The following is a 225,062-nucleotide window of genomic DNA, read 5'->3' as shown; positions in this document are numbered from 1 at the left end:
CGTGACCAGCGGGAGCGAATCTACGTGCAGCACCGGATGATCGAGCACGGCGCCGAGCTGTGGTCGTGGCTGCGCGACGGCGCCCACTTCTACGTGTGCGGCGACGCGGCGCGGATGGCCAAGGACGTCGACGACACCCTGCTCGCCATCGCCCGCATCCACGGAAAGCTGGACGAGGAGGGCGCGCTCGCGTTCCGCAAGCAGCTCGTCGCCGAGAAGCGTTACGTGCGCGACGTCTACTGAGCTGGTTACACCGCGGGCGGGTTGAGGCGGGTGAAGTCCGGCAGGCGGTAGTACGGGTAGTACGGGTACGGCGGCGTGGTGGCGCTCGCCTTGTCCAGGCGGGCGATCTGGTCCTGGTCGAGGCGCCAGCCGACCGCGCCGAGGTTCTGGCGCAGCTGTTCCTCGTTGCGCGCGCCGACGATGACCGTCGCGATGGTGGGGCGGCCGAGCAGCCAGTTGAGCGCGATCTGCGGGACGGTCTTGCCGGTCTCGGCGGCGATCTCGTCCAGCACGTCGACCACGTCGTAGAGCAGTTCGTCGTCGACGGGCGGGCCCGCCTCGGCGGTCTGGTGCAGCCTGCTGCCCGCGGGCAGCGGCTGTCCGCGCCGGATCTTGCCCGTGAGCCTGCCCCAGCCGAGCGGGCTCCACACCACGGCGCCGACGCCCTGGTCCTGCGCGAGCGGCATCAGTTCCCACTCGTAGTCGCGGCCGACCAGCGAGTAGTACACCTGATGCGCGACGTAACGGGTGAGCCCGTTACGGTCCGCGGCGGCAAGGGATTTCATCAGCTGCCAGCCCGCGAAGTTGGAGGCGCCGAGGTAGCGGATCTTGCCCGCACGCACCAGGTCGTCCAGTGCGGCGAGGACCTCCTCGACGGGGGTGTGCGCGTCGAAGGCGTGCAGCTGGAACAGGTCGATGTGATCGACGCCGAGACGGCGCAACGAGCCCTCGACCGCGCCGATCAGCCTGGCACGGCCCGAGCCCGCGTCGTAGGGCCCGGGTCCCGTCGGCAGGCTCGCCTTGGTGGACAGCAGCAGCCGGTCCCGCCTGCCTTTGATGGCCGCGCCGAGGACTTCCTCCGAGGCGCCGTCGGAGTAGACGTCCGCGGTGTCGAACATCGTGACGCCCGCTTCCAGGCTGATGTCGACCAGCCGCCGCGCTTGCTCGGCATCGGTATCCCCCCACGCGCCGAACAACTCGCCGCGACCGCCGAAGGTGCCCGCGCCGAAGCTCAGTGCCGGGACGAGCAAACCCGATGCGCCGAGCCGCCGGTACTCCATGGGTGAGTCCATGCGCGTATCCCATCCATTCTTCACAGGACGGCCCTCCTAAGGGGTCTATAGTTCCGTTAACACCTCGAACAGTACACCTTGTCCGCCGCAAATGGAACTGGAGTCCCGTTATGTCCTTCGAAGAGCCCGCTCCCGGCTCGGTCCGCCCAGGTGGGCGTACCGCGCGCATCCGTGCGGCCGTCTTGCGCACCGCGGGTGATCTCCTCGTCGAACGCGGTTTCGCCACACTGGATCTCGCGGAGATCGCCGCCGCGTCCGGGGTCGGCAAGACCACGGTCTATCGGCGCTGGGGCACCCCGGCCGGGCTCGTCGCCGACCTGCTGGCCGACATGGCCGAGCAGTCGGTGCCGCGCGCCGACACCGGATCGCTGCGCGGCGATCTCACGGCCAACGCGCGCCTGGTCGCCGAGACGCTGACCGATCCGCGCCAAGGCCGCCTGTTTCAGGCCGTGATCGCCGCCGCCACCGGCGATCCCGTCGCCGCCGCCGCGCTGCGCCGCTTCTACGACGTCCGCCTCACCGAGTGGGCGCCGTGCGTCGAGGACGCCATCGCGCGCGGCGAGGCGCCCAAGGGGACCGATCCGCGCGCGGTCCTGTCCGCCGTCTCCGCGCCGCTCTACTACCGGCTGCTGGCCAGCGGCGATCCGATCGACGAGGCGGTCGCAGATTCCGCGGCCCAGGCGGCACTGGACGCCGTGGCGGCAGGCACTTTCGTCACGGACCGTTCCGCCGACTGACCCGACCGCTCGTGCGGTCACATCCCAGGTAGCCGAGCCACCGGGCCGAGACTCCGCCGAACACGTCTGCCGGGGGGCACGGCGACCGGACTGTGCTCGGGCCTTCGAGAGACGCGGCGGCGACTACGCCGACCAGTTCGGGTCGCGACCCGTCAGGCCGATCACCCGGTCGACAAGCTCTGCGTCGGCGGGCACCTCGACCACCGGCCCGAAAAGGCCCGGGGTACCGGAGAGCGGGGTCTCGCGGAGGAAGTCGAACAGGATCGCCGCGTGCGATTCGGCGCAGCCGAACGGTTGGCCGGTGGCCTTGGCCAGGTCCCAGCCGTGCACGACAACCTCGTCCAGCGCGATCACCGCCATCACGATCGCGGCTTCGCGTACGCCGCCCGCCTCGGTCTCGCCCTCCCACGCCTCCGGCTCCCGCCAGGCCGCGACCAGTGCCTTCAGCTGGGCGGGGATACGCGTGCGCCAGTCGTCGGGCAGCTTCGAGTCGTGCTCGAGGGCGGGCGAGGTGCTGTTGCCGACGGATTCCTTGGTCGCGGCCTGCCGGAACGCCTCGGTCAGTTCCAGGACGTGATCGAGCAGCGCGGCCACGGTCGTGTCGGCGCAGGGCGTCGGCGCGGCGAGTTGGTCGTCGGTGATACCGGCGACCACGGTCTCCAGTGCGGTGGCGGCGGGCTCGAAATCGAAGGTGGGGGTCATCGGGTCTCCATAAGCCGGATGTGCGAGGTCTGCGTGAGTTGAGACCCGGCGGGCGCGCGGAATTCATCGGTGCCGCGCGACGGTGCCCGCGATGCCCTCCGCGACCAACTCGTAACGGCGAAAAGCCCTGGAAAAGCGGAGAATTGGTAGATGAAGGGTGATCGGGTGGAGATCGTCGTCGACGTCGGTGACGGCTCTCGAAGTTACGAAATCGCGGCGACGCGCGCGGGGCGGCGGGTCGAGGTGCGCATCGCGCGCGGGGTAGTCGAGGTCAGCGAGGTGACGCGGACCGGCGTCGCGGTCCGCACGGCGCGGTTCATGGCCGGGCGAACCCTCGCGCTCGTGGAGCATCCGGCAGACGGGGGCGCGGCCGTCGAGGGGGAATGAGGGCATCGACCGCACCGATCGCCGGGCGCAAATCTCGACACCGCTGGACTGTTGACCGCGCTGCCGACTGGGTATACCCCCTGCGGGAGAGCACCAGCGGAGAGGAGCACACGATGATCGATCGCAGCACGCCGCGCACGTTGGACGACGCGCCGGAGGCCGACCGCGTCGAGCAGTCCACGCCCGCTTACCAAACGGACGACGCCGACACCGACGACCGGGCCGTCGCGGAAACCGCCGTCGCACGCGAGGCGAGCACCGCGGTCGATCGCGACGTCTGGTCCGCGAACGAGGCCGACCTCATCGAGCAGGCCATTCCCGTGCCGCTCGACGACGAGGACCGCGACACCGAATAGCCGGTCGCGGCGGCGGACTCAGGTCGCGATCTTGGCCCGCACGGTGGCGTGCAGCTCGCGCAGGCTGGATCGTTCGGTGGCCACCTCGAGCACGCGCAGGCCGTGCGCGCGCTCGGCCAACTCGGCCGCCAGCTGCTCGGTGTCGACTTGCCGGTGCGGGATGCGGTAGGCCGCGCACAACGCGGCCAGATCCATGCCGTGCGGTGTGCCGAAGACGCGCTCGAACACGCCCGCGTACTGCGGGTCGCCCTGTTCGAGCAGCTCGAAGATGCCGCCGCCGTCGTCGTTGGCGACCACGATCGTCAGGTCGGCGGGCCGCGGCTCGCCCGGCCCGATCAGCAGCCCGGACGCGTCGTGCAGGAAAGTCAGGTCGCCGATCAGCGCGACGGTGCGGCCGTCGTGCGCCAAGGCGGCGCCGACCGCCGACGACACCGTTCCGTCGATGCCCGCGACACCGCGGTTCGACAGCACCTTGATACCGGGGCGCGGATGCGAGACGAGCGCCGCGTCGCGCACCGGATTGGACGCGCCGAGCAGCAGCTGATCGCCCTCGTGCAGCGAATCCATGACGACCGCCGCCACATGCAGGCCGGTCGGCTTCGGGTGCTTGGCCAGCGCCTCACGCACCACTTGCTCGGCGTTGGCGTTCACCGCGCGGCAGTGCGCGAGCCATTCCGCGCGCGGCGTTCCCGCCGTGATCGCGCGGGTTCCGGTCCCGACCACATTGCCGGACACATCGGGCCAGCGCGGACCGGTGGTCAGCGCGAAGACCGTCACGGACGGGTCGGCGAGCACCTTGGACACCTGCCGGTGCAGGGTCGGCCGCCCGGTGATGATGGCCTGCTTCGGCTTCAGCAGCGGCAGGGCCAGCGGATGCAGCGCGGGGCCGTGCATGGGGGCGGTCGGCTCCGCGACGGTCGGCAGCTCGGCCAGTTCGGGACGCAGGCCGGCGCCGTGTCCGGAGATCACCACGGTGTCCGGGGTCAGATCGATGTCGAGCGGCACGTCCAGTGTCGCGTACTGCGTCGCGGTCCAGGGCCGATCGCCCGCGCGTCCCTCCGGACCGGCGTCGGCGGCCGGATCCGGCACCAGCGGCTCGCGCAGCGGAATGTCGAAGTGGACCGGACCCGCGTTGCCCGAACGCGTGCCGCGGGCCGCGGCGAGCACCCGGCACACCGCCGAGCGCCACACGCTGTTCTGCTGGCCGTACGGGCCGCTTCCGTTGCCGCTCGGCTCGTCCTCCGCCAGCCCGAGGCTGATGGTGGCGCGCACCTGGCTACCGAACAGGCCGAGCTGCTCGACGGTCTGATTGGCGCCGGTTCCGAGCATCTCGTAGGGCCGATTGGCGCTCAGCACGATCAGCGGAACCCGCGCGTAGTTGGCTTCCAGCACCGCGGGACCGAGGTTCGCGACGGCCGTGCCGGAGGTCATCACCACCGGGACCGGATTGCCGCCCGCGATCGCCAGACCGATGGCGAGAAAGCCCGCGGTCCGCTCGTCGATGCGCATGTGCAGCCGCAACCGCCCGGCCGCGTCGGCGGCTTGCAGCGCGAAGGCCAGCGGAGCGTTGCGCGAGCCGGGGCACAGCACCACATCGCGGACACCTCCGCGCACGAGTTCGTCGACGACTACTCGAGCCTGAGCGGTAGACGGGTTCACGCCACCAGCCTCTCAGACAGTAACCCCGCCGTCTCCGTCACCCTGGTCACAGTGTTGGTTGGCGCGCTGGCGCGCGCGGGCTCGTAAGACTCGCCCTCGGGGTGGTTGGGAGGGCGGGATCGAGCGTTCGGGTTGGAGTGCACGCCGTTCGGGCGTTCGGCGCGGCGCATCGATGCGCGGCGGGGCTGTGCAAGGGACGCGGTCGCACGCCGAGTTCTAGCCGGAACTCGGCGTGCGGGGGTCGCGCGCGATCAGTTCGCGTGGCGCTGCACCAGGTCACCGAGGCGCGGCAGGGCCTCGATGACGTTCTTCTTGGCCGAGGAGCGCATCGAGGAGTAGACCTTCTGCAGCGCGGGGCGCGAGGAGGACTCGGCGCGAGCGTCGGTCACCTGGAGCAACGCCTCGGCGACCTCGTCGGACTTGGCAACGAGCAGGTCGGCGAACTGGCCCGAACCCGAAGCCTTGTACTCCTGCCAGAACGGCTCCAGCTGCTCGACCAGCTTGGGGGCCAACGACTCCAGCGCGTCCGGGACGATGGACGGGCTGATCTTCTTCACCGCCGCGTATCCGCCCTTGACCGCCAGGCCGGACGCGCCACCCTTATCCGACACCTCGGCGTCCAGAACCTCCTTGGCATCGGCAAGGAAGGCCGAGCGCTTCGCGTCGTCGAGCAGGGATTCAGACAGTGCTGCAACCACTTTCAGGTTCCTCCGAAATAGATGTCGATGAACGAGCGCACGCCACTATACGCACTGGTGCGCGCGGTCACACGAGCTACTTCAGCTCACGACTCCTCCTCGCTGGCGCTCGGCTCCGTCGTGCGTGAGTGCGCGCTGTGTCTGTGGTTCGCTCGCCGACGCTCGCTCACGGCTGCCATGGCAGCAACTGGACCATCAGCCCTTCACAATCGGCGAGCAAATCGCCCTGCTCATCGCGCAATTCGGCGGTGATGAAGGTCTTGCGGCCCTCGATGCGGTCGACGCGTCCGCACACCGTCAGCGTCCGCTCCAGCGGAGTTACCTTGCGGTAGTTGACGTGCAGGTAGGCCGTGCGGCTGATCGGCCTGCCCGCGTAGTGCACGATCATGCCGAGCAGGTCGTCGAACAGCAGCGGAAGCACGCCGCCGTGCGCGGCGCCGTTGCCGCCGAGGTGGAATCGGCGGAACTCGCCCGTCATGGTGATGCCGTCCGGCCCGGCCGAGACCACCTGCCAGGGCAGCAACAACAGGCTGCCGCGTCCGGGCAGCTCCACCGCGCGTCCGGCCGGACCCTGCAATTCCGGTGCGCGATACGGCTCGAGCAGCTCGGCGAGTTCCTTGGCCTTGGCCAGCGCTTCGCCGAACACTTCGTCCGGCGCGTCGACGGAAACCGCCAGATCCTGCAAGGTCCGCATGGTGTCGACGAAAGGCCCGAAATTCGAACCGATCTGCGCGCGGGACACCTTCGGGAAGCCGCCGTGCTTCTCGTACCGGTTCTCGTCCACCGCGCTGCGATCGATGCGCGGGCGGATCGCCGTCCCGTTGGAACGCTGCGCCCCCGATTCGGCTGCGGCCGCGGCACTATCTGGAACAGGTTTCACACGCTCGCTCATACCTGCACGGTAACGCGTAGTTTTACACCGTCAAGTCCTCGACGCCGCAACGCACCGAAGTCGCTGGCACCGGATCTTCGGCCGCGGGCAATAATCACAAGCGTGACGTTCAATCCCAAGCTGTGGCGACCGGTCCCCGGATTCGAGAACCTGACCGACATCACCTACCACCGCCATATCGAGCAGGGCACGGTGCGGGTGGCGTTCGATCGCCCCGAGGTGCGCAACGCATTTCGCCCGCACACCGTCGACGAGCTCTACCGGGTGCTCGACCACGCGCGGATGACCTCCGACGTCGGCGCGGTCCTGATCACCGGCAACGGCCCGAGCCCCAAGGACGGCGGCTGGGCCTTCTGCTCCGGCGGCGACCAGCGCATCCGCGGCCGCAGCGGTTACCAGTACGCCAGCGGCGATACCGCCGACACCGTCGACCAGGCGCGCGCGGGCAGGTTGCACATCCTGGAGGTGCAGCGCCTGATCCGCTTCATGCCCAAGGTCGTCATCGCCCTGGTCAACGGCTGGGCCGCGGGCGGAGGACACAGCCTGCACGTGGTCTGCGACCTGACCCTGGCCAGCCGCGAGCACGCCAGGTTCAAGCAGACCGACGCCGACGTGGGCAGCTTCGACGGCGGCTACGGCAGCGCGTACCTGGCCAAGATGGTGGGCCAGAAGTTCGCCCGCGAGATCTTCTTCCTCGGCCGCCCCTACACCGCCGAGGAAATGCACCAGATGGGCGCGGTCAACAAGGTCGTCGACCACGCCGAGCTCGAGGACGTCGCGCTGGAGTGGACCGCCGACATCAACGGCAAGTCCCCGCAGGCCCAGCGCATGCTCAAGTACGCGTTCAACCTGCTCGACGACGGGCTGGTCGGCCAGCAGCTGTTCGCGGGCGAAGCCACCCGCATGGCGTACATGACCGACGAAGCCGTCGAAGGCCGCGACGCGTTCCTGGAGAAGCGCAAGCCGGACTGGACGCCCTACCCCTGGTACTTCTGACGAAGGGACTGGCCCACATGGAAATCCTCAGCAGCAGGGTGATTCTGCGGCCCGGGAACTACGCGAAAACGCTCGAGTTCTATCGCGACGGGCTCGGTCTCGCGATCGCCAGGGAATATCCAGGTGGAACCGTTTTCTTCGCTGGACAGTCGCTGGTCGAGGTCGCGGGGCACGGCGGGGCCGGTACCTCGACGGCTTTCGACGGCGCGATCTGGTTGCAGGTGCGCGATGTCTCCAATGCCGCGGTCGAGCTCGCGCTGAAGGGAATTCCCATCGATCGGGCGCCCGAGCGGGAGCCGTGGGGCCTGATCGAAATGTGGATACGGGACCCGGACGGCGTGCCGATCGTGCTCGTGGAGATTCCGCCGGAACATCCGATTCGCCGGGATTCCCGCTGGTCGGACGACTGATCGCGGCGTCGCGAGCGGACCGGGGTCCGAATGCCGAGTTGCCAAGGGCTGTCCCGGCGAGGACGATAGCGCTCTGACGGCCGCCCGGCCGCCGATGTCCGGGCGAGTGCCGTCCGCGTCCCGTCCGACGAGTGAATCGCAGTCTCGATGTCTGGCCTATCCGAGCCCCATTCCTTCGGGGCGGCCGCACTCCGCGCGCGCCGCCCCAGCAAACCGACCCGTTCCGCGCGCGGCGGCGCGGGCATGACACGATCGCTGTCGTGATGGAACCGAGCGACGGCGAGGTGCGGTCGTGACCAATACGCTGCGGACGCTGCCGATGCCCACCGGATCCGGCCTGGGCGACGTGCTGCCGCATCTGCGAGAAGCGCTGGAAGGCAATGGCCCCGCGTGGCTGCCCATTCCGACCAGCGACCGCAGGGAGGCCCGTCGGCTCAGCGACGCGCTCTCGCCCGGCGAGACGATCGACGACGACGTGGCGCTGGTGGTCACCACCTCCGGCACCACCGGCGTGCCCAAGGGCGCGATGCTCAGCGCCTCCGCCTTGCGCGCCAGCGGCACCGCGACCCACGACCGGCTCGGCGGCCCGGGTGCCTGGCTGCTCGCGCTGCCCACCCACCACATCGCCGGTATCCAGGTGCTCTTGCGCAGCATCCTGGCGGGCACCGAACCCACCGTGCTCGACGTCTCCGGCGGTTTCCTGCCCGAAGCGCTGGCCGGCGCGGTGGCGGGCATGCGCGGCTCGCGCCGCTACACCGCCCTGGTGCCGACCCAGCTCATCAAGGCTCTCGACGCGCCCGGCGCGGCCGAGGCGCTCGCCGAACTCGACGCGGTGCTCGTCGGCGGCGCGGCCACCCCGGTTCCGGTCTACGAGCGCGCGAAAGCGGCCGGTATCAACGTCGTTCGCACCTACGGCATGAGCGAGACCTGCGGCGGCTGCGTCTACGAAGGCGTGCCGCTGGAGGGTGCCGAGGTGCGCATCGAGGACGGCCGCGTCCTGCTCGGCGGCGCCATGATCGCCCGCGGCTACCGCGGCCAGCCAGACCATCCCGCCTTCGCCGAACCCGGTTGGTTCCGCACCGAGGACGCGGGCACTTTCGAGAACGGCGTCCTGCACATCACCGGACGGCTGGACGAGGCCATCATGACGGGCGGGTTGCTGGTCATCCCGCAGGTGGTGGAGGCCGTGCTGGTCACCCATCCGTCCATCAGCGAGTGCGTGGTGCTCGGCCTGCCCGACGAGCGGCTCGGCCAGCGCGTGGCGGTCGCGGTGGTGCCCACGGCAGGCGCGACACCGACACTCGAGGAGTTGCGCGACCACGTCGTCCGTGAACTCGACGCCATCGCCGCCCCCCGCGAGTTGGCGCTGCTGGACGAACTGCCGCTGCACGGACCGGGGAAGCCCAATCGGGCGAAGCTTCGTCAGCTGTTGATCGCTCAGTCCCCCAACTGAGGTCCTCTTCGTATGCCTCGCAGCGCGCGGAAACCCGCGAGGCGTACGTGGAGGTGGTCGGCCTCTCTGCCCAGCGACAAGGGAGTGCCTGCCGCTGCGGGAGAGGGGCAGGTCACGGCAGCGATTTGAACAGCACGGTGGCGACGCGGTTCGCATCGTGGCATGGGTTGCCCACATCGGTCTGGACGCGAATGTTGCGTACCGCGAGCACGATGCTGCCGAATTCGGCCGGGGTGGCGATATCGCAGCCCCACCCTCGATTCAGGCGAAGCCGAGAGCCAGCGCCGTCAGCGTCGACCAGGCCAGCAGGGCGAGGCCGGAATCGCGCAGTGCCGGAATGAGTTCCAGGCCGTTGCCGCCCGAGCGCACGGGCGCGTTGGCGCGCACCGCGAGCGGGACAGCCAACAAGCCGACCAGGGCGAACGGAGTGCGGATCACCAGCAGCAGGGTGACCACGAACGGCACCGCGAGCAGCGCGAGGTGCAGGGTGCGGGTGCGCGGATCACCGAGTTTGACCGCGAGCGTGGTCTTTCCGGACTCGGTGTCGGTGGGGATGTCGCGCAGGTTGTTGGCCACCAGCACCGCGCTGGAGAACGAGCCGACCGCCACCGCGAGCGCCGCACCGACCCAGTCGACCCGCTCGGCCTGCACGAACTCGGTGCCGAGCACGGCCACCAACCCGAAGAACACGAACACCGCGAGCTCGCCGAAACCGCTGTAGCCGTAAGGCTTGCTGCCGCCGGTGTAGAACCAGGCGCCCGCCAGGCAGGCCAAGCCGACCAGCAGCAGCCACCAGGCCGTAGTCGCCACCAAGACCAGGCCGAGGACGGCGCCGATCGCCAGGCTCAGGATCGCGGCGTTCTTGACGGCGGCGGGCGAGGCGAGCTTCGACCCGACCAGCCGCAACGGGCCGACGCGCTCGTCGTCGGTTCCCCTGATGCCGTCGGAGTAATCGTTGGCGTAGTTGACGCCGATGATCAGCGCCAGCGAGACCAGCAGCGCCAGAACGGCTTTCCACCACACCGCGGCGTCGAGCGAGGCCGCGGCCCCGGTGCCCGCGATGACCGGAGCGATAGCGTTCGGCAGGGTGCGGGGCCGTGCGCCCTCGATCCATTGCGCTGCTGTAGCCATGAAAGCAGCCTAGTCGGCGGGGTCGGGCGTGGCCCGTCGACAGCCCGCGCCCAGCCGCTCAGGCTTCGGCCGTGGCCTTCAACCGGGTGAGTCCCTTGTCGAAGTCCTTGCCGACCAGCCGGTCCATCGAGATCACTTTGCCGAGCAGCGCCATCAGGCCCTGCTGCTGACCGCTCATCCGCCACACCACCTCGGTGGCGCCGGTCTCGGTCGGGTTCAGCTCGAAGACGACGTCGTTGGTCGCCTTGAAGGGCTTGAGGAACTCGAGCCGGACCCCGATCTCGCGTTCGTCGTCGGCGACCAGCTCCATGCTGCCCGCGCCCGCCTTGCGGTTGCCGCTCCAGGCGTAGTGCGCGCCGACGCCGGATTCCGCGCCGGAGTAGGTGCGCTGTAGCTGCGGGTCGAGGTCCTCCCACGGGGACCACTTGGTCCACTCCCGGAAGTTGTCGATGAGCGCGTGGATGCGCGCGGGCGGGGCCGAGATGACTATGCGCCGGACCACTTCGAAGTCAGCCATGCGGACAGAGTAGTGCGCGCTGCTGGACGTAGCCCGCCGACAGACCGCGCAGGGCCTGAGCACGTGCGCGAGGTACAGATAGCGACACTCCTGCGCATGGGGTACCGGAAAACGATGTCGGCCTCGACGGGGCGCTCGCATACGATGACCACGGCATGTTTCCAGATCGGCGCGGTCCTGACGGCCCGAATCCCCTCGCTACGCCAAGCGGCGCATCGGTCGTGGTGGCCCTCCTCGGCGAGGTCGCCCTGCGCCGCGAGGACGCGCTCACACCCGTACCCGGCACCCGCTCCCGCCTGCTGCTCACCGCGCTCGCGCTGCGACCGGGCCGCAGCCGCAGCGCACCGGCGCTGATCGAGGACGTGTGGGCCGAGCAGCCGCCGCGTTCGCCGATGAACGCGCTGCACACCCAGGTCTCCCGGCTGCGCTCGGCGCTGCCCGACGGCGCGCTGGAGATCGGCCCCGCGGGCTACCGCCTCACCTTCGCGCCGGAACAAGTCGACCTGACGCTCGGCGGCGAATTACTGACCCGCGCCCGCCGTGCGCTCGCGGCCGCGGACTTCGCCGCCTGCCTCGATTCCGTGCGCACGGCACGAGAGCTGTGGCGCGGCGAGCCCGCTGCGGATCTGGCCCCACGCGAACTCGCGGAGGAACTACGCCGGACCGCGGGTTCGCTGGCGACCGAACTGGACGCGATCGAACTGACCGCGCGCGAATCCGGCGGCGACATTCGCGGCGCATTGGACCTCGCGCACCGCCGCTGCGCCGCCGAACCTTTCGACGAATCCGCCCAGCTGAACCTCATGCGTCTGCTGGCAAGGGCCGATCGGTCGAACGAGGCGCTGGAATCTTTCGCGGCTTTCCGCACCCGCCTGGCCGATCAGCTCGGCGCCGATCCTGGCCGGGCGCTGGTCGAGTTGAACACCGCCATCCTGCGCGGTGCGGTCCTCGGCGGTCCGGCCGCGATCGGGTCGGACGGTGCGGGCGATTCCGTCGCTGCCGTGCTCCGGGCACCGAAAACGATCGCGACCCATACGCAGCTCCGCGCCGACACGCCGCGCGAGGCGATCGGCTTGCGCGCCGCGCCGAACGCACTGCTGGGCAGGGACACCGATCTCGACGCACTGGTCGAACTGCTGCGCGCCGCCCGCGTGGTCACCGTCCTCGGAACGGGCGGCACCGGAAAGACGCGGGTGGCCAATGCAATCGGGGCCAGGGTGGCGCGGCACGGATCCGTGGTGCTCGTCGAACTCGCCTCGGTGCGGTCGACCTCTGTCGCGGACGCGCGCGCCGACATCGAGTCCGCGATCAGTACGACGCTCGGTATCGGCGAGGTGGTGCGCGAGCCGGGACTGTTGCGGCCAGGACGAATCGACGCCGGTCAGCGACTGCGCGAGGCGCTGCCGGCCCGACCGATGCTACTGATCCTGGACAACTGCGAACATCTCATCGATGCCGTGGCCGAGGTCGTCGCCGACTTGATCGGCGGCTGCGAGCAGCTGACGGTACTGACCACCAGCCGCGCCCCGCTGGCCATCAGCGCCGAGAGCGTCTATCCCCTGGCGCCCTTGGCCATCGACGCCGCGGGCTCGCCCGCCACCGACCTGTTCAGCGCGCGGGCCCGCGCGGTGCGTCCGACGGTTCGCTTGGATCCGGACGCCGTCGCCAGGCTGTGCGCGATGCTCGACGGCCTGCCGCTGGCCATCGAATTGGCCGCGGCTCGCGCTCGAACCATGAGTGTGGAAGAGATCGAATCCCGGTTGGAGCACCGGTTCGCGCTGCTGCGCGGTGGTGACCGCTCCTCACCGGAACGCCACCGCACGCTGCACGCGGTGATCGCGTGGAGCTGGAACCTGCTGGATCCGCCGCAGCAGGCGACGCTGCGCCGAATGTGCCGATTCCCAGCGGGTTTCACGCTCGCCGCCGCTGAGGCTGTGGCGGGCGGGCCGGACGTTGGCGACGTGGCGGCCGCGGTGGACGGTCTGGTCGGCCAGTCGCTGCTCACCGTGCTCGAGGACGAGGACGGCACGCGCTATCGCATGCTGGAGACCGTCCGGGAATTCGGCGAGGAACAGCTGACCGCCGTGGACGAGGGCGAGCTGGTGATGCGGCGCATGTCGCACTGGGCGTCCGAATACGCGGTGACGGCCGCCCGGCGCTACCGCACCGACGAGCAGGTGAGCACGGTGCTGTCGGTCGCCGCCGAACTGGACAATCTCACCGCCGTGCTGCGGTACGCGCTGGACCGGGGCGATTCCGCGACGGTGTATCGGGTGTTTCCGGTCGCCGCGATGCTGTGGATGATTCGCGGTGCGCACCTGGAGTTGACGTCGTGGGCGCCGCGCGTGTTGCGCCTCACGCCCGAACCAGGACCCGCGCGCGGTGTCGTCGCGGATCTACGGATGCTGGCGGGCGTGGTGATCGGGCTGCACATGATCTACCTGAACTCCAGCCTGCGCCCGCTGGCGGCGGTGCGCGCGCGGGCCCGCGCGCTGCTTGGTACCGCGGTGGACATGAATCCCGGGCTGCGCCTCCTCGGCGACCTGCTCGTCGCGGACGTCTCGGGAAAGGGTGTGGCACGCAAGCTCGCCGAAGGCGCGCGTTCGCCCGATCCCGACGTACGGACGGCTGCCCTCATCGCGCGGGCGAACATCCGGGAGAACGCGGGCGACGTGCACGGGTCGGCACGCGACGCGCTCGGCGCATTGCGGCTTGTCGAGCCCGCCGATCTGTGGGGCACGGCGATGGTCTGCCAGCACCTCGGTCAACTCGGCGGTCAGAGGGCACGCTACGCGGAGTCGGTGAACTATTACCGCCGTGCCGTCGAAGCGCTGCGCACCCTGCGCGCGCACGAGGAGATCGTGGAGATTCGCAGCTACCTCGCGGTCGCGCTGATCGGCATCGGCCGGGTGGATCAGGCGCGCGTGGAATTGTCCTTCGCGCTCGGATCTTCCGACGATCCGGCCTATCTCGCGCCGCTCGACGATCCGAACGTCCGGCGCAATCACCGGCTGGCCACGGTGTCGGCCGGAGTCGCGGAACTCGCGCTCGCCGAAGGCGATATCGATTCCGGCATGCGGTACTACCGGCGGTCGCTCGAATTGTTGGGCTGGCCCGAGGACGAGCTGACGCCTGGACCCGGCGGGCTGATGTTGGCCGGCGCCATGGTCGCCGCGCACGTGCTCCACAGACGTGTCGACGCCGCGACGGAGCTCACCGCCGAATTGGCCGCGGGCGCGGCGTGCCGTCTCGCCCAGCTCTACGACTTGCCGCAGATCGGCGCGGTGGCCTGCGGGGTCGGCTCGTATCTACTCGCCATCGATCCGGGCTCCGACCTCGGCATCGAACTGCTCGCGCTCTCCGCGAAGGTCGTTGCCCGACAGGATTATCCGTCGATCGTGGTGCAACGACACCTGGACCTGCACAAGCCGCGGGTCGGCGCGGAGCGATTGAGCGCCGCCCTCGGCTCGGCCGCCGGAATGCGCCGCAGGATCGGAGCCGCACGGATTATCGCGCTGCTGCGAGAGTTCAGCGAAACGCTGGACGCTTAGAAGTCACAAGTCGGTCCGCGAACCGCGCATCGCAGCGAAGGCGGAGGTAGGTACAAGGGCCGGAACCCCTTTCGAGGAGTTCCGGCCCGCGGGCGTCGATCATGCCCTGCGCATGTACGCCTTGACCGTCAGCGGCGCGAAGATCGCGATCACCACCACCGAGCCGACCAACGACCACGCCAGGTTGCTGCTGTACACATTGCCGTTCATCAACTCTCGGGCCGCGTTCACCATGTAGTACACCGGGTTCGCGTGATTGATCGCCTGCATCCAGCCCGGCATCGTGCTCACCAAGGCGAACGCGCCGGACATGAAGGTCAGCGGGAACATCACCATCATCGAAATGCCCTGCACCGAGGCAGCGCTCTTGCCGGTGACGCCGACCAGCGCCCAGATCCAGCTGATCGCGAACGAGCACAGCACGATGACCACCGTGGCGACCAGCACGCCGAGCACCCCGCCGCCGGGACGGTAACCCAGGCACAGGCCTACGATCACGGTGAGCACGGTGGCGATCCCGTAGCGCACCATGTCGGCGATCAGCGCACCGGCCAGCGCCGAGATGCGCGCGATCGGAAGGGATTTGAAGCGGTCGAAGACGCCCTTGTCCATGTCCTCGCGCAACTGGGTGCCGGTCACCACGGAGGTGAGCACCACGGTCTGCACCAGGATGCCCGGGATCAGAATCGGCAGGTAGTCGTGCACGTTGCCCGCGATGGCGCCGCCGAAGATGTAGGTGAACAGCGCCGTGAACAGGATCGGCTGGACGGTCACGTCGAACAGCTGCTCGGGCTTGTGCTTGATCTTGAGGATGCCGCGGTAGGCCATGGTCAGCGAGGTGGACACCGTCTGGCGGATGCCGATTCGGTTGTGCGCCTCGGGGATCCGGATCGGCGCTGCGGTGCGGTCGGTCGGTGGTGCGGTCAGTGTCGTCATGCCGCGCTCCGTTCGTCGTCGTCGGCCGGGTGGCCGGTGATGGTCAGGAAGACCTCGTCCAGGCTCGGCTTGCTCACCGTGATCTCATCGATCGCGACTTCCCATTCGCGCAGCCGGATCAGCAGGTCGGTGGTGACGCTCGCGTCCGGGAGCGGCGCGGTGAGACGGCCTGCCTCCGGGGTGATCTGGGCGTCGACGCCGAGGAAATCGCCGACGATGCGGCGAGCTTCGGCGAGCTGGTCCCGATCGACCAGCGTCAGATGCAGCGAAGAGCCGCCGACGGAGGCCTTGAGTTCGTCGGCGGTGCCGTCGGCGATCACCCTGCCGCGGTCGATCACGGCGATCCGGTCGGCCAGCTGATCGGCCTCGTCCAGGTACTGGGTGGTCAGCAGGACCGTCGCGCCCTCGCGGACCAGACGGCGGATGGTGTCCCACATCTGCGCGCGGGTGCGCGGATCGAGGCCGGTGGTGGGTTCGTCGAGGAACAGCAGCGGCGGGGTGGCGATCAGGCTGGCCGCGAGGTCGAGGCGGCGGCGCATACCGCCGGAGAAGTTCTTCAGCGGCTTGTCCGCCGCCGCGGTGAGGTCGAACTCCTCGAGCAGTTCGCCTGCCCTACGCCGGGATTCGGCCCGGCTCAGGCCGAGCAGGCGAGAGAAGACGAACAGGTTCTCGGTGGCGGTCAGATCCTCATCGACCGAGGCGTACTGGCCGGTGAGCCCGAGCAGCGACCGGACCGCGGTCGGCTCGGCGACCACGTCGTGGCCGAAGATCCTGGCCCGTCCGCCGTCGGGCCGCAGCAGCGTCGAGAGCATCCGGATGGTCGTGGTCTTGCCCGCGCCGTTCGGCCCGAGGACCCCGTACACCGAGCCCTGCGGCACCGCCAGGCTCACCCCGTCCACGGCCCGCTGCTCCCCGAACACCTTGACCAGAGCGTCCGCCTCGACAGCGAGCGCCGCATGTGGTGCGAAAGATTTCATACCCCGAACTCTTTCGCCCCACCCTTGCACCACCCTTGCACCACTATTGCGCGCACTCTTGCAGCACGTCACCACGGCTTTCATCCGCGCCTCATCGGCACCTGCCAATTGCCCACGGCCAGCCGGGGCTGGTGACGATTCGCCGGCCGCGGCTCGAGACGAACGATGCGGCCGATCCCGCGGCGCATCGATGACCTCTCCGCTCGAAGCCGACTTCTCCCGAGCTCGTTTTGGTAGATTTCGTTGCCGAACGAACTCTTCGGCCAGGAGGTTCGCGATGTTCTGGAATACAACCGACATCCCTGATCAGCGCGGCCGGAAAGCGGTGGTGACCGGGGCCAACAGTGGGCTCGGGCTGGAGACGGCCCGGCAACTGGCGGCGAAGGGCGCGCATGTCGTGATGGCTGTGCGCAATCAGAACAAGGCCGCGACCGCGATCGAAAGCATCCGCGCGACGACGCCGGACGCCTCCCTCGAGCTGGTGGCGCTCGATCTCTCCGCGCAGGCATCCGTCCACACGGCGAGCGAACAGATCCTCGGCGCACATCCGCGCATCGACCTGCTGATCAACAACGCGGGAGTGATGGCGACCGGCGAGGCGAAGACCGTCGACGGTTTCGAGATGCAGTTCGGTGTAGACCATCTGGGGCATTGGACCCTGACCGCGCTGCTGATGCCCGCGCTGCTGCGCGGCGCGCACGCTCGGGTCGTGACCGTGACGAGCACGGCCCATCACATGGGCCGCGCCGTAGATCCGGCCAATCCGCACCTCGAAGGTCGGTACGGGCCGTGGCGCGCGTATGGCCAGGCCAAGCTCGCGAACTTTCATTTCGGCCTGGGACTACAGCGCGAGTTCGAGCGGGCTGGCGTGGGCGCGGCGAGCCTCATCGCGCACCCGGGCCTGTCGAACACCAACCTCCAAGCAGTCAGCGTGCAGGAATCCGGTGGCGGCGCGACGCAGCGGTTCAGTCGCTGGGCCGCTGTGCACACCGGTATGTCCGCGCCCGACGGGGCGCTGCCGCAGCTGCGCGCCGCGACGGACCCGGCCGCGAACGGCGGTGAGTTCTATGGTCCGCTGTTCGTCAACAACGGGCCGCCTGTGCGCAAACCGATCCTCCGCAAAATCGGCATGAGCGGCGCCATCGCCAAGCTGTGGGAGGTCTCCGAGCGTGAGACCGGAGTGCCGATCGACGTGTCCACCTCGGCGAGTAGGTGACTCTCACGGGGGATTCCCTACGCTCGTTGGCGTGAAAGCCATGGCGCAGCGAACCTGGAAGGCCGGAGAGCCGCTGGAACTCCTGGAACTGCCCACACCCGAGCCGCGTAAGCACGAGGTCCGGGTGCGGGTCCAAGCCATCGGGGTCAATCCGGTCGACTGGAAGATGCGTAGCTACGGTCCCCTGAGGCTGGCGGCCCGCCTGCTGGGACCGAAGCCACCGGTCGTGGTGGGGGTGGACTTCGCGGGGGTGGTCGAGGCCGTCGGCCCGGGCGTGACGCGGGCCGTCCCGGGCGATCGTGTGGTGGGCGGCACCAACTTCTCGCGCGGCCAGCGCGGCTCCTATGCCGACACGGTGCTGGTCCGCGAGGACCAGCTCTGCCATGTCCCCGATTCGGTGGACATCGCCGAGGCCGCCGCCCTGCCCATCAGCGGCGTCACCGCCCGGATGGCGGTGATCGACCTGGGCCGCATCCGCGAGGTGCGGCCCGCCGACCGCCGAGTGCTGGTGCTGGGCGCCTCCGGTGGCGTAGGTCAGCTGGCGGTGCAGCTCGCCGAATCGGAGGGCGCCTTCGTTGCCGGTGTCTGCTCGACGAAGAACGTGGAGATGGTCGCCGGTCTCGGGGCCGACGTGGTCCTCGACTACACCCAGGGCGATGCGCTCGCCCAAGCCAGGGCGCACGCACCCTTCCACCTAGTCGTCGACTGCGTGGGCAGCTACTCCGGCGCCGACTGCCGAGCACTCCTGTCCGCACGCGGGCGCCACATCATGGTGGCCGGCGACAGCCCCGCCGCCGTTGTGCAAATGCTGGTGTCGCCGTTCAAGTCCAAAACCATCCTGGGCAAGCCCACCGGCGAGCGACTGGAACCACTGGTGGCCGCGGTCGCCGCAGGCGAATTGCGGGTAGCCGTCGCTCAGAAGCTGCCGCTCACCAGCGCCGAGGAGGCGCACCGGCTCAGCCGGACCAGCCGGATGACCGGCAAGCTGATCCTGGAGCCCTGAGATCCGGCCCAGCACAGCGCCTTTGCGTAGTGCGCTTGGTGCCGAGACATCGGGTCGCGGGATCAGTCGTTGTCGGGGACGAGGACGCCGAGTACCCAGTTCACCAGCGAGATGATGATGCCGCCGAGCACCGCGGCCCAGAATCCGTTGACCTGTAGGCCGAAATCGGCATTCTCGGCGAGTTCGGTGATCTCCGCGGTGAGCCAGAGCATCAGGGCGTTGATCAGCAGCAGGAACAGGCCGAGGGTCAGCATGATCAGCGGCAGCGAGAGCAACTTCACCAGCGGCTTCACCAACGCGTTCACCACCGTGAAGATGGCCGCGATGACGAGCGCGACGACGACCTTCCCCGCGGTGCCGTTCTCCTCGGGGCTGAGGATGTCGATACCGCTCACCCAGGCGGCGGCCAACCAGATGGCGACCGCGTTGATGATCAACCGAAGCACAAGCTGCATGCGCACATGCTAAGTGCGCGCACCGGCCGCCGCTGGGGAGAAACCGGTTTCACGACGCCTCAGGCGGCCCGGTCGAGCAGCGCGTGCACCTTCGGTCGCAGGTCCTGGATCGGACCGGAACCGCCGAACAGGCCGACGGTGGTCTGATTCGGCGCGCGCAGGATGCCGAGCAGCACGTGCCCCGACTCGATGCTCTTGTCCTTGCGCGCCAAGGCTTCTCGCAACGAGAGCTCGAGCACCTTCTTGGCGTCCTTGGTGAACGGGATGTGGTTGCCGCTCCACCGGGAACGCCCGAAGAAGCCGCGCCGCTCCTCCGGGATCGGCCGGTCCAGCGCGTCCGCGCCGAAGCCCGCCTCCAGTGATTCGCGGACCGCGTCAAGGTCGATGCCGATCGAGCGCAGCGCCTCCGCGTCCTCGGGGCCGAGCGGCTCGCCGCGCCCCTTCGCGTTCAACGCGTTCAACGCACTCTCGTGGGTGAGCCCGGCATCGGCGAGCAGCGCCTTGAGCTCCGGTTCGCCCTGCGCGAGCAAACCGAGCAGCACGTGCTCGACCTCGATGTTCGGCGACCGCAGCTCGCGGGCGTCTTCCTGCGCGATCACCACGGCCGTCCGCGCCGCCCTGCTGAACCGTTCGAACATCAGCCCCTGCCTTTCCGGTTGTACTTCTGGTGGACCGCCTGCTTGCTGACCTCGAGCGCGTCGGCGATCGCCTGCCAGGACCAGCCCTGCGCGCGGGCGTTGGTCACCTGGATCGCCTCCAGCCGTTCGAGCAGCCGACGCAGCGCGAGCACGGCGCGCAGCCCGACCTTGGGGTCGGGACTGCCCGCGGCGGCCGCCAGGGTGGTTGCCTCAGTCATGTCGTCAATTTTGATTGACACAAGGGGCATGTGTCAACAAAAATTGACACAGTCGCCCTTGTCCGGGTCGCGCGCTCGCGGTGCGGACGCCGAGACCCTCGAATCGGGGGAATCGAGTAGTGCGGTACTCACGACCTCGCACATGCACGGTGTCACGATGTGGTTCGGGCGCCGAGGACCGTGCCCGCGCCGTCGAGCGAGTCGCGGTCGTACTCCACGCCTTGCCCGCGAGAGGAGGATCGGGAATGGCTCGACCGGTACGCCGAAACCTTGCGCATCTGACCGCCGCGGAGCGCGAACATTTCGCCGACGTAGTGCGCCAGATCGATCTGCGCACCTACAGCGACGGGGTGTCCTACTGGGACAAGCAGGATCAGATCCACCAGAGCACCCATAACCACGGCGGCAACTCGTTCATCCCCTGGCATCGCGAGCTGTGCAACCGATTCGAGCGGCTCCTTCAGCAGGTCGATCCCGACATCGCGCTGCACTACTGGGACTGGACGACAGACCCGCGGGCGACACCGAACGCTGCGGGCGCGCCGCAAGATCTGATGACGGACGCCGAGATGGGAACGGCCGGCGGTATCGTCGCCGGAACGCTCGGTTCGCTGCACAACAACGATGTGGAGGCGGGGAGCCGCGGTGACACCGGGAACCCGGCGGATCCACCACAGGTGATCCGCCGCGACTGCGCCCTGGGCGCGCCCGGAGTCGCGGCGGACAGCACGATCATCACGGGCGCCGACGGAGCGCCGCAGGATCAACAGTGGGCACAGTTCCGTGTCACGCTGGAGGGTTCGCACAACACCGCGCACACCTTCTTCGGCGCGGGCAGCAACATCGGCTTTGCGCACACCGCGTTCGAGGATCCGTTCGTCTTCCTCATCCACTCGAACGTCGACCGGCTCTGGGCTATGTGGCAGACCGCTTCCGGTCAGGACTGGCGCCTCGATCCCGACCTGGTGTACGGCGATCAGTCGAACACCAGTAACAGCACGGGGGTTCTGCACAGTCTTCAGCCGTGGGACGGCACGGTGGAATTCGGTGCCGCGATTCCGCCGTGGACGGGTGATTCCTCCGAGATCGAGGTCAAGAACTGCAGGCACCCGTCGGTCGTAGCGCCACCGTGCTACGACACCCTGCCGCTGACCGTGGAGCAGGTGGCCCCGATTCCGGGCCAGCCGATACGTTTCGTCGACGTGTTCGAGGAGCTACCGACAGCACGAGCGCTGCGGTTGCGGGTTCGCGGATGCCGAACCGTCACATGCAATGCCATCCTCGGCGGGGATCCCGCGTTCACCCTTTCCTCGGCGGTCGTGCGTTCACCCGACGTCGACGCCTTCGGAGTCGAGGACGTGTTGGTGTGGGTCATCTTCGCGCCCGGACCAGCTGGATCGAGCGCGACCGGATCACTACAGGTCACGGTGCCGGAGTCGGGAGACAGCTTCACGGTGTCGATCCAAGCGACGGTCATCGCACGGCCGACCGTCGCGACATCGCTCGTACTGGACCGCTCTGGGAGCATGGACGAACCCTCCGGGATACCGGGGCAGAGTCGGCTCGAAATCCTGAAGACCGCGGCACCGTTGTACGTGCACTTGCTCGATGACGACGATGGGATCGGCATCGTTCGCTTCGACACGGACGCGATAGCCGAGGGAACGATCCAGGTCGCTGGTCCACAGATCGGCGGGGCAGGCCGCAACGAGGCGCTCGACAAGATCGCTGCCCACTCTACCGATCCCGCAGGTCTGACGGCGATCGGTGACGGTGTCGAGGCCGCGTCCGCACAGCTCTCGGGAACGCCCGCATCGATACCGCGCAAGGCCATGGTCGTGTTCACCGACGGCCACGAGACCGCGTCGAAGCGGATATCGGAGGTCGGAGATCTGCTTGGCGAGCGCATCTTCGCGATCGGCCTCGGCACCGCCGATGAGCTGAATCCCGGCGCGCTCGATGATCTGGTCAGCGGAACCGGGGGTTATCTGCTACTCACCGGTAATCCAGGGCCGGACGATCAGACTCTGCTGCAAAAGTACTTCGCCCAGGTGCTCGCGGGCGTGACCAATGGAACGATCATCGTCGATCCGGCTGGCTTCGTCCCGATCGACGGTGAAGCCGTCGTTCCCTACGATGTGACCGCGTCCGACGTCCGAACCGATGTCATTCTCCTGAGCCCTGCGGCCAGGGCCATCGAACTGAGCTTGGAGGCTCCCGATGGATCGATCGTGGACGGCACCAACGGCGCGGTCGAGGTCCGCGATGTCAGCCACACGGTCCTGCGCGGAATCGTTCCCGTCCCAGGCAGGCCGACGGCGGGCGCAGGCCGCTGGAGGGCGCATCTGAAGGTCAGGAGTACCGATCTCGATCGATGGCTGGAGACGGCGCTGGCGCACGGTCTGCCGTTCACGCTGAGCGTGCAGGCCCGCAGCGCACTCCGGTTGGACATCGCGGTAGCTCGGACATCACGGCGACCGGGATCCCACGCGACGATCACCGCGACCCTTAGCGATGCGGGCATCCCGCTCGGACACGCCGCGGTGGTCGAGGCAGTCCTCACCCGACCCGACGGATCGAACAGCACCCTCCGCTTGCGCGGGAACGGCGACGGCGTCTACGGCGGCGACACGGAGGCGCTGAACGTCGGCGTGTATCGAGTCCTCGTCCGCGCGAAAGGCAGCACTCTGCGCGGAGAACCGTTCACCCGGGAAGAGTTGAGGACGCTCGGCGTGTGGAACCGAGGTGATTCGCTACCTCAGCCGCCGCCGACTACGGACTGCGACCCGTGCGCACTGATCGCGAGGGTGGTTGGCCGCCTGTGCGGCTGCGTCAAGCAACGTCATCGATGACCCGACCCGGTATCCGCGGCGCACAAGCCGGGTCGCCCACCGCGCCTAACCGTTCCAGATACCGGTGGCATGGAACTCATCGAGGACGGCGGTCGGCTCGGCCAGGCTCATGCCCTGCGCGGTGACCCACTCGTCGTCGAAATACGTTCCCGCGTAACGATCCCCACCATCACACAGCAGAGTGACCACGCTGCCGCTGCGTCCCGAGGCGAGCATCTCCGCGATCAGATGGAACACGCCCCACAGATTGGTGCCGGTCGACCCGCCGACGCGGCGGCCGAGCACCCGGCTGCCATGCCGCATGGCGGCGATGGAGGCGACGTCGGGAACCTCGATCATCCGGTCCACCACCTGCCCGACGAAGGAGGGCTCCACCCGCGGGCGGCCGATGCCCTCGATCCGCGAGGGCATGCCCGTCTGATATCCCGCGTCGCCGGTCTCGTAGCCGCCGTAGAAGGCGGAGTTCTCCGGATCGACCACGGCGAGCTTGGTGGCGTGCCTGCGGTAGCGGATGTAGCGGCCGATGGTGGCGCTGGTGCCGCCGGTGCCCGCGCCCGCCACGATCCACTCGGGCACGGGGTGCGTTTCCAGGATCATCTGCTCGAAGATGGATTCGGCGATGTTGTTGTTGCCGCGCCAGTCGGTGGCGCGCTCGGCGTGGGTGAACTGGTCCATGTAGTGGCCACCGCATTCGGCGGCCAGGCGCGCCGCCTCGGTGTACATGTCCGGCGGGCGCTGCACGAAATGGCAACGGCCGCCCTGCGCTTCGATCAGCGCGATCTTCTGCGGCGACGTGCTCGCGGGCATCACCGCGACGAAATCCAGCCCGAGCAGCTTGGCGAAATAGGCCTCGCTCACCGCGGTCGAACCGGAGGACGCCTCTACCACCGTGGTTCCCTCGGTAACCCAGCCGTTGCAGATCGCGTAGAGGAACAGCGAGCGGGCCAGGCGGTGCTTGAGGCTGCCGGTGATGTGGGTGGACTCGTCCTTGAGGTAGAGCTGGATGTTCCACTCGACCGGCAACGGGTAACGAAGCAGATGCGTGTCGGCGGAGCGTTGCGCGTCGGCGTCGATCAGCCGCACCGCGTTGTCGACCCAGTCGCGCGGGGTGCTGCGATCGCAGTACTTCACTTGCCCGCCTCGGGCCCGTCCTCACCCCGTAGGCGCGCGCGCAGCTGCGCCTTGTCCCTGCGGCGTTTCTCGTCGACCACCGCGATGTCCTCGTTGACCTTGGCGCGCAGCTTCTTGAACAGCGTCAGCGACAGCGGCATCGCGATGATCAGCGCGAACAGCGCCGCGACGACGATCGGGATCTCCACCGAGATCAGGTCAGCGGCCAGCCAGATCAGCGCGGTGATCGCCGCGACCAGCGCCAGCCTGGCCAGGGTGTACAGCGCCAGGTTCACGGCCAGTCTGCGGCCGGGACGCGCGGTGGACTGGGACGATGCACCGTCCGGACGAGGGGAGTCGCTCACGAGAACCAGCGTATGCGAAGCTGTTGCCCGCCCTCGGCCCACACCCGTTCCCGAGGCCGGACGACGATCCGTTTTGTCCATTACTTCGCCTTTACCAACTGTAGGTGGTTCGCGTACCTAGGGGTCGGGGTGCAACGATGGCGCTCATCTGATGAGGGAACTGTCGAGAACGGAGAGGTTTGCTATGACTGCGATCACCGTCGGCGGCCAGGACACTCTGCTGACACCCGGCCAAGTGGCTGCCCTGTTCCACGTCGACCCGAAGACCGTCACCCGCTGGGCCCACGCCGGGCGCCTCGGCTCGCTGCGCACTCCGGGCGGGCACCGCCGATTCCGGGAATCCGAGGTTCTCCAGCTGCTGAAGTCGCTGACCACGGAAGCAACCCCCACCCGCTGAACGACCGACCGAGGCGCGGGCGTCGATGCCCGCGCCCGGTCATGTCGAGGTATTTCGTCTCCGCGGTGTGCTCCGACGTCGCGCGCGGCTACCCTCGATAGCAGGAGGTGAGCGAACGTGACGTACCTGTTGGCACTCATCGCCATAGTGGCTGTCGCGGTGTTGTGCTGGAAGGCGTTCGGCCCCGTGCGGGAGAGTGGACTGAATCCACGTTCACCCCAGCGGAAGCGGATTCTCGGACCCGACGACGATCCCGAGTTCCTCTGGCGGATCTCGCGGCAGGAGCATCCCGACAGCGACGGCACCACCGAGCGCTGAACTGGTCGGTGCCGAGGGGGCGGTAGTCGCGCGCCCGGTTGCCTTGTTCACCCCCCGAGACAACGGGCCCCCCACCGTCGCGCTTCGGCGCATGGTCACGGCTCTGCTCGCCTGCCGCCGCCATCCGGAAACGCGCGGGGTTCGCAGGATGTGCGGTGTCAGGGCTGATCGACCGGTGCTGCGTGGCAGATATCCCGACGCTGCTCGGGGTTCGCCAGATAGTGCCGCAGCAGGTGGTACGCGATCAGCGGGTTCATCAGCAGAGCGTTGTCCTGCACCTTCAAGAGGGCGGAATCGTCGCGCCTGCGCGCCAGCCGCCGGAGGGTCGGGTTGACGGACTCCCAGACCGGTGCGGTCGGGTGCGCTTCGATCGCGATGAGGTTCGCGTAGCGGCTTCCGCCCTGCTTCAGGATTCGCGGCTCGATTGCGGAGACGTCGTGCCAAGGAATCGCGACGACGTCGCCCGCGTTGTCGCGGTGCAGGATTCGGGTCGGCGTGACGAGCACTCCGGGGACCACCCCGCGGCGTCCGCGCAGAATCAGGTACGCCGACAGCAGCGCCACCACGCCCAGCGGGCCGACGACCACCAAAGCACCCAGGCCGACCCAGGTGCGCTCGACGACCGCGGCTACCGCGTTCCCTCCGGCGGCCGCGAGCAGAACCATGCCCAGAATCGCCGCCAGCACGCCGACGATTTTGTGCGTCTTTCCGAATGCCAGAAGCAGCCCCGATTCCCGCAGGCCGTCGTGCTCGATGTCCTCCACCCGAACGCCCGCCCAGCCGCGTCGTCGGTAGTCCCGCTCCCGCTTCTCGTCCCATCGCCACCGATCGGGCCAAGACTGTTCCGCCCCCAAGGCGTTCTCCCCACTCACCCGGCCGATCCTGCCACAGCGGAGTTGATTCTTCGGTCGTCGTGACACGCGCGTTGCCCGAGAAGCCATGTGTCGCGGGGCGATTCGAGGCTCGCGGTCAGGTCCGCGCCGCGTGGACTGTCAGAGTTCGGCGGGTGCGGCGTTGCGAGTCGCGATGATCTGCACAACGGTCGGAAGCAGCAGATGTTCGGCGGCCAATACTCGCTCGGCAAGCGACTCGGCCGTGTCGTCCGGCAGCACCGGCACTTCGCTCTGCGCGATGATCGCGCCCGTGTCGTACTCCTCGGTCACGAAGTGCACCGTCGCGCCCGACACCTGGTCACCCGCGGCGAGCACGGCCTCGTGTACAGCGTTGCCGTACATGCCTTTTCCGCCGTGCCGCGGCAGCAGCGCCGGATGGACGTTGATGATGCGCGAGTCGAACTCCCGGCGCGTCCGCGGCCCGAGCTTCTTCATATAGCCCGCCGTCACGACCAGCCCGGTACCGTGCGCGACGAGCGCCGCCCGCATCGCCTCATCCAATTCGTCCGGATCCGGATGCGTGCGCCCGGACAGGTGCACCGCCGGAATCCCGACCTCCCGCGCATACGCCAACGCCCCGGACCCACCGTTGTTCCCGATCACCAGACTCACCGCGAACCGCGCGTCCCCCTCGAGCGAAGCCTCGTGCAGCGCCCGCAAATTCGATCCCCTGCCCGACGCCAACACCGCAACCCGAACCCTCGCCATATCCGCAGTCTCGCACAGCGCACACCGTCACTAGACGACGAGCTCCTCCCGAACGATCCCCTTCGCCCGCTCCCCCAGCTCGGGTTCCGCGGAAGGCGACGCCCGCGCTGTGGAACCTGCGCCGTCCGGACTTCTGAACGAGCTGACGCAGCAACGCGGTCGCAGCCGGAACCTGATCGTCGGCCACGGCTTCGGCCAGCTGGAGGAGTTCCTCATGGGACGCGCATGAGGTCCAGTGCGGTTTTCGCTCCATCGACACAAGAAGAAAGGCACTGGGGCGGATTTTGTCCGCCGCAGTGCCTTTCTCGGATTTCAGTTCAGCAGGTCAGTCGCTGGTTGTCAGGGCAGGACCTGCGGGATCACGTCGGGCATGGCCGTACCGACGAGCGCGCCGATGATGGCGCCCATGACGCCGGTGGTCACCACGCCGACCACCGCGCACAGCGCGTAGCCGACGACGAAGATCGCCAGGGTCGGGACGCAGGTGATCAGGGCGAGGACCGCACCGACGCCCGCGCCCGCGGCCGCACCGTTCTGGACCGGGTCCGGGTACTGCGCGTGCGGGTTGGTCGCGATGTCCTTCAGCTCGGCGCCCGTCGCGGCCGAGACCTCGGGGGTCTTCACCGACAGGGTGTGGCCGTCTTCGGAAACCGCGGCGTCCAGCTCGATCTTGGTGCCGGACGGCGTGGCCAGCTCGAGCGGAAGCTCGCTGACCGCCGCACCCGCCTTGTCCACGACCTTGATCGAGGACTCACCGAGCTGGAACGTCCCCGCGTCCAGCGTGGCGGAGACGGTGCTCAGATCCGGCGCCACGGTGGTGCGGTAGCCCAGCTCCCCCGCCGTGCCCGACGTCGAGATCGCCGCGGCCAACCGCGCCTGCTGATCGGCGTGATTGTCGGCCGACGCGGCTCCGGCGCCCGCGAACGTGGTCGCCACGACCAGCGGCAGCGCACCGATGAGCGCCTTCCGACCGACCCGCAGTGCAGCGTTGTGCAACATTGAAATCATTTCTCCCTCCCAACCCCCGACCCACCCCCCACGTGGACGAATCGAACGTCGTGTCGTGCGATGTGAACGCCCTATTGGTAGCCGTTCCAAGATCGGCGAGGCAACTCTTGTGAGATTGTGAACAATAGGGAACCGATTGGGGGGCAAGGTTTTTGGGAGTCGCGCGCATTCCCGGCAATTTCCGAGCGCATTCCGTCACCGCCGCTGCCGCGATATCCGGCGACCGCCGCCATCTCCCGCGTTTCCGCTGGTCCAGACGAACCACCGCAAGGGTGAGCAGGTCGCTGACACCCAGTGCGTTCACCGTCCACCCGCACATCTCGGCAGCTTCCAGCAGCCCGCGCGAAACCGGATCAGCCACTGCCCAGATCACGCCGATTCCAGTCATTTCGGTCGGCCTGAGAGCACGCCGATAGTGCCCGTCTTCCGACGGGCGCTAGGCGATTCCGGTCAGTTCAAACCGGCGTACGAGTGCAGGCCGGAAATGACGATGTTGATGATGAACTGCGTTCCCGACATTCGTGGGTGAGGGCCAGCGGTGACCACGCTGTCTACCAGCGGATTTAGTTGATGTGCATGTTGGTGACGATGGACATCATGACCACTGCTGCGTACTCTCTGCGTATTCCGCCGCTGTTCACCTCTCGCCTCCCAGAGCCCAAGGTGCCAGCTCAGTATCCGCCTCTGGGTGGATCGCGCGGCGCGAGGTCATCAGGCTCACGAACTCGCAACTCGGCTCGTGCCGATCGAAAGAATCTTGCGATCCCGTCGCTGAAACGTTCGGCCGGTGACGAACTGAATTGTTCGCTATTTGGATCGGTCCCCGAGATCGCAAACTCCCGGACCGCGGCTGCATGCTTGACGACCATCCGTGAGGCTTTCTGCAGGTCAGATCCGGATACGAGCCAAATCTGCTCCATGAGGGTGCGTAGTCGAGCATGCTCGTCGTAGATCTCACCAATGAGAGTGGTTCTCAGCTCGTCGCTGGTATCTTCGGCCGCGATCCGGGCACTCAGGCGCAGCAAGCGGTGAGCCGTAGCCGCGAACTCACCGCACGCGACTTGGAGCACCGTGTCCCAGCGGGTTTGAATGGTCGTCCTGTGCCGAACTCGCTCCACAAGCAGGGTTGGCGCGATAGCCACCAAACCACCTACGAGCACGGGCAGAAGGATAAGAACCACCTTCTCGACCGAGTCATTCATACAGCGCACCTCGCATGTCGATGGGCGGGGTCTGCGTTGAGCGTAACGAACGAGTGGTGCCGAAGTGCTTGGTGATGCCCAACCTATTCTTTGTGGTCACCTCTTAGGCGGCAACTCCCGCCGCCGCACTGCACACCGCCCGACTCGCAAACCGCGTCCCGCACCGCAGCCGCCGCGCCTCGCGCACTCCATCACCCAAGCTCGTCGATATGCAACGGGCGCTCCTCTACGCAAACCACTCCCCCACCTGCCCTATCTATTGGGGGTCTTCTCTTCTTGCTTCTTCACTCACAGTTACTTTCTGACAAACCCGACCACCTACCCAACTTGGTTCCTGCGCCGAAGGCGCAGATCAGATGAGGTTTCCGTTCGGACGAAGATCGGACATCCTCGTTCGGGCACTGTTCAGGCACTGTTCGGGCATTCCAAGCCGATTCACTGGTTCAGTGGAGCCCACAGCAGGCCGAGCTAGCGCGCTCGGATCGTTGGGTGCATCAACCGAGCGACCCGTCGGTCAACGGAATCTGATGACTGCGACTGTTTTGTCGTCGTGGCATTTTGACCGCGGTCGGGCGATTCCAGCTGGATCTGCCTCCGCTTCCCATTGATGCAGCCGCGCGAGAGCGGCATCGAGACCATCCGCCTCGGTCGCCGATAGCGATTCCCACGATTCGTTCGCGGCATCCAGCGCGTCGGAAACACCGTCCGTCGCTACGACAACCCAACTGACTCGGGCGAGATCTACTGATGCCGCTACCGCTTCGTCTGCGGCATCAGGGTTTTCCGACGCAATCCAGAATCCGCCTGGCATGTTGCGGTGCTTGCGCTCACCGCGCTGAAGGTCCGCGAGGCCGGAACGTCGTCTGCGATGAACTCGGCAAATCGGCATCGCCGTGGGTGATCAGCTGGAACCTGCGTCAGGTCAAAGATCAGGTGCCGGGGCTTCCCGCCGAGTTCAGCTTCCAAGACCTGCGGCACTACTACGCCTCGTTGCTGATCCGCCATGGCGCCGACATCAAGACCGTGCAGGCGCGGGTTCGGCACGGCAGCGCGATCACCACGTTGCGGTACTACGCCCACTTGTGGCCGGACGCCGACAAGTCCACCCGGAACACCGTCGGCGACGTGTTTCGGGCTCACCTCGAATCTTCTGCGTACCCGCTGCGTACCGAGTCGGACTCGTCCGTGCCGAACGATTCAGGTGCCGAGCGCTAAAGCGCAGTTCAGAGACGGATTCTCGACTATCAGTTCAACCCTGCATAGCTGTGCAGACCGCTGATCACGATGTTGATGATGAAGAGGTTGAACAGCATCGCGACGAAACCGGCGACGTTGATCCAGGCCGCTTTGGTGTCGCGCCAGCCGGAGGTGGCGCGGGCGTGCAGGTAGGCGGCGTAGAGGACCCAGGCGATGAAGGAGCAGGTTTCCTTGGGGTCCCAGCCCCAGAAGCGGCCCCAGGCGGCTTCGGCCCAGACAGCGCCGAGGATGACGCCCGCGCCGAAGAGCGGGAAGCCGATGATGGTGGTCTTGTAGGCGAGGCGGTCGAGGGCGCGGGCGTCGGGCAGCCTGCGGGCGATCTTGCCGAGGAGGTTGTCGGACTCCTGGCCCTCGGGCTGGCGGATCCGGTACAGGAAGAGCAGGCTCGCGACGCCGGAGAGCAGGAAGATGCCGCTGCCGACGCTCACCACGGTGACGTGGATGGGCAGCCAGAACGACTTCAGCGCGGGCACCACCGGAGCGGCGTCGGCGTAGAGCACCTGTCCGGCCAGGAACATCAGGACGAGCACCGGCGCGAGCAGGAACACCCACATGGCGCGGAACCTCTGCTCGTACAGGAATCCGAGCCCGACGATCAGCGCCGCCGCGCACGCCATCGTGATGAACTCGTACATGTTGCCGAGCGGGAAGCGGTGGGTCGCGAAGCCGCGCAACACGATCGAGGCCAAATGCGAGAAGATGCCGACGAGCAGCACGGCGAACGCCATGTTGCCGAACTGTTCGGCGCGCGAGCGGCGCGGCGGCGGCGCCACCTTGCCGGGGACGCCGGGGCCCGCTCCGCCGCCGACGGTGACGAGTTCGCGCGCCTCGGCCTTGCGCGTCTGCACCGACGCGTACTGCGCGATCAGCAGGCCGAGCGCGAGCACGTAGATGACGAACGCCGACTTGAAGGCGAGGTTGCTGTACCCGGCGAGGGTCTCGTCGATCGGCATGGTCACTCTCCCGTGCTTGCGCGGTCGGTCTTCACGTCGTCGCCCCCAGCGTCCAGCAGGCGCGCGCGGAGCCGGTCGAACTCGCCGCCCCAGCCCGCCTGATCGGTTCTGGCGAGCCCGCCCATCTCTACTACAGTGCGTCGTTGGTCAACGGTACCGGCAGACTCATCGGCCGGGTAGACCCGCACCCAGATCCGCCGCCGCTTCACCAGCAGCGACACCAGCAAGCCCGCCATCATGGCCAGCGCGCTCACCAGCACCCACTGCTGCGCCGGGTCGTGCGAGACCTGCAGGTTCACGAATTCCTGCGCGCCGTCGAAGGTCACCTTGGTGCCGTTGGGCAGCGTCGCCGACTCGCCGGGGCGCAGGTTGACTCGCGCTTCCTTGGTCAGCCGTCCCTGCCGCACCATCTCCTGGTCCAGCGAGAACAGATCCTGCGAGCGTCCGGTGTCGAGGCCGGTGTCGCCGCGGTAGATGTCCACCGCGACGGCCGGGTCGTCCATGCTCGGGAACACCGAGGTGAGCAAGTTGCCGTGCAGCATGGCGGTCGGCGCGAACAGGCCCTCGATGGCGATCTGGTTCTTGCGGCGCTCCTCGTCGGTGGCGTACAGGCCGCCGGGCGGGTCGATGCGCAGCACACCGCTGGACAGGAAGGTCTGCGCGTCGTCGGGCCGCCACTGGATGGTCTCGGTCCTGGTCTGGCCGTCCGGGAAGGTGACCGTGAAGGTCGGCGCGTAACCGTGGCCTTGCAGGTAGAGACGGTCGCCTTCGACGCGCAGCGGATGGTTGACCTGGAGGGTGGCGTCGCGCCAGGTGTCGGTCGTCAGATCCGATCCGGCCTGGTAGCTGATGTTCGAGGTGAACATCTCGGCCTGACCGGTGCGCAGGTAATCGGCCTGGAAATCCTTGACGCGCACGCAGATCGGCGTCATGCCGGTGCCGTCGTTGACGTTGCCCGCGCGGAAGGAGTCGAACACCGCGGGCGAGGTGGTGCAGAAACCGGGACCGTTGTTGGCGATCACGATGACGGTGCCCTCGTAACCGAACAACTTGCCGACCGCGATGGCCACCAGCAGGCAGACCAGCGCCAGGTGGAACACCAGGTTGCCGAATTCGCGGGTGTAGCCCTTCTCACCGGAGAGAGTGAGTTCGCCCTCGCGGTCGCCCGGCCGCACCTCGGTGCGCCAGCCGCGCAGCTGGGCGCGCGCGTGCTCGATCAACGCCTCGGGGCTGTTCGTCGACTCGCCCGAATAGTGGTGCGGCAACCGGGCGAGGTTGCGCGGCGCGCGGACCGGCGGGGTCCGCAACGCCTTGTAGTGATCGAAGGTGCGCGGCAGGATGCAGCCGACCAGCGAGACGAACAGCAGCACGTAGACGGCCGTGAACCAGAAGCTGGAGAACACGTCGAACAGCTCGAACCGGTCCATCCACGGTCCGAGCGTCGGACGGTCGGCGATGTACTCCCTGACCTTCTGCTCGTTCAGGTTCCGCTGCGGCAGCAGGGCGCCCGGGATCGCGGCCAAGGCCAGCAGGAACAGCAGCACCAGCGCGGTGCGCATGCTGGTGAGCCCGCGCCAGGTGTTGCGCACGAGCGCCCAGGCGCGGCCCAACAGCGACTGGCGGGGCGGACGGGGCGATTCGGTCACCGGATGGTCGGTCACGGTCATATCGGCAGGGTCACCTCGGAGACGAACGCGTCGCGCACCCAGGCCACGAACTGATCCCACGCCCCCGTGACCAGCGCGACGCCGACGGCCATGAGCAGGATGCCGCCGACGATCTGGATGGTTCGCGAATTGCGGCGCAGCCAGCCGACACCGCGCAGCGCGCCTGCCGAGCCGAAGGCCAGGATCACGAACGGCAGACCGAGCCCGAGGCAGTAGGCGACGATGAGCGCCACGCCGCGCACGGCGGTGGTGCCCTCGGTGCCCGCGGCCACCGCCATCACGCCGGACAGCGTCGGTCCGAGGCACGGCGTCCAGCCGAGCGCGAAGACGCCGCCGAGCAGCGGTGCGCCGACGAGGCTGGTCAGGCGGCGCGGCTCCATCCTGGTATCGCGCTGCAGCGCGGGCACCAGACCGACGAACACCAGACCCATCAGAATCGTGACCACGCCGCCGACGCGTTGCAGCAGTTCGCGATTCACGTTGAGGGTTTGGATCACGCCGAACACGGTGGCCGTCGCGAGCACGAAGACCACGGTGAACCCGGCGACGAACAGTCCGGCCGCACCGGCGACACGCAGCTTCGCGCCGCGCTGGGCCACCGCGACCGCCGACTGGCTCTTCGCGGATTCGGCGGTCGCGGGCGGAGCCTCGGCGCCGACCAAACCCGCCAGGTACGACAGGTAGCCGGGCACCAGCGGAACGACGCACGGTGAAGCGAACGACACCAGCCCGGCGAGCAGGCACGCACCGAGCGCCAGCAGCAGCGGCCCGGTCGCCGCCGTCTGCTGGAACGAATCTCCCACGCTCGCGAGCACCGTCACCGCACGCACCGCGAGGTCACACAACGCGTCACTGCTGGGCCTCCCCGGCGAGTGTCTCGATGATCGGCCGCAGGTCGTCCGCGATCAGCGACCGCAGGTAGACGGCCGCGACGCGGTGCTGCCGGTCCAGGACGAGAGTGGTCGGGATGACGCTGGTCGGGAAGTTGCCGCCGAGCGCGAGCAGGGTGCGCATGGACGGGTCGTAGATGGACGGGTAGCCGACCTTGTTGTCGGTGACGAAGTCCTGCGCCTTGTCTCGCTGCGGATCGCGGACGTTGATGCCGAGGAAGGCGACGCCCTTGTCCTTGGTGGCCTCGTAGACCTGCTCCAGCGCGGGCGCCTCCGCGCGACACGGCCCACACCACTGGCCCCACAGGTTGATCACGACCACCTTGCCGGGGAAGTCGGCGACCGAGATCGTCTTCCCCTCGGTCATCAGATCCGGGCCGGACAGCTCGCCGATGGTGCCCCGCGCGGCGGGCGGGTTGTAGAAGATGTCGGTCTTGCCGCCGGGCGAGACGAATTGGAAGGTGCCGCCGGTGGCCACCGCGTCCGATCCGGTCGAGCAGCCGGCGAGCGCGGCGACCAAGGCCACGCACGCGAGGAGCACCGGCACGACCCGCCCGGCCAGCTTCCGTGCGGAGGCGGGCCGGGTTGTCGCGAATGACGCGGTGGAGCGGATCATGCGCCGTGCACCGTGGGATCCGAACCGCCCGCGGGCTCGGAGTAGACGATGTCGACCAGCGTGTCGCCCTGGTAGACCAGCGAGGTCAGCGAGGCGAGCGAGCACTGCCTGGTGCGCGGGTCGTGCCAGAGCCGCTGGCCCTGCAGGAAGCGGCGCAGCGTCCAGACCGGCAGCTGGTGCGAGACGAGCACCGCCTCGCGCCCGGCCGCCTCGACTCGAGCCTTGTTCACGGCCGCGAGCATCCGGTGGGCGATCTGCAGGTACGGCTCGCCCCAGGACGGGGTGAACGGGTCGCGCAGCTTCCACCAGTGCCGCGGCTTGCGCAGCGCGCCGTCGCCGACGGACACGCGCAGACCCTCGAAGGTGTTGCCCGCCTCGATGAGGTTCTCGTCGGTGCGCACGAGCACGCCGTGCTGTTCGGCGATCGGCGCCGCGGTCTCCTGCGCGCGCTGCAGCGGGGAGGCGATGACCACGGCGATGTCGTGATCGGACAGCGCCCGCGCGACCGCGCCCGCCTGCGCCCGACCTGCGACGGACAGGCTGAAGCCGGGCAGGCGGCCGTAAAGGATGCCCTTCGGGTTGTGCACCTCGCCGTGCCGCAGGACATGCACGATGGTCTCGACGTCGGGGCCTGCCTCGAACTCGGGTTCGGCGGAGCGGGGCTTGGTGGTGACGCGCGCGGTGGTTTCGGAGTCCTTGGCGACGGCGGGCGGCTCGTCGGCGACCGCTTGGGTAGCGGTCGCGTCGGCGGTGTTTGCGGTCGTGGGCAGCTCGGATGCGGAGTCGGTGGCGTCGGCGTTCTCGACTCCGGTGGCTGCGTTCACGTCAGCGGCAGCGCTCTCGGCCTCGGCGGCGGCGTCGGCGGCGGCCAGTTCGTCGATCTCGGTCCGAGACTCGGCACCGGAAGGCTCGTCGGTCTCAGCGGCGGCGTCACCTTCGGTCGAAGCGGGCGCATCCGCGACGACCTCGTCGACCGGCGAGACGGGCTCGGCCGCGGCGGCCGCCGATGCCGCGGCGCGGGCGGCGGCTTCCTCGGCGATGTCGGCCTCGGTGAGCGCGCCGACGGCCTCGGCCTCACTGAAGGGCGAGTCGACGTTCGGGGGGACGTCGGTCGTTTCGTCTGGGTTGTTCGGTAGTTCGCGGCGGGCGGCGCCGGGCTGGTCGTGGTCGGAACTCACGCGCGGGATCCTTCGGGGGTTGCGGCCGCGGCCGCGTTCGCGGCGGCGGGCAGAGCTGCGGCGATTCGGTCGAATGCGTCCTCGTCGAGCGCCGCGGAGACGAACCACGCCTCGAACGCGCTCGGCGGCGCGTACACGCCGCCGTCCAGCAGCGCATGGAAGAAGGCTGGGAAACGCCAGGTCTGGCTGGCCTTGGCGGTGGCGTAGTCGGTGACCGGACGGTCGGAGAAGAACACGCTCACCATATTGCCCGCGAACTGGACCTGGTGCTCGACCCCTGCCGCGCCGAGCGCCTCGGCGAGCAGCCCGCCGAGCCGTTCGGCGTTGCGATCCAGCGCGGCGTAGACCGCGTCGTCGGCGGCGCGCAGCGTGGCGAGACCCGCGGCGACGGCGACGGGGTTACCCGAGAGCGTGCCCGCCTGGTAGACGGGGCCGAGCGGAGCGAGCTGGTTCATCACCTCGGCGCGTCCGCCGAACGCGGCGGCGGGCAGACCACCGCTCATCACCTTGCCGAAGGTGTAGAGATCACCCGTGACGCCGTCGCGGCCGAACCAGCCGGAGCGGCTGACCCGGAACCCGGTCATGACCTCGTCCATGATCAGCAGCGCGCCGTGCTCGGCGGTCAGCGCGCGCAGCCCTTCGTTGAAACCGGGCAGCGGCGCGACCGCGCCCATGTTGCCCGCGGCGGCCTCGGTGATCACGCAGGCGATCTGACCGGGGTGCGCCGCGAAGGCCGCCGCCACCGCCTCGAGGTCGTTGTACGGAAGCACGATGGTGTCGCTCGCCTGCGCGCCCGTGACGCCGGGCGAGGTGGGCAGGCCGAGTGTCGCGACGCCGGAGCCCGCGTCGGCGAGCAGCGCGTCGACGTGGCCGTGGTAGCAGCCGCTGAACTTGATGATCTTGGTGCGGCCCGTGTAGCCGCGCGCCAGGCGCACCGCGCTCATGGTGGCCTCGGTACCGGAGTTCACCAACCGCACCCGTTCGACCGGCGCGACGCGCTCGACGATCAACTCGGCGAGTTCGATCTCGGCGGCGGTCGGCGCGCCGAAGGACAAGCCGCCGACCGCGGCCCGCTGCACGGCCTCGACCACCGCGGGATGAGCGTGCCCGAGAATCATCGGGCCCCAGGAGCACACCAGGTCGACGTAGTCGTTGCCGTCGGCGTCGGTGAGCGTGTATCCGTTCGCGGACGCGATGAACCGCGGCGTGCCGCCGACCGACTTGAACGCCCGCACCGGCGAGTTGACACCGCCGGGGATCACCGAACTCGCCCGGTCGAAGAGCTGAGCGGAAACCGGCACCGATGCCCTGGTCACGCGCGGAGAAGAACTCACGGCCTCCAGTGTCGCAGCCCCGGCGAACCCGGTCGACGACAGGGTGTAGGAGAGTGACGCGCGCCGCAATCCGGGACAACACGCCGGGCGGGCGTTTGCGGCGATATCGGGCGACTCGTCCGTAATCTCGATTGGTCGTCGCAGCAGCTACCCTCGGGAGGCTCTTCATGCGGTTCGCACTCGTCAGCACGGCTACCTTGGCCGTATTCACCACCGCGACAGCGGTATTCGGCGCGGGAACCGCCGCGGCGGCCGTACCGATCGCCGATCCCGCGCAGGGTCGCGTCGGCGTCCGGCTCAGCCACGAGGAGACGGTCGCGCTAGCGGCCGGCCCGGTGCCCGCGGTGGTCACGATGTTCGTGCCGTTGGACCGCATGGGGGCGGGACTACACAAAGACACCGAACTCCACCGCGATCAGCACGGCGGAGTGCACGCCTCGCTGCGCCAGGTGATCGCCGAGACCGCCAGACATTCCGACGGCACGGTGACCGTGTACGTGAACGCCCCCGGCACCCGCAACGGCCGGATCCTCGACGTCTTCCAGAGCTGGACGGACTGAACGAAGGAACTCGCCCGCGGACCGGAGTCCGCGGGCGAGCGTAAATCATTCGGCTACAGCGGTTTCGAGTCCCAAGGGACGCAGCCGGACGAAGTCCGCCCGCAGACCGCGCATGACCGGAGGCGGAGCTACGCCTATGTGTTGATGCAGGGAGCCGAGGCGGACAGCGTCTGCAACGAGCACATGAGCCCGTTCAGCGCGCCCGCCGACCCGGTCTCCGGCACCAGACCGGCGACGGGAGCCGTCGGCTCCAAGGGCAACCCCGCGCCGTCCGCCATGGCGGGCGCGGCCGCCAAACCGATCGCCGCGAACGCGACAAGGGCCGCACCGAACCTCGCACCGAGAACCTTCACGAGCAACACCTTCCATTCGATAGGCTCACCGGCGAATACCGGTGTGCCACAAGGCGTATCGGCTCTCGAAGCGAGTACGTTTCAGATGCCGGGCTCAGGTGATGCCCACGCAGAACAACGCGAACCCGGTGGTGGCCAGACAGGCCAGTGGCGGGGGCAGCAGCTTCATCAGTCCGGGCGGCTCGGTCGCGGTGAACGCGGGTGTCACCGGCACCGGCGGCGGCGGTGTGTATTCGACGGGCGCCGCGGCTGCCGGGACCGCACCGGCCGCACCGATCAGGCCACCGGCCACAACCCCGATGGCGATCTTCTTCGCGTGGATTGTCGGCTTCATGGGGTGGATGTTCCCGCCCCCGCGCAGGTGAAACGGCGGCGGCTATCCGTGTCGACCGGGTTGTCCGGTCGATGTCATTTCTCCGCGGCGGACCGCAGCACGCGGGTCACGGCGTCGATGCCGAGCAGGCCCGCCACCGCGACGAGGAACGCCGCGAGCATCAGCCACGGCCCGACATAGCGGGTCGCCTCGAATGCGGGCATCTCGCCGAGCGGCGCGAACACCGTGGCGACGGTCCCGCGGTTCCAGCTCAGCACCGCGAGCACCAGCGCGACGACGGCCGCGAGGGCCTCGCCGACCGCCACCTCGATGTCACGTCTCACCGGTCCGCTCCGTTCTCGCTGTGCCGTTCCTCGCTGCTCTCGGACTCCCGCGCTTCGGCGCCCTCGGAGCCCAGTTCCGCGGAGACCTCGGACTCCTGCGCCACGACGGCCTCGATCTCCGTCGCCGCGACACCCTCGATCTTCGTCGCCGCGAGGCCCCCGGACTCCCGCACCGCGACGCCCTCGATCTCCGTCGCCACGGTGTCCTCGGACCGCTGCGCCGCAACACCCTCGGACTCCGGCGCCGCGACCCCCGCACGATCCAGCACCGCGGTGAGTGCGGTCCGCAGGCCGCGGTGATCGCGCGCCCACGCTTGCACGAGTCCGCCGTCGCGCAGCCGCAGCCCGATTCCCTTGCGTCTGCGCGGCACACCGCTCAGCTCGCCGAGCGCACGCGCGGACTCCCAGTCCTCATCATTCCAGGAGTGCTCGTCGCGCTCCGGCAGCACGCTCGCGATGCCGGTCAGCGGCAGGGTCTCGGCGCCTTGGCGCAGGGTCGACTCGGTCAACTCGACGCTGACATGACGGCGGCCCGCGAAAACTTGCAGCGCAACGAAAGCCGCGATCAGCGCGCCGCAGAAGATCAGCGCGAACCAGTGCGCCGGACTGGACGTGACCAGTTCCAGCACGAGGACGAGAAGACAGAGCAGCGGGCCGTAGGCCACCGCGCGCCACCGCGCACCCGGCTCCGCGAACAAGACCGCGTCGCCGTCGCTCACGCCGCACTACCCATCAGATCGCGCATCCGAACGCGCGGGGCTCCGGCTCGCACCGCCGGTGAATTCAGCCGACCAGCCCCGGCAGCAGCAGGACCGCGACGGTGACCACGCCGAACAGGATCAGCAGGCTGAGGACGAGCAAATCTCGCCGAATGCTCTGCGGCTGTTGGATCACCACTCGCATCTATGCCTCCGATCTCCCGGAGCTCACTGGATGACGCCCTCACGCAACGCAAGACAACGCATGACCAATAACTACCGGTTCCCATGTCTACTGTGACAACCCTCACCATACATGTCTGCACTACGGCGACAAACTCGGTGACGCCGCGGTCATCCGTTCAGCGGCGGTTCGGCTGGAACCAAGTCGTGGACTCCGGACGGTAGCTGAGATACAGCGCGCCACCGGCCAACACGCCCTGCACGATAGCCGCGCCGCCCGCCACCAGCGAGGCAACACCGGTGACCGCGTCCAGGGCGAACAGGGCCGCGACGGCACCGAGCACCAGCCAGATCGCGACGACGGTCAGGACCGTGCGCGCCCAGAGTTTGCCCCGGCCGAACTGGTGCACGACGGCGAACGCGCCCGCGGCCAGCGCGAGACCACCGAGCACCATTCCGACGAGCATCAGGGACACCACCAGTTCGGCGGTGGCCATGGCGAAATTCGGGTCGCCCGCCTTGCCCTGGTCGAACATCCGCTGGTCGAGGTCGTCGCGCTGCTGCAACGAGGTGAGCACCGTGCCGACCAGCTGCACCACGCCGAATCCGATGATTCCCCACCACACTTGGCGGGCCGTACGGATGTCTTCGGGCATCGGCGGCCGCTGCGGGAACGGCGCGACGCCCATCGGTCTCGGGTAGTTCGTCACGACAACCAGTGTGCGGCCTCGGTCGCCCAGTAGGTGAGCACGATGTCCGCACCCGCCCGGCGAATGCCGACCAGCGATTCCAGGATCGCGCCGCGGCGGTCGATCCAGCCGCGCTGCGCGGCGGCGGTGATCATCGCGTACTCGCCGGAGATCTGGTAGGCCGCCACCGGCACCGTCGACCGGTCGGCGACGTCGCGCAGGATGTCCAGGTACGACATGGCCGGCTTGACCATCACGATGTCGGCGCCCTCGGCCAGGTCCAGTTCGAGCTCGCGCAGCGACTCCCTGCGGTTGGCTGGGTCCTGCTGGTAGGTGCGGCGGTCGCCCTCCAGCGAGGAGCCGACTGCTTCGCGGAACGGGCCGTAGAAGGCCGAGGCGTACTTCGCGGCGTAGGCGAGGATGCCGGTGTCGGTGCGGCCGACCGCGTCCAGGCCGCGCCGGATCGCGCCGACCTGACCGTCCATCATGCCGCTGGTGCCGAGCAGGTGGGCGCCCGCTTCGGCCTGGGAGATCGCCATGTCGACGTAGCGGTGCAGGGTCGCGTCGTTGTCCACCGCGCCGCTGGTCGCGAGCACGCCGCAGTGGCCGTGATCGGTGAACTCGTCGAGGCAGGTGTCGGCCATGATCACCGTCGCGTCGCCGACCTCCTCGGACAGCGCGCGCAGACCCCGGTTCAGAATGCCCTTCGGATCGCTGGCCTGACTGCCGGTGGCATCCTTGTCCTCCGGCTTCGGCACGCCGAACAACATGAGCCCACCGACGCCCGCCGTGACGGCCTCCACCGCCGCCTTGCGCAGCGAGTCCATCGAGTGCTGGTGGACCCCCGGCATCGAGCCGATCTCGCGCGGCTCGTCCAGTCCGTCGGCCACGAACATCGGCAGCACCAATTGCCGTGGTTCCAATGTGGTTTCGGCCACGAGACGGCGCAGAGCGGGAGTACGGCGCAACCGCCGCGGGCGGTCCATTCCGGTCATGAATCGCACGATACGCCTGCTGAGCGGAGGTGTCGCGAGCGCATGGGGCGGTGGTGATCCGGCCCACCGCCCGACCGACGCGTGGCCGCCGAACCGGTCGACGGAATCGATGCCATGGCGACCGAAAGCGAGATTTCTGCGCGATCCTGAAGATGAGGTTTCTCGACGACGGGGCACCTCTCGGCGAACCGGATTCGGAGGCAGAGCGATGACGGGTTACGACCGGTACGGACAGCGCGTGGCGGCGCTGCGGCGCTTCGCCGACGGCGGCGACGTGTGGGCGATGGAGCGGCTGGCCGAGGCGCTGCGCGAGGTCGACGACGCGGGCGGTGCGGAGCACTACCTACGGCGGGCCGCGGAACTCGGGAGCGTGTCGGCGCTCGGCCCGCTCGGCGAGCTCGCCGAGGCGGACGGACGCGTCGCGGAGGCCGTCGGATGGTGGGAGCAGGCGGCCGCCGCGGGTTGCGCGGGCGCGGATCTGCAACTCGGTGCGCTGTATCTGGAGCGCGGGGAACTGGATGCGGCGGAGCGCTGGTTACAGCCCGGGGCCGCGGCCGGGGACGCCGAGGCGATGGCCAACATGGGCGTCATCGCGCACCGGCGCGGAGACGACGAAACGGCCGTGCGCTGGTACGAGCGCGCCGCCGAAGGCGGAAACCCCACGGCCATGCGCAGTCTCGGCGTGCACTCGGCCCGCGCGGGTGAATTCGAGCGCGCCGTCGGATTGCTCACCGAGGCCGTGCGCCGCGGCCGCCGCGACGCGATGGCGGTGCTCGGCGCCCTGTATCTCGACCTCGGCGACACCGATCGAGGCGAGCACTGGCTGCGCCGAGGGGCGGCGTCCGGCGACCCCGACTCCATGTTCCACTTGGCAATCGCCCTGCGGGACGGCGGAATTCCCGCCACCCTGGACTCCTCCACCGCCGACGAGTCGACCTCCTGGCTCCGACGAGCCGCCGACCTCGGCCACCCCGAAGCCCTCCGCCTCCTCCTCGAGCCCTGACGACGACCACATCCTCGGGACGTAGGGGTTCGAGGTGTTAAGGAATCGTTCGGAGGACGGTAAGCAGGCTCGATAGGGTCGATTCGACGCGGCAAACGAGCTGCCGGACAGATCTTTTGGGGGATCCCGATGAAAAAGCTGACCACCACCGTATTGCGCGTGACGCTGACCGCGGCCGTCGCCGGAACGCTGCTCGGCGTCTCCGCGGGACCGGCCGTGGCGCGTGCGGAAGAGTGGGGCGCCATCGCCTACTCGCCGTCGACCGGGGCCACCGGCGGCGCGCGCAACTACAGCACGAAGACGAGGGCCGAACGCGTCGCTGTCGACACGTGCGGCAAGTCCGACTGCCGCGTGCTGGTGAACTTCGTCGACAAGTGCGGCGCCGTCGCGCGAGCCAAAGACAACAGCTGGTCCTGGGGCCGGGGTCCGACCAGGGCCGACGCGACCGCGAACGCGATCGGCTCGGCGACCGGACGCAACCCGCAGATCAAGCAATCGGTGTGCACCGACTGAGTGCGAAAAGGGTTGCGGCCAGCGGTTTTTGTCGGTGGGTGCGGGTAGAATCGAAGCTGTGTTCGAGGGGATCCGCCGGGTTCCCGATCGCGAGGGGAGGACGCAAGTGCCCGCGACCGCAGCCGCCCGAAAGTCCACGATCATCACGCCCTACCGGCCGCTGGAAAAGCGTCCGCTGCCTGCTGGACGTCCACGCAAGTGGTACGTCACGCACAACCGCAGGCTCAAGGCGATGCGGCTGAGCATCGCCCTGCTCGACTCCGGGATCTACCTGCCGACCCAGGCGAGCAACGAGAAGATCCGCCACACCGCCGAAGTCGTCGGCATCCGCCCGCCATCGGACACCACGTGCCGCCTGGTGCGCACTCTGCTGCGCTACAGCCGCTGACGACGTCCGGCCCCAGGCCGGGCGCGAAAGCGAAACGTCCACAACGCGGTGGGCGTTTCGCCGCGCGCGAGACCCCGAAACGCGAAACGCCCACCATGGGCGGGCGTTTCGCTGCGCCGATCACACCCGGGCGCGGAGCCGACGGCACCTATCCGGGCGCGGAGCGGACGGCACTTACCGGCTACGGCGACTCTTCTTGCGCGGCGGCGGCAGCAGACCCTCGGCGCGAAGCCGGGCGGCGTGCTCGGCGAGCGCCTCGACCAGCGGGCCGACCTGCGCGGTCTCGGGCTGCACATCCACGCGCAGACCGAACTCGATGGCCGTCTCGGCGGTCTTCGGGCCGATGCAGGCCACGATGGTGCGCGCGTGCGGCTTGCCCGCGATGCCGACCAGGTTGCGCACCGTGGAGGACGAGGTGAACAGGACCGCGTCGAAACCGCCGGTCTTGATCATCTCGCGGGTCTCCGCGGGCGGCGGCGAGGCGCGCACCGTGCGGTAGGCGGTCACGTCGTCGATCTCCCAGCCGCGGTCGCGCAGACCCTCGGCCAGCGTCTCGGTGGCGATGTCGGCGCGCGGCAGCAGCACCCGGTTCACCGGATCGAAAACGTCGTCGTAGGGCGGGAAGTCGGCGAGCAGGCCCTCGGAGGACTGCTCACCCGAGGGCACCAGCTCCGGGTTGATGCCGAACGAGCGCACCTTGTCCGCGGTGGCCTCGCCGACGCAGGCGATCTTCACGCCGCTGAACGCCCGCGCGTCCAAACCGAATTCGGCGAACTTCTCCCACACCGCGCGCACCGCGTTGGTGGAGGTGAACACCACCCACTGGTAGCGGCCGTCGACCAGACCCTTGACGGCGCGCTCCATCTGCGCCGGGCTGCGCGGCGGCTCGACCGCGATGGTCGGCACCTCCATCGGGATGGCGCCGTGGGTGACCAGCCGCTCGCTCATCTCGGCGGCCTGATCCTTGGTGCGCGGCACGAGCACGGTCCAGCCGTACAGCGCGCGCGACTCCCACCACGACATCTTCGACCGGGTGGCGACCGCCTTGCCGATGGTCACCACCAGCGGACCGACCAGCTCGGAGGCGGCGCTGTTCAACGTGGCCAGCGTCGCTTCGATGGTGCGCTGCTGGCGGGTGGTGCCGCGCACGGTCACCGCGACCGGGGTCTGCGGCGCCATGCCGTGCTCGACCAGCGCGCTCGCGGTCTCGGCCAGGTGGCCGGAGGTGGCGTGCAGGACCAGCGGGCCCGGCGCGGCGGCCAACGCGGCCCAGTCGACCTCGCCGCGGACGTCGGCCTCGGTGTGGCCGGAGCCGAGCGCGATGCCCGCGTAGCTCGGCACCGCGGAACCGTTCGGCAGGCCGGGCAGCACCTCGAAGACCATGTGCGAACGGGTCACCGCGGTGACCTCGGTGATCACCGAATCGGCGGTCAGCGGATCGCCCGCGACGACGCGGACCACGTCGTGGCCGTTGCGCGCCTCGGCGATGAGCGTCTTGGCGACCTCCGCGGGCTCACCGAGCGCGGGTCGCACGTCGACCGGCCGGGTGCCGTCCTCGTTCTCCTCCACGGCGGTGCCGATCAGCGCGAGCACACCCTTGTCGACATCGGGATCGGTGAAAGCCAGTGTCGCCCGCCCGAGCACCTCGCGCGCACGCACTGTCAGCAGCGCCGGGTCGCCGGGACCCGACCCGACGAACAAGATCCGACCGGGGTGCTTCTTGGTGGCTCGGCTCATTGGTTGTTCTCCATTGGGCTGGGATTGCTGATACGACCTTCGGCCGCGCCCGGTCGCGACCGCTGCGTGTTCGGGACGTCACCGTCGGATCTCGCATCGGTGGCGTCGTCTGGTCCGGGGTTACCGAGCAGCTCGCGCGCCCCCAGCTCCAAGAGCTCTTGCGCGAGCGTGCGGCCGAGCCGGTCGGCCTCGGCGGGTGCGCCGACCACCGAAGCGCGTAGCACCTCGGATCCGTCGGCGGCGGCGGCGCAGGCGCGCAGCGAGAGCTCGTCGACGATGCGGCCGTCGTCGTCGAGCGACTCGACGACCTCGGCGAGCGCGCCGATCGGCGCGGTGCACCCGGCCTCCAGCTCGGCGAGCAGCGACCGTTCGGCGATGACGGCGGCCCTGGTGGCCGCGTCGTCGAGCCGGGTAAGCGCCTCGATGGTCTCGGCGTCGTCGCTGCGGCATTCGACAGCGAGCGCGCCCTGCGCGGGAGCGGGCAGCATCTGCACCGGTTCCAACGCCTCGGTCACCGCGTCGAGCCTGCCGATCCTGGACAGACCGGCTCTGGCCACCACCACCGCGTCGAGTTCACCGTCGGTGACCTTGCGCAGGCGGGTGTCCAGGTTGCCGCGCAGCGGCACGATCTCCAGGCCGAGGCCGAGGGCCGCCAGCTGAGCCGCGCGGCGCGGCGCCGAAGTGCCGATGCGGGAACCGGCGGGCAGTTCGCCGAGCACCAGTCCGTCGCGGGCGACCAAAGCGTCGCGCGGGTCCTCGCGCGGTGGAATCGCGGCGATGGTGAAGCGGGAGTCCGGCGCGGTCGGCAGGTCCTTGTAGGAGTGCACCGCGATGTCGATCGTGCCCGCGGCCAGCTCGTCGCGCAGCGCCGAGGTGAACACGCCGACGCCGATCGTCTGCACCGGATCGGAGGAGAGATCGCCGGGCGTCTTCACCACGACCAGCTCGGCCGGATGCCCGGCCGCGATCAGCGCGTCGCGCACGGTGCCCGCCTGGGTCAGCGCGAGCAGGCTGCCTCGGGTGCCGATGCGCCACGGCGCGCGGGTGCCGTCGGCGGTCATGTTGTCCTCTTCCTGAACGACGGTCATGCCGACTTGCCCTCCTCGCCGAGATGTCCCGCGGTGAAATCGTCGGCGAGGCCGAGACCGAGATCACCGGTGAGCGTGCTGATTTCCATCGGAGCGGCAACCGCTTGCGCCGCACCTGGTTTGAGTTCGAAAAGTTCGCGTAGCGCTTCGGCGTAGCTGTCGCCGCCCGGCGTCGACGCGAGTTGCTTCACCCGCACGGTCGGCGCGTGCAGCAGCTTGTCGACGACCCGGCGCACGGTGCGCGCCACCTCGTCACGCTCCGGATCGGCCAGGCTCGGCAGCCGCGAGTCCAGCCGCAGCAGTTCGGCTTCCACCACTTCGGCGGCCCGCTGGCGCAGGGCGGCGACCGTCGGGGTCACCTCGGCCATGCGCTGACCCGCCAGGTATTTGGCGAGTTCGTCGGCGACGATCGACCGCGCGGCGGCGGTGTCGTCGGCCGCGGCGCCCGCGGCCGGATCGCGCTGCAACGTCTCGATGTCGATCACCGCGACACCCGGCAGACCCGCCACCGCGTGCTCGACGTCGCGCGGCAGGCCGAGGTCGCAGAACACCAGCGGACGCTCGGTCGCCGGGAATTCGGCGCGATCGCGATCGGCCAGCGCGCGGTGCGTGTCGGCCAGCGTCACCACGGCGCCGACCGCTCCGGTACAGGTGACCACCACGTCGGCGGCGGCCATCGCCTCGGTGAGCCGGGAGAGCTCCAGCGCCGAGGACTCGACGCCGTAGGAACCCGCGGTCTCGGCGAGTCTGCGCGCCCGCGCGATGGTCCGGTTCACCACCAGGATGCGGCCGATACCCGCGCGCGACAGATGTGCGACGGCCAACCCGCCCATCGCGCCCGCGCCGACCACCACGGCCGTGCGGCCGGCCAGATCGCCCAGCACCTGCTTGGCCCGGTCCAGCGCGACCGACACCACGGACGCGCCCGCGCGGTCGATGCCGGTCTCGGAGTGGACTCGCTTGCCGACGCGCAGCGCGTGCTGGGCCAGCTCGTGCAAGGTGCGCCCGACGGCCTGCTGAGCGTCGGCGGTGGCGTAGGCGCCGCGGATCTGGCTGAGCACCTGTTGCTCGCCGACGACCATCGAGTCCAGCCCGCTGGCCACCGCGAACAGGTGCTCGGCGGCCGCCTCGCTGTAGCGCACATAAGCGTGCTTGGTCAGATCGGGCAGCGGCAGCCCGGAATGCTTGGTGAGCAGATCGCCGACCTCGGCGAGACCACCGTGGAAGGCGTCGACCACCGCGTACACCTCGACGCGGTTACAGGTCGAGACGATCATGGCCTCGGAGATGTGGCTGGAGGCGAGCATTCGATCGATCAGCTTGGGACGGTCGGCATCGGTGATGGCGACCTTCTCCAGCACTGCGACGGGAGCGCTCCGATGCGAAATCCCGACGAGCAGAATACTCATGGTGTGACCACCGATCCCTTGCTGCTTGGCTCCGTTGCCGAATGCGAGGTCGTCGAGTGCGTGAGGGCCGGGTGCCCGGCCGGGGAGTGCGGAGTCGGCACGCGGCGCGCGATCCGGCCGGACCCCACGTGCGCCACCTCGGGCAGCGGCTCCGGCTCGGCGTTACGGGTCCGTTCGAACGACAACATCTGCATTTCGACCGCCAGGTCCACCCGGCGGACTTCCACCGCGGGCGGCGCGATCAGCCCGCACGCGGAGAAGCTCAGAATCGACTGCAACCCGGCGGCGACCAGCTGGTCGCACACGTCCTGGGCCGCGTCGTCGGGCACCGCGATGACCGCGATGGTTGGTTCCAGTTCGGCCACGCCCGCGGCCAAGCCCGCCACATCGCGCACGGTGAGTCCGGCCACCGACCGGCCGACCACGTCGGGATCGGCGTCGAAGAGGCCGACCACGCTGAATCCGCGGCGACGGAAGCCGCCGTAGCCGACCAGGGCCCGGCCCAGATTTCCGACGCCGACGAGCACCACGCGATGTCCACCCGACAGACCGAGCACGTCCTCGATCCTGGTTCGCAACTTCGCGACGTCATAGCCGACGCCCCGGACGCCGTTGGGGCCGAGGAAGGACAAGTCCTTGCGCAACTTGGCCGAATTGACACCCGCCGCGACAGCGAGTTCCTCACTCGATACGATGAGCACACCGTCGTCGGCCAACATGGCGAGGACCCGGAGATAGGTAGCCAGCCGCGCCACAGTGGCCTGCGGGATGTCTTTCTGCAGAGCCCTGGAGACGCCGCCCGGCGCCTCATGCTGCTCTGTCACGTCGTCGGCTCCTCGTTCCGGCCTGCGCACAGGTCCGGTTCGTCGTTCGACCTCGAGCCCGGCGGCGGTCCGGTGCCATGGTCGAAGTATCGGATTTCAAGGCGTCCGCAGCCTCGGCATGCGGGTCGCGTGCCACCACCGTAACCGCTTGTGAAGCCCTGCACAAAGTCGGTGAAATTGGCCTCATTTTCCGCCGCGACCAGCGCGGCGGCCAAATCGGACACGGATCACACCGATCAGCGACCCAGATCCGCCCGCAAACGCGCCTCGTCGACGTCGAAGTAGCTGTGTTCGCGCCCGTCCAGCAGTACGACAGGAAGCCGGTCGCCGTACTCCGCGCGCAGGCCAGGGTCGGTTTCCGCGGCGATATCGACGTCGAGGGCGCCCGGTTCGATGCCGAAATCCGCGCATATCGCGCGCAACTGCTCCAGTGCCTTGGCACACAACCCGCAGCCGGCTCTGGTCAGCAAAATCACTTCGTGTTCGGACGGCGCGGCGGCGCCATCTGTGGGATTGGTCATGGCGGATATTAAATCCTCTCGCCACCGCACCCGCGGTGCGCGTGGTCTCCGGGTGACTGTCGCCGAAGCCAGTTACTGTGGACGTGGTTCGCGCGAACGGGCGGAGGTACTGGTGCCGGAACGATCGAAGGTGGAGAGGGCCGGGTTCATCGCGGGCCGGTTCGGCGAGTTCCCGGTGCGGTGGCACCTGGGCCCGCTCGGCCAGGGCCTGCAGGATCAGCTCGCCCGCATCTCCCGCAGCCCGTTCGGACCTACCGAGGAGGAGGTCCGGGCGAATCTGGCCGGTGAGGCCAGTGCCGACGCGGCGCTCTCGCTGCACGAATCGGAGCTCGCGGCGGCCGAGCCGATAGGACCGGAGGTGCCGCGCGACCTGACCGCCGCGGCGTTCTTCGACGTGGACAACACGATGGTGCAGGGCGCCTCGATCGTGCACTTCGCGCGCGGTCTGGCGGCGCGCAAGTACTTCAAGACCTCCGACCTGGTCGACGTGGCGTGGAAGCAGGTGAAGTTCCGCGTCACCGGCAAGGAGAGCAGCACCGACATGGCCTCCGGCAAGGAGAAGGCGCTCTCGTTCATCGCGGGCCGCCCGACCTCCGAGCTGGCGGCGCTCGGCGAGGAGATCTACGACGAGATCATCGCCGACAAGATCTGGCCGGGCACCAGGGCGCTCGCGCAGATGCACCTGGACGCGGGCCAGCAGGTCTGGCTGGTCACCGCGACGCCGGTGGAGCTGGCCCAGGTGATCGCCAAGCGGCTCGGCCTGACCGGCGCACTGGGCACCGTGGCGGAGAGCGTCGACGGCAAGTTCACCGGACGCCTGGTCGGCGACATCCTGCACGGACTCGGGAAGGCGCACGCGGTGCGCACGCTGGCCGTCCGCGAGGGCCTGAACCTCAAGCGCTGTACCGCGTACTCCGACAGCCACAACGACGTGCCCATGCTCTCGCTGGTCGGCACGGCGGTCGCGATCAATCCCGACTCGGACCTACGCGAGGTCGCCAAGAACCGCGGCTGGGAGATTCGCGACTTCCGCACCGGACGCAAGGCGGCCAAGATCGGCGTGCCGACGGCGCTCGCCCTGGGCGCGGCGGGCGGAGCGGTCGCAGCAGCGGTCACCCGCCGGCGCGATCACTGAGGGAAGTCCTCACCACATCCGTCGATTCGACCGCATACCTAACGCACGATCAGTACCCGATCACCCCGCACGGAGCGAGCCCGACGAGCGACCGTTCGCGGCCGTCTCGCTTCCCAGCGGTCGAAGCGCATGCGACGAAGTCGCGAGTCTCGACCGCTCGGAAGCGAGACATAAAGGCCGCGAACACGCGCGCCCCGGCGCGCCAAAGACACGGCCGCGAACACGCGCGCGTCAGCGCGCCAATCAACACCGAAAGGACAGACAAGTGCGCGACATGGTCGAGATCGGCATGGGCCGGACGGCCCGGCGTACCTACGAACTGGACGATGTCGACATCGTTCCCTCGCGGCGTACCCGCTCGTCGAAGCAGGTGTCGCTGGCCTGGCAGCTCGACGCCTACCGGTTCGAGATTCCGTTCCTCGCGCATCCGACCGACGCCCTGGTGTCGCCGAAGTTCGCCATCGAACTCGGCCGTCTCGGCGGGCTCGGCGTGATCAACGGCGAGGGCCTGTGGGCCAGGCACGCCGACGTCGAGGCGAAGATCGATCAGCTGCTGGAGCTGGTCGGCAAGGGCGGCTACGAGCGCGCCGTCGGCATGTTGCAGGAACTGCACGCCGCGCCGATGCAGCCGGATCTGCTCGCGGCCGCGGTGGCCGAGGTGCGCGCGGCGGGCGTGACCGTCGCCGTGCGGGTCAGCCCGCAGAACGCCCGCGCGCTGACGCCGGCCCTGTTGCAGGCGGGCATCGACCTGCTCGTCGTGCACGGCACCATCATCTCCGCTGAGCACGTCGGTGACGGCGAGCCGCTGAACATGAAGACCTTCATCGCCGAGCTGGACGTGCCCGTGGTCGCGGGCGGCGTCAGCGATCACCGCACCGCGCTGCACCTGATGCGTACCGGTGCCGCTGGCGTGATCGTCGGCTACGGCTCCTACCCGGGCGCCACCACCACCGGCGAAGTGCTCGGCATCGGGGTGCCGATGGCCACCGCAATCGCCGACGCCGCCGCCGCGCGCCGCGACTACCTGGACGAGACCGGCGGCCGCTACGTGCACGTCATCGCCGACGGCGACATCGCGACCTCCGGTCAGCTGGCCAAGGCGATCGCCTGTGGCGCCGATGCCGCCATGCTCGGGGTGCCGCTCGCGCTGGCCGCCGAGGCGCCCGGCCGCGGGTGGTACTGGCCGTCGGCCGCCGCGCACCCGTCGGTGCCGCGCGGTTCGCTGCTGCACGTGGACGATCCGTGGGATCTGGGCGGCGAGTCCACCGAGCAGGTGCGGCCGAGCTTGGAGCGCGTGCTGTTCGGCCCGTCCGACGACCCGTTCGGCTCGCTGAACCTCGTCGGCGGTCTGCGCCGCTCGATGGCGAAGGCCGGGTACTCGGACCTCAAGGAGTTCCAGAAGGTCGGACTCAGCGTTCGCGCCTGAGGTTTCGTTCTTCGAGCCCGCGCCCGCCTGGATGGGCGCGGGCTTCTCGTGAACGTTGCTGCCCTTCCGCGTTGTCGATCGATGGCAGCAGCGCGACCGAAGTCCTCGCAGCGCCGCCGGTTCGCCGATAGCGGCGCACGGCCGGAGACACGCCTTCGCGCGTCGTCGTCAGTACACGCCCGTGGGCATGACTTGTTCGCGGAGGAACTGGCGGATCGTGTGGTTCACCGGTTCCGGGTGCGTCATGGTGACCGCGAGCCGGGCGCCCGCGATCTCCACGAAGGTCGCCGCCGCCAGACCCTCGGCCAATCGCTTGGCGCGGTCGTGCGGGATACCGCTGTCGGTGGCGTGGATGACCAGTGCGGGACAGGTGATTTCGGGCAGCCGGTCGAGCACCGATTCCCTGGCGAGCAGGCAGCCCGCGGCGACCTCGATGTCGTGCCGGTCGCGGCCGAGCCAGCGTTTGGTCCAGATCGCCCGGTACCAGTCGTCGTCGCCGATCAGCCAGGTGGCGAGTCGATGGACCGCGTGCTCCCTGCTGTCGTCGTCGTACCACTCGTCGAGGAAGCGCTGGGTGGCCGTAGACTGCTCGGGTGTCGGTCCGTGCGCCTCGGTGCTGATGAGGATCAGTCCCGCGATCCGCTCGGGCGCGATCAGCGCGGCGCGCAGCGCGGTGAAGCCGCCCTGCGCGGTGCCGCCGACCACCGCGCGTTCGGCGCCGAGCTGATCGAGCACGGTCAGCGCGTCACGCGCCGCGGTCCAGTAGGTGAAGGGTAGGCCCTGATCTTTCGTGCGTCCGTGGCCGCGGGCATCCCAGGAGACGATCCGGAATTCCGGCGCGAGCGCAGCCACCTGGGAAGCGAACATGGTGCGGTCCATGAGGAATTCGTGCGCTAGCAACACCACCGGACCGTCCCCGCCGCTGTCCTCGTAGTGGATGTCGGCGTCTATCGCACGGGCGAAGGGCACCGCAAGAGGATAACGAGCCGAGGCGGGGTCGACGCGGGATTCGGGCCGCCCGCTTGGAGATAGCCGGGGGATGCCGGGAGCGCCCGGTGCCCGCGGAGACAACGTGCCTGCACAGGGGCATGCCCGTTGGTTCGGGCGCGCACCCGGCTCACTAGACTGTGGCCGTGGCAGAATCCCAGAGACCGGTCCTCGTCGTCGACTTCGGTGCCCAATACGCTCAGCTGATCGCCCGGCGGGTGCGCGAGGCGAGTGTGTACTCCGAGGTGATTCCGCATACCACCACCGTCGAGGAGATCGCGGACAAGAACCCGCTCGCGGTGATTCTGTCCGGCGGTCCGGCGAGTGTGTACACCGAGGGCGCGCCGCAGCTGGATCCCCGGCTGTTCGATCTGGAGCTGCCGGTCTTCGGCATCTGCTACGGCTTTCAGGCGATGGCCCAGGCGCTGGGCGGCACGGTCGCGCACACCGGCACCCGCGAGTACGGCCGCACCGAGCTGAACATCGACGGCGGTCTGCTGCACGGCGGTCTGCCCACCATCCAGCCGGTGTGGATGAGCCACGGCGACGCGGTCACCGACGCCCCGGAGGGCTTCGAGGTCACCGGCACCACCGCGGGCGCCCCGGTCGCCGCGTTCGAGGACCGGGCCCGTCGCCTGGCGGGCGTGCAGTATCACCCCGAAGTGCTGCATTCGCCGCACGGTCAGCAGGTGCTCAGCCGCTTCCTGCACGAACTCGCGGGCATTCCGGCCGCTTGGACGCCCGCCAATATCGCCGACGCGCTGATCGAGCAGGTCCGCGAGCAGGTCGGCGACGGACACGCGATCTGCGGTCTGTCCGGCGGCGTGGACAGCGCGGTCGCGGCCGCGCTCGTGCAGCGCGCCATCGGCGACCGGCTGACCTGTGTCTTCGTCGATCACGGCCTGCTGCGCTCCGGCGAACGCGAGCAGGTGCAGCAGGATTTCGTCGCCGCGACCGGCGCCAAGCTGGTCACCGTCGACGCGGTGGACAAGTTCCTCGGCGAGCTGAAGGGCGTCACCGATCCCGAGGAGAAGCGCAAGATCATCGGCCGCGAGTTCATCCGCTCCTTCGAGGACGCGGTGAGCGAGGTCGTCGCCGAACACGGCGCCGAGGACGGCGAGACGCCCAAGGTCGAGTTCCTGGTGCAGGGCACCCTGTACCCGGACGTGGTGGAGTCGGGCGGCGGCAGCGGCACGGCGAACATCAAGTCGCACCACAATGTCGGCGGTCTGCCGGAGGACCTGGAGTTCGATCTGGTCGAGCCGCTGCGGCTGCTGTTCAAGGACGAGGTCCGCGCGGTCGGCCGCGAGCTCGGCCTGCCCGAGGAAATCGTTGCCCGCCAGCCCTTCCCGGGGCCGGGCCTGGCCATTCGCATCGTCGGCGAGGTCACCGGTGATCGTCTCGATACGCTGCGGCAGGCCGACGCCATCGCCCGCGAGGAGCTCACCGCCGCCGGGCTGGACCGTCAGATCTGGCAGTGCCCGGTGGTGCTGCTGGCCGACGTCCGCAGCGTCGGCGTGCAGGGCGACGGCCGCACCTACGGTCACCCGATCGTGCTGCGTCCGGTCTCCAGCGAGGACGCCATGACGGCCGACTGGACCCGCCTGCCCTACGAGGTGTTGGAGCGCATCTCGACCCGCATCACCAACGAGGTCGCCGAGGTCAACCGCGTCGTCCTCGATGTCACCAGCAAGCCGCCGGGCACCATCGAGTGGGAGTGATCCCGAGAACGACGGCCCCCGCACACGGTGTGCGGGGGCCGTCGTTTTCCGGGGATTCAGTCTGTCTTGGCGCGGCTCCAGCCGTGGCCGAGGACGACGTGGCCGAGTAGCGAGCCGCCACCGATGTAGGTTCTGGCCGGAGTGATCGGCACCACCCGCGCGACGGGCGTGCCCTGGTGCGGCGCCGGATCCGTCGCGTCGTCGTCGAATTGGTCTCGCGCCATGGGGTTCTCCTGTCTGACCATCGCGCTAGCGGCGCTTGCGCGGGGAGATGACGAGCAGGACGCCGACGACGATGGCGGCGACGACGACGATCCAGCCGAAGGAGATCGCGCCGCTGGCCGTCGCGGCGGGGCCGATGAAGCCCCAGACGCTCACCGCGAGGGCGAGCAGGCCGACGATCAGCAGGGAAGCCGACGGTCCGCGTCCCTCGGTCGTGCCGTTGGGTTGGGTCTGCTCAGCCACGCTGCACCTCCACGCTGCCCATCTGGATGTCCACGTTCAGGTCGAGTACCGGGGCGCCCGGGGTGTTCGGTCCGGTGATGCCCTCCGGGCACTGGTTGTCGCCCATGTTGACGGTGCAGTCGGTGCGGAGGGTCATGCCCTCGGGCACCAGGATGCGGACCTCGCCCATCTGCACGCCGACGTTCACGGCCCGGTTCTCGGTCAGGTTCAGCGACCGCAGGTCGAGGGTGCCCGCGCCCATCGAGATCTTGTAGTCCGGTTGCAGCTCGGCCATCGTCGCGGGGGTCCAGACGTGGTCGCCCATGGCACCCCGGTCGAATTCGATGGGACCGATCATCGAGGCGAGCAGGACGAAACCGGCGAGCGGAGCGGTGACCACCAGCAGACCGTAGCCGCGCCGCAGGAACGCGCCGAGCACCAAGCCGAGGCCGATCACGGCGAGGGCGACGGCGGCGATGCGGCCGGGGGTCATCCATTCCGCGCCCGCGGCGGCGATCGCGCCCGCACCCGCCGCGGCCAGGATGGCCAGGCCGAGCACGACCGGGGTCAGCCGGGATCGGGGACGCTTCGGTGGTGGTGCGACTACGGCGGGGGCGGGCGTCGGTTCGGGCAGGTCCCAGGCCAGCGGCGCGACGCCGAGCGGATCCCAGGAGGGCGGGGTCACGCCGGGGAAGGCGGCGGGAGTCGGGTGTGATGGTGCGCGGGCGGGCAGGTCCGCGGGAGTCTTCGGGTTGGCGGGTGCCTTCGGTTGGGCGAGGGTCTTCGGCTCACCGCCGGTCTTCTCGAGCGAGATCGGCGTGGCGTCCTCGGTGCCCGGCTGCGGTGACGAGGTCCGCGCTTCGAGCACTTCGGTTTTCGTGTCGATCACCTCGGTGGGTCGGTCGACGTCCTTGTCCAGCACGGTTTCCGCCTCCGTCTCGCGCGGCGCGTCGGGAACGTACGCGTCCGGCAGCTTGGTGTACGGGCTGTACACCGGCCCGACGTCCGGGATCGGGTAGCCGGGCGCGCGCAGCGGCCCCGTCGGGAAGGCGGCTCCGGGGTAACCGGTCGCGAAGAGGCCGTCGGCGTAGCCGCCGTCGACCATGCTGGTGCCCGGCGGCGGCTGCGGGCAGCGCATGAACAGCATCCACCAGCCCGCCAGCATCAGAGCCAGGCTGATCATCCCGGAACCGGCCAGTCCGACGCCGATCGGACCGACCGTTGTGACCGCGATGGCCAGCGCCACGACCAGCACCACGGTCTTCGTGTGCGACTGCGAGCTTTGCCCCTTGCCGAACAGCGATTCGGCGGCCGAGGACTGGTCCCCGGACTCGTTCAGCAGCAGCCAGGCGAGCAGGTACAGCACGATGCCCGCGCCGCCGAACAGGGTGGACACCACGAACGCGACCCGCACCAGCACCGGGTCGACGTTGTAGCGCTGCCCGAACCCGGCCGCGACGCCCGCGACCGGGCCCTGGCGCGGCAACCGGACGGGCCGCGTCTGCCACATCTGCTGCAGCTGATCGCCGAAGGTTGTTCTCGTCATGCTTCCCATGGTGCGGCTGACCAGCGGCGCGGCGCATCGGGGGGAACCCTGAAAAAACAACCTGATCCTGGTGGATCAGGGCGCTCACATCGTGAACGGATCCCCGAACACCGCACCCTCCGCGGTCACGTCCGCCGTTTCCACGGTGATGATCGCGTAGGCCTGCACAGTCAGCGGGCCCGCGCAGTCCTCGACGTGGACGCGCCGGTCCCGGCTGAACACGTACCCCGTGCTGCCCGGCAGCAGTTCCTTCTCGCCGACGGGCACGTCGACGACCTTGCCCGGAGTGATCGAGAGATCGACGCCGATCCCCGCGCTCAGATACGGTCCGACGCTCACGTCCACCCCGGGCAGCAGCGACTCCGGCGACAAACCCAGGTGCGCGCTCGCGTCCGCGTCGATGCCGACCTCCGCCCCGAGGTCGAGTTTCGCCTTCAGATCGACGGCGCAGGCGACGAAGTATCCGGTCTTCAGATGACCCGTCCCGTCCGAGACCTGGCCGTAGAAGGTGTTGTCCAGGAAGACGTCTCGATTGGTCGGCATTCCGTTCAACGACCCCACCGGCCGTGCCGCGTGCTCGCTGTGGCCCACCGTGAATTCCAGCCCGCCCGGGGCGGAGTACGTCTTCTCGTGCGGTGCGAGATCGACCGCCGCCGCCTGCGATGCGAGCCCCGCGAGGGCACCCATCGCGATCGCGACAGCGGCCAGCCCAGACTTCCCATTCATGCGGGTATCCCCCTCGTTCCACACCCGGGCTCCCTACCCGGGGCGACCACGGACTGCCCCCGTGGTCGCTTTCAGCATGGTCGGGGTTGCTGAAGGAATACTTGGAAAGTTCCTGTAAGAGAGTCTGATTCAGGAACAGGGGGGTTGGTAGGGGAGTTGGGGGAGGTGGCGTTGCCAGAGGTCTTCGGTGAGTAGGGAGCCGGTGACGTCGCAGATACGGTCGATGGAGTGGGAGACGTCGAGATCCCAGACGCGGAGGCCGCCGCCGGAGAGGACGAGGTGGTTGCCGTGGGGGAGGAATTGGGCGGTCCAGTCGTCGTCTTCGCGCGGCGGTGTCAGTTGGTCGCCGATCTGCTGCGGATGGGTGCGATCGGTCAAGTCCCACAGCGTGATCCGCCGATCCTCACCGGTGATGACGGCCCGGCGGGAATCCGGCGTGAAGGAGATCCGGCCGACCGAGAGGTTGTCCGCGATGATCGGCGAGCTGATCGGTCGGATTCGGGTGCGGTCACCGATGTCCCACACCTGCATCCTCTCGCTGTTGACCAAGATCATCGTGCGGCCGTCGGGGGCGTACCTGACCGTGTTGATGCCGCCGGATATCTCGGGAAGTTCGTCACCGAACGGAGCTGGACGTAGCGGGTCGGCGAAGTCCCACAACGTGACAGGTTGCCGGACGACGTCACTATCCGACGCCAGCCTGCGGACCGCAAGGATCCCGCCATCGCTGCTGAATACGATGTCTAGAGCCTTGGCCAGCGGTATTTCCGCGCCGAGCGGTGTGGGGTGTGCGGGATCCTCGAGGCTCCATACTCGCAGCGAGTCGTCGTGCGACGTCACCGCGATCCGCCAGTCAGGCCGGAGGGCCAAGTACTCGGCGTCGCCCAGGCTCGTCGCCCAGTCGCCCCGAAGGCGCACCTTCGCTGGATCGGATATGTCGTATGCCGTGAACTGGCCCTCGGATGAAGCGGTCACCAGGGTCGCTCCGTCCGGGCTCACTTCATACAGATAGTCGCCGGGGCGATGCGCGAAGCGACCGAGCAGTCGCCACCGCAGCGGATTTCGGGTATCCCAGATCTCGATGGTGTTCCCCCCTGCGGCGACGATAGCGCGATGTCCTGCCGCGTCGAACCGCGGGAACGACGTCTTCGCCGGCGGGCCGGCCACCAGCGCGGGTGGTATCGACCAGACACGTAAGTTGCCGTCCCAGCCACCCGCGGCGAGGGTTCGCCCGTCCGGACCGAAGGCGAGGCTGGTGGGGCCGCTCCGGCAGGGCATCGCCATGTCGTTCGAGAACCGGCAGGTCGTAGGGCTCGTCGTCAGCCGCTCATCGATGAGCATGGGCCGGGCCGGATCTGCCGTATTCCAGAGCGAGGCGTGCTCGGAGGTGGCGGCCGCGAGGATTGAGCTGTCGGGACTGAAGGCCACCGACCAGAGAGCGGATTTGCCGACCGTCAGCGGTATGCCGAGCGGCGTGGGTGGGGCGTCTCGTTCGATTCGCCACAGCTGTACCGTTCCCCGGTTCACCTGCCCGTCCTCCCGCAGTGAGCCGTCCCCGCCGCCGACGGCCAGAATTCGGCCGTCGGAGCTGAAATCCAGGTCGGTCAGGACCGTCGTGGCGTCGATCGGCGGTCCCAACGGCACGGCGCGATCGAGACCCTCGACTTTCCATAGCTGAATCCGCCCCGAGGGCTGTGCGCTCAGGAGCCGATTGTTCGTCAGCACGGCCAGTACCGGGTCGGTGGGGCTGAACCGCACTTCGACGTTGACGTCATGTCCGGCGCGGAATGTCGCACCGGCTCGAGGTCGGCCGGGATCAGCGACATTCCACAACGTAACGGTGTCGGCGTTCACCGTGGCGAGAAGATCGCCGTCCGCGCTGAAGCTCATGACCCCGTGCGATCTCGCACCGGCCTTCGGCAATTCGGCCAGCACCCGCGGTGCATCGGGCACGGTGATGTCCCACAGCCGTGAACCCACGCTGCCGCTGGTGGCCATGACGCGACGATTTGCGCTGAATACCGCCGTCGAGACCTCGCCGGGGAGTTGTACCAGCTTGCGGGGGTGCTGTGGATTGCTGTTGTCCCAGAGGTATGCGATCTCTTCGTCGTCGACCGAAGCCAGCAGAGCATTTCCTGGCTGCTGAGCCACCTCGACGTAGCCGCCACCGTGTGCCGGGACGGCGGTCGCGAGCGACTGATCCTGCGTACCGAGCAGATGGGTCCACACGGTCGCGTCGCCGGGCCGCATCCGCTCCGCGACGAGGTAGAGCTGCGCCGACAGCGAAGGATCGGTACTGCGCAGCCGCTCCGCCTCCCGCATGACAGCCGCGAAATTTTTCTCTTCGCGCTGCCGCTGCCCGAATTGAGTCTGGGTATAAGCAGTCAGGCCGAGTACCAGGAGCACTACCCCTGCCAGCGCCAAGCCGATTCTGGTCAGCGTGGTGCGTCGGCGGGACCGTCCGCGCGATGCGCGCGAGGCGTGCAGGAAATCGCGGACGATCCCGTCCGATGCCGCCGAGTGCTCGAGCGCGGTCTCGAGCCGGGAGCCCCGATACAGCAGAGCCGGGTCCCGGTTCATCGAATTCCATTCGACCGCATCGGCTTCCACCCGTTGCCGCACCAGATATCCGACCCGGTTCTCATCGATCCAGGCGCGCAGCCTGGGCCAGGCGTCCAGCACGATTTCGTGGGTGAGGAATACCGAGTCGGCGTCGAGCGTCACCAGGCGGGTGCGGGCGAGCAGTTCCAGTGCGGCCGCGGCGGCGAGCGGGTCGGTGCTGCGCCGTTGGAGCGCGGGGCGCGCCGCGATGCGCCGGGTGTCGCGGGAGTCGCGCGCCACGGTAACGAGTCCGAGCAGGACATCCTTCGCGGCCGACTGCTGCGGATCGGACAGTTCGCTCCACGCCTGTTCCGCGGTGGCGGCGACGGAGCCGACGACACCACCCGCCGCGCGGTACCCGGCGATGGTCAGTTTGCGTCCCTCGCGGTGCTGCCAGGTGGCGGCCATGACGTGGGAGAGCAGCGGTAGGGCTCCGGGGTCGTAGCTCTGGCGGGTCCGATGGTCGCCGAGGCCGCAGAGTTCCGTGATGACGAGTTCTTCGAGTCCGGCTTCGAGTTTCAGTCCGGCGCGTTCGGCGGGGCCGGTGATGGCCTCGGTCAGTTCGTCGACGCGCATGGGGCCGAGCAGGTAACTGCGCTTCTCCAGAGACTTTTGCAGGACCGGGTAGTCGAGGCAGCGGGCGTAGAAGTCGGCGCGCAGGGCAAGTACGACGGCGACCGGGTCGGTCTGCGTGGCGTGTTGGTCGAGCAGCGCCAGGAACTCGTCGCGCTCCCGTTCGTCGGCGCAGACGGTGAACAGTTCTTCGAATTGGTCGATGATCAGCAGGCGCGGACCGTCGGTGGGCCAGGTCGCCGATGCGGCGTCGGTGCGTTCCGCGTCCAGTGCGCCAAGGGATTTCGCCAGGGCGTCCATTGGATGTGCACCGGGTGTCACTGTGACGATGCGCCAGTTGGTTTGTCTCCGTGCGAGTTCGGTCGCCAGCCCCGCCGCGAGCAGCGATGACTTACCGGCTCCGGACGCGCCGATGAGCGTGACGATATCGCCGCCGTCGCGCATGGTGTTTCGCACTAGTTCCGTGAGTTCTCGGGTCGCCCGTTGGCGTCCGAAGAAGACGTCGCTGTCGGTGTTTCGATAGGACTCCAGGCCGAGGTACGGGCACGCGGCGTTGTCGGCGTCGTCGGGCGTCCAGGAGTTCGACGCGGTCCACAGCCGCTTCCATTCCTGCGGGTCCGCGAGCTTCGCGGGCAGCGTCGCGCCGCGTTTCTTGGCGAGGTCGATGAGCGTCAGCACCACCGGCAGCAGGGATTCGAAGCGGGCGGGCACATTTCGGCCCGCCTTCCAGTCGCTGATCCGCTGGGCGGAGGCGGGATTCGCCCCGCCGCGGCGGCCCGCATCCGGTTCTCCGCCTGGGCGGCGACCCTGCGCAGCGTCGGGTTTCCCGCGGCGGCATACAGATCGGCGAATCGTTCAGCGAAAACAGCTCGTGGCGAACTGGTTTCCCCCCGCGGCGCGTCCCCTGTCACGCGTGCCCACGGAAACATCTGGGCGGTACGAACACAGAGACAATCTACCCGCCGCCCAGCTTTCCGACGTCGGCGCAGGCGGTGCGCCGCATCGCGCACCGTCTGCCATTTCGACCTCACAGGAAGATCGGATCGCCGTAGACCGCTTCGCGGCCGCTGACCTCCGGCGATTCCGCCTCGACGATCGTGTACGAGCGGATGGTCAGCGGACCGCCGCAATCCTGCACCGAGACGTGGAAATCGCGGCTGACGAAGTAGCCGGTGCTGCCGGGCGGCAGCTCCTTGGTACCGACCTCGAAGGGCTGGACCTTTCCCGGCACGATCGAGAGATCGATGCTCGCGCCGACGTGCAGATCCGGGCCGAGGCCCGCGTCCACGCTCGACGAGGCCGAGTCGCCGCTGCTGGAGCCGCCGACCCGGATCCCCGCTTCGAAGCCGATCGCGGCGCCGAGATCGATGCCGACGGTCAGATCGACCGCGCAGGCGACCAGGTATCCGGCCTTCAAGGTGCCGGTCCCGCCCGCTTCGACCCGTCCGTAGAACGTGTCGTCGAGGAACACCTCCCGGTTGGTCGGCATGCCGTTCAGCGGCGGGACCGGATGAAAGGCCTGACCTGAGTGCCCGACGGTGAACCGGAATCCGTTCGGCCCCTCGACCGTCTTCTCGTGCGGCGCCATCGTCGCCGCCCCGGCGAACGGACTCCCCGTCAAGACCATGCAGACAACCAGGACCGCAGCTGAGAACGCCGCCGTCAGTACCGCCATGTGCTTCATGTGTTCCTCCCCGAAGTGCTTGCTTCCCGCCGGAATGCGGGTGGTGTCGAACCGGGTGATCCCGGTGGTGACCGGGGTCTTCGGCGACCCAACGGAAAGGTATGAGGCGGAGGATGCCCCGGCCTAGCGCCGCGAGCCGGTGGTGAGCGGGAAAGCGCTGGTCGCGGCGTCGACGCGGGTTTTCCGGTCCGGTGTGGTGAGGGTTGTCGCCGACCGGTACCGGACTGCGGGAATGGCCCGGCGGGTACTTGTGTCTTCGCAGCTCAGTAAGGTTCTTTGTCCGGACCGGACAGTTTCGCCCGCCCCCTCGGGGAGGAGGGCAAGATCAGGGTGATTCCTGATGGCCGGGGATGGGGGAGCGTGCCAGTATCGAAGGCATGCACCCCACCGGTCCCGCGTTCGACGCTGCCCGCGGCGCTCCCGCGCCGGGCTTCGGGGCCGCGCCGGGGTTCGACGCCGTCCGCGGCTACGGTCCGGGGCGCGTCGGTCCCGCCCCGGTGCTCGATCTCGGCAGGCATCCGCAGCTGCGGCTGGTGCGCCGGTCAGGCGGTCGGATCGTCGGCGGTGTGGCGGGTGGTCTCGCCGATCACCTCGGGCTCGACGTGTTCAAGGTGCGGATGGCGTTCGTGCTGCTCTCCGCGCTGGCGGGGGCGGGCATCGTCGCCTACGGCCTGCTGTGGATCTTCACACCGAGCGGCGCCGACTCGGCCAAACCGAGCGGCACCGAGCGACGCCAGGCGATCGGTCTCGCGCTGCTCGGGCTCGGTCTCTCGGTGGCGGTCTCGTGGCTGATGAACGGCACCGTCGCGGCGAAGGTGATCGTGCCGATCGTCGTCGTCGCGGTCGGCGCCGCGCTGGTCTGGCGCGAATACGACACCGACGGCCCACGCTCGTTGCTCGGTCTGCCCGCGCATCCCTCGGTGGTCACCTGGGCGCGGGTCGTTGCGGGCGCCACCATGGTGGTGCTCGGGCTCGGCGTCGTGGTGCTGGCCAGGATCGACTTGAGCGCGCTCGGTTCCGCGCTGATCGCGGTGGCGGTCACCCTGATCGGCGCCGGTCTGCTCACCGTCCCGCTGTGGCTGCGCATGATGCGCGCGCTGAACACCGAGCGCGCGGCCCGGATCCGGAACGAGGAACGCGAGGAGATCGCCTCGCACCTGCACGATTCCGTCTTGCAGACGCTGGCCCTCATCCAGCGCCAAGCGCACGACCCGCAGGAGGTGGCGCGGCTGGCGCGCAGCCAGGAGCGGGAGCTGCGCAAGTGGCTGTTCGAGGATTCCGGTCCCGCGCAGTCGAGCCTGGCCGCGGCGCTGCGCACCATCGCGGGCGAGGTGGAGGACCAACACGGCGTCAAGGTGACCCCCGTGACGGTCGGCGACGTCTCGATGGATCTCGACGACTGCGGAAACGGTCTGCCCAAGGAACATTTCACCGCGCTGCTCGGCGCGAGCAGGGAGGCGATGGTGAACGCCGCCAAGCACGCGGGCGTGCCGACCATCGACCTGTTCGCCGAGGTGGAACCGCACCAGGTGAGCGTCTTCGTGCGCGACCGCGGCGCGGGGTTCGACGTCGCCGCGGTGCCGCAGGACCGGCAGGGTCTCGCCAAATCCATCCGCGGCCGGGTCGAACGGCGCGGCGGCCAAGTGGAGATCCTGTCCACGCCCGGGCGCGGTACCGAGGTGCGGATCTTCATGCCGCGCAGCGATTCCGGTGCGCCCGAGGGGGCCGAGCCGGATACCGCTCCCGGTGCGACCGGTGATCAGCCGACCGAGCGCATCCGGCAGTCGGTGCGGTCGGGAAAGTAGTGGTGAAGGGTCCGCGGGCCCTCGCGCTCTGGAATAGCTCGCGCCGTCCCCGGTTCGTTGGGAGCTGAGTTCAGCGGCGGACACGCCGTCGCGGGTCCGCTTGTGGTACCGATGAGATGCGGGCGGCCTGCGGGTCGGCGCAGTCAGGGTGGGTTGCTCCACCGAAAGGTGAGGAGAAGCAGGTGAGCGTGCGGGTCTTTCTCGTCGACGATCACGCCGTGTTCCGTTCGGGTGTGCGCGCGGAGCTGAGCCGGGAGGCCGATATGGAGGTGGTCGGCGAGGCGGGCGGCGTGGCCGAGGCCATCGCGGGGATCAAGTCCACCCGCCCGGACGTGGTGCTGCTCGACGTGCACATGCCCGACGGCGGCGGCGTCGCGGTGCTGTCCGGTATCGAGGACGGCCCGGTCTGCTTGGCGCTCAGCGTGTCCGACGCCGCCGAGGACGTGATCGCGGTGATCCGCGCGGGCGCACGCGGCTACGTCACCAAGACAATCTCCGGCGCCGAACTCGCCGACGGCATCCGCAGGGTCGCGGGCGGCGACGCCGTCTTCAGCCCGCGGCTCGCCGGATTCGTGCTCGACTCGTTCACCGGCCGGTCACCGGTCCCCGAACCCCCGCTCGACCCGGAACTGGACTCGCTGACTCCCCGCGAACTCGAGGTGCTGCGCCTGCTCGCTCGCGGCTACACCTACCGCGAGATCGCCGAGAACCTCTTCATCTCGGTGAAGACCGTGGAGACCCACGCCTCCAACGTGCTGCGTAAAACCCAGCAGTCCAACCGCAACGCCCTCACCCGCTGGGCGCACCGCCGCCGCATCGACTAGTCCGCATGAATGTTCCACAAGCTCGCATCCTGCGTGGCGTGTGAACCCGTTGCGAGGCCGTCGACGAGTCCGTTCGCCCCGCTCGACCGGGGCGGATGGAGGTGTGCACGACACGCACGGCCCGGACGGATGCGGGATTTCGCAGAACGCGCATAGCCGGAGCGAATGCGGAGGTTTCGCCTACATCGCGATGACGATGATCCCGATGATGATGAGCATGCCGATGAAGAGGCCGATGGCGATGGCCAACGGGGCGTTGCTCGGCTGCGGCTTGGCCGCGCGTTGCGGCATGGCCGTCGCGGCGACGCCCACGCCGGGTGCGCTGCGGTGCGGGCGGGGGAGCGGGGCCGAGTGGGGGCTGCGCAGGCCGGAGGCCGAGTTCCGGGCCGCCCAAGCCGGAATGGTGCCGTCCTCGGTGCGCACGGGGGCGCCGAGAATGTAGGGCCCGGTGCCGGGACCGAAAGCGGCGGTGAGGATTTCGTCCCGCGCCTCGGCCATCGTCGGCCTGCGCTGCGGCGCGGGTTCCATCATGTGCAGCAGGGCGTTGGTGAGGATGCCGCTGCGCGAGGGCGGAATGATCTGGGCCATCGCGGCGCGCTCCACCAGGACGTCGCTGTCCTCGTGCAGGCCGAACGGCGGCTGGCCCTCGATCGCGGTGTACAGCGTGGCGCCTAGCGAGAACACGTCGCTGGCCTCGGTCGGCTGCATGCCGCGCGCCACTTCCGGCGGGAGGTAGGCGGGGGTGCCGATGATGATCCCGTCCGGGTCGTCGATCTCGCCCGCGCCGCGGGAGATGCCGAAGTCGCTGAGTTTGGCCATGCCGACACCGGGGCCGCGATCGGCGACGAGAATGTTGCCCGGCTTGATGTCGCGGTGGGTGATGCCCGCGGCGTGCGCGGCGGCCAGTGCGTCGGCGACCTGGGCGCCGATCTGCGCGACCTCGATCACCGGCAGCGTGTCGACCAGCGCCAGCGCGCGCGCCACGTTGCGCGAGGGTAGATGCTCCATCACCAGCCAGGGCTCGCCCGCCTCCAGCACAACGTCGTAGACGGCGATGGCGTGGTCGTGCGAGAGCTTCGCCGCCACCCGGCCCTCGTGCATGATCCGGTTGCGCACCTCGGTGGCCTCGGCCTCGGGCAGCCCGGCCGTGGAGAGGACCTGCTTGATGGCGACGTCCCGGTCGAGCAGCCGGTCGTGGGCCAGCCACACCGCGCCCATGCCGCCGCCGCCCAGCTTGGACTGGAGGCGGTAGCGGCCTGCGACCAAATAGTCGGGGCCGACGATGGGACGGGGGCGATCGATCATGGTGTGCAGGGTATCCGAATATCCCTGCGTCGCCGCGCTTCTTATGCCGACAAGTGGGAGCGCGCGAGTGCTCTTGACGGGATTCCGGGGGTGGGTTTCTACTGTAGGCCTATCGAACGTATATTCGATAAGAGATCGATAGCTGGATCGGTGCTGGCTCCCGTTCCTCCGTGTGGAGGTGGGGTCGGTCCGCTCGCTTCGCCTCGGAGTCCATCGTGGGAAGTAGGTGGTTGTGATGGGTTCGGACGTGCGGGTGGGGGAGACAGAGAGACAACAGAAGCTGGCCGAGCTGCGCAATCGGATGGCCGCCATCCCGGGACGCGGCGAGTCGGCGGCCGCGCGGGTGCCGTTCGCCGAGGACATGCGCCGCGAGGCGCTCCCGGTGCCCGATGCCCTTGCGGAATTGTTGCCGGAGGGTGGTCTCGGCAAGGGTTCCGTGGTCGCCTACACGGGTGCGCGCTCGCTGCTCGCCGGTCTGCTCGCCGCGGTGACCGAGCACGGCGGGCACGCCGCGGTAGTCGGGGTACCGAGGTTCGGGCTGCTCGCCGCCGCGGAGATGGGCGCCGAACTCGCGCGGCTGGCCGTGATCGCCGATCCGGGGCCCGATCCGATCGAGGTGGCGGCGGTGCTGCTGGACGGTCTCGACCTGGTCGTACTCGGTCTCGACGGCGTCGCCGTGCCGCCTGCGCGCACCCGCGTGCTCGCCGCCCGCGCCCGCAACAAGGGCGCCACCCTGGTGGTCACCGACGGCGACTGGCCCAACCCCACCCTGCGCCTGGACGCCCGCATCGCCGGATACGTCGGTCTCGGCACCGGCCACGGCCGCCTCCGCTCGCTGAGCCTCGAGGTCGAGGCGCGGCACCGTGCGGGCATGCCGCGGCGCGGACGTGTCGAGCTGCGCCCCAGCGGTGGTCGCGTCGAGTGGTTCGCCCAGGAGACCTCGCCCGCCCCCATCGAATTGCCGATCGCGCGGGGTGCGGCGTCATGAGTGGCGGCGCCGCCCCGCTTCCGCCGTGCCGCACCCTGATTCGGCCGCGTCGGACCTCCGGCATTCGGTTGGAACCGCGCCCCTTGGAGTTGGCCGAGGTTCTGCGGGCGACGTGTGTCGCGATCCGGCGGGATGCATGTCGCCGAGGTAGTCGGAAGAGCACGCTCCTCGCGATGATCTTCGACGCGGTTGGGCGGCGCGGTGTCGAGTGCGGCGGGGCGGCATCGTGATTCGGCGTGGACGTGCGTGTGGCGCGGCGGATGCTCGCGGTGTAGTGCCGGGTCGGTGTGAGTGGCGGTGTGGCGCCGTAAGTCGGCCGAGCCGGGTGCGTGGCGCCGGGCGGGTGCTCGCGGTGTGCCGTGCAGGTGCGAGTGGCGGGGCGGCACCGTGATTCGGCCGAGTCGGGCGCGGGTGCTCGCGGTGTGGTGCCAGGACTGGCCCGCGGTCGCGGCGGCGGCCGTGGCCGAGCTGCCGCCGACGCGGCCGGTGGCGGTGTTGTCCGCCAACCGGGTGGTGGCGTGCTCGGCGGTGGCACGGGCGGAGGGGGTGCGGCGCGGGCTGCGGCGCAGGGAGGCGCAGGCGCGGTGTCCGGAACTCTTTCTGGCGCAGGTTGATCCGGATCGCGACGCGCGATTGTTCGAGCCGGTGGTCGCGGCCGTCGACGCCACGGTGCCGGGTGTGGAGGTGCTGCGGCCCGGGTTGCTCGTGCTCGGTGCGCGCGGGGCCGCCCGGTTCTTCGGCTCCGAGGAGACGGCCGCCGAACGACTGGTCGACGCGGTGGCCGCGGTCGGGGTGGAGGCGCAGATCGGCATCGCCGACGAGCTGTCCACGGCGGTGATCGCGGCGCGGCGCGGTGCGATCGTGCCGCGGGGCGGGGGTGCGGGATTCCTCGCGCCGCTCGCGGTGTCCGAGCTAGCGCTGGAACCCAGCCTGGCCGCGCCGGAGCGCGCCGAGCTGGTGGATTTGTTGCACCGCTTGGGTTTACGCCGGGTCGGTGATTTCGCGGCGCTCGGTCCCGCCGAGGTCGCCTCCCGCTTCGGCGCGGACGCCGTCCTCGCGCACCGCAGCGCGCGCGCCGTTCCGGAGCGACCGCCCGCCGCGCGCCGCCCGCCGCCCGATCTCGCGGTGGACCAGCGCTGCGACCCGCCGATCGACCGGGTCGACGCGGCCGCTTTCGCGGGACGCATGCTCGCCACCCGCCTGCACGCCAAGCTCGCCGACGCCGCGCTGGCCTGCACCAGGCTCGCGGTGTTCGCCGAAACCGAAGCGGGCGAACAACTCTCCCGAATCTGGCGGTGCGCCGAGCCGCTCACCCCCGAGGACACCGCCGACCGGGTGCGCTGGCAACTCGACGGCTGGCTGACCCGCCGCGACCGCCCCACCGCCCCGGTCACGCTGCTGCGGCTGGAACCCGTGGAGGTGGTGCGGGCGGGCGCGCTGCAACTCGGCCTGTGGGGCGGCGTCGGCGAGGAGGACGAGCGCGCCCGGCGCGCCCTGGTTCGGGTGCAGGGGCTGCTCGGCGGTGAGGCGGTCCAGATGGGCGTGCTCAGCGGCGGCCGCGGTCCCGCCGAGCGCGTCACCATGGTCGTGCTCGGCGACGAGCGGGTGCCCGCGGCCGACCCGGAACTGCCCTGGCCCGGTCGGTTACCCGAACCCGCCCCCGCGGTGCTGCTGATGAACCGTCCCGTGGTGCGCGTGGAAGCGGCCGACGGAACTCTGGTGCGGGTTACCGAGCGCGGCCTGTTCACCGCCGACCCGGCCCACCTGCACTGGGGCAGCCGCAGCTGGCCGCTGGCGGGCTGGGCCGGACCGTGGCCGGTGGACGAACACTGGTGGGTCCCGGACTCCGCCGCGGCGGCGCGCGCCCAGGTGCAGCTGGGCGGCGACGCGGGCGACGTCCGAGTGCTGCTGCTCGTCTACAGCGGTGAGTGCTGGCGCGCCGAAGGTCTCTACGACTGATCCCGCGTCCAGACGAACGCGATGGTGAACGGATGTCCGCGCAGCTCAGCCCATTTCGGCTTGGCCCGCACCCAGTCGTCGTCCACGACCGCCTCGACGACCTCGGTGAGCGCCCAGCCCGCCGTCAGCGCGGCGGTCATGTGCTCGCCGAGCATGTGCAGGTGAGTGCTGATCGCCACCGGCGCGTCGCCCGCCGGCGTGTAGTGCGTCGGCATGCCGGTCACCATCATGAACTGCGGGTGGTAGCTGACCGTGACGCAGCGACCGCCGGGTGCGGCCAGCCGCCGTGCCTCGGTGTAGAACGGGCCGAGTTCGGGCAGGTGCTCGTCGATCAACGAGGCGATCACCAGGTCGTAGGCGCCCTCCGGCAAGCCGGTCGCCCGCACGTCCGCGCGGTGCAGCGAGGTGTGCGCGCCGCGGGCGCGGGCCAGTTCGAGCATGCCTTCGCTGACGTCGACGCCGTCGATCCATGTCACCCCGCGCTCGCGCAGCCAGCCGCCGGTCCGCCCGGTCCCGCAGCCCAGATCCGCCGCCCGCTCGACGCGGTCCCACACCGGAACGCGCAGCCGTGCGAGCAAGCCGAGATCCATCTCGTCCAGCACGGTGCGCTCGTAGGTGGGCGCCCAACCGTCGTATCCGGTGGTCACGTCGACGGTGCGGTAGTTGCGGCGGTCGAAGTCGGCGAACGTTGGCATGTGCGCATCCTGCGCCGCGATGTGCTCGAACGCCAACGGTTTTCGTGCGCCACGAAATCGGCTGCCTACCTGCCCACCTGCCAGTCCTGCCGCGCCGCCCAGTCCCGCAGCTCGGTGGCTCCCGTCTCCAGCACCGACGGGTCGGGTTCCGGCGGAGTGGGCGCTCCCGGGGGCGGCGGTGTGTATACCGCGGCGATCCCTTCGGCGGCCTCGGCTCCGAGGTGTGGGGTGAGCATTTCCCGATAAGCGTTGGGAGATATGGAATTCCACCGCACCGCGTGTCCCAGGACCGCGCTGAGTTCGGCGGCGACCTCGTCACCAGTCAGCGCCTGCGGACCCGCCACGATCCGCAGCGGTGGCGGAGTCGTGGCGACGATCAGATCGGCGACTGTCGATCCCAGGTCATCGAGCGCGACCCACGGGACGGGCAGTTCCCGCGGCAGCGGATAGGCGAGCTCCCCGGCGCGCACGAGCGGGGCGGACCACGGGGCGACGAGGTTCTCCATGTACTGCCGAGCGGGTGCGACCACCGTGGCCGCCTCGACGCCGCGGGTCAGTTCGGCGGACAACAGCACGCGGGCGTCCACGAACGGCACGCCGATGGGCGCGGGTGGCAGCACGGTGCCGGTATTGAAGACCACCCGCTCGACGCCCGCCTTCCGGAGTCCAGCCAGCACCGCCTCGGCCTGCCGGACGGCCAGGTCGGTGAAGACGAGCGGCAACTGCACGATCACGGCTTCGGCGCCGGTGTACGCGGCTGCGAGCGAGTCGGGTTCGAGCAGGTCGGCCTGGACCGGCTCGGCGTCCGGGGGCAGCACGCCGGGAGAAGTGCGGACGACGCCACGGACGCGGTGCCCCGCGGCGAGCAGGCCGCGGACGATGGCGGCGCCCTGGGTTCCGGTCGAGCCGTGGACTGTCACGGTTGATGTGTTCATGCCCCCGAAGCTAGTTTCAGAAGTAAAGCAATACCCAGCAAGTGATATAATTTCAAGATGGAAACCATCGGCTCTGAGCAGCGGAAACAACTGCAAGCCACCGACTGCTCGGGCTGCGGTGTGGAGCGCACGCTGAAGGTTCTCGACGGAAAATGGACGACGCTGATCGTCCGCGAACTGCTCTCCGGCCCCAAGCGCTTCGGCGACCTGCGCACCGCTCTCGGTTCGCCGAGCGCCAAGACCCTGACCGACCGCCTGCGCGCCCTCGAACACCAGCGCATCCTCACCCGCACCGTCTACGCCGAAGTGCCGCCCCGCGTCGTCTACCAACTCACCGAAGACGGCGAAAGCCTCGAGGACATCCTGTACGCGATGCTGAAGTGGGGCGAGGAACACCCGCTCGCCGGGAGCTGACCCCGAGGACGCCCTCCGCTCAGCCGCCGGCCCAGATCGTCCGGGCTGGATCGGCGGGCGAGACCCAATCCTGATCGAAGAACCAGACGAGCCCGTCCCCAGCGGCCGCCGCTGCGAACGCCAGGGCCGAGCCGACAACGGCTCCCATCCCCGCGGCGTCGCGAGTTGGTCCCTGTGATGCTGCCGACAAACACCGGGCGGTGGTCGGGCCGGGGTCGGTACTCTCGAACATCGTGAATCTGACGGCTGCCCGGATGGCGTTCGGTGGGGTGGAGATCGCCTATCGCGATTCGGGGGCGGTCGACGAGACGCCCGTCGTGCTGGTGCACGGCATGGGCGGGGACGGGCACACCTGGGATCGCTTCGCGCGTCGGTTGGCGCAGACGGGGCGGCGGGTGATCATCCCGGATCTGCGCGGGCACGGCCGCAGCTCGCACGCCGACTCCTACCGCTTCGACGAGTTCGGTGCAGACGTGCTCCGCCTGTGCGAGCACCTCGAGCTGAGCCAGGTGGACCTGGTCGGGCATTCGCTGGGCGGTTACGCGGTGTCGTGCGTCGCGCAGGAGCGGCCCGAGCTGGTGCGCAGGCTGGTCATCGAGGAATGTCCGCTGCCGCTGCGCTCCGGCGACGAGGAACTCCGGCTGACCCGCCGGTTCCCGACCCTGCCGGAACTCTGGCATGCCACGACCAGCCTGATCCGGCATCCGCGCGCCGTCCTCGCCTTCGACCGCTCGATGACCCGCACCGCGCTGGAACAGTTCCGCAAGCCGAACCCGGAATGGTGGGACCGGCTGGCCGACATCACCGCCCCCACGCTGGTGCTGCGCGGCGGGCCGGGCGGCATGGTCGATCTCGCGAAGCTCGAAGTGCTGCTCGGCTTGGTCGCCGACTGCACGGTCACCCCGTTCGCCTGCGGCCACAGCATCCACCGCGACCGTCATCGCGAGTTCGAGGCCGCGGTGCTGCCATTCCTCGCCGTGCCGTGCGGAATAGAGTGAAACGGTGCTCGTTACCGACCGGTCCGCCCCGGGCCCACGCGTGAGCGCGTGGTGAACGCGTTCGACGGCATGCTGTGCTCGGCGGCGTCGGCCGACGTCCCGCTGCCCGGCACCGCGACGCGGGTGAGCGCTTGGCTCTGCGTCGAACATCCCGGCGCGTGGGGCCGCGACGTGATCGGCGACGAGGTCCTCGGCCCCGAGATCACCGCCGAACTCGCCGCGCGCACCACCGCCGCCCGCGTCCGCCCGACCCTGATCCGTCGTCCAGGTCGCAGCGAATTCACCGGCGCTCGAACGGTTCTGCTCGTCAACTCGCGCGCCGAAGGCGGCTGGTGCGAGCGGCTCGAGATCACCGACCTGAAGCAGTTGCTCGAAATCGACCTGCACCTGCTCGACGGCCCGCCGCCAGGCATCGGCGAGCCAGTGGCCGACCCGCTTGTCTTGGTGTGCGCGCACGGCAAGCGCGACCAGTGCTGCGCCATGCTCGGCCGCCCCATCGCCGCAACCCTCTCGACCGCCTACCCCGACCAGGTCTGGGAGTGCTCGCACACCGGCGGCCACCGCTTCGCGCCCGCCATGGTGCTGCTGCCCTCGGGACTCACCTACGGCCGCGTCGACGCCGCCGCCGCGACCGCCGCCGTGGCGGCCGTCCACCGCGGCGAGGTCGCGCTCGCCGGATTGCGCGGGCGCAGCGGGCATCGGCCGGTCGAACAGGTCGCCGAACTCGCGGTGCGCGCCGAGGTCGCCGCGGGTCTCGACGAACTCCGGTCCGTGATCGAAAACACTTCCGGCACAACCGATCCCACGCACGCGGGCAGTGCGTTGGTCACCCACCGCGACGGCAGGAGCTGGCGTGTCACCGCGCGGACGGTCTCCTATGCCCCGCGCCAGGCCAGCTGCGGCGCGGGCCCGAAACCGGTCACCGCCCTTGTCGCCGATCCCATCCAGGCGCTGCCCTGATCGCCCTGCTCAAACCTATAGCCTGCGTACCGCTTTCGTCATCCAGTCCGTGGGCGGCGCCTCAGTGCTGGATCAAGCCGCCGACCCGGACAGGCGCGACGTGGCCGGTCGCCGGAAGGGTCTGAGCCAGGGTGAGCCCGATGTCGACGAGCGCGGACCTGCGCAGGCGGGCGACCTCTGGGATCGGAGTCCAAATCGACTCGGCGGTCTCGCCGTTCGGTTCGGGCCGGAGCCGGCCGCCGGTGATGCGAACCTGGTAGAAAATGCCGACGTTGTGGTGCTCGGCTCCGGCGCGCGCGGCGGCAGCGGGAATCACCCGCGAGTCCACGCCCAGCAGGCGTTCGACGATCCCGTGGCAGCCGGTTTCTTCGGCGACCTCCCGGATCACCGCGTCGAACGGATCCTCCGCGTGCTCGACCTTGCCGCCGGGAAGAGTCCAGTGGGTCTCGCCGCTCGGAAATACATGACGGGCGAGCAGCACCCGCTCGTCCTCGATGGACACCGCGTACGCTGCCAGTCTGAAGCTCATCACCGTAACCTCCCGCCGGACCCTACCCAACTCCGCGCGACATCCGGCACCACCGGGGTATTGCCTTGCGAGCGTGCGGCTTCGGATGCTGGCGGAACAGGGCGCGGTACGGGGCGGGTAATGTCCCGACGGCAAGCGCGCCGGTCGAGGGAGGGACGAGATGACGACACCGCCGTGGGGATCGAACGTGCCGGGATATCCGCCCGGATCGCCGAGCAGGGAGCTGCCTGCGCATTCCGGCGGACACCCGTTGCCATCGCAGCCGACCCCGCCGCCCGCCTCGCCGCAGGGCCAGTCGGCCCCACCTGCACCCGGCTATCCCGTCCCGCCGCACGGGAATCCCACCCCGCCACCGCCTGGGCAACAGCCCCCGCTCCCGCATGGCCCCACGACCCCACCTCCGCACGGTTATCCCGCGCCGCCCGGATATCCAGCACCGCAGCAACCTGGCTACCCGGCTCCACCGCCGCCCGGCTATCCGGGTGCGCCACAGGGATATCCCGCCCCATCACCGTATGGGCAACCGGCTCCTCCGCCGGGCTACCCGCACGCCGCCCCGCCGCCTCTCCAATTCCCCGGCACCCCCGCCGTCCAGGCCTACCTCACCGCGGTCACCCACCACATGACCCGCGGCCGCATGCAGATCGCCCAGCACATGGTCGGCCCGCTGATGAGCTTGGTCGGCGTCAACGCGGTGATCGCGACCGCGCTGAACCCGATCGATTTCGTGCTCTGCGTCGCCACGCTGGAGGAGATCTCACCGGCCGCCGTCGACGACTTCCCGCGCCACGTGGACGGTTTCGCCAAGAACCAGCGCAGGCGTAGCTTCATCGGGGTGAAGGGCGGCGCGATGGGCGTGGCCGCGCTGGTCTCCGAACGCGTGCACCCCGCTGCCGTGCAGGCGTTGCGGAACCGGCCGATGAGTTGGGGCTCGGTGGTGACGCCTGTGATCGTGGATCTCGGGAATCGCCAGCTGCACATCGCCTCCAACACCCCGGCCGTCGGCCTGGCGCTGTGGCACGGTGTGCGCTCACAGGCGCGGGCCTACCTGCCGGAGCCGCGTCAGGTGCTGGGGTAGCGCGTCCAGCGCAGGAAACCGCGCAGATCACCAGTGGGTGCCGGGCACCCAGCGCGCGGCGCGGCGCAGCACGGTGCCGGTGACCCGGCGCGCGGTCGAAGGTTCCCGCGGTTCCGCTTGCGGTGCAACGGGTTCCGCGTCTTCCTCGGTATCGGCGGTCTCGCCTTTCGCGGCGGGTGAGTCCGGCAGCGCGCGGTAGTAGCGGTGCAGGACGCGGTCACGCAACTTGGGCGTGAGCAGCGCGCCGTACTCCGCGATGGTGCCGATCGGGACGTCGATCCGCTTGGGCCGCTCGGTGAGCGCGCGCACGATCGTGGCCGCCGCCCACTCGGGCGATTCCGACGGCCCCTGGTCGCCGCTCGGCGTGATCATCGGTGTGCGCACCAGCGGCATGTGGATGGTGGTGAAGGTGACGCCGTCGGCCATGGTCTCCACGGCCGCCACCTCGGTGAACTTGTCCAGCGCCGCCTTGCTCGCCAGGTACGCCGAGAACCGCGGAGTTGCGACTTGCACACCCGCGCTGCTGATCTGGACGATGTGGCCGAACCCGCGCTCGCGCATCTGCGGCAGCAGAGCCAGCGTCATGCGCAGCGCGCCGAAGTAGTTCACCGCCATGGTCCGCTCGAAGTCGTGCAGGCGGTCGGTGGAGCGGTGGATGGCGCGGCGAATCGAGCGGCCCGCGTTGTTCACCAGCATGTCGACGTGGCCGTGCTCGTCGAGGATGGACTCGAGGGTGTGGTCGACGGAATCGGAATCCGTGACGTCGCACTGATATCCGTACGCCGATCCGCCCGCGGCGCGAATCTCCTCGACCACGGACGCGAGTTCGTCGCCGCGCCGAGCCAGCAGTAACACCGTCGCGCCTTTGGCGGCCACCGCCACCGCGGCGGCGCGGCCGATGCCGGAGGAGGCGCCGGTGATGAGGACGTGCCTGCCGGTCAGGTCCCGGTTGCGGCGGTTGTGTCGGATCTGCCCGCGCACACCGGCGTCGTCGGCGGAAGCTTGGGTCATCGGGTTTGCTCCTTTGTCGCGTCAACGGTGACGGCCCTGGATGGGCAAGAACTTACTCCGAAGTAAGTTTACTCGCCAAGTGGCGCTCGTCACGCTCGGAGACGCGTTCGAAGAGCCCTCGAATCCATCGAACATATGTGCGATACTCGTGCGCATGGCGGACGATCGGATGGCGGACATCTTTGCCGCGGTGCGGCTCGGCAGCGGGAATCCGGAAGCGGCGCGCCGCGCGCTCGGTGCGCTGTGGGAGGAACTAGATCCGTCCGGTGATCCCTTGCAGCGCTGCGTGATCGCGCATCACCTCGCCGTCCTGCAGGAGACGGACGAGGCGGCGCTGCGCTGGGATCAGCGCGCGCTGGCCGCGGTGTTCGGCCCCGGGATCCCGCTGGACGAGGGGCTGCGCTGTTTCCTGCCCTCGCTGTACCTGAACCTCGCGGACAGTCACCGCAGGCTCGGCGATTTCGACGGCGCCCGAATGCAATTGGCGATCGCGCGCGGTCACCTGCGGATCCTGGCCGACGACGCGTACGGCGAGATGATCCGCGACGGGCTGGACCGCGTGGAGGCCGCGGTCGCCGCTGGCTCCACCGAGCGGGTTCGCGAGGGCTGATCGGCGACGGGCGGCGGGTTGACGAGGGGCCCGCCGCCCGCTGGTTGCGACTCGGTATCCGTTGGGCGGACCCGCGCGCATCTTCGCATCTATCGAATGTATGTTCGAGATGAGGAGGTGACGTGTCATGGGTTGGAGCAACGGCCCGCCGACCTGGGCCGAACTGGAGCGGGTGCTGTCCGGTCGTCCCGGCCGGACCGATCCGGACGCCATGTACCCGGGCGACGGCGGCGACAGCCCAGCCTGGTCGCGCAAGCGCGAGCCGTACTCGGCCGAGCCGGTCCACCGCGACGGCCCGACCGTGCCCTACGCGGAACTCCACGCGCATTCGGCCTACAGCTTCCTCGACGGCGCCAGTCAGCCCGAAGAGCTGGTGGAAGAGGCGGTGCGGCTGGGGTTGGAGGCGATCGCGCTCACCGACCACGATGGCTTCTACGGCACCGTCCGCTTCGCGGAGGCGGCCAAGGAGTTGGGGATGGCGACCGTCTTCGGCGCGGAACTGTCGCTGGGTCCGCAGGACGTGCGGCGGCGCGCGCCGAAAACGGCCACGCACGCCGACGCGCCGGACTCCGCGCCGCGCACGGGCGCGCCGGATCCGGCCGGACAACACCTGCTCGTGCTTGCTCGCGGTCAGGAGGGCTATCGGCGGCTGTCCCGCGAGATCGCCGCCGCGCACCTGGCCGCGGGGGAGAAAGGCATCCTCCGCTACGACCTCGACGTCCTCACCGCGGCGGCGGGCGGACACTGGCACATCCTGACCGGCTGCCGCAAAGGGCACCTGCGCCGCGCGCTCGCCGAGGACCTGCGCGTAGGCGACACCCGGCTGGTGCGTGCCGAGGCCGCGCTGCGCGAACTCACCGAGCGTTTCGGCGTCGAACGGGTCGGCGTGGAACTCACCCACCACGGCGTCCCGGAGGACGACGAGCGCAACGCCCACCTCATCGACCTCGCCGACCGGCTCGGTCTTCCGGTAATCGCCACCACCGGAGCGCATTTCGCCGCCCCGGCGCAACGCCGCCGCGCCATGGCGCTGGCCGCCATCCGGGCCAGGCAGAGCCTGGACGACATCGCGGGCTGGCTGGCGCCCACCGGCGGCGCGCACCTGCGCTCGGGTGCGGAGATGGCGCGGCTGTTCGCGTCCTGCCCCGACGCGGTGGCCAATGCCGCGGCGCTGGCCCGGGAATGCGCCTTCGACCTGCGCCTCATCGCGCCCCAGCTGCCGCCCTTCGACGTGCCGGACGGCCACGACGAGAACTCCTGGCTGCGCGAACTCGCCCTCCGCGGCGCGGCCCGCCGCTACGGTTCGCGCGCGGAGAACCCGGCGGCCTACCAGCAGATCGAACACGAGCTCGCGGTGATCGAACAGCTCGGCTTCCCCGGCTACTTCCTGGTGGTGCACGACATCGTCAGCTTCTGCGCGGACAACGACATCCTGTGCCAGGGAAGGGGTTCGGCGGCCAACTCGGCGGTCTGCTACGCCATCGGCATCACCAATGTCGATCCGGTGGCCAATCAGCTGCTGTTCGAACGCTTCCTCTCGCCGGAGCGCGACGGACCGCCCGATATCGACGTGGACATCGAATCCGATCGCCGGGAGGAGGCGATCCAGCACGTCTACGCCAAGTACGGCCGCGAGTACGCCGCCCAGGTGGCCAATGTGATCACCTATCGCGGTAAGTCGGCGGTGCGCGATGCCGCACGCGCGCTGGGCTTTTCGCCGGGGCAGCAGGACGCGTGGAGCAAACAGGTGAGCCGCTGGACCGGCGTCGCGGCCGAGACCGGCACCGACATCCCCGACGAGGTGCTGCACTTGGCCGCCGACATCGAAGGCCTGCCAAGGCATCTGGGCATCCACTCGGGCGGCATGGTGATCTGCGATCGTCCCATCGCCGACGTGTGCCCGGTGGAATGGGCGCGCATGCCGGGCCGCAGCGTATTGCAATGGGACAAGGACGATTGCGCCGCGGTCGGGCTGGTGAAGTTCGACATGCTCGGGCTCGGCATGCTTTCCGCGCTGCACTACATGATCGATATGGTGCGCGAGCACAAGGGCGTCGAGGTGGAGTTGCACAAGCTCGACCTGAAAGAGACCGCGGTCTACGAAATGCTTTCGCGGGCGGATTCGGTCGGCGTCTTCCAGGTGGAGTCGCGGGCCCAGATGGCGACCCTGCCCCGGCTGAAGCCGCGCGATTTCTACGACTTGGTGGTGCAGGTCGCGCTGATTCGTCCCGGCCCGATCCAGGGCGGCTCGGTGCACCCCTACATCCGCCGTCGCAACGAGCGCGAGAAATGGGATTACGACCATCCGGCGCTGGAGAATTCGCTGGGCCGCACCCTCGGCGTGCCGCTGTTCCAGGAGCAGCTGATGCAAATGGCCGTCGACGTCGCCGGTTTCACCGCCGCCGAGGCCGATCAGCTGCGCCGCGCGATGGGTTCCAAACGCTCACCGGAACGTATGGAGCGGATCAAGGCCCGCCTCTACCAAGGCATGCGCGACCTGCACGGCATCACCGGCGAGATCGCCGATCGCATCTACGAGAAGCTCTACGCCTTCGCGAATTTCGGATTCCCGGAAAGTCATTCGCAGAGTTTCGCCGCGCTGGTGTTCTATTCGGCGTGGTTCAAGCTGCACCATCACGCCGCGTTCACGGCCGGATTGCTGCGCGCTCAGCCGATGGGCTTCTACTCCCCGCAATCCCTGGTCGCCGACGCGCGCAGGCACGGGATCGCGGTGCACGGCCCCGACATCAACGCCAGCCTGGCCGAGGCCACCCTGGAGGCGGCGGGCACCGAGGTCCGGCTCGGGCTGGCCGCCGTCCGGCACCTCGGCACGGATCTGGCCGAGCGGATCGTCGCCGCCCGGCGCGAAAGCGGACCGTACACCTCGTTCCTCGACCTCACCGGGCGGGTGGAACTCTCTGTCGCGCAAGCCGAATCGCTGGCCACCGCGGGCGCGCTCGGCAGCCTCGGCATCAGCAGGCGCGAGGCGCTGTGGGCGGCGGGCGCGGCGGCGGGAGAGCGCGCGGATCGGCTACCCGGCACCGGCGCCGCGACCACCGCCCCCGCCCTGCCCGGCATGAGCGAGCTGGAGCTCGCGGCCGCCGACGTGTGGGCCACCGGGATCTCACCGGGCAGCTACCCGACCGAATTCCTGCGCCCCCAGCTCGACGCGCTCGGCGCCATCCCCGCCTCCGGCTTGCTCGCCGTCCCCGACGGTTCCCGTGTGCTGGTCGGCGGCGCGGTCACCCACCGCCAGCGCCCCGCCACCGCCGAGGGCGTCACCTTCCTCAACCTGGAGGACGAGACCGGCATGGTGAACGTCGTCTGCTCCGTCGGCCTGTGGGCCCGGTACCGCCGCCTCGCCCAGAGCGCCACCGCCCTGCTCATCCGCGGACGGGTGCAGAACGCGGAGGGCGCGGTCAGCGTCGTCGCGGAACACCTTCAGCGTTTGCACCTGCGGATCGACGGGAAGTCACGCGACTTCCGTTGAGCGCATGTCGATCTCGCGTCAGCGCAGTCGATTCGCTCCAAATACGAGGGCCTCCGGTTGGACTTGGCGGATGCCGTCGGAGTCGCGCTCGCCGACAAGTACCGGACCGATTGCATATTCACGTTCGATCAGCGCGTCTTTCGGGCTATCGAACCGCTGATGCCAGGCGTCGCTGCCTTCCGGATTCTGCCCGCGGATCTGTGACGCCGCGCTCCGACATCTGCTGACCAACGCCGGTGACCGGGCGGGGTGCGGCGGTTACGCTGCGAGCATGCGGAAGCTTGTTGTGGTGTGCGTCGCTTTGCTCGGCTTGGCGCTGCTCGTCGGCTGCGGGGGCGATGACCGGGCCGACTCCGGTGGGCCGCCCGCCAAGACGGGTGGCTCCGCGCCGGTGTCGCCGCCCGGGTTCCGGGAGCAGGCGCCGGTGCCCGGCGACAGTCGTGGGCAGGACACCGACACCGTCGACCGCAAGGAGGTCGTCACCGGCAGCATCGACATCACCGCGGGCGATCCGATCGAGGCCGCGGCGCAGGTCTCCGACCGGGTGCGCGAGGCGGGCGGCCGGGTGGACAGCCGCACCGAGCAACCCGGTACCGACGACACCGAACCCAGCGCGTCGCTGACCGTGCGGGTGCCCGCCGACAAGACCGACGCGTTCGTGAACGGCCTCGGCGCGATCGGCACCCTCACCAGGGTGAGCACCAACCGCGACGACGTCACCATGCAATGGGAGGACCTGGACGCCAGGATCAAGGCGTTGCAGGCCTCGGTCGACCGGCTGCGCGCGCTGATCACCAGCGCCGCCAACACCGCCGATCTCATCGCCGCCGAACAGGCGCTGTCCAGCCGTCAGGGCGAACTCGACAGTCTCACCGCCCAGAAGCGCCGCCTCGACGATCAGGTCGCGCTGTCCACCCTCACCATCGAGATCACCACGACCGACAAGGAATCCGACGAGGGGCCGAGCAACTTCTGGGACGGCATCGTCGCGGGCTGGAACTCCCTGGTCGACTGGCTGAAGGACGCGATCGTGTTCACCGGCAAGGCGATTCCCTGGCTCGGCTTCCTCGCGATCGTCGGCGCCCTCGTCTTCGCCGTCGTCCGCTTGGTGCGCCGCAGGCGTCGACCTGCCGAAAGCCCTTCCACCGCAGCGGTTCCCGCGACTACCCGAACAGGAGCCCCCGATGTCGCCGACGGTGGTCAGGGCGATCATCAAACCCAACAGCCGTAAAGGCCCACTCGTCGAACCACTTCCGGACGGCACCCTCCAGCTCTACGTCCGCGCCCCCGCCGTCGAAGGCAAGGCCAACAAGGCCGCCATCGAACTCCTCGCCACCCACTTCGACGTCCCCAAAACCGCCGTCCGCCTCACCGCGGGCACCACCTCCCGCTTCAAACGTTTCGAAATCGAGGACTGAGGGGCGAGGCCTCAGAACTCGAGTTCGGTCCACGGAATGCTGATCGGGAACGGGAAATCGAACTCGATACCGTTCAGGGCCAAATGGTAGCCGTGCCGCGCTCAGATCCCGCCGGGAAAGCCCAGCTGGCGCCAGGCTTCGTAAACCGTGACGGCGGCGGCGTTGGAGAGGTTCATGGAGCGGCGGCCGGGGAGCATGGGGATGCGCAGGTGGGCGGTGACGTGCGGGTCGTCGAGGACATGGTCGGGCAGGCCGGTGGGTTCGGTGCCGAAGAGCAGGACGTCGCCGGGTTGATAGGCGACGTCGGTGTAGCGGGTCGTCGACTTGGTGGTGAAGGCGTAGACGCGTTCCGGCCGCAGCGCCGCCCACGCGGCGGGCAGGCTCTCGTGCACGGTGACCGAGGCCAGATCGTGGTAGTCCAACCCGGCCCGGCGCAGCTTCGACTCCGAGAGGTCGAACCCCAGCGGCTCGATCAAGTGCAGCTCACAGCCGGTCCCGGCGACCAGACGGATCGCGTTGCCGGTGTTCGGCGGAATGCACGGCTCGTGGAACATCAGGCGGAACACGCAACCAGTCAATCAGGCGCCGCTACAGCCGAGCCGACGGGCCACCGCCGAGAACCGAGTTCAGTTCGGCAGAAGCCGGAAAGGCACTCGGCGATGACAGACGCGTCGACTGCGCCCAGAGGGAAGTCCGCGTACTTGCGGACGAGTTCGGCCATCCGCAGCAGTCGCATTCACTGCATGAGACGGTGGCGGGCGCGGCTCTGCATCGACGGGAGCGGGTGGTGGGGGCAGGGGTGGCGAGGGTGCGTCTGCAAGAATCGGTGCCGTGACCGATCTCGACGCGTCCGGCGGACGACACGCAGGCGGTAGTCGTGCCGCGCAGTTCGTGCGCAGTCATCTGCCGATGGTGGTCGTCGCGCTGGTCGTCTTGGTCGCGGTGGTGTTCGTCGCTTCGGATCGGTGGCGGCGCGGTGCCCTGTTCTTCGGTGGGGCGACGTTGTTGGCGGCGGCCTTCCGGCTGTGCCTGCCGACCGCGCGGGTGGGGCTGCTCGCGGTGCGCAGCAAGCCGTTCGACGTGGGCGCGCTGAGTTTGCTCGGCTCCGCCATCGTCTTCTTGGCGGCGACCATCAACACGCTCGGTGTCGGCTGAGGCCGTAGCCTCCCTTCCGAGCGCTCCGACGCTGTGTCCGGCGAACCGCGACTACCGGTTCTCGCGCGCCAACCGCATGGTCTCGATGAGCAACTTGGAGACCGCTGCCGCCTCGGTCAGAAACCCGTCGTGCCCGTCGCGTGAGTGCACTACTTCCAGCCGGGCGCAGCCGGGTAGCGCATCGGCCAGTTCCTGCTGCGTGCGCAGCGGATAGAGCCGGTCGGAGTCCACGCCGCCGACCACGCAGGGCACCGGCGTCGCGGCGAGCACGGCCTCGATACCGCCGCGTCCGCGCCCGACGTCGTGTCGGTTCATCGCCTCGGTGAGCAACACATAGGTGGCGGGATCGAAACGCTTGCACAGCTTTTCGGCCTGGTGGTCCAGGTAGCTCTGCACCGCGTAGCGCCCGCCTCGCCGCGGATCCTCCGAGCCCTGCGCGTGGTTCTCGAAGCGGTGGTCGAGTTCGCCCTCGGTGCGGTAGGTGAGGTGGGCGATGCGGCGCGCGATGCCCATGCCGGTCATCGGCGCGCGATCGGTGTCGTGGTAGTCGCCGCCCTGCCAGTCCGGATCGGCCTTGATGGCGGCGATCTGGGTGGTCTGGGTGCCGATCTGGTCGGCGGTGGCGCGCGCGCCGACGGCCAGAACCAGCGCCGCGGCCACCCTTTCGGGCGCGCCGATCATCCACTCCAGCACCCGCATGCCGCCCATCGATCCGCCGACGACCGCGGCGAGCCGCTCGATGCCGAGCAGATCCAGCAGGGCGGCCTCGGCGCTCACCTGATCGCGGATCGAGATCTCCGGGAAACGCGAGCCCCACGGCTTGCCGTCCGGCGCGAGCGACGACGGCCCGGTGCTGCCCTTACAGCCGCCGAGCACGTTGGTCGCGATCACACACCATTCGTCGGTGTCCACCGGCGCGCCGGGCCCGACCATGCCCTCCCACCAGCCGGGCTGCGCGTGGACGTCGTCCGGCGTGCCGACGACGTGCGAGTCACCGGTCAGAGCGTGCTCGACGAGCACCACATTGTCCAGGGTGGGGGAGAGTTCGCCCCACCGCTGCACGGCGAGATGGACATTCGGAATCACCGCGCCGCTTTCCAGCCGCACGTCCCCGATGGCGATGACGCCGGGCCTGCCGTCCGGCGGCGGCAGCAGGCCGACGCCGGACTCGATGCTCTGCTCGGTGCTCACGGTCACGTCGTCGCCGCCGTGAATCCGGCGCGCAGATCGGCCAGAATGTCGTCGATTCCCTCGATGCCCACGGCGAGGCGGACCAGTCCCGGGGTGACGCCGGAGGCGAGCTGTTGCTCGGGTGTCAGCTGGGAGTGCGTCGTCGATGCCGGATGGATCACCAGAGAACGCACATCCCCGATGTTGGCCACGTGGCTGTGCAGGACCAACGCGTCCACGAACTTCTTGCCCGCGTCGACACCGCCGCGCAGCTCGAACGAGACGATCGCGCCGGTCCCCTTCGGCGCGAGCCGCTTGGCCCGCTCGTGCCAAGGCGAGCTCGACAGTCCGGCGTAGTGGACCGATTCGACTGCCGGATGCTCGGCCAGGAATTCGGCGACCGCCTGCGCGTTGGCGACGTGGCGCTCGACGCGCAGGCTCAGCGTCTCGATGCCCTGCGCGATGAGGAACGCGTTGAACGGCGAGACTGCCGCGCCGAGATCGCGGAGCAGCTGCACGCGGGCCTTCAGCGCGTAGGCGGGCGCGCCGAGATCGGCGAAGACCGCGCCGTGATAGCTGGGGTCCGGGGTGGTGAAGCCGGGGAAACGCGGCTCGCCCCTGTCATCGCGGACGGTCCAGTCGAACTTTCCGCCGTCGACGATCGCGCCCGCGATGGCCGTGCCGTGCCCGCCCAGGTACTTGGTGGCCGAGTGCACCACGATGTCGGCGCCGTGCGCCAGCGGCTGGATCAGGTAAGGGGTCGCGACGGTGTTGTCCACGATCAGCGGGATCCCGGCGGCGTGCGCGACCTCGGCGATGCCGGGGATGTCGAACACGGCACTGCTGGGATTGGCGATGGTCTCGCCGAAGAACGCCTTGGTATTGGGCCGGATCGCGGCGCGCCACTGTTCGAGATCGTCCGCGTCCTCGACGAACGAGACCTCGATGCCGAGCTTGGGCAGCGAGTAATGGAAGAGGTTGTAGGTGCCGCCGTACAGGTGCGGGCTGGACACGATGTGGTCGCCTGCGGAAGCCAGGTTCAGGATCGCGTACGTCTCCGCGGCCTGCCCGGAGGCGAGCAGCAGTGCGGCGACGCCGCCTTCCAGGGCGGCGATGCGCTGCTCGACCACGTCCTGGGTCGGGTTCATGATGCGGGTGTAGATATTGCCCGGCTCGGCGAGACCGAACAGCGCCGCCGCGTGGTCGGTGTCGCGGAAGGCGTAGGAGGTGGTCTGGTAGATCGGCAGGGCGCGGGCGCCGGTGCTCGGATCGGGGGCTTGGCCCGCATGCACCTGCTTGGTCTCGAAGGACCAACGGGCAGGATCGAACTCGGCCGCGACGGGGTCGGTCATATCATGCTCCACAAGAGTTGTTCGCCGGACTAACGAGATCGGTGATGCGGTCTATCCAGGACAACACATTTCCGGGAACCTCCTGACAGCGCGCTTGCCCTCGACCTTCGAGGGCCCGGTCATCACCCGGAGCACCCCACCGCTGCTGGAGGGTTGCCGTCCAGCGAGCCGGGGCTTGGCGCTGGCACTCATGACCTGACGGACATGGTAGCTGGCGGGCGGCCAATGGCCGAAATTCGTAGCCGATCTCACTCCGCCGATTCCGTCGGCGGTTCCGTGCAGACCCGCATGAACTCCGCGTACGCGTCGAGCAGCGTCGCCCGCGCCGCGCGCACCGCGATCTGCGGATCGCAGTCCATGATCAGCTCGCTGTGCACGTCCATCGCGAGGTGACACAGCATCTGCCAGGTAGAGACGATCAACCGCACGCTGAGCGCGCCTTGGGTGGTGCCGAGACGGTCGGCGAGCACCGCGGTGATGGCAGCGGACTTGCTGTCGGCGAACTCCAGCGCGCGGCTGTTGACCGAGGGGCTGTCGCGCGCGATCCGCTGCATCTGCTGGAACCTGCAGAACGACACCGCCGAGTTCTCCGTCGCCGCGTCATCGATCACCTGGAGGTAGGCGTTGCACAGCGCGCGCAGCTCGTTGCCGCCGCGCGGCTCTTCTCGCAACTTGTCGGCAACCATTTGGCCGAAGTCGAGGACCGGCGCGAGGACGATGTCCTCCTTCGTCTCGAAATACCGGTTGACGGTGCGCGGCGAGACGTCGGCCGCGTTCGCGATCTGCTCGACCGTCGTCGCGTCGAAGCCCTGCTTGTCGCACAGCTCGAGCGCGATGTTCATGATGCGCTGCCTCGTCTGCTGCTTCTTGCGCTCGCGCAGGCCGAGAGGTGCTGTGTTATCTCGCGTCGTGGACACCACGCCTTCCCGTTCCGTGGACGCGAGGCCGCCCGACGTCGCCCGCGCTGTGCTGTTCCCGGTCGCGGCGGCGTCCTCGGCCGCGTTCGTGCCCACCGGCGTCGATGAGTCGAGCATCTCCCCACTGTAACCCAGACACTCGCTCAACTGTCGCAACATGGCAAATGTCTGATTGCGACATTTTTCTATTGACGCCAAATGTCGGACAGTGACAGGATTGCTCGCACGCGCACTTCCGGACGACGAGGAGACAAGGTGAGCGAGATATCGACAGCGGTGCACGCGCCGGGTGACCGGCGCGACTCGGCCCGCTGGCTGGCGCTCGGCGTGATCGGGCTGGCCCAGCTGATGGTGGTCCTCGACGCGACCATCGTGACTATCGCGCTGCCGTTCGCGCAGCGTGACCTCGGCATCAGCGAGGGCGACAAGCAGTGGGCCCTCACCGCCTACACGCTGATCTTCGGCGGCCTGCTGCTGCTCGGCGGCCGCCTTGCCGACTACCTCGGCCGCCGCCGGATCTTCCTGGTCGGCCTCGTCGGCTTCGCGGCCGCCTCGGCGCTCGCGGGTCTGGCGCAGAACGGCGCCCAGCTCTTCGCGGGTCGCGGCTTGCAAGGCGCCTTCGCCGCGCTGCTCGCACCCGCCGCGCTCGCGCTGGTCTCGGTGACGTTCACCGAGGCGAAAGAACGGGCCCGCGCCTTCGCCGTCTTCGCGGGAATCTCCGCGGGCGGCGCCGCGATCGGCCTGATCGCGGGTGGCGCGCTCACCGAATACGCGTCCTGGCGGTGGACCCTGCTGGTCAACACCCCTATCGCGATCCTCGCGTTCGTCGGCGCGCTCGCGTTCGTCATCAAGGACGTGCCCGCGCCGCGGACCGGCGGCTACGACGTGCCCGGTGCCGTCACCGTGACAGCAGGCCTGATCGCCATCGTGTACGGCTTCAGCCGCGCGGCCGATCACGGCTGGACCTCGGGCGGCACCCTCGCGCTGCTGGTCGCTGGGCTCGCACTGCTCGTCGCGTTCGTCGCCATCGAGCGCCGTTCGTCGAATCCGCTGTTGCCCCTGCGTATTCCGGGGGAGAGCAACCGCGGCGGCGCACTGCTCGCGGCGCTGCTGATCCCCATCGCGATGTTCGCGATGTTCCTGTTCCTGAGCTTCTACTTCCAGGTCACGCTCGGTTACTCGCCGCTGAAGGCGGGCGTCGCGTTCCTGCCGTTCCCCGTGGGCATCGCGGTGTCGGCGGGCATCACCAGCGCGCTGCTGCCCAAGCTCGGACCGCGTCCGCTGATGGTCGTAGGCGCCGCGCTCGGCGTGGTCGGGTTGCTCTGGCTGGCGCAGCTGAGCTACGGCGACAGCTACGCCGCTGGTGTGCTGCCCGCCCAGCTGCTGATCGCGCTCGGCATGGGACCGCTGTTCGTCGGTATGCAGGCGGTGGCGCTGCACCGGGTGGACGAGGCCGACGCCGGTGTCGCCAGCGCGTTGCTCAACGCCGCCCAGCAGGTCGGCGGCGCGGTCGGCACCGCGCTGCTCACCACGATCTCGGTGCAGGCGGCGAAGGACTACCTCGCCGACAACCCGACCGTCGACGATTTGGCCGCTCGCGCCGCCATCTACAGCTACGACGTCGCGTTCTACGTGGGCGCGGGCTTCTTCCTCGCCGCGATTCCGGTGATCGCGCTGATGATCAAGGCCAAGCCCGCCGACTTCGCCGAGGACGCGGAGGAGAGTGTTCGCGTCCCGCTCGCGGTCTGAGCGACACCGGATACGGCCCGCGCATCGACGGTGCGCGGGCCGTCTCGCGCGCCTGGCCGCACTTCGGTTCCGGCGCAGGTCGGCGCGCTCGACTTGCTCCGGATGACATGATGGAGAAAGTGGTTGGGATCACTCGTGGGGCTACTCGTGGGTAACCGTCTAGGAGTCCGCACAGTGGCCCCTCCCCGCGCGGTGAGATCGTCGGCAGCAGTACGCTTGTCTTGCTTGCACCACACGTCCCGCAAACAACGCGGTACATATACGTTGTCTGTTGAACAGCTGGGGTCCGCTCACAAGCGTGTTCGCCTGGCCGTGCAATAAGGGCACCATCCTAGGAGGACACGAAGATCCATGTCCAAGATCAAGGTTGAAGGCACCGTCGTCGAACTCGACGGTGATGAGATGACCCGGATCATCTGGCAGTTCATCAAGGACAAGCTGATCCACCCGTACCTCGACGTGAACCTCGAGTACTACGACCTCGGCATCGAGTACCGGGACAAGACGGACGACCAGGTCACCATCGACGCGGCCAACGCCATCAAGCAGCACGGCGTCGGCGTGAAGTGTGCCACGATCACGCCGGACGAGGCCCGCGTCGAGGAGTTCGGCCTCAAGAAGATGTGGCGCTCGCCCAACGGCACCATCCGCAACATCCTCGGCGGCACCATCTTCCGCGCGCCGATCATCATCTCCAACGTCCCGCGACTGGTTCCCGGCTGGACCAAGCCGATCATCATCGGCCGTCACGCCTTCGGCGACCAGTACCGCGCCACCGACTTCAAGGTCTTCCAGTCGGGCACCGTCACCCTGACCTTCACCCCCGAGGACGGCAGCGAGCCGATCGTGCACGAGGTCGTGAAGATGCCGGACGAGGGCGGCGTCATCATGGGCATGTACAACTTCAAGAAGTCCATCGAGGACTTCGCGCGCGCGTCGTTCAACTACGGCCTGCAGCAGAACTACCCCGTCTACATGTCGACGAAGAACACCATCCTGAAGGCCTACGACGGCATGTTCAAGGACACCTTCCAGGAGATCTTCGACACCGAGTTCAAGAGCCAGTTCGACGCGGCGGGCCTGACCTACGAGCACCGTCTCATCGACGACATGGTCGCCTCCTCCATGAAGTGGGAGGGCGGCTACGTCTGGGCCTGCAAGAACTACGACGGCGACGTGCAGTCCGACACCGTGGCCCAGGGCTTCGGTTCGCTCGGCCTGATGACCTCGGTGCTGCTCACCCCGGACGGCAAGACCTGCGAGGCCGAGGCCGCGCACGGCACCGTCACCCGGCACTACCGCCAGCACCAGCAGGGCAAGCCGACCTCGACCAACCCGATCGCGTCGATCTTCGCCTGGACCCGTGGCCTCGAGCACCGCGGCAAGCTGGACAACACCCCCGAGGTGATCGGCTTCGCGCAGACCCTCGAGGACGTCGTCATCAAGACCGTCGAGGGCGGCCAGATGACCAAGGACCTCGCGCTGCTCGTCGGCGGCGACCAGGGTTACCTGACCACCGAGGAGTTCCTCGGCGCGCTCGACGCGAACCTGGCTCGCGCGCTGCGCTGAGTCGGCACCGGGGGCCGGACGCGATCCGTCCGACCCCGACCGGCGCTGGGTGATCCCAGCGCCGGGGTTGAACCGGGCACCCGCCCCACCTCACGGTGGAACGGGTGCCCGACGTGTATTCGGGGTAGACCGCGACATCGAGCTTTGGCGTGCGACGTGCACGCGGCGAAGCGTGGAGCCGGAGCCGACTCCGAGTGCCGCGCGCGGAAACGCCGTCCGTGTCGGACGAGCGCCGATTGCGCGGCAGTCAGTTGCCGGAAGGCACAGGTGCGTCGAGCAGACCGGCGAACGCCCTGGTGAAGCTGGCTGCCCCGTGCCCACGTTCGACCTCGGCGTCGAACAGCCGCTGCAGCGGATCGAGCAGATCCGTCGCCACGCCTTGGTTCCGGCTGGTCGTGCGGATGTCCGCGAGACCGGCCGCGTTGACCGCGAGATCGGAGAAGTTCACCGGGAACTCCCGCGAGTCGATCTCGGCGGCCAGCGTCGGCAGCATGTCGAGCAGCGCGCGCAGCCAGGGGGCCAGGAACGTGTCGGTGAAATCGACCGCGGAGACCCGCTCGGTGTGCACCATCGCCGTCGCCTGGAAGAAGCCGCCGAACAGCCCGTACATCCCGCCGAGCACCGCCATGTCGTGCAGCGCCGCGAGGCCCGGGTCCGCGCCGACGTACTCGGTCGCGCCCAATTCCGCTAGGACCTCGGCGAATTCGGCCTGCGCGCTGGACTCGCCGCTGTAGACGAGCAGCGTATCGGGCGTGCCCACCGTCTGCGGGACGCCGAAGATGCCGCCGTCGAGGAAGCGCGCACCGTGCTCGGTGAGCCGTTCGGCCAGCTCGCGCGCGGTGTCGGGGCGGCCGGTGGCCACGTTCAGCACCGTCCGCCCGCGCAGCGTCGCGCCGAGTGGCACGAGCTGCTCCCAGGCGGCCGCCGTGTCGGCGAGCACGGTGACGATCAGTTCGCTCGCCGCGACCGCCTCGGCGACGCCGTCCGCGCGCCGTGCGCCGAGTCCGTCGAGGTGAATCGCCTTGCCCTGCGTGCGATTCCACACCGTGGTCGGATGGCCGTTGCGCAGGAAGACCTCGGCGATCGCCGCGCCCATCCGCCCGAGACCCAGCACGGTGACCGATGTCTTGCTCATGATTCCTCCGTCGTGTCGTTCTGTCGGGTGGGCGCCCGTCGACCAGTCTTCGCGACAGAGCCGCCGAGGAGTGAGTGGCAGAACTGCCGCCTATCGAACGATTGCTGCCATACTCGAGGTATGAGCGAGCGATTCATGTGCCAGCGCGCGGGGCGCGGACCGAAGCCGAGCGTCGGCGAGGCGCGGGCATGACCGGTCGAACCGTCGCCATGGCCATCGCGCCCGGCGCGCTGCACCCGTGGGATCTCTACGAATTGGGCGTCGTCGCTTCGATTTTCGGCACACCGCAGCCCGATCTGGCCGACCCCTGGTACGAGCTGAAGGTGTGCGCGGTGGCCCCGGACCAGCAGACCCAGCCGATCGGCTTCGGCGCGTTCCTGCGCGCCGAGCACGGACTCGACGACCTGCTCACCGCCGACACCGTAATCGTGCCCTCGGTGGCGCACGAATGCGTGACCGCCGAACGCGAACTGCCACCCGAGCTGCTGGAGGCACTGGCCGCCGCGCATCGCCGCGGCGCGCGCATGGTCGCCCTCTGCGACGGCACCTTCGCGCTCGCGGCGGCGGGTCTGCTCGACGGCAGGCGGGTCACCGCGCACTGGGCGCACGCCGAGATGCTGGCGAAGCGCTTCCCGAACATCGAGGTCGACGACTCCGTGCTCTACGTCGACGACGGCGACGTGCTCACCAGCGCGGGCATGACCGCGGCAGTGGATCTGTGCCTGCACCTCGTCCGCCGCGACCTGGGAGCCGAGGTGGCCAACCAGCTCGCGCGCCGTATGGTGATCCCGCCGCACCGGTCCGGGGGTCAGGCGCAGTACGTCGACCGGAACGTTCCCGCGCGTGCCGCGGACGACCTCGGCGTGGTGCTGCAATGGGCCGTCGAGCACCTCGACGAGCCGCTGACCGTCGATACCCTGGCGGCTAAGGCCAATATGAGCCCGCGCACCTTCCACCGCCGCCTGCACCGCTCCACCGGAGCCACCCCGATGCAGTGGTTGCTCAACCAGCGCCTCGCGCACGCCCAGTCGCTGTTGGAGACCACTGACTTCAATATCGAGCGGATCAGCCGCCTGTCCGGACTGGGGACCGCGACGAATCTGCGCCGCCATTTCGCGTCCGTGGTCGGCGTGACACCCGCCGAATACCGGCGAACCTTCGCGCGCCGGGAGCCGATCGCCTGACAGATTCCCGTGGCCAGAATGGCTGTCGGTGACTCTGGGGGCGCAGGGCGATGCCGTGTGAGCTGGACTGATACCACAGCGGGCGGTGGCCGAACTCACCTCGGCTCGGGGAGCGATCGGACGCGCGCGCCGGTTACATGAAGGCGTGACCAGTCAGGTAGCCACCCCTCTGCCAGCTCCGCCCGGCCAAGCGCGGACCAATTGGCATATCCCCGCGATGCTCGCGCTCGCGCTCGGCGGCTTCGGCATCGGCACGACCGAGTTCGTCACCATGGGTTTGCTGCCCGACATCGCGCAGGCCATGCACGTCTCGGAACCGACCGCGGGACACGCCGTGTCCGCCTACGCGCTCGGCGTGGTGATCGGCGCGCCGGTGCTTGCCGCGCTGTGCGCACGGGTTCCGCGCAAGCGGCTGCTCATCGCGTTGATGATCGCGTTCAGCGTGGGCAACGCGGCAACTGTGGTGGCGCCGAGCTTCGAGAGCCTGGTCGTGGCGCGCTTCGTCTCCGGTCTGCCGCACGGGGCGTACTTCGGTGTCGCCTCGCTGGCCGCGGCCACCCTCGCGCCCGCCGGGCAGCGAGCCAAAGCTGTTGCCGCCGTTATGCTGGGGCTGAGCGCCGCCAATGTCGTCGGCGTTCCCGCCGCCACCTGGCTCGGCCAGCATCTCGGGTGGCGGGACGCCTTCGTGGTGGTCGCGGTGATCGGCCTCGCGACGGTCGCGGCGCTCGCCCGTTTCGTGCCGGAGCTCACCGGCGTCAGGACCACCGATCCCCGGACCGAACTCGGCGCGCTGCGTCGCTCGCAGGTGCTGCTGACCTTGGCGGTCGGCGCCGTCGGCTTCGGCGGCATGTTCGCCGTCTACACCTACATCACCACCACCCTCACCGACGTGGCAGGCATGTCGCTGGGCTTCGTGCCGCTGGTGCTGATGCTGTTCGGGCTCGGCATGGTGGCGGGCAACATCGTCGGTGGCGTGCTCGCCGATCGCGGTGTGGACCGTGCCGTCTTCCTCGCGATGATCGCGATGGCCGTCGTGCTCGCCGGTTTCGTCGCCGCGGCGCACAATCCGTTCACCGCCGCAGCGGGCGCGTTCCTGGTCGGCGCGACCGGCGCGGCGCTCGCGCCCGGGCTACAGACCCGGCTGATGGACGTCGCCGCCGACGCCCAAACCCTGGCCGCCGCGCTCAATCACGCGGCCTTGAACATCGCCAACGCCGCGGGCGCCTGGCTCGGCGGTGTGGTCATCGCGGCGGGTCTCGGGTACACCGCGCCCGCCGCCGTCGGGGCGGGTCTCGCGGTGATCGGTACGCTGCTCTTCGCCGTGACAGTGCTGGTCGGTCGCCGTGCCACGCCAGAACATACAGATCTGTATGTAAGTGTAGAATCGTCCGAATGACCAGGACCGCCGCCGACAAGCCGCAGCGCCGAACCCAGGAACAGCGCAGCAGCGAGATGCGCGTGCGGTTGCTCGACGCCACCATCGACTGCCTGGTCGAATACGGCTACGCGGGGACGACGACGCCGCGGGTCGCCGAGCGCGCGGGCGTCACGCGCGGGGCGCAGGTGCATCACTTCGGATCCAAGAACGATCTCGTCGTCGCCGCGATCAGTCACCTGGCCCAGCGCCGCGCGGAGACCGCGATGCGGGAAATGGCCAAGGTCGAAAGCGGCGCCGACCCGGTCGCCGCTGCCTTGGACTTCCTGTGGGAACTGCACCAGGGTCCGCTGTTCATCGCGACCGTCGAACTGTGGGTCGCGGGCCGGACCGACCCGGTGCTCGCCTCGGCCATGGAGAAGGTCGAGCCGTTCGTGAACAACGCGGTGCTGATGGCGGTGGCCCGATTCGTCCCGGACGAGATGCGCCGCAAGGACGCTCGCGATTTCGTCTACACCGCCATGGACGCCCTGCGCGGCATCCTCATCTCGAACTTCATCGAGCCGGATACCGACCGCGCCCGCCGTCGCTGGGGTCGCGCGTCCGCGAACCTGCGGGCCGCCGCGACGGCGAGCCTCGTGCCGCGGAGTGAATGACGAGCGCTCGCGGGGTCGCTGGAGCCTCGCTGGGGGCTATGGCCGCATGGCGAATCCGCTGATTCCCGCTGGCGGCGAACGCTGTGAAACACAGCGGCCGCGACGCCGAGTCTCCGATGACGATCGACGCGGCGAGGCGATACGGGACGTGGTCCCAGTCCGACCGGCGGTCGATGAGGCGAGGCGATACGGGACGAGTCCCCGTCCGACCGGCGGTCGATGAGGCGAGGCGATACGGGACGTGGTCCCAATCCGACCGGCAGTCGACGAGGCGCTGCGGAGCGCGCGCGATGTGGTCTAGTCCGGCCGATGTGGCAGTGCGGCATCGCAGTGGCGTCGAGTCGCATCCGAATCACGCTGTTACCGAGGCTTGCTGACGCCCGCTGGCTGACTGCTGCGGGCTGAGTGCCGACCGCCGTCGGCGCTTCGTGCGGCGTCGGTGCGGCCGCAGTGTCGGTGCTGCCGTCTGCCGCTGACGGCGATCGCTGTGACCGTGGGCTCGGTCTCGAACCGCTTTGCGGGCCGAAAACTTCGCGGTGGACAGCGGTACCGCGAGCCGGGATCGGCCGCCTGCTCGGCGGTGCCGGGGAAGCGCCGAGGATTGCGCCGCCGTTGGCCGGGTCTGGCGCGGCGTACGTGCTCCCGTCCCGAAAAACATCCATCGGGCGTAACCGCCTACATCTCAGCGGCGGGTGGCTCCAGATACACAACTAGTTGTATGTCTGTCAATGCCACTCTGAACTGCGAATAAAGCTGAATTGATCCTAACTAGCGCAGGACCCTTGCATCATTACATACAGCTTTGTATGTTTGTTTCAGCTCGATCCGTTCGGATCGGACGCTGATGTCCGCCGCCCGCACCGCCGGTGCACACCACGGCGCGGGCAGGCACGAAGTAAGGAGTTCGATGGCGAACAGGGTTTACGTCGTCGGCGTCGGCATGACGAAGTTCGAGAAGCCGGGCCGTCGCAAGAACGAGGACGGCACCGACTGGGATTACCCGGACATGGCGCGGGAGTCGGGTACCAAAGCGCTCGCCGACGCGGGCATCGACTACCGCGAGGTGCAGCAGGCCTACGTCGGCTACGTCTACGGCGAATCCACCTCCGGGCAGCGCGCCGTCTACGAGCTCGGCATGACCGGCATTCCGGTGGTCAACGTCAACAACAACTGCTCGACCGGTTCCACCGCGCTGTACCTCGCGGCGCAGGCCATCCGCGGCGGGCTCGCCGACTGCACGCTGGCGTTGGGCTTCGAGAAGATGCAGCCCGGCTCGCTCGGTTCCACCTGGGACGATCGCGAGCAGCCGATGGCCAAGCACATCATGGCGCTGGCCGAGATCTCCGAGGTGCTCTTCCCGGTCGCGCCGTGGATGTTCGGCGCGGCGGGTCGCGAGCACATGAAGGAATACGGCACCACCGCCGAGCACTTCGCCAAGATCGGCTACAAGAACCACAAGCACTCGGTGAACAACCCGTACTCCCAGTTCCAGGACGAGTACACCCTCGACGACATCCTCGGCGCGCGGATGATCTACGACCCGCTCACCAAGTTGCAGTGCTCGCCGACCTCCGACGGTTCCGGCGCGGTGATCCTGGCGAGCGAGGACTTCGTGAACTCCCACGACCTCGCCGGGCAGGCCGTCGAGATCGTCGGCCAGGCGATGACCACCGACTTCGGTTCCACCTTCGACGGCACCGCGAAGAACCTGATCGGCTTCGACATGAATGTGCAAGCCGCGCGGCAGGTCTACCGCCAGGCGAACCTCGGCCCCGAGGACTTCCAGGTCATCGAGCTGCACGACTGCTTCTCCGCCAACGAGCTGCTGCTCTACGAGGCGCTCGGCCTGTGCGGCCCGGGCGAGGCGGGCAAGCTCATCGACGAGAACCAGACGACCTACGGCGGCAAGTGGGTCGTCAACCCCTCCGGCGGCCTGATCTCCAAGGGGCATCCGCTGGGCGCCACCGGTCTTGCGCAGTGCTCCGAACTCACCTGGCAGCTGCGCGGCGCGGCCGACAAGCGTCAGGTCGAGGGCGTCACCGCCGCGCTCCAGCACAACATCGGCCTCGGCGGCGCCGCGGTCGTGACCGCCTACCAGCGCGCCGATCGCTGATCCGAAAACCATTCCCCGACAGGAGAGATCATGGGACACATCGAAGCAACCAAGGATGTCGACGCCACCCCGGAAGCGCTGTGGGCGGTCGTCTCCGACCCGCAGACCTGGGACAAGTGGTTCACCATCCACGAGCGCTTCATGGAGGAGCCGCCCACCGTCTTGGCCGAGGGGTCCAAGCTGGTCGCCAAGATCGTCATGCTCGGCATGGCGAACAAGCTGGAGTGGACCATCAAGGCGGTCGAGGCGCCGAACAAGCTGACCCTCGGCGGCGCCGGAATGGCCGGCGTCAAAACCGAATTCACCTTCGACATCCAGCCAAAGGGCGCGGGTAGCACCATCGTGGTGTCCGGCGACTTCGAAGGCGCGCTGATCAAGGGCGCGCTCGGCAAGGCGGTCGAGAAGGACGGCATCAAGCAGCTGGACAAGTCGCTCGACCAGCTCGACGCGCTGGCCTCGGCGTAAGGCGTCGCGATGACAGCGGAAACCACCGCCGCCCGCGTCGTCGAATTCGACGACGCGGGTCTGGAAACCTGGTGTGACGACGAGCGTTTCGAGGTGACCTCGGAGCGGATCGCCGAATACGCCGCGGCCACCAACGATCCCATCGCGGCGCACCGTGCGGGCGAGGTGGCCTCGCCGGTGTTCGGCATCGTCCCGGTCTTCGAGGCCATGATGATGCCGGTGATCGACGTGGCGCCGATGGACATCTTCGGCCGAGTAGTGCACGGCGAGCAGGATTTTCACTTCCACCGTGCGATCCGGCCCGGTGACGAGCTGGTCACCCGCGCGAAAGCGGTGGGCTACGCGAGCAAGTCCAACGGCAGCACGATCACCATCCTCGTCGAATGTCGCGACGAGGACGGGGAACTGGTCAACGAGCAATACCTGACCGCGTTCTTTCGCAACATCGACGCGGGCAAGTCCGTCGGACAGGCCGCGCCGCCGCACAAGTTCGACGAGTCGCTGCGCGGAACCGAGCCGTTCGCCGTCGTGCCGCAGCACGTCGACGACGACCAAACCTTCCGCTACGCACCGGCTTCCGGCGATCCGGTGCCGCTGCACCTGGACGAGCAGGTCGCCAAGGACGCCGGACTGCCCGGCATCATCGCGCACGGCCTGTGCACCATGGCCTTCGCGTCGTGGGCGGTGCTCACCGAGGCGGCGGGCTCGGATGTGCATCGGCTGCGCCGTTTCGCGGTGCGCTTCGCCAAGATGGTCTTCCCCGGCGACGACCTGGAGACCCGGATCTGGAAGGTGGGCGCCGCCGACGGCGTCACCACCTACGCCTTCGAGACGGTGCGCGGCACGGACGTCGTGCTCAGCGACGGCCTCGCCGAGATCGCCGACTGACCCGATCGGCCCGCGGCGTTCGGTCGCGGGCCGGTACCCCATTCATCACACCCTCGTCCGATCGGGCGGGAGCACCACACAGGAGACGCACACATGGGCGCATTGGAAGGAAAGGTCGCCGTCATCACCGGCGCGGGCCGGGGGATCGGCCGCGAGCACGCGCTGCTGTTCGCGAGCGAGGGCGCGCACGTCGTCGTCAACGACCTCGGCGGCAGCAACGCGGGCGAGGGCACCGATTCCGGGCCTGCGCAGCAGGTGGTCGAGGAGATCGTCGCGGCGGGCGGCAAGGCGGTCGCCAACACCGACAACATCGCCTCCTGGGAGGGCGCGCGCAACCTGGTCCAGCAGGCGGTCTCGGAGCTGGGCGGCCTGGACATCGTGGTCAACAACGCGGGCATCCTGCGTGACGCGTTCCTCGCGGGCATGGACGAAGCCCAGTGGGACGCCGTGATCGCGGTGCACCTCAAGGGCCACGCCGCGGTGCTGCACCACGCGGCCGTCTACTGGAAAGAGCAGAGCAAGGCGGGCAATCAGCCCAACGCGGCGGTGATCAACACCGCGTCCGCCTCGGGCACCACCATCCCGAACGCCGGTCAGGCCAACTACGGCGCGGCCAAGGCGGGCATCGCCGCGCTGACGCTGGTCGCCGCCGACGAGCTGGCCCGCTACGGCGTGCGGGTGAACGCCATCGCGCCCATCGCGCGGACCCGGCTCACCCTCGCCACGCCGGGCATGGGCGAGATGATGGCGGCCGAGGCGGAGGCGGCTGAGGAAGCGGGCGGATTCGATGCCTTCAGCCCCGCCAATATCTCCCCGTTGGTCGCATACTTGGCTTCGGACAAGTGCCCGATCACCGGCAAGGTGTTCGCGGTGCAGGGCGGCGCCATCTCCGAGTTGGGCGGCTGGCACGACGTCAAGACGATCGAGACCGAGGGCCCCTGGCTGATCGACGACATCGCCGCCCGGCTGCCCTGAGGTTGGGCCGCCAGAAAGGAGAACGACGATGTTCGAATGGTCCGAGACCGATCTGATGATCCGCGACGCGGTGCGCACCTTCATCGACAAGGAGATCCGGCCGAACCTGGACGCGCTCGACACCGGCGAGATGCTGCCGTATCCGATCATCCGAAAGCTGTTCAGCGAGTTCGGGATCGACGCGATGGGCGGCGACGCGGTCGAGAAGATGCTCGCCAAACAGCGGTCCAGGGAAGCCGCGGTCGCGGCGGGGGAGCCCGCGCCGGAGAAGAAGAAGTCTTCCGGCGGTAGCCCGTTCAGCGGGCAGGAGTCGCTGATGGCGGTGCTGATCGGCGAATTGTCCGGTGTCTGTATGGGTTTGGTGACCGCGATGGGCGTCAGCATCGGGCTGGGCGCGACCACCATCATGTCGCGCGGCACGCTGGCGCAGAAGGAGCGGTGGCTCGCCGACATCGTGACGATGAAGAAGGTCGCGTCCTGGGCGATCACCGAACCGGACTCGGGCTCGGACGCGTTCGGCGGGATGAAGACCTACGTCAAGCGCGACGGTGAGGACTACATCCTCAATGGCCAGAAGACCTTCATCACCAACGGTCCCTTCGCCGACGTGATGATCGTGTACGCGAAGCTGGAGGAGGGCACCGGTGCCGACAAGCGTGAGCGTAAGGTGCTGACCTTCGTCCTCGACAAGGGCATGGAGGGGCTTACCCAGGGCAAGCCGTTCAAGAAGATGGGCCTGCACGCCTCGCCGACCGGCGAGCTGTTCTTCGACAACGTCCGCCTCGGCCGGGACCGGCTGCTCGGCGAGACCGAGGAGCACAAGGGCGGCGACGGTCGCGAGTCCGCGCGCTCCAGCTTCACCGCCGAACGCATCGGGGTGGCGTTCATGGCGCTGGGCATCATCGACGAATGCCACCGGCTCTGCGTCGAGTACGCCAAGAGCCGCAAGCTGTGGGGTCAGGAGATCGGGCGCTTCCAGCTGGTCCAGCTCAAGCTGGCCAAGATGGAGATCGCCAGGATCAACGTGCAGAACATGGTGTTCAACGCGCTCGAGCGCGGTCGCGCGGGCAAACCGCCGACCCTCGCCGAAGCCTCCGCGATGAAGCTCTACTGCTCCGAAGCCGCCACCGACGTGGCCATGGAAGCCGTCCAACTCTTCGGCGGCAACGGCTACATGACCGAATACCGCGTCGAACAACTAGCCCGCGACGCCAAATCCCTGATGATCTACGCGGGCAGCAACGAAATCCAAGTAACCCACATCGCCAAGGCCCTCCTCGGCCGCTGACGCTCCCACACCCCTACCGCACGCCTCACATAAGCACCGCCTATGTGAGGCGTGCACAGGATGTGTGAGATTCACACGGCGCGGAGGTGGGTGCGGCTGGCGTAGACGTGTTCGGCGATGAGGGTGGCTATGCGGTCGGGGGCTTCCAGCATGGGGACGTGGCCGACGCCGTTGACGAGGATGCGGTCGGCGGAGTCGGGGAGTTCCTTCAGGTAGCGGCGGGCGTAGACGCGGTTCGGGATGATGCGGTCGTACTCGGCGAGCAGCAAGCGGACCGGCGTGGGCAGGTCGGACAGGTCGGCGAGGGCCGGGGCGCGCAGGCCGCCCGCGATCATCGGCACCATCGCCGTGCAGTTCAGCGCGGCGCGCAGGACGTTCGCGATCTCGCGGCGCGGCACCGCCGAAGCCTGCTTGCTCAGCAGGAACAGCGCGAACCGCTGCGGAATGAAGTTGTCGGTGGCGAAGTCGCCGAGCCGCCTGCCGATCCGGACGAGCGGAACCAGCGAGAGGAACTTCAGGCCGACCCGGAACTGAGTGATCGAGGGGACGTTCCAGCCACCGGCGGGCGCGATGAGCGTCAACGTGCGGGCCCGGCCGCGGCGCGCGAGTTCCACCCCCACCCAGGCGCCGAGCGAGTTGCCCGCGATGTGGCAGGTGCGCCAACCCAATTCGTCGAGCTGGGCCTCGATCCCGTCGGCCAGCACGGACACGTCGGTGTGCCAGCCCTCGGAGGGCGGGCCGCCCCAGTGCCCGGGAAGCGCGGGCGCGAACACCTCGCAGGCCGAGGACAACCGGTCCGCGGTGCGTTCCCAGCAGTGCGGCGAGAGCATGAACCCGTGCAACAGCAGCAGCGGATCGCCGGAACCCAGGTGCAGGGCCTTGACCGGTCCGGGTTTGTCGGCCGCGCGTGCGGTTCGCGCTCGGCTGGAACGCGGGGCGGCCGGGGACTTGGAGGTGTCGGACGTCATCGTCAGCACCCCTTCCTGGACGGCGGTGTCCGGGGGCGATATCTCTGACCAGCATTGTACGGTCGTCGGGTGCCCTACATCATCTCTTGTGTCAACGTAAACGGCGTCCGAGCGGCCACGGGTAAGGGCATGCTCGAGTGGCTCGCCGCCACCGAGGCCGACATCGTCTGCCTACAGGAGACCCGCGCCACCGACGAGCAGACCCGCGCCGCACTCGCCCCCGCGCTGGCCGACGGCTGGTGGCTGGCGCACGCCGAGCCGGGGGCCAAGGGCCGGGCCGGTGTCGGCATCCTCTCCAGGCGCGAGCCGAAGGCCGTGCGCGTCGGATTCGGCAGCGCCGAGTTCGATGCTTCCGGGCGCTACCTCGAGGCCGACTTCGACGAGCTGACCGTCGCCAGCGTCTACGTGCACTCCGGCGACGCGGGCACCCCACGCCAGGACGAGAAGTACCGCTTCATGGCCGAGTTCGGCGCCTACCTGACGACCCGCACCGGCGAATTCGTGGTCTGCGGCGACTGGAACATCGCGCACACCGAACGCGACCTGAAGAACTGGAAGGGCAATCTGAAGTCGGCCGGATTCCTGCCCGAGGAACGCGCCTGGATCGATGAGCTGATCGCCGCGGGCTACGCCGACGTGGTGCGTCAGCTGCATCCGGGCGTGGACGGTCCGTACAGCTGGTGGTCCTACCGCGGCCGCGCCTTCGACAACGACTCCGGTTGGCGCATCGACTACCAGATGGCCCGCGGCGAGCTGCCCGGCCGCGCCAAGCAGGCCGTTGTCGAGCGGGCCGCCGCCTACGATCAGCGCTGGTCCGATCACGCGCCGGTGACGGTGCAGTACCGGTGACCGAACGGAGTGAGCGAATCATCTGCTTGCGTGCCGCACGCGGGGCGCCGAGCGTATGTGAGGTGCGGGCATGTCCGGCAAGGTGATTCGGGCGCTCGCGGCGCTCGGCGCGGTGGCGGTGGTGTTGCTGGTGGCGGTGCTCGCTCTGCGCGGCGGCTCCGACACCGACCGCACCGCGGGCTCGGCCACTACAGGCACCATCGCGACTGCTACGAACGGCCCGGCGCGCTCGCCCGCCAGTAACGGTCCCGAGCGTTCGCCCGCCACCTCTGCCATCGCGGCGACCACAAGCACGGCGCCGAGCCGGGCGCAAGGCGTCCCTGACCGCGCCTACGTGACGCTGGCCGAGATCGACGCGGGCCGCTGGCCGGATTCGGCGAACGCGCCCGGCACCAAGGGCGGCGAACGGTGGATGAATCGCGAGGGCACGCTGCCGCGCACCGACGCGGCGGGCAGGTCGATCACCTATCGGGAGTGGGACGTCAATCCCAAGCAGCGCAATCGCTCCCGCGACGCCGAACGCATCGTGACCGGCAGCGACGGCACGGCTTGGTACACCGGCGACCACTACGAGACCTTCACGAGGATGCGCTGATGACCCGCCCGGTTCCGCTCTCGCGATTCCTCGCCCGCACCCCAGACGGCGCGCCCGCCGTCCTCGGCGGCCCGTCCACGCCGGTGCTCGGCGCGCTCCCCGTCGACGCGCCGGAGCTGAGCGAGGTGCGTTACCGCGCGCCCGCGGGCTACCTGGTGCGCGAGCTGCGCGGGCCCAAGATGCGCGGCACGGCGGGCGTGTTCGACGAGTGGGCCGCGGCGTTCCAGTTCCCGTACTACTTCGGCGCGAACAAGGACGCCTTCGACGAATGCCTGCGCGACCTGGACGATTTCGTCGGCAACGCGAGCGGCTACGTGGTGGTGGTGCGGGACGCGGCCGCGCTGCTCGCCGATCAACCCGACGAGCGAGACTGGTTCGAAGAGGCGATGCGCGACTGCGCGGGTTACTGGGCGCGGCGCGATGTCGCGTTCCGCGTGGTGTACCAGGGCGCCCCACCCTCGAGTGAGTTCGTTCCGCTGTCCTTGGCCTGATCCGGGGGCACCTCGTCCACGTGTTCTCGGGCTCTTGGGGGTAAGCCGGGTGACCTCCCCGCCGCGCTGTACGGCGACGGCGTGGTCACCGGCCACGGTCTCGTCGGTCGGTCTCGGGCCGATCAGCCGAGGCGGCGGGCCAGATCCTCGCCGAGCAGGACGAACACATCCGTGGTGTGCTCGATGAGTTCCTCTTTGCTGAGCGGCAGATCGCCCTGGAGCCACGTGGTCAGCGTCTGCACCAGCCCGCCGACCAGGTAGGTCGCGCGGAAGAAGATGGCCGGATCCGGTTCCGGCTCGGTGATGCCGTAGAAGTCGATGCCCTCCGCCGCGACCATACGCGCGAATACCCGGATGGTCTCGGTGGTGCGGGCCCGCAGCTCCGGCGTCGCCATGCCCGCGATCAGCGCGACCTTGGCCTTGCGCGGATCGTCGGTGAGCAGGTGGATGCCAGCGGCGATGGCCGAATGCGCCTTGGCCCGCGAGTCGTCCGGCGCGTCGCGCAGGCCGCCGAGGATGGCGACGGCCAGTTCCTCGGCGATCCGGTCGGTCAGCGCGGTCAGCACGGCGTCGCGGCTGTCGAAGTTCTCATAGTAGTAGCGCTCGTTGAGCCCGGCCTGCGCGCACAGGCCGGAGACGGTCAGCTTGGCGATGCCCTGGGTGCCGACGATCTCGAGCGCCGCGTCCAGCAGGGCCGTGCGGCGCTGTGCCCTGCGCTGGTCGGCGGAGACGCCGCCGTAGGTCCGCTGCGCTGTCACAGCTCGATTCTGGCACGGCAACGATTCTGGTAGTGGTCCTTGCCACAATGAGAAATCTGGAGGATTCTATTGCCAGATGCCGTGGGTCCCGGTGTATGCCGGGTCTTTCGATGAGGAGACAACGATGTCCGCACGCTCGTCCACGCCGGGATACTTCGCCGCCAACTCGATGGCGCGGCGCGTCATGAGCAAGCGCGCGGTCGGCCTCACCTACGGTCAGCGCGCGCTCGTGGTCGGGGCCGTGCACCCTCGGCTCTACGTCGGGACCGCGGAGAACACCGAGCACCGCGATACGCCCTACACCCGGCTCGCGCTCACCGGCAAGCTGTTCGAGGCCGTCTTTCTCGGCAGCAAGGAGGAGGCGGATCGGGCGCTGGCGTTCACCACGAAGAAGCACGCCAAGGTCGTCGGCGAGCTGCCCGAGGACGCCGGGCCACACCATCCCGCGGGCACCCCGTACTCGGCCCTCGATCCGCACCTGATGTTCATGACCATGGCGTTCACCTTCGACTCCGCCGAAGTGATGTACGACCTGCTGGTCCGCAAGCTGACCGACGGCGAGCGGGAGGGGCTGTACCAGGACTATGTGCGTTGGGGCGAGCTGTTCGGCATGCCGCGCTCGGCCGCGCCCGCCGACTACCCGGCCTTCCGCGACTTCTTCGACGGCTACCTCGCCTCCGACGAGCTGTTCCTCACCGAGGAGGCCCGGTTGGTCGGCTCGTACCTGGCCGGTCAGCGTGTCCCGTATCCGCAGCGTGCCCCGTTGCACCAGGTCACATCGGCGTTCTTCCTGCTGGTGCAAGGCAGTCTGCCGCCGCGCGTTCGGGCCATGTACGGCATGCGCTGGGGGATGGCCGACGAACTCGCCTTCCGCGCGCTGGCCCGCGGCGTGCGCACGGCGCATTTCGCGCCGCCGCTGGCACCGAGGGTGCTGCGCGGCACGCTCGCCGGTCCGAGCGGCCCGGTCTACCGGCTGGTCTCCGAGCGGGAGCGCGCGCTGGCGCGGACCGGGCGACCGAGCATGCCCGGCGTCGACCCGCGCAACTGGGCGGCTAGAAATTCCCCTGGACTCACATGGGAAGATCGGAGGCATGTCGAGTCCCGCACCAGCCCCGGCCGCCGAGCGTAAGCAGCGTGTGCTGTCCGGGATCCAGCCGACCAGCTCCTCGTTCCACCTGGGCAACTACCTTGGGGCGCTGCAGTACTGGGTGACCTTGCAGGACGACTACGACGCGCTGTACTTCATCCCGGACATGCACGCCATCACCGTCGCGCACGACCCGAAGCAACTGCGGGCGCGGACACGGGCCGCCGCGGCGCAGCTGCTGGCGATCGGTATCGACCCCAAGAAGTCGACGCTGTTCGTGCAGAGCCAGGTGCCCGAGCACGCCGAGCTGGCCTGGGTCCTCAGCTGCATCACCGGTTTCGGCGAGGCCAGCAGGATGACGCAGTTCAAGGACAAGTCGGTCCGGCAGGGCGCGGAGAACGCGACCGTCGGCCTGTTCACCTACCCGGTGCTGATGGCCGCCGACATCCTGCTCTACCGCCCGCACCAGGTGCCGGTCGGCGAGGATCAGCGCCAGCACCTGGAGCTGACCCGAAACTTGGCGCAGCGCTTCAACACCCGCTACAAGAAGACCTTCGTCGTGCCGGAGGCGCACATCGTCAAGGGCACCGCGAAGATCTACGACCTGCAGGACCCGACCGCCAAGATGAGCAAGTCGGCCGCCACCGACGCGGGTCTGATCAACCTGCTCGACGATCCGAAGATCACCGCGAAGAAGGTCCGTTCGGCGGTCACCGACACCGAGCGCGAGATCCGCTACGACACGGACGCCAAACCGGGTGTCAGCAATCTCCTGGTGATCCTGAGCTCGCTGACCGGAACGCCGATCGTCACGCTGGAGAAGGATTTCGAGGGCAAGGGTTACGGGGACCTGAAATCCGATGTCGCCGACGCGCTGGTGGAATTTGTCACGCCCTTGCGCGCCAAGGTGGAAGAGTATCTGGCGGATCAAGGCGAACTCGACCGTATCCTCGCCGCCGGCGCGGAGCAGGCGCGTGAGATCGCCGGCAACACTCTCGCACAGGTCTACGACCGGGTGGGTTTCCTGGCCCGCTAGCCCGGGTACGACGCTTGCGAGGGCGTACCGCCGCCTTCGCTCCGGCCGTGCGCGGGGAGCCGACGGGCCGGGTTCGTCAGGAGGCGTCGAAGGGGCGAGCAGGTGCAGGCGATCGACAACATCAAGGCCGGGATCGAACGCCGCGTGCAGGCGCGGCCCTGGCTGGACCATCTGATCCGGGCCGGTGGCCGCTATCAGCGCCAGCGTGGCGACTACTTCGCGGCCGGGATCACGTATTTCACTGTGCTGTCGCTGTTTCCGTTGCTGATGGTGGCGTTCGCGGCCGCGGGCTTCGTACTCGCGGGCAATCAGGAACTGTTCCAAGAGCTTCAGGACAAGATCGTCGAGACCATCCCCGGCGAGCTGGGCACCCAGCTCAACGATCTCATCGACCAGGCGGTCCGATCCCGCGGCACGGTCGGCGTGCTCGGCCTGCTCGCCGGCCTCTACACCGGGCTCGGCTGGATGGCGAACCTGCGCGCCGCGCTCACCGAGCAGTGGGAACAGAAGCACGAGGAGGGCAACTGGATTCGCACCAAGATCTCCGATCTCGGTGCGCTGATCGGCCTCGGCCTGGCTTTCGTGGTGTCGCTCGGTCTTTCGGCGCTGGCGTCGAGCAACCTCGGCGCTCAGCTGCTCGAGCGCTACGGCCTCGCCGACCTACCTGGCGCCCGGGTGCTGTTGACGCTGCTGTCGATCCTGTTCGCGTTGCTGGCGAGCTGGGCGGTGTTCGCGTGGATCATCGCCAGGCTGCCCCGCGAGCCCGTCACGGTGGCCAGCGCCGCGAAAGCCGCGCTGATCGCCGCGATCGCCTTCGAGATCTTCAAGTTCGTCGCCTCCATCTACCTGCAGATCGTGCTGCGCAGTCCGGCAGGGGCGGCCTTCGGTTCGATCATCGGTCTGATGGTGTTCAGCTACATCACCTACCGCATCATCCTGTTCGCGACCGCGTGGGCCGCGACCGCATCCGAGAACGAGCCCGAGGTCGCGCCCCCCGCACCCGCCCCGGCCGTCATCCAGCCGCGCGTGATCGACAATGCCGGACCGTTCGGCCGCGGCGCGGCCTACTTCGGCGCGGGCGCGCTCGCCGCCCTCGGGTTGGCCACCCTGCGCAGGCGGCGCTGAGGTACGCGGCGGGGATGGGCCGCGCTGATCGGACTCGCCGGAGCGACGGCATCGAAACTGCCCAGCGCCGTGGGCAGTCGACGTTCCGCGCTGAGCAACGCGGCGGGGATGGGCTGAGCGGACTCGCCGGAACCGAATCCGCTCAGCGCCGTTGGCGGTTGATGCGCCGTGCCTTGAGCAGCAGGAACAGGATCAGCACGATACCGCCGACCATCAGCAGCGTGCGGAAGCCCGCGTTGTCGCGCTCGTGCGGCGGGCTGGCGAGCACGTCGCCGCCCTCCGGGCCCGGCGGAGCGGCGAGGGCCGCCGTGGATTTCGCGTCCGTCGAGTTGTGGTTCGGCAGCATGCCGACCTGGGTGCCCGCGGGCAGCGCGAAACCGTAGTCGAGCAGCCGGGCCGCCTGCTCCCACGGCCGCAGCGGGCGCACCTCGGCCTGCAATAGGGCGACGGCCAGCCTGCGCCCGTCGCGCTGTGCTGCCGCGACGAAGGTCTGCCGCGCGTCGTCGGTGAAGCCGGTCTTGCCGCCGAGCGCGCCCTCGTAGTTGAACAGCAGATGGTTGTCGTTGCCGACGGCGAAGCCCGGGTGGTCGACGTCGTCCGGGATCTTCGGATTCTTGGGATAGCCGGGGAACTCGATCTGCTCGGTGCGGATGAACTCGGCGAACAGCGGGATGGTCATCGCCTCGCGGAACAGCAGCGACAGGTCGTAGGCCGATGTGCTCATGCCGGGACCGTCCAGCCCGGACGGCGTCGCCGCGCGGGTATCGAAGGCGTACAACGATTTCGCCAGCTCGTTCATCTTCGCCACGGCGGCGTCGTCGCCGCCGAGCTGCGCGGCGATCGCGTGCGCGGCGTCGTTGCCCGAGGCCATGATCAGCGCCTGCATGAGCTGCCGGTTGGTGTAGCGGCCGCCGGGGCCGATGCCGACGCGGGTGCCGTCGACGTCCGCGTCCGCCTGGGTTCCGGTGACCACCGTGTCCAGCTGCAGCGTGCGCAGCGCGACGGTGGCGAGCAGCACCTTGATCGTGCTGGCGGGCCGGTAGCGCCCGTGCGGGTCCTTGGCCGCGAGCACCTCGCCGGTGTCCAGATCCGACACCACCCACGCGGTCGCGGAAATGTCCTTCGGCGGAGGCGGCGCACCCTTCGGCAGCACCACGCCGCACTCGCCCATCCTGGTCCCGCCCACCGGAGGCACGGGGACCGCCAGCGGACCGGGCGTCGGTTGACCCGGCGCGGGCACCTCGGAGGTGTCGATCGGCGCGGGCGGCTTGGTCTTCTGCGGGCAGCTATCCGTGTTCGGGGTGGTGAACGGGGCGGTGGTGGTCGTCGGCGCCGCGAAAGCCGGTGCGGCGAAAGCGCCGCCGAGCAGGGTGGCGGCGAGCGCACCGGCGAGACAGCGCGCGGCGCGGTGGCGGGGATGCGGGATTCTCATCGGGAGCGAGCCTAATAGGCGCAGGCGGACGGAGTCGGCCAACAGACCGTGGCTGGCCGGAGCGAAGGCCGAGGTCCGCCTAACAGGCGCAGCCGGACGAAGTTTCGGCGCCAGGCGCTCGGCCGGAGCGTCGGCGGATACCGGGCACAGTATTGACAGCCACCATAAAATGGCAGTTACTATCAAAAAGTAGTAACTACCATTTACGGAGGGATCGTGAACGCGGACACCCGACGCTGGCTCGCGCTCGGCGCGCTGGCACTCGCCATGCTGACCGTCGGCCTCGATATGACCGTCCTGACTGTCGCGCTGCCCACCCTCGCGGTCGACCTGCACGCGAATACCGGTGCGCTGCAATGGTTCAGCTCGGCTTACACGCTGACGCTCGCGGCGTTCATGCTGCCCGCGGGCGCGCTCGGCGACCGGTACGGACGCAAGAAGATCCTGCTCGCCGCGCTCGTCTTGTTCGGTCTCGCTTCGCTCGCCTGCGCCTTCGCCGACACCTCGGGGCAGTTGATCGCCGCGCGGGTGGCGCTCGGTATCGCCGCGGCGGCCATGACGCCGTTGTCCATGGCGGTGCTTCCGGTGCTGTTCCCCGAGCAGCGCGAACGGGCCCGCGCCATGTCGATCTGGGTCACCGCGACCTCGCTCGGACTGCCGCTGGGTCCGGTGCTCGGCGGCTGGCTGGTCGACAACTTCTGGTGGGGTTCGGTCTTCCTGATCAACGTGCCGATGGTGGTGCTCGCCGCGACGGCGGTGACCGCGCTGGTGCCGGAATCGCGCAATCCGGAACGGCGTCCGATCGATCTGCCCGGTGTGTTGCTGTCGATGCTCGGGATGCTCGGTATCACCTACGGTTTCATTCGCTTCGGCGAAGAGGGCTGGGGCGACGCGACGGCCTGGATCTTGCTCGCCTCGGGCGCGATCGCGATGGCGGCGTTCCTGCTGTGGCAGCGGCGCGCCCGGCACGCGCTGATCGACCTGGAATTGTTCCGCGCCAAAGGTTTCCGCTGGGGCTCTGTGTTCGCCGTGCTGATCACCTTCGCGATGTTCGGCATGTTCTTCACCGTGCCGCAGTACTACCAGGAGGTGCTCGGCGCCGACGCGCTCGGCAGCGGTCTGCGGCTGCTCCCGATGATCGGCGGCGTGGTGGTCGGGGCGCGGCTGGGAGATCGGCTGCTGCCGAAAGCCGGTGCGCGGGTGGCGGTCACGGCCGGGCTCGTGCTGCTCGGCATCGGCCTCGGCTCGGGCGCGATGACCGACGTGGACAGCGCCTATTGGTTCACCGCGTGCTGGATCACGCTGGTCGGCGTCGGCATGGGAATAGGCATGCCGGTCGCGATGTCGGTCGCCATCGACGATCTGGACGTCGCGCGCAGCGGCGTCGGGTCCGCGCTGATGCAGGCGCTGCGGCAGGCGGCGGGCACCATCGGCGTCGCGCTGCTCGGCACCGTGCTCGTCACCCGGTACCGCGCCGAACTCGGTGCGCTGAACGTCGCGCCCTACGACGACGGCGTGAGCGGCGGGGCGGCCGCGGCGAAGGCGAGCGGAAACGCGGACGCGTTGGCGCAGGTCCAATCGGCTTTCGTCGGCGGGATGAGCCTGATGCTGTGGGTCTGCGCCGGCCTGTGCGCGGTGTCGGTGCCGCTGGCGCTGTGGGTGCTGCCGCGCCGCGCGCCGGAGCCGGTCGACGCACCTGCCGCCGCGGCGGCGCTCGATGAGTCAGAATCGACGCATGTCGGTTGAGTCAACGGGTGAGGGTGTCGCGGCGCCGGGATTGCGGGAACGGAAGAAGGAGCGGACCCGCCGGACGATTCGCACCGAGGCCTTCCGCCTGTTCCGCGAGCAGGGCTACGGGGAGACCACGATCGAGCAGATCGCCGCGGCGGCCGACGTCTCGCCGAGCACCTTCTTCCGCTACTTCCCGACCAAGGAGCAGCTGGTCATCGCCGACGACCTGGACCCGGTGCTGATCGATGAGATCCGCCGCCAGCCGCGCGGGCTTTCCCCGATTCTCGCCTTCCGGCAAGCGATGGACACGGCGTTCGCCACCCTGACGCCCGAGGAACTGGCCTTCGAGCAGGAGCGCCAAGCCCTGCTCTACCACGTGCCGGAACTGCGCGCGGCGATCGGCATCGAGCTCGAGCGCGGCATCGAGATGATCGCCGAGCTGCTCGCCGAATACCTCGACCGCCCCGCCGACGATTTCGAGGTCCGTGTGGCGGCCGGTGCGATCGCCGGAGCGGGCCTCGCCATCTCGTTGCGCGCGCCGGTGAACGCGGACAACCTCGGGCGCGCGATGGACTTCCTCGACGCCGGTCTGCCGCTGGACCCTTCCGTCGATTGACCGCGTCAGCTCGCCCCGGCCACCGATGGCCGCTTCTGATCGCGCAAGGCACGCAGGGGAGTGTCGTCGTCCATCTCGGCGAAGAAGCCGCCGATCACGTCCTCGATCTCCGAAACCGACTCGGCGCAGTAGAGAATCGGCTGGTAGTGGGTGATGTCGTAGGTAGCGGTTCCCATCGCGACCACGTCGAGCGGCCGCAGCTCGGCCCGCCGGAACTCGTCCAGCTCGCCGTAGGAGGACAGCAGACCCGCCCCGTAGCAGCGGATTTCGCCGTGCTCGCGGACGACGCCGAACTCCATCGAGAACCAGAACACATCGGCCAGGAATTTCAGCGCCGTCTCGGTGGTCAACCGGGCGACCGCCGCGCCGACGGTTTCGTAGATGGCGGCGAAGCGGGGGCTGGCGATCTGGTTGGCGTGCCCGATGATCTCGTGGATGGCGTCGGGCTCGGGCGTGTAGAGCGGGGCGGAGTGATGCCGGATGTACTGCGTCGAGTGGAACACCCGGTCCGCGAAAGAGCCGAAGAACTCGCGCAGCGGCACCAGGCCGGCGGCGGGGACGTAGTGGAAGCCGGTGAGCGGGGCGAGTGCCGCTGTCACCTGGTCGAGTTGCGGGATGTGGTCGCCGGGTAGGTCGAGCCGGGACGCGGCGTCCAGCACTTCCGCGCACGCGTAGGTGCGGTGTTTGCGAGCCAGTTCGGCGGAGACGATCCGCCAGACCTGTTGTTCTTCCTCGGTGTAGTCGATCTCGGGTACGGGTTCGCCCGGCCGGTAGGCCAGCGCGAGAGCGGCGATGGCGTTGCGGCGCGCCCGGTACTCGGGGTCGTGCACGCCGGGGTGCTCATCGCTCAAATGCACCGTCACGTCGCCGTCGCCGCTGCGGGTGACCGGCGAGTACAGCTGAGCCTCGGTGAACATATCTCGATGCAAGCACCGCCTGACCGTTCCGACAACGAAAGCCCGGCCAGCTGTACACACTGCCTAGCTGGCCGAGCGGTTTCCGTCGATTGCCGGTCTCGTTCATGGAAACGGTGACACTGGCGATTCAGTGACCTGCGTGGTACACGTGCACCACCGCATGCCCCTTGCCGCGCCCGATCAACCACTTGTTCACCGGTGTGGTGACCACGAAGGCGACGGCGAAAGCGAAGGCGAGCGCGCCCCAGAAGAGGGCGTCGGTGAGTCCGGCGTGCATGGCGCCGGGCACCGCGAGCAGCACCGCGTTGTCGGTGATCTCCATGACGGTGATCGAGAGAGTGTCGGCGGCGAAGGCGACGGACAGGGCGGCGCCGAACGCGACGCCCGCCTTCATCACGCCGCGGATGGTCAGCGCGTAGCCGAAGACGAAGGCGAGCACGATGGCGAGCACCATCGTCGGCAACGTGCTCCAGCCCAGCGCGGTGCCGATGACCAGGCCGAGCACCTCGCCGATGGCGCAGCCGGTGAGGCAGTGCAGCGTCGCGGTCGCGGCCATTTTCCAAGTTGCCGCCGGACGATGCTCGGCGTGTGCGGAGTGGTCCGCTGCGGCGGTGTGGGCTTGCTGCGCGCTGTGCGTGCTCTCGTGCCGACCGGCCGCATGTCCTTCGTGCGCGGTCGGTTCGGAATGCCCTGCGTGCCCGGCGTGTGCGTGATGTGCTCCGTGGCCGTGTTCCATGTCTCGAACTATACCCCCATGGGGTATCGAGTCAAGCCCGGTATCGCGGCGCGTGTACGCGATTTGCCGGACATGAGCGGGGGTGATGCCGCAAGATGGCGAAAGTACGAAGGAGGACGCATGCATACCGTGCGGATCGATCTCGACCAGAAGCTGTTGGCCGCCGCCGCCGCGATCATGGGGACGGCCAACAGCAACGCCACCGTCAACGAGGCGTTGCGCCGAATCGTGGTGCACGAGCGGCAACTCCATCACCTCGAGAAACTGGCCTCGGGTGTGCTGTGCGCACTACCCGCGCCGGAGGCCGTCACCGTCGACAGTTAGACGGGCGCTGCCGGACGACGTCCGTCGACAGTCCCATGCATGGTCGGAGCGAAGGCGGAGGCCCGACCCGCGGCCTATCGCTGTGGTACGCACCGTGTGTCCGGTGGTGGAACGAGTTCGATCAGGTATTTCATGACCGGCTCGTCCACGCAACGCACGCCCTTGAACACGACGCCGTGCTGGGTGGCCGTGTAGGTGATCAGTGGTGCGTCGAGGGCCTCGGCCAGCCGCACGCCGCCCTCGTACGGTGTCGCCGGATCGCCGGTGGACGCCACGACGACCACTTTCGGCAGGCCCGTGATCACCGGCGGATGCGGCTGCCAATTCGGCGGCACCGGCCAGAACGCACACACGTCCAAGGGGGATTCGGTGATGGGCAGTCCGCTGTCGAAAATGGGGGCGACCTCGCGGATTCGGCGTTCCTGCTGGGTTACTTGTGCCCGCTCGGTGACTCTGACCTCCTCGAGGCACTTCACCGTCCGGTGCACGCCCATCCCGATGGACTCGGAATGGCCGGTGATGATCGCCTGGAGGGCGTCACCACGGCCCCGGGTCAGCTCGGCGAGGGCTGCGGTGAGCTGCGGCCAGAGTGCCGGGCTGTACATCGAGGCGATCACCCCGTCGGCCGCATCGAAGAAATCCACTCCGCGCTGATCCGTGGTGGCCGCGGGATGGCTGATCAGCGGCAGGGTCAGCTTCCGGTAGACCTCGGTCGCCTGCCGGGGGTCGGTGCCGAGAGGACAGTCGGGTGCCGTCGCGCAGTCCGCCGCGTAGGCCTCGAATGCCCGCTGGAACGCGGCGGCGTCGGCCACCGGATCACCCATGTTGGCCGCCGGATCGAGGGGACCGTCCAGCACCATCGCCCGGACCCGGTCCGGGAACATCTCGGCGAAGGTGGAACCGAGACGGGTGCCGTAGGAACCACCGAAGTACGTCAGCTTCTGCTCGCCGAGCACCGTCCTGATCACATCGAGATCCCTGGCCACATCGACGGTCCCGACATGTGCGAGCAGCTTCGTCCCCGAACCGGCCGCACACGAGACGGCGTAGTCCTCGGCCTCCTCTTCCAGTTGATCGATCTCGCCGAAGGCATGGCCGGCCCCGAGTATCAACCGCTCCGTCCGCGTCTCCTCCGCGGACGGGCAGCGCACCAGCGGCGTCGAGGCGCCGAGTCCGCGCACATCCATGCCGATCACGTCGAAGCGTTCGGCCAGCGGCGTTTTCGCCAGCATCCTCGGCATGTCCAGGCCGGGCCCGCCCGGGCCGCCCGGGTTGGTGAGGATCGCGGCGACGCGCTCGCCGCGCGCCCGCAGCCGGGAGATGGCGATACGGGCGGTCTCGCCCCCGGGATCGGCGTAGTCCAGTGGAACCGTCACCCGCGCGCATTCGATGCCCTCGGCGGAAAGCCCCGCGCCGCCGGGATAGTTCTCGCACGACTCCCAGGTGAGGGTCTGGCGGAGGAACGGTTCCAGGGTCGGAGCCGGCGCGACGAGCGGTTCATCGTCCGCGCACGCCGCCGTGGTGAGCAGCAGCGCCGCCAGCGCCGCGCGCGGAAACCACGACCGCGCCACGCCCTGAATTGTCCTGCGCCTTCGCACTATTCGCCTTCTCCTGGGTAGCGGTTCGCCGAACAGTGTGCCCGAACCGGCGGTTGTCGCGCCTGCTGGGATCCGCTCAGGCCGACCGGCAGACCAGTCCTTCGGGTGGTGGGGTGAGGTCGATCAGATACCGCGACACCGGCTCGTCCACGCACGCCACACCCTGGCCGAAGACGCCGTGCTGCACACCCTCGTAGGTGACCAGGGAAGCGCCGAGCGCGCGGGCCAGGTTCTTCCCGCCCTCGTGCGGGGTGGCCGGATCGCCGGTGACGGAGACGACGACGACCTTCGGCAGATTCGATACCGAGGGGACGTGCGGCTGGGAATTCGTCGGCACCGGCCAGAAGGCGCAGACGCCGAGGGGAGCCTGTCCGGTGCCGCGACCGTCGTCGAAAATCGGTGCGGCGGAGCGGGTGCGGCGGTCCAGTTCGGCGGCCTCGGCGCGATCGGTGACGCGCTTCTCCTCGAGGCAGAACACCGCCTGCTGCAAATCCCGCTCGACGATGCTCGGGCTCGCGATGACGTCCGCGAACGCCAGCAGAGCGTCGCCGCGGCCGTCGGCCAGCTCCTTCAGGCCCTCGGTGATACCGGGCCAGCCCGCCGGGTTGTACAGCGAATTGGCCACCGCGCTGAGCGCGTCGCGATAGCCGAGGCCGCGCGGGTCGGCGGTGGCGGCCGGTCGGTCGATCAGCGGGAGGACGAGGGCGTGGAAGGCCGCGGTGGCGCGGGCCGGGTCGGTGCCGAGCGGGCAGTCCGGCGCCTTGGCGCATTCGGCGGCGTAGGCGTCGAAGGCCTGTTGGAAGCCGCGCGAGAAGACCACCGCGTCGACCATGTCGGTGGCCGGGTCGACGCCGCCGTCGAGGACCATGGCGCGCACGCGGTCGGGGAACATCTCGGCGAAGGTGGAGCCGAGGCGGGTGCCGTAGGAGCCGCCGTAGTAGGTCAGCTTCTCGTCGCCGAGCGCCGCCCGGATCACGTCGAAATCCCGTGCCACATCCCGGGTCCCGACATTGGCCAGCACGTCGACACCCGTGCGCTGTACGCATTTCGCCACGTAGTCGCGGTTCTCGCGTTCGGTCTGCGCGATGCCTTCGGGTGAATAGTCGACGTCGAGCTCGTTGCGCTCCGCTTGGTACTCCTCCGGCGTCAGGCACACCACCTTCGGCGTGGAGGCGCCGAGGCCGCGGACATCGACGCCGATCACGTCGAAACGTTGCGCCACCTCGCTTTTCGCGAACATCAGCGGCATCACGATTCCGGGCGATCCGGGGCCGCCGGGGTTGGTGAGCAGGGAAGCGACCCGCTCGCCGCGGGCGGGGAGGCGGGAGACGGCGATCGAAGCCGTCGCGCCGTCGGGCTCGGCGTAGTCGAGCGGGACGGTCACCCGCCCGCATTCGAGGCCGCCCGCCGCGAGCTCGGCGCCGTGCGGGAAGTCCGCGCAGGAACCCCATGCGACGTGCTGGTCGTAGTACCTGCCGAGGTCCGGGCTCGCCGCGGTGTCGGAGCCGCCGCAGGCCGCGAGCGTCAGCAGCGCGGCTGCGCCCAGTGCGCGCACGGCGTGTGCCGCGCCGTCGCGGCCGTGGGCCGCCGAGTTGTTGGAGTTCTTGCGCCAACCAGACATTCGTCCCCCCGATCGGTTCGTTCCCTCATTCTGCCCGAACCGCGCGCCCACCCGACCTGTCGGTGGCCGCTGGCACAATCCGAACTCTCCAACGCATTCGAGGGGGATTGTGATGTCGGTACCGATCGCCAACCTGCCCTTCGGCCAACGCCCGCGCGAGCGACTGCTCGCGCTCGGCCCGCACGCGCTCAGCGACAGCGAATTGCTCGCCCTGCTGCTCGGTCAGGGTCGCCGGGGCGAGAGTGCGCTGGAATTGGCCGCGGAGCTCCTCGCCGAATACGGCGGCATCCCGGGCCTGGCCAAGGCTCGGCCCGAGGAACTGTTCCGCAGAGCCGGGATCGGGGTGGCCAAGGCCGCCGCGATCATCGCGGCCTTCCAGCTCGGCAGCAGGGCACGCGCCGAACCCGAGGCCGCCCCGCACCTGGAGAGCGCCCTCGATGTCGTCCGCATCGCCCGCCCGCTGTTCGACGGCGTCCGCGTGGAACGGGTTCTCGTGCTGGTCTGCGACACCCAGAATCGCTTGCGGCAGAAGGTGTTCGTCGCCGAAGGCGCGGTCGATCAGGTCGCCGTCCCGATCCGCGAAATCCTCAACACCGTGCTGCGCCACGACGGCCGCGCCTTCGCCCTCGTCCACAACCACCCCTCCGGCACCGCCACCCCCAGCCTCGACGACCGCCGTACCACCACCGCCCTCATCGAAGCGTCCCGCACCGTAGGCCTGCGCTTCCTCGACCACGTGGTCCTCGCGGGCGAACACTGGTCCTGCGCGACTCCCCTTCCCCTCGGCCGGGAATGAGTCGGCTCATGCTGCCCCGAGGACGACCCGCGCCTGCGGTTGCCGGGTGGACGGTAAATACCTGCTTGCGCGATGCCACGTTTCGCGGCGTCACCGCTCGTGCCGTGCTCCCTCCGACAGGTGGCCGCGCAGGCCGATCTCAGCGGCTCGGTGCACGATGCCGGTGATCGTGGTGGGTGTCAGCTTTCCTCTGGCGGAGTCGTCGAGCACCGCGTCGACCGCACCGACCATCGCACCGCTCAACGCCGCCGCGTGCAGGTCGTCGAGGTCGGCGGGGTAGGCGTCGAGGAGGGCTTCGGTCAGGCGCTGCCGCAGTCCCGCGTTGCGCAGCAGAGCGGCAGCGCGCAGGGCGGGCACCTCGGCGATGAGACGTGCTCGTATGTGGGTGAGTTCGTGGTCGAGCGGGAAACTCCAGCTCGTCGCCGCGCTCAGCTGATCGATCACGCGCAACAGCAGGTCGGCGGGGCCTTCGCGTGGGACGCGGGCGGCGAAGATCTCGGCGAGGAGTTCGTCGTAGAGGTCGTCGTCGGCGAAGACGACGTCTTCCTTGGCGGTGCAGTAGTTGAAGAAGGTCGCGTAGGAAACCTGTGCGGCGGCGGCGATCTCGGCGACCGTGGTGTTGTCGTAACCCTTCTCGGCGAACAATCGCAGGGCCGCCTCGACCAGAGCCTGCTTGGTCTTCCGCTTCTTCTGTTCCCGCAGTCCCATGCCTGGATTCTTACATGCCATCGAAATTTAGACAGAGTCTAACTTCTGCTAGCCTGGCGCCATGATCGAACGAACGGGGTGCGTCGTCGTGGGTGGCGGCCCAGCGGGGATGATGCTCGGACTGTTGCTGGCTCGCGCGGGCGTCGAGGTGACCGTGCTCGAGAAGCACGCCGACTTCCGCCGGGACTTCCGCGGCGACACCGTCCACCCGTCGACACTGCGCCTTCTCGACGAACTCGGCTTGGGTGAACGGTTCGCGAGAATTCCGGCCGGGCGCCTGCGGCAGATGCGGATACGCATCGGCGACACCGTCGTCGTGATGGCGGATTTCAGTCGAATTCCCGGTCGGCACAAGCACATCGCGATGGTGCCCCAGGGCGATTTCCTCGATCTGCTCTGCGCTGCCGCTTCCGAGGAGCCGACGTTCACCCTCCGTCGCAATTGCACCGTGACCGGATTGCGCCGCGACGACGACGGCCGGGTCACCGGCGTCGACTACACCGATGCGGACGGTGGATCGCGGGCGCTAACGGCGGATCTCACGGTCGGCTGCGACGGCAGGTGGTCGGTGGTGCGCCGCGAATCCGGACTGCCGGTGCGCGAGTTCGAGGTTCCGATGGATGTGTGGCAGGTCCGAGTCCCGAAGGCTCACAGCGGCGACGGCGAGGTGTTCGGCTGGTTCGGCGGTGGTCAGGTGGCGGTCGCGATGGACCGCGGCGACTACCAGCAGGTCGCCTACCTCATCGCGAAAGGCACCGACGAGCAGCGGCGAAGCGAGGACATCGCGGCGTGGCGGTCCCGTCTGGGCGAGTTGTGCGGTTTCTCGGATCGGCAACTGGCCGCCATCCGCGACTGGGACGATGTCGCCGTCCTGCGGACCGGGATGAACCGCCTGCGCCGCTGGTACGCCGACGGCGTGCTGTGCATCGGCGACGCCGCGCACACCATGTCACCGGTCGGCGGCGTCGGCGTCAACCTCGCGATCCAAGACGCCGTCGCCACCGCCCGCTACCTCGCCGAACCCTTGCGCCACGGCACAATTCGCCGCACCGACCTGGCCCGCGTCCAACGCCGCCGCTCTCTCCCCGCGGCGGTCGTCCAGCAGACCCAGCGCGGCGAACACGACATGCTCATCCACCCGGCCCTCGACGCCACCCTCGATGAACACCACCTCCCAGCGCCCCTACGCCTGCTCCGCCGCTCGCCCCGGCTACGCGCCATCACCGCCTACGTCGGCGGCATCGGCCTCCGCCCCGAACACGCCCCACCCTTCGCCCGCCGCACAGAGCGCTCCCCAGTCCTTTGAGCGGTCCACTGCGCGAATCCCGTGGGCGGCATCTGCGGACCCACACGCGAGTGAGTCAGTTCAAGCTGCCCTGGGGAACGACCCACACCTGTGGTTGCCGGGTTACGGCCGCGATGTGCTCGAAGTCGGCGTCGTAGTGGACGAGGACCGCGCCGTGGAACTCGGCCACGGCGGCGGTGAGCAGATCGATGATTCCGGCTGAACGATGCTGACTCCTGCGCGCCATCAGCAGCTGAACTTCCCGGGCGCGATCGGCGATGGTTTCGTTGATCGGCAGGTTGATGTACAGGGAGCGTCGTCGTTGGCCGATGTTCTGGACGTCGGCGAGATTGCGGCCGGAGTATCCGGCCTCGAGGTCGACGGTTACGCAGGTCGCGGCGGCGCGGTCGGCGATGAGGCCCGCGATGACGCTTTGTACCGGTGCATGCCTGATGCGAGCGGCCGCTGAGGTGTCCACGAGATGCAGCCGCAGTGGTGTCGTTTCGGTCAACGGCGAGCCTGGCGCATGATTTCCGGATCATCGATGTCCGGCCCGACCCCGAACCCGTGGGGATCGTTCAGCACCTGCTCGATCCGTCGCCTGCGATCGGCCACGAACTCGAGCGCGGCATTGACCGTGTCCTTCTTCGTGGTCGTGCCCAGCTCCTTGGCGGCCAGCGCCAACGCTTCGTCGTTGAGGTCGATCATGGTCTTCATATGTCTCATGATAAATCTCCAGCAGAGTACCCAGCAATATCGATGGGTATTCGTAGCCCTCGACGCTGCGGATCGGTGCGTGCCGGTCGCGGGGCGGAGCGCCAACGACGAAGGCCGCCACCATGTTTGGATGGTGGCGGCCTTCGTTGTTCGGCCGGTGGGTCCGGGGGTCAGCGGGCGAAGAGGAGGGCTCGCTTGACTTCCTGGATGGCCTTGGTGACCTCGATGCCGCGGGGGCAGGCGTCGGTGCAGTTGAAGGTGGTGCGGCAGCGCCAGACGCCTTCGACGTCGTTGAGGATGTCGAGGCGTTCGCGGGCGGCTTCGTCGCGGCTGTCGAAGATGAAGCGGTGGGCGTTCACGATCGCGGCCGGGCCGAAGTAGCTGCCGTCGCTCCAGTACACGGGGCAGGAGGTGGTGCAGCAGGCGCACAGGATGCACTTGGTGGTGTCGTCGAACCGGGCGCGGTCGGCCTGGCTCTGGATGCGCTCGCGGGTCGGCTCGTTACCCGTGGTGATCAGGTAAGGCTTCACCGCGCGGAACGCGTCGAAGAACGGCTCCATGTCGACGACGAGGTCCTTCTCCACGGGCAGGCCGCGGATCGGCTCGACGGTGACGGTGAGCGACTTGCCGCCCTTGGGCAGCATGTCCTTCATCAGCACCTTGCAGGCCAGCCGGTTCACGCCGTTGATCCGCATCGCGTCCGAACCGCAGACGCCGTGCGCGCACGAGCGGCGGAAGGTGAGCGTGCCGTCCAGGTAGGACTTGATGTAGATGAGCACGTTCAGGAAGCGGTCGGTCGGCAGGACCGGCACCTGGAAGGACTCCCAGTGCGCGCCCTTGTCGTCCTCCGGGTTGAACCTGGCCACCTTGACGGTGATCATCACCGAGCCGTCGGGGACCGGAGCGGGCTTCTGCGAAGAGGGTGCTTCGGCAACAGCAGTCATCAGTACTTACGCTCCATCGGCTCGTAACGGGTCTGCACCACCGGCTTGAAGTCGAGGCGGATGTCGGAGATGAGCTCGGGGCTCTCCTTGTAGGCCATGGTGTGCCGCATGAAGTTCACGTCGTCGCGGTCCGGGTAGTCCTCGCGGGCGTGGCCGCCGCGCGATTCCTTCCTGTTCAGCGCGCCGACGACGGTGACCTCGGCCAGCTCGAGCAGGAAGCCGAGCTCGACGGCCTCGAGCAGGTCGCTGTTGTACCGCTTGCCCTTGTCCTGCACCGAGATCCGCGAGTACCGCTCCTTGAGCGCGTGGATGTCGGTGAGGGCCTGCTTGAGGGTGTCCTCGGTGCGGAACACGGCGGCGTTCATGTCCATCGTGTACTGCAGCTCGGTGCGGATGTCGGCGACCCGCTCGTCACCGTGCTCCGACAGCAGCATGGCCAGCCAGTCGGTGACCATCTGCGCCGGCTTCTCCGGCATGTCGACGAACTCGGTGCGCTGGGCGTACTCCGCGGCGGCGATGCCCGCGCGGCGGCCGAACACGTTGATGTCGAGCAGCGAGTTGGTGCCGAGGCGGTTGGAGCCGTGCACCGAGACGCACGCGCACTCGCCCGCGGCGTAGAGGCCGGGCACGATGTCGGTGTTGTTGCGCAGCACCTCGCCGCGGATCCGGGTCGGGATGCCACCCATCACGTAGTGACAGGTCGGCATGACCGGCACCGGCTCCTTCACCGGGTCCACACCCAGGTAGGTGCGGGAGAACTCGGTGATGTCCGGGAGCTTCTCCTCGAGCACGTCCTCGCCGAGGTGGGTCACGTCGATGAGCACGTAGTCCTTGTTCGGACCGGCGCCGCGACCCTCGAGCACCTCGAGCACCATCGAGCGGGCGACGATGTCGCGCGGCGCGAGGTCCTTGATGGTGGGCGCGTAGCGCTCCATGAACCGCTCGCCGGACGCGTTGCGCAGGATGCCGCCCTCACCGCGGACCGCCTCCGAGATCAGGATGCCGAGACCGGCCAGACCTGTCGGGTGGAACTGGTGGAACTCCATGTCCTCCAGCGGCAGACCCTTGCGGAACACGATCGCCATGCCGTCGCCGGTCAGCGTGTGCGCGTTCGAGGTGGTCTTGTACATCCGGCCCGAGCCGCCGGTGGCGAACACGATCGACTTGGCGTGGAAGACGTGCAGCTCGCCGGTGGCCAGCTCGTAGGCGACCACACCGGTGGCGACCGGACCGCGGTCGGTCTCGGTGAGTACCAGGTCGAGCACGTAGAACTCGTTGTAGAACTCCACGTCGTGCTTGACGCAGTTCTGGTACAGCGTCTGCAGGATCATGTGGCCGGTGCGGTCGGCGGCGTAGCACGCGCGGCGGACCGGAGCCTTGCCGTGATCGCGGGTGTGACCGCCGAAGCGACGCTGGTCGATCTTGCCCTCGGGGGTCCGGTTGAACGGCAGACCCATCTTCTCGAGGTCCATCACCGCATCGATGGCCTCCTTGGCCATGATCTCCGCGGCGTCCTGGTCGACCAGGTAGTCACCACCCTTGACGGTGTCGAAGGTGTGCCACTCCCAGTTGTCCTCTTCGACGTTGGCCAGCGCGGCGCACATGCCGCCCTGGGCGGCGCCGGTGTGGCTACGGGTCGGGTACAGCTTGGTCAGCACGGCGGTGCGGACCCGGGGACCGGCCTCGATCGCCGCGCGCATGCCCGCGCCACCGGCGCCGACGATGACGACGTCGTAGCGGTGTTCCTGAATCGGTCGCGATTCACTCATGCCTGCGCCTCGCTCCGCTCAGCTCCGGCATGTGCGAAGCACGCTGTGTCGATGATTCGTTCGCTGCGCTCACTCATGCGAGGGCCTGTTCCTAACTGATGTTGGGGTCGAAGGTGAAGATGACGTAGGTGCCGACGCCCGTGACCAGGATCATCGAGATCACCAGCAGGGTCTTGAGCCAGAACCGGGTCGAGTCCTTGCGGGAGTAGTCGTCGATCACGGTGCGCAGACCGTTGCCGCCGTGCAGCTGGGCCAGCCACAGCATGGTGAGGTCCCAGATCTGCCAGAACGGGGAGGCCCAGCGGCCCGCGACGAAGGCGAAGTTCAGTCGCTGCACGCCGCCGTCGATCATCAGCATGATGAACATGTGGCCCAGCACCAGGACCATCAGCAGCAGGCCGGAGAAGCGCATGAACAGCCACGCGTACTTCTCGAAGTTGTTGCTGGAGCGAGCGCGCGGCGAGCGAGGCAGATCCAGGCTGGCCGGACGGTCGTAAGACTTACCGAGAACAGGTGCGGTCATCGCGATCAGTGCTCCGTCAACAGGTAGAAGAACTGGCGGCCGATACCGGCGGCCGAGACCAGGATCCAGATGGCGAGCACGATCCAGAGCATCTGCCGCTGGTAGCGCGGGCCCTGGGACCAGAAGTCGACGAGGATCACGCGGACGCCGTTGAGCGCGTGGAACAGCACGCAGACCACGAGGCCCATCTCCATCAGCGCGACGAGCGGCGTCTTGTAGGTCTCGATCGCCGCGTCGTAGGTCTCCGGGCTGACCCGGACGAGTGCAGTGTCCAAAACGTGCACGAAGAGGAAGAAGAAGATGGTGACACCGGTGATCCGGTGCAGCGCCCAGGACCACATTCCGGGGTCGCCTCGGTACAGCGTCTTCCGCTTCGGCTGGGCCGGAGCTTCGATCGTGGTCATAGAGTGCGGTGCCTCCAACGTCGTTGATGGACCCGGTCTCAGGTCCCGGGCCGGCCGCGTGAAGGGGGCGAATGCCCAGGTTGCTGCGCTGTGCTCCAAGTGTGCTGGAGTACGGTGCTCCGTTCGCACGAGGCCCGCCGGGAACCTGAACCGATCTGTTGTGGACTCTAATCCTCTCGGTTTCGCGGAACTAATTCGGCGTGCCGTGCGTTGCGCGACATTCCGCTGGGTTAGGTTTACCTTTGTTGATGCGTAATGGGGTGCGCGCGGGCTCTCGCGCGGCCTCGTCGCGGTGGTTCGGCGGGAGGTTCACGATGCCGGAAATCGAGTGGAATGTTTTGCGCGACAATGCTATTCGAGTTATGCGCAATGCCTATGCGCCCTACTCTCGTTTCCCGGTCGGCGCCGCGGCTCTCACTTCGGACGGTCGAATTGTGAGCGGTTGCAATGTGGAAAATGTCTCATATGGATTGGGCCTCTGCGCCGAATGCGTACTCGTCGGTAACTTATTCGCGGGCGGCGGCGGGCGTCTCGCGGCGGTCTCGGTCTGCGATTCCCGCGGCGAAATCCTGATGCCGTGCGGTCGCTGCCGACAGCTTCTCTACGAGCACGGCGGCCGCGATCTCCTGGTGGACCACCGCACGGGCCCCGTCCGGCTGAGCGCCCTGCTGCCCGACGCCTTCGGTCCCGACGACCTCAGCGCCGGACAGCAGTAGGGGGCGTCAGCAGTCGGCCTCGAACGATTCGTCGATCTCCGCCTGCGTCGGCGTCTCGGCGCTCGGCACGTGAATGGGAGTGAGCCCCATTCGCTGCATCATCAACGCGACACCCTCGCCGATGGCGGACGACTGGGCAGCGAGCCGGTTCGCGTAGATCTTCACGCCGCGCACATCCCGCAGCAGCGTCTCTTCGAGGTCGGCGACGCGTGTCTCGATCCTGGCCGTTCGACGATCCAGATCTGAGCAGGTCATCTGATTCCCCCTTTGTCGATCGATTGATGCGGCGAGGCTATCGGAGGTCACTGACAAGAACCAGCCGCGGTGGAGTGTCGTGCCAGACTGGCCGGGTGACGGGTGTGGACGCGGTTTCGATCATCACGACCAAGCGCGATGGCGGGGGGCTCTCGGACGCGCAGATCGACTGGGTGGTCGACGGATTCACCAGGGGCGCGGTGGCCGACGAGCAGATGTCGGCGCTGGCCATGGCCATTGTCTGGCGCGGGATGACGCGCAGGGAGACGGCCCGCTGGACGGCCGCGATGATCGCCTCTGGACGGCGAATGGACTTCACGGATCTGCCGCGCCCCACGGTGGACAAGCACTCCACGGGCGGGGTCGGCGACAAGATCACGCTGCCGCTCGCGCCGCTGGTCGCCGCGTGTGGCGCGGCGGTGCCGCAACTGTCCGGACGTGGGCTGGGTCACACCGGCGGCACTCTGGACAAGCTCGAGTCGATCCCAGGCTGGCGGGCCGACATCGACGTGCCGCGCATGCGCGAGATCCTGGCCGACCCGGCGATCGGCGCGGTCGTGTGCGCGGCGGGGGCCGACCTCGCGCCCGCCGACAAGCGCCTCTACGCCCTGCGCGACGTCACGGGCACGGTCGAGTCGATCCCGTTGATCGCCAGCTCGATCATGAGCAAGAAGATCGCCGAGGGCACCGGCGCGCTGGTGCTCGACGTGAAGGTCGGAGCGGGCGCGTTCATGAAGGACCACGGCGCGGCCCGCGAACTGGCCACGACCATGGTCGAGCTCGGCGCGGACGCCGGGGTGCGCACGGTCGCGTTGCTCACCGCGATGGACACCCCGCTGGGGCGCACCGCGGGCAACGCGCTCGAGGTGGCCGAATCGGTAGAGGTGCTGGCCGGTGGCGGGCCCGCCGACGTCGTCGAGCTCACCCTCGCGCTGGCGCGGGAGATGGTGGCGCTGGCGGGCCTGGACATCGATCCGGCCGACGCACTCGCCGACGGACGGGCGATGGATCACTGGCGCGCGATGGTGCGAGCCCAGGGCGGTGACCCGGACGCGGCCCTGCCGCGCGCCACGCACACCGAAACTGTCCGCGCCGAGCGCGACGGCGTTCTGACCCGCCTGGACGCCATGGGCGTCGGCGTCGCCGCGTGGCGCCTCGGCGCCGGTCGCGCCCGCCAGGGCGACCGGGTGCAGTTCGGCGCGGGCATCGAGATGCACGCCAAGCCGGGCGATCCGGTCGTCGCGGGACAGCCGCTGCTCACCCTGCACACCGACACGCCGGACGCGATCCCGGGAGCCGTTGCCGCACTGGCGGATTCGATCACCATCGGCGCCACCGCGCCGATCGGGGACGTCCCGCTGATCTTGGACCGGATCGGTTCCTGAGCGCCGAAACCGGCCGTGCTCGGCGTCGCTACGGAGACGCGCTGTGAACCGCGCCGTGGCCCGCCGGCAACGAGATGGTTGACACGGCGGAACTTCGCTGCCGATTCCGCGCGGCGCGGCTAACGTGTGGTCATGACAGGACCGATGCCGCTCACCCTCGCCTCGATCCGCCAAGCTCCCAAGGCGCTGCTGCACGATCACCTCGACGGTGGTCTGCGGCCTGCGACGGTGCTGGAGCTCGCCGCCGATTGCGGTTACGAAGACCTACCCGCCACCGACGAGGCCACCCTGGCGGCCTGGTTCCGCGACGCCGCCGACAGCGGTTCCCTGGAGCGCTACCTGGAGACGTTCGCGCACACCGTCGCGGTGATGCAGACACCGGAGGGCCTGCGCCGGGTGGCTCGCGAGTGCGCCGAGGACCTGGCCGCCGACGGCGTGGTGTACGCCGAGGTCCGCTTCGCGCCCGAGCAGCACCTGGAGCGCGGCCTGAGCATGGACGAGGTGGTCGAGCACACCTTGGCCGGCTTCCGTGAGGGCGAGGCGGCCGCCGCCGAGGCGGGCCATTCCATCGTGGTGACCTGTCTGCTCACGGCCATGCGGCACGCGGCGCGTTCGCGTGAGATCGCCGAGCTCACGGTGCGCTGGCGCGACCGTGGCGTCGGCGGCTTCGACATCGCGGGTGCGGAGGCGGGCTTCCCGCCGAGCAGGCATCTCGACGCGTTCGAGTACATGCGGGCGAGCAGCGCGCACTTCACCATCCACGCGGGCGAGGCGTTCGGCCTGCCGTCGATCCACGAGGCGCTGGCGTTCTGCGGCGCCGACCGGCTCGGGCACGGCGTGCGCATCACCGACGACATCCACGTGCCGGGCGCGCTCGAGGACGCGGAACTGGGGCTGGTCGCGAACTACGTGCGGGACATGCGAATTCCGCTCGAGCTGTGTCCGTCGTCGAACGTGCAGACCGGTGCGGTGCCCGCCCTGGACAAGCACCCGTTCGATCTGCTCGCCCGGCTGCGCTTCCGCGTCACGGTGAACACCGACAACCGCCTGATGAGCGACACCACGATGAGCGCGGAGATGCTGAAGCTGGTGGAGACCTTCGGCTACGGCTGGAGCGATTTGGAGCGGTTCACCATCAACGCGATGAAGTCGGCCTTCATCCCGTTCCCGGAGCGGCTGCGCATCATCGACGACATCATCAAGCCGGGGTACGCGGTGCTGCTCGGCTGAACGAGGGCGCGGACGGACCACCGGCGCACGGCATACAGGGCGGTCTATCGTGGGATGTTGTGACGAGTGTGCAGATTCCCGGTCGATTCAACGGCCCGCCGGATTCGGGTAACGGCGGTTACGTCTGCGGACGTCTCGCCGAGCACCGTGACGAAGGCACAGTGACCGTCATGTTGCGCAACCCGGCTCCGCTGGACACGCCGTTGCGGCTGGAGGACGGCAAGTTGTTCGACGGCGAGCGCCTGATCGCCGAATCGCGAGCGGGCGCCTTCGAACGGGATGTTCCGGGACCCGTTCCACGCGAAATCGCGGAGAAGGCCACGGGCTCGTACGAGACCAACGACATGTTCGCGCTCTGCTTCGTCTGCGGAAACGCACGCGAAGATGGACTGCGTATCGAGCCGGGGACGGTGCGCGCGGGGCTGGTCGCGGCACCGTGGACGCCCGACGAATCGCTGGCGATCGGAGACGCGCTGCTGTGGGCGGCGCTGGACTGCCCGGGTGGCTGGTCGGTGCCGGGCATGCTGGACCGCCCCGCACTGCTCGGCTCGATGACGGCCGCGGTGCTCGGCCTACCCGAGGTGGGCGAACCGTGCGTCGTGGTCGGGGAAAGCCACGGCGAGCAGGGTCGCAAGATTTTCACCGCCAGCGCGGTGTACGGCAGCGACGAGCGGCTGCTCGGTCGCGCCGAGCACATCTGGATCAGGCTGAAATGAGTTCGGGGCCGAACGTATTCGGCCCCGAACTCAGCGGACTACTGCGGCGCGAGCCGAGCTTCGAACCCGCGCTCGAGCTCGCGCCAGCTCTGCGCCTCCGCGGCGAACGGCGGGTTCGGCGCCATCCGGGTCGGGTCCGGGTTCAGCAGGTACGACACGTACCAGCCCAGGGGAGTGGACTGGGCAAGGGCCTGCTCGACGGCGTCGTCCTCGGCGTAGTCGGCGGCGTCGGTGAACAATTCGACGGCCAGGTCGAGCTGTTCGATGTCGACTGCCTCCGGGCCCTCGGCCAGGTCGTCGGCCAGACCGGGCAGCACGTAGACGTTCTCGTCGGTCACCTCGACCTCGAGCGAGCCGTCCACGGCGGCGGTCTGCACCTCGCCATAGGTGCTCACCCTCGCCAGATCGTGCTCGTGCTCGTCGGCGAGGTAGCGCGCGAGGGCGCGCTCGGAGGTGAACACCGTGATCGAGCCGTTCTTGCCGAGGAAGATCGGTTCGTCGTCGAGATAGCAGCGCAGCGTGAAGTAGGTGCCGTCCGCGGTGACGATCTTGACCGGGTCGATGCCGACCTCGTGCCAGAACGAGTCGTCTTCCTCCTCGTCCTCGTCGTCCAGGTCGACGGCCTCGAATTCCTCGTCCTCGTCGCTGTCGGCCGCGTCGTCTGCGTCGACCACGTTCTCCTCGGCCGCGAGCAACTCGGCCTCGGCGACCGCGACGGCCTCGGCGTCCACGTCCGGGGTGGCGACCACCGAGTCGATGGCGTCGAGCACCGAGTCCCAGTCCTTGGCGATGGCCGCGCCGATCTGGTCCCAGAGTTCCTCGCCGTCGCGACCGACGAACGCGCTCACCCCGCCGGGCAGCGCGCCGAGCACCGGGTGTGAGCCGAAGAACTTGGTGACCGTCTCCAGCTCGCACACCTCGCCGATGTTGCGGACCATGCCGAGGGTGTCCTCCAGCTCGGCGATGCTGTCCACGTCGGGATCGCCCGCGGCCAGCTCCGGCACCGCGACCAGGTCGAAAGTGAAGTTCTCCTCCGGCTCCAGTTCCACCGCCGACAGTCCGGCGACGACCTTCCACGCGGGATGGTCGACCAGGTCGTTGTCGGAGCTGGTCCGGATGAACGCGGCCAGTTCGGCGACGGTGTCGAAACCATAGAGGGAATCCTCGTGTCCGAGGAATGCCATCCACTCGTCGTCACCGTCGCGCCAGCGCGGTGCCCACAGGGTGACGAGATCGCCGTCGGTCAGGCCGAGCTCGATCGGGACGATGTCTCCAGAAGCCATGTGCGGAAGCCTATCGACCTTCCGGCTCAGGCACTATCCGGCCCGCCCCCAATTGTGCCCGCCGCGCCGTTGGGCGCCGGGGCGAACGACTCGTTCAGTGTCGCAACGACCTTCGAGCGCTGTGCTCCCGCGTCCTCGGAGGCCTGCCTGCAGGCCCAGACGATCAGCTGGGAGACGTCGGCGGGCGCCATCGAGGTGACCGCCTCCGACAGCGTCAACCCGACCAGCGCGCCCTCGCTGTTCACCTCGACGGTGACCGCGCCATCTTCGGTGGTGAACTGGCCGCGCACCTGCTTCAGGCCGTACAGGGCGGCCTCGAGCGCTTCCAGTTTCTGGGTCGCGCTCGCGACGAGCGCGTCCATCTCGGCACTCATGCCAATTCCTCGCTTCGCTCGTTCATACCGGCCGCATCCAGCTCGTCGGTCCCGTGTCGGCGTCGTCGATGCGGTCGAGTTCGTCGACCGCCTGCTGCCGGGTGGGCAGTCCGAGCCGGTCCAGGACGTCGGCGGGCATGCCCGACTCGGCGAGGACCTCGCGGCGCTTGGCGCGCGCGGCGATGGCCGAGCGCTGCGTCAGGCGCAGGATCTCGTTGGCGAGAGCCTGTGCGCCGTAACGGTATTCACTGCGCTCGAACTTGATCTCGACCGGCATGCCCTGGTCGGTCGCGCGCACCGCGATGGTGCCGGACCGGTTCTGGCTGACGGCCAGGGTGACGTTCGGAATCTGCTGGGCCTGCTGCTCGGTCATGCCTCCGCCTCGCTGGCGCTCGGCTCCGGCATGCCCTCGGCGGGCTGGCACATGATTCGCTCACTGCGTTCGCTCATGCTGTCGGCCTGTAGAAGCCGTAGAACTCCATACCCATGTTCTCCGTTCGGATGGAACTGACCGAGACCGGGTCGCCGGCCTCGACGAGCTGCCCGTTGCCGACGACCATGGCGACGTGGCCGTCCCATACGGCCAGGTCACCCGGCATCAGATCGCCGGGCGACACCTGCGGGTGTCCGATGTGCTGTTCCTGAGCCAGGCGCGGCAGTTCGACGCCCGCCTCGCTGTAGGCGTACTTGGTGAGGCCACTGCAGTCGATGCCGGAGCCCGGGGTGTTGCCGCCCCAGACGTAGGGCGTGCCGACCGCGCTCAGTGCCGACTGGACCGCGGTCGCGGCCTTCTCGTTCGGCGCCTCGACGACGCTACCGTCGGGCAGCGTGATCTTCACGCCGTCCTTGGTGCTCGGCGTGGCGGTGGTGTCGCCGGGCTTCGTGGAGTTCGAGTTCGAATTGTTGCTCGTGCCGGGACTCGTCTTGGCGACGTTCTGCGCGGAACTGCTCGCCACGCTGGTGATCAGCGAACCGGCCTGGCCGACCACGCCCATCAGGCCCTGGATGCCGGTGCCGGCCGTGCTGGTGATAGCGCCAGGCAGCGACGCGAGCGACGGGCTGGAGGGCGCCGGGGTCAGCTGGCTCATGGTCGCGGTGTGCGTGTCCAGCTCGTTGCGCACCCGACCGACCACGCCGAGTCCCTGGTTCAGGTGATCGATGGCGGTGCCGACCAGGGCCGCGAAACCCGGTGGCGTGGTGATCGTCGGGCCGAGCGCCGTCGCGGTGTTCACGAAGGACTGCACGATGCCGTTGAGATCCTTCTGCCCGGTCTCGACTTCGGTGGCGGCCTGGTCGACGACGGTCGCCATCTCGTTGCCGCGATCGGAGATGTTGGCCGCGGAGGTCTGCACGCGCAGCGCCTTCGCGGTCGCGGCGTCGGCGGCGACGCCGTCCCACGCGGTGTTCATCTGGTTGATGCTGTTGCGGCCCAACTGATGCAGCTGATCCAGCGCCGTCGAGGTGGAGGTCAGCGAGTCGGCCGGGCCGCCGCTGGGCAGCACGCCGGTGCCGAAGCTGCCGAGCAGATCGAGCAGCGGCTTGACCAAGAGGTTGACGTCGATCACCGGCTCATCCGTCCAGGTCGGCGGACTTCAACGCGGCCGCGTTGTTCATGTCCGTCTCGGTGAGCACGGTGGCCGCTCCGGCCGCCGCGCCGCCCATGCTGGACAGGACGGCCGACAGTTGCGCGATCGACGCGACGTGTCCGGCGTGCGCCGCGGAATACGCGGCCATGAAATCCCCGCCGATGAGCCCCATGATCGGCCCGAGCAACGCGGGCGAGGCGCCCGCGGCCCCCGCTGCGACACCGGCCATTTCACCGGCCATCACCTCGGCGGTGGCGCCGTAGGCGGCGATGCCCTCGGTGTCCGCCGACATCTTTGCCATAGTGCTTCCCCCATCTGTTCGTTCCCAGGCAGAGTACGTCATCCAACTGGTTCGACGCGCCGCCTTGCCATTCGGTTCCCTCGCCTCGGAAAAAATTCACGAGGACGTTCGACGCCGAACTCGCCTCGAACCTTATCGTTCCCTCATGCGTACGCACACCGTGGACCATCCACTCGCCGCCACCCTGCTGACGACGATGCGCGACGCGCGCACCCCCAACGCGGTATTCCGCAACGCGCTGCGCGATCTCACCGGCATCCTGGTCTACGAGGCGCTGCGCGACGCGCCCGTGACCAGGTACGAAATCGAAACCCCCGTCGCCTTCGCCGAAGGCGTGCGGCTGGCCCATCCGCCGCTGCTGGTCCCGGTGCTGCGCGCCGGGCTCGGCATGGTCGATGCGGCCGCCGAGCTGATCCCCAACGCCCAGGTCGGTTTCGTCGGCCTCGCCCGCGACGAGACCACTCACCAGCCGGTGCCGTACATGGAATCGCTGCCCGCCGACCTGTCCGGCATTCCGGTGTACGTGCTCGACCCGATGCTGGCGACCGGCGGCTCCATGCGCCACACCCTCGAATTGCTCGCCGCACGCGGCGCGACCGACATCACCGCGATCTGCGTGGTCGCCGCGCCGGAAGGCATTGCGCTGCTGGAGAAGTCGGGGCTGCCGGTGCGGTTGGTGACGGCGACCGTCGACTCGGGCCTGAACTCCGACGCCTACATCGTCCCCGGCTTGGGCGACGCGGGCGATCGCCAGTTCGGACCGCGCTGACGCGCTCAGCGCGGCCGGGTGGCTACAGCGCGCGGCAGAACGCCGCGAGCGCCGTGAGTCGTTCGGCGGCAACGCGTCTGGCGTCGGTGAGACCGGCGCGGTCGGCCACCGGCTCGACGACCTCCAGGTAGCACTTGAGTTTCGGCTCGGTGCCCGAGGGCCGGATCACCACCCGGGAACCCGCGCCCTCGAAAATCAGTGCGTCGGTGCGCATTCGGCCGCGAGTCTGGAGCAGATCCGCGTATTTCATCGGCTCGCCCGCGATCTCGTGGGGCGGGGCGGCACGCAGCCGCTCGACCACCGCCGCGGCGGCCTCGGCGTCGGCCAGCCGCAACGCGACCTGATCGCCCGCGTGCAGGCCGAATTCGACCGCGTACCCGTCGAGTTCGTCGAGCAGCGTGCGCCGCTCGACCTTCAGCCGGGCCGCCAGGTCGGCGGTGAGGACGACCGCCGAGATGCCGTCCTTGTCGCGCACGGCCGCCGGGTCGACGCAGTGACCGATGGCCTCCTCGTAGGCGTACACCAGTCCGTCGCCCGCCCTGGCGAGCCATTTGAAGCCGGTGAGCGTCTCGGCGTACCGGGCGCCGCGGGCCGCCGCCAGCTTGGACAGCAGCCGCGACGAGACGATCGTGGTGGCGACCAGCGCGTCCGGCGGCGCGGTGCGCAGCACGCAATCAGCAAGCAGCACACCGGTTTCGTCGCCCCGCAGCATCCGCCAGCCGTCCGGGCCCGGCACGCCGACCGCGCACCGATCCGCGTCGGGGTCCAGCGCGATGGCCACGTCGGCGTCCACCCGTTCGGCCAGCGCGAGCAGCAGGTCGGCGGCTCCCGGCTCCTCCGGGTTCGGGAAGGCGACGGTGGGGAAGTCGGGATCGGGCGCGAATTGTTCGGTCACCACGTGCACGTCGGTGAAACCCGCCGCGGCCAGCGCCCGCACGGCGAGATCGCCGCCGACTCCGTGCAGCGGCGTCAGCGCGATCCGGACGTCGGCGCGCGCGCCCGGCCCGCCGACCAGTTCCGGCAGCCGGGCCACCCGCGCGAGATAGCGGTGCACGAGCGCGTCGTCGGATTCGGCGACCGGTGTGCGCGGGATCGGTCCGGCGACCGCCTCGATGCAGCGCTCGATCTCGGTGTCGGCGGGCGCGATCAACTGCGAGCCGCCGTCTAGATAGAGCTTGTAGCCGTTGTCCTCCGGCGGATTGTGCGACGCGGTGATCTGCACGCCCGCCACCGCGCCGAGCTCGCGCACCGCGTACGCCACCACCGGCGTCGGCACCGCGCCGGGCAGCAGGGTGACCGGAAAGCCCGCCGCCGCGAAGATTTCCGCGACCGCGGTGGCGAATTCGGGCGAACCGTGCCTGGCGTCGCGGCCCACGACGACGTGACCGCCGCCGAGGCATCGGCCGCGCAGCCAGTCGATCACGCCCGCCGTCGCCCTGCTCACGGTCGTCACGTTCATGCCGTCCGGGCCCTCGCGCAGCGGCCCGCGCAGCCCGGCGGTCCCGAAGCGCAGCATCTAGAGCCGCTCCAGCACGCCGCGCAGCAGCTTGCCGAGCCGAGGTGCGGCCGCGTTGCCCTCGGCGAGCACCTCGGCATGCGACAGGTGCTCGCCGGTCACGCCCGCGGCCAGGTTGGTCACCAGCGAGATGCCGAGCAACCGGGCGCCGAGCGCGCGGGCGGCGATGGCCTCCAGCACCGTCGACATGCCGACCAAGTCGGCGCCGATGGTGCGCAGCATGCGGATCTCGGCGGGCGTCTCGTACTGCGGTCCGGTCAGGCCCGCGTACACGCCCTCGGTCAGGCTCGGGTCGATTTCCCTTGCCAGCGCCCGTAATTCGGGGTCCCACGCGTCGACCAGATCGACGAAGGTGGCGCCCGCCAGCGGGGTGCGGGCGGTGAGATTGAGGTGATCGCTGATCAGGACCGGCTCGCCGACCTGCAAGCCGGGCCGGATGCCGCCCGCCGCGTTGGTCAGCACCACGATCTCCGCGCCCGCCGCCACCGCGGCCGACACCGGGTGCACCACGTCGGCGGGCTGGTAACCCTCGTAGAGATGCTGGCGGCCCATCAGCAGCAGCACCGGCGTCTCGCCGACGGGCACCGAATGCACCACGCCGACATGGCCTTGCGCGGTCGGTTCGCCGAAACCGGGCAGTTCCGGCATCGACACCGACGCCGACGGCGCGCCGATCTCCGCGGCCGCCTGCTGCCACCCCGAACCGAGCACGACGGCCACCCGGTGGCGCTCGACTCCCGTACGTTCCGCGATCGCCTCGGCGGCCTGTTCGGCAAGCATGAAGAGAGTGTATTTGGCGCGCTGGCGCGCCGCGAACGGTCGCTCGTCGGGCTCGCTCCGGGGGCGGTCGGCAGGGCGTGGATGGTTCGTTGGGCGTCGTTGCGTGCCGAGTTGCGGTGGGCTACCCGCCAGTAGGCAACGTCTACCGATGGCGATACGCTGCACGCATGCCGTATCTGGAGCGTCAGGGAGATGTGTTCGTGCTGTACCTCGGGAACGAGGGACAGACCGACAGCGAGAACCGCTTCCATCCGGACTGGATCGCCGAAGTGCACGCGCTGTTCGACAAGGTCGAGGCCTCGGAGGGGCCCGCGGCGCTGGTGACCACGGCGACCGGCAAGTTCTTCAGCAACGGCCTGGACACCGACTGGCTGTTCGGCAACCTCGGCGAGATCCACGGCTACCTGGACAAGGTGCACTCGCTCTACACCCGCCTGCTCGCCTTCCCGATGCCGACGGTGGCCGCCATCAACGGGCACGCGTTCGGCGCGGGCGCGATGCTGGCCACCTCGCACGACTTCCGCGTCATGCGGGCCGATCGCGGCTTCTGGAGCCTGCCCGAGGTGCACCTCGGCATGCCGTTCACCGTCGGCATGAACGCGCTGCTCACCAACCGCCTGACCAACCAGGTCTGCGTGCAGGCCATGACCACCGGCCATCGCTACCCGGCCGACCAGGCCATCGCGGCGGGCATCGTGGACCAGGCCGCCGAAGCCGACGCGTTGCTGGAGACCGCCGTCGCCCAGGCCGCGGCACTCGCGGGCAACCGCAAGCCGAATCTGCCGATCATCAAGCGGGCGCTGCACGCCGAAGCGCTGGCCGGGCTCGCGGTGCGGACCAGCCCCGAGAACCTGGCGTTCGCCGCCGGATAATCCCCGGCCGGGCCCGGGTGTGACCGGGCAGACGGATATGAGTGGGCCCGATTCGCGACACAGTGCCAGACTGTGTCCCATGCCTCCACCGCGCAGCGGGCCTCAGGAAACGAGCAGCACGTCGCGCGCTGTCCACACCGACGGCGCCGCGGCGGCTTCCGACGCCGCTGTCGCCGCCGCGGCCACCCGGTTGATCGAACTCTCGCATTCTCTCCACGCGGAGCCCGAGCTGGCTTTCGAGGAGACGCGCAGCGTCGCGAAGGTCCTCGCGCCGCTGGCCGAGCGCGGTTTCGAGATCCACTCCGGCGTCGCCGACCTGCCAACGGCGTTTCGCGCCAGCTATGGAAGCGGCGAGCTGACGGTCGGCATCTGCGCGGAATACGACGCACTGCCCGAGATCGGGCATGCCTGCGGTCACAACATCATCGCCGCGTCGGCCGTCGGCGCGGCGCTCGGCCTCGCCGAGGTGGCCGACGAACTCGGTATCACCGTCGTGGTGCTCGGGACGCCCGCCGAGGAAAGCGGCGGCGGCAAGGTGCTGATGCTCGAGCGCGGGGTCTTCGACGACGTCGCGATGGCGATGATGGTGCATCCAGGCCCGTACGACATCGTCGGCGCGCGCTCGCTCGCCCTCGCCGACATCGGCGTGGTCTTCCACGGGCACGAGGCGCACGCCAGCGCGGCCCCCGAGCACGGCCGCAACGCGGGGGACGCGGTCACCGTCGCACAGGTTGCTCTGGGTTTGCTGAGGCAGCATCTCCTGCCTGGTCAGCAACTTCACGGTATAGTCAGCGACGGTGGCGTAGCCCCCAACATCGTGCCCGGACGTGCGGAACTGCTGTACTACCTACGCGCAGTCGACTCCGCATCCCTCGAGGATCTGATGCGACGAGCGTCGGCTTGTTTCGAGGCGGGCGCCCTGGCGACCGGCTGCACCCACGAAATCCGGACGCTCGCGCCTACATATACCGAGCTGACGCCCGATCCGGCACTACTGTGTGCCTATCGCGAGCAGATCGCCGACCTGGGACGGGTGCCGATCGCACCGGAGCTCGAGGCGCAGCGACCGCTCGGCAGCACCGATATGGGCAATGTCACCAACGTCATCCCGGGCATCCATCCGGTCATCGGCATAGATGCCGGTGGGGCGGTGACACATCAGCCGGGATTCGCCGCGGCCAGTGTCAATGCCTCGGCGGATCGCGCGGTAACCGATGGCGCGGTCGCGCTCGCGCGTACCGCAATCGCCGTCGCACGCGATGAAGAACACAGAGACAGGTTGTTGCAACGACTCGTTCAACGACAGGAGGACATTCGGTGAGCACTACAGGCCGACCGGCGGCGCGAGCGACGGGCCAGGAGGCGGCGCGCGCTACCACGGAGGGCCCCGCGAGTGCCGCGTTGTCGAACACCTCGGCGCGAGCCACCGGCCCCAAGGGCGCGGCGTGCCTGACCCCGGAGGCGCCGGGCGGCGTCGCGACGGACACCGTCGTGACCGCCCGGGATGCGGTCGAATCGTGGCTGGCCGAGCACGCTGTCGACCTCGTGCAGTGGCGCAGGCACATCCACGCGAACCCGGAGCTGTCCCGCACCGAGTTCGGCACGACCGAGTTCGTCGCGGCCTGGCTGACCAAGGCGGGTCTCTCCCCGCAGAAGATGCCCGGCGGCACCGGCCTGATCTGTGACATCGGCCCCGAGGGACCGCGCATCGGCCTGCGCGCCGACATGGACGCGCTCCCGTTGCAAGAGTTCACCGGCCTCAGCTTCGCCTCGACCGTGCCCGGCGTCTCGCACGCCTGCGGCCACGACGCGCACACCACCATCCTGCTCGGCACCGCGCTCGCGCTCGCGGAGATCCCGGACCTGCCGGTCGGCGTGCGGCTGGTCTTCCAGCCCGCCGAGGAGGTCATGCCCGGCGGCGCGATCGACCTGGTCGCCGCGGGCGTGATGGAGGGTGTGGAGCGGATCTTCGCGCTGCACTGCGATCCGCGCCTGGAGGTCGGCAGGGTCGGCATCCGGGTCGGCGCGATCACCTCGGCCGCCGACACCATCGAGCTGGTGCTCGACTCGCCGGGCGGCCACACCTCGCGCCCGCACCTGACCAGCGACCTCGTCTACGCCATCGGCACCGTGATCACCGGCCTGCCCGGTCTGCTCAGCCGCCGCATCGATCCGCGGACCAGCACCGTGATGGTGTGGGGCGCGGTGTCGGCGGGCAAGGCGCCGAACGCCATACCGCAGACGGGCATGCTCACCGGCACCGTCCGCACCGGCGATCACGCGACCTGGTCGCTGCTCGAGCCGATGGTGCACGAGATCGTCGACGGCCTGCTCGCGCCGACCGGCGTGCGGTACCAGCTCAACTACCGCCGTGGGGTGCCGCCGGTGGTCAACGACGAGCACTCGACCAGGATCTTCGAGGACGCCATCCGCGCGCTGGGCCCCGACGCGCTGGCCGACACCATCCAGTCCGGCGGCGGCGAGGACTTCTCCTGGTACCTGGAGGAGGTGCCGGGCGCGATGGCGCGGCTCGGCGTCTGGTCCGGGCACGGTGAGCAGCTGGATCTGCACCAGCCGACTTTCGACATCGACGAGCGCGCGCTCGCGGTGGGCGTGCGGGTGCTGTCGAACATCGTGTTGCAGACGCCGCCGCGCTGAGCTGTCCGAAAGAACTGAGCTGTCCGAAAGAGCTGAGCCGTCCGAAAGAGCTGAGGATCCGAAAACAACCGAGGATCCGAAACAAGCGAAACGAACGAACCCCGCCGCCCGGATGCTCCGGCGGCGGGGTTCGGCGTCTCAGCTCGAGTAGTTGCCAGGTCCCACGTTGCGGCTGTTCCGCGTGCGCAGGGCGTGCACGTAATCCTCTGGCGCGCCCGCCTTTTCGGCCGCGTCGGCCATCACGCCCAGATAGCGCGCCGACGGTAGGCCGCCCTCGTAGGCGTCCAGCACGTACAGCCAGGCCAGCCGCGGCTCGGTGCCACTGCCGGGGCTCGGGGTGACGCGCAACCGGATCTTCTTGTGGATGCCGAAGTCCGAGCCCTCCCAGCGGTCCAGCAACTGCTCGTCCTCGGGGGAGACGTCGTAGAGCACGACGAACACCCGGGACCCTGGTTCCTCGACGACCGTCGCCAGCGGCCCTTCCCACCCGATGTCGTCGCCGGCGAAGGTCAGCCGCCAGCCCTCCAACCAGCCGGTCCCGGACATGGGGGAGTGCGGACAGCGCTCGAGCATCTGGGTCGAGTCCATGTTGGACCCGTAGGCGGCGTAGATCGGCACCTGCAAAGGGTAGCCAATGATGACACCGGATCGCCGCTATCCCGCCCACATGACGCCGTGTTCCCGGCGCGACGGCCAGGTGTGGCGAGTACGACAGCGCGCCGACCACTAACGTTAGCCAGGTACCGGAGATCCCGGTCGACAGCTCGAGCGGAGGTATCCATGACCCGCATTGCGATCATCGGTGGCGGACCGGCCGGCTATGAGGCGGCCTTGGTCGCGGCCCAGCACGGCGCGGACGTGACACTGATCGACCGCGACGGCATCGGTGGCGCATGTGTGTTGTGGGACTGTGTCCCGTCCAAGACCTTCATCGCCTCCACCGGTGTGCGCACCGATCTGCGCCGGGCCAGGGACCTCGGAATCACGCTCGACCCGAGCCAGGCGGCCGTACGGCTGCCCGAGGTGAACGCGCGCGTCAAGGCGCTCGCGCTGGCCCAGTCCTCCGATATCCGCTCCAAGTTGCAGTCCGCGGGCGTGACCGTGCTGTCCGGCTCCGCCCGGCTGGCCGAGAACGGCGGCGGGCGGGCGCCGCATCGCGTGACCGTCGGTATGGACGGTGGCCGCGAGCGGCTGATCGAGGCCGAGGTGGTGCTGATCGCCACCGGCGCGAGCCCGCGCGTGCTGCCCGGCGCCGAACCCGACGGCGAGCGCATCCTGAACTGGCGTCAGCTCTACGACCTGCGCCAGCTGCCGGAGACCCTGGTGGTGGTCGGTTCCGGCGTGACCGGCGCCGAATTCGTCTCCGCCTACACGGAATTGGGCGTCCGGGTGAAGCTGGTCTCCAGCCGTGACCGGGTGCTGCCGCACGAGGACGCCGACGCCGCCCTCGTGCTCGAGGAAGCGCTGGCCGAGCGCGGCGTGGAGCTGGTGAAGCACGCGAGGGCCGACGCCGTCGAGCGCACCGCGGAAGGCATCGTGGTCAAGCTCTCCGACGGCCGCACGGTGGCCGGCACGCACGCGCTGATGACCGTCGGTTCCACACCGAACACCGACGATCTCGGCCTGGAAGAGGTGGGTGTCGAGCTCGACCGCGGCGGCTACCTGCGGGTCGATCGGGTCTCGCGCACCTCGGTGTCCGGCATCTACGCCGCGGGCGACTGCACGGGCTTGCTGCCGCTGGCCTCGGTGGCGGCGATGCAGGGCCGCATCGCGATGTACCACGCGCTCGGTGAGGGCGTCAGCCCGATTCGGCTCAAGACGGTCGCGTCGGCCGTGTTCACCAGGCCGGAGATCGCCACGGTCGGCGTCAGTCAGAACTCGATCGACAACGGCGAGGTACCCGCGCGCACCGTGATGCTGCCGCTGAACACCAACCCGCGGGCGAAGATGTCAGGCCTGCGCCGCGGCTTCGTCAAGATCTTCTGCCGCCCGGCCACCGGCGTGGTGATCGGCGGCGTCGTGGTCGCGCCGATCGCCTCCGAGTTGATCCTGCCGATCGCACTCGCGGTGCAGAACAACCTGACGGTCAACGATCTCGCCCAGACCTTCTCGGTCTACCCGTCGCTGACCGGCTCGGTCACCGAGGCGGGCCGCCTGCTCATGCGCCACGACGACCTGGACTGACGCGCGGCGCCGCGGTTCTCGCGGTCATGCGGGTCGACGCGTCGAGTGACGTTGTCGGCTCGGGTATTTCACCGCGTTGCCTGCACGGCCCAACTGTGGTTGACTGCCCGCAGAGATGCGATCGGCGGGCGGTCGCGTGGTTCTGGTGTGGGGGGAAGGTCCTTTCCGAAACCGAACAGCGAACGGCCCTAGGGTTGTTCGGCGATCGAGGCGCGTCTCACCAGGGACAACTGAGTGCGATCGATTCGGCCGCACCCGGGAAAGGGATTGGCGAAAAGTGAAACATCGTAAGCCGAGTCGGGCGCAGCGAGCGATGGCGAGCACCTCGTTGCCACTGGCCACTGCGGCCGCCGTGGCTACATTGTTCGCGGCGCCGGCGGGGGCAGTTCCCAACGAACCGAGCACACCGACCACACCGGCGCCGGTCCAGCCGGGCACCGAGACGCCGGAGGCGCAGAACACTCCGGAGACCACCAAGCCGGATCCGGGCAACACCCAGGAGTCGGACCCGAACAAGCCGGAGAGCGCGCCGACTCCGAGCCAGCCGGGTGTCAACACCCCGGATCCGAACCAGGTGATGCCGGATCCGAAGAAGGACCCGAAGCTAACCGTGCCCAGCCAGCCGGGCGTCACCAGCCCGCGCGTCGCGCCGCTGCCGGTGCCGGGCCAGGACCCCGCGCAGCCGGTCGTCGTTCCGGGCACCGAGGCGGAAGAGCCGAAGCCGGGTCAGCCGGGCGAGACTCGTCCGGGCGGCGAGAGCGGCGCCCAGCCGGGCGGCGACGCCGACGCGCGTGCCGCGCAGCCGGATCGGCCGGGTTCCTCCGGGCCGTCGCAGTCGGAGACGCTGGTGCAGGAACCGCGCTGGGAGGCGCCGCGCCTGCAGGCCGCGCCCGCCGCGCCGGTCGTCGAGATGAGCGGTCCGCACCAGGAATTCGGCGCGAACATCGACGGCGGCGCCGTGCTGCCCGGTTACGTGGCCAACACCCACCACTTCAGCAACGAGGCCGGTTACGTCGGCACGATCGGGTACAACACCCCGACCGGTAAGGGCGAGGCCGGTGTGTCGGTCGAGTTCGTCGACGTCAACACCATCAAGGTCACCAGCTACACCGGTGGCGAGGGTCTGGCCCCCAACACCAACTCGTTCGTGCTCGACACCACCCAGGTGAACCTGGCCAAGGCGTCGGTCGAGCAGTGGATCGCCGCTCAGCCGGGTGGTGCCGCCGCGCTGGAAGCCGCCGCGCAGGTTAAACTTCCGCCGATTGTCCCGCCGGGCGACTTGGCTCCGCAGACGGTCAATGTTGCTGGCGTGACCACGCAGTGGGGTGGCTCGTTCCAGTACTGACACGAGCTGTTCAACGGGTGGGGCGGTCGTTTCGCGACCGCCCCACACGTGTGTTCTGGGGAAAGGATTGGGTGTGGGCTCCGAAGGTGACGCGAAGGACAACGAAGCCGACAAGCCCGGGTCGCAGTTCGGTCCGCCGCTGAACGATTTCGGCCCGCCGACAGGGGATTTCGGCCCGTCGGTCGGCGGCGGCGATTTCGGTCCGCCGCTGAGCGAGTTCGGGGGTCCGCAACTGGGGGAGGTCGGCCCGCAGTGGCCCGAACCCCCGGGCGACCACCCGAACGTGGGCTGGCGGCCCGCCGCGGAGGCGCCGCCCGTGCCGCCGACGCCGCCGCAGTACCGCGCTCCGGAGACAACGGTCTTCCCGGACAGCCCGCCCGCGCCGCAGGCACGTCCCGCACCGGCGCCCGCGCCCGACACCGAGCGCGACGTCCCCGCCGACGCGACTGTGCGACACACCGCGGCGCCGACCGGCGGCACGCCGGAACGCTGGTGGAACAGCGCGAGCGAATCCGGCGAGGTGCCCAAGCCGCCGCCCACGACCGACCCCGGCCTGTCCTGGGCCGACGATCCCATCGCCAAGCGGCTCGCGCCCGGTGCGCCCGTCGCGCCCACCGGCGGTGGCTCCGGCGGCAACAAACGCTGGATCGTGCTCGGCGTCGCGGCCGCGGTCGCCGTGCTGATCGGTCTGGTGGTGACCATCGTCGCGGTCAACGGCGGCGGCGACGAAGGCACCACGGCCGCGCCACCCTCCGATTCGAGCGTCGGACGGGGTTGTGTGCCCAGCAAGGACGACAGGGTGACCGTCGGGAACGGCGCGGGTGGATTCGACTCGGGCCCCGACGCGATCCTCGGCTTCCAGTACGGGTTCTACGTCGAGCGCAGCGGAGAGAAGGCGCGCAGGTATGTGGCGCCCGATTCCGTCAACGTCTCACCGGCCGAGACCATCCAAGCGGCCATCAACGATCAGATCCCCGCCCGTACCACCCACTGCCTGCGCATCGCCCAGGTGGCCGCCGACACCTTCGAGGTCGACCTGACCGAGTACCGACCCGGCAGCGCGCCCATCGTCTACCCCCAGGTGGTGCAGACCGTCAGCCGGGACGGTAAGACGCTGATCCTGAGCATGCGAGCGCGGTCGTGGTGATCCACCTAAGTCTCATATTCTGAGATTGGAGTTTCATATTCTGGTAGCGGTGTGACACAGTGGGATGACGCGTACCGTGGCGTTCCGCTGGGAGGTTTCCATGTCGCCGACTGTTCCACCGCTGGCAGCCAAGCTCGGCGGACTGAAGAGTTCGGCGATTCGTGACCTGCTGAAGCTCACCGCTCGGGCCGAGGTGATCAGCCTCGCGGGTGGCTTGCCGGATGCCGAACTGATGCCGCGCGAACGCATCGCGACCGCGGCCGAGGCGGCGCTGCGCGGACCCGGCTGTCTGCAATACACCGAATCGCCCGGCTGGGCGCCGCTGCGCGACGTGCTCGCCGAGCGCGAGTCCGCCCGGCTCGGCCGCCGGGTGCCGGTCGACGAGGTGTTCGTGACGCACGGCTCGCAGCAGGCATTGTCGCTGCTCGCCGAGGTGCTGCTCGACCCGGGTGCGCTGGTGGTCGTCGAGAATCCGGCGTACGTCGGCGCGCTCCAGGTGTTCCGTGCGGCCGGAGCGCGCATCGTCGCCGTGCCGCTGGACGGCGAGGGTATGCGCGTCGACGTGCTGCGTGAACTGCTGGCGCGGGGCGAGCGACCCGCGGTGGTGCACACGGTGAGCAATTTCCACAACCCGGGCGGGGTGACCATGAGCACCGCGCGCCGCCGCGAACTCGCGGAACTAGCTACGGCGCAAGGCTTCTGGGTGATCGAGGACGACCCGTACGGCGAGCTCTGGTTCGACCGGCCCGCCCCGGAACCGGTCGCGACATACTCGCCCAACGTGATTCGGCTGTCCAGTGCGTCCAAGATCCTGTCGCCGAGTTTGCGAGTCGGCTGGATGGTCGCCCCCGACGCGGTCTGCCGGGCGGTGGAACTACTGAAACAGGGTGCGGACCTTTGTGGTTCGGCGCTCACCCAGCAGATCGCGGCCGACCTGCTCTCGGACCGGGACTGGCTCACCACGCATGTGGATCACGTCCGTGGCGTCTACGGTGAGCGGGCCAAGGCGCTGGTGCACGCCGTGCGCACCGGCTTCGGTGACCGCGTCGTCTGCACCGACGCCGCGGGCGGCATGTTCGTCTGGGCCGATTTCACCGACGGCACCGACACCCAGCGGTTGCTGCCGCGCGCGCTGGAGGTGGGCGTCGCCTACGTGCCTGGCGCCGCGTTCGCGGTCGAGAACGGCTACCGCAACTCGATGCGCATGTGCTTCACCACCTCCGACGCGGCGGTGCTCGAGGAGGCTGTCGCCCGGCTGGTTACGGCGCACGCCGGATAGACGCGTCGGTCGGCCCGGCGAGCCCGAGCTCGCTCGCCTTGCGCCGCTGCCGCACTCGATTCAGCACCTTTGCGCCCATCGGTCTCGAGCCCGCTCGCGTCAGTCGACCGTGCACCCCGGTGCGATCGGCCCAGTGCGCTCGTGTCGGTCGGCTGTGCGCCAGTGTGCGATCGGCCCAGCGCACCTGGTGTCAGTCGACCCAGTTGTAGGTCCGCTCGACGGCCTTGTTCCACGCCGCGATGTGCTCGTCGCGGTCCTCGGCGCTCATGCTCGGCTCCCACGTGGTGTCGGCGGCCCAGTTGGCACGGATGTCGTCGGTGCCGGACCAGTAGCCGACGGCCAGTCCCGCGGCGTAGGCCGCGCCGAGCGCGGTGGTCTCGGTGACGACGGGCCGCACCACCGGCACCTCGAGGATGTCGGACTGGAATTGCATGAGCAGGTCGTTGGCGGTCATGCCGCCGTCGACCTTCAGCGTGGTCAGCTCCAGGTCCAGCTTCTGGGATTCGGCGTCGGCGCGCATCGCCTCGACCACTTCGAATGTCTGGAACGCGGTGGATTCCAAGACCGCTCGCGCCAGGTGGGCCTTGTTGACGAAGCGGGTCAGCCCCGCGATGACGCCGCGCGCGTCGGGCCGCCAGCGCGGGGCGAACAGCCCGGAGAACGCGGGCACGATGTAGGCGCCGCCGTTGTCGTCGACGCTGGCCGCGAGCCGCTCGATCTCCTCGGCGGAATCGATGATGCCGAGGTTGTCGCGGAACCACTGCACCAGCGAGCCGGTCACCGCGATGGAGCCTTCCAGCGCGTACACCGCGGGTTGGTCACCGAGCCGGTAGCAGACCGTGGTGAGCAGGCCGTGCTTGCTCCACACGGGGGTGGTCCCGGTGTTGAGCAGCATGAAATTGCCTGTGCCGTAGGTGTTCTTGGCCTCGCCGGGAACCAGGCACGCCTGGCCGAAGGTGGCCGCTTGCTGGTCGCCGAGGATGCCCGCGACCGGAACTCCTTGCAGCGGACCGGAGGAGATCTCGCCGTACACCTCCGAGGAGCTGCGGATCTCGGGCAGCATCGCCTCCGGCACGCGGAATTCCGCGCAGATCTCCGAATCCCATTGCAGCGTCTTCAGATCCATCAGCATGGTGCGCGAGGCGTTGGTGACGTCGGTGACGTGCAGTCCGGTCAGATTCCACAGCACCCAGCTGTCGATGGTGCCGAAGCACAGCTCGCCCGCCTCGGCGCGCTCCTGCGCACCCGGTACGTTGTCCAGGATCCAGCGCAGCTTGGGGCCCGCGAAGTAGGTGGACAGCGGCAGTCCGGTGCGGTCCTGGTAGCGGGTCGGGCCCGCCTCGCCGCCGAGTTCGGTGACCAGCCGATCGGTGCGCGTGTCCTGCCAGACGATGGCGTGGTGAATCGGCTTGCCCGTGGCGCGTTCCCAGACCACGGTGGTCTCGCGCTGGTTGGTGATGCCGACGGCGGCGATGTCGCCGGGGCCGAGGTCGTTCTGCTCCAGCACCTCGCCGAGCACGAGTTCGGTATTGCGCCAGATGCTTTCGGGATCGTGCTCGACCCACCCCGGCCGGGGGAAGATCTGCTCGTGTTCGCGCTGGGCCACCCCGACGACGCGGCCACGCCGGTCGAAGACGATGCACCTGCTCGATGTCGTGCCCTGATCGATGGCGGCCACATAGCGACGCATTGCAGCAGGCTACTAAACGTCCCGCGCGCTCGGTATCACATCGCGACATGCCCGCCAGCGGACTAGGCTCATCGGTTACCGGCGAGTAGTTCTGGACGACACACGGAGCCCGCGCCGACCGGCGCTCGGTGCGGCGATTCGCATAGCCTGTACCAGAACAGCTCGATCTGTGCCCGTGAAGACCCACGACGTCCGACGCAGGCGCGTCGGCTGGAGGAGTCGAGCATGACCAAGAAACCGGAATCGCAGTTCCTGGGCCCGGAGCAGCGGCGTGCGGCCTGGGAGCGGTTGGGCAAGGAACATTTCGACGTGCTGGTCATCGGCGGCGGGGTGGTCGGCGCCGGTATCGCGCTCGACGCGGCGACCCGCGGTCTCTCGGTCGCGCTGGTCGAGGCGCGGGATCTGGCGTCCGGTACGTCGAGCCGGTCGTCGAAGATGTTCCACGGCGGGCTGCGGTATCTGGAGCAGCTGGAATTCGGGTTGGTGCGCGAGGCGCTGCGGGAGCGTGAGCTGGCGCTCGCCACGCTGTCGCCGCACCTGGTGAAGCCGCTGCGCTTTCTGTACCCGCTGACCCACCGCGGCTGGGAACGGCCGTACGTCGCGGCGGGGCTGGTGCTCTACGACACCATGGGCGGCGCGAAATCCGTTCCCGGACAGCGTCATCTGTCGCGAGCGGGTGCGCTGCGGCTGGCGCCCGGGCTGCGGCGCGATTCGCTGATCGGCGGCGTCAGCTATTACGACACGGTCGTCGACGACGCACGCCACACCATGATGGTCGCGCGCACGGCAGGGCACTACGGTGCGGTGATCCGCACCTCCACCCAGGTCGTCGGGTTCCTCCGGGAGGCGGATCGGATCGTCGGCGTGCGGATCCGCGACAGCGAGGACGGACGTTCCGGCGAGGCGCGGGGGCACGTGGTGATCAACGCGACCGGCGTGTGGACCGACGAGGTCCAAGCCCTCTCGCACAACCGCGGCCGGTTCCACGTGCGCGCCTCCAAAGGCGTGCACGTCGTGGTGCCGCGCGACCGCATCGTCAGCGACACCGCGATCATCCTGCGCACGGCCACGTCGGTGTTGTTCGTCATCCCGTGGGGCGCGTTCTGGATCATCGGCACCACCGACACCGACTGGAATCTGGACCTGGCGCACCCGGCCGCCACCAAGGCGGACATCGACTACCTGCTCGACCGGGTGAACCAGGTGCTCGTCACCCCGCTGACCAGCGACGACATCACCGGTGTCTACGCGGGCCTGCGACCGCTGCTGGCGGGCGAGAGCGATTCCACGTCCAAGCTGTCCAGGGAGCACGCGGTGGCTCGGATCGCGCCTGGGCTGGTCGCGATCGCGGGCGGCAAGTACACCACCTACCGAGTGATGGCCTACGACGCGGTCGATGAAGCGGCACAAGACATTCCGGCCAGGGTTTCGCCGTCGATCACCGAGAAGGTGCCGCTGCTGGGCGCGGACGGCTACTTCGCACTGGTCAACCAAACAGTCCAGCTGGCCGAGGCGTACGGCATCCACCCGTACCGGGTCAAGCACCTGCTCGATCGCTACGGTTCGCTGATCGACGAGGTGATGGCGCTGGCCGACGGCAAGCCGGAGCTGTTGCAGCCGATCACCGAGGCGCCCTCGTATCTCCAGGTGGAGGCCGTGTACGCGGCGGCGGCCGAAGGCGCGCTGCACCTGGACGACATCCTGGCCCGCCGCACCAGAATCTCCATCGAGTACTCGCACCGCGGCGCGCACTGCGCCGAACAGGTGGCGCGGCTGGTCGCGCCGGTGCTCGGCTGGGACGAGGCGGAGATCGACCGCGAGATACGGACCTACCAGGCGCGGGTCCAGGCCGAAATCCGGTCGCAGACCCAGCCCGACGACGCCTCGGCCGACGCGCTGCGGATCGCCGCCCCGGAGCCGCGGCCGCAGATCCTGGAGCCGGTGCCCTCCGACGGCTGAGCCGCGCGCTCGACTGCGTCCGAGAAAGATTCAGGCGCGGCCGAGCGCTCCCGCCTCGACGCCGACGGCCCAATCCACCAGCGAGCGCAGGTAGCGCAGCACGAGTTCGTCCGGATACGCGGCCGGATCGGTCAGGTGCAGCCGAGCCAGTTCCTCGACGGCGGCCAGCATGATCCGCTCCGTCGCGCCGTTCGGATCGATGGTGATCCCGGCGTAGCGCGAGAGGTGTCGCGCGCCGATCGCCCGCGCGTAGGCGCGACCGGTCTCCAGCCGGTCGCGCAGCTCGGGCGGGCCACCGTCGGGCGGGCTGAGCATGATCCGCCAGCTGGTCGGCGCGGCGTGCAGATAGGCGAGCACGCCCCGGCCGACCTGGTCGACGTCGTCGCCGGTGCCGCTCCAGTCCACACTGCGCACGCCGGCCAGCGCGACCGCGCTCTCCCGGTCGAGCAGCGCCGACATCAGCCCGGGCAAATCGGTGAACTGCTGATAGACCAGCGCCCGCGCGACGTCGGCGGTGCGGGCGACACGCTCGATGCCGACCGCGCCGAACCCCTCGGCGGCGGCGATGTCGCGGGCCACGTCCAGCAATTGGTCGCGGCGCTCGGCGGCGGACATGCGCCGCTTGGGGGCGCGGGAGGCTCGCTCCGTGGTCACGGCACAGACGGTAGCGCAAGCAAAAGTTCCACAGCCTTCGCCGCGCTCTGCACCGCGCTCTCCATCGTCGCCGACCAGTCGGTGGCGGTCCAGTCGCCCGCGAGCACCAGGGTGGGGACCGAGGTGCGCTGGGCGGGTCGCAGCCCGTGGGTGCCGAGCACCTGCGAGAACGTCGCCCTCGGCATGCGCACCACGTGGGCCTGCACGACGCGGGCCGCGGCGGCCGCCGGATAGTAGCGGCGCAGCAGGTCGAGTTGTTCGGCGACGATCGCGTCGTTGGACTTGTGGATCTGCTCGTAGGCGCCGCTGGTGGTCAGGCAGTACAGCCAGGCCTTGTCGGTGTTCCGTCCGGTCATCAGCTGGCGGTCGAAGACCTCGTCGATGATTCCAGTGCCGCCGATCAGCGCCTCGAACTCGGCCGTGGTGCCCAGCGGGCGGTCCAGGTAGAGGTTGGTGCTGACGATCGGCGTGTAGCCGAGTTCGTCCGCCGCGGCGTAGATTTCGGCGTGCTCGGGCAGGTCGTCGAGCAGACCGCCGATCGCGGAGTTCGGCACGGCGCAGACCACCGCGTCGGCGGGCAGCACCGAGCCGTCGGCGAGCGCGACGCCGGTCACCTCGCCGTCGGCGATGTGGATGCGCCGGGCGATGGCCCGGTACCTGACCTCCACCCCGTGCCGCTCGAAAACACGCTGTGCCCCGGTGACATACAGCGTGTCGAGGTCGGTCGTCGGGTAGCCGATGGTGACCGGCCGCCGGTGCCGGACACCGAGCCGGATGCCGGTCGCCATGACATCGGCGAACACCTTGGCCGACTCCCGCTGCACGGGCTCGGCGGCGATACCGAGCGCGAGCCAATCCCACAGCGCCTCACGGGCTGTGGCGGGCATACCGACGCGCTGGAACCACTGTTCGGTGGTGAGGTCGGCGAGATCGGCGGGCTGGCGCAGACATTGCCACCCGAGGAGCATCGTGGCGCGGGCCGCGCGCAGCCGGTCCGGCACGCTCGCGTCGGGATGCGCGCCGAGGAAGGTGCGCAGCGCGCCGAATCCCTTGGTGGACATGCTCACCGAGCGCCCGTCCGGCCACCGGAGGGTGGCGCGGTGCGGGAAGGCGACGTATTCGCGGGTGCCGACGCTGGTGAGGTAGCGGAACAGGTGCTCGTAACCGCTGGCGATGACGTGCTGACCGTTGTCGGGCGGATCGTCGACGGCGTCGACCCGCATGGCGTGGGTGCGCCCGCCCAGCCGTCCGCGGCGCTCCAGCAGCGTGACCTGTTTGCCCGCCTCGGCGAGCCAGACCGCGGACGCGAGCCCCGCCAGTCCGCCGCCGATGACCACATAGCGTCGCGGATCGTCCTTGGCCGCACCCTTCTCACAACTGACATTTTGTAAGTTAGGTGAGAAGGGCTGGATGGTCAAGGGTTTTCGGCTCAGGCGGGCACGGTCTGAAAGGCGCGCAACTCGGCGGCGTTGTGCGCCGAGAAGATTCGCACTTGGTCGCCGTGGTCGCGGAGCAGATCGCGCAGGCGCTGCTGGTTCTCACGCCGCGGCCCGCCGAGCGTCTCGACGCTGAGTTCGAAAAGGGTCGTGCCGAGCGGCTGGTGCGGATGGACCAGATCCAGTTGGCCCGGATGGAAATACGCGTCGCCCGCGGCGAGCAGCCATCCGTCGCCGGTGTCGACGGCGACGCCCGCGTGACCGCGGGTGTGCCCGGCCAGCGGCACGAGCAGCAGGCTCGGCGGCAGTCCGGCCAGTTCGCGTACGGCCTCGAAGCCGAACCACGGCTCGCCGTGCTCGGAATAGGATTGCCACTTCGGACCGTGCTCGAATTGCGCTGCGCGGTAACGGAATCGCTCCTGCGCGGTGTGCGCGCCGCGGAAGGCGCGCAGTTCCTCGTCGTAGACGTGCACGGTGGCGTGCGGGAAGTCGGCGAGGCCGCCCGCGTGATCCAGATCGAGGTGAGTGAGCACGATGTCGCGCACGTCCTCGCGGCGGAAGCCGAGCGCCTCCACCTGCCGCACCGCGGTGCGCTCGATGTCGAACACCGGCCGGGTGAGCGAAATGAAGCGACGGCCGAGCCATTCGTTCGGGCGACGCACGCTCTGCTCGCCCATGCCGGTCTCGATCAGGACGAGCCGGTCGTCGAGTTCGAGAAGCAAGCAGTGGCAGACCATTTCGGCGCGGCGCAGCAGGCCGGGCGCTCCGTCGAGCAGCTTTCCGCCGAAGGGGCGCATGGTGCCGCAGTCGAGGTGGTGGATGCGCATCAGGACAGCTCCCTTTCGAGGGTGGTGCGGAGGTGGTCGGCGACGGTGCGCAGCGGGGCGAGGTCGCGCTGGGTCTTGGCGAGCAGCAGCCCGCCCTCGAGCATGGTCAGCGCGACGACCGAGAGGTTGGCCGCGCGCTCGTCGTCGAGGCCCTTCTCGCGCAGGAATTCTTCGATCACCGCGCGCCAGGAGTCGAACCCGGCGACGCAGGCCTGCCGGATCAATTCGCTCTCGGCGGCGGCGTCCAGCGCGACCGTCGCGAGTGGGCAGCCGCGCTGGAAATCGGACGCGTGGAGGTTGTCCGCCATCGCGGCGAATATGGCGTCGGTGCCGCCGTCGTCGAGGATCGCGCGCAGCGTGTCCCTCAGGTGCACGCTGGATTGCGTCAGCGCCTCGGCCGCGAGCTGTTCTTTGCCGCCGGGGAAGTGGAAATACAGCGAGCCCTTCGGGGCGCCGCCCGCGCTGACCAGCTGGTTCAGGCCCGTGGCGTGATAGCCCTTGGTGTGGAAGAGATCGGCGGCGGCGTCGAGGAAGCGCTGCCGCGAGTCGGTTCGTGGGGACACGAGGACCAAGGTACCTCGAGTTATGACGACCGGTCTAGTTATTGCTTTTCAGTGCGGCTGAGTGACGCTGGACCGAGGCGCTTCCGCCGTGCCCGCCGGCTGTTGGGGTTGTAGCAGCAGGTAACCGAAGACGGCCGTCACCGCCAGCGCGATCAGCGCCGCGACGTACTGGGTGACAATCGCGCGGACCGGCACGCGCCGCACCGATCGGGTCGTCATCGTTCTTGCTCCTGTCGGGTGAGTAGCGGTCGGCCGCAAGTGCTGTCGTCAACCAGGGCGAAACTGTTAGCAACTGAGTGGCAACTAACACTTCGCGGCCGCGCGCATCCTTGCGGACCCCGCCGCGCCCTCCCTCGGATGACCGCCATACGAACCGGAACGGTGACCGACGCTGGCGCGTCCATTGGGTGAACTTCGGACTCGGGAGCCTCGAAATGTATCCGCCCCCGTCGGGCGGCGGGTCGGTCCGAGGGCAGCTCGTAGCTGCACGGCTCGAACAGGCAACAGGGTGGCGACTGCCCATACCTTGGGTCCCTGGTCCGGAGCGCCGCTCAGCGCGATGGTTCATATATGAGTGGCATGAAATCGACCACTGAGGCGCGGTCGGAGAAGTTCCGGGCCCGCGGCGGGATGGGGTTCATCTCGGCGTGCGGGCTGCTCCTCGCGGTACTGAGCACGGCTGCCATAGTCATGGTCGTTCCGCGACTCGCGCATGCGATGTCCGGCATGGATGTCTCGACCATCCTGATCTGGCTGGCTATTCCGGTCTTCATCGTCGCCGTTGTGGCGGAGATCGTGTACCTCGAGCGTCACGGCAAGCCGTACGACTACCGTGACTCGGCTACCTCCATCGCCGCAGGCCTGGGGTATCAACTCGCCAACGTTCCATGGGCGCTGGCGGAACTCGCGATCTTCGCGGCTGTTTCTTCGCTGGTGCCGTGGCGCCTCGAGGGTTGGGTCGCGTGGGCAGTCGCACTCATCGGGGTCGACCTCGCCTACTACTGGTTTCACCGCGCGCACCACGAAATCCGGGTGTTCTGGTCGGTCCACGTCGTGCACCACTCGAGCGAGAGATTCAATCTCACCACGGCACTGCGCACGCCTTGGCTGGTTGTGACGTCCCTGCCGTTCCTCGTACCACTGGCACTGTTGGGAATCGATGGCAAGATCATCGCCGCCTCCTACGCGATCAACCTGCTGTACCAGTTCGGCATCCACACCGAGGTCATCGACAAACTCTGGGCGCCTGTCGAATTCGTGTTCAACACGCCGAGTCACCACCGCGTGCACCACGGCTCGAACACCGAGTACCTCGACCGCAACTACGGTGGCGTGCTCATCATCTGGGACCGCATCTTCGGCTCTTTCGAGCCGGAGGGTGAGCGGGTGATCTACGGGCTCACCAAGAACGTCGACACCTACAACATCGCAAAGATCAACGTCCGCGAGATGGTCGCGATCTGGCAGGACGTCAAGAACGCGGCGAAATTCTCGGACAAGCTCGGCTTCCTGTTCCGGGGTCCAGGTTGGCAGCCACAGTCGACCCTGACCGATACCGCGACTGCACTCGAGTGAGTGTCTGGTCGTGTCGCCGGTAGTACGACAGCCGGGCTGGTGTCGCCAGTGTGACCTGGCCCAGATGTGGTCGGCGGCGCGTCTGATGAGCGGTTCCGATCAGGTGTGGCGCTTCTTGCGTGAGCGGGCGAGGTCGTGGGCGGCTCGAAGTAGGTCCAGGACGGCTGTTTCCGTGCGCGGGCCCGGATTCACCACGGCAAGCCACCCCTGGCGGCCATAGACCGGGTGCGCCATGACGATGTCGGTGGCGCTCGGGTCCACGGTGTGCGGGTCGGGGTCGCGGGGTGTGCGGCCGGTCCAGTTCAGGAAGGCGTCCTTTCCGGCGAAGAAGTTCACGCGGAAGGTGCCGGGGCGGCTCAGGCGCGAGGTTTCGTCGCCGGGGTAGTCCTTCGTCAAGAGCGTGGCGAAGGGTTGCGTTCGGGGGACGACGCCGTCGGGTGCGTAATAGAAGAACGCGTCGCCCCAGCTGATATCGGGGGAGCCGTCGCCGGGTTGCGGTGTCAATGTCAGGACTCCGTCGAGTCCCGCCGAGCATCAGCACGCGGGTGCCCGCGGCGCGCAGCTGGGCGATCTCCGCGGCGAGCTGGGCGCTCATCCGGTCGCGGAGTTGACGCTCGAGGAACGCGGAGTGTCGCACCGCGTCAGGACTCGCGCCCGTTGCCCCCGGCTGCGACGCCGCGCGCTACACCGGCCCGGATCTGGCGCTACGACAGGTCGAGGTGCCGGTTCATCGACATCGCGGCGTCGGCGAGCTCCGGCAACTCGATGACCTTCACACCCTGCTGTTGGAGCTTCTCCACGCCGACGCAGTCCTCGACGAACGTCGACGGTTCCCGCCACGCGATCACCACGACCGGAATACCGGCCGCCAGAATCCGATCCGTGCACGGCAGGCGAATCTTCGTCGCGCGCTCCGAGCAAGGCTCCAGCGTGCTGTAGATCGTCGCCGACTTCAGCCGAGTATCGTTCGCGTCGAGCTTGTCGAGCGCGGCCTCCTCGGCGTGCACCTTAGTGTCGGTCTCCCGCGAGTAGCCGGTCGCGATCTCCTCGCCGTCGGCCACGATCACGGCACCGACCGAGAACGCGCCCTCCACGACGGGGCACAAACGCGCGAGCTCGATAGCCCGATTCATCCAGTGGTGGTGATCCGGTGCGGTCATTGGTTCTCCTTCGGGTGGTAGCGCAGCACGGCGATGTCGCCGAGCTGGATCACGTCGACCAACCGCATTCGGTGCGTCGAGCCGCCTGGGAACCGTGCCGGGTTCACGAACCGTGGCGCGGCGCTGTCTCCGACCAGGGTAGGTCCGATTGCGAGGTGCAGCTCGTCTGCGAGCCCTGCCGACAGGAAGGCAGTGTGCATGTGGCTGCCGCCCTCGACCATCAACCGCTCGACGCCACGGCGGCCGAGATCATCGAGCAGCACACCGAAATCGACCGTCTCACCGAGCGCGACTACGACAGCCAGTTCGCCGAGCCGCTCGCTCGCCTCTTGTGCGCCGGTCTCCGTCGTATAGACGACTGGCCGGTGTTCGGCGGTGCCGTGGTGCCAGAACTTGGCCTCGGGGTCGAGATTTCCGCTGGCGGTGACGGTTACCTTCAACGGTTGCGAGGCACGTCCGGCCGCGACCCGTTCGGCCTGTCGGGCATCGCTTTTCACGATCAAGCGCGGGTTGTCGCTGCGCACGGTTTCGGCGCCGATCAGAACGGCGTCGCATTCGGCGCGGACCTGGTCGACGCGGTCGAAGTCCTCGGCGTTGGACAGCAACAGCCGTTCCGGGCTGGTGTCGTCGATGTACCCATCGACGCTGACCGCGACCGACAACAGCACGAACGGACGCGTCATGATGCGACGACCGCCCACCGCTGCGCGGCAGCGTGGAACTCCGCGACCTCGGGCAAGTTTGTCGTCGATAGCAGCTCGTCGACCGCACGTATGTTGTGCAGGACGCGCTCGGATCCGGTGCTGACACCGATCTGCATCGCGGTGAGGCCGAGTGTGGCGGCGGGCTCGGCCTCACCCATCCGGGCGTATGCGAGTGCCTGCCGTGAGATGTAGACGGCCTGGTCGCGTGTGTATCCGGATCGCATGTCGGTGATCGCGCGCCCGAACTGGTCGATCGCGGCGCGGTAGTCACCCAATGCGACGCGACCATGTGCCTGATGGACGTCGATGTAGGGAGAGTCGAGGAAGAATCCCCACGACAAATCAGCGTCGGCGTTGGCGGCGAGCATGCGCGCCCGGTCGAAGGCGCGTTCGCTGGCCAAGCGTTCGCCCGCCTGTGCGGCACCGTAACCGGCGAATGTGGCTGCGACCGCGGCGAACCGGGTGCCCGACGGGGCAGCACGCTCGGCGGCCTCTGCCAGCTCCATCGCTTCCGTGCCGTCACCCTGGTCATTGGCGATCTGTGCCTTCCGGATGAGGGTGGCGGCGATCGAGCACGGGTCATCGAGCTGAAGTGACCACGTCAGTGCGCGGTCGGTCCAGTGCTGGGCGCGGTCCCAGTTCCGAGAATCCTGATACAGCCACGCTGCGAACTCCGCATAGAGGATCCGCATTCGCTGCATCGCGGCGGCGTCGCCGATCCCCGCGCACCGCAGCTGACTCATGATCTCGAGGTTCTGCTCTACCAACGGGATCACGCTTTGTCCGCCGTAGAGATTGTCGCTCTCGATCAGCGACAGCCGCAGCGTGTGGAAGTGAGCGACATGGTTGGTATCGGGAGTGTTGGCGAGGGCGGCCGCAGTTTTGGCGCCGACTGCGGCGGCTAATGCACCTACTCCGAATCCTGCGACTACGGTGCGACGGGGGAGTGACACAAGGACGACCTCTCCAGCGGCGGTCTGAGCGCGCACCCAGACCTGATCGGATTCACCGGCACCCGAGATGACCGGGGACCGGCCGGGGGTGTTATGCGCCAGAGTAATCGTTTGGGGCAAGCCGGGATCGGGTTCGTCTCGCTGTGATCCGATGTCTGCGAGGGCCCGCTCGAACCGGGCAATCACTTCCGGCGGCGCTTCTGCCAGCGCCCTCTCCAGTAACTCTCGGCTGCTCGGCCGCAACCGCGCCGAGGCACCCTGAAGTTCCCAGTTCCCTACCGCCCGCGCCGAGATACCCGTTCTGGCCGCGAACTTATCGACGCTGAGCAGCATCGCCTCGCGCAGCGCCTTCGATTCCACTCCAGTCCAGCGATAGATGATCACCGGCTCAGCTCCAGCCCCTGCTCGTGCCGCCGTGGTGAAACGAAAATTACACCGGTCCACCCGCTTCCGCCGCTGATTCGCTGGAGTAATGCACTGAAGTTGCAGGGCAACTGCATCGTTACGGCGTGGTTGATTCAGCCCGCCACGGAGACGCTGAGTCTGCACACCGGCGTTGGACCGCAGGCGACTCCTCTATCTCGTCTCGGATACGTGAACCGGCCGCTCGGGAGGCTGTAGGGCTCTGGCCCGGCGCGGCCGGACCGGCACCGGTGTGCTCCCAACCGTTGCAGGGGAGAGGCACACATGTCATCGCTGATGGACCGTCTACAGCAGTGGGAAACCGACCACCGGCATTGTGGGAGTCCGCCGATCGAGATGGACTGCGAGCGTGCTGCGCTGGTGCTGTCGCAGCACGCCGAACACGGCCCGCGCTGCCGTCAGTATCTGGCCGCGCTCGCGCTAGTCTCGACCGTACTGGGCTGAAGTGCCGTGTCGGGGAACTTAATTCGTACGGCCGACTACTGTTCGCGGCCGACGCTTCCGGGTTGGCGTGATCTCTCGGCCGCATTTCGCGGTGCCGCCGGACATCGGCGCGGTGACCACCTTGTTCTGCGCTGGGCACACGCACTTGCTCACCTACACCAAACACGAATCGCTCACCCCACCAGCCAAACCCGGATCGACGCCCGGCGCAGCGACCTGCGCACACTGATCGACAACTGGGTGGCCGTGCACGTCCAACCGTGCCAACCATGGGCGCAGACGACCGGGTACGGCCAAGCGGTCGATGACATGGCCGCCGCGCACGTCACCGCCGAACTCGTCCTCCTCGCCGACCACACCGCCGACGAGCTTCACCAAGCGTGGTCACACGTCGGCTACCTCGCCACTCGCTGGGCCGATCTAGTCGCCGAAGCCGTCGACGGTCAGCGCACGCTGCGGCCCGTCCACAGCTTCACCCTGGAGGCTCCGAAATGAATCTGCTGCAAGACGATCTGCTCGTTCTGGTCGCCTTGGCCGTGTTGATCGCCGTCATCCTCGCCCTCGGTCTCCGTGCCGAGGATGAACCGACAAGCCCCAGCGTGCAGCAGATCCAGGACCGCCTCGCCCGCCAGGGCTACCGCATCAAGTCCGCTCGAAACCCCGGCGCACACCGCGCATCCGCTTCGGCCACCCGACCACCCAATGCCTGGCATCGAAGGGCAGGCACTCGACGTTCGCGCGTGTGCGCCGCGCGAAACGAGGGAACGAGATCTGCTCCGCTGCCTATCCGGGCCACCGCTTCAACGCCGACCCATCCATCACTGCGCTTCTTGGAGTAATCATGCGAAACCTGTTCGCGTTTATCTGCATTGGCCTGTTGTCCTCCGTCCTGACGACACCCACCGTCGGGGCCACCTCGGGCGCGGTCATGCCACGCTGCGCGAAGATCGTGCAGGTCAACGGTGTTGACACGGAGTCGTGCGACCGGCACTACTACAACACGCTGGTGCCGGAATGCCAGCGGCGACAGTCCCGAGTCTGCTGGGAGGCCATCAACCGGTGGTACGCCGATTGCTTGGCGGGCAAGGCCAAGACGCCGTACCGGTGGGCGGCGGGGAGCCCGAAAGACCCGCCCGATGTCGTCGCCCTGCTCGCCGCCTCGCGGGCATAGGGTGGCGGGCATGACGACCTGGGAACTCGGTGAGCCCATCGCGACGCGAGAACTCCGCAAGGGTGAGGATTCCGTGACCGTCGTGTTCGGCAAGCCGCAGCAGGCCGAGGGTGGCGGCTACTACTGCCCGGTGCGCGTGGACGGGATCGAGGCTGAACCGGCGACCCGCGCCCTCTTCGGGGTGGATTCAGTGCAGGCGCTCATCGAGGCCATGACCTTTGCGGGCCGCGTGCTCGAGGCCACGGGCGAGTACACCTTCGAGGGTGAACCAGATCTAGGGTTCCCACGCGGCTGACCGCCGCAGGGTGCGCAACCCGATGGGTATGAGGCAGGGTGATCGCCATGAGCGTGGCCGGTGGGATCGGCGGCACCGCGTGTACATCACCAGTCGGCTCGATCGTTCCCGGAGCGGCGCTCGAAACGGGAGCGGGCGAGGTCGTGGGCGGCTCGAAGTAGTTCGCGCACAGCGGTTTCCGTTCGCAGGCCCGGATTCACGACGGCGAGCCAGCCCTGGCTTCCGTAGACCGGGTGTGCGATGAGGGTGTCGGTTGCGCTCGGATCGGTGTCGGCCGGGGCGGGATCGCGGGGTGTGCGGCCGGGCCGGTCGAGGAAGGCGTCTTTTCCGGCGAAGAAGTTCACTCGGAAGGTGTCGGGTCGGTTCAGGCGCGAGGTCGCGTCGTCGGGGTAGTCCTTGGTCACGATGGTGGCGAAGGGTTGGGTTCGGGGGACGACGTTGTCGGGGGCGTAATAGAAGAACGTGTCGCCCCAGGCGATCTCGGGTGAGCCGTCGCCGGGGTGCGGCTCGAGTGTCAGGACGCCGTCGAGCCCTCGGACGAATTCGATGATCTCGTTCCTCTGCATGTGTTCTAGCGTTTCATTCATGTGTTTGTGGAGACTTCGCCGTGAGAATTCCGAGATACAGCGATGAGAAGTCGCAAATCGCCAGGTCTGCGAACGGTCGATGTCGCGAGAGGGGCGGGCTGTTCCGTGCAGCAGGTGCGCAACCTCGAGCGCGACGGCGTCCTGCCGCCCGCGACGCGCACCGCCGCGGGCTATCGGACCTACACGGAGACGCACCTGCGTTGCGCGCTGGCCTATCGCGCGCTCGCGGCCGGAGCGGGGCCGGTCGAGGCGAAGCGGATCATGCGGGCCGCGCACGGGTATCCGGATTCGGACTTGCTTGCGCTCTTGGACTCCGCGCATGCCCGGCTCGCGACCGAGCGCGAGGAATTGGAGATGGCGAAGCGGGCGGCCGCCGCCATCTCCGTCGAGTCGGTGGACGACGTCCGGCCGACGGACTCGATGACCATCGCCGAACTGGCGGACGCATTGGGCGTGCGGACGTCGACACTCAGACACTGGGAAGCCGAAGGGCTCCTCATCCCGCGACGCGGCACGCCGGGGGGCGCGCGCGAGTACGCGCCGAGGGACGTCCGGGACGCGCGTATCGTCCACCAGCTGCGGATGGCCGGTTACCGGATCGCCCCGCTGCAGGCGTTGATGCCGGAACTGCGCAGGGCGAACCGGTGGAACGAAATCTCCTCCGCGCTGGCCGCGCGGGACGCGAACATAGACGCTCGCTCGCGAGCTCTGCTCGACGGCTCGGCCGCACTCGGTGCGCTGCTCGCGTCGAAGTGATCGCAGGGAACGAGATCGCGTCCGCGTTGGCGGCGCGGGACGTGAATGTCGACGCTCGCTCGCGAGCTCTGCTGGACGGGGCGGCTGCGCTGCGTGCGGTGTTTGTGTCGAAGCGATTGCGAGCAAGGAGGTTCGAGCCCCGCGCCGATGCCCGGTAGTCACGGTCGTGGGGGCTCGGTCGGCTCACTTCGTGATCGAGCGAACCTCTTCCTCGTACTTCTCCCGAACCTCGGCGTCGGCGGGATGGAGCGCGCGATTGCCGTCGAACAGTTTTCGGACCAGCTGAACCGCCCGCTCCGGTGCGGCGGCAAGTGCGAGATCGATGCCCCCGAGGTAATTCGGTACGGCCACCTCGGCTTTGCGTGTCTGCAAGGTCCCGACGATCGCGGCGGCCACGTCTTCCGGGTCCACTGTCGGCATCCCGCGACCGAGCGTCAGCCCCGAGGACAACCTGGTCCGCACCGCCGACGGCAGCACGCAGCTGACGCTGACACCGCGCTCGGCGAACTCCAGACGCGTTGCGGCAGAAAGACCCACGGCGGCGAACTTGCTCGCGTTGTAGACGGCCAGGCCGGCGATCGGGATCTTGCCCGCCAGCGAGGCGACGTTCACGACGTGCCCGCTCCCGCGCTCGACCATCCCGGGAACCACCGCGCGCATGCCGTGGATCAATCCCCAGACGTTGATGTCGAAGGTGGCGCGGCCGATCGCGTCCGGCTCGTCGAGGAACGCGCCCGCGGGCATCACGCCCGCGTTGTTGACCAGGATGTCGACGCGGCCGAGCTCGGCGACGACCTTGTCCCACTGGTCGCGGGCGCGCACGTCGAGCTCGAAGGCGCGGGCGCCGATGGCCGCGGCGGCCGCCTCGCCCGCGGCGATGTCGACGTCGGCGATGGCGACGTGGGCTCCGGCGTCGGCGAACAATTGGGCGGTGGACTGGCCGATACCGCGACCACCGCCGGTGATCAGCACCTGGGCGTCCCGTAGCTCGATGGCGGGATAACCGTGACCGAGAATTCTCACGCGAAGACTCCTTGTTCGAGGGCGCGGCGGGTGCTGCGCAGGCTGTGCCGGAAGGTGTCGAGACGGCGACGGCCGTCCATGAAGTTCGGGCCCATCACCGCGAGGTCCTCGGCGGTCGCGCCGAGCATCAGCACGCGGGTGCCCGCGGCGCGCAGCTGGGCGATCTCCGCGGCGAGCTGAGCGCTCATCCGGTCGCGGAGTTGACGCTCGAGGAAGTGGCCGGGGCCGGTGGCGGGCACCCGCGACGCGGAGGCCATCGGCGCGAGCACCACGACCTCGTCCAATCCCAGCCCGGCGAGCAGGTCGACGGACGCGGTGGATCCGGCGCCGCCGTCCACGAACCGGCGTCCGGCGATCGGGACCGGCGGGAACCAGCCGGGAATCGCCCAGGACGCGCGCAGCGCCGCGCCGAGGGTGGCGTCGGGTGCGTCGGGCGCGCCGAACGGAACTCGCACCGCCGTCGCGTGATCCATGCTCACCAGCCAGGTCGCCGGATGCGGCACCCAGGTGCGGTCCGGGTTCAGGCGCTCGGCGAGCCGCTGCAACCATCCGGCGTCACCGCCGCCGATCGGCAGTAGGCCGCTGCCCGCGGTGAGCAGTCGCTGCCCGGATCCCGCACCGCGCAGAGTCAGCCTCGGTGCGCCGAGGCCGGGGCGGGGCAGCGGCGGGAAACGGCCAGGTTCGTCGCGCATGTGCGCGAGCAGCGCCGGATTGGTGCTCCGGCCTTCCTGCATGGCGACCAGCTCGTCGACGTCGATGCCGCTGCCGAGCATGGTCACCATCTCCGCGCCCGCCGAGGTGCCGAGCAGGACGTCGGCCTCGCGCGGATCCCAGTCGAGCACGTCGCGCACCGCGGCGAGCGCGGCGACGATCCATGCCGCGCCGACCGTCCCGCCGCAACCGATGGCCAGACCACGTCGCTGTGGCCCGTTCTTGTTACTCATGGTTTCGCACACTATCAGAATTCAAATTCTCTCGGTATCCGAAATCTGAGAGTACGTAGAATCGCGGGCATGGCACGACTGACCAGGTCCGAGAGTCAGGCCCGCACCAGGGCCGATCTGATCGCGACCGCGCGCGATCTCTTCCTCGCCGACGGTTATGCGAAGACCTCGATGGAGCGCGTCGCGGAGGAGGCCGGGTACTCCAAGGGCGCGGTCTACTCCAACTTCCGCACCAAGAAGGAGCTGTGCCTCGAGGTGCTCGAGGACATCCACGCCACCAAGTTCGGCGAGGTCTCGGAACTGGTCGCCGCGGACGAGAGCTTGGAAGAGCGGCTGGCGCGACTTCAGGACTGGGCCGAGCGCACCCTCGGCGACGTCGGCTGGACGATGCTCGAGTTCGAATTCGCCACGCTCTCTCGCGACGATCCCGAGCTGCGCGCCGCGCTGGTGTCCAACCTCGGCGCGGTGCGCGGCGCGGTGGCCGCGCAATTGCAGACACTGGCCGACAGTCTCCGCTTGGACTTGCCGATGCCGGCGGAGGACGCGGCGTCCACGGTGCTGAGTCTCGGTCTCGGCCTGGGCATTCAGCGCGCCATCGACCCGTCCCTGTCGACGCGGCTGATCACCGACGCGGTGCGACTGTTGCTGAGCGTCGCCGAACGGTCTACGCCGCTCGGCGCGGAATGATCGACGCGCTCACGGCGGAAAATGCAGCGTCCACTCGCCGCGGTAATGCAGGCGGGTGACACTGCCGGGCGGAATGTCGATCCGCCAGAACGATTTCGGCGGGGCGTCCAGCGTCACCAGCAGCGCGGCGCGGATCACCGCGGGATGGGTCACCGCGATGGTCGACTTGCCCTCGGAGGCGATCTCGGCCATCCAGTACCTGGTCCGCTCGATCACGTCCAGCACCGACTCCCCGCCGTGGCCGCGGAACTGCGGGTTGGTCAGCCACGCGTAGAGCTCGTCTTGCGGCACCGACATGAGCTCGCCGCCGCGCCACGCGCCCGCGTCGAGGTCGCGCAGCCGGGCGTCTTCCTCGCCGGGCAGACCCATCAGAGCCGCCGTCTCGACGGTGCGGCGTTCTGGTCCGGTCAGCACACGCGCGGCGGTGAGCGGGGCGCAGGCGGAGATGGCGCGGCGGCCCGCCTCGGTCAGGGATTCGTCGACTGGAAAACGTGCCTTTCGCATCGCCTCGGTCATGCCATGGCTGACCAGGTCGAGTCTCAGCACCTTTTGCACGGATCGAAGCGTACGACCCGGCGACGGCGGACGGACCCTTATCCGGCCTGTCGGTCTGTTCGTCGTGTGCTCTCGGGTAACGCTAGGGGTGCGCGCCGGGGGCGCGGTCGGTTTCGTCCAGGTCTCGTCGGCGCCGTGTCGTCGAGCCGCCGGTTGCCGCCTCGCGGTCGGTCGCCTGTCGGTGCTCGGGTGCACACTGATCCCATGGCCACGTTCTCCACCGCCATGTTCACCCGCGCGACCCAGGAATGGTTCGACGGCGCGTTCCCCGCGCCGACCTCGGCCCAGCTCGGCGCGTGGCAAGCCATCGCGGCCGGAGAACACACCCTGGTCGTCGCGCCGACCGGCTCCGGCAAGACGCTCTCGGCGTTCCTGTGGGCGATCGATGAACTCGCCGCACGCGAGCGACCGGACGACGCGCCGAAGCGCCGGACGCGTCGTTCGAGCGAAGACGGCAAGGTCGAACACGTGGGGACCACCGTGCTCTACGTGTCCCCCCTGAAGGCGCTCGCGGTGGACGTCGAGCGAAACCTGCGCGCGCCGCTGGTCGGCGTCACACAGACCGCCAAACGGCTCGGCCTCGACCCGCCCGACATCACCGTCGGCGTGCGCTCGGGCGATACCAGCGCCGCCGATCGTCGCGCCATGCAACGCACCCCGCCCGACATCCTGATCACCACGCCGGAGTCGCTGTTCCTCATGCTGACCTCCGCCGCGCGCGAGACCCTGCGCACCGTGCGGACGGTGATCGTGGACGAAGTGCACGCCATCGCCGGTTCCAAACGCGGTTCGCACCTGGCGCTCTCGCTGGCCAGGCTGGATCTGCTGACCGAGCGGCCCGCCCAGCGCATCGGCCTCTCCGCCACCGTGCGGCCGCCGGAGGAGGTCGGCCGGTTCCTGGTGGGCAACGCGCCCATCACCATCGTCTCGCCGCCCGCGCCCAAGACCTTCGACCTGTCGGTGCGGGTGCCGGTGCCGGACATGACCGAGCCGGGCGAATCCGATCAGCCGGGTTCGATCTGGCCGCACGTCGACGAGGCCATCGTGGACTTGGTGCTCGACCACAACTCCTCGATCGTCTTCGCGAATTCGCGCAGGCTCGCCGAACGGCTCACGGCCCGGCTGAACGAGGCGTACTCGGCGCGGCTCGGCGATCCGATCGACACCGCGCACGCGCCGCCCGCGCTGCTCGGCGCGTCCACCGAGGTGATCCACGGCGCCGACCAACTGCTCGCCCGCGCGCACCACGGGTCGGTCAGCAAGGAGCAGCGCGCGCTGATCGAAGACGACCTCAAGAGCGGGCGCCTGCGTTGCGTGGTCGCGACGAGCAGTCTCGAACTCGGCATCGACATGGGCGCGGTCGATCTCGTCGTGCAGGTCGAAGCGCCGCCCTCGGTGGCGAGCGGACTGCAACGCATCGGCAGGGCGGGTCACCAGGTCGGCGAGATCTCCCGCGGTGTCCTGTTTCCCAAGCACCGCACCGACGTCATCCACTGCGCCGTCGCCGCCCAGCGGATGGTCACGGGACAGATCGAGGCCTTGCAGATCCCGGCCCACCCGCTCGACATCCTCGCCCAGCAGACCGTCGCGGCCTGCGCGCTCGAGCCCATCGACGTGGACGCCTGGTTCGAGACGGTGCGCGGGACCGGCAGCTACGCCGGACTGCCGCGCTCGGCCTACGAGTCGGTGCTCGACCTGCTCTCCGGTCGCTATCCCTCCGACGAATTCGCCGAACTGCGCCCACGGCTGGTGTGGGATCGCGACGCGGGCACGCTCACCGGCCGCCCCGGCGCGCAGCGACTGGCGGTGACCTCCGGCGGCGCGATCCCGGATCGCGGCATGTTCGCGGTGTACATGGTGGGCGAACGGAATTCGCGGGTCGGCGAACTCGACGAGGAGATGGTCTACGAATCCCGCGTCGGCGACGTGTTCGCCCTCGGCGCGACCAGTTGGCGGATCGAGGAGATCACCTTCGACCGGGTCCTGGTGACGCCCGCTTTCGGGCAGCCGGGGCGACTTCCGTTCTGGCACGGGGACGGGTTGGGCAGGCCCGCCGAATTGGGCGCGGCGCTGGGCGAATTCATTCGCAAAGCGGGCCGGGAGTCCGCCGAGGCGCTGGCCAGGTCGGTCGAGCCGTCGGCCGCGGGTGACGGCGCACCGTCCGGGTCGCGGAAGGCCGCCGCGCGGAATGCCGGTTCCGCGGAGACCGATGGTTTCGGTCGCATCGTCCGAGCCGCCGGACTCGACGACAACGCCACTTCGAATCTTGTGACCCTGCTGGAAGATCAGCGCAGCGCGACCGGCCAGCTGCCCACCGACCGGACCCTGATCGTCGAACGGTTCCGCGACGAACTCGGCGACTGGCGGCTGGTCTTGCACTCGCCGTACGGTCTGCCGGTTCACGCGCCGTGGGCGCTGGCGGTCGGCTCCCGGCTGCGCGAACGGTTCGGCGTGGACGCCGCGCCGAACGCCTCCGACGACGGGATCGTGGTGCGGTTGCCCGACACCACCGACGATCCGCCCGGCGCGGAGTTGTTCGTCTTCGACCAGGACGAGATCGACGACATCGTCACCGAACAGGTCGGCGGCTCGGCCCTTTTCGCATCCCGGTTCCGCGAATGCGCGGCGCGCGCCCTGCTGCTGCCGCGGCGCGACCCGGGCAAGCGCGCACCGCTGTGGCAGCAGCGGCAACGCTCGGCGCAGCTGCTGGACGTCGCGCGGAAGTTCCCGGACTTCCCGATCCTGCTGGAGACGGTGCGCGAATGCCTCCGCGACGTCTACGACCTGCCCAACCTGCGCGACCTGCTCGGCCGGGTCGCGCGCAGGCAGGTGCGGCTCGTCGAGGTGGAGACCGCGACGCCGTCGCCGTTCGCCAGCGCGCTGCTGTTCGACTACATCGGCCAGTTCATGTACGAGGGCGACAGCCCGCTCGCCGAGCGAAGGGCCGCCGCGCTCTCGCTGGATTCCGGATTGCTGGCGGAGCTGCTTGGCCGCGTCGAGCTGCGCGAGCTGCTAGATCCGGCTGTGCTCGAACAGACCGAGCGTGAACTGCAACGACTCACCCCCGAACGCCGTGCGCGTGATGCGGAGGGGTTGGCCGATCTCCTGCGGCTGCTCGGGCCGCTGACGCCGGAAGAGGCGGCGTTGCGTTGCGTCGGTGCGCCGGTGGCGCGCGGTGATGAGGATGCGCGGCCGAGCGACGACGAGATGGCGGCGAATTTCGGTGCCGTCGACGAACCCCCCGGCGACCCGCGGCCCTGGTTCGCGGAACTCGCCAAAGCTCGGCGCGCGCTGGAGGTCTCGTTCGCGGGTCGGACCTGGTGGGTAGCCGTCGAGGACGCCTCCCGCCTCCGCGACGCGCTCGGGGTCCCGCTGCCGATCGGCACGCCCGCCGCGTTCATCGAGCCGGTCGCCGACCCGCTCGGCGACTTGGTCGGCCGCTACGCCCGCACGCACGGACCGTTCACCACCGACGCCGTCGCCGCACGCTTCGGCATCGGCCCCGCGGTCGCCGCCACCGCGCTGCATCGTCTGGTGACCGAAAAGCGGGCGGTGGAAGGCGAATTCACGCCGGGTGCCAGCGGTTCCGAGTGGTGCGACACCCAGGTGCTGCGGCGGTTGCGGCGGCGGTCGCTCGCCGCGGCGCGGCACGAGGTCGAGCCGGTCTCGACCGCGGCCTTCGGGCGCTTCCTCCCGTCCTGGCAGCACGTCGAGACCGGCGAGCTGCGCGGCGTCGACGGCGTCGCGGCCGTGGTGGAACAGCTTGCCGGAGTGCCCATTCCGGCCTCGGCGTGGGAATCGCTGATCCTGCCCGCCCGCGTCCGCGACTATTCGCCCGCGATGCTGGACGAGCTGATGGCCACCGGCGAGGTGGTGTGGTCCGGACACGGCGCCATCACCGCCAAGGACGGATGGATCGCGCTGCACCTGGCGGACCAGGCCCCGTTCACGCTCGCGCCGCCGGACGAGATCGACCTGTCCGAGGTGCACCTGCGGCTGCTCGACGCGCTCGGTGCGACATTGGCGCCGCGGACGCCGCTCGCCTCGGACTCGCCGGGCCGCCGCGACAACGTCGTACTGCTAGACGACGACATGCCGACGAAGCCGGACGCCGCGATGCGGCTCGACGCCGACCGTGTGACGAAACCCGATGGCGCGGTGCCGCGCGACGTGGACCAGGCCCCGGCCGGTGATGGCCCGCCGCGCTCCGAGCCCATTCGTCTCCCCCCGGTCGTACACGGCGGCGGCGCGTACTTCTTCCGCCAACTCTCCGACTCCACCGGCCTTCTCGACGACACCGCGGTGGCCGCCGCGCTGTGGGAGCTGGTGTGGGCGGGTGTGGTCTCCGGCGACACGTTCGCGCCGGTGCGCGCCCTGCTCGCGGGTACCTCGCGAACCACGACGGCGCACCGGACTCCACGCCGCGCGCCACGCGGCCGCGCCTACCTGCCCCGACCGGCCATGCCGACCCGGTCCGGCCCGCCCGCCGTCGCGGGGCGCTGGTCGCTGCTGCCGGAACGCGTCGCCGACAACACGATTCGCGCGCACGCCACCGCCGACACCCTGCTCGAGCGTTATGGCGTACTGACCAGGGGATCGGTGCAGAACGAGGGTGTGACGGGCGGTTTCGCGCTGATGTACCGGGTGCTCACCGAATTCGAGGACCGCGGCCGCTGCCGTCGCGGTTACTTCGTCGACTCGCTCGGCGGCGCGCAGTTCTCCACCACCGACGTCGTAGATCGGTTGCGCTCCTTCGACACCGAACGCGGCCGGTCCGGCGATCCGGCGAAACAGGGCAAGGCGCTGGCGCTGGCCGCCTGCGACCCCGCGAACCCGTACGGCGCGGCCCTCGGCTGGCCCAAGGGCGACGGCGACAGTGGCCACCGCCCTGGTCGTAAGGCGGGCGCGCTGGTCGTGCTGGTGGACGGCGAGCTCGTGCTCTACTTGGAGCGCGGCGGCAAGACGCTGCTCACCTTCACCGAGGACCCGAACGCGCGCCAGTCCGCCGCCGCCGAACTCGCCGAGCTGGTCCGGCGCCGCCGCGTCGACTCGCTCGTGATCGACCGGGTGGACGGAGAATCGGTGCACGGCAACACCTTCGCGGGCTTCCTCACCGAGGCGGGCTTCTCCGCCACGCCGCGCGGGCTGCGGCTGCGGAGACAACCATGACGGGGGGAGCGGTGCGTGCCCGAGGGTGACAAGGTCTTCCTGACCGCGAACCGCCTGCGGCTCGCGCTCGTGGGAAAGACGCTGGTGCGCAGCGATTTCCGGGTGCCGAGGTATGCGACGGTGGATCTGGTCGGCGAGCTGGTCGAAGAGGTCGGCAGCTACGGCAAGCACCTGTTCATTCGCACCACCAACGCGAGCATCCACACCCATCTGAAGATGGAGGGGGTGTGGCGCACCTACTGCGCGGGCGAGCGCTGGACCCGGCCGCGGGTGACGGCGCGCGTGGTGCTCGGTACCGACGACACCGAGGCCGTCGGCTTCTCGCTCGGCACCGTCGAGGTGCTGCGCCGGGCCGACGAGCACACCGCGACCGATCACCTCGGCCCGGATCTGCTCGGCCCGAATTGGGATGCGGCCGAGGCGGTTCGGCGCTTGGAAAGACATCCAGCGCAACCGGTCGGCCTCGCCCTGCTGGATCAGCGCAATCTGGCTGGCATCGGCAACATCTACCGCAGCGAGGTCTGCTTTCTGCGGAAAGTGCACCCGGCAATGCCGGTCGGTGACGTGCCGGATCTGCTGGCCCTGGTCAACGAGGCGCATCGCGTCCTCACCCAGGCCGCGCACCGTCCGCCGTGGCGCGCGTTGGTCTACGGTCGCCAGCGTCAGCCCTGCCAGCGGTGCGGCACGCGGATCGAGGTGCGGCCGCTCGGCGAGACGACCCCGCCGTCGGATCGCATCACGCAGCGCGAACGCGGCATCTACTATTGCCCTCGCTGCCAACCCGAACCGCCCTGAACCCTGGTCGCCGACCGAGCCCGTCAAGTTGTTCGGCATTCGCTATCTGTGATCACGGAATTCCGTGACAACGGTTTGCAAATCGGTCTTTACGCCGGTAATTCTCCAGAGTAGGGTTCGAGCTCGTCAAACTATGTGAGCCGTAATTCCGGTTGCGCCGCCACACTTTTCGGTCTCGGGGAGAACACCATGGAACTCACGGCAGGGCAGCGGGCGGCGCTGGAGCTGATCTGCGACACCTTCGCGCCGGGCGACGGCCTCGCGCTGCCGTCCGCCTCCGAGCTCGGCGTCGCCGACGTGGTGCTCCGGCTGCTCGACCGCAATCCGCGCGAGGCCGAACGCAAACAGCTGGCGACGCTGCTCGGCCTGTGGGATTCCCCGGTTTTCGGTCTGCTCGCTGGCATGGGTCCGCGACGTTTCTCCGCGCGCTCGCAGGCCGATCGCGAACGGCTGCTGCTCGAACTCGGCGAATCGCGGCTGGGGGCCAAGCGCGCGATCTTCCAGGCGCTCAAACAGGCCGCGCTGCTCGCGTACTACACGACGCCGGGACCCGACGGCAGCAACCCGCTGTGGAAGGAGATGGGCTATCCCGCTCCGCCCGGCCCGTTGCCCGGCGCGCCGAAGCCCGCCTTGCGGCCGGTGCGGCCCGGCGCGGACGAGACGCTCGACTGCGACGTCGTCGTGGTCGGTTCCGGCGCGGGCGGCGGCGCCGCGGCCGCCGTGCTCGCCGAGGCCGGTCTGGACGTGATCGTCCTGGAGCGCGGCGAATACTACGACGACGCCGATTTCGGCGCGGGCGAGCTCGACGCGCTGCTGCGGCTGTACGCGCCGGGGCCGTCGGCCACCGCGGAGGGCCAGCTCACGCTGGTCGCGGGCACCTGCCTGGGCGGCGGCACGGTCGTCAACTGGAGCACCTCGCTGCGCACCCCTGACGAGGTGCGCGCGGAATGGGCGAACCTGGGCGCCACCCAGTTCGCCGAGGACGAGTACGGCGCGGCGCTGGACGCCGTCGAGCGGCGGCTCGGCGTCACCTACGACCGCTCGCCGGGCTCCGCGCGCGACGGCGTGCTGGAACGTGGGCTCGCGGCGCTGGGCTGGGATGTCGCCCCGCTGCCGCGCAATGTCACCGACGCGTGCGACGCGGGCGTCGAGTGCGGACGCTGCGGCTACGGCTGTCGGCTCGGCGCGAAGCAGACGGTCACCAAGACCTGGCTCGCCGACGCGGCCGAGCGCGGCGCCCGGCTCGTGGTCGGCGCCGACGTCCGGCGCGTCGAGGTGAAGGGCGGTCGGGCCGAAGGCGTCCAGGCCGTGACCGCCGAGGGCGCGGAATTCACGGTCCGTGCCCGCGCCGTGGTGGTCGCCGCGGGCGCCATCCAGACGCCCGCGCTGTTGCGCCGATCGGGGTTGCGGAACAAGAACATCGGCGATTACCTGCGCCTGCACCCGGCCTCGGCGGTGTTCGGCGTCTTCGACGAGGAGATCAGGCCGTGGGAGGGCGGGCTGCAGACCAGGATCTCGCGCAAGCACAGCGATCTGGACCAGCACGGCTACGGCGTGATCTACGAGACCGGCCCGCTGCACCCCGGTCTGCTGGTCGGCTTCATGAACTGGCGCGGCGCGGCCGAGCACCGCGCGGCCATGCTGGATCTGGCCCGCACCGCGGCCGTCGGCGTGATCACCCGCGACCGCGACCATGGGCGCGTCACGGTGGACCGTTCCGGCGAACCGGTCGTGCGCTACAAGCTCTCCGAGCGCGACCGCGCCCACCTGCACACCGGAATCGCGGGCGCCGCCAGCATTCTCGAAGCCGCGGGCGCGAAGCGCGTCTTCTCCGGGCATCAGGCCGGAGCTACCTACGAACCCGGCGTCAGCGGCTCGCACGCGGAATTCGTCGCGGCCTGCCTCGCCGCCGGATACGGACCCGGCCGCTGCGGGATGGGAGCGCTGCACATCATGGGCTCGGCGCGGATGGGCGGCTCGCGGGCGATGTCGGCGGCGGATCCGGACGGCGCGACCTGGGAGGTGCCCAATATCGTCGTCGCGGATGCCTCTTGCTTCCCGACGGCGTCCGGGGTGAACCCCATGGTGTCGATCGAGGCGATCGCCTATATGAACGCCAAACGTCTTGCCGCCCGGTTGAGTTGAGCCGCTACAGCGCCTTGATTCCTTTGAGCACCGCGCGCAACACATCCATGTCCCGCGGCCCCGCCTCCGGCGTCGGTTCGGGATCGCGGAAGTTCAGCAAACCGTCATCGATGAGGTCACCGACCAGGATCTTGGTCGAGGTCAGCGGCAGGTTCAGCTGCGCGGCCAGCTCGGCGATGGACTGCGGTTCGCGGGCCAGCCGCACGATCTCGGCGTACTCGGGTTCGTTGCGGCGTAGCGTCCGCGATCCGGCGCGCACCACGAGCGTGAGCATGTTCAGCTCGGGTCGGCCGCCGCCGGAGCGCCCTCCCGTGACCGCGTAGAGGCGGACGAGGGGGCCCGCCTCCTCGTCGAACCAGGACTCCCGCCGGTCGCTCATGGCCGTCGCGAACCGACCCCGTCGAGCTGTTGCGGGCGCGGGTCGACGGATAGGTGCGCGCCGACGCGCTGCACGGTCTGGTTCATCTCGTAGGCGACCATGCCCATGTTGGCGTTCTCCGCGGTGAGCACCGCGAGGCACGCGTTGTCGCCCGCCGCCGTGATGAACAGCACCGCGCGATCGAGTTCCACCACCGTCTGGCAGACCCCGCCCGCGTCGAAATGGCTGCCCGCGCTGCGCGCCACGCCGTGCAGGGTGGAGGCCATCGCGCAGAAGCGTTCCGCGTCCGAGCGATTCATCGCCGTGCTGTGGCCGAGGAGCAGTCCGTCGGTCGACAGCACGACGGCATAGCGGACGTCGAGCAGCCGTTCGACGAGATCATCGAGCAACCAGTCGAGACTACGTGGCTTGGAGGTCGTCACCGGCACCTTCCTGCGGGTTGGAGGTCGTTGCTGTCGGGTTGTCGACGCGGTTCAGGCGACCCTGCCGGGTTCCGTTCTCGATGGCCGACATGAGTGTGCGCGCCTCCTCGGCGGTGCGCGGCCGGGTGGCGGCGGCGCCGTTCGTGCTGGCGGACGGCCCGGCGGACGTCTCGCGACGACGCTTGGGCAGGGCCGGTCGATCGCCGGAACCGGTGTCGACGGCGGCAACTGGCGCGGGGCTCTGCGCGGCGAGAGCGGGGACCGGTGCGAACCCGTTGAACGTCCCGTTGCTCGCCAGCGCGTGCGGTTCGCGGGCGGCTTGCTCGCGCGGGGGCTCCTGCCCCGTGGCGATCAGCGTGGTCGGCACCAGCACGATGGCTTTCACGCCGCCGTAGTCGGATTCGGTCAGCCGCACCGAGATGCCGTGCCGCGCGGCCAGTTTCCCGACCACGAACAGGCCGAGGCGGGCATCGCTGGAGAGCGTGGCGACGCTGAAGTCCGGCGGCGAGGCCAGCACGGCATTGCGTTCGGCCAGTTCGGCTTCCGGCATGCCGAGCCCCTGATCGGTGATCTCGATGGCGACGCCCTTGCCGACCAGCGTGCCCGTCACCTCGACCCGCGATTCCGGCGGGGAGAAGGCGGTCGCGTTGTCGGTCAGCTCGGCGATGAGGTGGATGAGGTCGGCCACCGAGGTGCCCGACACGCGTACCTCGGGCAGCTTGCCGATCTGAATCCTGGTGTAGTCCAGGCTTTCCGCGACCGCGCTGCGCACCACTTCGATCAGCGGCACCGGGTTGCGCCAGCGACGACCCGGCTGTTCGCCGCCGAGGATGACGAGGTTCTCGGCGTTGCGCCGTGCCCTGGTGGCCAGGTGGTCGAGCTGGAAGAGCAGGTCGAGGCGGGCGGGGTTCTCCTCCTCGCGTTCGGCCTTGTCCAGCAGCGCCAGCTGACGGTGCACCATCACCTGGCTGCGGTGCGCGATATTGAGGAAGACCGCGGCGACGCCCGCCCGCGTCTTCGATTCGGCGACCGCGGCCGACACCGCCGCCACGTGGGCGCGGTTGAACGCGTCGGCCACCTGACCGATCTCGTCGCCGCCGTAGTCCAGGCGCGCGACCTCCTGCGGGTCGACCTGGTCGCCCTCGCCGAGCCTGCGGATGGTCTCCGGCAGGCGCTCGTCGGCGAGTTCCAGGGTGTCGCGGCGCAACCGGTGCATGCGGCCGATGAAGCGGTTGGCGAGCAGCAGCGCGGCGAGGAAGGCCAGCAGCGTCACCGCGAGCACGGCGAGGCCGCCGTAGAGGGAGTTGCGGGCGATCTCCTCGCCGGTGCTCTCCGCGGTGCGGTGAGCGTCGCGGCTCTGGTCCTCCCACAGCTTCAGCAGCTGCGAGCGCACGGCGGTGGCGGACTGCTGCCATTCGCCGATGCCGAGCGGCAGCGGCGACGGGGTGTCGGCCGCGCGGGTGGTGCGGGAGGTGGACTGCCTGCCGGAAGTGTCGGCGGTGGAACCGTCGGACTCGCCGCTGCGAGTGCCGCGCTGGATGATCGCGTCTTCCATCGCGGTCAGCTGCCGCCAGGTGGGGCTGGCTGTGATCTCCTGAAGCTGTGCTTGGCGCTTTCCGCTCAGCACCGTTGTCGCGTAGGTGACCTCGCCGCGGCCGTCGCCGACGTAGCGGCTGAAGTCGGTCAGCTGTTCGGGGGTGATCTGCTCCGAGATGAGCGCCGCCGAGCCGATCGCGCTCGCCCGCGATACCGCTTCGGCCGCGCGCAGCGCGTGCACACCCTTGTACAGCTCGACGGCGATCTCGGCGTCCGGCGCCACCTCGGCGGCCAGCAGCGAGGCGAGCACGATGGTGTCGATGATCTGGTTGAAGGCGAGGAATACCTGCGCCGAAGGCACGGCGTGCGCGTCGACGCCGCCGCGCAGAGTGGGCAGCTGCTGGTAGAGCACGTCGTAGCTGTCGATATCGCCCGCGAGGTCTGGACGCAGTTCAGAAGCGGTCTCGCCCAGGGCGCCCAGCGCGGCCAGCGCCTCGTCGGAATTCTTGCGGGCGGCGGACAGCGTGTTGGTCGCGTCGTCGTCGCCCGCCAAGTGCAGCAGCGAGGCGCGACGTTCCTCCTGGAACGCCTCGATCATCAGGATCGCCGGGGTGGTGACGGAACTGGCCAGCTCGGCCCAAGACGCCGCATTGCGACCGGCTTTCACCAGATACCAGGTGGCGCCGATGCCGAGCCCGAGCAGCGCGACGCTGGGGATGAGGACGATCGCCAGCAACCTGGTTCGGACGCCGAGGGGGCGGGACCACATGCCGGTCGGTAATAGCCGTTGAATTCTGCTGCTTATCACCGATGATCTTGCCTACCTCTGGGCATCGCTGCCGCCGTGCGGAACCGGCCGGTGCCAGGTTCGAGAACCGGCATGGGCCGAATGTCCCGAGTAACCCTAGTCACTGAAAGAACGGCGACGCAATAACTTTCGTCGAGCAGAGAGAAGGGTAATGGGGAGTGGCGGTATTCGGGTAACCAAGCGATATATTCGGAAGTGCTACCAATGTGAATGCCGTGGTCACAATGCATTTCGCTCAGATATCGCGGGACGCGCGGGAGTTCGCCGAGTCGCGTTCTCTGGGCGGACGGGAGAGGCCCGAGCTGCCGAATGCCGAGGTGTGGAACGGGCAAACCGAAATGGCCCCGGAGTCAGTGGCTCCGGGTCGATTTTCCCAGTAGCGGGACAGGCTTCGAACCTGCGACCTCTGGGTATGGGCTCAGCGGGCTGCCGCGCTTCTTCAGCCCGCGCCGGTGTTCTCGACGGCCGCCGAACTGCTTCCTGATCGAGGAAAGCCGGGCGCGGTGCTTGTTGTCCGGGTGGGGCGTCACCGAGTAGGCGCGGTAGTTCGCGTGCTTGTTGTCGGTTCGGGTGAAGCGACGCGGAGTGAGCGCGGCAGTCTCGGGTTCGTTCGCCAACCTGAACGAACCGGCGTCGACTGGACGCGATGCCATGCGCTCGAGGCCGCCCGACGCGCACTGGCCCGCGGGATGGTGAATGTGGTGGTGGTCACATCGATCTGGCATCGTGCTCAGGCGGTGCCCAGTACGGCGTGAGTAAGCTGAGCAGAATGCTCAATTGAAACTCCATCTATTGTTCAATCCGCGCTTTCGGGACAGGATGTCGGCACCAAGTGCTCAACGATGCGAAGCGCTCCGACCGGGCGCCGAGCGGATGGGTGGACCGATGACCGAGCTCGCCGACCGCGATCTGATCACCGCGCCATACGACCTCGCCGACCGCTACCGGGTCGGCTCCGGCACCGTCGTGCTGACGGGGGTGCAGGCGATCGCGCGGCAACTGGTGGAACAACACGTGCGCGATCTGCGGGCGGGCCTGCGGGTCGGCACCTTCGTCTCCGGCTATCAGGGCAGCCCGCTCGGCGGCGTGGACAAGATGCTCAACGGAATGCCCACCGTCCTCGCCGAGCACGACATCTCCTTCGTCCCCGGCCTGAACGAGGAACTCGCCGCGACCTCCGTGTGGGGCAGCCAAGCGCAACTGCCCGCGGGCAACGCGACACACGACGGCGTCGTCGGGGTCTGGTACGGAAAGGGACCCGGCCTCGACCGCGCCACCGACGCGCTGCGGCACGCGAATATGTACGGCGCCAACGCGCGCGGCGGGGTGCTGCTACTGGTCGGCGACGATCCGGCGTCGAAATCCTCGACCGTGCCCGCGGTGAGCGAACGGTCGCTGGCGGCGATGAACATCCCCGTGCTCTTTCCGCGCAACGCGCGCGAGATCATCACCATGGGGTTGCACGGCGTCGCGCTGTCGCGGGCATCCGGGTGCCTGGTGGCGCTGAAGATCGTCGCCGACGTGGCCGACGGCGCATGGACGGTGGACGGCTCGGTCGGCGACATCGCCATCACCGTCCCGGAGATCGAATGGGAGGGCAGGCCTTTCACCTACCTCCAGCGGCCGATGGCCGCGCCGACCGACAGCGTCGTCGCCGAGGCCGACCTGTACGGCCCGCGCTGGGAACTGGTGAAGGCCTACAGCACCGTCAACGAGCTGGACGTCATCGAGGTGAACCCGGCGCGCGCCAGGATCGGCATCGCCGCCACCGGAACCACTTTCGACGCGATGCGCCAAGCGCTGGTCGATCTCGGCGTGGACGACGCCGACCTGTCCCGAGCCGGAGTCCGGCTGCTGCGCATCGGCATGCCGTACCCCATTGCGCCCGAACGTGTCCGTCAGTTCGCGGACGGGCTGGAGCGGATCGTCGTCGTCGAAGACAAGACCGCGTTCATCGAGACGCAGATTCGCGACATCCTCTACGGCCGTGCCGATGCGCCCGAGATCCTCGGCAAGACCGATGCCGATGGGCGAGTGTTGTTCAGCCCCAATGGCGAACTCACCTCCGGTCGCATCGCGGGCCCGCTGCGCCGAGCCCTCGCCGGCTACCTGGAGATGAAAAGGGCCCTGCCGCAGCCGCTGTCGCTTTCGGTGCTGTCCGCCAAACGCGCACCGTACTTTTGCAGCGGCTGCCCGCACAACCGCTCGACGGCGGTGCCGGAAGGCTCGCTGGCCGGTGGCGGGATCGGCTGCCACACCATGGTGACTCTGTCCGGTCGCGCCGACAGCGCCGTCACCGGCTTGACCCAGATGGGCGGCGAAGGGGCGCAGTGGATCGGTCAGGCGCCCTTCACCGACGTGGGTCATCTGTTCCAGAACATCGGTGACGGAACGTATTTCCACTCCGGGCAGCTGGCGGTGCAGGCCTGCGTCGCGGCGGGGGTGAACATCACCTTCAAGCTGCTGCACAACGACGTGGTCGCGATGACAGGGGCGCAGGACGCGGAGGGCTCCATCGGCGTTCCGAGGCTCACCCACAAGCTCAGCGTCGAGGGCGTGCGGAAGATCATCGTGTGCGCCGACGAACCCAAGCGCTACCGCAAGCGCGATCTCGCTCCGGGCACGCTGCTGTGGCACCGTGATCGGCTCGACGAGGCCCAGCGCATGCTGCGCGAGATTCCCGGCGTCACCGTGCTCGTCTACGACCAGCACTGCGCGGCCGACGCGCGCCGCAAGCGCAAGCGCGGCGCGCTGCCGGTCCGGCGGACCAGGGTGGTCATCAACGAGGCGGTGTGCGAGGGCTGCGGCGATTGCGGCGTGAAGAGCAACTGTCTTTCGGTGCAGCCGGTCGACACCGAGTTCGGCCGCAAGACGCGCATTGATCAGACCTCCTGCAACACCGACTACAGCTGCATGGACGGCGACTGCCCCTCCTTCGTCACGGTGGAGCTGCCCGACCCGGCGGAACGCAAGCGGCGCAAGGAGGTTCGCCGTCCGCAGCCGCCGCGCCTGCCGGAACTCGCGCTCGAGGCGCCGACCGGCACGCAGAACGTCTTCCTCGCGGGGATCGGCGGCACCGGCATCGTGACCGTGAACCAGGTGCTGGCTACGGCGGCGCTGCGGGCGGGCTACGACGTGGCGAGCCTCGACCAGATCGGCCTGAGCCAGAAGGCCGGACCGGTCGTGTCGCACCTGCGGTTCGCGGCGGACGCGCTGGAGCCCGCCAACCGGCTCGCCCCCGGTTCCGCGGACTGCGTCATCGCGTTCGATCTGCTCGCCGCGACCGACGACAAGAACCTGGCCTACGGTTCGCCGACCGCGACCATCGCGGTGGCCTCGACGAGCAAGACTCCCACCGGCGACATGGTCTACGACAAGTCCGTCACCTATCCGGACGAGTCGTCGCTGCTCGCCCGGCTGGCGCGGGCGGCGAAGGTGGTCGGCTCGTTCGACGCGCTCGCGGCCGCCGAGGTGCTCTTCGGCAATACCGCGGCCGCCAACTTCCTGCTGGTCGGGGCGGCGTATCAGAGTGGGGGACTGCGGCTGCCCGCGTCGGCGATCGAGGAAGCCATCGAGATCAACGGCGTCGCCGTCGCCGCCAATCTCTCGGCCTTCCGCTGGGGCAGGATCGCGATCGCGCGGCCCGACGAGTTCGCCGCCGCGACCGCGCGCAGCAAGCCCGAGCCCGCGCGGGTCGTGGTGCCCGCGGATCTGTTCGACGGGTTCACCGCGACCGGGGAGACGCGGCGGCTGGTCGAGCTGCGCGCGGCCGAGCTGATCGGTTTCCAGAGCGTCGCGGTGGCGCGCGACTACGTGCGCACCGTGCGGCACATCTGGGACACCGAACGGCGGGTCACCGACCGCACCGAATTCAGCGAGCAGGTGGCGCGCGGGCTGTACAAGTTGACCGCCTACAAGGACGAATACGAGGTGGCGCGGCGACTGACCGATCCCGCGTTCCTCGCCGAGGTCGCCGCCCAGGTGCCCGACGGCGCGAACCTCACCTACCGTTTGCACCCGCCCGTCCTACGGGCGCTCGGCCGGGAGAAGAAGATCGGCATGGGCCCGCGCAGCCACCTGGCCCTGCGCTTGCTCGCCAAGGGAAAGCGCCTGCGCGGCACCGCCTTCGACCCCTTCGGCTACGCCCACGTCCGCCGCGTCGAACGCGAACTTCGCGACCACTACGTGCGCATGGTGACCGCGCTCGCCAACGATCTGGACGCCGACGGCTACGACCGAGCCGTCCAGGCCGCCGCCCTCCCCGACGTCGTCCGCGGTTACGAGAACATCAAACTCGCGAACGTCGCGGAGTACGCCGAGCGGTTGCGCGAACTCGGTATCGAGCCGCCGCGGATCTGACGCCCGCCGTAATACCGCACCGGGCAGGCACTTCCGAGACTTGTGCCGACCTCGCTGCTCACCTCGTAATCGCCGACGACCAGCTTGGCCGTGCGGACGTGGACCCCGGTGGAATCCGGGGTCCACGTCGAGGCGACCGTGTCACCGTTGACCGCCGGATCGCCACCGCGGATCCCGGGTTCAGCGTTCAGGCTCGCTGCGGTAGCGGGACGCGCGGCCGTCGATTCCGCAGAGTTTCCACGCGAGCTTCGCCACCGGGTTCATCAGACCGGAGTCCGTGGCGAGGGCGCGGACGTCGGCGAAGATGCCGCGCAGGGTCGCCTGGGATTCTTCGCTGCGCCAGTACAAGTCGTCGATCACCGATTTCGGGATGTCGAATTCGCGGCGGAACTCGACCGGCGGCGTCATGATCATCTCGCACATCACGCGCATCACGATCGGCGTCAGCACCGACAGCGCTGTCTTGCGCACCGGGTCCAGCCGCGGGGCGTTCTTGCGCAGGTACTCGTGGGCGAACGAGATGTGGCGCGCCTCCTCGGCGACGTGGATCTGCATCACCCTGGCGACCATCGGATGCATGTCCGCGCTGGAGCGCAGGATCGCCTTCTGCATGTGGTCGATCGGCTCTTCCCCGCCGAGGACCATGGTGAAGAACAGCGCGGGGAAGTACACCACGGTCGGCCAGATCGCGAGGGTGAGTTTGCGATCGATCGACCCCATGCCCACGACATCCATGCCGATCCGGTCGATCATCTCCTGAAACATCAGGGTGTGATTGCACTCTTCGGCCGCCTCGTGGGTGATGAATCGGAACTCCGGATCGCCGTTGTCGAGCCGGGCCGCGTACTGCATGATCCCGCGAATCAGCAACTGCTCGAAGTGCAGTCCGACCTTCGCGATCCCCGCTTGCCGCCACATCCCGATGGCGATCCGCCGCTCCTCCGGCTGCGCCTGGTACCAGGGGTGCCGCCCGAGCGGGTCCGCCTCGGGCAGGATCCACCGCCGATCGGTCGGATCGACAGCGAAGTCCGCCGAACCCCAATCGATGTCGACGTACGGGTCGAAGTGCCGTTCCACCGACCCTTCGGACAACGTCGTCAACTTCGCCGCGTACTCGGCGTCTTCGATGTCGCGGTCCATCGTGCTGGCGGCGGAGTGGGCGAGCCCCATTGCCTGCCCCTTTCATCGGATACGGAGAACTACTGTTACCGGCGGTAACATCTAGGAGCTGATCGACGCCAGACGCAAAAAAGCGGCCCGGAACGTGTTGTTCCGGGCCGCTTTCGTTTGTAGCGGGGACAGGATTTGAACCTGCGACCTCTGGGTTATGAGCCCAGCGAGCTACCGAGCTGCTCCACCCCGCGTCGGTAGTCTCAACCTTACACACGGGCAGGGTGTGGCACCTAATCGCCTGGTCGGGGGCGGTTTCAGCCGAACTGGATGCCCTGGGCGAGTGGTAGTTCGGTGGAGTAGTTGACGGTGTTGGTGGCGCGGCGCATGTAGGCCTTCCACGAGTCGGATCCGGATTCGCGGCCGCCGCCGGTGTTCTTCTCGCCGCCGAACGCGCCGCCGATCTCGGCGCCCGAGGTGCCGATGTTGACGTTGGCGATGCCGCAGTCGGAGCCGTCGGCGGCCAGGAAGCGTTCGGCCTCGCGTTGGTCGCCGGTGAAGACCGCGGACGAAAGTCCTTGCGGCACCGCGTTGTGCAGCGCGATGGCGTGGTCGAAGTCGTGGTAGGTGAGCACGTAGAGGATCGGCGCGAAGGTCTCCTCGCGCACCACGGCGGTCTGGGCGGGCATCCGCACGATGGCCGGGCGCACGTAGTGGGCGTGCTCGCTGAACCCGGGTACCGGCTCACCGCCGCAGACCAGCTCGCCGCCGTCGGCGCGGGCGCGGTCGATCGCCGCCCGCATGCTCGTGTGCGCGGATTCGTTGATCAGCGGGCCGACCAGCACCCCGTCGTCGAGCGGATTGCCAACGCGCAGTTGCCGGTACGCCTTCTCGACGCGATCGAGCAGCGGCCCGACCACGTCGACGTGGACGATCAGCCGTCGCAACGTGGTGCAGCGCTGCCCCGCGGTGCCCGCGGCGGCGAACACGATGGCGCGCGCCGCCAGCTCCAGATCGGCCGACGGCGTGACGACGGCGCCGTTGTTCCCGCCGAGTTCCAGCAGGCAGCGGCCGAAACGCGCGGCCACCCGCGGCGCGACGATGCGACCCATCCGCACCGAACCGGTGGCGCTGAGCAGCGCGACCCGCTCGTCGTCCACCAGCCGGGCGCCGACCTCGGAACCGCCCTGAATCAGTTGGTGCACTTGCGGATCCGCGCCGACGTCGGCCGCCGCGCGGCGCAGCAGTGTGTGGCAGGCGAGCGCGGTGAGCGGGGTGGTCTCGGACGGCTTCCACACCACCGTGTCGCCGCACACCAGCGCGATCGCGGTGTTCCATGCCCAGACCGCCACCGGAAAGTTGAAGGCCGAGATCACCCCGACGACGCCGAGCGGATGCCAGGTCTCCATCAGCCGGTGCCCGGGCCGCTCGGAGGGCATCGTGCGCCCGTACAGCTGGCGCGAGAGCCCGATGGCGAACTCGCAGATGTCGATCATCTCCTGCACCTCGCCGACCGCCTCGGGGCCGATCTTGCCCGCCTCCAAGGTGACCAGCTGGGCGAGTTCGGTCTTGTGCGCGGTGAGCAGTTCGGCGAGCCTGCGCACCACCGCCGCCCTGGCGGGCGCGGGCACCGTGCGCCAGGCGCCGAAGGCCGAGGCGGCGCGTCCGATGGCCGCGTCGACGGACGCGGACGAGTCGGCGGGCAGAGTGGCGAGCACACCGCCGGTGATGGGGGTGCGGGCGGTCAGCTCGCCGTCCTCGGGCGGCTCGGCGCCGAGGCCGCGCAAGAGGGTTGCCGCGCGGTCGGCGAGATCGCGGGTCAGCTGGTCGCTCAGGGTGTTCGTCATCGATTGCTCCGCTTCGGCTTTGGTTTCCGCTGTGGGCATGCACCCGGTGCTACCAGGTTGCCGGAAGTGAACGAGTGGAGGTTTTCGACACGAGCAGCGCTCACTGGGTTAGCCTCCACTGATGGCGGATACACCGGCAAGACCCGTACTCGATGACATCGATCGCCTGCTGATTCGTGAACTGATGGCCGATGGTCGCGCCACCCTGTCGAACCTGGCCGAGAAGGCGAGCCTATCGGTCTCCGCGGTGCAGTCTCGGGTGCGCAGGCTGGAAGCGCGCGGCGTGATCCGCGGCTACACAGCGCATGTCGATCCGGAGGCACTTGGACAGCTGCTCTCGGCATTCGTCGCGATCACTCCTCTCGACCCGTCGCAGCCGGATGACGCCCCCGCTGTGCTGCAACATATCCCGGGTATCGAGGCATGCCACTCGGTGGCGGGTGACGAGAGCTACGTGTTGCTGGTACGGGTCGCATCGCCGAGGCATCTGGAGCAGCTGCTCCAGGAGATCCGGGCGACCGCCAACGTCCGGACGCGCAGCACCATCATCCTGCAGACATTCTACGACAGGTAGCCGTAGAGCGTAATTAATCCGCAATCTTGTAGAGATTCCGTAAATCTTTTCGTACTCTACTGGTGTGACCCTCGAACTGGAGCGCACCCGATCGGATGGTGACACGGCACCGGTCACCCCCGCGACCCGGGTACACGAGATCCTGTCGGCGCATATCCTCGCCGACGGATTCGATATGGTGCTGGACCTGACGAACTCCCGCGGCTGCCGCCTCGTCGACGAACGCGACGGCAGCACCTACCTCGACATGTTCGGTTTCTTCGCGTCCAACGCGCTGGGCATGAACCATCCCGCGCTGGCCGACGACCCGGACTTCCGCGCGGAGCTGGCGACGGCCGCGCTGAACAAACCCTCCAACTCCGACATGTACACCGTGGAGATGGCGCGGTTCGTCGCGACGTTCGCGCGGGTGCTCGGCGATCCGCGGCTACCGCACCTGTTCTTCATCGATGGCGGCGGCCTCGCCGTGGAGAACGCGCTCAAGGTCGCGTTCGACTGGAAGAGCCGACACAACGAATCCGGTGGCAGGTCACCGGATCTCGGCACCAAGGTGTTGCATCTGACCGGCGCGTTCCACGGCCGCACCGGCTACACCATGTCGCTGACCAACACCGACCCGGTCAAGACCGCCCGCTTCCCGAAGTTCGATTGGCCGCGCATCGAGACGCCTTACCTGGCCCCGGGGCGTGACATCGAGGCCGCCGAGGCGCAGGCGCTGGACCAGGCGCGCCGCGCGTTCTCCGAAAACCCGCACGACATAGCGTGTTTCATCGCCGAGCCGATCCTCGGCGAGGGCGGCGACCGGCACTTGCGCCCGGAGTTCCTGCTCGCCGTGCAGCGGCTCTGCCACGAGAACGACGCGCTTTTCGTCCTCGACGAGGTGCAGACCGGCGTCGGCATGACCGGAACCACTTGGGCCTACCAGCAATTCGGCCTGGCGCCCGACGTGGTCGCCTTCGGTAAACGGACCCAGGTGTGCGGCGTGATGGCGGGTGGCCGGGTCGACGAGATCCCCGACCACGTCTTCGCGGTGAGTTCGCGGCTCAACTCGACGTGGGGCGGCAACCTCACCGACATGGTGCGGGCCCGTCGCATCCTCGAGGTGATCGAACGCGACGGACTCATCGAGGCCTCCCGGCCACTCGGCGAGCACCTGTTGCGCAGGCTGGAGGGGCTCGCGGCGGATCATCCGCGCGTCACCGAGCCGCGCGGACGCGGTCTGATGTGCGCCATCACCCTGGCGACGGCGGACCTGCGCGACGCGGTGCTGACGGCGCTGCGCGAGCGGGAGAACGTGCTGATCCTCGGCACCGGCGAGCGCGGCATCCGGTTCCGGCCGCCGCTGACGGTCACCGCGGCGCAGCTGGACGCCGCCGTCGACGCGTTGGAAAGGGTGCTCGGTTCGGTCGAGTGAGGCGGCGGGAGACCGGGTCGGCGTGGATAGCCGGGAAATGGCTGTTCGGCCCGTAGGCTTCGCTCACATGTCGTCTCACTCCTCACAGGCACGGTGCAGGCGCGTGAACCGATGCGGCGCACCTCGCGGGATATTCGCGTCCTTGGCCGCCGTGGCGGCGGTGACCAGCTGCACTACTACCAGTGAGGCGGGCATCGTCGCCACGGAGTCCACGACCTCAGCGGTCGCGGCCCCAACCTCCGCGCCGCCGCCCCCGCAGATCGCCAACCTGTTGCCGGGCATGCCGCCGCCGCTCTCGGCGACCGACGTGTACGCGGCCAACCGGGAGCTGAGCCCAACGGTCGCCGATCACCGGCCGCTGGTGTACGTCCCCAACAGCCAGTCGCACACCGTCACGGTGATCGACCAGAACACCTTCCAGGTGATCGACACCTTCGCGGCGGGCGGCGAGGAGCCACAGCACGTGGTGCCGTCGTACGACATGCAGACGCTCTACGTCACCAACGACCTGCCGATCGGCGGCGGCAGCCTGCGGCCGATCGACCCGCGCACCGGCCTGCCCGGCGAGCCTTTCCCGGTCCGGGACCCCTACAACATGTACTACACGCCCGACGGCAAGTTCGCGCTCGTCGTCGCCGAGGCGGACAAGTCGCTGGACTTCTACGACCCGAAGACCTGGCAGAAAGTACACGCCCTTCCGGTGCCCGACTGCGCGGGCGTCGACCACATGGACTTCACGGCCGACGGCCGTTTCGCGCTCGCCAGCTGCGAATTCATCGGCCGCATGCAGGTTTTCGACGTCGCGGAACGCAAGCTGATCAAGACCATCGATCTCGCGGGCGGCCGCTCGGGCAAGCCGCAGGACGTGAAACTCTCGCCGGACGGGCTCACCTTCTACGTCGCCGACATGGCGGCGGGCGGCCTCTACGTCTTCGACGCGCTCACCTTCGAGAGCAAGGGCTTCGTGCCCACCGGGGACGGCGCGCACGGCCTCTACATCACCCGCGACTCCAAGCAGATGATCATCACCAACCGGCACGAGGGCAGCATCTCGGTCTGGGACTTCGCGGCGAACGGCTTGGTGCACAAGTGGTTTGTGCCCGGCGGCGGCAGCCCGGACATGGGCAACATCTCCGTCGACGGCCGGATCTTCTGGGCCTCCGGACGCCACCACGGCGAGGTCTACGCGATCGACATCGTCGAGTGGAAACTGTTGGCCCGCATCCCGGTGGGGCGCGGACCGCACGGGCTCACCGTGTGGCCGCAGCCGGGGCGTTATTCGACCGGGCACACGGGGGTCATGCGCTAGGCCCTGTCTCGAAGTCCGCGGATGGGACTTCGAGACAGGGCCTGGGCGCTCCGACGACCTCAGTTGTGTGCGGATTTCGCCCGGCCCGTCGGCCGTCGTTGTCAGTCGTTCGCAGCTAGGCGCAGGCCCAACCCGCCTTCGACGAAGCGACCGACCGCCGTGCGACCGGCGTCGAGCGCGGGCTCGTAGCCTTCGCGGGACCAGCCGGTGAGTTCGGCGGTGCCGTCTCCGGCCGGGGTGACGACGATCTCGGCGACCATCTCCGCCGTGGTCGGTTCGCAGACGGCCCAGGAGTAGTGGGTTTCCTTGTCCCACTGGGCGGTTCGCTGGGCGACGTAGTCGGGGTCGGTGATTCCGCCTGCGGCGAGCGCCGGGCGGTCGTCGATCCGTTCGTCGGCGCGCAGGGCGCGCAGGTACCAGCTGCCCGCGTTGATCTCGATGGGTTCCATCAGTGCTTTCCGTGTCGTGTGCCGAAGAAGAGAGCGCCGGCCAGTGGGATCGCGAGGAACCACAGCCAGCTGCCGGTGACGAAGAACAGGATGAGCGCGACGATCGGGATCGCGGCCATCGCCCGGTCCAACCATTCGTCGAACGGCCGGGGTTTGCGTTCGGCGGGAGCGGCGACGGCCGCGGGCTCCGGCGGCAGGTCCGCGAAGACACGGTCCACGTCGGCCCGGGTCACCGCCGCGGCGATCACGGCGCTGCGCTCGTCGAATTCCGCGACACTGAGGCGACCAGCGGCGAAGTTGTCCGACAGCCGCCGCATCGCGTGCTCCCGCTCCGCGGTGCCGATCCGGGTGTCGGGCAGCTCGTCCATGGGGAAAGGCTAGCGCGCGCGGCCTCGCGCACCCGCGAGGCGGGGATCGCGGGGGAGTCGGCCAGCTCACACTGTCCGAGATGGTCGGCGGGGGTACGCTCCCTGTAAGGCTGTGCCCGCGGCAGCGATGTCGTGAGCTGGACTTTCGGTAGTGTGCCCCGGCATTCGGGAGTCCGCGTCGGCGCGGCGGATGTCGATGGTGACTGGGAGGTTCGCGATGACTGCGGCGCGATTCGGTCGCTATCGGCTGGAACGGCTTCTCGGTAAGGGCGGGATGGGACAGGTCTGGTTGGCCTACGACACCACCGACCGCAGGCGCGTCGCGCTGAAGCTGCTGCCCGCCGAACTCGCTGCGGACGCGGTGTACCGGACGCGTTTCGAGCGCGAGGCTCAGGTCGCCGCCGCACTGCGCGATCCGCACATCGTGCCGATCCACCGGCACGGTGCCGTCGACGGGCGGCTGTTCATCGAGATGGCATTCGTGGAGGGCACCGACCTCGCGGCGCGGCTGACCGAGAGCGGAGCGCTCGAAGCGAGCGTGGCCCTCGACATCCTCGGGCAGGTCGCGACCGCGCTGGACGCGGCCCATCGTGCCGGGCTGGTGCATCGCGACGTCAAGCCCTCCAACATCCTCGTGGCACCCGACGGTTACACCTACCTGATCGACTTCGGCATCGCGCGCGGCGCGGGCCAGACCTCGGTCACCACAACGGGTCTGGCGATCGGCACCTGGGCCTACATGGCGCCCGAACGCTTCAGCGGTCACGCCGACGCGCGCGCCGACGTCTACTCCCTGGCCTGCGTCCTCTACGAATCCCTCACCGGCCGTCGCCCCTACGGCGACACCGACCCGGCCCAGCAGATGCGCGGGCACCTCATGACCGATCCGCCGTGCGTGTCGTCGGTGAACGCGGCGGTCCCGGCCGGGCTCGACGCGATCATCGCGCGGGGGATGGCGAAAGAGCCGGGGGACCGGTACGCCAGCGCGGGGGAGCTCGTTCGCGCGGCTCGCGAGGTCGTTTCGGCTGATGTGGCCCAGCATGTTCCATCGGGAAGTGCGCCGTCGGCGGCGAGTGGCGCTGCGGGGCGGCCGGTCGGCGGTCCGCCTGTGGCCGGAGGCGCGCGGCGTGCGGTGGTCGAGGGGCCAAAGCCGACGAAGGTCATGCCCGTGCCGGGCCCTACGCCCACGCTCGTGCAGACCAGAGTGGCGCCGCAGGCCCTCGCGCCAGACCATTCGCCGAGTTCCCTGGCCGGGAGTCGTGCCGGGTCGGATGTCGCGCCGCGGAACTCACCAGGCGCCTCGGCATGGGGACGTGCGCCGTCAGGAGTTGCCCCACAAGGTGTCGCGCCGCTGGGCTACGCGCCACCGGTCTCGACGCCGGGTGTGCCGGTCCCGCACCCCTACGGCAAGCGGTGGTACCTGCGCCGCAAGCCGGCCCCGGTTGTTCGGCGGCCGAGGTCGCTCGGGCCGGTGTGGCCGTCGCGCGGGCCCGCGTACGTCGCCCCGCCTCCGCAGCGAATGCCGCGGCGCAAGCGGGGCGGGGTGCTGCGGAAGGTCATCGGTGCCTTGGTCGTGATCTTCTTGGCGCCCTTCGTCTTCGCCGCGGGCTGCTTGGCGTTGATCGCCGCGGTCGGTGGGAACGAGACCACGACCGCGCCGCCGCCCGCCGCGATGGTCGAGGAGGGGCCGGAGCCCGCGCCGAACCAGCCGGACGTCCCCGCCCCGGCGTACAGCGCGGTGCGGGACGGCAAGTTCGAGTTCGCGGTGACCGACGTGAAGTCGGGAGTCGCGCGCGTCGGTCTGCAATCGGCGCAGGGCGCGTTCCTGATCGTCACCCTCGCCGTCCGCAACATCTCCGACGAGACGAAGTGGTTCCTGCCCTTCGGCCAGAAGCTGTTCGACGCCCAAGGCAACGCCATCGACCACGACACGACCGCCACCGCCTGGCAGGCCATGCAGTCCCGCCTCGGGCACTCCTTCGAACTGCGCCCCGGCGCGTCGGCCACCACCGTGCTGGTCTTCGACGTGCCACCCGGCAGCACCCCGGCCCACCTCGAACTCCACGACTTCGTCCTCTCCGACGGCGTCACCGTCGCCCTCGACTGAGCCGCGTCGATTCGCCGATCGAGAAGCGATCGCGGCTCTCCGACCGGATAACGGCCCGTTGCCTACGCATCGGCCCGTAGTCCAGATCGTGACGCGCAGCGAAAGCCCCCGGACGCCTCGTCCGAACAGCATGCGCAGGCGAAGAAGCGCCCTTGACTGCCCGCGCGTCCCGAGAGCAATCCGCTCGGCGGCTACGTCCTGCTCATGACGCCAGACCGGGCCGCGACGACCGGTCCCGAGCGACGCGGGAGTCGGGTCGCTGCGACGTGGCTCGTCGGCGGCCACTGCCCGCGGACATCGGAGGCCGAGGAGACTGTCGAGGGACCGGGTCGGACAGTGCCGCGGTCAGGCGGCGTCGACGCGGGCGAGGGTCGAGTGGACCGCCTGGCGGCCGAGTTCCAGCGCCTTGGTGAGCAGGTCGGTGTCGCGGGCGGTGCCTTCGACGGTGGGGGCGTCGGCGGGCGGGTGGATCTGCAGGACCGCGTCGCCGAGAGAGGCCAGCAGGGCGTTCTCCGCCTCTTCCTGCTGCGGGCGGCGCAGCCAGGCGCGGTAGGCGCCGGGGGCGCGCAGGCGGAGGTAGTTGCCGCCGACCATCTGGTGCACGCGGGAGGCGGGCGGGCGCGACTCGTCGGCGCGGCGGGTGCGCAGCACCAGGCAGTGGGTGGCGCCGCCGCGCACCGCGCTGTGGATCGGGATCGGCTCGGCGATGCCGCCGTCGAGGTATGGGACGCCGTCCAAGGTGACGGGCGGACCGGCCAGGATCGGCAGGTTCGCACTGGCCCGCAGCGCCCGCATGAGGGTGCGCTTGTCGTAGATGTGCGGGCGCAGGTCGATGGCGTTGCCGGTGCGGATGTCGGTGCCGATGGGGTGGAAGGTGGTGGGGTTGTTCAGGATCGCCGGGAAGTCCATGGGCTCCAGGCCGTCGTAGACCCGATGCACCAGGTACCGCACGTCGAAGGCGGCGCCGCCGCGAAACAGCCTGCTCGGATCGATCACCCGCCGCATGATCTCCGGATTCGACCAGGACCGCATCCCCGGCACGGCCCGCCCGCACAGCAGCCAAGCGCCGTTGATCGCGCCCGCCGACGTGCCGTAGACCGCGTCGAACACCCCGGAGACGCCGAGTTCCTCGAGCGCCTGCACCATGCCGCTGGAGTAGACGCCGCGGCTGCCGCCACCTTCGATGACGAGCGCGAGGCGATGCCCGTCCGCGCGGGAACCGGTGGCGCTGCGGCCGCGGATGATCTCGGCCACGGTAGAGCTGGTCACCGAACCACGATACGACAAGAGCGGGCGCGGACTCCGTTGTCCATCGCCCGCTCTCGTGCGGTGCGGTCGGCCACGAGGGCGCGACCTACATTCGGTTGGCGCAGCCGTACGTCGCCTTACTTGATCTCGGCCAGCACGGTGCCCTGGGTGATCGCGGCGCCCGCCTCGACGGCGAGACCGGTCACGACGCCCGCCTTGTGCGCGTTGACGGGGTTCTCCATCTTCATGGCCTCGAGCACCACGATGAGGTCGCCCGCTTCCACGGTCTGGCCCTCCTCGACGGCGACCTTGACCACGGTGCCCTGCATCGGCGCGGTGACCGCGTCACCGGAGGCCGCGCCGCCGCCCGCACCGCCACGCTTGCGCGGCTTCGGCTTCTTGCGGATCACACCGGCGCCGTTGCTCGCCGCACCCGCGGCGCCCGCGCCCACGGTGAAGTTGCCGGGCAGCGAGACCTCGACGCGACGGCCGCCGACCTCGACGACGACCTTCTGCCGGGGCAGGTCCTCGTCCTCCTCGGCGGGGGCGGCACTACCGGTGTAGGGCTCGATGTTGTTGGTCCACTCGGTTTCGATCCACTTGGTGTAGACGTCGAACTTCTCGCCGTCACCGATGAACGCCGGGTCCTCGACGATGGCGCGGTGGAACGGGATGACGGTGGCCAGGCCCTCGACCTCGAACTCCGCCAGCGCGCGCCGGGCGCGCTCCAGCGCCTGGGTGCGGTTCTCGCCGGTGACGATCAGCTTGGCCAGCATCGAGTCGAACTGTCCGCCGATCACGCTGCCCGCGACCACACCGGAGTCCACGCGCACACCGGGGCCCGACGGCTCGCGGTAGACCTCGACCGGGCCGGGGGCGGGCAGGAAGCCGCGGCCCGCGTCCTCGCCGTTGATGCGGAACTCGAAGGAGTGGCCGCGCGGGGTGGGGTCTTCCTTGATGTCCAGTTCCTCGCCGTTGGCGATGCGGAACTGCTGACGCACCAGGTCGATACCCGCGGTCTCCTCGGTGACCGGGTGCTCGACCTGCAGGCGGGTGTTGACCTCGAGGAACGACACGGTGTCGCCCTGCACCAGGTACTCGACGGTGCCCGCGCCGTAGTAGTGGGCCTCGCGGCAGATCCGCTTGGCGGACTCGTGGATCTCGGCGCGCACCTTGTCGGACAGGAACGGCGCGGGCGCCTCCTCGACCAGCTTCTGGAAGCGGCGCTGCAGCGAGCAGTCGCGGGTACCTGCGACCACGACGTTGCCGTGCTTGTCGGCGATGACCTGCGCCTCGACGTGGCGGGCCTTGTCCAGGTACTGCTCGACGAAGCACTCGCCGCGACCGAACGCGGCGACCGCCTCGCGGGTGGCCGACTCGAACAGCTCGGGGATCTCCTCGATGGAGTGCGCGACCTTCATGCCGCGACCGCCGCCACCGAACGCGGCCTTGATCGCGACCGGCACGCCGTACTTCTTGGCGAACTCGACGACCTCGTCGGCGTTCTTGACCGGGTCCTTGGTGCCCGCGGCCATCGGCGCGTTCGCGCGCTCGGCGATGTGGCGGGCGGTCACCTTGTCGCCCAGATCGCGGATGGACTGCGGCGAGGGACCGATCCAGATCAGGCCGGCGTCGAGCACGGCCTGGGCGAAGTCGGCGTTCTCCGAGAGGAAGCCGTAGCCCGGGTGGATCGCGTCGGCGCCCGCCTTGGCGGCGGCGTCGAGGATCTTGTCGAACACGAGGTACGACTCGGCCGAGGTCTGGCCGCCCAGCGCGAACGCCTCGTCGGCGAGCTTCACGAAGGGCGCGTCGGCGTCGGGCTCGGCATACACCGCGACACTGGCGATGCCGGCGTCCTTGGCCGCCCGGATCACGCGCACGGCGATCTCGCCTCGATTAGCTACGAGTACCTTCGTGATCCGCGCGCTGGCATGGCTGGGCACTGAGCCTCCTGGTTGCATTCTTCTGGTCGCTTCGCGGGTGGGACCGCGCAGGCTCCGTTCCCGGTGGGGTTCGGAACACCGCGCAGGCTCCGCGCCCTGTCGACAATTTCGTCTGGGGCGAGTGTAGGCAGTCTGCCAACAGACACCGAACTCGGATAGCCCTACTGAACAGTAGGTCGCGCATCACACATTCGCATCTGTTGTGATCGAAGCCCTGTTCGGCCGATCGAGTGCTGCCGGACGCAGTCCGACAGCGGGCCCGCGCGTGGCCGCAGGTACGCCTTACTTTCCCCGCCCGCGCCGGGGCGTTCCCGCCGGAATCTCGCCCGGTTCAGCCCCCTTGGCGATCGGCATCCGCACCGAATTGCCCCATTCGGTCCAAGAGCCGTCGTAATTGCGGACCTTCTTGTACCCGAGCAGATAGGTCAGCACGAACCAGGTGTGGCTCGAACGCTCGCCGACGCGGCTGTAGACGACCAAGTCGTCGGCGCCGTCGAGGGGCGCGTAGGTGGTGTCCAGCTCCGCGCGCGAGCGGAAACGCCCGTCGGAGTGGAGCGAGGAGTCCCACGGGATGTTCAGTGCGGTGGGAATGTGGCCGCCGCGCAGCGCCGCGTCCTCGGGGTTGTCCGGCTTGGGGGTGAGTTCGCCGGAGTACTCCTCGGGCGAGCGCACGTCGAGCAGCGGTTTGCCCAGGTGGGCGAGCACGTCCTCGCGGAAGGCGCGCGCGGTCGTGTCGTCGCGGCGCACCGTCGGGTAGTCGCTGACCGGGAGATTCGGGGTGTCGAAGGTGGTGTCGCGCTCCTCGGAGATCCACGCCTCACGCCCGCCGTCGAGCAGCCGCACGTCCTCGTGCCCGAAGAGCGTGAACAGCCACAATGTGTGCGCCGCCTGGGCGTTGCCCCGATCCCCGTAGATGACCACCGTGTCGTCGCGTGAGATGCCCTTGGCCCGCATCAGTTCGGTGAAACGGGCGCCGTCGATATAGTCACGCGTGACCGGATCGTTGAGATCACCGCGCCAATCGATCTTGACGGCTCCCGGCACGTGTCCGATGTCGTACAGCAAGATGTCCTCGTTGGACTCGACGATCCTGAGTCCCGGCGCGCCTATGTTTGCCGACAGCCACTCTGTGGTTACTAGTCGGTGAGGATGTGCGTACGTTCCGAATGAGGGATGTGAGTCCGGGGCGACGGGCACGATTTGGGTCCTTCACACGAGGTAGACGGTGGTTACGGCGGTTCAGGTCTCACAGCGATGTTAAATGTGAGGCGATTGTGAAACTCGTTTCAGATCACGAATCGGCTGATTGGGCGAATAAATCGCACCCTCATCCGATAAAGTCTCCCGGGAGGAGGGGTGAGCTATGTCCGATTCTTGGCCGCGGCGGCGACTGCTCGCGATCCTACGTGGCGCAAGCGAGCCTCTCGACGCCCAGGAGCTGGCCAGAATCACCGGGCAACACGTCACGACGGTGCGGTTTCACCTCGACGTGCTCACCAAGGAATCCCTGGTCCGCCAATTCCAGCAGCCACCGCGTGGCCGCGGCCGTCCGCGCATCGGCTACAGCGCGGTGCAGCGCTCGGTCGGCTATCAGGAATTGGCGCAGGTGCTCGCCGACCAGCTCGGTCCCGATCCGCGCCGCCGCTCGGAAGCCGCCGTCGCGGCGGGTCGGGCCTGGGGCGCCAAGCTCGACGCCGGTGATTACGCGGTGGAGTCCCTGGAGGACGCCAGAGAAGTCACGATGACGCTGCTCTCGGAGCTCGGGTTCGCGCCGGAGCGCGATGCCGCCGCCGAGACCTCCGGCCAAGCGGTGATCCGGATGACCGCCTGCCCGCTGCGGGAACTGGCCCGCACCCACTCCGAGGTGGTGTGCGGCGTGCATCTGGGTTTGATCAGAGAAGTGCTGGACCGCAACGGCGCGCGCGGCGAGGTGAACGTCCGGCTGCAACCGTTCGTGGAACCCGAGCTGTGCGTGACCCGGCTCGAATACCTGGCTCGCCGAAATCAGGAGAATCGCGAGGCGGCCTCGGTGCCCGTCGGCGCCGAGGCAGGCGGCGCGGAAGCGCCCCTCACGCCGCCGCTACTGGGCCGTGTGGCGCCACAACTGCGCAACGGCGACCCCAACGTCGCCAAGCAGTCGGCGCAGCAGTGGTAGGCCGATACCGATGACGCTCGACGGATCGCCCTCGATCCGGTCGACGAACCAGCCGCCGAGCCCGTCCAACGTGAACGCCCCCGCCACCTGGAGCGGCTCGCCCGTGGCGATGTAGGCGTCCAGCTCGTCCGGTTCCGGCTTGGCGAAATGCACTGTCGTGGAACTGCAGTCCACGGATTCGGCGACGATCTCGCCGTCGACCAGCCGCAGCACACAGTGCCCGGTGATCAGATCGGCGCTGCGCCCGGCCATCTCGGCCCAGCGGGCCCGCGCCACCTCGGGGGTGTGCGGCTTGCCCTGGAGAATGCCGTCCACCAGCAGCATGGAATCGCAACCGACCACGACGCAGTCGGCGGCGTATTCGGGGACGACCGAGGCGACCGCGACCGCCTTGGCCCTGGCCAGCTCGACGACGACCGTCTGCGGGGTGGTGTCGGCGGGCAGGGCCGCGGCGACCGCGTCCTCGTCCACATCGGAGATGCGCACCACCGGGTCGATGCCCGCCGAGCGCAGCACCTCCCTGCGCGCCGGTGACGCGGACGCGAGAACCAGCGTCGTCGTCACCGACGGGTGGACAGGTGCGGGAAGGCGTACGGCGAGAACGGTGACGTGCCGCGGTGCATCGCGGTCGGGCGACCCCACATGTCGGCGGGGCCGGTGGCGGCCGGTGCGCTCGCCGCGTTCGCGGCGGCGGTCAGCACGCACACCAGTGCGGCGACCTCCTCGTCGGACGGCGAGCCCTTGACGATTCGAATGAACGGCTGCTCGCCCGCCTCGGCGGTCGGGGTGGACGCGTCGGCGGTGACCGACTCGACCTCGTCCGCGATCGGGTCGACTGCGAGATCCAACTCGGCGGCGGTCAACACGTCTTCTTCTGCCACGGTCGTCACAGTGCCAGATCCTTCCTCTAGCTCCATCGGGCGTCTTGCGCTACCCGAAATGGGATGACGCGGTAATCATCCTCGGATTCACTCATTGCGTCTGCAACCAGTGTGCGCGGGCTACCGAGGTTATCGCTGACTCAGAGCGGGATGTTGCCGTGCTTTTTGGGCGGAAGGGTCACCATCTTGCGCTCCAGCAGTCGCAACGCGGACACGATCTGGCCGCGAGTGTGCGACGGCGGAATGACCGCGTCGACGTAACCGCGCTCGGCGGCGACGTACGGGTTCACGAGAGTGTCCTCGTACTCGTTCTGCAGCTCGAGCCGCAGCGCATCGACGTCGTTGCCGTCCTTGGCCGCCTGCTGCAGCTGCTTGCGGTAGACGAATCCGACGGCGCCGGAAGCGCCCATCACGGCGATCTGAGCGGTCGGCCAGGCGAGGTTCACATCGGCGCCCATGTGCTTGGAACCCATGACGTCGTAGGCGCCGCCGTAGGCCTTGCGGGTGATGATGGTGATTTTGCCCACAGTGGCCTCACCGTAGGCATAGAGCAGCTTCGCGCCGCGCCGGATGATGCCGTTGTACTCCTGGCCGGTGCCGGGCAGGAAGCCGGGAACGTCGACCAGGGTGATGATCGGGATGTTGAACGCGTCGCAGGTGCGCACGAAGCGCGCGGCCTTCTCCGAAGCGTCGATGTCGAGGCAGCCGGCGAACTGGGTGGGCTGGTTGGCCACGATGCCGACGCTGCGGCCGTCGATGCGGCCGAAGCCGACGATGATGTTCATCGCGCGCTCGGCCTGCACCTCGAGGAACTCGTCGTCGTCGAGCAGGCGACGGATCACCTCGTGCATGTCGTACGGCTGGTTCGGCGAGTCCGGGATGATCGAGTCCAGCTCGAGGTCTTCCTCGGTGAGCGAGTCCTCGATGGCGCCGTCGATCGGGTCGGTGGGCGCGAAGCGCGGCGCCTCGGCGCGGTTGTTGCTCGGCAGGTAGCTGAGCAGGTCCTTGACGTAGTCGAGCGCGTCCTGCTCGCCGGAGGCCACGTAGTGCGCGACGCCGGACTTGGTCATGTGGGTGTGCGCGCCGCCGAGGTCCTCCATGGTGACGTCCTCGCCGGTGACCGTCTTGATGACGTCCGGACCGGTGACGAACATCTGGCTGGTGCCGTCGACCATCACCACGAAGTCGGTGAGCGCGGGGGAGTAGACGTGTCCGCCCGCGGCCGGGCCCATGATCAGCGAGATCTGCGGGATCACGCCGGAGGCCTGGATGTTGCGGTGGAAGATCTCGCCGTAGAGGCCGAGGGAGACGACGCCCTCCTGGATGCGCGCGCCCGCGCCCTCGTTGATGCCGATCAGCGGGCGGCCGGTCTTGAGCGCGAGGTCCATCACCTTGACGATCTTCTCGCCGTACACCTCGCCGAGGCTGCCGCCGAAGACGGTGACGTCCTGGCTGAAGATGCACACGTCGCGGCCGTCGATGGTGCCGTAACCGGTCACCACGCCGTCGCCGAGCGGCCGGTTGTTCTCCAGCCCGAAGTTGACGCTGCGGTGCCGGGCGAGCGCGTCGAGTTCCACGAAAGAGCCCTCGTCCAGCAGCGCGAGGATGCGTTCGCGGGCGGTCATCTTGCCCTTGGCGTGCACCTTGTCGACCGCGGCCTCACCCATCGGGTGCTTGGCCTCTTCCAGCCGATTCCGCAGGTCGGCCAGCTTCCCGGCGGTGGTGTGGATATCGGGTTCGCCCGCCGAACCGGATGCGGACTGCTGCTGGACACTCGTCATGGCTTCGGAGTGTAACCAGTAGCAGTCGGTCCTTCTAACCCACGGTGGGCTACCCGCGAGTAGAAAAGCCCAGGTCGACAGGGCTCAGAGGGGTTTTCGAGCGAAAAATCGGTTTCGTGCGGACGGGGCCGCCGGATACCCTGCGGGAGTCCATTTTTCGGCTCATGGGGAGGAGCCAGACATGTGGGAGTGGGGTAGAACCGTCGCCGAATACGCCACGGCGGCGTCGACGAATTGGCGGGTGCGCGAGGCCGAGCCGACCATCCTCGATCCGGAGTTCGAGGAAGAGGAGCCGACCTCCGACACCACCGCGCGCGGGGAGCGAGAGCCGGGCAGCATGGCCGGTTACGACCTCGTGGGCTGAGACCGATCGCTCCCGTCCCGACTCCGGGACGGGGGCGAGTAGCCTGCGGTTCGTGCAGACGCCACCGCCCGATTCCGCGCACCGACCGCCTTTGGATGCCGAACAGTTGCGGCGCGGCCTCGCCGAGAGCGACTACGCGGACTTCTTCGCGCGGGTGGAGGTGGTGGAATCCACCGGTTCCACCAACGCCGATCTGATCGCCACGGCCGCGACCTCCGAGGATCACCGCGTGCTGATCGCCGAGACCCAGAAGGCGGGCCGCGGCAGGCACGCGCGTACCTGGGTCAGTCCGCCGCGGGCGCAGATCGCGATGTCGATGCTGGTGCGGCTGCCCGGCATCGAGCCCGAGGTGCTCGGCTGGCTGCCGCTGCTGACCGGCGTGGCAGTGGCCGACGCACTGCGCGCCACGGCGGGTGTGGACGCGATGCTGAAGTGGCCCAACGACATTCTGATCGGCGGCCGCAAGGTCGCGGGCATCCTGGCCGAGGTGGCCGCGGGCGGCGATGTACCCGCGGTGGTGATCGGCGTCGGCGTGAACGTCGGCCTCACCGAGGCGGAATTGCCGGTGCCGCATGCGACTTCGCTCGCGCTGGCGGGCGCGGCACAGACCGACCGCACCTTGGTGGCGCAGTCGCTGCTGACCGAGTTCGCGCGCCGCTTCACGGCTTGGCGCGACGCGTCGTGGGCGACCGACGACTTGGCCGCCGCCTACCGCGAGCGCTGCGCCACGCTCGGCATGGACGTGCGCGCCGAACTGCCCGGCGGCCGGACCCTGACCGGTGTCGCGACGGGCATCGACGCGACCGGGCGTTTGCTGATCGGGCACGACGCGGTCTCCGCCGGCGACGTCACCCACTTGCGCGCCGATTACTGATCGGCGGTGGTGTGGCGATGGTTCGCCACCGCCACCGACCCGTACGAGCGATCAGGCGGGCTGCAAGTCCCCTTTCGCCGCCTCCCTGGCGAGCATGCGGTCTCGCTGCTCCTCGAACTTGAGCACGTCGCGGCCGAGCTTGTCCACGAACTCGCCGAGCCGCTCGCGCGCCTGCTCGCCGCGCGGCCCGAAATCGTTGCGCTCGAAGATGTCCCACTTCTTCAGTACCGGTGAGACCACCTCGTCGAGATGCTGGCGCAGGTCGTAGATGCCGTGCTTGGCCATGAGCACGCTGTTGCGGCGCCAGTTCGGCATCCCGGCGCCCGGCATGACGAAGCTGGTGAGCACCCTGGTCAGCGCCATGATCGCCTGGTCGGGAACCAGATCGAGGGCCGCGCCGCACAGGTTGCGGTAGAAGATCATGTGCAGGTTCTCGTCGGCGGCCACGCGCTGCAGCATGCGGTCGGCGATCGGGTCTTCGCAGACCTTGCCGGTGTTGCGGTGGCTGACCCGGGTGGCGAGCTCCTGGAAGGTCACGTAGGCGACGTTGACCAGGAAACCGTCCCAGTCCGCGGGCGCGTCGACGCCCTGGGTCATGTGGATCATCCTGGCCTGTTCCAGCGCGACCGGATCCACGCCCCGGGTGACGACCAGGTAGTCGCGCATGACGATGCCGTGCCGGTTCTCCTCGGCGGTCCAGCGGCCGACCCAGCTGCCCCACGCGCCGTCTTGGGAGAAGTTCTGCGCGATCAAGCGGTGGTAGGAGGGCAGGTTGTCCTCGGTGAGCAGGTTGGTGATCATCGCGGCCTTGGCCACGTCGCTCAGTGTGGACTGCTCGGGTTCCCAGTCCACGCCGCCCATCGCCGCGAAGTTGCGCCCTTCGTCCCACGGCACGTAGTCGTGCGGATGCCAGTCCTTGGCCATCGACAGATGCCGGTTCAGGTTCCGCTCGGCCACCGGTTCGAGTTCGGTCAGGATTTCGAGTTGGGTCAGATCCTTGGTCACACACGCCTCCACAGTCGTCAGTACACGTCATGCCGAGTGGTTGTCGTCTGAATCGGGGCCGAGCTTGTCGAGCGAGCGGAGCCGGGTCGTGCGCAATGCGATACAGCCAGTGAAGCGATCCCCCGCAAGCTGACGATTGTGCAGCACGCGGGAGCCGGTGTCAGGCATTCTGGCATCTTGCCGGGGTAGGGTTCCGAGCATGGGTTATCCGGAGGATGTGCTCGCCCCCGACGAGCAGTTGATACTCCATCGCCATCCGCATTGGAAGATGCTCTTCTGGCCCATCGTGACGCTGATCGGGGCCACGGCGCTGGCCGGTTTCGCCGGGGGACTCGCGTACCGCAACACCGTGGGCACCGCCACGACCGTCGTGCTCGGCCTGATCTTCGCCATTTGGTTCGCGATCGTCGTCTGGCGTTGTGTCGCACCGATTCTCAGCTGGCGGACGACCCACTTCATCATCACCGACCGGCGCGTGCTCGTGCGCCAAGGCGTGCTCACCCACACCGGCATCGATATCCCGATGAGCCGCATCTCGAGCGTTCAGTTCCGGCACGGGCTGTTCGACCGGATGCTCGGCACCGGCACCCTGATCATCGGCTCGTCCTCGGAGGAGCCGCTCGAATACGACGACATCCCCGGCGTGCAGGACGTGCACGCGCTGCTCTACCACCAGGTGTTCGAAGTGGACAGGTCGAGCCACCAGCACGGGTTCGGCCCGGCGGGCGGCCATCGGTGAGTCGGGCGTTCGCGCCCGCGATCCGTAATCTGTTTCCATGACCGCCGTACTCCTGGCCGAAGACGACGAGGCCATCGCCGCCCCGCTGTCGCGAGCGTTGGGGCGGGAGGGTTATCACGTCACCGTGGAGAGCTTCGGCCCCGCCGTGCTGCGCCGCGCTCTCGAAGGCCATCACGACCTGCTGATTCTCGACCTCGGCCTGCCCGGCATGGACGGGCTGGAGGTGTGCAGGCAGGTGCGCGCCCGCGGCGCCGATCTCGCCGTGCTGATGCTCACCGCGCGCACCGACGAGGTCGATTTCGTGGTGGGGCTCGACGCGGGCGCCGACGACTACGTCGGAAAGCCGTTCCGGCTCGCGGAATTGCTGGCACGGGTGCGAGCGCTGTTGCGCCGCAGCGGAATCGGCGACGAGGCGGTCGAGGTCGGCGGCATCCGGCTGGAGCCTGCCGCGCGCCGGGTGCTCGTCAACGGCGCGGAGGTCGGTCTGGCGAACAAGGAGTACGAGCTGCTCAAGGTACTCATCGACCGTGCGGGCCAGGTGGTGCCGCGCGAGACGATCCTGCGCGAGGTCTGGGGCGACGCCGAACTACGCGGCTCCAAGACGCTGGACATGCACATGTCCTGGCTGCGCCGCAAGATCGGCGACGAGGGGCCGATGGCCGAGCGGCGCATCGTCACGGTGCGCGGCGTCGGCTTCCGGCTGAACACCGACTGACGTGCGGCGCCGGATCCTGCGGTCGATGTTGACCGTGCTGACACTGACCACGGTTGTGCTCGGCGTGCCGTTGACCTACACCGCCTGGCTGTGGGTCGAGGACATCACCCGCAACGACCTGCAGAGCAGGCTGGACCGGATCGCCACCGAGGTCATCGCCCAGGAACAGGCCGACGGCCTGGTGCGCGGCGGTCTCGACGTGCGCGTCGTGCGTCCGCTGGTGCCGGAGAACGGCAAGCTCACGATCGTCTACCCGAGTCCGCAGGACAACGCCTCCCGCCTCGACATCGGCGCGGACTCGGTGCCCGACCCGCTGGTCGAATCGCTGTCCATGGGCACATCGGGATCGCTGCGCCTCGAGGTGCCCGCCGCGCCCATGCACGCGCGGCAGCGGCAGGCGGTCGCGGTGGTGGCGCTGGCCGTGCTCGCCTCGCTCGGCGCGGCGGTGACGGTCGCGGTGGTGACGGCGCGCCGGGTCGCCGATCCGCTGCGCGACGTCGCGGCGCGCGCGGCGCGGCTGGCGATGGGCGATTTCCGCGCCGACCCGCGCCGCCACGGCATCTCCGAACTGGACCGCGTCTCCGACGTGCTCGACTCGGCCACCGTGGAGATCGCGGGCCGTTTGCAACGCGAGCACGCGCTGGTCGCCGATGTCTCCCACCAGCTGCGCAGCCGCCTGACCGCGGTGCGGCTGCGCCTGGACGAACTCTCCGCGCACGCGGATCCCGAGGTGGTGCACGAGGCCGAGGAGGCGATGGCGCAGGTCGACCGGCTCACCGACGCCATCGACGAACTGGTTCGCGCGTCCCGCGACGAGGACGCCGCCGACCGCGATCCGATCCCGGTGATGGACGAGCTGTGCGGCATCGTCGCCGAGTGGAAGCATCCGTTCGCCGAGGCGGGGCGCGAGCTGGTGCTGACCGGCGACGAGTCGCTGCGCGCGCCGATCACCGCGTCGCGCCTGCGAGAGGCGGTGACGGTGCTCATCGACAACGCGCTCATGCACGGCGGGGGCATCTGCACGGTGTCGGTGCGCACGGTCCGTCCTGGCAATGCTCGCGAGCCGCTGGTGTGCGTGGAGGTGGCCGACGAGGGCGAGGGCGTGCGCGACGAGCTGGCGCCGCACATCTTCGATCGCGGGTTCTCCGCGGGCGGGTCGACGGGCGTCGGCTTGGCGTTGGCGCGCGCGTTGATCGAGGCGGACGGTGGACGTCTGGAGTTGCAGCGGCGCAGGCCCGCGCTGTTCGCGGTGTTCCTCGGATCGTGGACGCCGTCGCGGGCGGCGGGCGCGGCGCCCGAGCCGCGCTGAGACTACGGTCAGCCGGTCAGGCCTGCCCGAGCTGTTCCTCTTCGATGAGCTCTTCGAGCTCGGCCTCCAGCTCGGTCATCTCGTCCGGGAAGACCCAGCGCCGCATCGCCCAGAACCGGAAGGCCATCTGCAGGAAATTGCCGATGATGAAGGCGCTGACGAAGTCGGCGACGTTCTCGACCACGAAGCTGACGTTCGGCTGCCGCAGGTCGAACACGTAGCTGGAGATCCACAGCGGGATGTTGCTGAGAATCACGCCGACACCGCTGACCGCGAAGAACAGCAGCGCCTCGTGGTGGCGCTCCCGGCCGCCGCGGTTCTTGAACGACCACTCGCGGTTCAGGATGTAGGAGGCGATCACGGCGATGACGCCGGAGATGATCTTCGCGGTGACCGGCTTCTCGGTCAGCACGGTCAGCTTGAGGAAGTAGAAGATCCCGCTGTCGATCACGAAGGTCGTCGCGCCGACGATCGCGAACTTGATCAGCTCGTGGTGGCGGTAGGCGATCTCCCGCAGGGGCCGGGGGAGGACGCTGACCACGTCGTCGACGAAAGACACGAGAGCCGAGTGTACCGGTAGCGGTCATTGCGGCCGGACATGACAAGATTGCACGACGTGAGTACCCGTTCGTTCGATCAAGCCGCGATGCCCACCGTCACCATGATCGGTGGCGGTCAACTCGCGCGAATGACCCATCAGGCCGCGATAGCGCTCGGCCAGCGGCTCCGGGTGCTCGCCGAGAACCCGGAAGACCCGGCCGCGCAGGTCAGTCCCGAGGTGGTGCTCGGCAGCCACACCGATCTCGCCGCGTTGCGCAAGGCCGCCGTCGGTTCGCACGCGCTGACTTTCGACCACGAGCACGTGCCGACCGAGCACCTCGAGGCGCTGGTCGCCGAGGGCGTCAACGTGGCGCCGCCGCCGCAGGCCCTGATCTACGCCCAGGACAAGCTGGCCATGCGCACCAAGCTCGCCGAGCTCGGTGTCCCGGTGCCCGCGTTCACCCCGGTCGCCGCGCCCGCCGACGCGGTGCGCTTCGGCGACGAGCACGGCTGGCCGTTCGTGCTCAAGGCAGTGCGCGGCGGTTACGACGGCCGCGGTGTGTGGATGCCCGCCGACGCCGCCGAGGCCGAGCGGATCGTCACCGACCAGCTCGCGCACGGTGTGCGGCTGCTCGCCGAGGCGAAGGTCGATCTGAAGCGCGAGCTCTCGGCGATGGTGGCCCGTTCGCCGTTCGGGCAGGCCGCGACCTGGCCGGTGGTGGAGACCGTGCAGCGCAAGGGGCAGTGCGCGGTGGTGATCGCGCCCGCGCCGGACCTCGCCGACGAGCAGGCCGCCGAGGCCGAGACCCTGGCGCTGAACCTGGCCGCCGAACTCGGCGTGGTCGGCGCGATGGCCGTCGAGCTCTTCGAGACTCACGACGGCGCGCTGCTGGTGAACGAGCTGGCGATGCGCCCGCACAACTCCGGACACTGGGGCATGGACGGTGCGCGCACCGGGCAGTTCGAGCAGCACCTGCGCGCCGTGCTGGACTACCCGCTCGGCGACACCAGCCCGCTGGCTCCGGTCACCGTGATGGCCAACATCCTCGGCGCCGAGCAGGCGCCCGAGATGTCGATGGACGAGCGGCTGCACCATCTGTTCGCCAGGATGCCCGACGCGAAGGTGCACCTGTACGGCAAGGGCGAACGCCCCGATCGCAAGATCGGGCACATCAACATCCTCGGTGACGACGTGGCCGAGGTGCGCGAGAAGGCAGAGCGGGCGGCGCACTGGATGTCGCACGCGGTGTGGACCGACGGATGGGATCCCCATGAGTAATCCTCGAGTTGGCCTGATCATGGGCAGCGACTCCGACTGGCCGACCATGGAGGCGGCCGCCGAGGCGCTCGCCGAGTTCGGCGTGCCGTTCGAGGTGGGCGTGGTCTCCGCGCACCGCACGCCGCAGCGCATGCTCGACTACGCGCGCGAGGCGGCCGATCGCGGCGTCCAGGTGATCATCGCGGGCGCGGGCGGCGCGGCCCACCTGCCCGGCATGGTCGCCTCCGCGACTCCGCTTCCGGTGATCGGCGTGCCGGTCCCGCTGAAGTACCTCGACGGCATGGACTCGCTGCTCTCGATCGTGCAGATGCCCGCGGGCGTCCCGGTCGCCACCGTCTCCATCGGCGGCGCGCGCAACGCGGGCCTGCTCGCGGTCCGCATCCTCGCCGCCGCCGACCCGGCCCTGCGCACCCGCATGACCCAATTCCAGGCCGACCTGGAAAAACTCGTCCTCGAAAAGGACGAAGCCCTCCGCACCAAACTCCTCGGCTGACGTGCCGCCCGTCCGGGCGTCGCTCAACAGCGGCGTCCGGACCGCAGGGCTGTCACGGATTCGACCAAGCCTGCGCTTTCCAGCGCGTCGAGTACTTCGTCGACGGATTCCGGCGGATTGCGACGAGAGTCGGCGATCTGTTGCGCACATGCCCACACGATGCGGTCGTCGAGGGCGATCTGGTCGAGGACGAATTCGTCCGGGCTCTTGGCTTCGATGTCCCATGCCGCCAGCTGCTCCGACGGGAAGTCGCACAGGTTCGATGTGACGATCACTTGCGCGCCCACCTTGATGGCGGCCGCGAGAACGTGCCGATCGTCGGGGTCCGGCAGTTTCAGGCCCTCGATCAGCGGTTCATAAGCGTCGACGAGGCAGTCCGGCACCGCGGCCACGATCAGCTCGCGCAGTCGCTGCAGCCTGGAGGCCGGGATATCCGGTCGCTTGTCCGCGAGGTTTCGGAGCATCTCATCGAGAATCGCGTTCGTCCACTTCGCCTGGACGACACCGGATCTCGCGAGACGGATGAGCATGTCGCGGAGCGTATTGCCGTAGAGGACGTTGGCGTCGTACAGGACTACGAAGGCCATGGTCAGATGCCGAGTTCTTGTCCGAGGTCGGACAGTTCATCGGCTGCGGCCCGACTCTTGGCCTCACTACGCCGCTGGTAGTCCTTCAGGTCGTCGAAGCGGATTCTGCGGTGCGTGCCGATGAGCCGGAACGGGATTTCGCCCGCCTCCAGCAGTCGAACGACATAGGGGCGGGAGACGTTCAGCATGTCCGCCGCCTGCTGGGTCGTGAGCTCGGCGTGCGAGGGCACGATCGAGACGCCCCGGCCCTCGGCGGCTTGAGCGAGGATGAAGGCCAGCATGTTGACCACCTCGCGGGGCAGGATGAGCGCGTTGTCGCCGCCCGTCTCACCGTCGACCCTGATGGTCTCTTCCGACGGATGGCGCATGAGGTAGTCCTTGATGCGCCGCATGGCGCGCGCCGCGACCTCGGTGTCGATCTCTCCAGGTTCGATGCGCTTGGCGGCGTGAATTCCGGCCATGAGCACCTCCTTTCTAAACGAATTATACGAAACATGCGAAACAAACGAAACAACTTCGCCGTGTCATGGGGCAGTTCAAGCTTCGGTCGCTACGGTGGCTGCCGTGGCATCTGAGGAGAGTGGGCGGGCGCGGGCCGGGGAGGATCCGGCGCGGTTTCGGTTGACCGTGGTGGATCAGGCGTTGCGGTTGTTCGCGGACAAGGGGTACGAGGCGACGACGGTCGACGAGATCGCGGAGGCGGCGGGGATTTCCCGGCGGACGTTCTTCCGGCAGTTCCGGTCGAAAGAGGACGTGATCTTCGCCGATCACGAGTCGCAGCTGGCGCAGGCGGCGGCCTATCTGGCGAACGCGCAGGACGAGGATCCGTGGGACGCCGTGTGCGCGGCTGTCGTGCAGGTCTTCGAGCGGTTCACGCAGTGGCGGGAGATCGCCGCGCGGCGCTACCGGGTGGTGCGCAGGGTGCCCGCGCTGCGCGAGCGCGAGATCGTCACCGTGTTCCGTTACGAGCGCCTGTTCACCGACTATCTGCGCGAGCGCCTGCCCGACGCCCCCGATCTGGCCAGGGTGCAGTTCACCGCGGCGGTCACCGCGACGCACAACTATCTGCTGCGCCGGATGGTGCGCGGCGAGTCGGACGCGGGCGCCGCGGATCTGCGGGTCGAACTGGCGGCCATTCCGCGCGGTCGCGGCCGCGCCCACGACGCGGCGGAGATGGTGGTCGCGGTGTTCCCGAGGGACATGCCATCGCGCCAGGTCGCCGATCTGCTGACCCGCAAGCTCGGTAGTCTGTGATCTGAACCACCTACCGGTGTGTTGACACTCAGTGCCAGAAGATCGCCCCACTTGGCGCGGAATTCTGTGCGTATACTGGCGCATGAAGTGGCACTGAGTGCCGAGATGAACGCCGGCCGCCGACGCGGCTCGAGCCCACCACCCAGGAGCGTGTCCCATGGCGGGAAACCCCGATTTCGACCTGTTCAAGCTCGAGGACTTCCACGACGAACTGCGGGCGGCCATCCGCGGTCTGGCGGAGAAGGAAATCGCGCCGTACGCCAAGGACGTCGACGGTAACTCCCGCTTCCCCGAGGAGGCGCTCACCGCGCTGAACGCCGCCGGCTTCAACGCCGTGCACGTGCCCGAGGCCTACGGCGGCCAGGGCGCCGACTCGGTCGCCACCTGCATCGTGATCGAAGAGGTCGCCCGCGTCTGTGGCTCCTCCTCGCTGATCCCCGCGGTCAACAAGCTCGGCACCATGGGCCTGATCCTGAACGGCTCCGAGGAGCTGAAGCAGAAGGTGCTCGCCGACATCGTCAACGGCGAGATGGCCTCCTACGCGCTGTCCGAGCGCGAGGCGGGCTCCGACGCCGCCTCCATGCGCACCCGCGCCAAGCAGGACGGCGACGACTGGATCATCAACGGCTCCAAGTGTTGGATCACCAACGGTGGCAAGTCCTCCTGGTACACCGTGATGGCCGTGACCGACGCCGACAAGGGCGCCAACGGCATCTCCGCGTTCATGGTGCACAAGGACGACGAGGGCTTCGTCGTCGGCCCGCTCGAGCACAAGCTCGGCATCAAGGGCTCGCCCACCGCCGAGCTGTACTTCGAGAACTGCCGCGTCCCCGGCGACCGCATCATCGGCGCGCCCGGCACCGGTTTCAAGACCGCGCTGCAGACCCTCGACCACACCCGCCCGACCATCGGCGCGCAGGCCGTCGGCCTGGCCCAGGGCGCGCTGGACGCGGCGATCGCCTACACCAAGGACCGCAAGCAGTTCGGCACCGCCATCGCCGACTTCCAGAACACCCAGTTCATGCTGGCCGACATGGCGATGAAGATCGAGGCCGCCCGCCTCATGGTCTACACCTCGGCCGCCCGCGCCGAGCGCGGTGAGAAGAACCTCGGCTTCATCTCCGCCGCCGCCAAGTGCTTCGCCTCGGACGTGGCCATGGAGGTCACCACCAACGCCGTCCAGCTCTTCGGTGGCGCCGGCTACACCACCGACTTCCCGGTCGAGCGGATGATGCGTGACGCCAAGATCACCCAGATCTACGAGGGCACCAACCAGATCCAGCGTGTGGTGATGTCCAGGGCGTTGCTGCGCGGCTGACGCCCGCACCTGCGTATCAGGGAACGGCCGGGTTGTTACCCGGCCGTTCCCTTTTTTGTGTCACCCATCGTTCGCCGATATTCGTTCGCGACCGACCGGTTGCTCCATCGTGTCCGCGAAGTAGCTCGTTTCGAGACCTGCCGGCCCATAACCATTGGTAGCTGGATATTTCGGAAGCCGGTCGGGGCTTTTGGAGGCTGACGTCGATCCTCGCTGATAGGAGGCGCCTGAACAGGCGCTTCGTGGGTTACTTCGGCAGGAGCTGACGCGTGTTTCGTCATAGCGCACATATTCTGAACAACCACTTCCCAAGCAACTCGGGTGATCGGCTACGCGCCTGTCCGGGAGGTTCGCGAGACCGCGCTCGACCTCGTTACGTCGCGAGGTGAGTGATGGTCGAGATCGTCATCGGACAACAGTCGGGGATGAATTGGTTCCCCCTGTCCGACTCAGATGTTTCGTGTCCGCACACGAAGTCCACCGTCGACTCCGTGCGGACCTGGGCCGAGGACTATTTGACCGGCCACGTGCCGGAACTCGGTCGTGACGGGCCGGTCTGCCCGTACATCCGGCCGTCGCTGCGCCGCGAGCTGATGTGGGTCGGCCGGGTGCCCGGCGTCCGTCCGTGGCCGGCGTACGTACGACTGGTCATCGAGGACGCGCTCGAGCTGTTCGGGCGGCTGGCTCCGGCGGAGGGCAGCGGCGCGACGCTGCGCGCCCTCGTCACCGCGATGCCGGACTTGCGGGACTTCTCGCTGATCGACGACTTGCACGACGAGCTCAAGTCGAGATTCGTCGAGCGCGGCTTCATGCTCGGGCAGTTCTATCCCGGATGCAAGGAGCCGGGGTTGTGGAACAAGGACTACCACCCGCTCGATTCGCCGATCCCGATGCTCGTCGTGCGCAGCATGATGACCACCGACTTCCCGTTCCTGCTCGGGCGGCCCGAGTGGATGGCCGCCTATGTCAAGAAGTTCGCGCCCACGCTGCCCGCACACGTGCGGCAGGTGATGGTCAGCCGGTTGACCGCGAGCTCCGATACCGACGTGCCCGCCTACGAGCTCCAACCGGAGCCGGAGACGGACCGGGCGTCGTCGACCAGAAAGAACGCCATGCCGATTTCCGCGACGACGCGTAGAGCCGGCTGACTCGAATCAAGGGGATCGACTATGACGCACGGACTTTCGGCCGCGCGGGGCATCGACGTGAGCGAGAACGATGGTTTCCCGCTTTCGCCCGCGCAACTCGGCATGTGGTACGCACAGCAGCTGGATCCTTCGGTGCCGCTCAACGAAGCGCAGTACATCGAGATGCGCGGGCCGCTGGACATCGACACGCTGATCGAGGTCTCGCATCAGGTCGCCTACGAGTACGAGACCGCGCTGCTGCGGTTCGGGGTGCGCGATGGGCAGCCGTATCAGGTCGTCGATCCGAGCCTGCACACGAACCTGAGCTACCTGGACCTCAGCGACGCCGCCGACCCGGACGCCGAAGCCATGCGCTGGATGCGGGCGGACGTGACCGCCCCGGTGGACCTGATCGATGAGCGGCCCGGGATATCGGTGCTGATCCGGGTCGCCCCCGATCGAGTGCTGTGGTATTCGCGGGCACACCACATCGTGGTGGACGGTTTCGCGTCCGCGACGGGGCTGTACCGCGTCGCCGAGCTGTACAACGCCGCGTTGGCGGGCGAGGAGCCGCCCGCGTGCAAGGCGTCCGGGCTGCGCGAGATCTACGACGACGAGGTGCGCTACCGGCAGTCGAGCCGATTCACCGCCGACGCGCAGTACTGGTCGCAGCGCATGGCGGACATGCCCGAACGGTGCAGTCTGGTGCCGGGCGCCGCGCCCGCGCACGCGCTCGGACGTCAGCACCGGCAGCGGCTCTCCGACGAGACGAAGGCACGACTCGACGCCGCCGCGTCGCGCTACGGCGTCGGCACGCCCGGTATCGCGATGGCGGCGCTCGCGGTCTTCTACGCGCAGTCCACCGGTGCGCACGATGTGGTGCTGAGCCTGCCGGTCTCCGGACGCACCACCGCGATGTTGCGCCGCTCCGGCGGCATGCTGGCCAATATCGTTCCGCTGCGCGTCACGGTGGGTGAGCGCAGCACCATGGCCGAGATCGTGGACGCGATCCGGATCGAGGTCTCCGGTGCGTTACGGCACCAACGGTTTCGACACGAAGAGATCCGGCGGGGCGCGGACGGCGACGCGGCGGTCGCGGGCGGTCGCGGGATCGTCGGCCCGGTGGTCAACATCATGCTGTTCCCCGCCGAGATCCACTTCACGGGCATCGAGACCGATCTGCACGTGATCACGTCGGGCCCGATCGAGGACCTGTTCGTCAACATCTACCAGCACGGCGCGCGGGCGCCGATCTACCTCGACTTCACCGCCAATCCCGATCTCTACGACGAAGATTCCCTGGCCCGTCACCACCTGCGGTTCCTGAAGCTGTTCGAGGCGCTGCTGGACGCCGACCCCGACACCCCGGTCCGCGAGGTCGAGTACTTCCTCGACGACGAGGTGGTCCTGCGCGAAGGAATGCACGGTCCGACGCCACCCGCCCCCGGACTGCTGCCGGATGTGCTCGACGAGGGACTGCGCGCGGCGGGCGAGGATGCCGTCGCCGTGGTGGACGGCGACCGCACCGTGACCTACGGCGAACTCGACAGCGCCGCAGGAGTATTGGCCCGGCGACTGACTCGGCTCGGCGCGGGGCCGGACGAGTCGGTGCTCGTCGCACTGCCGCGCTCGATGGAGTCGGTGCTCGCGTTCTGGGGCGTGGTGCGTTCCGGCGCGGCGTACGTGCCGCTCGGTATCGGTAACCCCGCCGAGCGGGTCGCCACGATGGCGACGGAATGCGGTGCGCGACTGGGTATCACCACCCGCGAGCAGGCTTCGCGGTTGCCCGATACGGTCCGGTGGATCGAGATCGACCCGGACACGGCGATTCTCGACGCGCTCCACGGCCACGCGGTGGAAGCCACTGCGGTGGAGAGCGATTCGACGGAAGCCGACTCGCGGGGCGAGCTGCGCCTCGAGCACGCCGCCTACGTCGTCTTCACCTCCGGGTCGACCGGCGTGCCGAAGGGCGTGGTCGTCTCGCACTCCGGGATCGCGGGGCTGGCCGCCGCCGTGCGCGAAGCCTATCGGCCCGAGGTGGGTTCGCGCGTGCTGCAGTGCCTGAACCCGAGTTTCGACGCGTCCCTGCTGGAACTGCTGGTCGCGTTCGGTAGCGGCGCGACGCTGGTGATCGGCCGGGGTGAAGCCATGGCGGGCGCCGAGATCACCTCCGCGATCGCGGAATCCGGGATCACCCACCTCTGCTCCACGCCCGCCGTGCTCACCACACTGCCGGACGACGCCCTGAACGGCGTGCGTGCGCTGTCCACCGGTGGGGAGATCTGCCCGCCGGAAGTGGTGGCACGCTTCGGTTCCGGCCGCAGGCTGGTGAACTCCTACGGCCCGTCCGAGACCACCGTCGCGGCCACCTTCACCGATGCCATGGACCTCGAGCGCCCCTCCGGCATCGGCCGGCCGGTGCCGGGTGCGCGACTGCTGGTCCTCGATCGGCGGCTGGCGCCGGTGCCGATCGGCACACCCGGTGAGCTCTACATCGCCGGATCCGGAGTGGCCCGCGGTTACGCGGGACGCCCCGGTCTGACGGCCGAACGTCTGGTCGCCGACCCGTTCGGACCGGCGGGCAGCCGGATGTATCGCACCGGTGACTTGGTCTCCTGGCGTTCGGTCGAACCGTCCGGTGAAACGGCCGCGGCCGACGGTGTCGTGCTGGAGTACCTGGGGCGCAGCGATTTCCAGGTGAAGTTGCGCGGTATGCGAGTGGAACCCGGTGAGGTCGACGCGGTGCTCCATTCGCACCCGGAGGTGGAGATCTCCGTCACGGTCGTTCGCACCGGTGCGTCCGGACGCGCCATGCTCGCGTCCTATGTGGTTCCGGTGCATCACGATTCGCGGTCCGTCGAACTGGACGTGCCGAGCCTGCGCGAATTCTGCATGCGCCGGCTGCCCGGCCACATGGTGCCCGGCGCCATCACCGTGCTGGACGCGCTGCCGATCACCGGAAACGGCAAGGTCGACCGGCGCGCGCTGCCGGAGCCGATGGCCTACGAGGCGTCGCGGGCTGCCGCGTCGGAGGTCGAGGGCGTCCTGTGCCAGTTGTTCGCCGAAGTGCTCGGCGTGCCGTCGATCGGCGCGGACGTGTCGTTCTTCGCGCTCGGCGGCGACTCGATCCTCTCCATCCAACTGGTCGCCCGCGGCCGGGCGGCCGATCTGGTGTTCTCGGCGCGCGACGTGTTCGAGCACCCGACGCCCGCGGCCCTGGCGGCGGTGGTCACCGCGCCCGGCGAGCGGCAGTCGCTCGCCGAATTGCCCGGCGGCGGCGTGGGTTTCCTGCCACGGACGCCGATCGTGGACTGGCTGCTCGAGCAGCGGGGATGGCAGCGGTTCAGCCAGTCCATGGTGCTCGCCCTGCCCGCAGGTCTGAGCGAGTCCGAACTGGTGCGCACCCTCGGCGCGGTGCTGGACCGGCACGACATGTTGCGCGCCAGGGTGGTTCGCGGCGGCTTGGAGGTCGCGGCGCCGCGGACGCTCGCGGCCGAGACGCTGCTCGAGCGCGTGCGGGTGCCCGAAATCGAGGGCATCGACACCGCATCCGTCGTCGCGGCGGCCACCGCGCGACTCGCGCCGGAGGCCGGGATCATGGTCGCGGCGACCTGGCTGGACGCCGGTGCGGAGGCGGCGGGCAGGCTCGTCCTCGTCATCCACCATCTGGCCGTCGACGCGGTGTCCTGGCGCATTCTGATCGCCGATCTGATCTCCGCCTGGGCGCAGGCGCACGCCGACGAGACGCCCGAATTGCCATCCGTCGGCACCTCCATGCGCACGTGGGCGCACGCCCTCACCGAGGCGGCGACGACCGAGCCGTGGACCGCCGAGGCCGACCACTGGGCCGCCGTGCTCGCCACCCCCGATCCGCCGCTCGGCCGCCGCGCGCTCGATCCGGCAATGGACACCGGCGACACCATCGAGCGCCTCGAACTGAGCCTGCCCGCGGCGACCACCGCGACGCTGCTCGTCCGGCTGCCCGCGACCTACCGCTGCGGTATGGAGGAGGCGCTGCTGACCGCGCTGGCCTCGGCGCTCGCGGAACACCGTGCCGAACCCGGCCCCGCGCTGGTCATGCTGGAGCGGCACGGCCGCGAGGAGGCCGCCGTACCCGGCGCCGATCTCTCCCGCACAGTCGGCTGGTTCACCAGCCAGTTCCCCGTCCGGTTGACGATCGGCGACGCCGGTCCGCTGGACGCGCTCGTCACCGTCAAGGAACAGCTGCGCGCCGTCCCGCACGGCGGCATCGGCTTCGGCCTGCTGCGGCATTCGAACCCGGAGACCGCCGCCGTCCTCGGCACCGCGCTGGACCCGCAGCTCGGATTCAACTACCTCGGCCAGGTGACCGAGGGCGACACCGACGCGTCGGAGGCTGCGGTGCCGTGGCTGCCGGTCTCGCTCGCGGCGAGCCTGGGCGGTGGCGCCGAGCTGCCTGCCTCGGCGGTCCTCGCTGTCGACGCGGTGGTCGTCGAACGCCCGGAAGGTTCGGTGCTGCACGCGGTGTGGCGGTACGCCTCGAAGGTCGTCGACGGCGCGGAAATGGAAGCCCTTGCCGGGAAGTGGATTTCCGCACTGGAGGAACTGGCCCGACGACTGGCCGAGCCCGACGCGGGCAAACTGACGCCCTCCGATCTCCCCCTGGTCTCGGTCGGTCAGCGACAGCTGGACGCCTGGGCCACCAGGTATCCCGCCATGACGGACGTGTGGCCACTGGCCCCGCTCCAGCATGGTCTGCTCTTCCACGCGCAACTGGCCGCGGGCCGCACCGACGAGTACTCGGTGCAGGCGGTGTTCGAATTCGACGGAGCGGTGGACATCGAGCGGCTGGCGGCCGCCGCCACCGCGACCGTGCGCGAACACGAGGCGCTGCGCACCGCGTTCGTGGCGGGCACCGACGAGCCGGTGCAGATCCTGCTCGCCGACGTCGATGTCCCTTGGCGCACAGTGGATGTCGACGCGGACGACTTCGACGCGTTCGCGGCCCGCGAGCTGGCGGCGCCGTTCGACCCCGCGCACCCGCCGCTGGTCAGGTTCGTCTGCGTGCGGTGCGGCGAGGACGACATCCGGCTGCTCGTCACCAACCACCACCTTGTGCTCGACGGCTGGTCCATGCCGCTGCTGCTCGCCGAACTGCTCGCGCGCTACCAAAGCGGTGGGGACGGAACGGCTTTCCCGCAGCCAGTCTCGTACCGCGACTACCTGGAATGGCTGACCCGCCGGGACCGCGCCGCGGCGACGGCGGCGTGGACGGACGCGCTCTCCGGACTGCCTGGCCCGACGCTGGTCACCGCGGGCCGCACCCCGCGGCGAACCGGTGCCGGGAAACTGGATCTCGACCTGCCGCTCACACCCGAGACCGCCCTCGCCCTGCACAGCATGGCGGCCGACCAAGGCGTCACCCTCAACACGGTGGTGCAGTGCGCTTGGGGCATGCTGCTCGCCGAGCTGACCGGCGAGACCGACATCGTCTTCGGCGCGACGGTTTCCGGCCGACCGGCCGACCTGCCCGGCGCGGAACGCATCGTCGGCATGCTGGTCAACACCCTCCCGGTGCGCGTCACGCTCGATCCCGCCGAGCCGGTCGGTGACCTGCTGCGCCGGATCCAGCGCGAGCAGGGCACTCTGCTCGACCACCACACCGCGGGACTCACCGAGATCCAGTCCGCCACCGGGCTCGGCGTGCTCTTCGACACCGCCATCGTCTACGAGTCCTATCCGGTGGACGCGGCGGCCCTGCGCAAAGCAGCCGAGCACGCGGCGCTCCGGGTGCGGGATTTCCGCGGCCGCGACGGCACCCACTACCCGCTGTCGCTGGCCGCGCACGCACGCGACACGCTGCGGCTGATCCTCAGCTGCGCCACCGGATTCTTCGACGCCGACGAGGCACACGCGATCGGCGACCGCCTGGTGCGGATGCTCGACCGCATGGCCGCCGACCCGGCGGGGAGAGCCGCCGGTGTGTGCGGCGTGGAGCGCGCCGATGTGCTGCGCTCCCGACCGCAGCCGATGCGGCTGCTGCCCGATCTGCTGCGCTGCGGCGTGCGTCCGGGCCGGGTCGCGGTCGAGGACGACGCACACGCCCTCGACTACACGGAACTCGATGCCCGCTCGAATCGTCTGGCCCGCAGACTGATCGCGTCCGGCGCTGGCCCGGAGACCAGGGTGCTGCTCGCGCTGCCGCGGTCCGTCGACTGGTTCGTCGCGGTGTGGGCGATCGCGAAGTCCGGCGCCGCGTTCGTCCCCGTCGATATCGACCATCCCGAGGACCGCCTCGCGACCCTCGCCGCCGACAGCGCCGCGCCGCTCGGTATCACCACCGCGCGACACCGAGATCGACTGCCCGGCACGGTGTCCTGGTCGCTACTCGACGACCCGGTGCTGCGCGCCGAGCTGCCGGACCATTCCGACGCGGCGATCACCGATGACGACCGGCTGCGCCCGCTGCGCGTGGACCACCCCGCCTATCTGATCTATACCTCGGGATCCACCGGGACACCCAAGGGCGTCGTGGTGACCCACGCCGGACTCGGCGGGCTCGCGGTGGGCGCCGCGGCGCGCATGCGGGCCAGGCCGGGCGATCGCGTCCTGCTCAGCATGAACCCGAATTTCGACGCCGCGACGCTGGTGTGGCTGTCCACCTTCTACACCGGCGCCACGCTGGTCACCGCGCCCGCGGCGGCGATCGCGGGCGACGAGCTGACCTCCGTGATCGTGGCGAACGAGGTGACTCACGTCGTCGCGCCGCCCGCCGTGCTCGCCACGCTCTCGGCCGCGTCGTGGAACGGCGTGCGCACGGTGGTCACCGGCGGCGAGGTCTGTCCGCCCGAGCTCACCGCACGGGTCGGCGCGGGTCGGTCGATGATGAACTCCTACGGACCGGCCGAGGCGACCGTCGCCGCGACCTTCAGCGCGCCGCTGGTCCCCGGCGAGGCCGCCGAGCTCGGCGCGCCCATGCCGGGATTCGGTCTGGTCGTGTTCGACCGCTGGTTGCGGCCCGCGCCGGTCGGGACGATCGGTGAGCTGTACCTGATGGGCCCCGGTCTGGCGCGCGGCTACCACGGCCGCGCGGGGCTGACGGCCGCTCGGTTCGTGCCCGACCCGTTCGGCGCTCCCGGCGACCGGATGTACCGCACCGGCGATCTGGTGCGGCGCGTCTCGCACAGCGGCCTGGAATACGTGGGCCGCAACGATTCCCAGGTCAAGCTGCATGGCATCCGGGTGGAACCCGGTGAGGTCGACGCGGTGCTGCGCGACGTGCCGGGGGTCGGACTCGCGGTCACCGTGCCGCGGCGCGGGCCCACCGGTGACCTGGCGCTCGCGGCCTATGTGGCTCCGACGGCGGGCGCCGAACTCGACGGCGCGCGCCTGCGCGACCACTTGGTGCGCCGCCTGCCCCGCCACCTGGTGCCCGCGGCGGTGACCGTGCTCGACGTCCTGCCGGTGACCGGCAACGGCAAGGTCGACGTGCGCGCTTTGCCCGAACCCGAATGCGTCGCAGTGGAATACGTGGCTCCGATCGGCGTCGAGCGCGTCGTCGCCGAGGTTTTCGGCGCGGTGCTCGATCGGCCGGGTATCGGCGCGTACGACGACTTCTTCGCCCTCGGCGGCGATTCGCTGTCCGCGACCAGGGTGACCGCCCGGCTCGGCGCCGCACTCGACATCGAGGTGCCGGTCCGGTTGTTGTTCGAAGCGCCGACGGTGCGCGCGCTGGCCGCCCGGTTGCCCGCGGCGGGCGACGGGGCACGGCCCAGCATCGGACCGCGATCCGGTGCGCGGCCCGAGCACATTCCTCTCGCGCCCGCGCAGCAGCGGATGTGGTTCGTCAACCAATACGACCCGGAATCCGGTGCGTACAACATCCCCGCGGTGCTCCGCCTGCGCGGTGACCTGGATGTGAGCGCTCTGCGTGCGGCGCTCTCCGATGTGCTGGCCAGGCACGAGGCGCTGCGTACCGTGTACCCGGCGCGCGACGGCGTCGGCTATCAGGTCGTGCTGCCGCCGGACGCGGTGGAACTCGATCCGGAGCCGATCCAGATCGTGGCGGACGAGCTGCCTGCTGCGGTACTGGATTGCGTGACAGCCGGTTTCGACGTGGCCTCGGCGGTGCCGTTGCGGCTGCGCCTGTTCCGCGTCGCCGATGGCGAGCACGTCCTCGTCGTCGTGGCGCACCACATCAGCGCGGACGGGTTCTCCATGGGGCCGCTCGCGAGGGACGTGCTCGCGGCCTACGCGGCGCGTGCCAACGGAGATATCCCGGGCTGGACCGAATTGCCGGTGCAGTACGCGGATTACACGCTCTGGCAACGGGATCGGCTGGGTTCGGCCGACGACCCGGAATCCCTGCTCGCCGCTCAGCTCGACTACTGGACCACCACACTGAAGGGCCTGCCGGACCGGCTCGAGCTGCCCGCCGACCGGCCTCGTCCGGCCGTTCCGTCGCTGCGCGCGGGCACCGTGCTGCGCACCGTCGACGCCGAATTGGCCACCGCGCTGGACGAACTCGGCCGAACCAACCACAGTTCGCTGTTCATGGTGCTGCACGCCGCGCTCGCGGCCCTGTTCGCCAGGCTCAGCGGCACATCGGACATCGCGATCGGCACGCCGGTCGCGGGTCGCGGCGCGGCCGAACTGGACGATGTGGTCGGCATGTTCGTCAACACCGTCGTGCTGCGCACCGAGATCGACTCGGCCGACACGTTCGCCGAACTGCTCGCCGAGACGCGGCGCACCGATCTGGACGCCTTCGCGCACGCCGACATCCCGTTCGAGAGCCTCGTCGACGTGCTCGATCCGGCCCGCTCGGCGGCGCGGCACCCGCTGGTCCAGGTCATGTTGGTGTTCCAGAATCTCGCACCGGTCGAGCTCACGCTCTCCCATCTGCACGTAGCGCCGGTGGAGCTGGAACAGCAGAGCCTGCGTTTCGACCTGAGCGTCACGGTGGCGCCGGACGAGACGTCGGGCCTGACGATCCGCTTCGGCTACGCCACCGATCTGTTCGACCACGACACCGTCGAGCGGTTCGCGGACCGCTGGCTGCGGTTGTTGCGCGCGGTCGCCACGGCTCCGGAAGCGCCCGTTGGCGATGTCGACCTGCTCGACGCGGAAGAAGATGCGGCCCTTGTCGTTCCGGCCCTGCCTCCGGTGGCGGAACCGGCCGTGTTGCCGAAGCTGCTCGCGGCGGCGGTGGCGGACAATCCGGACGGTGTCGCGGTGATCGACGGCGTCACCCGGCTCACCTACCGCGAGCTCGACGAGCACGCCAACCGGTTGGCGCGGGTGCTCATCGGTGCGGGCGCTGGCCCCGAAGAGCTGGTCGCGGTCGCCATCCGGCGCTCGCTGCCCGCGGTGCTCGCGGTGTGGGCGGTGGCCAAGACCGGCGCCGCGTTCGTGCCGATCGACCCGGCCTATCCGGCCGAGCGGATCACGCAGATCCTGGACGATTCCGGGGCGCGGCTCGGCGTGACGGTCCGCGCCGTCGCGCCGTCGCTGCCCGGCGCGGACTCCGGCGAGTCGCCGGTGCACTGGCTCGCGCTGGACGATCCGGCCACCACCGATCTGGTCGACTCGGCCACCGGAGTGCCGATCGACGACACCGAACGCACGACGCCGGTGCGGTGGGAAAATCCGGCCTACGTCATCTTCACCTCGGGTTCCACCGGACGACCGAAGGGCGTCGTCGTCACACACCAGGGGTTGGCGAATCTCACCGTCGCCCAGCGCGATCGGATGCGCATCACGGCGGACTCGCGTGTGCTCGCGGTTGCGTCCCCGAGCTTCGACGCCGCGGTGCTCGAGCTGCTGATGGCCGTCGGCGCGGGGGCGACGCTGGTGATCGCCGGTCCCACCGCTTTCGGCGGGCCGGAGCTCGGGGAACTGCTCGCCCGCGAACGTGTTTCGCACATCGCGCTCTCGCCGTCGGCGCTGGGCTCGGTGGATGCCGCGGTGCTCGGCCCGGAACCCGCGCTGCGCGGCATCATCACCGGCGGCGAGCCGTGCCCGCCGGACCTGGTCGAACAGTGGGCCGCGCCGGATCGCTTGCAGTTCAACGACTACGGTCCCACCGAGTGCACGATCTGGGCGACGGGCAGTGATGCCCTGCGGCCCGGTGACGAGATCACCATCGGCGGCCCGGTCCCCGGCCTCGCGGTCCGCGTGCTCGACGAGCGGCTGCACCCGGTGCCGGACGGCGTGGTCGGCGAACTGTATCTGTCCGGCCATGCCCTCGCGCGCGGCTACCACGGCCGATCGCCCCTGACCGCCGCGCGCTTCGTCGCCGATCCGTACGGCGCGCCCGGCGAACGCATGTACCGCACCGGCGATCTGGTGCGCAGGCGCGACGGCGCGCTGGGCTACATCGGCCGCGGTGACCTCCAGGTGAAACTGCGCGGACTGCGCATCGAACTCGGCGAGATCGAGTCGGCCCTGGTGCGCGATCCCGCCGTCCACCAAGCAGCGGTGACGGTCTACACCGATCCGTCCGTCGGCGAGCTGCTGGTCGGCTACGTGGTGCCGCACGGAGTGGGTGCCCACGAGGCGGCGGCAGACGAGGCCGAGGCGCACGCGGCGGAAACCCACGCCGTCGCGTCCCGCGAGGTCGCGACGATCGACCTCGACGCGCTGAAAGCCTCTCTCGCCCAGCGGCTTCCGTCGTACATGGTGCCGTCGGCACTGGTCGTGCTCGACGCTCTGCCGCGCACCGCGAACGGCAAGCTCGATCGGCGGGCACTTCCGGCTCCCGATATCCGTGCCGGCCGCTTCCGCGAGCCGAAGACGCCCGCCGAGCGCATCGTCGCCGAGACCTTCGGTGAGCTGCTCGGCGTGCCGCGGGTCGGTCTCGACGACGACTTCTTCGCGCTCGGCGGCAATTCGCTCATCGCGACCCGCATCGCCGCCCGCCTCGGCGCAGCACTGGACCGTCGCGTTCCGGTGCGGATGGTGTTCGACGCCCCGACCGTCGAACGACTGGCCGAAGCGGTGCGCACCTCAGCGGCGCCGCCCGGTCCTCGTCCGGGACCGCGCCACCGGCCGACCTACGTCCCGCTTTCGGCGGCGCAGCGGCGGATGTGGTTCCTCAACCGCTACGATCCTTCCTCGCCCGCGCAGAACGTGCCCCTCGCGTTGGAGGTGCGGGGCGAACTGGATGTCGCGGTCGTGCAGGCGGCCCTGATGGACGTCATCGCCCGCCACGAGGCGCTGCGCACCGTATATCCGGTGAACGCCGAGGGCGAGCCGTACCAGGACGTGCGTGGTGTGGCGGAAGCCTTTGCGCCGGTTCGAGACTCGGATGCCGATGCCGAATCCGTTCCGCGTTTGGTCGCCATGGCCTGCGCGCAGGGTTTCGATCTCACCACCGAGCTCTCGCTGCGCGTGCAGCTGCTCCGGATCGAACCGCGGCGCACCGTAATGGTGGTGGTGATGCACCACATCGCCTCCGACGGTTCGTCGCTGGCGCCCTTGGCCCGCGACGTGCTGGTGGCCTACTCGGCTCGCCGCGCCGGTGCCGCCCCGCAATGGCAGCCGCTGCCACTGCAATACGCCGATTACGCGCTGTGGCAGCACGAGTTGCTCGGCGCCGACGACGATCCCGACAGTCTGGCGCACCGGCAGCTGGAGTACTGGCGGGACGCACTGGACGGACTGCCCGCCGTGACGTCGCTGCCGAGCGACCATCCGCGGCCGACCATGTCCACCCATCGCGCGGGATTGGTCGATTTCCACATCGATGTCGCCACGCAGCAACGCATTCGGCAAATCGCACGGTGGCACGGCGTGAGTATCTTCATGGTGGCGCACGCGGCCCTCGCCGCGCTGCTCGGCCGCATCTCCAGGCAGCAGGATGTCGCGATCGGCACGGTCGTCGCCGGACGCGGTGACGGCGAACTCGACGAGCTGGTCGGCATGTTCGTCAACACCCTGGTGTTGCGCAGCAGGGTGCGTTCCGAGGACACCTTCGAAAAGCTGCTGGCCGCAACCAAAGACGGTGATCTGGACGCGTTCGGCAATGCCGATCTGCCGTTCGAGCGGTTGGTCGAGGTGGTCGCGCCCGCTCGCTCCACGTCCCACCATCCGCTGTTCCAGGTGCTGCTGACCTTCCAGAACTTCGAGTTCGATCCAGGCGGGGTGCCCGAACTCGGTGTCCGCGCGATCGAGATGCCCGCGGTCGGGGCGAAATTCGATCTGGAGTGGATGCTCGACGAGCAGTTCGACGAAGAGGGAGCGCCCACGGGCATCGACGGCAGCCTCACTTTCGCCCTCGACCTGTTCGAACCGTCCACCGCGCGAACGCTCACGGAAAGGTACGTCGAGTTGCTCGACGCCGTCACCGCGAACCCGGAGCTGGTCCTCGGCGACATCGATGTCACCGCGCCGCCCGGCACGGTCGTCTACGACCCACCGCCGAGCGTGGTCCAGCAGCGCACCGACTTGCCCTACCGTCCGCCGGTCACCCGGACCGAGCACGTGGTGGTGAGCGCCTTCGAGAAGGTGCTCGGCGCGGAACGAGTCGGGTTGGACGACAACTTCTTCGAACTCGGCGGCACCTCCATGGTCGCGGTCCGCCTGGTCGACGAACTGCGCGAACAACTCGACCACGCCGTCCCGGTGCAGTGGATGTTCGGCGATCCCACGCCGGGAGCGCTGGCCGAGCGCATCGTGGCGCAGCCGGAGGCGGGGGCGGACGGGACCGATCCTGCGCTGCGACCGCTGCTGCCGTTGCGTCCGTCCGGCAGCGGGCCCGCGCTGTTCTGCGTGCATCCGGCGATCGGATTGGCCTGGGGCTACGCGGGATTGGTGCGTCATCTGGATCCCGGCCACCCGGTGTACGGGCTGCAATCACCGGGCGTCGCCGCCGCGCAGCCGGACATGTCGCTGACCGAACGCGCGGCGCGCTACGCCGACGAGATGCAGGCCGCCCAGCCGGACGGTCCGTACCGGGTGCTCGGTTATTCGGCGGGCGGACCGCTGGCCCACGCGGTCGCCGTGGAACTCCAGCGCCGAGAGGCGACGGTATCGGCGCTCGTCATCATCGACGGCCGCGCCGACGTCGAACCCGAGAGCGCCACGGAGATGCCGCCGCCGGAGATCCTGCTCGCCGAGTTCGGCGGCATCGACCCGGCCCTGCTCACCGGCGACCAGCCGCTGGCCGAGCGCGCCGCCGAACTCCTGCGTGGCGGGCGCGTGTTGGGCGAGGTTGCCGTTGATGCTTTGGGCGAATCCGCTGATGGCGCCTTGGACGAAGTTGCCGGTGGTACCTCGGGCGGCGTTGCCGATGATCCCTCGGGCGCGGTGGTCGATGGTGCCTCGGGCGAGTCGGCTGGTGGTGCCTCGGGCGAGTCGGCTGGTGGTGCCTTGGCCGCACTAGACGGCGGCGCCCTGGACGCGATGGCCGGTGGCGCCTTCGGTGCGCTCGACGCCGCGGCCTTGGAACGCCTCTACCTCGACTACCAGCAGTTGGTCCGGCAGGCGGCCGAATACCGGCCCGGCGTGTTCGACGGTGATCTGCTCTTCTTCAGCAGCACCAGCCGTAGGCCCGGCTACTCGCCGAACGTGGACACCTGGCGGCCCTACGTCAGCGGCGCGATCGTCGACCACCAGACCGGCCACGAACACAACCACCTGACCGGGCCAGAGGCCCTCGCGGTGATCGGCCCGATCCTGGCCGAGTACTTGCGGGAGCGCGGCTGACTTCCATCAGCCGGAGCGGAGGGTACGCCTAAGCGACCAGGTCCGCGTACTCGCGGTGGTCGGCGATGTACTTCTCGACGTACCAGCAGGTCGGCACCACGGAGAAGCCCGCGTCCCTGGAGTCCTGAAGCGCGTACTCGACCACCTTGGCCGCGATGCCCTGCCCGCGGAACTCCGGGAAGGTCATGGTGTGGTGGAAGTCGCGGACCTTGCTGTCCTCGCGCTCGGCGTAGTCGGCGTACCCGGCCAGGGTGTCGTCGACGTAGATCTCGAATCGGGTGTCGGCGGCGTTGTGCTCGAGCCTGGTGGTCATGGTGGTGCCAACTCCTTCGTGCGCGGGATTGTTCCGGACTCCATCAGGGGTGCGGTTGCGTGGCGGTGGACCGGTCGCGGAATGCGCCGAGTGTATAAGCCCGGTCGGCGAGTTCCGCGTCAGAGGATCGCGCCGGGGTTGAGGATGCCGTGCGGGTCGAGCGCGTCCTTGATGCGCTGGGTCAGCGCCATCACGTCGGGGCCGAGCTGGTCGGGCAGCCAGTCCTTCTTGAGCCTGCCGACGCCGTGTTCGCCGGTGATCGTGCCGCCGAGGGTGATGGCCAGGTCCATGATCTCGCCGAAGGCACGGTGCGCGCGGGCGGTGTTCTCGGCGTCGGTGGGGTCGTGCACGATCAGCGGGTGGGTGTTGCCGTCGCCCGCGTGCGCGATCACCGAGACGGTCACGTCGTTGCGTTCTGCGATGGCGGCGATGCCCGTGACCAGATCGCCGAGGCGCGGCAGCGGCACCCCGACGTCTTCGAGCAGCAGCGGCCCGAGCCGTTCCACGGCGGGAATCGCGAAACGCCTCGCCGCCGTGAACGCCTCGCCCTCCTCGGCGTCCTCGGTGTGGAAAACCTCGGTGGCTCCGGCCTTTTCGCACGCCTCGACCATGATCTCGGCCTCGCGCGCGGCGAATTCGCCAGGCGCGTCGGACCGGGCGACCAGCAGCGCGGCGGCGGCACGGTCCAGACCCATCCGCATCTCGTCCTCGACGGCATTGATGGCGATGGAGTCCATGAACTCGAGCATGGACGGCCGCAGCGTGCCGGTGATGCCGAGAATGGCCTCGGTGGCGGCGGTGAGCGAGGCGAAACTGGCGACCACGGTGCTCTGCGACGGCTGCGCGGGCAGCAGTCGCAGCGTCAGTTCGGTGATCACGCCGAGCGTGCCCTCGCTGCCGACGAACAGCTTGGTGAGCGAGAGCCCGGCGGAATCCTTCAGGCGCGGCCCGCCCAACCGCACGGGGGTTCCGTCGGCGAGCACCACCTCCATGCCGAGCACGTAGTCGGTGGTGACCCCGTACTTCACGCAGCACAGCCCGCCCGCGTTGGTCGCCGCGTTGCCGCCGATCGAGCACATCTCGAACGACGACGGATCCGGCGGATACCACAGCCCGTGCTCGGCGACCGCCCGCTTCACCTCCGCGTTCAACAGCCCCGGCTGCGCGACCGCGGTCCGGGTGACCGGATCGACGGTGATCGCCCGCATCCGCTCGGTGCTCAGCACGATCCCGCCGTCCACCGCCGTGGCGCCGCCGGAAAGCCCGGATCCCGCGCCGCGCGGAACCACCGGCACCCGGTGCGCGTGCGCCCAGCGCAACGTCGCCGCGACATCCGCGGTGCAGGTGGCGCGGACGACCGCCGCGGGCGTTCCGGCCCCGGGATCGCGCGCCCAGTCCTGCCGGTAGCCGATCAGCAAATCGGGGTCGGTGAGCACCGCGCCCTCGGGCAGTGCGGCGACGAGTTCATGCAGGTCCACGGTTGTTCAGAGTAGTGGGGTGCGGGCGTGGAATCGGTCGAAAGCGCAGGCGGACGCTACTTCGGACTGGTAATTCCGGGCGCGCCGGGCAAGAATGCCGGGTGCAGGGGCTCGCCGTGCGCGGATCGACCGTTGTCGTGACGGTGGACGCGCCCGGCCGACGGATCGTTCGACCATTCCGGGGACCTGCCACATATTCGGAGGGTTGACGGCATGCGGGTCGAATCACCGGACTACCGCGAACTCATCGGCGCGCTGTTCGCCGACGAGTTCGCCGACGGCGCCGTCGATCTGGAGGCGCTGCGCGGCATCCACGCGGGCGAGTTCGGTACCTGGCTCACCGCACTCGACCGCTCGGGCCTGTTCGACAAGGAAGCCCTGGCGACGGTCGCCGACCAGTGGCGCCGCGACCCCATGCTCCTGCTGGACGCCCTCCTCGCCGATGTCGACGACGTCACCCGCCGCCGCTGGCTGATGGCCTGGTCGAGCCTGGACCGCCCGGAACCCTTGGGCCAGATCGGCTGACCGGGGCGACTCGGCGGACGTTTGCCAACAGCTCACCTCGCGGACACCTGCCGCTGCCATGCTGGCCGCGTGTCCGATCTGGCCGTCGCCGCCGACTCCCTCGCCGACCGGTTCACCCGCTGGTGTGAGCTCGTCGTCGCGCGGCTGCCCCTGGGATTGGACCGGATCGTCCCGCCGACGTTCCTCGGCTTCGGACTGATCAACAGCTTCACCTTCGGCGTCGACCTGGTGCTGCTCACCCTCTTTCACGGCTGGTGGAACTGGCCGGTGCCGGTCTCGATCACACTGGGCTACATCTGCGCGTTCGGGCTCGCCTTCGTCCTCAACCGCACCTTCAACTTCCACTCGCACGCCCCCGTCGGCAGGCAGGCCGCGGTGTACGTCGTGGTCGTCGTGATCAACTACGTGGCCTTCATCCTCGGCGTCGGCGGCGGACTCACCGCGCTCGGCGTCGAATACCACGTGGCCCGGCTGCTCGCGGGCGCCTGCGAAGCCCTTTATATGTATACCGCCATGCGCTGGATCGTCTTCCGCGCCCGCCCCACCGACGAGACCTGACCGCTCCCACACGCCGTTCGCACGCCTCACATAGGCACCGACTATGTGACGCGTACGGACGACGTGTGGGAACCGACGGGTTGGGGAAGGGGGATGTCAGTGCAGGAGTTGTGGTCGCGCGCCGTCGATTACGACGACGTCGTCGTCGGTGAGCGCCCAATGCGCGACCCCGGCGGCGCGGTACTCGGCCGCGAGCCGGTTGCCGAACCCATCCGGGTCGGTGGGGGAGTCGATGTGCGGGACGATCCGGTGATCGACCAAACCCAATCCGTCCCAACGCGGTTCGACACCGCACGTCGGTTCCACCTCGGCGGGGTCGTCCACCGACTCCAGCCCGTGCAGGTCCGGCGTCAGCAGGCAAGCGCCCGCGCTGTACCCCGCGTAGACCAGCGCGTCGGCTTCGAGCAACCGCGTCAAGGCGAGATCGGCTCCGCTACGGGCGAATTGGGCACGCAGCACGAAGGTATTGCCGCCACGTACCCAGATCAGCGGGAACTCGGCGAGTCGATGCTCCAATTCCTCTGCGCGCCCGACGTACTCGCGGAGATCCAGCACCTCCGGCGTATACCCGAGCTTGCGCAACGGAACCAGATCGCTGGTCACAGCCGACGTCCACGCGTCCGGCCAGGCGTCGCAGGCGTTGGGTATCACGGCAACCCGGCCCGGCGCGCCGACCAGTGCGGCGAGCCGGTCCTGGTGTTTGCCGAATCGATAGCTGGACAGGAAGAGCCGCACCGGCTCAGAGGGTGAACGCGAGGTGGCGGACCAAACGGACGCCGAGCTCTTCGTTGCCCGTGACGACGATCTCGTCGAGATGTTCTGCCGCACTGCGACGACCGCCGCCCAGCCGGACGAAAAGCCCCGAGTCCATGGCGATCTCGACATCGGCCGCACCGTCGAACGAGTCGACGAAGGCGGCCCGCTCGTCCACCGCGATGTGCAGGGTCCGCGGTAGCGCGCCGGACAGCGCGAAGGTGATCCGTGACCCGGCGGGCGCCTTGCCGAGCTTGGCGACGACCCGCGGCAGCGATCCGGCGAACTCGGCGAACGCCAGGTCACCGCGCCTGCCGCCCTCGTTCACTCGCACGTCCAGCGCGTCGGCGATGTCGAGTTCGTGCATCCAGCAGTCGAACAGCCGCACCCGCATGAACCGGCCGTAGGGGACCTGGCCGATCGGGGAGACCGTCGGCGTGGTCCATGCGGCGTCGTCCATCTCGGCCAGCGCCTTGTGCCGCCGGTCCATCACCTCACGGAACAGCTCGAGCAGACGCGCGCCGGGCATCGGACGCAGCCGGTCGACCCAGATCTCGTTGAGCACCGCGGTCTCGTTGCGGACGTACGGCAGCGAACGTACGTCGGTCTTCTCGCGCATCGGATCGTGCGGCGGCGGCTTCTCGCCGAGCAGCCACGATTCGGTGCCGACCACGTGTGCCACGATGTCGAAGACGGTCCAGCCGGGCAGCTTCGACGGTGTGCGCCACCGGTTTTCGTCCAGGTCGGCGACCAGCGCCGCGATGGCGTCCCACTGCTCGGTCAGCAGCGCGGTCAGCTCGGTGCGGTCGAATGTCTGGTCGGTCATGCCTGCGTTCCTTCCTCGGTGCCCACGTCCTCGGCGTCGTCCTGGCGGGCCAGCGTCGCGAGGCCCGCCCGGATGGCGTCGGCGGTGCCCTCCGGATCGTTCGGTCTGCGCAGCAGGAAGCCCTTGGCGAAGCTGAGCTTGTCGCCGTGCCTGCGCGGGACGACGTGCAGGTGCACGTGCGCGACGGTCTGGAACGCGGCCTTGCCGTCGTTCATCACCAGGTTCGCGCCGTCGGCGACGAGACTGCTGCGCCGCATGGCCAGCGCGATCCGGTGCCCGGCGCGGAAGAGCTCCGCGCCGAGATCGGCGTCGAGATCGTCCAGTTCCGCCGCGTGCCGCTTCGGCACGACCAGTGTGTGGCCGCGCGCGACGGGGCGGATATCGAGGAACGCGCACAGCAGTTCGTCCTCGTAGACCTTGGTAGCCGGAGCTTCACCCGCCACGATGCGGCAGAAGACGCAGTCGTTCACACCGCGACCATACGGCGTACGAGTGGCGCGGAACACCCCGAATCCCCTGTCGAACATGACGCGCGTCACTCTCTGTCGCGGTCTCGAGCGCCTGACCAGTTCGCTGACGTGTGGGTAAGTAAGAGACCTGAAGGTTCGATCTTGTGGCCCTCACCTGCGCGGACGATCATCGAAGTCGAGTTTTTCGCGTCGGCGCAGCGAGAACGGAGGCGACGGCACAGCGCGTCGACGCGGTTCGAATCCGGCATATGGGCGGAATCCGACCACGTTCTGTGACGGGCATCTCAGCTACGCTCACGGCGAGCCGGGTACAGTTGCGAGGATTTTCGGCGAACTTACTCGTTAGTAACTTCGTCCGGACATCGGTCGGTGGCCAACAGCCAGCACGAGAAGGAAGTCTGACAAGTGGAGACAACGCAAAACGTTGGCGACTCGTCGCCGCGCGGAGCGCGTGTCGGAGTCGTTCGCGAGTCCAACGCGGGCGAGCGGCGTGTCGCATTGGTGCCCAAGATCATTCCGGCGCTGCTGAAGCAGGGCGTCGAGGTGGTCGTGGAAGCCGGCGCCGGACTGGGTGCGCTCATTCCCGACGAGGCCTACGCGGAGGCCGGTGCGACCATCGGCGATCCGTGGTCGGCCGAGGTGGTCGTGAAGGTGGCCCCGCCCAGCGATGCCGAGGTGGCCAAGCTGTCCGACGGGCAGACGCTGATCGGCTTCCTCGCCCCGCGCAATGCCGAGAACCAGATCGCGGCGCTGAAGTCGGCCGGTGTGCAGGCCTTCGCGGTCGAGGCGATCCCGCGTATCTCGCGTGCGCAGGTGATGGACGCGCTGTCCTCGCAGGCGAATGTCGCCGGATACAAGGCGGTGCTGCTGGCGGCGTCGGAGTCGACCCGCTTCTTCCCGATGCTGACCACCGCGGCGGGCACGGTGAAGCCCGCGACCGTGCTGGTGCTCGGCGTGGGTGTGGCCGGTCTGCAGGCGCTGGCGACGGCCAAGCGACTAGGCGGCCGGACCACCGGTTACGACGTGCGTCCCGAGGTCGCCGATCAGGTGCGTTCGGTCGGTGCGCAGTGGCTGGACCTGGGCATCGACGCCGCGGGCGAGGGCGGTTACGCGCGTGAGCTGACCGACGAGGAGAAGGCCAAGCAGCAGCAGGCGCTCGAGGACGCGATCAAGGGCTTCGACGTGGTGATCACCACCGCGCTGGTGCCGGGCCGTCCCGCGCCGCGGCTGGTGACCGCCGCCGCGGTGGAGGGCATGAAGCCGGGCAGCGTGATCGTGGACCTGGCCGGTGAGACCGGCGGCAACTGCGAACTGACCGAGCCGGGACAGACCGTGGTCAAGCACGGCGTCACCATCGCCTCGCCGCTGAACCTGCCCGCGACCATGCCGGAGCACGCCAGCGAGCTGTACTCCAAGAACATCGCGGCCCTGCTGGAACTGATGCTCGTGGATGGCAAGGTCGCCCCCGACTTCGAGGATCAGGTTCTCGCGGACTCGTGCGTCACTCGTGAGGTGAACTGATGTATACCGAACTGCTGGCGAACATCGCGATCCTGGTGCTGTCCGGGTTCGTCGGTTTCGCCGTAATCTCCAAGGTCCCCAACACCTTGCACACCCCGCTGATGTCGGGCACCAACGCCATTCACGGCATCGTGGTCCTCGGTGCGTTGGTGACGCTGGGCCGGGTGGAGAACCCCTCGATCGGCATCCAGATCATTCTGTTCGTCGCCGTGGTCTTCGGAACGCTGAACGTGATCGGTGGTTTCGTGGTC

212 protein-coding genes, 1 tRNA gene, 1 pseudogene and 1 riboswitch (1 of these 215 running past the window's edge) are annotated in these 225,062 nt (G+C 69.2%); of the genes and pseudogenes, 100 read left to right on the top strand and 114 right to left on the bottom strand.

All coding sequences use genetic code 11. From position 1 onward, the window contains the following. Window positions 1-243: the final stretch of a bifunctional nitrate reductase/sulfite reductase flavoprotein subunit alpha gene (locus AB0H49_RS14795; RefSeq protein WP_357251407.1), read on the top strand. 3,957 nt of this gene lie to the left of the window's left edge; only the last 243 of its 4,200 coding nucleotides appear in the window; its start codon lies off the left edge, out of view; its stop codon occupies window positions 241-243. A gap of 5 nt (window positions 244-248) precedes the next feature. On the opposite strand, the gene AB0H49_RS14790 is transcribed toward AB0H49_RS14795, so the two are convergent. After that, complete coding sequence (locus tag AB0H49_RS14790) at window positions 249-1,283, bottom strand: aldo/keto reductase (protein ID WP_357251542.1); 1,035 nt, start codon at window positions 1,281-1,283, stop codon at window positions 249-251. A 122-nt stretch (window positions 1,284-1,405) separates the two neighbouring features. Here AB0H49_RS14790 and AB0H49_RS14785 point away from each other — a divergent pair, with 122 nt between their 5' ends. Then, window positions 1,406-2,032, top strand: coding sequence for a TetR/AcrR family transcriptional regulator (locus tag AB0H49_RS14785; protein ID WP_357251404.1), 627 nt, complete (start codon window positions 1,406-1,408; stop codon window positions 2,030-2,032). Between the two features lie 123 nt (window positions 2,033-2,155). On the opposite strand, the gene AB0H49_RS14780 is transcribed toward AB0H49_RS14785, so the two are convergent. Next, window positions 2,156-2,734: a TIGR03086 family metal-binding protein gene (locus AB0H49_RS14780; RefSeq protein ID WP_354998908.1), complete on the bottom strand. Its 579-nt coding sequence runs from the start codon at window positions 2,732-2,734 to the stop codon at window positions 2,156-2,158. 150 nt (window positions 2,735-2,884) lie between these two features. Here AB0H49_RS14780 and AB0H49_RS14775 point away from each other — a divergent pair, with 150 nt between their 5' ends. Both AB0H49_RS14775 and AB0H49_RS14770 read left to right on the top strand, forming a co-directional pair. Continuing rightward, window positions 2,885-3,121, top strand: coding sequence for a hypothetical protein (locus AB0H49_RS14775; RefSeq protein ID WP_357251401.1), 237 nt, complete (start codon window positions 2,885-2,887; stop codon window positions 3,119-3,121). A gap of 113 nt (window positions 3,122-3,234) precedes the next feature. Continuing rightward, window positions 3,235-3,477 carry a hypothetical protein gene (locus tag AB0H49_RS14770; RefSeq protein WP_354998906.1) on the top strand — a complete coding sequence of 81 codons (243 nt, stop codon included), beginning with the start codon at window positions 3,235-3,237 and terminating at the stop codon, window positions 3,475-3,477. Window positions 3,478-3,495: 18 nt separating this feature from the next. Here AB0H49_RS14770 and menD read toward each other — a convergent pair whose 3' ends face one another. From menD to AB0H49_RS14755, 3 genes are all read right to left on the bottom strand, one after another. Continuing rightward, the gene (menD, locus tag AB0H49_RS14765; protein WP_357251397.1) at window positions 3,496-5,136 is read right to left on the bottom strand and encodes a 2-succinyl-5-enolpyruvyl-6-hydroxy-3-cyclohexene-1-carboxylic-acid synthase; all 1,641 of its coding nucleotides are present in this window, start codon (window positions 5,134-5,136) and stop codon (window positions 3,496-3,498) included. 251 nt (window positions 5,137-5,387) lie between these two features. Further along, complete coding sequence (locus AB0H49_RS14760) at window positions 5,388-5,834, bottom strand: hypothetical protein (protein WP_067791381.1); 447 nt, start codon at window positions 5,832-5,834, stop codon at window positions 5,388-5,390. Between the two features lie 166 nt (window positions 5,835-6,000). Beyond that, window positions 6,001-6,726 carry a PaaI family thioesterase gene (locus AB0H49_RS14755; protein ID WP_357251394.1) on the bottom strand — a complete coding sequence of 242 codons (726 nt, stop codon included), beginning with the start codon at window positions 6,724-6,726 and terminating at the stop codon, window positions 6,001-6,003. Between the two features lie 102 nt (window positions 6,727-6,828). Between AB0H49_RS14755 and AB0H49_RS14750 the strand changes: the two genes are divergently transcribed. The 3 genes from AB0H49_RS14750 (at window position 6,829) to menE (ending at window position 9,585) form a co-directional block, all read left to right on the top strand. Further along, window positions 6,829-7,722, top strand: coding sequence for a 1,4-dihydroxy-2-naphthoyl-CoA synthase (locus AB0H49_RS14750; RefSeq protein ID WP_354998903.1), 894 nt, complete (start codon window positions 6,829-6,831; stop codon window positions 7,720-7,722). A gap of 17 nt (window positions 7,723-7,739) precedes the next feature. Further along, window positions 7,740-8,132, top strand: a complete 393-nt coding sequence (locus tag AB0H49_RS14745) for a VOC family protein (RefSeq protein ID WP_357251390.1) — start codon at window positions 7,740-7,742, stop codon at window positions 8,130-8,132. A gap of 319 nt (window positions 8,133-8,451) precedes the next feature. Beyond that, window positions 8,452-9,585, top strand: coding sequence for an o-succinylbenzoate--CoA ligase (gene menE / locus AB0H49_RS14740; RefSeq protein WP_354999042.1), 1,134 nt, complete (start codon window positions 8,452-8,454; stop codon window positions 9,583-9,585). A gap of 261 nt (window positions 9,586-9,846) precedes the next feature. Here menE and AB0H49_RS14735 read toward each other — a convergent pair whose 3' ends face one another. Beyond that, window positions 9,847-10,716 (bottom strand): 1,4-dihydroxy-2-naphthoate polyprenyltransferase, encoded by an 870-nt coding sequence (locus tag AB0H49_RS14735; protein WP_357251387.1) that lies wholly within the window; start codon window positions 10,714-10,716, stop codon window positions 9,847-9,849. 58 nt (window positions 10,717-10,774) lie between these two features. Then, window positions 10,775-11,233 (bottom strand): SRPBCC family protein, encoded by a 459-nt coding sequence (locus AB0H49_RS14730; RefSeq protein ID WP_354998900.1) that lies wholly within the window; start codon window positions 11,231-11,233, stop codon window positions 10,775-10,777. A 221-nt stretch (window positions 11,234-11,454) separates the two neighbouring features. Here AB0H49_RS14730 and AB0H49_RS14725 point away from each other — a divergent pair, with 221 nt between their 5' ends. After that, window positions 11,455-14,784 (top strand): BTAD domain-containing putative transcriptional regulator, encoded by a 3,330-nt coding sequence (locus AB0H49_RS14725; protein ID WP_357251384.1) that lies wholly within the window; start codon window positions 11,455-11,457, stop codon window positions 14,782-14,784. A gap of 99 nt (window positions 14,785-14,883) precedes the next feature. Here the strand turns inward: AB0H49_RS14725 and AB0H49_RS14720 are convergent, their stop codons facing one another. Both AB0H49_RS14720 and AB0H49_RS14715 read right to left on the bottom strand, forming a co-directional pair. Then, window positions 14,884-15,720: an ABC transporter permease gene (locus tag AB0H49_RS14720; protein ID WP_357251381.1), complete on the bottom strand. Its 837-nt coding sequence runs from the start codon at window positions 15,718-15,720 to the stop codon at window positions 14,884-14,886. Then, window positions 15,717-16,697 carry an ATP-binding cassette domain-containing protein gene (locus tag AB0H49_RS14715; RefSeq protein WP_357251378.1) on the bottom strand — a complete coding sequence of 327 codons (981 nt, stop codon included), beginning with the start codon at window positions 16,695-16,697 and terminating at the stop codon, window positions 15,717-15,719. Before AB0H49_RS14715 ends, AB0H49_RS14720 begins: the two co-directional genes overlap by 4 nt. A 58-nt stretch (window positions 16,698-16,755) precedes the next feature. Here AB0H49_RS14715 and AB0H49_RS14710 point away from each other — a divergent pair, with 58 nt between their 5' ends. Together AB0H49_RS14710 and AB0H49_RS14705 are read left to right on the top strand one after the other, a co-directional pair. Further along, complete coding sequence (locus AB0H49_RS14710; protein ID WP_357251375.1) at window positions 16,756-17,913, top strand: oxidoreductase; 1,158 nt, start codon at window positions 16,756-16,758, stop codon at window positions 17,911-17,913. A gap of 40 nt (window positions 17,914-17,953) precedes the next feature. After that, window positions 17,954-18,916, top strand: a complete 963-nt coding sequence (locus AB0H49_RS14705) for an NAD(P)-dependent alcohol dehydrogenase (RefSeq protein ID WP_357251539.1) — start codon at window positions 17,954-17,956, stop codon at window positions 18,914-18,916. Window positions 18,917-18,978: 62 nt separating this feature from the next. Here AB0H49_RS14705 and AB0H49_RS14700 read toward each other — a convergent pair whose 3' ends face one another. The 3 genes from AB0H49_RS14700 to AB0H49_RS14690 are packed head-to-tail and all read right to left on the bottom strand — an operon-like array spanning window position 18,979 to window position 20,227. After that, window positions 18,979-19,371: a phage holin family protein gene (locus AB0H49_RS14700; RefSeq protein ID WP_354998895.1), complete on the bottom strand. Its 393-nt coding sequence runs from the start codon at window positions 19,369-19,371 to the stop codon at window positions 18,979-18,981. Window positions 19,372-19,430: 59 nt separating this feature from the next. Then, complete coding sequence (locus AB0H49_RS14695) at window positions 19,431-20,009, bottom strand: Clp protease N-terminal domain-containing protein (RefSeq protein ID WP_357251371.1); 579 nt, start codon at window positions 20,007-20,009, stop codon at window positions 19,431-19,433. Further along, the gene (locus AB0H49_RS14690; protein WP_067792172.1) at window positions 20,009-20,227 is read right to left on the bottom strand and encodes a hypothetical protein; all 219 of its coding nucleotides are present in this window, start codon (window positions 20,225-20,227) and stop codon (window positions 20,009-20,011) included. Before AB0H49_RS14690 ends, AB0H49_RS14695 begins: the two co-directional genes overlap by 1 nt. A 245-nt stretch (window positions 20,228-20,472) precedes the next feature. On the opposite strand from AB0H49_RS14690, the gene AB0H49_RS14685 reads away from it, so the two are divergent. Then, window positions 20,473-23,079, top strand: coding sequence for a tyrosinase family protein (locus tag AB0H49_RS14685; protein ID WP_357251367.1), 2,607 nt, complete (start codon window positions 20,473-20,475; stop codon window positions 23,077-23,079). Between the two features lie 45 nt (window positions 23,080-23,124). Here the strand turns inward: AB0H49_RS14685 and AB0H49_RS14680 are convergent, their stop codons facing one another. Together AB0H49_RS14680 and AB0H49_RS14675 are read right to left on the bottom strand one after the other, a co-directional pair. Next, window positions 23,125-24,210, bottom strand: a complete 1,086-nt coding sequence (locus AB0H49_RS14680; RefSeq protein ID WP_357251364.1) for a PLP-dependent cysteine synthase family protein — start codon at window positions 24,208-24,210, stop codon at window positions 23,125-23,127. Then, on the bottom strand, window positions 24,207-24,554 hold the full coding sequence (locus tag AB0H49_RS14675; protein ID WP_354998892.1) for a DUF4229 domain-containing protein: 348 nt from the start codon (window positions 24,552-24,554) through the stop codon (window positions 24,207-24,209). Before AB0H49_RS14675 ends, AB0H49_RS14680 begins: the two co-directional genes overlap by 4 nt. A gap of 184 nt (window positions 24,555-24,738) precedes the next feature. On the opposite strand from AB0H49_RS14675, the gene AB0H49_RS14670 reads away from it, so the two are divergent. Then, a complete protein-coding gene (locus tag AB0H49_RS14670) occupies window positions 24,739-24,951 on the top strand; it encodes a BldC family transcriptional regulator (protein ID WP_067792165.1) in 213 nt (70 codons plus the stop codon). A gap of 117 nt (window positions 24,952-25,068) precedes the next feature. Further along, window positions 25,069-25,269 carry a hypothetical protein gene (locus tag AB0H49_RS14665; RefSeq protein WP_354998891.1) on the top strand — a complete coding sequence of 67 codons (201 nt, stop codon included), beginning with the start codon at window positions 25,069-25,071 and terminating at the stop codon, window positions 25,267-25,269. Between the two features lie 158 nt (window positions 25,270-25,427). On the opposite strand, the gene AB0H49_RS14660 is transcribed toward AB0H49_RS14665, so the two are convergent. The 4 genes from AB0H49_RS14660 to AB0H49_RS14645 all read right to left on the bottom strand — a co-directional run bounded on the left by AB0H49_RS14660 (window position 25,428) and on the right by AB0H49_RS14645 (window position 29,080). Next, window positions 25,428-26,141, bottom strand: coding sequence for a hypothetical protein (locus AB0H49_RS14660; RefSeq protein ID WP_357251360.1), 714 nt, complete (start codon window positions 26,139-26,141; stop codon window positions 25,428-25,430). Between the two features lie 120 nt (window positions 26,142-26,261). Next, window positions 26,262-26,870 carry a phosphoribosylglycinamide formyltransferase gene (gene purN, locus AB0H49_RS14655; protein ID WP_357251357.1) on the bottom strand — a complete coding sequence of 203 codons (609 nt, stop codon included), beginning with the start codon at window positions 26,868-26,870 and terminating at the stop codon, window positions 26,262-26,264. A 339-nt stretch (window positions 26,871-27,209) separates the two neighbouring features. Then, window positions 27,210-27,869 carry a hypothetical protein gene (locus AB0H49_RS14650; protein ID WP_354998888.1) on the bottom strand — a complete coding sequence of 220 codons (660 nt, stop codon included), beginning with the start codon at window positions 27,867-27,869 and terminating at the stop codon, window positions 27,210-27,212. 680 nt (window positions 27,870-28,549) lie between these two features. After that, window positions 28,550-29,080: a hypothetical protein gene (locus AB0H49_RS14645; RefSeq protein ID WP_357251354.1), complete on the bottom strand. Its 531-nt coding sequence runs from the start codon at window positions 29,078-29,080 to the stop codon at window positions 28,550-28,552. A gap of 897 nt (window positions 29,081-29,977) precedes the next feature. On the opposite strand from AB0H49_RS14645, the gene AB0H49_RS14640 reads away from it, so the two are divergent. After that, the gene (locus tag AB0H49_RS14640) at window positions 29,978-30,295 is read left to right on the top strand and encodes a tyrosine-type recombinase/integrase (protein ID WP_357251351.1); all 318 of its coding nucleotides are present in this window, start codon (window positions 29,978-29,980) and stop codon (window positions 30,293-30,295) included. Window positions 30,296-30,324: 29 nt separating this feature from the next. On the opposite strand, the gene ccsB is transcribed toward AB0H49_RS14640, so the two are convergent. From ccsB to hemL, 6 genes are all read right to left on the bottom strand, one after another. Further along, window positions 30,325-31,290 carry a c-type cytochrome biogenesis protein CcsB gene (gene ccsB / locus AB0H49_RS14635; RefSeq protein ID WP_357251536.1) on the bottom strand — a complete coding sequence of 322 codons (966 nt, stop codon included), beginning with the start codon at window positions 31,288-31,290 and terminating at the stop codon, window positions 30,325-30,327. Between the two features lie 2 nt (window positions 31,291-31,292). Next, window positions 31,293-32,957 (bottom strand): cytochrome c biogenesis protein ResB, encoded by a 1,665-nt coding sequence (locus AB0H49_RS14630; protein ID WP_357251348.1) that lies wholly within the window; start codon window positions 32,955-32,957, stop codon window positions 31,293-31,295. Then, complete coding sequence (locus tag AB0H49_RS14625) at window positions 32,954-33,778, bottom strand: cytochrome c biogenesis CcdA family protein (RefSeq protein ID WP_354998883.1); 825 nt, start codon at window positions 33,776-33,778, stop codon at window positions 32,954-32,956. Before AB0H49_RS14625 ends, AB0H49_RS14630 begins: the two co-directional genes overlap by 4 nt. Before the next feature lie 28 nt (window positions 33,779-33,806). Continuing rightward, window positions 33,807-34,463, bottom strand: a complete 657-nt coding sequence (locus tag AB0H49_RS14620) for a TlpA disulfide reductase family protein (RefSeq protein ID WP_354998882.1) — start codon at window positions 34,461-34,463, stop codon at window positions 33,807-33,809. Beyond that, the gene (locus AB0H49_RS14615) at window positions 34,460-35,077 is read right to left on the bottom strand and encodes a histidine phosphatase family protein (protein WP_067792212.1); all 618 of its coding nucleotides are present in this window, start codon (window positions 35,075-35,077) and stop codon (window positions 34,460-34,462) included. The genes AB0H49_RS14620 and AB0H49_RS14615 overlap by 4 nt, the downstream gene beginning before the upstream one ends. 560 nt (window positions 35,078-35,637) lie before the next feature. Then, window positions 35,638-36,975, bottom strand: a complete 1,338-nt coding sequence (gene hemL / locus AB0H49_RS14610) for a glutamate-1-semialdehyde 2,1-aminomutase (RefSeq protein ID WP_354998881.1) — start codon at window positions 36,973-36,975, stop codon at window positions 35,638-35,640. A 167-nt stretch (window positions 36,976-37,142) separates the two neighbouring features. On the opposite strand from hemL, the gene AB0H49_RS14605 reads away from it, so the two are divergent. Beyond that, window positions 37,143-37,535: a hypothetical protein gene (locus AB0H49_RS14605; RefSeq protein ID WP_357251343.1), complete on the top strand. Its 393-nt coding sequence runs from the start codon at window positions 37,143-37,145 to the stop codon at window positions 37,533-37,535. A 134-nt stretch (window positions 37,536-37,669) separates the two neighbouring features. Here the strand turns inward: AB0H49_RS14605 and AB0H49_RS14600 are convergent, their stop codons facing one another. From AB0H49_RS14600 to hemB, 6 genes and pseudogenes are all read right to left on the bottom strand, one after another. After that, window positions 37,670-37,888, bottom strand: a complete 219-nt coding sequence (locus AB0H49_RS14600) for a hypothetical protein (protein WP_354998879.1) — start codon at window positions 37,886-37,888, stop codon at window positions 37,670-37,672. 94 nt (window positions 37,889-37,982) lie between these two features. Further along, complete coding sequence (locus tag AB0H49_RS14595) at window positions 37,983-38,222, bottom strand: hypothetical protein (RefSeq protein WP_354998878.1); 240 nt, start codon at window positions 38,220-38,222, stop codon at window positions 37,983-37,985. A gap of 74 nt (window positions 38,223-38,296) precedes the next feature. Beyond that, on the bottom strand, window positions 38,297-38,545 hold the full coding sequence (locus tag AB0H49_RS14590; protein ID WP_357251339.1) for a hypothetical protein: 249 nt from the start codon (window positions 38,543-38,545) through the stop codon (window positions 38,297-38,299). A gap of 254 nt (window positions 38,546-38,799) precedes the next feature. Then, window positions 38,800-39,264 (bottom strand): annotated as a pseudogene (locus tag AB0H49_RS14585) (hypothetical protein); the annotation flags it as partial. A 341-nt stretch (window positions 39,265-39,605) separates the two neighbouring features. Beyond that, window positions 39,606-40,136: a hypothetical protein gene (locus AB0H49_RS14580; protein WP_354998875.1), complete on the bottom strand. Its 531-nt coding sequence runs from the start codon at window positions 40,134-40,136 to the stop codon at window positions 39,606-39,608. Next, entirely contained in the window at window positions 40,133-41,110 is a 978-nt protein-coding gene (gene hemB / locus AB0H49_RS14575) for a porphobilinogen synthase (protein WP_357251336.1), read from the bottom strand. The genes AB0H49_RS14580 and hemB overlap by 4 nt, the downstream gene beginning before the upstream one ends. Before the next feature lie 208 nt (window positions 41,111-41,318). On the opposite strand from hemB, the gene AB0H49_RS14570 reads away from it, so the two are divergent. The 3 genes from AB0H49_RS14570 to AB0H49_RS14560 all read left to right on the top strand — a co-directional run bounded on the left by AB0H49_RS14570 (window position 41,319) and on the right by AB0H49_RS14560 (window position 43,014). Next, the gene (locus AB0H49_RS14570) at window positions 41,319-42,113 is read left to right on the top strand and encodes a tetratricopeptide repeat protein (protein WP_357251333.1); all 795 of its coding nucleotides are present in this window, start codon (window positions 41,319-41,321) and stop codon (window positions 42,111-42,113) included. A gap of 129 nt (window positions 42,114-42,242) precedes the next feature. After that, entirely contained in the window at window positions 42,243-42,626 is a 384-nt protein-coding gene (locus tag AB0H49_RS14565; RefSeq protein ID WP_357251330.1) for a DUF4189 domain-containing protein, read from the top strand. 106 nt (window positions 42,627-42,732) lie between these two features. After that, window positions 42,733-43,014, top strand: coding sequence for a hypothetical protein (locus AB0H49_RS14560; RefSeq protein WP_354998871.1), 282 nt, complete (start codon window positions 42,733-42,735; stop codon window positions 43,012-43,014). A 174-nt stretch (window positions 43,015-43,188) separates the two neighbouring features. On the opposite strand, the gene AB0H49_RS14555 is transcribed toward AB0H49_RS14560, so the two are convergent. Genes AB0H49_RS14555 through AB0H49_RS14530 form a run of 6 tightly spaced genes read right to left on the bottom strand, consistent with a single transcriptional unit; the run spans window position 43,189 to window position 48,593 of the window. Then, the gene (locus AB0H49_RS14555) at window positions 43,189-44,751 is read right to left on the bottom strand and encodes a bifunctional uroporphyrinogen-III C-methyltransferase/uroporphyrinogen-III synthase (RefSeq protein WP_354998870.1); all 1,563 of its coding nucleotides are present in this window, start codon (window positions 44,749-44,751) and stop codon (window positions 43,189-43,191) included. Next, window positions 44,748-45,839: a hydroxymethylbilane synthase gene (hemC, locus tag AB0H49_RS14550; RefSeq protein WP_354998869.1), complete on the bottom strand. Its 1,092-nt coding sequence runs from the start codon at window positions 45,837-45,839 to the stop codon at window positions 44,748-44,750. Before hemC ends, AB0H49_RS14555 begins: the two co-directional genes overlap by 4 nt. Next, a complete protein-coding gene (locus AB0H49_RS14545; RefSeq protein ID WP_357251324.1) occupies window positions 45,836-47,248 on the bottom strand; it encodes a glutamyl-tRNA reductase in 1,413 nt (470 codons plus the stop codon). Before AB0H49_RS14545 ends, hemC begins: the two co-directional genes overlap by 4 nt. Continuing rightward, the gene (locus AB0H49_RS14540) at window positions 47,245-48,072 is read right to left on the bottom strand and encodes a redox-sensing transcriptional repressor Rex (RefSeq protein ID WP_354998867.1); all 828 of its coding nucleotides are present in this window, start codon (window positions 48,070-48,072) and stop codon (window positions 47,245-47,247) included. Before AB0H49_RS14540 ends, AB0H49_RS14545 begins: the two co-directional genes overlap by 4 nt. After that, entirely contained in the window at window positions 48,069-48,296 is a 228-nt protein-coding gene (locus tag AB0H49_RS14535) for a hypothetical protein (protein ID WP_357251321.1), read from the bottom strand. Before AB0H49_RS14535 ends, AB0H49_RS14540 begins: the two co-directional genes overlap by 4 nt. 12 nt (window positions 48,297-48,308) lie before the next feature. Next, window positions 48,309-48,593 carry a glutaredoxin family protein gene (locus AB0H49_RS14530; RefSeq protein WP_354998865.1) on the bottom strand — a complete coding sequence of 95 codons (285 nt, stop codon included), beginning with the start codon at window positions 48,591-48,593 and terminating at the stop codon, window positions 48,309-48,311. A 187-nt stretch (window positions 48,594-48,780) separates the two neighbouring features. Here AB0H49_RS14530 and AB0H49_RS14525 point away from each other — a divergent pair, with 187 nt between their 5' ends. Next, window positions 48,781-49,728, top strand: a complete 948-nt coding sequence (locus tag AB0H49_RS14525) for an HAD-IB family hydrolase (RefSeq protein WP_357251533.1) — start codon at window positions 48,781-48,783, stop codon at window positions 49,726-49,728. Window positions 49,729-49,993: 265 nt separating this feature from the next. Further along, window positions 49,994-51,154 carry a GuaB3 family IMP dehydrogenase-related protein gene (locus AB0H49_RS14520; RefSeq protein ID WP_357251318.1) on the top strand — a complete coding sequence of 387 codons (1,161 nt, stop codon included), beginning with the start codon at window positions 49,994-49,996 and terminating at the stop codon, window positions 51,152-51,154. 168 nt (window positions 51,155-51,322) lie between these two features. On the opposite strand, the gene AB0H49_RS14515 is transcribed toward AB0H49_RS14520, so the two are convergent. Continuing rightward, on the bottom strand, window positions 51,323-52,123 hold the full coding sequence (locus tag AB0H49_RS14515; protein WP_355000057.1) for an alpha/beta hydrolase: 801 nt from the start codon (window positions 52,121-52,123) through the stop codon (window positions 51,323-51,325). Window positions 52,124-52,281: 158 nt separating this feature from the next. Here AB0H49_RS14515 and guaA point away from each other — a divergent pair, with 158 nt between their 5' ends. Next, window positions 52,282-53,862 carry a glutamine-hydrolyzing GMP synthase gene (gene guaA, locus AB0H49_RS14510; protein ID WP_355000056.1) on the top strand — a complete coding sequence of 527 codons (1,581 nt, stop codon included), beginning with the start codon at window positions 52,282-52,284 and terminating at the stop codon, window positions 53,860-53,862. 56 nt (window positions 53,863-53,918) lie between these two features. Here the strand turns inward: guaA and AB0H49_RS14505 are convergent, their stop codons facing one another. The 6 genes from AB0H49_RS14505 to AB0H49_RS14480 all read right to left on the bottom strand — a co-directional run bounded on the left by AB0H49_RS14505 (window position 53,919) and on the right by AB0H49_RS14480 (window position 61,436). Beyond that, entirely contained in the window at window positions 53,919-54,086 is a 168-nt protein-coding gene (locus AB0H49_RS14505) for a hypothetical protein (protein ID WP_355000055.1), read from the bottom strand. Window positions 54,087-54,111: 25 nt separating this feature from the next. Next, complete coding sequence (locus AB0H49_RS14500) at window positions 54,112-54,327, bottom strand: hypothetical protein (RefSeq protein WP_355000054.1); 216 nt, start codon at window positions 54,325-54,327, stop codon at window positions 54,112-54,114. Further along, window positions 54,320-55,861: a PspC domain-containing protein gene (locus tag AB0H49_RS14495; RefSeq protein ID WP_357251313.1), complete on the bottom strand. Its 1,542-nt coding sequence runs from the start codon at window positions 55,859-55,861 to the stop codon at window positions 54,320-54,322. Before AB0H49_RS14495 ends, AB0H49_RS14500 begins: the two co-directional genes overlap by 8 nt. A gap of 75 nt (window positions 55,862-55,936) precedes the next feature. Continuing rightward, complete coding sequence (locus AB0H49_RS14490) at window positions 55,937-56,578, bottom strand: MspA family porin (RefSeq protein ID WP_357251310.1); 642 nt, start codon at window positions 56,576-56,578, stop codon at window positions 55,937-55,939. A 129-nt stretch (window positions 56,579-56,707) separates the two neighbouring features. Next, a complete protein-coding gene (locus AB0H49_RS14485; protein ID WP_357251307.1) occupies window positions 56,708-60,463 on the bottom strand; it encodes an AAA family ATPase in 3,756 nt (1,251 codons plus the stop codon). Between the two features lie 316 nt (window positions 60,464-60,779). Further along, the gene (locus AB0H49_RS14480) at window positions 60,780-61,436 is read right to left on the bottom strand and encodes an MspA family porin (RefSeq protein ID WP_357251304.1); all 657 of its coding nucleotides are present in this window, start codon (window positions 61,434-61,436) and stop codon (window positions 60,780-60,782) included. 377 nt (window positions 61,437-61,813) lie between these two features. Between AB0H49_RS14480 and AB0H49_RS14475 the strand changes: the two genes are divergently transcribed. Further along, window positions 61,814-63,241 carry a PspC domain-containing protein gene (locus AB0H49_RS14475; RefSeq protein WP_357251301.1) on the top strand — a complete coding sequence of 476 codons (1,428 nt, stop codon included), beginning with the start codon at window positions 61,814-61,816 and terminating at the stop codon, window positions 63,239-63,241. Between the two features lie 188 nt (window positions 63,242-63,429). Beyond that, window positions 63,430-64,065 (top strand): response regulator transcription factor, encoded by a 636-nt coding sequence (locus AB0H49_RS14470; protein ID WP_067785130.1) that lies wholly within the window; start codon window positions 63,430-63,432, stop codon window positions 64,063-64,065. A gap of 180 nt (window positions 64,066-64,245) precedes the next feature. On the opposite strand, the gene AB0H49_RS14465 is transcribed toward AB0H49_RS14470, so the two are convergent. Then, window positions 64,246-65,370: a serine/threonine-protein kinase gene (locus tag AB0H49_RS14465; protein WP_355000048.1), complete on the bottom strand. Its 1,125-nt coding sequence runs from the start codon at window positions 65,368-65,370 to the stop codon at window positions 64,246-64,248. 235 nt (window positions 65,371-65,605) lie between these two features. Between AB0H49_RS14465 and AB0H49_RS14460 the strand changes: the two genes are divergently transcribed. Together AB0H49_RS14460 and AB0H49_RS14455 are read left to right on the top strand one after the other, a co-directional pair. After that, window positions 65,606-66,358 (top strand): hypothetical protein, encoded by a 753-nt coding sequence (locus AB0H49_RS14460; protein ID WP_357251296.1) that lies wholly within the window; start codon window positions 65,606-65,608, stop codon window positions 66,356-66,358. A gap of 387 nt (window positions 66,359-66,745) precedes the next feature. Beyond that, the gene (locus AB0H49_RS14455) at window positions 66,746-68,317 is read left to right on the top strand and encodes a DNA polymerase Y family protein (protein WP_357251294.1); all 1,572 of its coding nucleotides are present in this window, start codon (window positions 66,746-66,748) and stop codon (window positions 68,315-68,317) included. On the opposite strand, the gene AB0H49_RS14450 is transcribed toward AB0H49_RS14455, so the two are convergent. Both AB0H49_RS14450 and AB0H49_RS14445 read right to left on the bottom strand, forming a co-directional pair. After that, a complete protein-coding gene (locus tag AB0H49_RS14450) occupies window positions 68,308-69,012 on the bottom strand; it encodes a class I SAM-dependent methyltransferase (RefSeq protein WP_357251291.1) in 705 nt (234 codons plus the stop codon). The two genes, AB0H49_RS14455 and AB0H49_RS14450, sit on opposite strands and share 10 nt — an antisense overlap. Window positions 69,013-69,077: 65 nt before the next feature. Further along, entirely contained in the window at window positions 69,078-69,947 is an 870-nt protein-coding gene (locus AB0H49_RS14445; protein WP_357251288.1) for an NAD(P)H-binding protein, read from the bottom strand. A gap of 57 nt (window positions 69,948-70,004) precedes the next feature. On the opposite strand from AB0H49_RS14445, the gene AB0H49_RS14440 reads away from it, so the two are divergent. From AB0H49_RS14440 to AB0H49_RS14430, 3 genes are all read left to right on the top strand, one after another. After that, window positions 70,005-70,361 (top strand): helix-turn-helix domain-containing protein, encoded by a 357-nt coding sequence (locus AB0H49_RS14440; RefSeq protein WP_355000043.1) that lies wholly within the window; start codon window positions 70,005-70,007, stop codon window positions 70,359-70,361. Window positions 70,362-70,615: 254 nt separating this feature from the next. Then, complete coding sequence (locus tag AB0H49_RS14435) at window positions 70,616-71,359, top strand: alpha/beta hydrolase (RefSeq protein WP_357251530.1); 744 nt, start codon at window positions 70,616-70,618, stop codon at window positions 71,357-71,359. A 69-nt stretch (window positions 71,360-71,428) separates the two neighbouring features. Then, window positions 71,429-72,319 carry a sucrase ferredoxin gene (locus AB0H49_RS14430; protein WP_357251527.1) on the top strand — a complete coding sequence of 297 codons (891 nt, stop codon included), beginning with the start codon at window positions 71,429-71,431 and terminating at the stop codon, window positions 72,317-72,319. 61 nt (window positions 72,320-72,380) lie between these two features. Here the strand turns inward: AB0H49_RS14430 and AB0H49_RS14425 are convergent, their stop codons facing one another. Beyond that, window positions 72,381-72,848, bottom strand: coding sequence for an NUDIX domain-containing protein (locus tag AB0H49_RS14425; protein ID WP_355000040.1), 468 nt, complete (start codon window positions 72,846-72,848; stop codon window positions 72,381-72,383). Between the two features lie 160 nt (window positions 72,849-73,008). Here AB0H49_RS14425 and AB0H49_RS14420 point away from each other — a divergent pair, with 160 nt between their 5' ends. Further along, complete coding sequence (locus AB0H49_RS14420; protein ID WP_357251284.1) at window positions 73,009-73,926, top strand: hypothetical protein; 918 nt, start codon at window positions 73,009-73,011, stop codon at window positions 73,924-73,926. 27 nt (window positions 73,927-73,953) lie between these two features. Here AB0H49_RS14420 and AB0H49_RS14415 read toward each other — a convergent pair whose 3' ends face one another. Further along, window positions 73,954-74,937 (bottom strand): SDR family NAD(P)-dependent oxidoreductase, encoded by a 984-nt coding sequence (locus tag AB0H49_RS14415; RefSeq protein WP_357251282.1) that lies wholly within the window; start codon window positions 74,935-74,937, stop codon window positions 73,954-73,956. 154 nt (window positions 74,938-75,091) lie between these two features. On the opposite strand from AB0H49_RS14415, the gene AB0H49_RS14410 reads away from it, so the two are divergent. The 4 genes from AB0H49_RS14410 (at window position 75,092) to AB0H49_RS14395 (ending at window position 80,455) form a co-directional block, all read left to right on the top strand. Next, complete coding sequence (locus tag AB0H49_RS14410; RefSeq protein WP_357251279.1) at window positions 75,092-75,547, top strand: hypothetical protein; 456 nt, start codon at window positions 75,092-75,094, stop codon at window positions 75,545-75,547. A 127-nt stretch (window positions 75,548-75,674) separates the two neighbouring features. Next, a complete protein-coding gene (locus AB0H49_RS14405) occupies window positions 75,675-79,037 on the top strand; it encodes an error-prone DNA polymerase (protein ID WP_357251276.1) in 3,363 nt (1,120 codons plus the stop codon). Window positions 79,038-79,308: 271 nt separating this feature from the next. Further along, window positions 79,309-80,268 (top strand): DUF4349 domain-containing protein, encoded by a 960-nt coding sequence (locus AB0H49_RS14400; RefSeq protein WP_357251273.1) that lies wholly within the window; start codon window positions 79,309-79,311, stop codon window positions 80,266-80,268. After that, the gene (locus AB0H49_RS14395; RefSeq protein ID WP_357251270.1) at window positions 80,222-80,455 is read left to right on the top strand and encodes a DUF167 domain-containing protein; all 234 of its coding nucleotides are present in this window, start codon (window positions 80,222-80,224) and stop codon (window positions 80,453-80,455) included. The genes AB0H49_RS14400 and AB0H49_RS14395 overlap by 47 nt, the downstream gene beginning before the upstream one ends. Window positions 80,456-80,556: 101 nt before the next feature. Here the strand turns inward: AB0H49_RS14395 and AB0H49_RS14390 are convergent, their stop codons facing one another. Beyond that, window positions 80,557-81,021, bottom strand: coding sequence for a tRNA (cytidine(34)-2'-O)-methyltransferase (locus AB0H49_RS14390; RefSeq protein WP_355000032.1), 465 nt, complete (start codon window positions 81,019-81,021; stop codon window positions 80,557-80,559). Between the two features lie 343 nt (window positions 81,022-81,364). On the opposite strand from AB0H49_RS14390, the gene AB0H49_RS14385 reads away from it, so the two are divergent. Next, a complete protein-coding gene (locus AB0H49_RS14385) occupies window positions 81,365-81,610 on the top strand; it encodes a DUF3017 domain-containing protein (RefSeq protein ID WP_355000535.1) in 246 nt (81 codons plus the stop codon). Between the two features lie 51 nt (window positions 81,611-81,661). Here AB0H49_RS14385 and AB0H49_RS14380 read toward each other — a convergent pair whose 3' ends face one another. The 3 genes from AB0H49_RS14380 to AB0H49_RS14370 form a co-directional block, all read right to left on the bottom strand. Then, window positions 81,662-82,807, bottom strand: a complete 1,146-nt coding sequence (locus tag AB0H49_RS14380) for a homoserine O-acetyltransferase (RefSeq protein WP_357251267.1) — start codon at window positions 82,805-82,807, stop codon at window positions 81,662-81,664. Continuing rightward, a complete protein-coding gene (locus AB0H49_RS14375; protein WP_357251264.1) occupies window positions 82,804-84,132 on the bottom strand; it encodes a bifunctional o-acetylhomoserine/o-acetylserine sulfhydrylase in 1,329 nt (442 codons plus the stop codon). The genes AB0H49_RS14380 and AB0H49_RS14375 overlap by 4 nt, the downstream gene beginning before the upstream one ends. A gap of 85 nt (window positions 84,133-84,217) precedes the next feature. Beyond that, window positions 84,218-84,328: riboswitch (SAM riboswitch) on the bottom strand. Between the two features lie 52 nt (window positions 84,329-84,380). Next, window positions 84,381-85,166 carry a TetR family transcriptional regulator gene (locus tag AB0H49_RS14370; RefSeq protein WP_357251262.1) on the bottom strand — a complete coding sequence of 262 codons (786 nt, stop codon included), beginning with the start codon at window positions 85,164-85,166 and terminating at the stop codon, window positions 84,381-84,383. Between the two features lie 138 nt (window positions 85,167-85,304). Between AB0H49_RS14370 and AB0H49_RS14365 the strand changes: the two genes are divergently transcribed. Continuing rightward, window positions 85,305-86,798 (top strand): MFS transporter, encoded by a 1,494-nt coding sequence (locus AB0H49_RS14365; RefSeq protein ID WP_355000028.1) that lies wholly within the window; start codon window positions 85,305-85,307, stop codon window positions 86,796-86,798. Window positions 86,799-87,149: 351 nt separating this feature from the next. Beyond that, on the top strand, window positions 87,150-88,367 hold the full coding sequence (locus AB0H49_RS14360; protein WP_141807251.1) for an NADP-dependent isocitrate dehydrogenase: 1,218 nt from the start codon (window positions 87,150-87,152) through the stop codon (window positions 88,365-88,367). A 247-nt stretch (window positions 88,368-88,614) separates the two neighbouring features. Here the strand turns inward: AB0H49_RS14360 and AB0H49_RS14355 are convergent, their stop codons facing one another. Then, window positions 88,615-89,502, bottom strand: a complete 888-nt coding sequence (locus AB0H49_RS14355; RefSeq protein ID WP_357251259.1) for an NAD(P)-binding domain-containing protein — start codon at window positions 89,500-89,502, stop codon at window positions 88,615-88,617. Window positions 89,503-89,690: 188 nt separating this feature from the next. Between AB0H49_RS14355 and AB0H49_RS14350 the strand changes: the two genes are divergently transcribed. From AB0H49_RS14350 to AB0H49_RS14315, 8 genes are all read left to right on the top strand, one after another. Next, window positions 89,691-90,686 (top strand): helix-turn-helix domain-containing protein, encoded by a 996-nt coding sequence (locus AB0H49_RS14350; protein ID WP_357251256.1) that lies wholly within the window; start codon window positions 89,691-89,693, stop codon window positions 90,684-90,686. Between the two features lie 217 nt (window positions 90,687-90,903). Then, window positions 90,904-92,082, top strand: a complete 1,179-nt coding sequence (locus AB0H49_RS14345) for an MFS transporter (protein ID WP_357251523.1) — start codon at window positions 90,904-90,906, stop codon at window positions 92,080-92,082. After that, window positions 92,079-92,717 carry a helix-turn-helix domain-containing protein gene (locus tag AB0H49_RS14340; RefSeq protein WP_355000026.1) on the top strand — a complete coding sequence of 213 codons (639 nt, stop codon included), beginning with the start codon at window positions 92,079-92,081 and terminating at the stop codon, window positions 92,715-92,717. The genes AB0H49_RS14345 and AB0H49_RS14340 overlap by 4 nt, the downstream gene beginning before the upstream one ends. An 844-nt stretch (window positions 92,718-93,561) precedes the next feature. Next, complete coding sequence (locus tag AB0H49_RS14335) at window positions 93,562-94,830, top strand: lipid-transfer protein (RefSeq protein WP_355000025.1); 1,269 nt, start codon at window positions 93,562-93,564, stop codon at window positions 94,828-94,830. 30 nt (window positions 94,831-94,860) lie between these two features. Further along, entirely contained in the window at window positions 94,861-95,295 is a 435-nt protein-coding gene (locus AB0H49_RS14330) for an SRPBCC family protein (protein ID WP_357251253.1), read from the top strand. 9 nt (window positions 95,296-95,304) lie between these two features. Continuing rightward, window positions 95,305-96,183, top strand: coding sequence for a MaoC/PaaZ C-terminal domain-containing protein (locus AB0H49_RS14325; protein ID WP_357251250.1), 879 nt, complete (start codon window positions 95,305-95,307; stop codon window positions 96,181-96,183). A gap of 93 nt (window positions 96,184-96,276) precedes the next feature. Continuing rightward, a complete protein-coding gene (locus tag AB0H49_RS14320; RefSeq protein WP_357251247.1) occupies window positions 96,277-97,158 on the top strand; it encodes an SDR family oxidoreductase in 882 nt (293 codons plus the stop codon). Window positions 97,159-97,186: 28 nt separating this feature from the next. Then, entirely contained in the window at window positions 97,187-98,446 is a 1,260-nt protein-coding gene (locus AB0H49_RS14315; protein ID WP_357251244.1) for an acyl-CoA dehydrogenase family protein, read from the top strand. A gap of 71 nt (window positions 98,447-98,517) precedes the next feature. Here AB0H49_RS14315 and AB0H49_RS14310 read toward each other — a convergent pair whose 3' ends face one another. Then, the gene (locus AB0H49_RS14310; RefSeq protein ID WP_357251243.1) at window positions 98,518-99,414 is read right to left on the bottom strand and encodes an alpha/beta fold hydrolase; all 897 of its coding nucleotides are present in this window, start codon (window positions 99,412-99,414) and stop codon (window positions 98,518-98,520) included. Window positions 99,415-99,483: 69 nt separating this feature from the next. Here AB0H49_RS14310 and AB0H49_RS14305 point away from each other — a divergent pair, with 69 nt between their 5' ends. From AB0H49_RS14305 to AB0H49_RS14295, 3 genes are all read left to right on the top strand, one after another. After that, window positions 99,484-100,263: an exodeoxyribonuclease III gene (locus AB0H49_RS14305; RefSeq protein WP_357251240.1), complete on the top strand. Its 780-nt coding sequence runs from the start codon at window positions 99,484-99,486 to the stop codon at window positions 100,261-100,263. 70 nt (window positions 100,264-100,333) lie between these two features. Then, window positions 100,334-100,858 (top strand): ribonuclease domain-containing protein, encoded by a 525-nt coding sequence (locus AB0H49_RS14300; RefSeq protein WP_355000018.1) that lies wholly within the window; start codon window positions 100,334-100,336, stop codon window positions 100,856-100,858. Further along, entirely contained in the window at window positions 100,858-101,349 is a 492-nt protein-coding gene (locus tag AB0H49_RS14295) for a barstar family protein (RefSeq protein ID WP_357251237.1), read from the top strand. Before AB0H49_RS14300 ends, AB0H49_RS14295 begins: the two co-directional genes overlap by 1 nt. 122 nt (window positions 101,350-101,471) lie before the next feature. Here AB0H49_RS14295 and AB0H49_RS14290 read toward each other — a convergent pair whose 3' ends face one another. Then, window positions 101,472-102,107, bottom strand: coding sequence for a TetR/AcrR family transcriptional regulator (locus AB0H49_RS14290; protein WP_355000016.1), 636 nt, complete (start codon window positions 102,105-102,107; stop codon window positions 101,472-101,474). A gap of 124 nt (window positions 102,108-102,231) precedes the next feature. On the opposite strand from AB0H49_RS14290, the gene AB0H49_RS14285 reads away from it, so the two are divergent. From AB0H49_RS14285 to yhjD, 3 genes are all read left to right on the top strand, one after another. Next, window positions 102,232-103,236 (top strand): oxygenase MpaB family protein, encoded by a 1,005-nt coding sequence (locus tag AB0H49_RS14285; protein WP_355000015.1) that lies wholly within the window; start codon window positions 102,232-102,234, stop codon window positions 103,234-103,236. After that, window positions 103,199-104,230, top strand: coding sequence for a tryptophan--tRNA ligase (gene trpS, locus AB0H49_RS14280; protein WP_355000014.1), 1,032 nt, complete (start codon window positions 103,199-103,201; stop codon window positions 104,228-104,230). Before AB0H49_RS14285 ends, trpS begins: the two co-directional genes overlap by 38 nt. A gap of 102 nt (window positions 104,231-104,332) precedes the next feature. Then, the gene (yhjD, locus tag AB0H49_RS14275) at window positions 104,333-105,355 is read left to right on the top strand and encodes an inner membrane protein YhjD (RefSeq protein WP_355000013.1); all 1,023 of its coding nucleotides are present in this window, start codon (window positions 104,333-104,335) and stop codon (window positions 105,353-105,355) included. Window positions 105,356-105,497: 142 nt separating this feature from the next. Here the strand turns inward: yhjD and AB0H49_RS14270 are convergent, their stop codons facing one another. Then, entirely contained in the window at window positions 105,498-106,787 is a 1,290-nt protein-coding gene (locus tag AB0H49_RS14270; RefSeq protein WP_357251232.1) for a D-alanyl-D-alanine carboxypeptidase family protein, read from the bottom strand. Window positions 106,788-107,054: 267 nt separating this feature from the next. On the opposite strand from AB0H49_RS14270, the gene AB0H49_RS14265 reads away from it, so the two are divergent. Together AB0H49_RS14265 and AB0H49_RS14260 are read left to right on the top strand one after the other, a co-directional pair. Further along, window positions 107,055-108,533 carry an MFS transporter gene (locus AB0H49_RS14265; RefSeq protein WP_357251520.1) on the top strand — a complete coding sequence of 493 codons (1,479 nt, stop codon included), beginning with the start codon at window positions 107,055-107,057 and terminating at the stop codon, window positions 108,531-108,533. Continuing rightward, window positions 108,523-109,134, top strand: coding sequence for a TetR family transcriptional regulator (locus AB0H49_RS14260; RefSeq protein ID WP_355000011.1), 612 nt, complete (start codon window positions 108,523-108,525; stop codon window positions 109,132-109,134). The genes AB0H49_RS14265 and AB0H49_RS14260 overlap by 11 nt, the downstream gene beginning before the upstream one ends. Before the next feature lie 5 nt (window positions 109,135-109,139). Here the strand turns inward: AB0H49_RS14260 and AB0H49_RS14255 are convergent, their stop codons facing one another. Together AB0H49_RS14255 and AB0H49_RS14250 are read right to left on the bottom strand one after the other, a co-directional pair. Next, a complete protein-coding gene (locus AB0H49_RS14255) occupies window positions 109,140-110,051 on the bottom strand; it encodes a phenylalanine 4-monooxygenase (RefSeq protein WP_357251229.1) in 912 nt (303 codons plus the stop codon). Between the two features lie 127 nt (window positions 110,052-110,178). Continuing rightward, window positions 110,179-110,607 carry a DUF4396 domain-containing protein gene (locus tag AB0H49_RS14250; protein WP_357251226.1) on the bottom strand — a complete coding sequence of 143 codons (429 nt, stop codon included), beginning with the start codon at window positions 110,605-110,607 and terminating at the stop codon, window positions 110,179-110,181. A gap of 300 nt (window positions 110,608-110,907) precedes the next feature. Between AB0H49_RS14250 and AB0H49_RS14245 the strand changes: the two genes are divergently transcribed. Then, entirely contained in the window at window positions 110,908-111,111 is a 204-nt protein-coding gene (locus AB0H49_RS14245; protein WP_357251223.1) for a type II toxin-antitoxin system VapB family antitoxin, read from the top strand. Between the two features lie 74 nt (window positions 111,112-111,185). Here the strand turns inward: AB0H49_RS14245 and AB0H49_RS14240 are convergent, their stop codons facing one another. Together AB0H49_RS14240 and AB0H49_RS14235 are read right to left on the bottom strand one after the other, a co-directional pair. Continuing rightward, window positions 111,186-112,682, bottom strand: a complete 1,497-nt coding sequence (locus tag AB0H49_RS14240; RefSeq protein WP_357251220.1) for an alpha/beta hydrolase — start codon at window positions 112,680-112,682, stop codon at window positions 111,186-111,188. Window positions 112,683-112,785: 103 nt separating this feature from the next. Further along, window positions 112,786-114,330 (bottom strand): alpha/beta hydrolase, encoded by a 1,545-nt coding sequence (locus tag AB0H49_RS14235; RefSeq protein WP_357251217.1) that lies wholly within the window; start codon window positions 114,328-114,330, stop codon window positions 112,786-112,788. Window positions 114,331-114,442: 112 nt separating this feature from the next. On the opposite strand from AB0H49_RS14235, the gene radC reads away from it, so the two are divergent. Further along, window positions 114,443-115,126 carry a DNA repair protein RadC gene (gene radC, locus AB0H49_RS14230; RefSeq protein ID WP_355000005.1) on the top strand — a complete coding sequence of 228 codons (684 nt, stop codon included), beginning with the start codon at window positions 114,443-114,445 and terminating at the stop codon, window positions 115,124-115,126. A 90-nt stretch (window positions 115,127-115,216) separates the two neighbouring features. Here the strand turns inward: radC and AB0H49_RS14225 are convergent, their stop codons facing one another. After that, window positions 115,217-115,834, bottom strand: coding sequence for a TetR family transcriptional regulator (locus tag AB0H49_RS14225; RefSeq protein ID WP_355000004.1), 618 nt, complete (start codon window positions 115,832-115,834; stop codon window positions 115,217-115,219). Window positions 115,835-115,895: 61 nt separating this feature from the next. Here AB0H49_RS14225 and AB0H49_RS14220 point away from each other — a divergent pair, with 61 nt between their 5' ends. Continuing rightward, entirely contained in the window at window positions 115,896-117,140 is a 1,245-nt protein-coding gene (locus AB0H49_RS14220) for an FAD-dependent oxidoreductase (protein WP_357251213.1), read from the top strand. A gap of 55 nt (window positions 117,141-117,195) precedes the next feature. Here the strand turns inward: AB0H49_RS14220 and AB0H49_RS14215 are convergent, their stop codons facing one another. From AB0H49_RS14215 to sdhC, 6 genes are all read right to left on the bottom strand, one after another. Then, window positions 117,196-117,630 (bottom strand): PIN domain-containing protein, encoded by a 435-nt coding sequence (locus AB0H49_RS14215; protein ID WP_355000002.1) that lies wholly within the window; start codon window positions 117,628-117,630, stop codon window positions 117,196-117,198. Further along, on the bottom strand, window positions 117,627-117,845 hold the full coding sequence (locus AB0H49_RS14210) for a type II toxin-antitoxin system VapB family antitoxin (protein ID WP_355000001.1): 219 nt from the start codon (window positions 117,843-117,845) through the stop codon (window positions 117,627-117,629). Before AB0H49_RS14210 ends, AB0H49_RS14215 begins: the two co-directional genes overlap by 4 nt. 161 nt (window positions 117,846-118,006) lie before the next feature. Then, the gene (locus AB0H49_RS14205) at window positions 118,007-118,780 is read right to left on the bottom strand and encodes a succinate dehydrogenase iron-sulfur subunit (RefSeq protein ID WP_355000000.1); all 774 of its coding nucleotides are present in this window, start codon (window positions 118,778-118,780) and stop codon (window positions 118,007-118,009) included. After that, window positions 118,780-120,549: a succinate dehydrogenase flavoprotein subunit gene (gene sdhA / locus AB0H49_RS14200; protein ID WP_354999999.1), complete on the bottom strand. Its 1,770-nt coding sequence runs from the start codon at window positions 120,547-120,549 to the stop codon at window positions 118,780-118,782. Before sdhA ends, AB0H49_RS14205 begins: the two co-directional genes overlap by 1 nt. Window positions 120,550-120,640: 91 nt before the next feature. Then, window positions 120,641-121,072, bottom strand: coding sequence for a succinate dehydrogenase hydrophobic membrane anchor subunit (locus AB0H49_RS14195; protein WP_067787814.1), 432 nt, complete (start codon window positions 121,070-121,072; stop codon window positions 120,641-120,643). Between the two features lie 5 nt (window positions 121,073-121,077). Continuing rightward, on the bottom strand, window positions 121,078-121,476 hold the full coding sequence (sdhC, locus tag AB0H49_RS14190) for a succinate dehydrogenase, cytochrome b556 subunit (protein ID WP_354999998.1): 399 nt from the start codon (window positions 121,474-121,476) through the stop codon (window positions 121,078-121,080). A 314-nt stretch (window positions 121,477-121,790) separates the two neighbouring features. On the opposite strand from sdhC, the gene AB0H49_RS14185 reads away from it, so the two are divergent. Beyond that, window positions 121,791-122,192: a cytidine deaminase gene (locus AB0H49_RS14185; RefSeq protein WP_354999997.1), complete on the top strand. Its 402-nt coding sequence runs from the start codon at window positions 121,791-121,793 to the stop codon at window positions 122,190-122,192. A gap of 6 nt (window positions 122,193-122,198) precedes the next feature. On the opposite strand, the gene AB0H49_RS14180 is transcribed toward AB0H49_RS14185, so the two are convergent. After that, window positions 122,199-122,447, bottom strand: a complete 249-nt coding sequence (locus AB0H49_RS14180) for a hypothetical protein (protein WP_357251206.1) — start codon at window positions 122,445-122,447, stop codon at window positions 122,199-122,201. A gap of 95 nt (window positions 122,448-122,542) precedes the next feature. Here AB0H49_RS14180 and AB0H49_RS14175 point away from each other — a divergent pair, with 95 nt between their 5' ends. The 3 genes from AB0H49_RS14175 (at window position 122,543) to AB0H49_RS14165 (ending at window position 125,778) form a co-directional block, all read left to right on the top strand. Beyond that, entirely contained in the window at window positions 122,543-123,832 is a 1,290-nt protein-coding gene (locus AB0H49_RS14175; RefSeq protein ID WP_357251203.1) for a thymidine phosphorylase, read from the top strand. Between the two features lie 132 nt (window positions 123,833-123,964). Then, complete coding sequence (locus tag AB0H49_RS14170) at window positions 123,965-125,062, top strand: adenosine deaminase (RefSeq protein WP_357251200.1); 1,098 nt, start codon at window positions 123,965-123,967, stop codon at window positions 125,060-125,062. A 59-nt stretch (window positions 125,063-125,121) separates the two neighbouring features. Continuing rightward, a complete protein-coding gene (locus tag AB0H49_RS14165) occupies window positions 125,122-125,778 on the top strand; it encodes a hypothetical protein (RefSeq protein WP_354999993.1) in 657 nt (218 codons plus the stop codon). Window positions 125,779-125,816: 38 nt separating this feature from the next. Here AB0H49_RS14165 and AB0H49_RS14160 read toward each other — a convergent pair whose 3' ends face one another. The 5 genes from AB0H49_RS14160 to AB0H49_RS14140 all read right to left on the bottom strand — a co-directional run bounded on the left by AB0H49_RS14160 (window position 125,817) and on the right by AB0H49_RS14140 (window position 129,322). Beyond that, window positions 125,817-127,061 (bottom strand): primosomal protein, encoded by a 1,245-nt coding sequence (locus tag AB0H49_RS14160; protein WP_354999992.1) that lies wholly within the window; start codon window positions 127,059-127,061, stop codon window positions 125,817-125,819. A gap of 26 nt (window positions 127,062-127,087) precedes the next feature. Continuing rightward, window positions 127,088-127,435, bottom strand: coding sequence for a YbaB/EbfC family nucleoid-associated protein (locus AB0H49_RS14155; protein WP_067787802.1), 348 nt, complete (start codon window positions 127,433-127,435; stop codon window positions 127,088-127,090). Window positions 127,436-127,457: 22 nt separating this feature from the next. Further along, on the bottom strand, window positions 127,458-127,808 hold the full coding sequence (locus AB0H49_RS14150; RefSeq protein ID WP_354999990.1) for a hypothetical protein: 351 nt from the start codon (window positions 127,806-127,808) through the stop codon (window positions 127,458-127,460). A 73-nt stretch (window positions 127,809-127,881) separates the two neighbouring features. Continuing rightward, entirely contained in the window at window positions 127,882-129,000 is a 1,119-nt protein-coding gene (locus AB0H49_RS14145) for a C40 family peptidase (protein ID WP_357251194.1), read from the bottom strand. A gap of 4 nt (window positions 129,001-129,004) precedes the next feature. Beyond that, window positions 129,005-129,322 carry a hypothetical protein gene (locus AB0H49_RS14140; RefSeq protein WP_354999988.1) on the bottom strand — a complete coding sequence of 106 codons (318 nt, stop codon included), beginning with the start codon at window positions 129,320-129,322 and terminating at the stop codon, window positions 129,005-129,007. Window positions 129,323-129,467: 145 nt separating this feature from the next. Between AB0H49_RS14140 and upp the strand changes: the two genes are divergently transcribed. Then, the gene (gene upp, locus AB0H49_RS14135; protein WP_357251191.1) at window positions 129,468-130,091 is read left to right on the top strand and encodes a uracil phosphoribosyltransferase; all 624 of its coding nucleotides are present in this window, start codon (window positions 129,468-129,470) and stop codon (window positions 130,089-130,091) included. 22 nt (window positions 130,092-130,113) lie between these two features. Here upp and AB0H49_RS14130 read toward each other — a convergent pair whose 3' ends face one another. Both AB0H49_RS14130 and AB0H49_RS14125 read right to left on the bottom strand, forming a co-directional pair. Beyond that, window positions 130,114-131,607, bottom strand: a complete 1,494-nt coding sequence (locus AB0H49_RS14130; RefSeq protein ID WP_357251188.1) for a phospho-sugar mutase — start codon at window positions 131,605-131,607, stop codon at window positions 130,114-130,116. After that, on the bottom strand, window positions 131,608-132,387 hold the full coding sequence (locus AB0H49_RS14125) for a purine-nucleoside phosphorylase (RefSeq protein WP_354999985.1): 780 nt from the start codon (window positions 132,385-132,387) through the stop codon (window positions 131,608-131,610). A gap of 167 nt (window positions 132,388-132,554) precedes the next feature. On the opposite strand from AB0H49_RS14125, the gene AB0H49_RS14120 reads away from it, so the two are divergent. From AB0H49_RS14120 to AB0H49_RS14110, 3 genes are all read left to right on the top strand, one after another. After that, on the top strand, window positions 132,555-133,259 hold the full coding sequence (locus tag AB0H49_RS14120; protein WP_357251185.1) for an enoyl-CoA hydratase-related protein: 705 nt from the start codon (window positions 132,555-132,557) through the stop codon (window positions 133,257-133,259). Between the two features lie 79 nt (window positions 133,260-133,338). Then, window positions 133,339-134,580 carry a M20 family metallopeptidase gene (locus AB0H49_RS14115; protein WP_357251182.1) on the top strand — a complete coding sequence of 414 codons (1,242 nt, stop codon included), beginning with the start codon at window positions 133,339-133,341 and terminating at the stop codon, window positions 134,578-134,580. Window positions 134,581-134,708: 128 nt separating this feature from the next. After that, entirely contained in the window at window positions 134,709-135,917 is a 1,209-nt protein-coding gene (locus tag AB0H49_RS14110; RefSeq protein WP_355000531.1) for a M20 family metallopeptidase, read from the top strand. 138 nt (window positions 135,918-136,055) lie between these two features. Here AB0H49_RS14110 and AB0H49_RS14105 read toward each other — a convergent pair whose 3' ends face one another. Continuing rightward, window positions 136,056-136,535 (bottom strand): gamma-glutamylcyclotransferase, encoded by a 480-nt coding sequence (locus tag AB0H49_RS14105; RefSeq protein ID WP_067843310.1) that lies wholly within the window; start codon window positions 136,533-136,535, stop codon window positions 136,056-136,058. A gap of 162 nt (window positions 136,536-136,697) precedes the next feature. Between AB0H49_RS14105 and AB0H49_RS14100 the strand changes: the two genes are divergently transcribed. The 4 genes from AB0H49_RS14100 to AB0H49_RS14085 all read left to right on the top strand — a co-directional run bounded on the left by AB0H49_RS14100 (window position 136,698) and on the right by AB0H49_RS14085 (window position 141,872). After that, window positions 136,698-138,101, top strand: a complete 1,404-nt coding sequence (locus AB0H49_RS14100; protein WP_357251178.1) for an NAD(P)H-quinone dehydrogenase — start codon at window positions 136,698-136,700, stop codon at window positions 138,099-138,101. Window positions 138,102-138,414: 313 nt separating this feature from the next. After that, window positions 138,415-139,446 (top strand): hypothetical protein, encoded by a 1,032-nt coding sequence (locus AB0H49_RS14095; RefSeq protein ID WP_354999981.1) that lies wholly within the window; start codon window positions 138,415-138,417, stop codon window positions 139,444-139,446. 73 nt (window positions 139,447-139,519) lie between these two features. Beyond that, entirely contained in the window at window positions 139,520-140,593 is a 1,074-nt protein-coding gene (locus AB0H49_RS14090; protein WP_357251175.1) for a hypothetical protein, read from the top strand. A gap of 100 nt (window positions 140,594-140,693) precedes the next feature. Then, complete coding sequence (locus tag AB0H49_RS14085) at window positions 140,694-141,872, top strand: PLP-dependent aminotransferase family protein (RefSeq protein ID WP_357251172.1); 1,179 nt, start codon at window positions 140,694-140,696, stop codon at window positions 141,870-141,872. A gap of 190 nt (window positions 141,873-142,062) precedes the next feature. Here the strand turns inward: AB0H49_RS14085 and glpK are convergent, their stop codons facing one another. Then, window positions 142,063-143,562 carry a glycerol kinase GlpK gene (glpK, locus tag AB0H49_RS14080; RefSeq protein ID WP_357251169.1) on the bottom strand — a complete coding sequence of 500 codons (1,500 nt, stop codon included), beginning with the start codon at window positions 143,560-143,562 and terminating at the stop codon, window positions 142,063-142,065. Window positions 143,563-143,787: 225 nt separating this feature from the next. Here glpK and AB0H49_RS14075 point away from each other — a divergent pair, with 225 nt between their 5' ends. Further along, a complete protein-coding gene (locus tag AB0H49_RS14075) occupies window positions 143,788-145,521 on the top strand; it encodes a glycerol-3-phosphate dehydrogenase/oxidase (RefSeq protein WP_357251166.1) in 1,734 nt (577 codons plus the stop codon). Between the two features lie 30 nt (window positions 145,522-145,551). Here AB0H49_RS14075 and AB0H49_RS14070 read toward each other — a convergent pair whose 3' ends face one another. The 5 genes from AB0H49_RS14070 to AB0H49_RS14050 are packed head-to-tail and all read right to left on the bottom strand — an operon-like array spanning window position 145,552 to window position 149,220. Continuing rightward, window positions 145,552-146,136, bottom strand: a complete 585-nt coding sequence (locus AB0H49_RS14070; RefSeq protein WP_355000530.1) for a TetR family transcriptional regulator — start codon at window positions 146,134-146,136, stop codon at window positions 145,552-145,554. A gap of 35 nt (window positions 146,137-146,171) precedes the next feature. Next, the gene (gene hpnE / locus AB0H49_RS14065; protein ID WP_357251517.1) at window positions 146,172-147,587 is read right to left on the bottom strand and encodes a hydroxysqualene dehydroxylase HpnE; all 1,416 of its coding nucleotides are present in this window, start codon (window positions 147,585-147,587) and stop codon (window positions 146,172-146,174) included. A 17-nt stretch (window positions 147,588-147,604) separates the two neighbouring features. Further along, entirely contained in the window at window positions 147,605-148,438 is an 834-nt protein-coding gene (locus AB0H49_RS14060) for an MBL fold metallo-hydrolase (protein ID WP_357251163.1), read from the bottom strand. After that, window positions 148,438-149,001, bottom strand: coding sequence for a TetR/AcrR family transcriptional regulator (locus AB0H49_RS14055; RefSeq protein ID WP_354999975.1), 564 nt, complete (start codon window positions 148,999-149,001; stop codon window positions 148,438-148,440). The genes AB0H49_RS14060 and AB0H49_RS14055 overlap by 1 nt, the downstream gene beginning before the upstream one ends. A 48-nt stretch (window positions 149,002-149,049) precedes the next feature. Beyond that, entirely contained in the window at window positions 149,050-149,220 is a 171-nt protein-coding gene (locus AB0H49_RS14050; protein WP_357251160.1) for a hypothetical protein, read from the bottom strand. Window positions 149,221-149,580: 360 nt separating this feature from the next. Between AB0H49_RS14050 and AB0H49_RS14045 the strand changes: the two genes are divergently transcribed. Continuing rightward, window positions 149,581-150,576 (top strand): sterol desaturase family protein, encoded by a 996-nt coding sequence (locus AB0H49_RS14045; protein ID WP_357251157.1) that lies wholly within the window; start codon window positions 149,581-149,583, stop codon window positions 150,574-150,576. A 99-nt stretch (window positions 150,577-150,675) separates the two neighbouring features. On the opposite strand, the gene AB0H49_RS14040 is transcribed toward AB0H49_RS14045, so the two are convergent. From AB0H49_RS14040 to AB0H49_RS14025, 4 genes are all read right to left on the bottom strand, one after another. Next, window positions 150,676-151,080, bottom strand: a complete 405-nt coding sequence (locus AB0H49_RS14040; RefSeq protein ID WP_357251154.1) for a DUF6194 family protein — start codon at window positions 151,078-151,080, stop codon at window positions 150,676-150,678. Window positions 151,081-151,280: 200 nt separating this feature from the next. Next, window positions 151,281-151,736, bottom strand: a complete 456-nt coding sequence (locus AB0H49_RS14035) for a deaminase (protein WP_357251151.1) — start codon at window positions 151,734-151,736, stop codon at window positions 151,281-151,283. After that, window positions 151,733-152,419: a dihydrofolate reductase family protein gene (locus AB0H49_RS14030; RefSeq protein WP_357251148.1), complete on the bottom strand. Its 687-nt coding sequence runs from the start codon at window positions 152,417-152,419 to the stop codon at window positions 151,733-151,735. The genes AB0H49_RS14035 and AB0H49_RS14030 overlap by 4 nt, the downstream gene beginning before the upstream one ends. Then, window positions 152,416-153,777: a hypothetical protein gene (locus AB0H49_RS14025; RefSeq protein ID WP_357251145.1), complete on the bottom strand. Its 1,362-nt coding sequence runs from the start codon at window positions 153,775-153,777 to the stop codon at window positions 152,416-152,418. Before AB0H49_RS14025 ends, AB0H49_RS14030 begins: the two co-directional genes overlap by 4 nt. Before the next feature lie 303 nt (window positions 153,778-154,080). Here AB0H49_RS14025 and AB0H49_RS14020 point away from each other — a divergent pair, with 303 nt between their 5' ends. From AB0H49_RS14020 to AB0H49_RS14000, 5 genes are all read left to right on the top strand, one after another. Further along, complete coding sequence (locus AB0H49_RS14020) at window positions 154,081-154,260, top strand: hypothetical protein (RefSeq protein ID WP_357251142.1); 180 nt, start codon at window positions 154,081-154,083, stop codon at window positions 154,258-154,260. A 240-nt stretch (window positions 154,261-154,500) separates the two neighbouring features. After that, entirely contained in the window at window positions 154,501-154,755 is a 255-nt protein-coding gene (locus AB0H49_RS14015) for a hypothetical protein (RefSeq protein ID WP_357251139.1), read from the top strand. Next, complete coding sequence (locus AB0H49_RS14010) at window positions 154,752-155,099, top strand: hypothetical protein (protein WP_357251136.1); 348 nt, start codon at window positions 154,752-154,754, stop codon at window positions 155,097-155,099. Before AB0H49_RS14015 ends, AB0H49_RS14010 begins: the two co-directional genes overlap by 4 nt. Before the next feature lie 38 nt (window positions 155,100-155,137). Continuing rightward, window positions 155,138-155,431 (top strand): hypothetical protein, encoded by a 294-nt coding sequence (locus AB0H49_RS14005; RefSeq protein ID WP_357251134.1) that lies wholly within the window; start codon window positions 155,138-155,140, stop codon window positions 155,429-155,431. A 10-nt stretch (window positions 155,432-155,441) separates the two neighbouring features. Continuing rightward, the gene (locus AB0H49_RS14000; RefSeq protein WP_357251131.1) at window positions 155,442-155,726 is read left to right on the top strand and encodes a hypothetical protein; all 285 of its coding nucleotides are present in this window, start codon (window positions 155,442-155,444) and stop codon (window positions 155,724-155,726) included. Window positions 155,727-155,812: 86 nt separating this feature from the next. On the opposite strand, the gene AB0H49_RS13995 is transcribed toward AB0H49_RS14000, so the two are convergent. Continuing rightward, complete coding sequence (locus tag AB0H49_RS13995) at window positions 155,813-156,292, bottom strand: DUF6194 family protein (protein WP_357251128.1); 480 nt, start codon at window positions 156,290-156,292, stop codon at window positions 155,813-155,815. Between the two features lie 63 nt (window positions 156,293-156,355). Here AB0H49_RS13995 and AB0H49_RS13990 point away from each other — a divergent pair, with 63 nt between their 5' ends. Continuing rightward, window positions 156,356-157,069 (top strand): MerR family transcriptional regulator, encoded by a 714-nt coding sequence (locus AB0H49_RS13990; RefSeq protein WP_357251125.1) that lies wholly within the window; start codon window positions 156,356-156,358, stop codon window positions 157,067-157,069. 183 nt (window positions 157,070-157,252) lie between these two features. Here the strand turns inward: AB0H49_RS13990 and AB0H49_RS13985 are convergent, their stop codons facing one another. Together AB0H49_RS13985 and AB0H49_RS13980 are read right to left on the bottom strand one after the other, a co-directional pair. After that, on the bottom strand, window positions 157,253-158,092 hold the full coding sequence (locus tag AB0H49_RS13985; protein ID WP_354999971.1) for an SDR family oxidoreductase: 840 nt from the start codon (window positions 158,090-158,092) through the stop codon (window positions 157,253-157,255). Next, window positions 158,089-159,036, bottom strand: coding sequence for a patatin-like phospholipase family protein (locus AB0H49_RS13980; RefSeq protein WP_357251122.1), 948 nt, complete (start codon window positions 159,034-159,036; stop codon window positions 158,089-158,091). Before AB0H49_RS13980 ends, AB0H49_RS13985 begins: the two co-directional genes overlap by 4 nt. Window positions 159,037-159,105: 69 nt before the next feature. On the opposite strand from AB0H49_RS13980, the gene AB0H49_RS13975 reads away from it, so the two are divergent. Next, on the top strand, window positions 159,106-159,723 hold the full coding sequence (locus AB0H49_RS13975; protein WP_357251119.1) for a TetR/AcrR family transcriptional regulator: 618 nt from the start codon (window positions 159,106-159,108) through the stop codon (window positions 159,721-159,723). A gap of 9 nt (window positions 159,724-159,732) precedes the next feature. Here AB0H49_RS13975 and AB0H49_RS13970 read toward each other — a convergent pair whose 3' ends face one another. Further along, window positions 159,733-160,278 carry a histidine phosphatase family protein gene (locus AB0H49_RS13970; RefSeq protein WP_354999968.1) on the bottom strand — a complete coding sequence of 182 codons (546 nt, stop codon included), beginning with the start codon at window positions 160,276-160,278 and terminating at the stop codon, window positions 159,733-159,735. A gap of 204 nt (window positions 160,279-160,482) precedes the next feature. On the opposite strand from AB0H49_RS13970, the gene AB0H49_RS13965 reads away from it, so the two are divergent. The 3 genes from AB0H49_RS13965 to AB0H49_RS13955 all read left to right on the top strand — a co-directional run bounded on the left by AB0H49_RS13965 (window position 160,483) and on the right by AB0H49_RS13955 (window position 168,387). Further along, a complete protein-coding gene (locus AB0H49_RS13965; protein ID WP_357251116.1) occupies window positions 160,483-165,447 on the top strand; it encodes an ATP-dependent helicase in 4,965 nt (1,654 codons plus the stop codon). Window positions 165,448-165,462: 15 nt separating this feature from the next. Beyond that, window positions 165,463-166,242 carry a DNA-formamidopyrimidine glycosylase family protein gene (locus AB0H49_RS13960; protein WP_354999966.1) on the top strand — a complete coding sequence of 260 codons (780 nt, stop codon included), beginning with the start codon at window positions 165,463-165,465 and terminating at the stop codon, window positions 166,240-166,242. A gap of 189 nt (window positions 166,243-166,431) precedes the next feature. Then, the gene (locus AB0H49_RS13955) at window positions 166,432-168,387 is read left to right on the top strand and encodes an FAD-dependent oxidoreductase (protein ID WP_354999965.1); all 1,956 of its coding nucleotides are present in this window, start codon (window positions 166,432-166,434) and stop codon (window positions 168,385-168,387) included. A 4-nt stretch (window positions 168,388-168,391) separates the two neighbouring features. Here AB0H49_RS13955 and AB0H49_RS13950 read toward each other — a convergent pair whose 3' ends face one another. From AB0H49_RS13950 to AB0H49_RS13940, 3 genes are read right to left on the bottom strand one after another with little or no spacing between them, the layout of a single operon-like run. Beyond that, on the bottom strand, window positions 168,392-168,766 hold the full coding sequence (locus AB0H49_RS13950) for a DUF742 domain-containing protein (RefSeq protein WP_354999964.1): 375 nt from the start codon (window positions 168,764-168,766) through the stop codon (window positions 168,392-168,394). Continuing rightward, complete coding sequence (locus AB0H49_RS13945; RefSeq protein WP_141807197.1) at window positions 168,763-169,188, bottom strand: roadblock/LC7 domain-containing protein; 426 nt, start codon at window positions 169,186-169,188, stop codon at window positions 168,763-168,765. The genes AB0H49_RS13950 and AB0H49_RS13945 overlap by 4 nt, the downstream gene beginning before the upstream one ends. Further along, window positions 169,166-171,493, bottom strand: a complete 2,328-nt coding sequence (locus AB0H49_RS13940; protein WP_357251111.1) for a nitrate- and nitrite sensing domain-containing protein — start codon at window positions 171,491-171,493, stop codon at window positions 169,166-169,168. Before AB0H49_RS13940 ends, AB0H49_RS13945 begins: the two co-directional genes overlap by 23 nt. A gap of 924 nt (window positions 171,494-172,417) precedes the next feature. On the opposite strand from AB0H49_RS13940, the gene AB0H49_RS13935 reads away from it, so the two are divergent. After that, complete coding sequence (locus AB0H49_RS13935) at window positions 172,418-175,891, top strand: indolepyruvate ferredoxin oxidoreductase family protein (RefSeq protein ID WP_357251108.1); 3,474 nt, start codon at window positions 172,418-172,420, stop codon at window positions 175,889-175,891. 180 nt (window positions 175,892-176,071) lie between these two features. On the opposite strand, the gene AB0H49_RS13930 is transcribed toward AB0H49_RS13935, so the two are convergent. From AB0H49_RS13930 to AB0H49_RS13920, 3 genes are all read right to left on the bottom strand, one after another. Further along, entirely contained in the window at window positions 176,072-177,061 is a 990-nt protein-coding gene (locus tag AB0H49_RS13930; RefSeq protein ID WP_357251105.1) for a diiron oxygenase, read from the bottom strand. A gap of 120 nt (window positions 177,062-177,181) precedes the next feature. Continuing rightward, window positions 177,182-177,255 (bottom strand) — tRNA-Met (locus AB0H49_RS13925). A gap of 63 nt (window positions 177,256-177,318) precedes the next feature. Beyond that, window positions 177,319-178,848: an aldehyde dehydrogenase family protein gene (locus AB0H49_RS13920; RefSeq protein WP_357251102.1), complete on the bottom strand. Its 1,530-nt coding sequence runs from the start codon at window positions 178,846-178,848 to the stop codon at window positions 177,319-177,321. A gap of 121 nt (window positions 178,849-178,969) precedes the next feature. On the opposite strand from AB0H49_RS13920, the gene AB0H49_RS13915 reads away from it, so the two are divergent. The 3 genes from AB0H49_RS13915 (at window position 178,970) to AB0H49_RS13905 (ending at window position 182,145) form a co-directional block, all read left to right on the top strand. Then, window positions 178,970-179,422, top strand: coding sequence for an Lrp/AsnC family transcriptional regulator (locus AB0H49_RS13915; RefSeq protein ID WP_040686931.1), 453 nt, complete (start codon window positions 178,970-178,972; stop codon window positions 179,420-179,422). 64 nt (window positions 179,423-179,486) lie between these two features. Next, the gene (gene lat, locus AB0H49_RS13910; protein WP_357251099.1) at window positions 179,487-180,836 is read left to right on the top strand and encodes an L-lysine 6-transaminase; all 1,350 of its coding nucleotides are present in this window, start codon (window positions 179,487-179,489) and stop codon (window positions 180,834-180,836) included. 151 nt (window positions 180,837-180,987) lie between these two features. After that, window positions 180,988-182,145: a beta-propeller fold lactonase family protein gene (locus tag AB0H49_RS13905; protein WP_355000526.1), complete on the top strand. Its 1,158-nt coding sequence runs from the start codon at window positions 180,988-180,990 to the stop codon at window positions 182,143-182,145. 101 nt (window positions 182,146-182,246) lie between these two features. Here AB0H49_RS13905 and AB0H49_RS13900 read toward each other — a convergent pair whose 3' ends face one another. Together AB0H49_RS13900 and AB0H49_RS13895 are read right to left on the bottom strand one after the other, a co-directional pair. Then, the gene (locus AB0H49_RS13900; protein WP_357251096.1) at window positions 182,247-182,594 is read right to left on the bottom strand and encodes a hypothetical protein; all 348 of its coding nucleotides are present in this window, start codon (window positions 182,592-182,594) and stop codon (window positions 182,247-182,249) included. Beyond that, window positions 182,594-182,962: a DUF1707 domain-containing protein gene (locus AB0H49_RS13895; protein WP_357251094.1), complete on the bottom strand. Its 369-nt coding sequence runs from the start codon at window positions 182,960-182,962 to the stop codon at window positions 182,594-182,596. Before AB0H49_RS13895 ends, AB0H49_RS13900 begins: the two co-directional genes overlap by 1 nt. A 217-nt stretch (window positions 182,963-183,179) precedes the next feature. On the opposite strand from AB0H49_RS13895, the gene AB0H49_RS13890 reads away from it, so the two are divergent. Beyond that, window positions 183,180-185,069, top strand: a complete 1,890-nt coding sequence (locus tag AB0H49_RS13890; protein WP_357251090.1) for a protein kinase — start codon at window positions 183,180-183,182, stop codon at window positions 185,067-185,069. 345 nt (window positions 185,070-185,414) lie between these two features. Here AB0H49_RS13890 and AB0H49_RS13885 read toward each other — a convergent pair whose 3' ends face one another. The 3 genes from AB0H49_RS13885 to AB0H49_RS13875 all read right to left on the bottom strand — a co-directional run bounded on the left by AB0H49_RS13885 (window position 185,415) and on the right by AB0H49_RS13875 (window position 189,457). Further along, window positions 185,415-186,338 carry a patatin family protein gene (locus tag AB0H49_RS13885; RefSeq protein ID WP_357251087.1) on the bottom strand — a complete coding sequence of 308 codons (924 nt, stop codon included), beginning with the start codon at window positions 186,336-186,338 and terminating at the stop codon, window positions 185,415-185,417. A gap of 116 nt (window positions 186,339-186,454) precedes the next feature. Further along, window positions 186,455-188,260 carry an acetyl/propionyl/methylcrotonyl-CoA carboxylase subunit alpha gene (locus AB0H49_RS13880; protein WP_357251085.1) on the bottom strand — a complete coding sequence of 602 codons (1,806 nt, stop codon included), beginning with the start codon at window positions 188,258-188,260 and terminating at the stop codon, window positions 186,455-186,457. A 282-nt stretch (window positions 188,261-188,542) separates the two neighbouring features. Next, window positions 188,543-189,457: a sulfurtransferase gene (locus AB0H49_RS13875; RefSeq protein WP_357251083.1), complete on the bottom strand. Its 915-nt coding sequence runs from the start codon at window positions 189,455-189,457 to the stop codon at window positions 188,543-188,545. Between the two features lie 166 nt (window positions 189,458-189,623). Here AB0H49_RS13875 and AB0H49_RS13870 point away from each other — a divergent pair, with 166 nt between their 5' ends. Continuing rightward, window positions 189,624-190,415, top strand: coding sequence for a transcriptional regulator (locus tag AB0H49_RS13870; RefSeq protein ID WP_357251081.1), 792 nt, complete (start codon window positions 189,624-189,626; stop codon window positions 190,413-190,415). Here the strand turns inward: AB0H49_RS13870 and AB0H49_RS13865 are convergent. From AB0H49_RS13865 to AB0H49_RS13855, 3 genes are all read right to left on the bottom strand, one after another. Beyond that, window positions 190,341-190,979 (bottom strand): nucleoside triphosphate pyrophosphatase, encoded by a 639-nt coding sequence (locus AB0H49_RS13865; protein WP_357251078.1) that lies wholly within the window; start codon window positions 190,977-190,979, stop codon window positions 190,341-190,343. The two genes, AB0H49_RS13870 and AB0H49_RS13865, sit on opposite strands and share 75 nt — an antisense overlap. Continuing rightward, window positions 190,976-191,305: an acyl-CoA carboxylase subunit epsilon gene (locus tag AB0H49_RS13860; protein WP_354999951.1), complete on the bottom strand. Its 330-nt coding sequence runs from the start codon at window positions 191,303-191,305 to the stop codon at window positions 190,976-190,978. The genes AB0H49_RS13865 and AB0H49_RS13860 overlap by 4 nt, the downstream gene beginning before the upstream one ends. A gap of 131 nt (window positions 191,306-191,436) precedes the next feature. After that, window positions 191,437-193,077, bottom strand: a complete 1,641-nt coding sequence (locus AB0H49_RS13855; protein WP_357251074.1) for an acyl-CoA carboxylase subunit beta — start codon at window positions 193,075-193,077, stop codon at window positions 191,437-191,439. Between the two features lie 181 nt (window positions 193,078-193,258). Between AB0H49_RS13855 and AB0H49_RS13850 the strand changes: the two genes are divergently transcribed. Both AB0H49_RS13850 and AB0H49_RS13845 read left to right on the top strand, forming a co-directional pair. Next, window positions 193,259-193,441, top strand: coding sequence for a hypothetical protein (locus AB0H49_RS13850; RefSeq protein ID WP_357251071.1), 183 nt, complete (start codon window positions 193,259-193,261; stop codon window positions 193,439-193,441). A gap of 52 nt (window positions 193,442-193,493) precedes the next feature. Next, a complete protein-coding gene (locus AB0H49_RS13845) occupies window positions 193,494-194,315 on the top strand; it encodes a biotin--[acetyl-CoA-carboxylase] ligase (RefSeq protein WP_357251069.1) in 822 nt (273 codons plus the stop codon). Between the two features lie 51 nt (window positions 194,316-194,366). On the opposite strand, the gene AB0H49_RS13840 is transcribed toward AB0H49_RS13845, so the two are convergent. After that, complete coding sequence (locus AB0H49_RS13840) at window positions 194,367-195,320, bottom strand: acyl-ACP desaturase (protein WP_357251066.1); 954 nt, start codon at window positions 195,318-195,320, stop codon at window positions 194,367-194,369. Window positions 195,321-195,347: 27 nt separating this feature from the next. Then, on the bottom strand, window positions 195,348-195,488 hold the full coding sequence (locus AB0H49_RS13835) for a hypothetical protein (protein ID WP_354999946.1): 141 nt from the start codon (window positions 195,486-195,488) through the stop codon (window positions 195,348-195,350). A 31-nt stretch (window positions 195,489-195,519) separates the two neighbouring features. On the opposite strand from AB0H49_RS13835, the gene AB0H49_RS13830 reads away from it, so the two are divergent. From AB0H49_RS13830 to AB0H49_RS13820, 3 genes are read left to right on the top strand one after another with little or no spacing between them, the layout of a single operon-like run. Further along, the gene (locus tag AB0H49_RS13830) at window positions 195,520-196,059 is read left to right on the top strand and encodes a PH domain-containing protein (protein ID WP_357251062.1); all 540 of its coding nucleotides are present in this window, start codon (window positions 195,520-195,522) and stop codon (window positions 196,057-196,059) included. A 37-nt stretch (window positions 196,060-196,096) separates the two neighbouring features. Next, on the top strand, window positions 196,097-196,774 hold the full coding sequence (locus AB0H49_RS13825; protein ID WP_354999944.1) for a response regulator transcription factor: 678 nt from the start codon (window positions 196,097-196,099) through the stop codon (window positions 196,772-196,774). 1 nt (window position 196,775) lies between these two features. Further along, window positions 196,776-198,083, top strand: a complete 1,308-nt coding sequence (locus AB0H49_RS13820; RefSeq protein WP_354999943.1) for a HAMP domain-containing sensor histidine kinase — start codon at window positions 196,776-196,778, stop codon at window positions 198,081-198,083. 16 nt (window positions 198,084-198,099) lie between these two features. On the opposite strand, the gene AB0H49_RS13815 is transcribed toward AB0H49_RS13820, so the two are convergent. Continuing rightward, complete coding sequence (locus AB0H49_RS13815) at window positions 198,100-198,642, bottom strand: GtrA family protein (protein ID WP_354999942.1); 543 nt, start codon at window positions 198,640-198,642, stop codon at window positions 198,100-198,102. Between the two features lie 87 nt (window positions 198,643-198,729). On the opposite strand from AB0H49_RS13815, the gene AB0H49_RS13810 reads away from it, so the two are divergent. Both AB0H49_RS13810 and purE read left to right on the top strand, forming a co-directional pair. Then, complete coding sequence (locus tag AB0H49_RS13810) at window positions 198,730-199,902, top strand: 5-(carboxyamino)imidazole ribonucleotide synthase (protein ID WP_355000525.1); 1,173 nt, start codon at window positions 198,730-198,732, stop codon at window positions 199,900-199,902. After that, window positions 199,895-200,395, top strand: a complete 501-nt coding sequence (gene purE, locus AB0H49_RS13805; RefSeq protein WP_141807175.1) for a 5-(carboxyamino)imidazole ribonucleotide mutase — start codon at window positions 199,895-199,897, stop codon at window positions 200,393-200,395. Before AB0H49_RS13810 ends, purE begins: the two co-directional genes overlap by 8 nt. Window positions 200,396-200,418: 23 nt before the next feature. On the opposite strand, the gene AB0H49_RS13800 is transcribed toward purE, so the two are convergent. Next, entirely contained in the window at window positions 200,419-200,982 is a 564-nt protein-coding gene (locus AB0H49_RS13800; RefSeq protein ID WP_357251057.1) for a PIN domain-containing protein, read from the bottom strand. 2 nt (window positions 200,983-200,984) lie between these two features. Continuing rightward, on the bottom strand, window positions 200,985-201,443 hold the full coding sequence (locus AB0H49_RS13795; RefSeq protein WP_357251054.1) for a helix-turn-helix domain-containing protein: 459 nt from the start codon (window positions 201,441-201,443) through the stop codon (window positions 200,985-200,987). A gap of 103 nt (window positions 201,444-201,546) precedes the next feature. Here AB0H49_RS13795 and AB0H49_RS13790 point away from each other — a divergent pair, with 103 nt between their 5' ends. From AB0H49_RS13790 to AB0H49_RS13775, 4 genes are all read left to right on the top strand, one after another. Next, window positions 201,547-202,236, top strand: a complete 690-nt coding sequence (locus AB0H49_RS13790) for a TetR family transcriptional regulator (RefSeq protein ID WP_354999941.1) — start codon at window positions 201,547-201,549, stop codon at window positions 202,234-202,236. A 157-nt stretch (window positions 202,237-202,393) separates the two neighbouring features. Further along, the gene (locus AB0H49_RS13785; protein ID WP_067787697.1) at window positions 202,394-203,554 is read left to right on the top strand and encodes an acyl-CoA dehydrogenase; all 1,161 of its coding nucleotides are present in this window, start codon (window positions 202,394-202,396) and stop codon (window positions 203,552-203,554) included. Window positions 203,555-204,045: 491 nt separating this feature from the next. Beyond that, window positions 204,046-204,702, top strand: coding sequence for a DUF6875 domain-containing protein (locus AB0H49_RS13780; RefSeq protein ID WP_357251050.1), 657 nt, complete (start codon window positions 204,046-204,048; stop codon window positions 204,700-204,702). Between the two features lie 21 nt (window positions 204,703-204,723). Continuing rightward, window positions 204,724-218,367: an amino acid adenylation domain-containing protein gene (locus tag AB0H49_RS13775; protein WP_357251047.1), complete on the top strand. Its 13,644-nt coding sequence runs from the start codon at window positions 204,724-204,726 to the stop codon at window positions 218,365-218,367. Between the two features lie 28 nt (window positions 218,368-218,395). On the opposite strand, the gene AB0H49_RS13770 is transcribed toward AB0H49_RS13775, so the two are convergent. Next, a complete protein-coding gene (locus AB0H49_RS13770; RefSeq protein ID WP_354999938.1) occupies window positions 218,396-218,680 on the bottom strand; it encodes a GNAT family N-acetyltransferase in 285 nt (94 codons plus the stop codon). Between the two features lie 119 nt (window positions 218,681-218,799). Continuing rightward, the gene (locus AB0H49_RS13765; protein ID WP_357251044.1) at window positions 218,800-220,158 is read right to left on the bottom strand and encodes an FAD-linked oxidase C-terminal domain-containing protein; all 1,359 of its coding nucleotides are present in this window, start codon (window positions 220,156-220,158) and stop codon (window positions 218,800-218,802) included. 213 nt (window positions 220,159-220,371) lie between these two features. Here AB0H49_RS13765 and AB0H49_RS13760 point away from each other — a divergent pair, with 213 nt between their 5' ends. After that, on the top strand, window positions 220,372-220,683 hold the full coding sequence (locus AB0H49_RS13760) for a hypothetical protein (RefSeq protein ID WP_354999936.1): 312 nt from the start codon (window positions 220,372-220,374) through the stop codon (window positions 220,681-220,683). A gap of 78 nt (window positions 220,684-220,761) precedes the next feature. Then, window positions 220,762-221,241, top strand: a complete 480-nt coding sequence (locus tag AB0H49_RS13755) for a GtrA family protein (protein WP_357251513.1) — start codon at window positions 220,762-220,764, stop codon at window positions 221,239-221,241. 96 nt (window positions 221,242-221,337) lie between these two features. Here the strand turns inward: AB0H49_RS13755 and AB0H49_RS13750 are convergent, their stop codons facing one another. Genes AB0H49_RS13750 through AB0H49_RS13740 form a run of 3 tightly spaced genes read right to left on the bottom strand, consistent with a single transcriptional unit; the run spans window position 221,338 to window position 223,290 of the window. Further along, window positions 221,338-221,976 (bottom strand): Type 1 glutamine amidotransferase-like domain-containing protein, encoded by a 639-nt coding sequence (locus tag AB0H49_RS13750; protein WP_354999935.1) that lies wholly within the window; start codon window positions 221,974-221,976, stop codon window positions 221,338-221,340. Between the two features lie 4 nt (window positions 221,977-221,980). After that, entirely contained in the window at window positions 221,981-222,820 is an 840-nt protein-coding gene (locus tag AB0H49_RS13745; protein ID WP_357251039.1) for a maleylpyruvate isomerase family mycothiol-dependent enzyme, read from the bottom strand. Beyond that, the gene (locus AB0H49_RS13740) at window positions 222,817-223,290 is read right to left on the bottom strand and encodes an HIT family protein (RefSeq protein ID WP_354999933.1); all 474 of its coding nucleotides are present in this window, start codon (window positions 223,288-223,290) and stop codon (window positions 222,817-222,819) included. The genes AB0H49_RS13745 and AB0H49_RS13740 overlap by 4 nt, the downstream gene beginning before the upstream one ends. A gap of 405 nt (window positions 223,291-223,695) precedes the next feature. On the opposite strand from AB0H49_RS13740, the gene AB0H49_RS13735 reads away from it, so the two are divergent. Continuing rightward, on the top strand, window positions 223,696-224,811 hold the full coding sequence (locus AB0H49_RS13735; RefSeq protein WP_354999932.1) for a Re/Si-specific NAD(P)(+) transhydrogenase subunit alpha: 1,116 nt from the start codon (window positions 223,696-223,698) through the stop codon (window positions 224,809-224,811). Next, window positions 224,811-225,062, top strand: a 252-nt coding sequence (locus AB0H49_RS13730) for an NAD(P) transhydrogenase subunit alpha (RefSeq protein WP_357251034.1), incomplete at its 3' end; no start/stop codon positions are given. The genes AB0H49_RS13735 and AB0H49_RS13730, both read left to right, overlap by 1 nt.

Source organism: Nocardia sp. NPDC050713, assembly GCF_040654315.1.
In the GTDB taxonomy this organism is placed as follows: domain Bacteria; phylum Actinomycetota; class Actinomycetes; order Mycobacteriales; family Mycobacteriaceae; genus Nocardia.
Note: the sequence above shows the minus strand (reverse complement) of the source record. Positions and strands in the feature narration are given on the sequence as shown.

What these genes read in the sequence shown, in the direction of transcription:
- AB0H49_RS14285 (WP_355000015.1), top strand. Translation starts at nt 102,232, where the DNA reads ATGTCCGCACGCTCGTCCACGCCGGGATACTTCGCCGCCAACTCGATG.
- purE (WP_141807175.1), top strand. Translation starts at nt 199,895, where the DNA reads ATGAGTAATCCTCGAGTTGGCCTGATCATGGGCAGCGACTCCGACTGG.
- AB0H49_RS13770 (WP_354999938.1), bottom strand. Translation starts at nt 218,680, where the DNA reads ATGACCACCAGGCTCGAGCACAACGCCGCCGACACCCGATTCGAGATC.
- AB0H49_RS14450 (WP_357251291.1), bottom strand. Translation starts at nt 69,012, where the DNA reads ATGCCAACGTTCGCCGACTTCGACCGCCGCAACTACCGCACCGTCGAC.
- ccsB (WP_357251536.1), bottom strand. Translation starts at nt 31,290, where the DNA reads ATGCCGATCGACGAGACCCTCGCCGGGTACAGCAACCTCGCCTTCAAG.
- AB0H49_RS13895 (WP_357251094.1), bottom strand. Translation starts at nt 182,962, where the DNA reads ATGGACGAGCTGCCCGACACCCGGATCGGCACCGCGGAGCGGGAGCAC.
- AB0H49_RS13825 (WP_354999944.1), top strand. Translation starts at nt 196,097, where the DNA reads ATGACCGCCGTACTCCTGGCCGAAGACGACGAGGCCATCGCCGCCCCG.
- AB0H49_RS14310 (WP_357251243.1), bottom strand. Translation starts at nt 99,414, where the DNA reads ATGACGTCCGACACCTCCAAGTCCCCGGCCGCCCCGCGTTCCAGCCGA.
- AB0H49_RS13775 (WP_357251047.1), top strand. Translation starts at nt 204,724, where the DNA reads ATGACGCACGGACTTTCGGCCGCGCGGGGCATCGACGTGAGCGAGAAC.
- AB0H49_RS14465 (WP_355000048.1), bottom strand. Translation starts at nt 65,370, where the DNA reads ATGATCGATCGCCCCCGTCCCATCGTCGGCCCCGACTATTTGGTCGCA.
- sdhC (WP_354999998.1), bottom strand. Translation starts at nt 121,476, where the DNA reads ATGACCACGATCGAAGCTCCGGCCCAGCCGAAGCGGAAGACGCTGTAC.
- AB0H49_RS14780 (WP_354998908.1), bottom strand. Translation starts at nt 2,734, where the DNA reads ATGACCCCCACCTTCGATTTCGAGCCCGCCGCCACCGCACTGGAGACC.
- AB0H49_RS14705 (WP_357251539.1), top strand. Translation starts at nt 17,954, where the DNA reads ATGGCGCAGCGAACCTGGAAGGCCGGAGAGCCGCTGGAACTCCTGGAA.
- AB0H49_RS14565 (WP_357251330.1), top strand. Translation starts at nt 42,243, where the DNA reads ATGAAAAAGCTGACCACCACCGTATTGCGCGTGACGCTGACCGCGGCC.
- AB0H49_RS13935 (WP_357251108.1), top strand. Translation starts at nt 172,418, where the DNA reads ATGACCGAGCTCGCCGACCGCGATCTGATCACCGCGCCATACGACCTC.
- AB0H49_RS13835 (WP_354999946.1), bottom strand. Translation starts at nt 195,488, where the DNA reads ATGCCTGACACCGGCTCCCGCGTGCTGCACAATCGTCAGCTTGCGGGG.
- AB0H49_RS14755 (WP_357251394.1), bottom strand. Translation starts at nt 6,726, where the DNA reads ATGAGCGAGCGTGTGAAACCTGTTCCAGATAGTGCCGCGGCCGCAGCC.
- AB0H49_RS14350 (WP_357251256.1), top strand. Translation starts at nt 89,691, where the DNA reads ATGACCGGTCGAACCGTCGCCATGGCCATCGCGCCCGGCGCGCTGCAC.
- AB0H49_RS13995 (WP_357251128.1), bottom strand. Translation starts at nt 156,292, where the DNA reads ATGCAGAGGAACGAGATCATCGAATTCGTCCGAGGGCTCGACGGCGTC.
- AB0H49_RS14480 (WP_357251304.1), bottom strand. Translation starts at nt 61,436, where the DNA reads ATGAAGCACATGGCGGTACTGACGGCGGCGTTCTCAGCTGCGGTCCTG.
- AB0H49_RS14650 (WP_354998888.1), bottom strand. Translation starts at nt 27,869, where the DNA reads ATGTTGCACAACGCTGCACTGCGGGTCGGTCGGAAGGCGCTCATCGGT.
- AB0H49_RS14545 (WP_357251324.1), bottom strand. Translation starts at nt 47,248, where the DNA reads ATGAGTATTCTGCTCGTCGGGATTTCGCATCGGAGCGCTCCCGTCGCA.
- AB0H49_RS14505 (WP_355000055.1), bottom strand. Translation starts at nt 54,086, where the DNA reads ATGGCGCGAGACCAATTCGACGACGACGCGACGGATCCGGCGCCGCAC.
- AB0H49_RS13795 (WP_357251054.1), bottom strand. Translation starts at nt 201,443, where the DNA reads ATGGCCGGAATTCACGCCGCCAAGCGCATCGAACCTGGAGAGATCGAC.
- AB0H49_RS14495 (WP_357251313.1), bottom strand. Translation starts at nt 55,861, where the DNA reads ATGGGAAGCATGACGAGAACAACCTTCGGCGATCAGCTGCAGCAGATG.
- AB0H49_RS13890 (WP_357251090.1), top strand. Translation starts at nt 183,180, where the DNA reads ATGACTGCGGCGCGATTCGGTCGCTATCGGCTGGAACGGCTTCTCGGT.
- AB0H49_RS14085 (WP_357251172.1), top strand. Translation starts at nt 140,694, where the DNA reads ATGTCGCCGACTGTTCCACCGCTGGCAGCCAAGCTCGGCGGACTGAAG.
- AB0H49_RS14475 (WP_357251301.1), top strand. Translation starts at nt 61,814, where the DNA reads ATGCACCCCACCGGTCCCGCGTTCGACGCTGCCCGCGGCGCTCCCGCG.
- AB0H49_RS14345 (WP_357251523.1), top strand. Translation starts at nt 90,904, where the DNA reads ATGCTCGCGCTCGCGCTCGGCGGCTTCGGCATCGGCACGACCGAGTTC.
- glpK (WP_357251169.1), bottom strand. Translation starts at nt 143,562, where the DNA reads ATGCGTCGCTATGTGGCCGCCATCGATCAGGGCACGACATCGAGCAGG.
- AB0H49_RS14605 (WP_357251343.1), top strand. Translation starts at nt 37,143, where the DNA reads ATGCGGTTCGCACTCGTCAGCACGGCTACCTTGGCCGTATTCACCACC.
- AB0H49_RS14355 (WP_357251259.1), bottom strand. Translation starts at nt 89,502, where the DNA reads ATGAGCAAGACATCGGTCACCGTGCTGGGTCTCGGGCGGATGGGCGCG.
- AB0H49_RS14125 (WP_354999985.1), bottom strand. Translation starts at nt 132,387, where the DNA reads ATGCTTGCCGAACAGGCCGCCGAGGCGATCGCGGAACGTACGGGAGTC.
- AB0H49_RS14160 (WP_354999992.1), bottom strand. Translation starts at nt 127,061, where the DNA reads ATGGCTTCTGGAGACATCGTCCCGATCGAGCTCGGCCTGACCGACGGC.
- AB0H49_RS13855 (WP_357251074.1), bottom strand. Translation starts at nt 193,077, where the DNA reads ATGACGAGTGTCCAGCAGCAGTCCGCATCCGGTTCGGCGGGCGAACCC.
- AB0H49_RS14180 (WP_357251206.1), bottom strand. Translation starts at nt 122,447, where the DNA reads ATGACCTGCTCAGATCTGGATCGTCGAACGGCCAGGATCGAGACACGC.
- AB0H49_RS14120 (WP_357251185.1), top strand. Translation starts at nt 132,555, where the DNA reads ATGCCGTATCTGGAGCGTCAGGGAGATGTGTTCGTGCTGTACCTCGGG.
- AB0H49_RS13975 (WP_357251119.1), top strand. Translation starts at nt 159,106, where the DNA reads ATGGCACGACTGACCAGGTCCGAGAGTCAGGCCCGCACCAGGGCCGAT.
- AB0H49_RS14100 (WP_357251178.1), top strand. Translation starts at nt 136,698, where the DNA reads ATGACCCGCATTGCGATCATCGGTGGCGGACCGGCCGGCTATGAGGCG.
- AB0H49_RS14075 (WP_357251166.1), top strand. Translation starts at nt 143,788, where the DNA reads ATGACCAAGAAACCGGAATCGCAGTTCCTGGGCCCGGAGCAGCGGCGT.
- AB0H49_RS14595 (WP_354998878.1), bottom strand. Translation starts at nt 38,222, where the DNA reads ATGAAGCCGACAATCCACGCGAAGAAGATCGCCATCGGGGTTGTGGCC.
- AB0H49_RS14440 (WP_355000043.1), top strand. Translation starts at nt 70,005, where the DNA reads ATGGAAACCATCGGCTCTGAGCAGCGGAAACAACTGCAAGCCACCGAC.
- AB0H49_RS14325 (WP_357251250.1), top strand. Translation starts at nt 95,305, where the DNA reads ATGACAGCGGAAACCACCGCCGCCCGCGTCGTCGAATTCGACGACGCG.
- AB0H49_RS14700 (WP_354998895.1), bottom strand. Translation starts at nt 19,371, where the DNA reads ATGCAGCTTGTGCTTCGGTTGATCATCAACGCGGTCGCCATCTGGTTG.
- AB0H49_RS14695 (WP_357251371.1), bottom strand. Translation starts at nt 20,009, where the DNA reads ATGTTCGAACGGTTCAGCAGGGCGGCGCGGACGGCCGTGGTGATCGCG.
- AB0H49_RS14670 (WP_067792165.1), top strand. Translation starts at nt 24,739, where the DNA reads ATGACTGCGATCACCGTCGGCGGCCAGGACACTCTGCTGACACCCGGC.
- AB0H49_RS14415 (WP_357251282.1), bottom strand. Translation starts at nt 74,937, where the DNA reads ATGACCCAAGCTTCCGCCGACGACGCCGGTGTGCGCGGGCAGATCCGA.
- AB0H49_RS14010 (WP_357251136.1), top strand. Translation starts at nt 154,752, where the DNA reads ATGAATCTGCTGCAAGACGATCTGCTCGTTCTGGTCGCCTTGGCCGTG.
- AB0H49_RS14530 (WP_354998865.1), bottom strand. Translation starts at nt 48,593, where the DNA reads ATGACCAATCCCACAGATGGCGCCGCCGCGCCGTCCGAACACGAAGTG.
- AB0H49_RS14320 (WP_357251247.1), top strand. Translation starts at nt 96,277, where the DNA reads ATGGGCGCATTGGAAGGAAAGGTCGCCGTCATCACCGGCGCGGGCCGG.
- AB0H49_RS14555 (WP_354998870.1), bottom strand. Translation starts at nt 44,751, where the DNA reads ATGAGCCGAGCCACCAAGAAGCACCCCGGTCGGATCTTGTTCGTCGGG.
- AB0H49_RS14430 (WP_357251527.1), top strand. Translation starts at nt 71,429, where the DNA reads ATGCTGTGCTCGGCGGCGTCGGCCGACGTCCCGCTGCCCGGCACCGCG.
- AB0H49_RS14070 (WP_355000530.1), bottom strand. Translation starts at nt 146,136, where the DNA reads ATGTCCGCCGCCGAGCGCCGCGACCAATTGCTGGACGTGGCCCGCGAC.
- AB0H49_RS14225 (WP_355000004.1), bottom strand. Translation starts at nt 115,834, where the DNA reads ATGGGACTGCGGGAACAGAAGAAGCGGAAGACCAAGCAGGCTCTGGTC.
- AB0H49_RS13955 (WP_354999965.1), top strand. Translation starts at nt 166,432, where the DNA reads ATGGAACTCACGGCAGGGCAGCGGGCGGCGCTGGAGCTGATCTGCGAC.
- AB0H49_RS13745 (WP_357251039.1), bottom strand. Translation starts at nt 222,820, where the DNA reads ATGACCGACCAGACATTCGACCGCACCGAGCTGACCGCGCTGCTGACC.
- AB0H49_RS14685 (WP_357251367.1), top strand. Translation starts at nt 20,473, where the DNA reads ATGGCTCGACCGGTACGCCGAAACCTTGCGCATCTGACCGCCGCGGAG.
- sdhA (WP_354999999.1), bottom strand. Translation starts at nt 120,549, where the DNA reads ATGAGTGAATCGCGACCGATTCAGGAACACCGCTACGACGTCGTCATC.
- purN (WP_357251357.1), bottom strand. Translation starts at nt 26,870, where the DNA reads ATGGCGAGGGTTCGGGTTGCGGTGTTGGCGTCGGGCAGGGGATCGAAT.
- AB0H49_RS14370 (WP_357251262.1), bottom strand. Translation starts at nt 85,166, where the DNA reads ATGCTCGACTCATCGACGCCGGTGGGCACGAACGCGGCCGAGGACGCC.
- AB0H49_RS14460 (WP_357251296.1), top strand. Translation starts at nt 65,606, where the DNA reads ATGGGTTCGGACGTGCGGGTGGGGGAGACAGAGAGACAACAGAAGCTG.
- AB0H49_RS14720 (WP_357251381.1), bottom strand. Translation starts at nt 15,720, where the DNA reads ATGACGACACTGACCGCACCACCGACCGACCGCACCGCAGCGCCGATC.
- AB0H49_RS14785 (WP_357251404.1), top strand. Translation starts at nt 1,406, where the DNA reads ATGTCCTTCGAAGAGCCCGCTCCCGGCTCGGTCCGCCCAGGTGGGCGT.
- AB0H49_RS14205 (WP_355000000.1), bottom strand. Translation starts at nt 118,780, where the DNA reads ATGACTGCTGTTGCCGAAGCACCCTCTTCGCAGAAGCCCGCTCCGGTC.
- AB0H49_RS14400 (WP_357251273.1), top strand. Translation starts at nt 79,309, where the DNA reads ATGCGGAAGCTTGTTGTGGTGTGCGTCGCTTTGCTCGGCTTGGCGCTG.
- hemB (WP_357251336.1), bottom strand. Translation starts at nt 41,110, where the DNA reads ATGACCGGAATGGACCGCCCGCGGCGGTTGCGCCGTACTCCCGCTCTG.
- AB0H49_RS14405 (WP_357251276.1), top strand. Translation starts at nt 75,675, where the DNA reads ATGGGTTGGAGCAACGGCCCGCCGACCTGGGCCGAACTGGAGCGGGTG.
- menE (WP_354999042.1), top strand. Translation starts at nt 8,452, where the DNA reads ATGCCCACCGGATCCGGCCTGGGCGACGTGCTGCCGCATCTGCGAGAA.
- AB0H49_RS14195 (WP_067787814.1), bottom strand. Translation starts at nt 121,072, where the DNA reads ATGACCGCACCTGTTCTCGGTAAGTCTTACGACCGTCCGGCCAGCCTG.
- upp (WP_357251191.1), top strand. Translation starts at nt 129,468, where the DNA reads ATGCGTACGCACACCGTGGACCATCCACTCGCCGCCACCCTGCTGACG.
- AB0H49_RS14265 (WP_357251520.1), top strand. Translation starts at nt 107,055, where the DNA reads ATGCTGACCGTCGGCCTCGATATGACCGTCCTGACTGTCGCGCTGCCC.
- AB0H49_RS14445 (WP_357251288.1), bottom strand. Translation starts at nt 69,947, where the DNA reads ATGAACACATCAACCGTGACAGTCCACGGCTCGACCGGAACCCAGGGC.
- AB0H49_RS14170 (WP_357251200.1), top strand. Translation starts at nt 123,965, where the DNA reads ATGACAGGACCGATGCCGCTCACCCTCGCCTCGATCCGCCAAGCTCCC.
- AB0H49_RS14570 (WP_357251333.1), top strand. Translation starts at nt 41,319, where the DNA reads ATGACGGGTTACGACCGGTACGGACAGCGCGTGGCGGCGCTGCGGCGC.
- AB0H49_RS14260 (WP_355000011.1), top strand. Translation starts at nt 108,523, where the DNA reads ATGTCGGTTGAGTCAACGGGTGAGGGTGTCGCGGCGCCGGGATTGCGG.
- AB0H49_RS14435 (WP_357251530.1), top strand. Translation starts at nt 70,616, where the DNA reads ATGGCGTTCGGTGGGGTGGAGATCGCCTATCGCGATTCGGGGGCGGTC.
- AB0H49_RS14095 (WP_354999981.1), top strand. Translation starts at nt 138,415, where the DNA reads ATGGCGAGCACCTCGTTGCCACTGGCCACTGCGGCCGCCGTGGCTACA.
- AB0H49_RS13785 (WP_067787697.1), top strand. Translation starts at nt 202,394, where the DNA reads ATGGCGGGAAACCCCGATTTCGACCTGTTCAAGCTCGAGGACTTCCAC.
- AB0H49_RS14235 (WP_357251217.1), bottom strand. Translation starts at nt 114,330, where the DNA reads ATGTCTGGTTGGCGCAAGAACTCCAACAACTCGGCGGCCCACGGCCGC.
- AB0H49_RS14155 (WP_067787802.1), bottom strand. Translation starts at nt 127,435, where the DNA reads ATGAGTGCCGAGATGGACGCGCTCGTCGCGAGCGCGACCCAGAAACTG.
- AB0H49_RS14035 (WP_357251151.1), bottom strand. Translation starts at nt 151,736, where the DNA reads ATGACCGCACCGGATCACCACCACTGGATGAATCGGGCTATCGAGCTC.
- AB0H49_RS14150 (WP_354999990.1), bottom strand. Translation starts at nt 127,808, where the DNA reads ATGACCGAGCAGCAGGCCCAGCAGATTCCGAACGTCACCCTGGCCGTC.
- AB0H49_RS14300 (WP_355000018.1), top strand. Translation starts at nt 100,334, where the DNA reads ATGTCCGGCAAGGTGATTCGGGCGCTCGCGGCGCTCGGCGCGGTGGCG.
- AB0H49_RS14270 (WP_357251232.1), bottom strand. Translation starts at nt 106,787, where the DNA reads ATGAGAATCCCGCATCCCCGCCACCGCGCCGCGCGCTGTCTCGCCGGT.
- AB0H49_RS14330 (WP_357251253.1), top strand. Translation starts at nt 94,861, where the DNA reads ATGGGACACATCGAAGCAACCAAGGATGTCGACGCCACCCCGGAAGCG.
- AB0H49_RS14185 (WP_354999997.1), top strand. Translation starts at nt 121,791, where the DNA reads ATGCCGGAAATCGAGTGGAATGTTTTGCGCGACAATGCTATTCGAGTT.
- AB0H49_RS14020 (WP_357251142.1), top strand. Translation starts at nt 154,081, where the DNA reads ATGTCATCGCTGATGGACCGTCTACAGCAGTGGGAAACCGACCACCGG.
- AB0H49_RS14335 (WP_355000025.1), top strand. Translation starts at nt 93,562, where the DNA reads ATGTCCGCCGCCCGCACCGCCGGTGCACACCACGGCGCGGGCAGGCAC.
- AB0H49_RS13990 (WP_357251125.1), top strand. Translation starts at nt 156,356, where the DNA reads ATGAGAAGTCGCAAATCGCCAGGTCTGCGAACGGTCGATGTCGCGAGA.
- AB0H49_RS14245 (WP_357251223.1), top strand. Translation starts at nt 110,908, where the DNA reads ATGCATACCGTGCGGATCGATCTCGACCAGAAGCTGTTGGCCGCCGCC.
- AB0H49_RS14375 (WP_357251264.1), bottom strand. Translation starts at nt 84,132, where the DNA reads ATGACCGACCCCGTCGCGGCCGAGTTCGATCCTGCCCGTTGGTCCTTC.
- AB0H49_RS14130 (WP_357251188.1), bottom strand. Translation starts at nt 131,607, where the DNA reads ATGCTGCGCTTCGGGACCGCCGGGCTGCGCGGGCCGCTGCGCGAGGGC.
- AB0H49_RS14420 (WP_357251284.1), top strand. Translation starts at nt 73,009, where the DNA reads ATGACGACACCGCCGTGGGGATCGAACGTGCCGGGATATCCGCCCGGA.
- AB0H49_RS14735 (WP_357251387.1), bottom strand. Translation starts at nt 10,716, where the DNA reads ATGGCTACAGCAGCGCAATGGATCGAGGGCGCACGGCCCCGCACCCTG.
- AB0H49_RS14315 (WP_357251244.1), top strand. Translation starts at nt 97,187, where the DNA reads ATGTTCGAATGGTCCGAGACCGATCTGATGATCCGCGACGCGGTGCGC.
- AB0H49_RS13920 (WP_357251102.1), bottom strand. Translation starts at nt 178,848, where the DNA reads ATGACGAACACCCTGAGCGACCAGCTGACCCGCGATCTCGCCGACCGC.
- AB0H49_RS14060 (WP_357251163.1), bottom strand. Translation starts at nt 148,438, where the DNA reads ATGCGCATCCACCACCTCGACTGCGGCACCATGCGCCCCTTCGGCGGA.
- AB0H49_RS13950 (WP_354999964.1), bottom strand. Translation starts at nt 168,766, where the DNA reads ATGAGCGACCGGCGGGAGTCCTGGTTCGACGAGGAGGCGGGCCCCCTC.
- AB0H49_RS13830 (WP_357251062.1), top strand. Translation starts at nt 195,520, where the DNA reads ATGGGTTATCCGGAGGATGTGCTCGCCCCCGACGAGCAGTTGATACTC.
- AB0H49_RS14395 (WP_357251270.1), top strand. Translation starts at nt 80,222, where the DNA reads ATGTCGCCGACGGTGGTCAGGGCGATCATCAAACCCAACAGCCGTAAA.
- AB0H49_RS14620 (WP_354998882.1), bottom strand. Translation starts at nt 34,463, where the DNA reads ATGATCCGCTCCACCGCGTCATTCGCGACAACCCGGCCCGCCTCCGCA.
- AB0H49_RS13810 (WP_355000525.1), top strand. Translation starts at nt 198,730, where the DNA reads ATGCCCACCGTCACCATGATCGGTGGCGGTCAACTCGCGCGAATGACC.
- AB0H49_RS13800 (WP_357251057.1), bottom strand. Translation starts at nt 200,982, where the DNA reads ATGGCCTTCGTAGTCCTGTACGACGCCAACGTCCTCTACGGCAATACG.
- AB0H49_RS13980 (WP_357251122.1), bottom strand. Translation starts at nt 159,036, where the DNA reads ATGAGTAACAAGAACGGGCCACAGCGACGTGGTCTGGCCATCGGTTGC.
- AB0H49_RS13850 (WP_357251071.1), top strand. Translation starts at nt 193,259, where the DNA reads ATGTGGGAGTGGGGTAGAACCGTCGCCGAATACGCCACGGCGGCGTCG.
- AB0H49_RS14715 (WP_357251378.1), bottom strand. Translation starts at nt 16,697, where the DNA reads ATGAAATCTTTCGCACCACATGCGGCGCTCGCTGTCGAGGCGGACGCT.
- AB0H49_RS14000 (WP_357251131.1), top strand. Translation starts at nt 155,442, where the DNA reads ATGACGACCTGGGAACTCGGTGAGCCCATCGCGACGCGAGAACTCCGC.
- AB0H49_RS14210 (WP_355000001.1), bottom strand. Translation starts at nt 117,845, where the DNA reads ATGAGACATATGAAGACCATGATCGACCTCAACGACGAAGCGTTGGCG.
- AB0H49_RS13940 (WP_357251111.1), bottom strand. Translation starts at nt 171,493, where the DNA reads ATGTGGTCCCGCCCCCTCGGCGTCCGAACCAGGTTGCTGGCGATCGTC.
- AB0H49_RS14770 (WP_354998906.1), top strand. Translation starts at nt 3,235, where the DNA reads ATGATCGATCGCAGCACGCCGCGCACGTTGGACGACGCGCCGGAGGCC.
- AB0H49_RS14690 (WP_067792172.1), bottom strand. Translation starts at nt 20,227, where the DNA reads ATGACTGAGGCAACCACCCTGGCGGCCGCCGCGGGCAGTCCCGACCCC.
- AB0H49_RS13930 (WP_357251105.1), bottom strand. Translation starts at nt 177,061, where the DNA reads ATGGGGCTCGCCCACTCCGCCGCCAGCACGATGGACCGCGACATCGAA.
- AB0H49_RS13760 (WP_354999936.1), top strand. Translation starts at nt 220,372, where the DNA reads ATGCGGGTCGAATCACCGGACTACCGCGAACTCATCGGCGCGCTGTTC.
- AB0H49_RS14630 (WP_357251348.1), bottom strand. Translation starts at nt 32,957, where the DNA reads ATGACCGTGACCGACCATCCGGTGACCGAATCGCCCCGTCCGCCCCGC.
- AB0H49_RS14385 (WP_355000535.1), top strand. Translation starts at nt 81,365, where the DNA reads ATGGTGGTCGTCGCGCTGGTCGTCTTGGTCGCGGTGGTGTTCGTCGCT.
- AB0H49_RS14220 (WP_357251213.1), top strand. Translation starts at nt 115,896, where the DNA reads ATGATCGAACGAACGGGGTGCGTCGTCGTGGGTGGCGGCCCAGCGGGG.
- trpS (WP_355000014.1), top strand. Translation starts at nt 103,199, where the DNA reads ATGTCGAGTCCCGCACCAGCCCCGGCCGCCGAGCGTAAGCAGCGTGTG.
- AB0H49_RS14410 (WP_357251279.1), top strand. Translation starts at nt 75,092, where the DNA reads ATGGCGGACGATCGGATGGCGGACATCTTTGCCGCGGTGCGGCTCGGC.
- AB0H49_RS14295 (WP_357251237.1), top strand. Translation starts at nt 100,858, where the DNA reads ATGACCCGCCCGGTTCCGCTCTCGCGATTCCTCGCCCGCACCCCAGAC.
- hemC (WP_354998869.1), bottom strand. Translation starts at nt 45,839, where the DNA reads ATGACCGTCGTTCAGGAAGAGGACAACATGACCGCCGACGGCACCCGC.
- AB0H49_RS14745 (WP_357251390.1), top strand. Translation starts at nt 7,740, where the DNA reads ATGGAAATCCTCAGCAGCAGGGTGATTCTGCGGCCCGGGAACTACGCG.
- AB0H49_RS14050 (WP_357251160.1), bottom strand. Translation starts at nt 149,220, where the DNA reads ATGACGACCCGATCGGTGCGGCGCGTGCCGGTCCGCGCGATTGTCACC.
- AB0H49_RS14115 (WP_357251182.1), top strand. Translation starts at nt 133,339, where the DNA reads ATGCCTCCACCGCGCAGCGGGCCTCAGGAAACGAGCAGCACGTCGCGC.
- AB0H49_RS13965 (WP_357251116.1), top strand. Translation starts at nt 160,483, where the DNA reads ATGGCCACGTTCTCCACCGCCATGTTCACCCGCGCGACCCAGGAATGG.
- AB0H49_RS14790 (WP_357251542.1), bottom strand. Translation starts at nt 1,283, where the DNA reads ATGGAGTACCGGCGGCTCGGCGCATCGGGTTTGCTCGTCCCGGCACTG.
- AB0H49_RS14045 (WP_357251157.1), top strand. Translation starts at nt 149,581, where the DNA reads ATGAAATCGACCACTGAGGCGCGGTCGGAGAAGTTCCGGGCCCGCGGC.
- AB0H49_RS13870 (WP_357251081.1), top strand. Translation starts at nt 189,624, where the DNA reads ATGTCCGATTCTTGGCCGCGGCGGCGACTGCTCGCGATCCTACGTGGC.
- AB0H49_RS14250 (WP_357251226.1), bottom strand. Translation starts at nt 110,607, where the DNA reads ATGGCCGCGACCGCGACGCTGCACTGCCTCACCGGCTGCGCCATCGGC.
- AB0H49_RS14030 (WP_357251148.1), bottom strand. Translation starts at nt 152,419, where the DNA reads ATGACGCGTCCGTTCGTGCTGTTGTCGGTCGCGGTCAGCGTCGATGGG.
- AB0H49_RS14775 (WP_357251401.1), top strand. Translation starts at nt 2,885, where the DNA reads ATGAAGGGTGATCGGGTGGAGATCGTCGTCGACGTCGGTGACGGCTCT.
- AB0H49_RS14360 (WP_141807251.1), top strand. Translation starts at nt 87,150, where the DNA reads ATGTCCAAGATCAAGGTTGAAGGCACCGTCGTCGAACTCGACGGTGAT.
- AB0H49_RS14255 (WP_357251229.1), bottom strand. Translation starts at nt 110,051, where the DNA reads ATGTTCACCGAGGCTCAGCTGTACTCGCCGGTCACCCGCAGCGGCGAC.
- AB0H49_RS14425 (WP_355000040.1), bottom strand. Translation starts at nt 72,848, where the DNA reads ATGAGCTTCAGACTGGCAGCGTACGCGGTGTCCATCGAGGACGAGCGG.
- radC (WP_355000005.1), top strand. Translation starts at nt 114,443, where the DNA reads ATGTCGGTACCGATCGCCAACCTGCCCTTCGGCCAACGCCCGCGCGAG.
- AB0H49_RS14340 (WP_355000026.1), top strand. Translation starts at nt 92,079, where the DNA reads ATGACCAGGACCGCCGCCGACAAGCCGCAGCGCCGAACCCAGGAACAG.
- AB0H49_RS14645 (WP_357251354.1), bottom strand. Translation starts at nt 29,080, where the DNA reads ATGAATGACTCGGTCGAGAAGGTGGTTCTTATCCTTCTGCCCGTGCTC.
- AB0H49_RS13915 (WP_040686931.1), top strand. Translation starts at nt 178,970, where the DNA reads ATGGCGGATACACCGGCAAGACCCGTACTCGATGACATCGATCGCCTG.
- AB0H49_RS14490 (WP_357251310.1), bottom strand. Translation starts at nt 56,578, where the DNA reads ATGAATGGGAAGTCTGGGCTGGCCGCTGTCGCGATCGCGATGGGTGCC.
- AB0H49_RS13900 (WP_357251096.1), bottom strand. Translation starts at nt 182,594, where the DNA reads ATGGAACCCATCGAGATCAACGCGGGCAGCTGGTACCTGCGCGCCCTG.
- AB0H49_RS14140 (WP_354999988.1), bottom strand. Translation starts at nt 129,322, where the DNA reads ATGGCAAAGATGTCGGCGGACACCGAGGGCATCGCCGCCTACGGCGCC.
- AB0H49_RS14730 (WP_354998900.1), bottom strand. Translation starts at nt 11,233, where the DNA reads ATGGCTGACTTCGAAGTGGTCCGGCGCATAGTCATCTCGGCCCCGCCC.